Annotated in this window: 188 protein-coding genes, 2 tRNA genes, 3 rRNA genes, 5 pseudogenes and 1 riboswitch (2 of these 199 running past the window's edge); of the genes and pseudogenes, 96 read left to right on the top strand and 102 right to left on the bottom strand. The window is 65.6% G+C overall.

Features of this window, described 5'->3' with window-relative positions:
- On the top strand, positions 1-63 hold the end of the coding sequence (locus R9B84_RS37090) for a Xaa-Pro dipeptidyl-peptidase (protein WP_423762279.1). 1,896 nt of this gene lie to the left of the window's left edge; 63 of the gene's 1,959 nt are visible here — the last part of the coding sequence; the start codon falls outside the window, past its left edge; its stop codon occupies positions 61-63.
- Between the two features lie 100 nt (positions 64-163).
- Here R9B84_RS37090 and R9B84_RS37085 read toward each other — a convergent pair whose 3' ends face one another.
- Positions 164-1,093: a 2-hydroxyacid dehydrogenase gene (locus tag R9B84_RS37085; RefSeq protein WP_423762278.1), complete on the bottom strand. Its 930-nt coding sequence runs from the start codon at positions 1,091-1,093 to the stop codon at positions 164-166.
- A 165-nt stretch (positions 1,094-1,258) separates the two neighbouring features.
- Here R9B84_RS37085 and osmF point away from each other — a divergent pair, with 165 nt between their 5' ends.
- The 5 genes from osmF to R9B84_RS37060 all read left to right on the top strand — a co-directional run bounded on the left by osmF (position 1,259) and on the right by R9B84_RS37060 (position 5,975).
- Positions 1,259-2,182, top strand: a complete 924-nt coding sequence (gene osmF / locus R9B84_RS37080; RefSeq protein WP_423762277.1) for a glycine betaine ABC transporter substrate-binding protein OsmF — start codon at positions 1,259-1,261, stop codon at positions 2,180-2,182.
- Positions 2,179-3,357: an ABC transporter permease gene (locus tag R9B84_RS37075; RefSeq protein WP_423762276.1), complete on the top strand. Its 1,179-nt coding sequence runs from the start codon at positions 2,179-2,181 to the stop codon at positions 3,355-3,357. The genes osmF and R9B84_RS37075 overlap by 4 nt, the downstream gene beginning before the upstream one ends.
- Complete coding sequence (locus tag R9B84_RS37070; RefSeq protein WP_423762275.1) at positions 3,354-4,310, top strand: ABC transporter ATP-binding protein; 957 nt, start codon at positions 3,354-3,356, stop codon at positions 4,308-4,310. The genes R9B84_RS37075 and R9B84_RS37070 overlap by 4 nt, the downstream gene beginning before the upstream one ends.
- Positions 4,307-5,083 (top strand): ABC transporter permease, encoded by a 777-nt coding sequence (locus R9B84_RS37065; RefSeq protein WP_423762274.1) that lies wholly within the window; start codon positions 4,307-4,309, stop codon positions 5,081-5,083. The genes R9B84_RS37070 and R9B84_RS37065 overlap by 4 nt, the downstream gene beginning before the upstream one ends.
- A 220-nt stretch (positions 5,084-5,303) precedes the next feature.
- Complete coding sequence (locus R9B84_RS37060; protein ID WP_423762273.1) at positions 5,304-5,975, top strand: transglycosylase SLT domain-containing protein; 672 nt, start codon at positions 5,304-5,306, stop codon at positions 5,973-5,975.
- Positions 5,976-6,020: 45 nt separating this feature from the next.
- On the opposite strand, the gene R9B84_RS37055 is transcribed toward R9B84_RS37060, so the two are convergent.
- Positions 6,021-6,896 carry a LysR family transcriptional regulator gene (locus R9B84_RS37055; RefSeq protein WP_423762272.1) on the bottom strand — a complete coding sequence of 292 codons (876 nt, stop codon included), beginning with the start codon at positions 6,894-6,896 and terminating at the stop codon, positions 6,021-6,023.
- Positions 6,897-7,065: 169 nt separating this feature from the next.
- Between R9B84_RS37055 and R9B84_RS37050 the strand changes: the two genes are divergently transcribed.
- Positions 7,066-8,139: an alkene reductase gene (locus R9B84_RS37050; RefSeq protein ID WP_423762271.1), complete on the top strand. Its 1,074-nt coding sequence runs from the start codon at positions 7,066-7,068 to the stop codon at positions 8,137-8,139.
- A gap of 73 nt (positions 8,140-8,212) precedes the next feature.
- Here R9B84_RS37050 and R9B84_RS37045 read toward each other — a convergent pair whose 3' ends face one another.
- From R9B84_RS37045 to R9B84_RS37010, 8 genes are all read right to left on the bottom strand, one after another.
- Complete coding sequence (locus tag R9B84_RS37045) at positions 8,213-9,565, bottom strand: HipA domain-containing protein (protein ID WP_423762270.1); 1,353 nt, start codon at positions 9,563-9,565, stop codon at positions 8,213-8,215.
- Positions 9,565-9,891: a helix-turn-helix domain-containing protein gene (locus tag R9B84_RS37040; RefSeq protein WP_423762269.1), complete on the bottom strand. Its 327-nt coding sequence runs from the start codon at positions 9,889-9,891 to the stop codon at positions 9,565-9,567. Before R9B84_RS37040 ends, R9B84_RS37045 begins: the two co-directional genes overlap by 1 nt.
- A gap of 210 nt (positions 9,892-10,101) precedes the next feature.
- Entirely contained in the window at positions 10,102-10,542 is a 441-nt protein-coding gene (locus tag R9B84_RS37035) for a dihydroneopterin aldolase (protein ID WP_047902481.1), read from the bottom strand.
- Positions 10,539-11,171 (bottom strand): sarcosine oxidase subunit gamma, encoded by a 633-nt coding sequence (locus R9B84_RS37030; protein WP_423762268.1) that lies wholly within the window; start codon positions 11,169-11,171, stop codon positions 10,539-10,541. Before R9B84_RS37030 ends, R9B84_RS37035 begins: the two co-directional genes overlap by 4 nt.
- Positions 11,161-14,172 (bottom strand): sarcosine oxidase subunit alpha family protein, encoded by a 3,012-nt coding sequence (locus R9B84_RS37025; RefSeq protein ID WP_423762267.1) that lies wholly within the window; start codon positions 14,170-14,172, stop codon positions 11,161-11,163. The genes R9B84_RS37030 and R9B84_RS37025 overlap by 11 nt, the downstream gene beginning before the upstream one ends.
- Positions 14,169-14,483 carry a sarcosine oxidase subunit delta gene (locus tag R9B84_RS37020; protein WP_048242596.1) on the bottom strand — a complete coding sequence of 105 codons (315 nt, stop codon included), beginning with the start codon at positions 14,481-14,483 and terminating at the stop codon, positions 14,169-14,171. The genes R9B84_RS37025 and R9B84_RS37020 overlap by 4 nt, the downstream gene beginning before the upstream one ends.
- A 22-nt stretch (positions 14,484-14,505) precedes the next feature.
- Positions 14,506-15,750 (bottom strand): sarcosine oxidase subunit beta family protein, encoded by a 1,245-nt coding sequence (locus R9B84_RS37015; protein WP_006480591.1) that lies wholly within the window; start codon positions 15,748-15,750, stop codon positions 14,506-14,508.
- A 16-nt stretch (positions 15,751-15,766) separates the two neighbouring features.
- Entirely contained in the window at positions 15,767-17,152 is a 1,386-nt protein-coding gene (locus tag R9B84_RS37010) for an L-serine ammonia-lyase (RefSeq protein WP_423762266.1), read from the bottom strand.
- Positions 17,153-17,436: 284 nt separating this feature from the next.
- Here R9B84_RS37010 and R9B84_RS37005 point away from each other — a divergent pair, with 284 nt between their 5' ends.
- From R9B84_RS37005 to denD, 8 genes are all read left to right on the top strand, one after another.
- Positions 17,437-18,510 (top strand): GlxA family transcriptional regulator, encoded by a 1,074-nt coding sequence (locus R9B84_RS37005; protein WP_423762265.1) that lies wholly within the window; start codon positions 17,437-17,439, stop codon positions 18,508-18,510.
- Between the two features lie 201 nt (positions 18,511-18,711).
- On the top strand, positions 18,712-19,416 hold the full coding sequence (locus R9B84_RS37000; RefSeq protein WP_423762264.1) for a FadR/GntR family transcriptional regulator: 705 nt from the start codon (positions 18,712-18,714) through the stop codon (positions 19,414-19,416).
- Positions 19,417-19,477: 61 nt separating this feature from the next.
- Complete coding sequence (ltnD, locus tag R9B84_RS36995; protein ID WP_096473522.1) at positions 19,478-20,368, top strand: L-threonate dehydrogenase; 891 nt, start codon at positions 19,478-19,480, stop codon at positions 20,366-20,368.
- Positions 20,369-20,387: 19 nt separating this feature from the next.
- A complete protein-coding gene (gene otnK, locus R9B84_RS36990) occupies positions 20,388-21,674 on the top strand; it encodes a 3-oxo-tetronate kinase (protein WP_423762263.1) in 1,287 nt (428 codons plus the stop codon).
- A complete protein-coding gene (locus R9B84_RS36985) occupies positions 21,674-22,312 on the top strand; it encodes an aldolase (protein WP_423763553.1) in 639 nt (212 codons plus the stop codon). Before otnK ends, R9B84_RS36985 begins: the two co-directional genes overlap by 1 nt.
- 119 nt (positions 22,313-22,431) lie before the next feature.
- Positions 22,432-23,757, top strand: a complete 1,326-nt coding sequence (locus tag R9B84_RS36980; RefSeq protein WP_423762262.1) for an MFS transporter — start codon at positions 22,432-22,434, stop codon at positions 23,755-23,757.
- Positions 23,758-23,825: 68 nt separating this feature from the next.
- Positions 23,826-24,602 (top strand): 2-oxo-tetronate isomerase, encoded by a 777-nt coding sequence (gene otnI, locus R9B84_RS36975; RefSeq protein ID WP_423762261.1) that lies wholly within the window; start codon positions 23,826-23,828, stop codon positions 24,600-24,602.
- A gap of 28 nt (positions 24,603-24,630) precedes the next feature.
- A complete protein-coding gene (gene denD / locus R9B84_RS36970; RefSeq protein WP_310132154.1) occupies positions 24,631-25,602 on the top strand; it encodes a D-erythronate dehydrogenase in 972 nt (323 codons plus the stop codon).
- Positions 25,603-25,669: 67 nt separating this feature from the next.
- Here denD and R9B84_RS36965 read toward each other — a convergent pair whose 3' ends face one another.
- The 3 genes from R9B84_RS36965 to R9B84_RS36955 are packed head-to-tail and all read right to left on the bottom strand — an operon-like array spanning position 25,670 to position 28,332.
- Positions 25,670-26,764, bottom strand: coding sequence for a lysylphosphatidylglycerol synthase domain-containing protein (locus tag R9B84_RS36965; RefSeq protein ID WP_423762260.1), 1,095 nt, complete (start codon positions 26,762-26,764; stop codon positions 25,670-25,672).
- Positions 26,761-27,930: a bacteriohopanetetrol glucosamine biosynthesis glycosyltransferase HpnI gene (gene hpnI, locus R9B84_RS36960; protein ID WP_423762259.1), complete on the bottom strand. Its 1,170-nt coding sequence runs from the start codon at positions 27,928-27,930 to the stop codon at positions 26,761-26,763. Before hpnI ends, R9B84_RS36965 begins: the two co-directional genes overlap by 4 nt.
- A 51-nt stretch (positions 27,931-27,981) precedes the next feature.
- Complete coding sequence (locus tag R9B84_RS36955) at positions 27,982-28,332, bottom strand: hypothetical protein (RefSeq protein WP_423762258.1); 351 nt, start codon at positions 28,330-28,332, stop codon at positions 27,982-27,984.
- A 275-nt stretch (positions 28,333-28,607) separates the two neighbouring features.
- Between R9B84_RS36955 and R9B84_RS36950 the strand changes: the two genes are divergently transcribed.
- Both R9B84_RS36950 and R9B84_RS36945 read left to right on the top strand, forming a co-directional pair.
- The gene (locus R9B84_RS36950) at positions 28,608-28,733 is read left to right on the top strand and encodes a hypothetical protein (RefSeq protein ID WP_423762257.1); all 126 of its coding nucleotides are present in this window, start codon (positions 28,608-28,610) and stop codon (positions 28,731-28,733) included.
- Positions 28,734-28,931: 198 nt separating this feature from the next.
- Positions 28,932-29,459, top strand: a complete 528-nt coding sequence (locus R9B84_RS36945; RefSeq protein ID WP_423762256.1) for a cytochrome b — start codon at positions 28,932-28,934, stop codon at positions 29,457-29,459.
- A 267-nt stretch (positions 29,460-29,726) separates the two neighbouring features.
- Here R9B84_RS36945 and R9B84_RS36940 read toward each other — a convergent pair whose 3' ends face one another.
- Both R9B84_RS36940 and R9B84_RS36935 read right to left on the bottom strand, forming a co-directional pair.
- The gene (locus tag R9B84_RS36940) at positions 29,727-30,002 is read right to left on the bottom strand and encodes a DUF4148 domain-containing protein (protein ID WP_423762255.1); all 276 of its coding nucleotides are present in this window, start codon (positions 30,000-30,002) and stop codon (positions 29,727-29,729) included.
- Between the two features lie 71 nt (positions 30,003-30,073).
- Entirely contained in the window at positions 30,074-30,418 is a 345-nt protein-coding gene (locus tag R9B84_RS36935) for a DUF4148 domain-containing protein (protein WP_423762254.1), read from the bottom strand.
- A gap of 216 nt (positions 30,419-30,634) precedes the next feature.
- On the opposite strand from R9B84_RS36935, the gene R9B84_RS36930 reads away from it, so the two are divergent.
- On the top strand, positions 30,635-31,324 hold the full coding sequence (locus tag R9B84_RS36930) for an aspartyl/asparaginyl beta-hydroxylase domain-containing protein (RefSeq protein ID WP_423762253.1): 690 nt from the start codon (positions 30,635-30,637) through the stop codon (positions 31,322-31,324).
- 15 nt (positions 31,325-31,339) lie between these two features.
- On the opposite strand, the gene R9B84_RS36925 is transcribed toward R9B84_RS36930, so the two are convergent.
- A complete protein-coding gene (locus tag R9B84_RS36925; protein WP_423762252.1) occupies positions 31,340-31,705 on the bottom strand; it encodes an ASCH domain-containing protein in 366 nt (121 codons plus the stop codon).
- Between the two features lie 261 nt (positions 31,706-31,966).
- Here R9B84_RS36925 and R9B84_RS36920 point away from each other — a divergent pair, with 261 nt between their 5' ends.
- Together R9B84_RS36920 and R9B84_RS36915 are read left to right on the top strand one after the other, a co-directional pair.
- Positions 31,967-32,236: a MoaD/ThiS family protein gene (locus R9B84_RS36920; protein ID WP_047902464.1), complete on the top strand. Its 270-nt coding sequence runs from the start codon at positions 31,967-31,969 to the stop codon at positions 32,234-32,236.
- 67 nt (positions 32,237-32,303) lie between these two features.
- A complete protein-coding gene (locus tag R9B84_RS36915; RefSeq protein WP_423762251.1) occupies positions 32,304-33,452 on the top strand; it encodes a WD40/YVTN/BNR-like repeat-containing protein in 1,149 nt (382 codons plus the stop codon).
- Positions 33,453-33,497: 45 nt separating this feature from the next.
- Here the strand turns inward: R9B84_RS36915 and R9B84_RS36910 are convergent.
- Positions 33,498-33,794, bottom strand: a pseudogene (locus tag R9B84_RS36910) (hypothetical protein); the annotation flags it as partial.
- A 333-nt stretch (positions 33,795-34,127) separates the two neighbouring features.
- Between R9B84_RS36910 and R9B84_RS36905 the strand changes: the two are divergent.
- The 4 genes from R9B84_RS36905 (at position 34,128) to R9B84_RS36890 (ending at position 39,156) form a co-directional block, all read left to right on the top strand.
- Positions 34,128-36,326 (top strand): type VI secretion system Vgr family protein, encoded by a 2,199-nt coding sequence (locus R9B84_RS36905; RefSeq protein ID WP_423762250.1) that lies wholly within the window; start codon positions 34,128-34,130, stop codon positions 36,324-36,326.
- An 8-nt stretch (positions 36,327-36,334) separates the two neighbouring features.
- A complete protein-coding gene (locus R9B84_RS36900) occupies positions 36,335-37,366 on the top strand; it encodes a hypothetical protein (RefSeq protein ID WP_423762249.1) in 1,032 nt (343 codons plus the stop codon).
- Positions 37,363-38,175 carry a hypothetical protein gene (locus tag R9B84_RS36895; RefSeq protein ID WP_423762248.1) on the top strand — a complete coding sequence of 271 codons (813 nt, stop codon included), beginning with the start codon at positions 37,363-37,365 and terminating at the stop codon, positions 38,173-38,175. Before R9B84_RS36900 ends, R9B84_RS36895 begins: the two co-directional genes overlap by 4 nt.
- A gap of 174 nt (positions 38,176-38,349) precedes the next feature.
- A complete protein-coding gene (locus tag R9B84_RS36890) occupies positions 38,350-39,156 on the top strand; it encodes a hypothetical protein (protein WP_423762247.1) in 807 nt (268 codons plus the stop codon).
- Positions 39,157-39,165: 9 nt separating this feature from the next.
- Here R9B84_RS36890 and R9B84_RS36885 read toward each other — a convergent pair whose 3' ends face one another.
- Positions 39,166-40,086 (bottom strand): LysR substrate-binding domain-containing protein, encoded by a 921-nt coding sequence (locus tag R9B84_RS36885; protein ID WP_423762246.1) that lies wholly within the window; start codon positions 40,084-40,086, stop codon positions 39,166-39,168.
- A gap of 147 nt (positions 40,087-40,233) precedes the next feature.
- Between R9B84_RS36885 and R9B84_RS36880 the strand changes: the two genes are divergently transcribed.
- A complete protein-coding gene (locus R9B84_RS36880; protein ID WP_423762245.1) occupies positions 40,234-40,659 on the top strand; it encodes a PACE efflux transporter in 426 nt (141 codons plus the stop codon).
- A gap of 142 nt (positions 40,660-40,801) precedes the next feature.
- Here the strand turns inward: R9B84_RS36880 and R9B84_RS36875 are convergent, their stop codons facing one another.
- The 4 genes from R9B84_RS36875 to R9B84_RS36860 all read right to left on the bottom strand — a co-directional run bounded on the left by R9B84_RS36875 (position 40,802) and on the right by R9B84_RS36860 (position 45,017).
- Complete coding sequence (locus tag R9B84_RS36875) at positions 40,802-41,749, bottom strand: choline ABC transporter substrate-binding protein (protein ID WP_423762244.1); 948 nt, start codon at positions 41,747-41,749, stop codon at positions 40,802-40,804.
- 98 nt (positions 41,750-41,847) lie between these two features.
- On the bottom strand, positions 41,848-42,846 hold the full coding sequence (locus R9B84_RS36870; RefSeq protein WP_423762243.1) for a GlxA family transcriptional regulator: 999 nt from the start codon (positions 42,844-42,846) through the stop codon (positions 41,848-41,850).
- A gap of 112 nt (positions 42,847-42,958) precedes the next feature.
- Complete coding sequence (choW, locus tag R9B84_RS36865) at positions 42,959-43,855, bottom strand: choline ABC transporter permease subunit (RefSeq protein WP_423762242.1); 897 nt, start codon at positions 43,853-43,855, stop codon at positions 42,959-42,961.
- Positions 43,848-45,017, bottom strand: coding sequence for a quaternary amine ABC transporter ATP-binding protein (locus tag R9B84_RS36860; RefSeq protein ID WP_423762241.1), 1,170 nt, complete (start codon positions 45,015-45,017; stop codon positions 43,848-43,850). The genes choW and R9B84_RS36860 overlap by 8 nt, the downstream gene beginning before the upstream one ends.
- A 656-nt stretch (positions 45,018-45,673) precedes the next feature.
- Between R9B84_RS36860 and R9B84_RS36855 the strand changes: the two genes are divergently transcribed.
- Both R9B84_RS36855 and R9B84_RS36850 read left to right on the top strand, forming a co-directional pair.
- Positions 45,674-49,063 (top strand): DUF2339 domain-containing protein, encoded by a 3,390-nt coding sequence (locus R9B84_RS36855; protein ID WP_423762240.1) that lies wholly within the window; start codon positions 45,674-45,676, stop codon positions 49,061-49,063.
- Positions 49,060-50,418, top strand: a complete 1,359-nt coding sequence (locus R9B84_RS36850) for a DUF3999 domain-containing protein (protein WP_423762239.1) — start codon at positions 49,060-49,062, stop codon at positions 50,416-50,418. Before R9B84_RS36855 ends, R9B84_RS36850 begins: the two co-directional genes overlap by 4 nt.
- 333 nt (positions 50,419-50,751) lie before the next feature.
- On the opposite strand, the gene R9B84_RS36845 is transcribed toward R9B84_RS36850, so the two are convergent.
- Positions 50,752-51,540 (bottom strand): GNAT family N-acetyltransferase, encoded by a 789-nt coding sequence (locus R9B84_RS36845; RefSeq protein ID WP_423762238.1) that lies wholly within the window; start codon positions 51,538-51,540, stop codon positions 50,752-50,754.
- A 281-nt stretch (positions 51,541-51,821) separates the two neighbouring features.
- Here R9B84_RS36845 and R9B84_RS36840 point away from each other — a divergent pair, with 281 nt between their 5' ends.
- The 12 genes and pseudogenes from R9B84_RS36840 to R9B84_RS36785 all read left to right on the top strand — a co-directional run bounded on the left by R9B84_RS36840 (position 51,822) and on the right by R9B84_RS36785 (position 70,743).
- Positions 51,822-52,127 (top strand): NIPSNAP family protein, encoded by a 306-nt coding sequence (locus R9B84_RS36840; protein ID WP_034180841.1) that lies wholly within the window; start codon positions 51,822-51,824, stop codon positions 52,125-52,127.
- A gap of 311 nt (positions 52,128-52,438) precedes the next feature.
- Positions 52,439-53,089 (top strand): NADPH-dependent FMN reductase, encoded by a 651-nt coding sequence (locus tag R9B84_RS36835; RefSeq protein WP_423762237.1) that lies wholly within the window; start codon positions 52,439-52,441, stop codon positions 53,087-53,089.
- A 263-nt stretch (positions 53,090-53,352) separates the two neighbouring features.
- Positions 53,353-53,571, top strand: a complete 219-nt coding sequence (locus R9B84_RS36830) for a hypothetical protein (protein WP_047902452.1) — start codon at positions 53,353-53,355, stop codon at positions 53,569-53,571.
- Positions 53,572-53,666: 95 nt separating this feature from the next.
- Positions 53,667-54,569: a ferritin-like domain-containing protein gene (locus R9B84_RS36825; protein WP_423762236.1), complete on the top strand. Its 903-nt coding sequence runs from the start codon at positions 53,667-53,669 to the stop codon at positions 54,567-54,569.
- Positions 54,570-55,716: 1,147 nt separating this feature from the next.
- Positions 55,717-56,964, top strand: a pseudogene (locus R9B84_RS36820) (ESPR-type extended signal peptide-containing protein); the annotation flags it as partial.
- 195 nt (positions 56,965-57,159) lie between these two features.
- Positions 57,160-65,274, top strand: a pseudogene (locus tag R9B84_RS36815) (YadA-like family protein); the annotation flags it as partial.
- A 124-nt stretch (positions 65,275-65,398) separates the two neighbouring features.
- Positions 65,399-66,067: an OmpA family protein gene (locus tag R9B84_RS36810; protein WP_423762235.1), complete on the top strand. Its 669-nt coding sequence runs from the start codon at positions 65,399-65,401 to the stop codon at positions 66,065-66,067.
- Positions 66,068-66,469: 402 nt separating this feature from the next.
- A complete protein-coding gene (locus R9B84_RS36805; protein ID WP_423762234.1) occupies positions 66,470-67,615 on the top strand; it encodes a DUF2827 domain-containing protein in 1,146 nt (381 codons plus the stop codon).
- Positions 67,616-67,629: 14 nt separating this feature from the next.
- Positions 67,630-68,784 (top strand): DUF2827 domain-containing protein, encoded by a 1,155-nt coding sequence (locus R9B84_RS36800; protein ID WP_423762233.1) that lies wholly within the window; start codon positions 67,630-67,632, stop codon positions 68,782-68,784.
- Positions 68,785-68,809: 25 nt separating this feature from the next.
- Positions 68,810-69,277, top strand: coding sequence for a DUF4019 domain-containing protein (locus R9B84_RS36795; RefSeq protein WP_423762232.1), 468 nt, complete (start codon positions 68,810-68,812; stop codon positions 69,275-69,277).
- Positions 69,278-69,307: 30 nt separating this feature from the next.
- Positions 69,308-70,444 carry a DUF2827 family protein gene (locus R9B84_RS36790; RefSeq protein ID WP_423762231.1) on the top strand — a complete coding sequence of 379 codons (1,137 nt, stop codon included), beginning with the start codon at positions 69,308-69,310 and terminating at the stop codon, positions 70,442-70,444.
- A gap of 23 nt (positions 70,445-70,467) precedes the next feature.
- Entirely contained in the window at positions 70,468-70,743 is a 276-nt protein-coding gene (locus R9B84_RS36785; RefSeq protein WP_423762230.1) for a hypothetical protein, read from the top strand.
- Between the two features lie 119 nt (positions 70,744-70,862).
- Here R9B84_RS36785 and R9B84_RS36780 read toward each other — a convergent pair whose 3' ends face one another.
- Positions 70,863-71,279, bottom strand: coding sequence for a hypothetical protein (locus tag R9B84_RS36780; RefSeq protein ID WP_423763552.1), 417 nt, complete (start codon positions 71,277-71,279; stop codon positions 70,863-70,865).
- 93 nt (positions 71,280-71,372) lie between these two features.
- A complete protein-coding gene (locus R9B84_RS36775) occupies positions 71,373-72,176 on the bottom strand; it encodes an EAL domain-containing protein (RefSeq protein WP_423762229.1) in 804 nt (267 codons plus the stop codon).
- On the opposite strand from R9B84_RS36775, the gene R9B84_RS36770 reads away from it, so the two are divergent.
- Entirely contained in the window at positions 72,090-72,734 is a 645-nt protein-coding gene (locus R9B84_RS36770; protein ID WP_423763587.1) for a hypothetical protein, read from the top strand. The genes R9B84_RS36775 and R9B84_RS36770 overlap by 87 nt on opposite strands.
- Positions 72,735-72,958: 224 nt before the next feature.
- Here R9B84_RS36770 and R9B84_RS36765 read toward each other — a convergent pair whose 3' ends face one another.
- Entirely contained in the window at positions 72,959-74,101 is a 1,143-nt protein-coding gene (locus R9B84_RS36765) for a DUF2827 domain-containing protein (protein ID WP_423762228.1), read from the bottom strand.
- Between the two features lie 272 nt (positions 74,102-74,373).
- Here R9B84_RS36765 and R9B84_RS36760 point away from each other — a divergent pair, with 272 nt between their 5' ends.
- On the top strand, positions 74,374-75,069 hold the full coding sequence (locus R9B84_RS36760) for a class I SAM-dependent methyltransferase (protein WP_423762227.1): 696 nt from the start codon (positions 74,374-74,376) through the stop codon (positions 75,067-75,069).
- Complete coding sequence (locus tag R9B84_RS36755) at positions 75,066-76,388, top strand: galactosyl transferase GMA12/MNN10 domain protein (protein WP_423762226.1); 1,323 nt, start codon at positions 75,066-75,068, stop codon at positions 76,386-76,388. The genes R9B84_RS36760 and R9B84_RS36755 overlap by 4 nt, the downstream gene beginning before the upstream one ends.
- A gap of 75 nt (positions 76,389-76,463) precedes the next feature.
- Here R9B84_RS36755 and R9B84_RS36750 read toward each other — a convergent pair whose 3' ends face one another.
- From R9B84_RS36750 to R9B84_RS36725, 6 genes are all read right to left on the bottom strand, one after another.
- A complete protein-coding gene (locus R9B84_RS36750) occupies positions 76,464-78,578 on the bottom strand; it encodes a phosphocholine-specific phospholipase C (RefSeq protein WP_423762225.1) in 2,115 nt (704 codons plus the stop codon).
- 42 nt (positions 78,579-78,620) lie between these two features.
- The gene (locus R9B84_RS36745; RefSeq protein WP_423762224.1) at positions 78,621-78,824 is read right to left on the bottom strand and encodes a hypothetical protein; all 204 of its coding nucleotides are present in this window, start codon (positions 78,822-78,824) and stop codon (positions 78,621-78,623) included.
- Positions 78,825-79,146: 322 nt separating this feature from the next.
- The gene (locus R9B84_RS36740) at positions 79,147-81,144 is read right to left on the bottom strand and encodes an acetyl/propionyl/methylcrotonyl-CoA carboxylase subunit alpha (RefSeq protein WP_423762223.1); all 1,998 of its coding nucleotides are present in this window, start codon (positions 81,142-81,144) and stop codon (positions 79,147-79,149) included.
- 39 nt (positions 81,145-81,183) lie between these two features.
- On the bottom strand, positions 81,184-81,969 hold the full coding sequence (locus R9B84_RS36735; protein ID WP_262546073.1) for an enoyl-CoA hydratase/isomerase family protein: 786 nt from the start codon (positions 81,967-81,969) through the stop codon (positions 81,184-81,186).
- Between the two features lie 17 nt (positions 81,970-81,986).
- Positions 81,987-83,594 (bottom strand): carboxyl transferase domain-containing protein, encoded by a 1,608-nt coding sequence (locus tag R9B84_RS36730; RefSeq protein ID WP_423762222.1) that lies wholly within the window; start codon positions 83,592-83,594, stop codon positions 81,987-81,989.
- A 31-nt stretch (positions 83,595-83,625) separates the two neighbouring features.
- Entirely contained in the window at positions 83,626-84,807 is a 1,182-nt protein-coding gene (locus R9B84_RS36725) for an isovaleryl-CoA dehydrogenase (RefSeq protein ID WP_174433980.1), read from the bottom strand.
- Positions 84,808-84,977: 170 nt separating this feature from the next.
- Here R9B84_RS36725 and R9B84_RS36720 point away from each other — a divergent pair, with 170 nt between their 5' ends.
- A complete protein-coding gene (locus R9B84_RS36720) occupies positions 84,978-85,724 on the top strand; it encodes a TetR/AcrR family transcriptional regulator (RefSeq protein WP_423762221.1) in 747 nt (248 codons plus the stop codon).
- Positions 85,725-85,778: 54 nt separating this feature from the next.
- Here the strand turns inward: R9B84_RS36720 and R9B84_RS36715 are convergent, their stop codons facing one another.
- Positions 85,779-86,225: a hypothetical protein gene (locus R9B84_RS36715; RefSeq protein ID WP_423762220.1), complete on the bottom strand. Its 447-nt coding sequence runs from the start codon at positions 86,223-86,225 to the stop codon at positions 85,779-85,781.
- 412 nt (positions 86,226-86,637) lie between these two features.
- On the opposite strand from R9B84_RS36715, the gene R9B84_RS36710 reads away from it, so the two are divergent.
- Positions 86,638-88,833 (top strand): TonB-dependent siderophore receptor, encoded by a 2,196-nt coding sequence (locus R9B84_RS36710; RefSeq protein ID WP_423762219.1) that lies wholly within the window; start codon positions 86,638-86,640, stop codon positions 88,831-88,833.
- 37 nt (positions 88,834-88,870) lie between these two features.
- On the opposite strand, the gene R9B84_RS36705 is transcribed toward R9B84_RS36710, so the two are convergent.
- From R9B84_RS36705 to R9B84_RS36685, 5 genes are all read right to left on the bottom strand, one after another.
- Positions 88,871-90,160: an MFS transporter gene (locus R9B84_RS36705; protein WP_423762218.1), complete on the bottom strand. Its 1,290-nt coding sequence runs from the start codon at positions 90,158-90,160 to the stop codon at positions 88,871-88,873.
- A gap of 125 nt (positions 90,161-90,285) precedes the next feature.
- Entirely contained in the window at positions 90,286-91,302 is a 1,017-nt protein-coding gene (gene yiaK, locus R9B84_RS36700; RefSeq protein WP_423762217.1) for a 3-dehydro-L-gulonate 2-dehydrogenase, read from the bottom strand.
- An 89-nt stretch (positions 91,303-91,391) separates the two neighbouring features.
- The gene (locus tag R9B84_RS36695) at positions 91,392-92,423 is read right to left on the bottom strand and encodes a Zn-dependent oxidoreductase (RefSeq protein ID WP_423762216.1); all 1,032 of its coding nucleotides are present in this window, start codon (positions 92,421-92,423) and stop codon (positions 91,392-91,394) included.
- 29 nt (positions 92,424-92,452) lie between these two features.
- Positions 92,453-93,661 carry a D-mannonate dehydratase ManD gene (manD, locus tag R9B84_RS36690; protein ID WP_423762215.1) on the bottom strand — a complete coding sequence of 403 codons (1,209 nt, stop codon included), beginning with the start codon at positions 93,659-93,661 and terminating at the stop codon, positions 92,453-92,455.
- 21 nt (positions 93,662-93,682) lie between these two features.
- Positions 93,683-94,411, bottom strand: a complete 729-nt coding sequence (locus R9B84_RS36685; protein WP_047903749.1) for a GntR family transcriptional regulator — start codon at positions 94,409-94,411, stop codon at positions 93,683-93,685.
- Positions 94,412-94,569: 158 nt separating this feature from the next.
- Between R9B84_RS36685 and R9B84_RS36680 the strand changes: the two genes are divergently transcribed.
- From R9B84_RS36680 to R9B84_RS36670, 3 genes are all read left to right on the top strand, one after another.
- The gene (locus R9B84_RS36680; protein WP_423762214.1) at positions 94,570-96,036 is read left to right on the top strand and encodes a mannitol dehydrogenase family protein; all 1,467 of its coding nucleotides are present in this window, start codon (positions 94,570-94,572) and stop codon (positions 96,034-96,036) included.
- Between the two features lie 130 nt (positions 96,037-96,166).
- On the top strand, positions 96,167-97,441 hold the full coding sequence (locus R9B84_RS36675; protein WP_423762213.1) for an MFS transporter: 1,275 nt from the start codon (positions 96,167-96,169) through the stop codon (positions 97,439-97,441).
- Between the two features lie 365 nt (positions 97,442-97,806).
- Positions 97,807-99,135 (top strand): multidrug effflux MFS transporter, encoded by a 1,329-nt coding sequence (locus tag R9B84_RS36670; RefSeq protein WP_423762212.1) that lies wholly within the window; start codon positions 97,807-97,809, stop codon positions 99,133-99,135.
- A gap of 33 nt (positions 99,136-99,168) precedes the next feature.
- On the opposite strand, the gene R9B84_RS36665 is transcribed toward R9B84_RS36670, so the two are convergent.
- Positions 99,169-100,044: a LysR family transcriptional regulator gene (locus tag R9B84_RS36665; RefSeq protein WP_423762211.1), complete on the bottom strand. Its 876-nt coding sequence runs from the start codon at positions 100,042-100,044 to the stop codon at positions 99,169-99,171.
- A 223-nt stretch (positions 100,045-100,267) separates the two neighbouring features.
- Here R9B84_RS36665 and R9B84_RS36660 point away from each other — a divergent pair, with 223 nt between their 5' ends.
- From R9B84_RS36660 to R9B84_RS36620, 9 genes are all read left to right on the top strand, one after another.
- Complete coding sequence (locus R9B84_RS36660; protein ID WP_423762210.1) at positions 100,268-102,103, top strand: thiamine pyrophosphate-binding protein; 1,836 nt, start codon at positions 100,268-100,270, stop codon at positions 102,101-102,103.
- A 38-nt stretch (positions 102,104-102,141) separates the two neighbouring features.
- On the top strand, positions 102,142-102,579 hold the full coding sequence (locus tag R9B84_RS36655; protein ID WP_423762209.1) for a cupin domain-containing protein: 438 nt from the start codon (positions 102,142-102,144) through the stop codon (positions 102,577-102,579).
- 17 nt (positions 102,580-102,596) lie between these two features.
- Positions 102,597-102,887, top strand: a complete 291-nt coding sequence (locus R9B84_RS36650) for a putative quinol monooxygenase (RefSeq protein ID WP_423762208.1) — start codon at positions 102,597-102,599, stop codon at positions 102,885-102,887.
- A gap of 149 nt (positions 102,888-103,036) precedes the next feature.
- Positions 103,037-104,710 carry an MFS transporter gene (locus R9B84_RS36645; RefSeq protein WP_423762207.1) on the top strand — a complete coding sequence of 558 codons (1,674 nt, stop codon included), beginning with the start codon at positions 103,037-103,039 and terminating at the stop codon, positions 104,708-104,710.
- Positions 104,711-104,768: 58 nt separating this feature from the next.
- On the top strand, positions 104,769-105,188 hold the full coding sequence (locus R9B84_RS36640; protein WP_423762206.1) for a DoxX family protein: 420 nt from the start codon (positions 104,769-104,771) through the stop codon (positions 105,186-105,188).
- 274 nt (positions 105,189-105,462) lie between these two features.
- Entirely contained in the window at positions 105,463-106,254 is a 792-nt protein-coding gene (locus R9B84_RS36635) for a transcriptional initiation protein Tat (RefSeq protein ID WP_423762205.1), read from the top strand.
- 8 nt (positions 106,255-106,262) lie between these two features.
- A complete protein-coding gene (locus R9B84_RS36630) occupies positions 106,263-107,315 on the top strand; it encodes a molybdate ABC transporter substrate-binding protein (protein ID WP_423762204.1) in 1,053 nt (350 codons plus the stop codon).
- A gap of 43 nt (positions 107,316-107,358) precedes the next feature.
- A complete protein-coding gene (locus R9B84_RS36625) occupies positions 107,359-108,045 on the top strand; it encodes a c-type cytochrome (RefSeq protein WP_423762203.1) in 687 nt (228 codons plus the stop codon).
- Entirely contained in the window at positions 108,042-108,995 is a 954-nt protein-coding gene (locus R9B84_RS36620) for a c-type cytochrome (protein ID WP_423762202.1), read from the top strand. Before R9B84_RS36625 ends, R9B84_RS36620 begins: the two co-directional genes overlap by 4 nt.
- A 50-nt stretch (positions 108,996-109,045) precedes the next feature.
- Here the strand turns inward: R9B84_RS36620 and R9B84_RS36615 are convergent, their stop codons facing one another.
- The 3 genes from R9B84_RS36615 to R9B84_RS36605 form a co-directional block, all read right to left on the bottom strand.
- Positions 109,046-110,971 (bottom strand): SMP-30/gluconolaconase/LRE-like region family protein, encoded by a 1,926-nt coding sequence (locus R9B84_RS36615; RefSeq protein WP_423762201.1) that lies wholly within the window; start codon positions 110,969-110,971, stop codon positions 109,046-109,048.
- Positions 110,972-111,437: 466 nt separating this feature from the next.
- Positions 111,438-111,869 carry a GFA family protein gene (locus R9B84_RS36610; RefSeq protein ID WP_423762200.1) on the bottom strand — a complete coding sequence of 144 codons (432 nt, stop codon included), beginning with the start codon at positions 111,867-111,869 and terminating at the stop codon, positions 111,438-111,440.
- A 100-nt stretch (positions 111,870-111,969) separates the two neighbouring features.
- Positions 111,970-113,163 (bottom strand): porin, encoded by a 1,194-nt coding sequence (locus R9B84_RS36605; RefSeq protein WP_423762199.1) that lies wholly within the window; start codon positions 113,161-113,163, stop codon positions 111,970-111,972.
- A 323-nt stretch (positions 113,164-113,486) separates the two neighbouring features.
- On the opposite strand from R9B84_RS36605, the gene R9B84_RS36600 reads away from it, so the two are divergent.
- From R9B84_RS36600 to R9B84_RS36585, 4 genes are all read left to right on the top strand, one after another.
- Complete coding sequence (locus tag R9B84_RS36600) at positions 113,487-114,119, top strand: LysE family translocator (RefSeq protein WP_423762198.1); 633 nt, start codon at positions 113,487-113,489, stop codon at positions 114,117-114,119.
- Between the two features lie 12 nt (positions 114,120-114,131).
- On the top strand, positions 114,132-114,668 hold the full coding sequence (locus tag R9B84_RS36595) for a GNAT family N-acetyltransferase (protein WP_423762197.1): 537 nt from the start codon (positions 114,132-114,134) through the stop codon (positions 114,666-114,668).
- 89 nt (positions 114,669-114,757) lie between these two features.
- Complete coding sequence (locus R9B84_RS36590) at positions 114,758-115,492, top strand: metallophosphoesterase family protein (RefSeq protein WP_423762196.1); 735 nt, start codon at positions 114,758-114,760, stop codon at positions 115,490-115,492.
- A 52-nt stretch (positions 115,493-115,544) separates the two neighbouring features.
- Positions 115,545-116,156: an alpha/beta fold hydrolase gene (locus tag R9B84_RS36585; RefSeq protein WP_423762195.1), complete on the top strand. Its 612-nt coding sequence runs from the start codon at positions 115,545-115,547 to the stop codon at positions 116,154-116,156.
- A gap of 66 nt (positions 116,157-116,222) precedes the next feature.
- Here R9B84_RS36585 and R9B84_RS36580 read toward each other — a convergent pair whose 3' ends face one another.
- Together R9B84_RS36580 and R9B84_RS36575 are read right to left on the bottom strand one after the other, a co-directional pair.
- On the bottom strand, positions 116,223-117,545 hold the full coding sequence (locus R9B84_RS36580) for an ATP-binding protein (RefSeq protein ID WP_423762194.1): 1,323 nt from the start codon (positions 117,543-117,545) through the stop codon (positions 116,223-116,225).
- On the bottom strand, positions 117,542-118,282 hold the full coding sequence (locus tag R9B84_RS36575) for a response regulator (protein ID WP_423762193.1): 741 nt from the start codon (positions 118,280-118,282) through the stop codon (positions 117,542-117,544). Before R9B84_RS36575 ends, R9B84_RS36580 begins: the two co-directional genes overlap by 4 nt.
- A gap of 233 nt (positions 118,283-118,515) precedes the next feature.
- Between R9B84_RS36575 and R9B84_RS36570 the strand changes: the two genes are divergently transcribed.
- From R9B84_RS36570 to R9B84_RS36555, 4 genes are all read left to right on the top strand, one after another.
- Positions 118,516-119,088, top strand: a complete 573-nt coding sequence (locus R9B84_RS36570) for a thioredoxin family protein (RefSeq protein WP_423762192.1) — start codon at positions 118,516-118,518, stop codon at positions 119,086-119,088.
- A 162-nt stretch (positions 119,089-119,250) separates the two neighbouring features.
- Positions 119,251-119,805 (top strand): PAAR domain-containing protein, encoded by a 555-nt coding sequence (locus R9B84_RS36565; RefSeq protein ID WP_423762191.1) that lies wholly within the window; start codon positions 119,251-119,253, stop codon positions 119,803-119,805.
- A 3-nt stretch (positions 119,806-119,808) separates the two neighbouring features.
- Positions 119,809-120,429, top strand: a complete 621-nt coding sequence (locus tag R9B84_RS36560) for a type VI secretion system amidase effector protein Tae4 (RefSeq protein WP_321790747.1) — start codon at positions 119,809-119,811, stop codon at positions 120,427-120,429.
- Complete coding sequence (locus tag R9B84_RS36555) at positions 120,426-120,767, top strand: hypothetical protein (RefSeq protein ID WP_423762190.1); 342 nt, start codon at positions 120,426-120,428, stop codon at positions 120,765-120,767. Before R9B84_RS36560 ends, R9B84_RS36555 begins: the two co-directional genes overlap by 4 nt.
- A 102-nt stretch (positions 120,768-120,869) precedes the next feature.
- On the opposite strand, the gene R9B84_RS36550 is transcribed toward R9B84_RS36555, so the two are convergent.
- Complete coding sequence (locus R9B84_RS36550; protein ID WP_423762189.1) at positions 120,870-121,508, bottom strand: FMN-binding negative transcriptional regulator; 639 nt, start codon at positions 121,506-121,508, stop codon at positions 120,870-120,872.
- A gap of 122 nt (positions 121,509-121,630) precedes the next feature.
- Between R9B84_RS36550 and R9B84_RS36545 the strand changes: the two genes are divergently transcribed.
- From R9B84_RS36545 to R9B84_RS36535, 3 genes are all read left to right on the top strand, one after another.
- Positions 121,631-123,166, top strand: coding sequence for a PLP-dependent aminotransferase family protein (locus R9B84_RS36545; protein ID WP_423762188.1), 1,536 nt, complete (start codon positions 121,631-121,633; stop codon positions 123,164-123,166).
- Between the two features lie 97 nt (positions 123,167-123,263).
- A complete protein-coding gene (locus R9B84_RS36540) occupies positions 123,264-125,495 on the top strand; it encodes a penicillin-binding protein 1A (protein ID WP_423762187.1) in 2,232 nt (743 codons plus the stop codon).
- Between the two features lie 196 nt (positions 125,496-125,691).
- Complete coding sequence (locus R9B84_RS36535) at positions 125,692-126,144, top strand: nuclear transport factor 2 family protein (RefSeq protein ID WP_423762186.1); 453 nt, start codon at positions 125,692-125,694, stop codon at positions 126,142-126,144.
- Positions 126,145-126,174: 30 nt separating this feature from the next.
- On the opposite strand, the gene add is transcribed toward R9B84_RS36535, so the two are convergent.
- Together add and R9B84_RS36525 are read right to left on the bottom strand one after the other, a co-directional pair.
- Positions 126,175-127,275: an adenosine deaminase gene (gene add / locus R9B84_RS36530; RefSeq protein WP_423762185.1), complete on the bottom strand. Its 1,101-nt coding sequence runs from the start codon at positions 127,273-127,275 to the stop codon at positions 126,175-126,177.
- A 44-nt stretch (positions 127,276-127,319) separates the two neighbouring features.
- Entirely contained in the window at positions 127,320-128,669 is a 1,350-nt protein-coding gene (locus tag R9B84_RS36525; RefSeq protein ID WP_423762184.1) for an NCS2 family permease, read from the bottom strand.
- Between the two features lie 94 nt (positions 128,670-128,763).
- Here R9B84_RS36525 and R9B84_RS36520 point away from each other — a divergent pair, with 94 nt between their 5' ends.
- Positions 128,764-129,675 carry a LysR family transcriptional regulator gene (locus tag R9B84_RS36520; protein ID WP_423762183.1) on the top strand — a complete coding sequence of 304 codons (912 nt, stop codon included), beginning with the start codon at positions 128,764-128,766 and terminating at the stop codon, positions 129,673-129,675.
- A gap of 27 nt (positions 129,676-129,702) precedes the next feature.
- Here R9B84_RS36520 and R9B84_RS36515 read toward each other — a convergent pair whose 3' ends face one another.
- From R9B84_RS36515 to R9B84_RS36500, 4 genes are all read right to left on the bottom strand, one after another.
- Positions 129,703-130,755, bottom strand: coding sequence for a nucleoside hydrolase (locus R9B84_RS36515; protein WP_423762182.1), 1,053 nt, complete (start codon positions 130,753-130,755; stop codon positions 129,703-129,705).
- 8 nt (positions 130,756-130,763) lie between these two features.
- Positions 130,764-131,876 (bottom strand): porin, encoded by a 1,113-nt coding sequence (locus R9B84_RS36510; protein WP_423762181.1) that lies wholly within the window; start codon positions 131,874-131,876, stop codon positions 130,764-130,766.
- A gap of 161 nt (positions 131,877-132,037) precedes the next feature.
- Positions 132,038-133,363 carry a hypothetical protein gene (locus R9B84_RS36505; protein WP_423762180.1) on the bottom strand — a complete coding sequence of 442 codons (1,326 nt, stop codon included), beginning with the start codon at positions 133,361-133,363 and terminating at the stop codon, positions 132,038-132,040.
- Positions 133,364-133,748: 385 nt separating this feature from the next.
- The gene (locus R9B84_RS36500) at positions 133,749-135,167 is read right to left on the bottom strand and encodes an MFS transporter (protein ID WP_423762179.1); all 1,419 of its coding nucleotides are present in this window, start codon (positions 135,165-135,167) and stop codon (positions 133,749-133,751) included.
- A 448-nt stretch (positions 135,168-135,615) separates the two neighbouring features.
- On the opposite strand from R9B84_RS36500, the gene R9B84_RS36495 reads away from it, so the two are divergent.
- Positions 135,616-138,060 (top strand): DUF3772 domain-containing protein, encoded by a 2,445-nt coding sequence (locus R9B84_RS36495; RefSeq protein ID WP_423762178.1) that lies wholly within the window; start codon positions 135,616-135,618, stop codon positions 138,058-138,060.
- A 51-nt stretch (positions 138,061-138,111) separates the two neighbouring features.
- On the opposite strand, the gene R9B84_RS36490 is transcribed toward R9B84_RS36495, so the two are convergent.
- The 8 genes from R9B84_RS36490 to R9B84_RS36455 form a co-directional block, all read right to left on the bottom strand.
- Positions 138,112-139,569 (bottom strand): TolC family protein, encoded by a 1,458-nt coding sequence (locus R9B84_RS36490; protein WP_423762177.1) that lies wholly within the window; start codon positions 139,567-139,569, stop codon positions 138,112-138,114.
- Positions 139,541-140,884 (bottom strand): HlyD family type I secretion periplasmic adaptor subunit, encoded by a 1,344-nt coding sequence (locus R9B84_RS36485; RefSeq protein ID WP_423762176.1) that lies wholly within the window; start codon positions 140,882-140,884, stop codon positions 139,541-139,543. Before R9B84_RS36485 ends, R9B84_RS36490 begins: the two co-directional genes overlap by 29 nt.
- On the bottom strand, positions 140,881-143,067 hold the full coding sequence (locus R9B84_RS36480) for a type I secretion system permease/ATPase (RefSeq protein ID WP_423762175.1): 2,187 nt from the start codon (positions 143,065-143,067) through the stop codon (positions 140,881-140,883). The genes R9B84_RS36485 and R9B84_RS36480 overlap by 4 nt, the downstream gene beginning before the upstream one ends.
- Positions 143,068-143,169: 102 nt before the next feature.
- Entirely contained in the window at positions 143,170-147,654 is a 4,485-nt protein-coding gene (locus tag R9B84_RS36475) for a calcium-binding protein (RefSeq protein WP_423762174.1), read from the bottom strand.
- 57 nt (positions 147,655-147,711) lie between these two features.
- Positions 147,712-148,374, bottom strand: a complete 663-nt coding sequence (locus R9B84_RS36470; RefSeq protein WP_423762173.1) for a hypothetical protein — start codon at positions 148,372-148,374, stop codon at positions 147,712-147,714.
- 245 nt (positions 148,375-148,619) lie between these two features.
- Positions 148,620-149,069 carry a hypothetical protein gene (locus R9B84_RS36465; RefSeq protein WP_423762172.1) on the bottom strand — a complete coding sequence of 150 codons (450 nt, stop codon included), beginning with the start codon at positions 149,067-149,069 and terminating at the stop codon, positions 148,620-148,622.
- Between the two features lie 4 nt (positions 149,070-149,073).
- On the bottom strand, positions 149,074-149,631 hold the full coding sequence (locus R9B84_RS36460; RefSeq protein ID WP_423762171.1) for a hypothetical protein: 558 nt from the start codon (positions 149,629-149,631) through the stop codon (positions 149,074-149,076).
- A gap of 305 nt (positions 149,632-149,936) precedes the next feature.
- Entirely contained in the window at positions 149,937-150,503 is a 567-nt protein-coding gene (locus tag R9B84_RS36455) for a hypothetical protein (protein WP_423762170.1), read from the bottom strand.
- Positions 150,504-150,951: 448 nt separating this feature from the next.
- Between R9B84_RS36455 and R9B84_RS36450 the strand changes: the two are divergent.
- Positions 150,952-151,459: pseudogene (locus R9B84_RS36450) on the top strand (transposase); the annotation flags it as partial.
- 148 nt (positions 151,460-151,607) lie between these two features.
- Here the strand turns inward: R9B84_RS36450 and R9B84_RS36445 are convergent.
- Positions 151,608-153,119: an aldehyde dehydrogenase family protein gene (locus tag R9B84_RS36445; protein WP_423762169.1), complete on the bottom strand. Its 1,512-nt coding sequence runs from the start codon at positions 153,117-153,119 to the stop codon at positions 151,608-151,610.
- A 634-nt stretch (positions 153,120-153,753) separates the two neighbouring features.
- Between R9B84_RS36445 and R9B84_RS36440 the strand changes: the two genes are divergently transcribed.
- The 3 genes from R9B84_RS36440 (at position 153,754) to R9B84_RS36430 (ending at position 157,524) form a co-directional block, all read left to right on the top strand.
- Positions 153,754-155,334 carry an amino acid permease gene (locus tag R9B84_RS36440; protein WP_423762168.1) on the top strand — a complete coding sequence of 527 codons (1,581 nt, stop codon included), beginning with the start codon at positions 153,754-153,756 and terminating at the stop codon, positions 155,332-155,334.
- A gap of 140 nt (positions 155,335-155,474) precedes the next feature.
- Positions 155,475-156,743 carry an NAD(P)/FAD-dependent oxidoreductase gene (locus R9B84_RS36435; RefSeq protein ID WP_423762167.1) on the top strand — a complete coding sequence of 423 codons (1,269 nt, stop codon included), beginning with the start codon at positions 155,475-155,477 and terminating at the stop codon, positions 156,741-156,743.
- A 106-nt stretch (positions 156,744-156,849) separates the two neighbouring features.
- Positions 156,850-157,524 carry a TetR family transcriptional regulator gene (locus R9B84_RS36430; RefSeq protein WP_034180911.1) on the top strand — a complete coding sequence of 225 codons (675 nt, stop codon included), beginning with the start codon at positions 156,850-156,852 and terminating at the stop codon, positions 157,522-157,524.
- A 43-nt stretch (positions 157,525-157,567) separates the two neighbouring features.
- Here the strand turns inward: R9B84_RS36430 and R9B84_RS36425 are convergent, their stop codons facing one another.
- Together R9B84_RS36425 and R9B84_RS36420 are read right to left on the bottom strand one after the other, a co-directional pair.
- Positions 157,568-159,355: a phospholipase D-like domain-containing protein gene (locus R9B84_RS36425; RefSeq protein WP_423762166.1), complete on the bottom strand. Its 1,788-nt coding sequence runs from the start codon at positions 159,353-159,355 to the stop codon at positions 157,568-157,570.
- Between the two features lie 105 nt (positions 159,356-159,460).
- Entirely contained in the window at positions 159,461-160,219 is a 759-nt protein-coding gene (locus tag R9B84_RS36420; protein ID WP_423762165.1) for a DeoR/GlpR family DNA-binding transcription regulator, read from the bottom strand.
- A 207-nt stretch (positions 160,220-160,426) separates the two neighbouring features.
- Here R9B84_RS36420 and R9B84_RS36415 point away from each other — a divergent pair, with 207 nt between their 5' ends.
- The 3 genes from R9B84_RS36415 to nadE all read left to right on the top strand — a co-directional run bounded on the left by R9B84_RS36415 (position 160,427) and on the right by nadE (position 163,070).
- On the top strand, positions 160,427-160,612 hold the full coding sequence (locus R9B84_RS36415; protein WP_006480515.1) for a hypothetical protein: 186 nt from the start codon (positions 160,427-160,429) through the stop codon (positions 160,610-160,612).
- Positions 160,613-160,852: 240 nt separating this feature from the next.
- Positions 160,853-161,722, top strand: coding sequence for a DMT family transporter (locus R9B84_RS36410; protein ID WP_423762164.1), 870 nt, complete (start codon positions 160,853-160,855; stop codon positions 161,720-161,722).
- A gap of 487 nt (positions 161,723-162,209) precedes the next feature.
- Positions 162,210-163,070 carry an ammonia-dependent NAD(+) synthetase gene (nadE, locus tag R9B84_RS36405; protein ID WP_423762163.1) on the top strand — a complete coding sequence of 287 codons (861 nt, stop codon included), beginning with the start codon at positions 162,210-162,212 and terminating at the stop codon, positions 163,068-163,070.
- A gap of 120 nt (positions 163,071-163,190) precedes the next feature.
- Here nadE and R9B84_RS36400 read toward each other — a convergent pair whose 3' ends face one another.
- The 3 genes from R9B84_RS36400 to R9B84_RS36390 form a co-directional block, all read right to left on the bottom strand.
- A complete protein-coding gene (locus R9B84_RS36400) occupies positions 163,191-164,867 on the bottom strand; it encodes a S10 family peptidase (RefSeq protein WP_423762162.1) in 1,677 nt (558 codons plus the stop codon).
- A gap of 74 nt (positions 164,868-164,941) precedes the next feature.
- Entirely contained in the window at positions 164,942-166,546 is a 1,605-nt protein-coding gene (locus R9B84_RS36395) for a S53 family peptidase (RefSeq protein WP_423762161.1), read from the bottom strand.
- 259 nt (positions 166,547-166,805) lie between these two features.
- Entirely contained in the window at positions 166,806-167,432 is a 627-nt protein-coding gene (locus tag R9B84_RS36390; protein WP_423762160.1) for a LysE family translocator, read from the bottom strand.
- 134 nt (positions 167,433-167,566) lie between these two features.
- On the opposite strand from R9B84_RS36390, the gene R9B84_RS36385 reads away from it, so the two are divergent.
- A complete protein-coding gene (locus R9B84_RS36385) occupies positions 167,567-168,031 on the top strand; it encodes an Lrp/AsnC family transcriptional regulator (RefSeq protein ID WP_423762159.1) in 465 nt (154 codons plus the stop codon).
- 127 nt (positions 168,032-168,158) lie between these two features.
- On the opposite strand, the gene R9B84_RS36380 is transcribed toward R9B84_RS36385, so the two are convergent.
- Positions 168,159-169,070 (bottom strand): LysR family transcriptional regulator, encoded by a 912-nt coding sequence (locus tag R9B84_RS36380; RefSeq protein WP_423762158.1) that lies wholly within the window; start codon positions 169,068-169,070, stop codon positions 168,159-168,161.
- A 139-nt stretch (positions 169,071-169,209) separates the two neighbouring features.
- Between R9B84_RS36380 and speB the strand changes: the two genes are divergently transcribed.
- Together speB and R9B84_RS36370 are read left to right on the top strand one after the other, a co-directional pair.
- Positions 169,210-170,166 (top strand): agmatinase, encoded by a 957-nt coding sequence (speB, locus tag R9B84_RS36375; protein ID WP_034180920.1) that lies wholly within the window; start codon positions 169,210-169,212, stop codon positions 170,164-170,166.
- A gap of 54 nt (positions 170,167-170,220) precedes the next feature.
- The gene (locus tag R9B84_RS36370; RefSeq protein WP_423762157.1) at positions 170,221-171,546 is read left to right on the top strand and encodes an MFS transporter; all 1,326 of its coding nucleotides are present in this window, start codon (positions 170,221-170,223) and stop codon (positions 171,544-171,546) included.
- Between the two features lie 286 nt (positions 171,547-171,832).
- On the opposite strand, the gene metE is transcribed toward R9B84_RS36370, so the two are convergent.
- Positions 171,833-174,127, bottom strand: coding sequence for a 5-methyltetrahydropteroyltriglutamate--homocysteine S-methyltransferase (gene metE, locus R9B84_RS36365; protein WP_423763551.1), 2,295 nt, complete (start codon positions 174,125-174,127; stop codon positions 171,833-171,835).
- Positions 174,128-174,253: 126 nt separating this feature from the next.
- Between metE and R9B84_RS36360 the strand changes: the two genes are divergently transcribed.
- Positions 174,254-175,162: a LysR family transcriptional regulator gene (locus R9B84_RS36360; RefSeq protein WP_423762156.1), complete on the top strand. Its 909-nt coding sequence runs from the start codon at positions 174,254-174,256 to the stop codon at positions 175,160-175,162.
- Between the two features lie 31 nt (positions 175,163-175,193).
- On the opposite strand, the gene R9B84_RS36355 is transcribed toward R9B84_RS36360, so the two are convergent.
- Positions 175,194-175,916 carry a CbtA family protein gene (locus R9B84_RS36355; protein ID WP_423762155.1) on the bottom strand — a complete coding sequence of 241 codons (723 nt, stop codon included), beginning with the start codon at positions 175,914-175,916 and terminating at the stop codon, positions 175,194-175,196.
- 13 nt (positions 175,917-175,929) lie between these two features.
- Positions 175,930-176,139, bottom strand: a complete 210-nt coding sequence (locus tag R9B84_RS36350; protein WP_423762154.1) for a CbtB domain-containing protein — start codon at positions 176,137-176,139, stop codon at positions 175,930-175,932.
- Between the two features lie 33 nt (positions 176,140-176,172).
- Positions 176,173-176,310: riboswitch (cobalamin riboswitch) on the bottom strand.
- A gap of 51 nt (positions 176,311-176,361) precedes the next feature.
- On the opposite strand from R9B84_RS36350, the gene R9B84_RS36345 reads away from it, so the two are divergent.
- The 3 genes from R9B84_RS36345 (at position 176,362) to R9B84_RS36335 (ending at position 179,983) form a co-directional block, all read left to right on the top strand.
- Complete coding sequence (locus tag R9B84_RS36345; protein WP_423762153.1) at positions 176,362-176,949, top strand: histidine phosphatase family protein; 588 nt, start codon at positions 176,362-176,364, stop codon at positions 176,947-176,949.
- Between the two features lie 180 nt (positions 176,950-177,129).
- Positions 177,130-178,722, top strand: coding sequence for an inorganic phosphate transporter (locus R9B84_RS36340; protein ID WP_423762152.1), 1,593 nt, complete (start codon positions 177,130-177,132; stop codon positions 178,720-178,722).
- Positions 178,723-179,239: 517 nt separating this feature from the next.
- Entirely contained in the window at positions 179,240-179,983 is a 744-nt protein-coding gene (locus tag R9B84_RS36335; protein ID WP_423762151.1) for a 2OG-Fe(II) oxygenase, read from the top strand.
- Positions 179,984-180,261: 278 nt separating this feature from the next.
- Here the strand turns inward: R9B84_RS36335 and R9B84_RS36330 are convergent, their stop codons facing one another.
- From R9B84_RS36330 to phnS, 14 genes are all read right to left on the bottom strand, one after another.
- The gene (locus R9B84_RS36330; RefSeq protein ID WP_423762150.1) at positions 180,262-181,686 is read right to left on the bottom strand and encodes a DHA2 family efflux MFS transporter permease subunit; all 1,425 of its coding nucleotides are present in this window, start codon (positions 181,684-181,686) and stop codon (positions 180,262-180,264) included.
- A 257-nt stretch (positions 181,687-181,943) separates the two neighbouring features.
- Positions 181,944-182,162 carry a hypothetical protein gene (locus R9B84_RS36325; RefSeq protein WP_423762149.1) on the bottom strand — a complete coding sequence of 73 codons (219 nt, stop codon included), beginning with the start codon at positions 182,160-182,162 and terminating at the stop codon, positions 181,944-181,946.
- A gap of 100 nt (positions 182,163-182,262) precedes the next feature.
- A 5S ribosomal RNA gene (gene rrf, locus R9B84_RS36320) occupies positions 182,263-182,375 on the bottom strand.
- Between the two features lie 183 nt (positions 182,376-182,558).
- A 23S ribosomal RNA gene (locus R9B84_RS36315) occupies positions 182,559-185,440 on the bottom strand.
- Between the two features lie 290 nt (positions 185,441-185,730).
- Positions 185,731-185,806, bottom strand: a tRNA-Ala gene (locus tag R9B84_RS36310).
- Positions 185,807-185,893: 87 nt separating this feature from the next.
- Positions 185,894-185,970 (bottom strand) — tRNA-Ile (locus tag R9B84_RS36305).
- Between the two features lie 62 nt (positions 185,971-186,032).
- Positions 186,033-187,565, bottom strand: a 16S ribosomal RNA gene (locus R9B84_RS36300).
- Together the 16S, 23S and 5S rRNA genes with 2 tRNA genes alongside form the textbook arrangement of a ribosomal RNA operon.
- A gap of 510 nt (positions 187,566-188,075) precedes the next feature.
- A complete protein-coding gene (locus tag R9B84_RS36295) occupies positions 188,076-188,627 on the bottom strand; it encodes a phosphonate degradation HD-domain oxygenase (protein ID WP_423762148.1) in 552 nt (183 codons plus the stop codon).
- A 4-nt stretch (positions 188,628-188,631) separates the two neighbouring features.
- Positions 188,632-190,086 carry a phosphonoacetaldehyde dehydrogenase gene (gene phnY, locus R9B84_RS36290; RefSeq protein ID WP_423762147.1) on the bottom strand — a complete coding sequence of 485 codons (1,455 nt, stop codon included), beginning with the start codon at positions 190,084-190,086 and terminating at the stop codon, positions 188,632-188,634.
- A complete protein-coding gene (phnA, locus tag R9B84_RS36285; RefSeq protein ID WP_423762146.1) occupies positions 190,083-191,390 on the bottom strand; it encodes a phosphonoacetate hydrolase in 1,308 nt (435 codons plus the stop codon). The genes phnY and phnA overlap by 4 nt, the downstream gene beginning before the upstream one ends.
- Complete coding sequence (gene phnV / locus R9B84_RS36280) at positions 191,387-192,247, bottom strand: 2-aminoethylphosphonate ABC transport system, membrane component PhnV (RefSeq protein ID WP_423762145.1); 861 nt, start codon at positions 192,245-192,247, stop codon at positions 191,387-191,389. The genes phnA and phnV overlap by 4 nt, the downstream gene beginning before the upstream one ends.
- Positions 192,237-193,157, bottom strand: a complete 921-nt coding sequence (phnU, locus tag R9B84_RS36275) for a 2-aminoethylphosphonate ABC transporter permease subunit (protein ID WP_423762144.1) — start codon at positions 193,155-193,157, stop codon at positions 192,237-192,239. The genes phnV and phnU overlap by 11 nt, the downstream gene beginning before the upstream one ends.
- Entirely contained in the window at positions 193,135-194,238 is a 1,104-nt protein-coding gene (phnT, locus tag R9B84_RS36270) for a 2-aminoethylphosphonate ABC transport system ATP-binding subunit PhnT (RefSeq protein WP_423762143.1), read from the bottom strand. Before phnT ends, phnU begins: the two co-directional genes overlap by 23 nt.
- 34 nt (positions 194,239-194,272) lie before the next feature.
- A complete protein-coding gene (phnS, locus tag R9B84_RS36265; RefSeq protein WP_047902375.1) occupies positions 194,273-195,364 on the bottom strand; it encodes a 2-aminoethylphosphonate ABC transporter substrate-binding protein in 1,092 nt (363 codons plus the stop codon).
- A 353-nt stretch (positions 195,365-195,717) separates the two neighbouring features.
- On the opposite strand from phnS, the gene R9B84_RS36260 reads away from it, so the two are divergent.
- Positions 195,718-196,827: a 2-aminoethylphosphonate--pyruvate transaminase gene (locus R9B84_RS36260; RefSeq protein ID WP_423762142.1), complete on the top strand. Its 1,110-nt coding sequence runs from the start codon at positions 195,718-195,720 to the stop codon at positions 196,825-196,827.
- 112 nt (positions 196,828-196,939) lie between these two features.
- On the opposite strand, the gene R9B84_RS36255 is transcribed toward R9B84_RS36260, so the two are convergent.
- From R9B84_RS36255 to aroQ, 3 genes are read right to left on the bottom strand one after another with little or no spacing between them, the layout of a single operon-like run.
- Positions 196,940-198,289 carry an MFS transporter gene (locus R9B84_RS36255; protein ID WP_423762141.1) on the bottom strand — a complete coding sequence of 450 codons (1,350 nt, stop codon included), beginning with the start codon at positions 198,287-198,289 and terminating at the stop codon, positions 196,940-196,942.
- Positions 198,290-198,321: 32 nt separating this feature from the next.
- A complete protein-coding gene (locus R9B84_RS36250; RefSeq protein WP_423762140.1) occupies positions 198,322-199,191 on the bottom strand; it encodes a shikimate dehydrogenase in 870 nt (289 codons plus the stop codon).
- On the bottom strand, positions 199,188-199,643 hold the full coding sequence (aroQ, locus tag R9B84_RS36245) for a type II 3-dehydroquinate dehydratase (RefSeq protein ID WP_174382662.1): 456 nt from the start codon (positions 199,641-199,643) through the stop codon (positions 199,188-199,190). Before aroQ ends, R9B84_RS36250 begins: the two co-directional genes overlap by 4 nt.
- Positions 199,644-199,900: 257 nt before the next feature.
- Between aroQ and R9B84_RS36240 the strand changes: the two genes are divergently transcribed.
- The gene (locus tag R9B84_RS36240; RefSeq protein ID WP_423762139.1) at positions 199,901-201,793 is read left to right on the top strand and encodes a bifunctional sugar phosphate isomerase/epimerase/4-hydroxyphenylpyruvate dioxygenase family protein; all 1,893 of its coding nucleotides are present in this window, start codon (positions 199,901-199,903) and stop codon (positions 201,791-201,793) included.
- Positions 201,794-202,081: 288 nt separating this feature from the next.
- Complete coding sequence (locus R9B84_RS36235) at positions 202,082-202,345, top strand: hypothetical protein (protein ID WP_423762138.1); 264 nt, start codon at positions 202,082-202,084, stop codon at positions 202,343-202,345.
- Between the two features lie 70 nt (positions 202,346-202,415).
- Here R9B84_RS36235 and R9B84_RS36230 read toward each other — a convergent pair whose 3' ends face one another.
- Positions 202,416-203,210: an AraC family transcriptional regulator gene (locus R9B84_RS36230; RefSeq protein WP_047902369.1), complete on the bottom strand. Its 795-nt coding sequence runs from the start codon at positions 203,208-203,210 to the stop codon at positions 202,416-202,418.
- 648 nt (positions 203,211-203,858) lie between these two features.
- On the opposite strand from R9B84_RS36230, the gene R9B84_RS36225 reads away from it, so the two are divergent.
- Together R9B84_RS36225 and R9B84_RS36220 are read left to right on the top strand one after the other, a co-directional pair.
- A complete protein-coding gene (locus R9B84_RS36225; RefSeq protein WP_423762137.1) occupies positions 203,859-204,995 on the top strand; it encodes a branched-chain amino acid ABC transporter substrate-binding protein in 1,137 nt (378 codons plus the stop codon).
- 315 nt (positions 204,996-205,310) lie between these two features.
- Positions 205,311-206,621 (top strand): MFS transporter, encoded by a 1,311-nt coding sequence (locus R9B84_RS36220; RefSeq protein ID WP_423762136.1) that lies wholly within the window; start codon positions 205,311-205,313, stop codon positions 206,619-206,621.
- Positions 206,622-206,714: 93 nt separating this feature from the next.
- Here the strand turns inward: R9B84_RS36220 and R9B84_RS36215 are convergent, their stop codons facing one another.
- Positions 206,715-207,152 carry a DoxX family protein gene (locus R9B84_RS36215; protein ID WP_423762135.1) on the bottom strand — a complete coding sequence of 146 codons (438 nt, stop codon included), beginning with the start codon at positions 207,150-207,152 and terminating at the stop codon, positions 206,715-206,717.
- Between the two features lie 194 nt (positions 207,153-207,346).
- Positions 207,347-207,802 (bottom strand): RbsD/FucU family protein, encoded by a 456-nt coding sequence (locus R9B84_RS36210; protein WP_423762134.1) that lies wholly within the window; start codon positions 207,800-207,802, stop codon positions 207,347-207,349.
- Between the two features lie 457 nt (positions 207,803-208,259).
- Here R9B84_RS36210 and R9B84_RS36205 point away from each other — a divergent pair, with 457 nt between their 5' ends.
- The gene (locus tag R9B84_RS36205; RefSeq protein ID WP_423762133.1) at positions 208,260-209,408 is read left to right on the top strand and encodes a hypothetical protein; all 1,149 of its coding nucleotides are present in this window, start codon (positions 208,260-208,262) and stop codon (positions 209,406-209,408) included.
- Positions 209,409-209,616: 208 nt separating this feature from the next.
- Here R9B84_RS36205 and R9B84_RS36200 read toward each other — a convergent pair whose 3' ends face one another.
- Positions 209,617-210,000, bottom strand: a complete 384-nt coding sequence (locus tag R9B84_RS36200) for a nuclear transport factor 2 family protein (RefSeq protein WP_423762132.1) — start codon at positions 209,998-210,000, stop codon at positions 209,617-209,619.
- A gap of 232 nt (positions 210,001-210,232) precedes the next feature.
- Entirely contained in the window at positions 210,233-211,786 is a 1,554-nt protein-coding gene (gene garD / locus R9B84_RS36195; RefSeq protein ID WP_423762131.1) for a galactarate dehydratase, read from the bottom strand.
- Positions 211,787-212,016: 230 nt separating this feature from the next.
- Between garD and kdgD the strand changes: the two genes are divergently transcribed.
- Complete coding sequence (gene kdgD / locus R9B84_RS36190) at positions 212,017-212,931, top strand: 5-dehydro-4-deoxyglucarate dehydratase (RefSeq protein WP_047902363.1); 915 nt, start codon at positions 212,017-212,019, stop codon at positions 212,929-212,931.
- Between the two features lie 193 nt (positions 212,932-213,124).
- Here the strand turns inward: kdgD and R9B84_RS36185 are convergent, their stop codons facing one another.
- Positions 213,125-213,670, bottom strand: a complete 546-nt coding sequence (locus tag R9B84_RS36185; RefSeq protein WP_423762130.1) for a hypothetical protein — start codon at positions 213,668-213,670, stop codon at positions 213,125-213,127.
- A 268-nt stretch (positions 213,671-213,938) separates the two neighbouring features.
- Between R9B84_RS36185 and R9B84_RS36180 the strand changes: the two genes are divergently transcribed.
- On the top strand, positions 213,939-214,136 hold the full coding sequence (locus R9B84_RS36180; protein WP_423762129.1) for a type II toxin-antitoxin system VapB family antitoxin: 198 nt from the start codon (positions 213,939-213,941) through the stop codon (positions 214,134-214,136).
- Positions 214,133-214,503: pseudogene (locus tag R9B84_RS36175) on the top strand (type II toxin-antitoxin system VapC family toxin). The gene R9B84_RS36180 and the pseudogene R9B84_RS36175 overlap by 4 nt, the downstream one beginning before the upstream one ends.
- A 132-nt stretch (positions 214,504-214,635) precedes the next feature.
- On the opposite strand, the gene R9B84_RS36170 reads toward R9B84_RS36175, so the two are convergent.
- Positions 214,636-216,213: an aldehyde dehydrogenase (NADP(+)) gene (locus tag R9B84_RS36170; protein ID WP_423762128.1), complete on the bottom strand. Its 1,578-nt coding sequence runs from the start codon at positions 216,211-216,213 to the stop codon at positions 214,636-214,638.
- Positions 216,214-216,460: 247 nt separating this feature from the next.
- On the opposite strand from R9B84_RS36170, the gene R9B84_RS36165 reads away from it, so the two are divergent.
- Complete coding sequence (locus R9B84_RS36165) at positions 216,461-217,837, top strand: MFS transporter (protein WP_423762127.1); 1,377 nt, start codon at positions 216,461-216,463, stop codon at positions 217,835-217,837.
- Between the two features lie 60 nt (positions 217,838-217,897).
- Here the strand turns inward: R9B84_RS36165 and R9B84_RS36160 are convergent, their stop codons facing one another.
- Positions 217,898-218,623, bottom strand: coding sequence for a site-2 protease family protein (locus tag R9B84_RS36160; RefSeq protein ID WP_423762126.1), 726 nt, complete (start codon positions 218,621-218,623; stop codon positions 217,898-217,900).
- The gene (locus tag R9B84_RS36155; RefSeq protein ID WP_423762125.1) at positions 218,620-219,573 is read right to left on the bottom strand and encodes a DUF2167 domain-containing protein; all 954 of its coding nucleotides are present in this window, start codon (positions 219,571-219,573) and stop codon (positions 218,620-218,622) included. The genes R9B84_RS36160 and R9B84_RS36155 overlap by 4 nt, the downstream gene beginning before the upstream one ends.
- A gap of 194 nt (positions 219,574-219,767) precedes the next feature.
- On the opposite strand from R9B84_RS36155, the gene R9B84_RS36150 reads away from it, so the two are divergent.
- A complete protein-coding gene (locus R9B84_RS36150) occupies positions 219,768-220,616 on the top strand; it encodes a helix-turn-helix domain-containing protein (protein WP_423762124.1) in 849 nt (282 codons plus the stop codon).
- Positions 220,617-220,622: 6 nt separating this feature from the next.
- Here the strand turns inward: R9B84_RS36150 and R9B84_RS36145 are convergent, their stop codons facing one another.
- The 7 genes from R9B84_RS36145 to R9B84_RS36115 are packed head-to-tail and all read right to left on the bottom strand — an operon-like array spanning position 220,623 to position 227,547.
- Positions 220,623-221,255, bottom strand: coding sequence for a LysE family translocator (locus tag R9B84_RS36145; RefSeq protein ID WP_423763550.1), 633 nt, complete (start codon positions 221,253-221,255; stop codon positions 220,623-220,625).
- 59 nt (positions 221,256-221,314) lie between these two features.
- Complete coding sequence (locus R9B84_RS36140; RefSeq protein WP_423762123.1) at positions 221,315-222,526, bottom strand: acyl-CoA dehydrogenase family protein; 1,212 nt, start codon at positions 222,524-222,526, stop codon at positions 221,315-221,317.
- Positions 222,523-223,374, bottom strand: a complete 852-nt coding sequence (locus R9B84_RS36135; RefSeq protein WP_423762122.1) for a hypothetical protein — start codon at positions 223,372-223,374, stop codon at positions 222,523-222,525. The genes R9B84_RS36140 and R9B84_RS36135 overlap by 4 nt, the downstream gene beginning before the upstream one ends.
- Positions 223,375-223,428: 54 nt before the next feature.
- Positions 223,429-224,085: a methionine ABC transporter permease gene (locus tag R9B84_RS36130; RefSeq protein ID WP_047902352.1), complete on the bottom strand. Its 657-nt coding sequence runs from the start codon at positions 224,083-224,085 to the stop codon at positions 223,429-223,431.
- Positions 224,078-225,253 carry a methionine ABC transporter ATP-binding protein gene (locus tag R9B84_RS36125; protein ID WP_423762121.1) on the bottom strand — a complete coding sequence of 392 codons (1,176 nt, stop codon included), beginning with the start codon at positions 225,251-225,253 and terminating at the stop codon, positions 224,078-224,080. The genes R9B84_RS36130 and R9B84_RS36125 overlap by 8 nt, the downstream gene beginning before the upstream one ends.
- Positions 225,254-225,271: 18 nt before the next feature.
- Positions 225,272-226,684, bottom strand: coding sequence for an LLM class flavin-dependent oxidoreductase (locus tag R9B84_RS36120; protein WP_423762120.1), 1,413 nt, complete (start codon positions 226,682-226,684; stop codon positions 225,272-225,274).
- Between the two features lie 11 nt (positions 226,685-226,695).
- Positions 226,696-227,547, bottom strand: a complete 852-nt coding sequence (locus R9B84_RS36115) for a MetQ/NlpA family ABC transporter substrate-binding protein (protein ID WP_423762119.1) — start codon at positions 227,545-227,547, stop codon at positions 226,696-226,698.
- A 434-nt stretch (positions 227,548-227,981) separates the two neighbouring features.
- On the opposite strand from R9B84_RS36115, the gene R9B84_RS36110 reads away from it, so the two are divergent.
- Together R9B84_RS36110 and R9B84_RS36105 are read left to right on the top strand one after the other, a co-directional pair.
- The gene (locus R9B84_RS36110; protein ID WP_423762118.1) at positions 227,982-229,346 is read left to right on the top strand and encodes a 2-hydroxycarboxylate transporter family protein; all 1,365 of its coding nucleotides are present in this window, start codon (positions 227,982-227,984) and stop codon (positions 229,344-229,346) included.
- A 187-nt stretch (positions 229,347-229,533) separates the two neighbouring features.
- Positions 229,534-230,686, top strand: partial view of a sensor histidine kinase gene (locus tag R9B84_RS36105; RefSeq protein ID WP_423762117.1) — the 5' portion only. The gene runs 731 nt beyond the window's last position; the window shows 1,153 of its 1,884 coding nt (coding positions 1-1,153); the start codon lies at positions 229,534-229,536; its stop codon lies off the right edge, out of view.

Here is a 230,686-nt window from a genome sequence, read left to right as displayed (position 1 = left end):
GGTCTGACGCTCGATCCGGCCGGCACGTCGGTGACGGTACCGCTGGTTTCGGCTTCGTCCTGAGCGGGCACGCGTAACACAAAGCGGACGGCGACCGACGTCTTCTCGACGTCGGTCGCCGTCCGCACTGTTTTATCTTCGAAAAACCTGACTCAAACGCGACTCAAACGGGCGTCAACACCGGCTGCCCCGCGAAATGCCGCGCGGCATTGTCGAGAAACTGCTGCACCGAACGATCGAGCGCCTCGGGCGACCAGCCACCCATGTGCGGCGTCAGCACGACGCTGTCGAGATCCGTCAGCGCGCGCGGCGGCTCGGGTTCCCCTTCATACACATCGAGCCCCGCGCCCGCGATGCGCCCTTCGCGCAGCGCATCCGCCAAAGCAGCGGTATCGACAACACTGCCGCGCGATACGTTGACGACAAAACCGCCGGGGCCGAGCGCATCGAGCACCGCGCGGTCGATCAGGTGCCGCGTGCCCGCGCCGCCCGGCGTCGCGACGATCAGGAAATCGGCCCACTGCGCGAGCGCGTCGAGCCGGTCGAAATAGCGGTAAGGAACGTCCTTTGCGGATCGGTTGTGGTAACCGATCTCGATGTCGAAGCCGGCCGCGCGGCGCGCGCACTTCTCGCCGATCTTGCCGAGCCCGACGATGCCGAGCTTCTTGCCCGACACGTTCGGCGGCATCGGCAGCCCGTCGCGCCACACGCCCGCACGGGTTTTCGCATCGAGCCGCACGACACCGCGCACCGCCGCGAGCAGCAGCGCGAACGCGTGATCGGCGACGCAATCGTCGTTGGTGCCGGCGCCCGTCACGACCGTGATGCCGCGCGCCTTCGCATGCGCGACGTCGATATGCTCGTAGCCGGCGCCGAGCGCGCTGACGAACGTGAGTTGCGGAAGCCGGTCGATATCGGCAGCGGCGAGGCCCGTGCTGCCGTTGGTCAGCACCGCGCGAATCGTGCCGCCGGATTCGGCGATCGCGCGTTCGCGTTCTTCGGGAGTCGGGGCATAGCGCACGTCGAACGACGCGGCGATCTCGCGATGCGCGTCGCCGCGCAATGCGATGAGAACCAGCAGCTCGGGCTTCATGTCAGGAAGTGTCGGCAAGGCGGGAACGGATTTCAGTGTAACAAGCCCTCGTGACGGATGCGGGTTATCCCCACGCGGGCTGTGGGCACGCCGCCGCACGCGGTTTGCCAAAGCCGGCTCAGTCAAGTAACTTTCCGCCTACGCCCCCGTCCTGGAGATTGGCTTATGAAGCTCGCCCTGCCCGCCCGGATCCTGGGCCTCGCGTTCGCCGCCGCGCTCGTCGCGCCCGGCGCGCACGCCGACACGCCCGTCGTGGTGTCGTCGAAGATCGACACCGAAGGCAACCTGCTCGGCAGCCTCATCGCGCAGGTGCTGAAAGCCCACGGCATTCCGGTCACCGAAAAGATCGCGCTCGGCACGACGCCGATCGTGCGCAAGGCGCTCACGAGCGGCGAGATCGACATCTACCCCGAATACACGGGCAATGCCGCGTTCTTCTTCAACAAGGCCGACGACCCGGTCTGGAAGGACGCCGCCAAAGGCTACGACACCGCGAAGCAGCTCGACTACGCGGCGAACCATCTCGTGTGGCTCGCCCCGGCGCCGGCAAACAACACCTGGGGCGTCGCCGTACTTGCACCCGTCGCGCAATCGCAGCACCTGAAGACCTTCTCCGATTTCGGCAAGTGGGTCGCGGGCGGCGGCAAGCTGAAGCTCGCCGCGTCGGCCGAATTCGTGAACAGCGCGTCCGCGCTGCCGTCGTTCGAGAAGGCGTACGGCTTCAAGCTGAAGCCCGAGCAGCTCGTCGTGCTGTCCGGCGGCGACACGGCCGCGACGATCAAGGCCGCCGCGAACCAGACCGACGGCGTGAATGCGGCGATGGTCTACGGCACCGACGGCGGCATCGCATCGAGCGGCCTCGCGGTGCTCGACGACGACAAGCATGTGCAGCCCGTCTACGCGCCGACACCCGTGATCCGCGAAGCCGTGCTGAAAGCGCATCCGCAGATCGCCGACTACCTGAAGCCCGTGTTCGCGAGCCTCGACCTGAAGACGCTGCAGACGCTGAACGCGCGCATCCAGATCAACGGCGAGCCGGCGGCCGGGGTCGCGAAAAGCTACCTGAAATCGAAGGGCTTCGTTAAATGACGGGTCGCGCGGCGGCGTCCGCGCGGCGCGTGACACCCGACAAGGTCGGCATCCTGATCGGAGTACTGACGATCATCGCGGTACTCGGCCTGCCGTTCGCAGTGCAGCGGCCGAACCGGATCGCGGCCGGCACCGATCTGTCGGTGTTCGCCGCGCTGCCCGCCGTGCAGGGCGCTGCACTCGCCGCACTGTGGATCGCCGGCGCACTGTGGGCGATGACGGCGAGCCGCCCCGCGTGGCGGCTTGCGGCAGGCTGCACGTGGCTCGCGACGCTCGCGTATGCGGTCGGTGCGGTCGCGACGCACGTCGTCGCGCCCGACGACATGCTCGCGCGCGTGTCACCCGCCGCCGGTGTCTGGCTGCTGCTGTTCGCCTGGGCCGTGCTCGTCGCCGACGCGCTCGCTCGGCTCGCGTTCGGCCCGTGGCGGCGCCTCGTCGCGCTCGTCGTCGCGATTGCGGCGATCTCGGTGCCGCTCGCGAGCGGCTGGTGGGACGGCCTCTCCGTGATGCGCGAATACGCGGTGCGCAGCGACGATTTCTGGCGTGAAGCGCTCCGTCACGTGTCGCTCGCGGGCGGCTCGGTGGCGGCCGCACTCATCGCGGGTGTGCCGCTCGGCATCGCATGCGCGCGCGTCGCGGCGGTGCGTACCGTCGCGATGCCCGTGCTCAATATCGTGCAGACGATCCCGAGCATCGCGATGTACGGGCTGATGATGGCGCCGCTCGGCCTGCTCGCCGCGCACGTGCCGCTCGCGGCCGCGCTCGGCATCCGCGGGATCGGCGTCGCGCCGGCCGTGCTCGCGCTGTTCCTGTATTCGCTGCTGCCGATCGCATCGAGCGTCGTGGTCGGGCTCGAACAAGTGCCGCCGCACGTGACCGAAGCGGCGCGCGCGATGGGCATGACGCGCGCGCAGCGGTTGCTGCGCGTCGATCTCGTGCTCGCGCTGCCGGTGATCCTGAGCGGCGTGCGCATCGTGCTCGTGCAGAACATCGGCCTGACCGCGGTCGCCGCGCTGATCGGCGGCGGCGGGTTCGGCACCTTCATCTTCCAGGGGATCGGGCAATCGGCCGCCGATCTCGTGCTGCTCGGCGCGATCCCGACGATCGCGCTCGCACTGGCGGCCGCCGTCGTGTTCGAAGCCGCGACGTCGCTCGCGAAGGGGCGTGCAGGATGATCGAGATCGAACGGGTCGGCAAACGCTTCGGCGACGTCGTCGCCGTCGACGACGTCTCGCTGACGATCAAGGGCGGCACGATCACCGCGCTCGTCGGCGCGTCGGGCAGCGGCAAGTCGACGCTGCTGCGCATGATCAACCGGCTGATCGCGCCCACCAGCGGCACGATCCGCATCGACGGCGTCGATACGGCGACCGTCGCGCCCGAGCAGCTTCGACGCGGCATCGGTTATGCGATCCAGGGGCATGGGCTGTTTCCGCACTGGAGCGTCGCGCGCAACATCGCGACCGTGCCGCGCCTGCTCGGCTGGCCGTCCGCGCGCATCGCCGCACGCGTGAACGAACTGCTCGAACTGTTCCATCTCGCGCCGTCCGAATTCGCGGACAAGCTGCCGCACGAATTGTCGGGCGGCCAGCAGCAGCGCGTCGGCGTCGCGCGCGCGCTCGCGGCCGAGCCCGCGATGCTGCTGATGGACGAACCGTTCGGCGCGCTCGATCCGATCATTCGCGGCAAGGCACAGGACGACCTGTTCGCGTTGCAGCGCCGCCTCGGCGTCACGGTCGTGATCGTCACGCACGATATCGAGGAAGCGCTGAAGCTCGGCGACACGATCGCGGTGATGGACGGCGGACGGCTGCTGCAGGTCGCGCCGCCCGTCGAGATTCTCGGCAAGCCGGCGGCCGGCGTCGTCGAGCAGCTCGTCGCGGGCGTCGACCGGCCGCTGCGCCTGCTCGCGCTGACGCCGATCGACGCGGTAGCCGAACCCGGTCATGCCGACGGCGAACCGATCGCCGCGACGCGCACGCTGCGCGATGCGGTGTCCGAACTGCTGTGGCGCGGTGTCGATGCGCTGCCCGTCGACGATGGCGACGGCAGCAGCGGCAGCAACGGACACAACACGCGACGCATCACGCTTGATGCGATCCGTGCACACGCGAGGAAGCCCGCATGACGACGCACGGCGTGCGGCCTGCGCGTTCGGCGCTGCCCCGGCGACTGCCCGCGTATGCGGCCCGCGCGGCCGCGCTCGCGCTGCTGCTCGCGCTGCTGTTGCGCCCCGCGTGGCTGCAAGGGCTGTTCGCGCCGTTCGCGGACAACGGCGCGCCCGTCATCTACGATCGCGCGAGCCTGCTCGACCTCACGCTCGCGCATCTCGGCACGGTCGCGCTGTCGAGCGTGATCGGCACGCTCGTCGCGGTCGCGGCCGGCATCTTCGTCACGCGGCCGGCCGGCGCGGATTTCCTGCCGGTCGCGCGCAGCGTCGTCGACATCGGCCAGACCTTCCCGCCGGTCGCGGTGCTCGCGCTCGCGGTGCCGGCCGTCGGTTTCGGATTGAAACCCGTGCTGATCGCGCTCGTGCTGTACGGGCTCCTGCCGATTTTCGAAAGCACGATCGCGGGGCTCGAAGACGTGCCGCGCGACGTCGTCGACGCCGCGCGCGGGATGGGGATGAGCGGCTGGCAGCAACTGGTATCGGTCGAGCTGCCGCTCGCATTTCCGGTGATCGTCAACGGGATCCGGCTCGCGGTCGTGATCAATCTCGGCACCGCGACGATCGGCTCGACGGTCGCCGCGCGCGGGCTCGGCGACGTGATCATCGCGGGCCTGCAGACGTCGAATACCGCGTTCGTGCTGCAGGGCGGCGTGATCGTCGGGCTGCTCGCGGTGCTCGTCAGCGATGCGATCGGCGCGGTTGCGCGAATGGCGGCCGCGCGCCGCGCATAAGGCCCGCGGAGCCGCACCCTGTCACGTACGTGAAAAAAGGATGCGAACGCAACGCCCGGCGACGTTCATCCGGACTCCGATGCGTGCCCATGCAACGATCGGCCCGCCGATCGTCACGAACCGACACAAGCCTACACGGTGCTTTCATTCGAGCCGGCGCTCGACCACCGGCGGCGATTGGCCGATATACTGTGCGCCTCCCAATTCCCCGCACTTCACCATGCGACGGTTTCTCTGGCTGATCGTGCTTTCGCTCGGCATCGCGCAACAGGCATCGGCGCATCAAGCGCTCGCACTGCCTGCGTCCGCGCCCGAAGCGGCCGCATCGGCACCGTCCGGCGCATCCGCGCCGCTCGCCGACGCCAACGATCAGCCGAACGAAGCAAACCGCCGCATCACGTCCTACCTGACGAAGAAGTTCGGCGTCGCAAAAGAACGGGCCGCGAAGCTCGCCGATATCGTGAGCGTGACTGCGACGAAATATTCGCTGCCGCCGGCACTCGTTTACGCCATCATTTCGATCGAATCGCGCTTCCAGGAAAAGGCGCGCGGCCAGCATGGCGCGACCGGGCTGATGCAGGTCGTGCCGGCCGCGCATCGCGGCTTGCTGCGCAACGTGAAGGATCTGACCGAGCCGAACGCGAACGTCGAAGTCGGCTCCGCGATCCTGTCGGGCTATGTGAAGGCGGCAGGCGGCAACGTGCAGGCCGGGCTGAAAAGCTATGGCGGTTCGAACGCGTATGCGGCGAAGGTGATGCAGCGGGTCGATTCGTTCCGCTTCGTGCTCGAACCCGACGACGACGCGAAAACCGCGAACGAGACGAAGGCGCGGATGGTGCCGGTCAGCGAGTCGTCCACGTCGGCCCCGGCCGCGAACCGAAGCACCCGCTAAGCGCAATCCGCGCGTACTCCCGATACTTTCAGGCGCCCCGAGACGCTATGCCTGCGCAAAATGCGCGCGCAGAAACTCGATGAAAATCTGCGTCTTCGCAGGCAGCAAACGCGTTTCCGTCATCGCGTAGACGGGAACGGGCGCGCCCTCCCATCCGGGCAACACGCGACGCAACCTTCCTGCGGCCACGTCGTCGGCCACGACCTCCTCCGGCATCTGGATGATCCCCGCATCCTGCACGGCCAGTTGCCGGATCATGCCGACGCTGTTCACGACGAAGCGCCCGCCCACCGGCACCTCGACCTCCCGCGCGTCGTCATGCAGCGTCCACGCCTCGACGCGCTGCACGCTCAGGCACTGATGCCGCGTCAGGTCGCCCGGTTCGAGCGGCTCGCCCGAGCGCTCGAGATAGCGCGGCGACGCATACAGTTGATTCCGAAACGTGGCGAGCCGCCGCGCGACGAGTTGCGAATCCGCGGATTCGCCGATGCGGATCGCGACGTCGAACGGCTCGCTCACCAGATCGACGCGCCGTGACGTCAGCTCGAAATCGAACGTCAGCTTCGGGTAACGGTTCGCGAATTCGACGATCAGCGGCGTCAGGTAGATCACCGCGAAATCGACCGGAAACGACGCGCGCAGCACGCCCGCCGGTTCGGCCAGCAACTCGCCGAGCTGCTCGTGCGCGAGCCGCGCCTCGTCGACGATGCGCTTGCAGCGCTCGAAATACAGTTGCCCGGCCTCCGTCAGCTCGATCCGCCGCGTCGTGCGATGCAGCAGCCGCAAACCAATCGCCTTTTCCAGCGCGCCGATCCGCCGCGACAGCGTCGAATTCGGCATGCCCAGCGCGTCGGCCGCGCTGCGAAAGCCCTTCGCCTTCACGACCTCCACGAACAGCGCCATGTCGTTCAGCAATTCCACGCCCACTGCTCCATCAATGGATCAATGTTATCCAAATTACCATATTTATCTCGAAAAAGAAGCAATGGATGATGTGTCCATGGCGGCAAGGCTGGCGCAACGGTGCGCGGCCGGCGCCCGATACGGCATCGCCCCGGTGCCGTTACCCGACCCTCAAGGAGCACGCATCATGGACGCACTGTTCACCCCGGCCCGTGTCGGCCGCTACACGCTGCAGAACCGCCTGGTCATGGCACCGATGACACGCAGCCGCGCCGCGTTCGATGGCACGCCCGGCGAACTGGCCGCCGAATACTATGCGCAGCGCGCGGGCCTCGGCCTGATCGTCAGCGAAGGCACGCAGCCGTCCGACGACGGCCAGGGCTACCTGACGACGCCCGGCATCTACACTGATGCGCACGTCGCGGGCTGGAAGGCGGTCAGCGACCGCGTGCATGCGCGCGGCAGCCGCCTGTTCATCCAGTTGATGCATGTGGGGCGGATGTCGCACCCCGACAATACGCCGCATCATCGCCAGGGCGTCGCGCCGTCGGCGATCGCGCCGGGCGTGCCGATGTTCACGGTGAAGGGGATGCAGGAGATTCCCGCGCCGCGCGCGTTGACGACGGACGAGGTGCGCAAGACGGTGAACGACTTCCGCTTCGCCGCGCGCCGCGCGATCGAGGCCGGCGCCGATGGTGTCGAGATCCATGGCGCAAACGGCTATCTGGTCCAGCAGTTCTTCGCGCCGAACGCCAACACGCGCGCCGACGCGTACGGCGGGTCGATCGAGAATCGCGCGCGCTTCGCGATCGAGGTGGCCGAGGCGATCGCCGACGAGATCGGCGCGGACCGCACCGCGATCCGCCTGTCGCCCGGCACCACGTTGTGGGGGATCGACGAAGGCGCGGAAGGGCCGGACCTGTATCGCCACCTGGCGACGCGGCTCGACCGGCTCGGCCTCGCGTACCTGCACGTGATGCACCAGGGCGACGAGCCGCTGCTCGCGGACCTGCGCGAGCGCTGGAACGGCACGCTGATCGTGAATCGGCCGGGCCGCACGCGCGACGCGATCGGCACGGATGTCGCAGCGGGTATTGCCGATCTCGAAGCGTACGGGCAGATGGTGCTCGCGAATCCGGATTTCGTGACGCGGCTGAAGACGGGCGCGCCGATGAACGACGCGCAGCGCGATACGTTCTTCGGCGGCGATGCGCGCGGGTATGTGGATTATCCGGCGTTGAACGGTACGGCTGCGGCGTAACGCATCCGCACGGCGCGATGGCCGCGACACGCCGGAACGGGTGTCGCGGCATCGCGCCGCAAACCGTTGGATATCAGAGAAGATCGACGTTGACTCGGGATATCATCGGCGCGATACGCAGCGTCTTTTCAGCCTGAGCGCATACGTACTCCGAAATATTTCGCACCCACCCACGCTCCTCGCCCACGTACACATCCGACTCGGCCAATTCGGGAGCCAGCTTCATGGCCAGCGTCGCCATCCTCGTCAGTTCGCGCGCGACGAACGGCGGCCGGATTCGCACGCGATGCGCAAAATCCGCCAGCGCGAATGCGGTCAATTCCTCCGGGCGGAATACATCCCCGTAAGCCATCGCCATATCCTGGACATACGCATCACCGTACACGTTGACGCAAACGAGATCGTATAGCGGCGCCGGATCGAGCCCGCCTCCGCTGACGAAGAACGAAATATTCTTGCCGTGCGCGTCGCTGTTGCCGATCAGCAATTGCAGCAGCGCCCAGCGCAGCATCGCCGTGCGAGCGGCTGCCGGCGTCTCGAGGAACGGTGTCAAGGAGAACAGCTTCTCGAAGCTCACGCCCTCGCGAATATTACGTACGTCCGCGTTGTTGCCGAGGTTGCGTTCGTATTTGAGCGTCGCGGGCAAATCCAGCGCCTGACATCCGTCGATGATATGGAGACGCCGCACCGCGCGGACGCGCTGCGGATCATCCGGTTCGGTCGTCACGATCCGGTCGAATCGTTCGATGAGCAGAATGGGTTCCGGGATACGCCGCATCTCGACATGGGCCACCGGCAGTCCCATTCGGGCAGCCAGCGTCATGCAGAAATGCTCGTTCGCAACCATGAAAGGAGCATGCGGGTTGCTGGACTCGGGCTTCAGAATATGCGTGCTGCTGAGCCCTCCCTCGACGAGCGCGAATTGCTCGCCCTCGACCAGTACCTGCAGTTTGTCCTGATGACCGGCAATCGACAGCCGGATCTGACCGTCCCAGACGGGAAACGGAATCGCATCGCGCTTGCGAATGCGGTCGGTCAACTCCTCCGCGGTTATCACGCGCCGCACCGATTCAAGAGCCTCCGGCGCCCGCGCATCGGCATTGTCGTCCGGAAAGAAGCTCAACGCGCCGACAGGCTCTTTCCCGAGCATGCGGATCAAACCGAAAACATTGTCCTTCGATATCTGATACATCGCCGCGGCCACTTCGAGTGCGCGGCCCTCGGGCAGCAGGTTGCCGATAAAGCGCTGGACCGCACCGGCAGGAAGCGGACCGCCATCGAGAGGAATGCACGGCGACAATGCAAACGCGTCGGCGCGCGCCTGCCACGTCGGGTCGTATGAAAAGCCGTAATCGTCCTGGCGGGCATCGTAGGTCAACCGGCCGACAGGCGAACCGTTGGTCGAAATGCTCAGGCGATGGACCATCAGGCCAGCTCCTGCGGCCCAGCCGGAATGGCTTGCGATGCCGTATGTTCGTGTAACGCCTTGCGGGCCACGGGCACTTCGCGTTTCGGCACGACGAGCAAATTGAGACCCAGGCCGTCGAGCACCTTGAACAATTTATCGAGGCTCACGGCGCGGCCGTTCTCCAGCCGCGACAGCACGTCCTTCGAGACGCCGAGCATATCGGCCGCGTCGTCGATCCGCATCTGGTTCTGCGCTCGCCGGTTCCGGACGAGCGCCCCCAACGCGGCCAGATCCGGAGCCAGCGGGTCGGGGGTTGCGATCGGGCGAGGTAAGGTACGCGCCATAATTCCGGGATTCCAGGAACAAAGAGCCGCCGGCGAGGCCAAGCGACATTGTTACGAAAATACCGGAATTATACGCGCGTCGACCCGAAGCCGCAAATTGTTCCGATATTTCAGGAACAAATCTACCCGCATTCACTGCACGCCGATTGTTCTCGTATTTCAGGAACTATTTGACGCAACAAACCGGCGCCGACAGCATTGTCGTCGGCATCAAATCTGCCCCGCCGCCCCCGTCCACCGCAAGTAATCCCCGCGCGTCCAGTCGAGCGACACGCCGACGCGTTTCGTGCCCGGCCGGATCTTCGGCTTGTACACGGACAGCGTCAGCGACTCCAGCGCGGGCCATTCGCGAAACGACAGCACCGCGATATCGGCGACGAGCGTCTCCAGCAGCCGCGTATGCGGCTTGTGCGACAGAAACGCCGCGACGCGCGCGCAATAACCGTCGTAATCGATCCACTCGCCCTGCTCGCTCGGCTCGCAGCGATACCCGAGCCGCGCATCGATCACGATCGGCTGCGGCGCTTCATGCTCGTGCGCATGAATGCCGATCCGCGCGGGCACCTTCAGTTCGTCGACGAACACGCTCCAGCCGCGCCCGCGCAGGCGCGGCGCGTCGATCGCCACGAACGGTTCGTCGAACGGCTTCATGACGCGAGCGGCGCGGCCGCGTCGAGCATGATGCGCACGAAGTAGTCGGCGAAGCTGCGGCGCAGGACGATCTCGAACGTATCGTCGCCGGTCGGGATCAACACGATCGACGACTTGAAGTAATGCGACTGCGCGCACTGGCCCGGCTTGAACGCACGCGGGTGGAGATCGAGCGGGCAGCCGCGCGCGAGCACGTCGCGCACGCGTTCGCCGCTGATCTCGACGACCGTGTAGCCGCTGCCGACGTCGACGGCCGCCGAATACGTGCCCTGCACGGCCTCGGCGAGCTCGGCCTCCAGCACGCCGGCCGGCACGGGCCCGTTCGAGCGCACGAGCCATTCGTCGGGGCCGAGCCACAGCACGTCATACTCGGCGCCGCGCGCGACCGTGTTCGGCTGCGCGGGCGGCCGGCAGCCGACCACGCGCTCGAACGCGCTCACGAACGCCGGATCGCTCAACTCGCCGCGCACGTTGACGAGATCGAGGAACGGCCGCTCGCGCAGCGTGAACTTGTTCGACGGGCGCGCCTGGTGCGTCTTCAGCACGTCGATCGCGCCGACGAACGGCGATTCAAGCGTCACGGCGCCCGCGCCCGCCACCTGCGTCTGGTTTCTCGTTTCATTCCACATGCTGGCGCACCCCTTCGGTATCGTAGAAAACCGGGCTCGAGATCGTCGCGGTGATGCGCTTGCCGTTGGCCAGCGGAATCACGACGCTCTCGCCCATCTTGTTCAGGCCGCCCTTCACCACCGCGAGCGCGATCGAGCGCTTCAGGATCGGGCTGTAGTAGCTCGACGTCACGTGGCCGATCATCGGCGTCGGATCGACCGCTGACACCTGCGTGTCCTTCGCGATGATCTGCGCGCCTTCCGGCAGCACGAACTGCTCGTCCTCGGTCAGCAGGCCGACGAACTGCTTGCGGCCTTCCTTGCTGGTATCCGAGCGCGCGAGCGAACGCTTGCCGAGGAAGTCCTTTGACTTCGCGACGACCCCGCCCATCCCGAGGTCGTACGGCGTGACCGAGCCGTCGGTATCCTGGCCGACGATGATGTAGCCCTTCTCCGCGCGCAGCACGTGCATCGTCTCGGTGCCGTACGGCGTGATGTCGAACTCGGCACCGGCCGCCATCAGCGCTTCCCATACCGCACGGCCCGCGTTCGCCGGCACGTTCACTTCATAGGCCAGTTCGCCCGAGAAGCTGATCCGCATCACGCGCGCCTTCGCGCCCGCGACGGTGCCGTTGCGGTAGCTCATGAACGGGAACGCTTCGTTGCCGAAGTCGATGTCCTGGCACACCTTCTGCACGACCTTGCGGCTCTTCGGGCCGACCACCGCGAACGTCGCCCAGTGATCGGTGACGGACGACAACCGCACCTTCATGTCGGGCCATTCGGTCTGCAGCCAGCGTTCGAGCCACGTGAGCACGCGCGCCGCGCCGCCGGTCGTGGTCGTCATCATGAAATGCTGGTCGGCGAGGCGCACCGTCACGCCGTCGTCGAACACCATCCCGTTCTCGTCGAGCATCAGCCCGTAGCGGCACTTGCCGACTTCGAGCTTGTTCCACGGGTTCGTGTACATCCAGTTCAGCAGCTTCACTGCATCGGGGCCCTGGATGTCGATCTTGCCGAGCGTCGATGCGTCGAGGATGCCGACGCTGTTGCGCACCGCGAGGCATTCGCGCTTCACGGCCGCATGGAGATCCTCGCCGTTCTTCGGGAAATACCACGGCCGCTTCCAGTTGCCGACGTCCTCGAACAGCGCGCCGTGCTCGACGTGCCATTCATGCACGCAGGTCTTGCGGATCGGGTCGAGGAAATCGCCGAGTTCGCGGCCCGCGAACGTGCCGAACGTCACCGGCGTGTAGTTCGGGCGGAACGTCGTCGTGCCCGTTTCCGGAATCGTCTTGCCGAGCGCCTGCGCGAGAATCGCCATCCCGTTGATGTTGCCGAGCTTGCCCTGGTCGGTGCCGAAGCCCATCGCCGTATAGCGCTTCACGTGCTCGACCGACTCGAAGCCTTCGCGCGCGGCCAGCAGGATGTCGGCGGCCGCCACGTCGTTCTGGAAGTCGACGAACTGCTTCGGCCCGCGTGCGGCGGCCTCGCGGCTGCCGACGAGCCACAACGGCTGCAGCGCGCCTTCGACGGCTTCCGCGACCTGCGGCGCGACGGGGCGCTGCGCGGCCGTGAAGCCCGCGGCCTTCGCCGCTTCGGCGCCCGCGTCGACCGCGAGCCGCAGCGCACGGGCGAGACCGAACTCGCCCGCGGCCGCACCGATGCTCGCTTCCGCCTGCACGGGCTTGCCCGGCAGGAAACACGCCTTCTCGTCGTTCCAGCAGGCCTTGCCGCCCGACTGCGCGAACAGGTGCAGCACCGGGCTGAAGCCGCCCGACATCGCGACGAGGTCGCACGGCAGCGACTGCAGCTTGCCGCCGGTCTGGCCGTTCGTGTAGGACGCGACGTCGACCGACGATACGCGCCACTTACCCGAAGCAGCCGTCACGACCGCACCGCTCATCACCGTCACGCCCTGCCGCTTCGCGGCCACCGGCAGCGCGCCGTTCGACGATGCGCGCGAATCGACGACCGTTACCTTCGCGCCGCATGCCTTCAGGTCGAGCGCAGTCTGGTACGCGCGGTCGTTGTTCGTGAACACGACCGCGTTGCGGCCCGGCAGCACGCCGAAGCGATGCACGTAACTGGACACGGCCGACGCGAGCATCACGCCCGGCAGGTCGTTGTTGCCGAACACGATCGGACGCTCGTGCGCGCCGGTCGCGAGGATCACGCGCTTCGCGCGGACCTTCCACAGCAGCTCGCGCGTGCCCTTGCGCATCGACACCGGCAGGTGATCGGTCAGGCGCTGCGTGACCGTCACGAGGTTGTGGTCCTGGTAGCCGAACGCGGTGCTGCGCGACAGGATCGTCACGTCGGGCAGCTTGCGCAACTCGGCCTCGATCTTCTCGACCCACTGCAGCGCGGGCTTCGCGTCGATCTCGGCGCGACACGACAGCAGGCTGCCGCCGAGCTCGCGCTGGTCGTCGACGAGAATCACGCGCGCGCCGGCCGTAGCCGCCGCATGCGCGGCCGCGAGGCCCGACGGGCCGCCGCCGACCACGAGCACGTCGCAGTGCGCGTAGCACTTGTCGTAGCGATCGGCGTCGAGCGCCTCCGGCGCCTTGCCGAGGCCGGCGGCCTCGCGGATCTTCTCTTCATACTTCGGCCACATGTTGCGCGGCCACATGAAGGTCTTGTAATAGAAGCCGGCCGGCATGAAGCGCGAGAACTTCTGGTTGATCGCGTACTTGTCGTTCTCGAGCGTCGGCTCGGCGTTCACGCTCGTCGCGACGAGCCCCTGGTACAGCTCGATTTCGGTCGCGCGCGCGTTCGGCACCGTATACGGGCCCGATTCGAGCTGCACGACGGCATTCGGTTCCGCGACGTCCGCCGTCACGATCCCGCGCGGACGGTGGTACTTGAAGCTGCGCGCGACGAAGTGCACGCCGTTCGCGAGCAGCGCGGACGCGAGCGTGTCGCCCTGGAAGCCCTGGTACGTGCGGCCGTTGAACGTGAACGTCAACGGAATCGCGCGATTGATGCGGCCACCGGTGCCGAGACGGTCTTTCTGGCTCATTTGCTCGTGCCCTCTTCGTGTGCGTTGCCGGCGGCTGCGCCACTGATGGCAGCCCCACCGAACGTTTCGTAGCCCTTGATATCGTAGGTCACCGTGTCGCGCGTGGCCTTGAACCATCGGCGGCAACCTTGCGCGTGCAGCCATTGCTCCTTGTGCAGCCCGCGCTTGTTCTCGCGCATGAACACGTACTCGCCCCATTCACGGTCGGTCATGTTCTCGTTGTTCACGGGGCGCACGATGTCGGCCTCGCCGCCGCACGAGAACTCGGATTCGGCGCGCGGCCCGCACCACGGACATTCGATCAGCAACATGTTTCTTTCTCCAATGGTGCGTTTAGTGCGCAACGGCGGCAGCGCCGTGCTCGTCGATCAGGTGGCCGGTATAGAAGCGGTCGAGTGCGAACGGCGCGTTCAGCGGATGCGGTTCGTCGCGCGCGATCGTGTGCGCGAACACCCAGCCCGAGCCGGGCGTCGCCTTGAAGCCGCCGGTGCCCCAGCCGCAGTTGAAATACAGGCCCTTCACGTCGGTCTTGGTGATGATCGGGCACGCGTCCGGCGACACGTCGACGATGCCGCCCCACTGGCGGTTCATCCGCACGCGCGAGAACACCGGGAACATCTCGACGATCGCCTGCAGCGTGCTTTCGATGATGTGGAAGCTGCCGCGCTGGCCGAAGCCCGTGTACTGGTCGATGCCCGCGCCGATCACGAGGTCGCCCTTGTCGGACTGGCTGATATACGCGTGCACCGCGTTCGACATGATCACCGAGTTGACCACCGGCTTGATCGGCTCCGACACCAGCGCCTGCAGCGGGTGGCTTTCGATCGGCAGGCGCACGCCGGCCATGTCGGCGAGCGTCGTCGTGTTGCCGGCTGCCACCACCGCGACCTTCTTCGCCTTGATGAAGCCCTTCACCGTATCGACGCCGACCACCGCGCCGCCTTCGCGGCGAATGCCCGTCACCTGGCAGTTCTGGATAATGTCGACGCCTGCGCGATCCGCGCCGCGCGCGAAGCCCCAGGCCACCGCGTCGTGGCGCGCAACGCCCGCACGGCGCTGGATCGATGCGCCGAGCACCGGATAACGACTGTTCAGGTTGATCGTCGGCTCGATTTCCTTGATCTGCGCGGGCGTCAGGAATTCGGCATCGACGCCGTTCAGCCGGTTCGCGTTGACGCGGCGCTCGGTGTCACGTACGTCCTGCAGCGTGTGCGCGAGGTTCATCACGCCGCGCTGGCTGAACATCACGTTGTAGTTCAGGTCCTGCGACAGCCCTTCCCACAGCTTCATCGCCTTCTCGTACAGCGCGGCCGATTCGTCCCACAGATAGTTCGAGCGCACGATCGTCGTGTTGCGCGCGGTGTTGCCGCCGCCGATCCAGCCTTTCTCGAGGATCGCGACGTTCGTGATCCCGTGTTCCTTCGCGAGGTAGTACGCGGTCGCGAGGCCGTGGCCGCCGCCGCCGACGATCACGACGTCGTATTCCTTCTTCGGTTCCGGGCTCTTCCACTGCTTTTCCCAGTTCTCGTGATACGAGAGGCCGTTGCGGAACAGGCTGAATATCGAGTAGCGGCTCATGATGATTGACCCTTCGTTAGCATTCGATGACGTTCACGGCGAGACCGCCGCGCGACGTTTCCTTGTATTTCGTCTTCATGTCGGCACCCGTCTCGCGCATCGTCTTGATCACGGAATCGAGCGACACGTAGTGCTGGCCGTTGCCCTTGAGCGCCATGCGCGACGCGTTCAGCGCCTTGATCGCGCCCATCGCATTGCGCTCGATGCACGGGATCTGCACGAGCCCGCCGACGGGATCGCAGGTCATCCCGAGGTTGTGCTCCATGCCGATCTCGGCCGCGTTCTCGACCTGGTCGGGCGTGCCGCCCATCACCGCGGCAAGCGCGGCGGCGGCCATCGAGCACGCGACGCCCACTTCGCCCTGGCAACCGACTTCCGCGCCGGAGATCGACGCGGTTTCCTTGTAGATGATCCCGATCGCCGCGGCCGTCAGCAGGAATTCGACGATGCCGGCTTCGTTCGAGCCCGGCACGAACTTCACGTAGTAGTGCAGCACCGCGGGAATCACGCCGGCCGCGCCGTTGGTCGGCGCGGTGACGACGCGCCCGCCCGCCGCGTTCTCCTCGTTGACGGCCATCGCGTACAGGTTCACCCAGTCGAGCATCGACAGCGGGTCGCGCAGCGACTCTTCCGAACGCTCGCGCAGGCGGCTGTTCAGCTCGGCCGCGCGGCGCTTCACGCGCATCGGGCCCGGCAGCTCGCCCTCGACCTTGCAGCCGCGCTCGACGCATGCGGCCATCGTGCGCCAGATCGCGAGCAGCCCGGCGCGCACTTCGTCGGCGGGGCGCAGCGCGCATTCGTTGCGCAGCATCAGCTCGGCGATCGACAGCCCGTGTTCGCGGCACTGGTGCATCAGGTCGTCGCCGGTGCGGAACGGATACGGCACCTCGACCGCCGCGCGCACGCCGTTCACGCGATCGCCGTCGCGATTCACGACGAAGCCGCCGCCGACCGAGTAATACTCTTTCTCGACCAGCAACTGGCCGTGTTCGTCGAATGCCTGGAAGCGCATCCCGTTCGGGTGCACGATGCTCGTGCCGCTCATCATCTTGCGAAAGAAGCCGATGTGCTCCTTTTCCTCGAAGCGGACCGTCTGCTTGCCGAGCAGCGACAGCGACTTCTCCGCGCGGATCGCGGCGAGCCGCGGCTCGATCAGGTCGGGATCGATCGTGTCGGGCAGGTGGCCCTCGAGGCCGAGCAGCACGGCCTTGTCGGTGCCGTGGCCCTTGCCGGTCGCGCCGAGCGAGCCGTACAGCTCGATGCGCACGCGGCGCACGAAGCCGAGCAGGTTCGCGTCCTCCACGTGCGACGCGAAGCGGCACGCGGCGATCATCGGGCCGACCGTATGCGAACTGGACGGGCCGATGCCGATCTTGAACAGGTCGAACGCGCTGACGTTCATCTGGCTTCCTCTGGATGACATGCGTGGAATGACGTTGGGCACCAGTACATCAAAGCGTAAAATTGGCCGATAGAACAAAAACGGCATCGGCGTGGGATACCGCCGCCAAGCACCGCGCCGGCCGGCCCGAAAGTACGTTTTGGCGATGGTTCGCGACGGAAAACCACAAGTCCGGCCGAAGCCGATCGGCGACGCTGGCTACAGCCGCGCCGCCCCGGCAGCCGTACCCGCAACCCGAGTGAAATGAGTGAGACCGCCTGCCCGGCGTGACGAGATTGGCCGCGATGACACCCGACGTACCCGCTTCCCCCCTTGCAGAACCCGCGCCGCGGCGTATCCGCTTCGGCATCGTGCTGCTGCCGAACTTCACGCTGACGGCCTTCTCGGGCTTCGTCGACATGCTGCGGCTGTCGGCCGACGACGGCGACTACAGCAAGCCCGTGCGCTGCGCGTGGAGCGTGATCGGCGAGACCCTCGCGCCGGTGCGCGCGAGCTGCGGGATCCAGATCACCCCGTGGGAGACGTTCGACGCGGCCGAGCCGTTCGACTATGTGGTCGTGGTCGGCGGGCTGCTGCATTCGGGGCCGCAAGCCGGCCCTGAAACGCTCGACTTCATCCGCCGCGCGGCGACGGGCGGCGCGACGGTCGTCGGGATCTGCACCGGCGTGTTCACGCTGATGCGCGCCGGCGTGCTCGACGGCTACCGCACCTGCGTGAGCTGGTTCCATTACTGGGATTTCATCGAACGCTTCCCGGCCGCCGATCCCGACCTGCTGATCGCCGACCGGCTGTTCGTGATCGACCGGCGCCGGATTACCTGTTCGGGCGGCCGCGCGTCGATCGACGTCGCCGCCGCGATCCTGCTGCGCCATTTCGATCATGCAACCGTGCAGAAGGCGCTGCGCATCCTGCTCGTCGGCGAAATGCAGAAGGGCAACGCGCCGCAGCCGCATCCGCCAGGGCTCGAACCCGCGACGCATCCGAAGGTCAAGCGCGCGATTCTCCTGATGGAACAGCATGTCGGGCGCACGCTGCCGCTCGATCAACTGGCGTGCAAGCTCGACCTGTCGACGCGGCAGCTCGAGCGCCTGTTCAAGGCCGAGACGGGCAAGAGCCCGCAGGTGTTCGCGAAGCAGGTGCGACTGCGCACCGCCGCGTGGCTGCTGACGAGTTCGGACCGGACGGTGGCCGATATCGCATCGAGCTGCGGGTTCGCCGATGCGTCGCACCTCGGGCGCGAGTTTCGCAAGCAGTTCGGCGTGCCGCCGGCGACGTATCGCGAACGCGGCGGCGAAGTGGCGGAAGCCGGCGCGACGCCGGATGCGGCGGCCGACCCCGTCGAAGACATCGCCGACTGACGGCCGAAGGCACCCGCGCGCCTCTTTCCCGACCGGCCGACCAACCGCGAAGCGACATCCGATCGCGCCGGTTTCGATTCAATTGGAACCGGTTTCAGTCAACTTGACCGACGTTGCACACCATTGACCGAGGGTTATCACGGATGCTGCGTCGCGCTCAAATTTGTATGATGACCACATCACCTTACAAACCTGAGCGCCATGTTCGAGAAAATTCCCGCCCGCGCGATGAGCGACCATGTCGCGCAGCAACTGCTCAAGCAGATCGAAGTCGGCAGTTTCTCGGCCACCGGCAAGCTGCCGACCGAAGCCGTGCTCGCGCAGGAATTCGGCGTGAGCCGCACCGTGATCCGTGAAGCGATCTCGCGGCTGAAGAACGAAGGCGTGGTCGAGCCGCGCCAGGGCAGCGGCGTGTACGTGAACCAGCACGGCGCGATCCGGCCGCTGCGGATCGACTATGCGGAAGCCGTCGAGGCGAGCTCGATGCCGCACCTGCTCGCGGTGCGCCGCGCGATCGAGGCTGAAGTCGCGGCCGAAGCCGCGCTGCACCACTCCGCCGACGACATGGCCGACATCGACGACGCGCTGCGCAGGATCGACGATGCTGTCGCCGAAGGGTGCGACGGCGTCGCGGAAGACGTCGCGTTCCACCGCACGATCGCCGCCGTCACCGGCAACCCGTATTTCCTGAAGACGCTGCAGTTCCTGAACCAGTACCTCGAAGCCGGCGTGAAAGTCACGCGCCGCAACGAAGCGACGCGCGAGGATTTCTCGCGTCAGGTGCGCGAGGAACACGCGGCGATCGCCGACGCGATCCGCGCGCACGACCCGATGGCGGCGCGCAACGCGGCGCGCACGCACATGTACAACGCCGCCCGCCGTCTCGCGGAAGCCGGCATCTGCTGAAGCCGGCGGCGCCCGCCGCCGCTGTTGTCCCGAACCTCTCCCGAATCGATCAAGGTTGACCATGTCACGAAATATTGGAGTCATCGGCCTCGGCGCGATGGGCCTCGGCGTCGCCCGCTCGCTGCTGCGCGCAGGCTTGCGCGTGCACGCGTGCGACGTGCGCGACACCGTGCTGCAGGCGTTCGCCGCCGAAGGCGGCATTGCCTGCGCGACGCCGGCCGAACTCGGCGCGCAGTGCGACGTCGTCGTCACGCTCGTCGTCAATGCCGCGCAAACGGAAACGGTGCTGTTCGGCGAGCACGGCGCGGTCGCGGCGATGAAGCCGGGCGGCGTCGTGATCGCGAGCGCGACCGTCGCGCCCGAATTCGCGGTCGCGCTCGGCGCGCGCATCGAGGCCGCCGGCCTGCAGATGCTCGATGCGCCCGTGTCGGGCGGCGCCGCGCGCGCGGCATCGGGCGAGATGACGATGATGACGTCGGGCCCGGCCGCCGCGTACGCGGGCTGCGAGGACGTGCTCGCCGCGATCGCCGGCAAGGTCTATCGCCTCGGCGACGCGCACGGTATCGGCTCGAAGGTGAAGATCATCAACCAGTTGCTGGCCGGCGTGCACATCGCAGCGGCCGCCGAGGCGATGGCGCTGGGCCTGCGCGAAGGCGTCGATGCCGACGCGCTGTACGACGTGATCACGCACAGCGCCGGCAATTCGTGGATGTTCGAAAACCGCGTGCCGCACATCCTGAATGGCGACTACACGCCGCTGTCGGCCGTCGACATCTTCGTGAAGGATCTCGGCCTCGTGCTCGATACCGCGCGCCGCAGCAAGTTTCCGCTGCCGCTGTCGGCCACCGCGCACCAGATGTTCATGAGCGCGTCGAGCGCCGGCCACGGCGGCGAGGACGATTCCGCCGTGATCAAGACTTTCCCCGGCATCACGCTGCCGCCCGCCCGCTGATTCGTACGACGTTCCCGCCATGACCGCTTCCGCTTCCCGTCCCCTGCTCGGCTGCATCGCCGACGATTTCACCGGCGCGACCGATCTCGCGAACATGCTCGTCAAGAGCGGCATGCGCACCGTGCAGACGATTGGCGTGCCTGCCGGCAACGCAACGCTCGACGCCGACGCGATCGTCGTCGCGCTGAAGTCGCGCACGATTCCCGCGGCCGATGCCGTTGCACAATCGCTCGCCGCGTACGAATGGCTGCGCGCACAGGGCTGCCGGCAGTTTTTCTTCAAGTACTGCTCGACATTCGACTCGACCGACGCGGGCAACATCGGGCCTGTGGCCGACGCGCTGCTCGATGCGGCCGGCGGCGGCTTCACGATCGCGTGCCCGGCGTTCCCGGAGAACGGCCGCACGATTTATCGCGGCCACCTGTTTGTCGGCGACGTGCTGCTGAACGAATCCGGGATGGAGAACCATCCGCTCACACCGATGAAGGACGCGAACCTCGTGCGCGTGCTGCAGCGGCAGACAAAGTCGCCGGTCGGCCTGATCCGCTACGACACGATCGCGCTGGGCGCGGCCGCGGTGCGCGCACGGATCGACCAGTTGCGCGCGGAAGGCGCACGCTTCGCGATCGCCGACGCGCTGTCCGACCGCGACCTGTACGTGCTCGGCGAAGCATGCGCGGGCCTGCCGCTCGTCACCGGCGGCTCGGGCATCGCGCTCGGCCTGCCCGCGAATTTCCGCCGCGCGGAGCAACTGCCCGAGCGCGACAACGCGGCATCGCTGCCGCGCATCGACGGGCTGTCGGCCGTGCTCGCCGGCAGCGCATCGAAAGCCACCAACGCGCAGGTCGCCGCGTGGCGCGCCACGCGGCCGAGCTTCCGCATCGATCCGCTCGCGGCGTCGCGCGGCGAGCCCGTCGTCGATGAAGCGCTCGCCTTCGCGCGCGCGCACCTGCCGCAGCCGGTGCTGATCTACGCGACCGCGACGCCTGACGAAGTCAAGGCCGTGCAGCAGGCGCTCGGCGTCGAGGCGGCCGGCCATCTCGTCGAAAGCACGCTCGCGGCGATCGCGCGGGGCCTGCGCGAACTCGGCGTGCGCAAGTTCGTCGTCGCCGGCGGCGAGACGTCCGGCGCGGTCGTGCAGGCACTCGACGTGAAGTCGCTGCAGATCGGCGCGCAGATCGATCCGGGCGTGCCGGCCACGGCCACCATCGACGCGCAGCCGCTCGGCCTCGCGCTGAAATCCGGCAACTTCGGCGCGACGGACTTTTTCGACAAGGCGCTGCGCGCGCTGGACGGAGCCGCATGATGGGCCACGAAGCGAAACTGCGCGAAGAGATCTGCGTCGTCGGCGCGAGCCTGTACGCACGCGGCCACGCAGTCGGCAGCGCCGGCAACATCAGCGCGCGCCTGCCCGACGGCTGGCTGATCACGCCGACCGACGCGTGCCTCGGCCGGCTCGACCCGAACGACATCGCGAAAGTCGGCCTGGACGGCCAGCCCGTGTCGGGCGGCAAGCCGTCGAAGACGCTCGCGCTGCATCGCGGCATCTATGCGCGCAACGCGGAGGCGAACGGTGTCGTCCACACGCATTCGACGCACCTCGTCGCGTTGACGCTGGCGGGCGTGTGGCGCGACACCGACGTGCTGCCGCCGATCACGCCGTACTACGTGATGAAGGTCGGCCATATTCCGCTGATCCGTTACCGCCGCCCCGGCGACCCGGCCGTCGCGGCCGAAGTCGCGGCGCTCGCCGACCAGGTGCGCGGCGTGCTGCTCGACCGGCTCGGCCCCGTGATGTGGGGGCCATCGGTGTCGCACGCGTCGTATGCGCTCGAGGAGCTCGAGGAAACGGCACGGCTGTGGCTGATGACGAACCCGAAGCCCGAGCCGCTTTCCGACGCGGCGCTCGACGAACTGCGCGAGACCTTCGGCGCGCGCTGGTAACGCGGCGCGCACCCCGTACCGATTCCCATGCCCGCCGTGTGCGCGGGCCCTTCCGTCAGCACACACATACGATCCGGCGGCCTGCGCGCCGCCGGCACAAAACATCCTTGGAGACGACGATGACTGCTCTCGATGCGGCCGCAAGCCGCTCGCCCGCCGCGCCTGCCCATTCCGCGGAACTCGACCGCACCTACAAGAAAGTGTTCTGGCGCATCGTGCCGTTCCTGATGCTCTGCTACGTGGTCGCGTATCTCGACCGCGTGAACGTCGGCTTCGCGAAGCTGCAGATGTCGCAGGATCTCGCGTTCAGCGAAACCGTGTTCGGCCTCGGCGCGGGGATTTTCTTCCTTGGCTACTTTCTGTTCGAACTGCCAAGCAACCTGCTGATGCACCGCCTCGGCGCGCGCATCTGGATCGCGCGGATCATGATCACGTGGGGCCTGCTGTCAGCGCTGTTCGCGTTCGTGAAGACGCCGACGCAGTTCTACGTGCTGCGCTTCCTGCTCGGCCTCGCGGAAGCCGGCTTCTACCCCGGCGTGATCCTGTACCTCACGTACTGGTTCCCGTCGCACCGCCGCGCGAAGATCATCGCGGTGTTCATGTCCGCGATCCCCGTGTCGGGCATCTTCGGCAACCCGCTGTCGGGCTGGATCATGCAGCGCTTCCACGGCGGCTCGGGCTTCCACGGCTGGCAATGGATGTTCATGATCGAAGCCGTGCCGGCCGTACTCGTCGGCATCGCGACGATCCTGTATCTCGACAACAGCATCCGCGGCGCGAAGTGGCTCGACGAGCGCGAGAAGCAGCTCCTCGAAGACGAAATCGCCGCGCAGCCGCAGGAACAGCAGCAGCACGGCCATTCGCTGAAGGCCGTGTTCTCGGACCCGCGCATGTGGTGGATGTCGCTGATCTACTTCGCGTTCGTCACGGGCCAGTACGGCCTCACGTTCTGGATGCCGACGCTCGTGAAATCGACCGGCATCACCGATACGCTCCAGATCGGCCTGCTGTCCGCGATCCCGTTCGTCGTCGCGATCGTCGTGATGAACCTGTTCGGCCACAGCGCGGACAAGCGCCGCGAACGCCGCTGGCACCTGATCGTGCCGGCGCTGATGGGCGCGGTCGGGTTTGCGGTCGCGGCGTCGTACTCGCACAATACGACGGTGTCGATCGTGTTCCTGTCGCTCGCGGCAGGCGGCGTGCTGACCTGCGCACCGCTGTTCTGGTCGCTGCCGACGGCGTTCCTCGCGGGCTCCGCGGCCGCGGCCGGGATCGCGATCATCAACTCGGTCGGCAACCTCGCCGGTTTCGCGAGCCCGTACGTGATCGGCTACCTGAAGGACGCCACGCACAGCACGTCGTCCGGCATGTACGTGCTGGCGGCCATGCTCGTGCTCGGCGCGATCGCCGTGTGGCTCACGCCCGCGAAACTCGTGAACCGCTGAGCAACCGAGCCGCCATTCGACGCGGGGCGCGGTACGCCCCGCCCCATTCATTCACAGGACCCGCTGCCATGCCACGCTTCGCCGCCAACCTCTCGATGATGTACAACGAGCACGCGTTCCTCGAACGCTTCGCCGCTGCCGCCTACGATGGCTTCAAGGCCGTCGAGTACCTGTTCCCGTACGACTTCGCCGCCGAGGACATCCGTGCGCGCCTCGACTCGCACAACCTCGAACAGGCGCTGTTCAACGCGCCGCCGGGCGACTGGGCCGCGGGCGAACGCGGCATCGCGTCGCTGCCGGGCCGCGAGGACGAATTCCGGCGCGGCATCGACCAGGCGCTCGACTATGCGCGCGTGCTCGGCAACAAGAAGCTGCACGTGATGGCCGGCATGGTCGCGCCGGGCGCCGACCGCGCGCGCCATCGCGACACCTACCTGTCGAACCTGCGGCATGCGGCACAGGCCGCCGCCTCACGCGGCGTCACGATCCTGATCGAGCCGATCAACCAGCGCGACATGCCCGGCTATTTCCTGAGCCGCCAGGACGACGCGCAGGCGATCTGCGCGGAAGTCGGCGCGCCGAACCTGAAGGTGCAGTTCGACTGCTACCACTGCCAGATCGTCGAAGGCGATCTCGCGATGAAGCTCAAGCGCGATTTCGCGGGCATCGGCCACATCCAGATCGCGGGCGTGCCCGAGCGCCACGAGCCGGATCTCGGCGAACTCAATTACCCGTACCTGTTCGAGCTGATCGACGCGCTCGGCTACGACGGCTGGATCGGCTGCGAATACCGCCCGAAGGCCGGCACGTCGGCCGGCCTCGGCTGGGTCAAGCCATACCTGTGATTCCCGTATTCCCCAGAGGATAAAGAACATGAAAGTACTGATCACCGGCGGCGCCGGCTTTCTCGGCCAGCGCCTCGCGCGCAAGCTGCTCGAGCGCGGCGAACTGACCGGCCCCGACGGCCGGATCGGGAAGATCGACGAGCTGGTGCTGCTCGACGTCGTCAAGGGCAGCGATTTCGGCGATGCGCGCGTGACGTCGATCGTCGGCGACATCGCCGACCGCGCGGTGCTCGAAAGCGCGATCGACACGCAGACCGGCGCGATCTTCCACCTCGCGGCCATCGTCAGCGGGCAGGCCGAAGCCGATTTCGATCTCGGCATGCGGATCAACCTCGATGCATCGCGCACGCTGCTCGAAGTGTGCCGCGCACGCGGCCACCAGCCGCGCGTCGTGTTCACGAGCTCCGTCGCGGTGTACGGCGGCGCACTGCCCGACGTCGTGCAGGACGACACCGCGCTGAACCCGCAATCGTCGTACGGCGCCGAGAAGGCGATCGCCGAACTGCTGCTGTGCGACTACGCGCGGCGCGGCTTCGTCGACGGCCGCGTGCTGCGGCTGCCGACGATCAGCGTGCGGCCCGGCCGCCCGAACGCGGCCGCGTCGTCGTTCGCGAGCGGCATCATCCGCGAGCCGCTGAACGGCGAGGAAAGCGTGTGCCCGGTGCCGGGTTCGACGCGGCTGTGGCTGCTGTCGCCGCGCGGTGCGATCGACGCGCTCGTCGCCGGCTGCGAGATCGACAGCGCGAAGCTCGGCAACAAGCGCGTGATCAACCTGCCCGGCCTGTCGGTGTCGGTCGACGAGATGATCGAAGCGCTGCGCGAAGTCGCGGGCGACGACGTCGTGAAACTGATTCGCCATGCGCCCGACGAGCGCGTCGAGAAGATCGTCGGCAGCTGGCCGGGCCGCTGGGACACGACGCGCGCGGAAGCGCTCGGGCTGAAGGGCGACACGTCGTTCGCGGACGTGATCCGCAGTCATATCGCGGACGAACGGCGCTGATTCACGCACCGCGGCGCGTCGGCGGATACGCGCCGCCCCGGCACGCACGCAGCGCCGTCGGGCCGCGTCAGCGCGGCCTGGCGGATTCCCCGATGCTCAGCGACCCGCGCTTCGTGCCACCCGGTCGTTTCGCCGAACCGGCCGCCCACTGCCACGCGAGCAAGCCCGGCAGATAGAACAGCAGATCGCGCACGCGGCGCGCGCCGGCCAGTGCAAGACAGGTCGGCGCGTCGAACCCGAGCAGCCCGCCGATCAGCACGAACCCGCCCTCCTGCACGCCCAAACCACCCGGCATCAGGAACGCGATGCTGCTCACGAGCTGGATCAGCGCCTCGATCGCGAGCGCCTGCGCAAAGGTCGGATCGGCGCCGAGGAAGTACAGCGCGAGCCAGATTTCCAGCGCATAACCCGCAAACTGCAGCGTCTGCCAGATCCCCAGATAGCGCACGACGATGCCGGTCTTTCTCCAGATCATCCGGATCGACTGATCGGTGCGGGCCGATTCGCCGACCAGCGCAACCACCTTGCCGCTCGTGATCCGGTTGACCACGCGCATCGCGCGCTCAAACGGTCGCGCATGCTGCACCAGCGCGAACAGCAGCAACACCGGTACCAGCGCCGCCATGCCGATGGCGAGGTGCGCGGCCACCTGCGCGGCGTCGGACGACACGCGTTCGAGCACGTAGCCGATCGCGATCAGCGCGAACACCAACTGGCTGATCAGCGTGAGCTGCATGTCGGCGACGAGGCTGGCCACGGCGGTCGCCGGCCGCACGCCCGCCTGCCGCAGCAACCCGAACGACACGATCTCGCCGCCGATCCGCGCGACCGGCAGCAGCCCGTTGATCGATTCGCGGATCCACACGAGCTTCAGCATCGTCGCGAACGACGGCCGGCGCGGGCCGCGGATCAGCATCCGCCAGTCCCACGCATTCGCGAGCATCGGCAGGATGTGGGCCAGCGCGGCGACGAGCAGCCCGACGCCGGCGATCCGCAACCGATGCAGGATTTCCAGCGGATGTTCGTGCCAGATCAGCCACACCGCGAGCGCCAGCCCGGCCAGCGCCGCCGCGCGCGCCGCATGCCGGAGCCGCGCCTCGTGACGCGCGGCCTGCCGGTCCGCGTCGGCGTCGGCGTTGGCGGGGTTCGTCTCGATCGTCATGATTCACCCGCCGGCGACAGCAAGCCTTCCCGGTCGACGCGAAAGCGCGTGCCGCGCCAGACGACGTGCGACGAGAAGAAGCTCGACACGAAAACCAGGAACTGCAGGAGATCGACGAACGGCAGCCACAGGGCGCCGCGCAGCCCGGCACCGGTCGCACGGCTCGTTTTCACCATCAGCAGCGCCCGCGCGGCGAGCGCCGCGACCGTCAGCCAGCAGGCGGCGAGCGTGCCGCCGGAGAACAGCACGGCCAGTAGCGCGAGCGGCACCGGGTGCATCAGCACCGACCCGGCATGACCGAGCCGGTCCGCCGCGCGGATCGTGCAACTCCAGCGCAATTCGTGCGCGTACAGCTTCGCGAACGTTTCTTCGACGCAGGCATGCCCGACGACGAACGGCGGGATGACGACCTGCGTACCCACTTGCCGCACCGCTTCGCCGAGCGCGTGATCCTCGGCCAGGTGATGCGCGAAACGCGCGAGCCCGCCGATGCGTTCGAGCGTCGTGCGCGTGATCGCAATCGTCTGCCCAAAACATGGCCGTGCACGCCCGATGAACAGCCCGGTAATCACGCCGGGCAGAAAATGGTAGTTCGTCATCGCGACGGCGACACCGGGCCAGAAACCCGGCGACGCGACACCGCGATACACGCTCGTCACGATGCCGACTTCCGGCTGCTGTAGCGCGCCGACGACCGCACGCAGATAATCGCGCTCGACCACCACGTCGCTGTCGGCGAGGCAGAGCACCGAATGCTCCGCATGTTCGAGCATGTTGACGAGATTCGCGATCTTGCGGTTCGGCCCGTACAGCCGCGCATCGGCGACGACCTTGATGTTCGCGTCCGGATAGCGTGCCTGCAGCGCCTCGACGGCCGCGAGTGCCGCATCGCCCGCATCGTGCACGCCGAACAGGTGCTGTACCGGCCCCGGATAGTCCTGCACGAAAAAGCTTTCGAGATGCTGTACGAGATCCCATTCGTCGCCGTGCAGCGGCTTCGCGACAGTGACGCCCGGGTAATCGCGCGGCATCGCCGGCGCCCGGGAAAAGAACCTGCCGACCAGCACGCTGGCCGTGACGGTGTAGGCAATGCCCAGCAACCCGCCCAGCCCGCAGACGATCGACATTGCCCCGGCCAGCGCGTGCAGCACATGCAGCAAAACCATGCTTCTCCCCAGTGGTGACCCGTACGACCGCAACCGGCCGCGCACGCGGGCTCACCCGTGTACGCTGCCGTATCGATTCCCGTTGAGCCGGATGTGAAGGACGACCAATCGACGATACGCGCAATCAGATGACACAACTACCGTCCGGCGATCGATTCCGGTCACGCGCACGTATCCGCACGCGAGCGCGGCCCTGAACGCCGCATCGGCAAGCTTGCGGGCCGAAAGGATGGCGGTCGCAACCGCGACGACGGTCCAGACGCGAAATGTCATCGTGGTGAAAAACGCCTCGGGTATGCGCAATGCAAGCAGCGATACCAGCACGAAACACTGAATGAACATGCCGGCCAGCGCGGCGATCAGCAGGTGGACGCGCCATCGCTCGATCGTCGAGGATGCCATGAAGAATGAACTCCCGTGCAGGCGACCCGGATCGATTTGAAATCAAACTGAAGGGTCGCGGGTTGGTGGGCCAGTGCGTTCGGTCCGCGCCGGACGCGGCAAACCCGGATCGGGATCGGGGGTGCGATGTCGTGGCCGATAGTAGCGGGAATGCCGGCAGCAAACCTTGAGCGTTCTTCAGAATCGGCGATGTTTGAGACAGCTCGATTACAATCCGTTGCATCGCACGCTCAGTCGGGCTCGTGCAATCGCAGACACCTGCACGCGAATCGACCATGCGACCCCGCCTTGTTGAAGACGACGACCTGATCGGCAGCGACACGCAATCGCCCGGCAGCGGGCTCGGGCTGTCGATCGTCACGCGCATCGCGCAATACTTCGGCGGCACCGTGCAGTTCTAGCCTGGCATCGGCGGTCAGGGTCTTAGTATCGTCATCGCGCTGCCGTCGGCGGATGCGGCCGGACCGTTGCCGCGCAGTGCGCCGGCCGACGAACACGACGATCGGTCGCGCGCGATGCCGCGTGCTTAACGTTACGTTAACGATTCGCCCGTAGAATTTGCCGACACATACGATCCCCACAGTCCGTCAGGAGTCTTCATGACCACACCCGCCCGATATGACGCAGTTGCACGCTTTCTTCACTGGCTGATCGTCGCGCTTGTCGTCGCGCAATACGCAATCGGCTGGACGATGCCCGATGTGCATCGCGATACGCAACCGATCGGCCTGATCGCCGCGCACCTGATCGTGGGTACCGCATTGCTCGCGGCGATGGCTTGCCGCGTGCTGTGGCGCGTGACGCATCGCCCGCCCGCAGACGACCTGTCGCCCACGATGCGCGCGCTGTCCGGCGCGACGCATTTCGCGCTCTACGCACTGCTGATCGTGGTGCCGCTGCTCGGCTGGATCAACGCATCGTCGCGCGCATGGGCCGTGACGCTGGTCGGAGTCGTCCCGTTGCCGGCGCTGTCGGCGGCCGGTTCCGGATTCGGTCACGCGATGGGCGACGTGCACGGCATCCTCGCATGGGCGCTGTTCGCCGGCATTTGCCTGCACGTGGCAGCCGCATTGGCGCACCGCTTCGTGCTGCGCGATCAGATCGTGCAGCGCATGATGCCGTGGTGATCGCTTCCCCCCTGTTTCAACGCACCCTTGCCGCCCTGAACCGGGTTGTTCCGGTTCGCGACGTCGCCGGCCTTCCTGTTCATCGCGCGATCGGCCTGCCGCCCCATCGGGATCGATTGGCGAGATGATCCCGACGTCGCGCGAAGCGGCGCGCGATGAGCGGCATGGCAGCCGGTGCCCTTCGGTCACGTCGAGCGGCGCGAAGGGCACGCGGATTGCCATACCGCGAACACGACGGCCAGAAGCCACACGCGTACATACCGACACCTAATTGCTGGTCTGCGCCGGCATACCGGGGGCCGGCGCATGCATCGCGGAAGCTGCCGCCCTGGCCCGATCCTGCTCGGCGAGCTTCGCTTCCGCGGCCTGGATGTCCGCCGGATACTCGCCGTCGTCGCCTTTCGCCGGGTCGTACCCGGCCGCTTCCAGACGCATCAGCTCGTCGCGAACCTGCGCGCGCGTCAGCGGTGCGGCCGATTGCGCGAATGCCGACTGACCGACGATCATGCCGATCATCATCAGTACTGCGATATATGTTTTCATCATGAACTCCTTCAATGTTCCGTATCGATCAACCATTGTGAATGCCTGACCCGCGAGCGCAGGCGGTTGGTTCAGCTTCCGAAATAGATCGCGCAGAAGCTCGCGGGGCCGACGCATGCGGCCGGGCGCTGGCGCGGCGACATCGCCGCCGGCTTGCCCGCTTCCGATGAAACGGCCGGATCGCTGCCGACCGCCGTGCTGGACTGACGCTGCGGCATCTGTTCGACCTGCCGCTGGAACAGCGGGCTCACGTCCGGATACGACGTATCGGTCACGAAGCGCAGCCCGTTGTTTTCTGCATCGATCAGTTCCTGCCTGACCTGTGCGCGCGTGAGCCCCTGTGCCGACGCTTGCGTTGCGACACCCGCGAGAGAAATTGCCGCCACGGTGGCGGCCACCAGCCAATGCTTGTTCATGCTCCACTCATTCAGAAGTCAACGAGACGACGTGCTACACCCGTATGACGACGGAGGGGGTTCGTTTATTCCCGCGCGTTGCGGCTCCGGCAGCTTGCGTCGACCGGTCATCGAACTGTCATTCTTTCGTCAGCAGGCGTAACCTGACGTAACGCAGCGCCCGTCGCGCTTCGTGCAGACTGACGCCACCTCATACGGATCGCCCATCGATCGACCATGTCCGTCGCTTACGACTACGCAGCCGGCCTGCTCCGCACGCTGTACGACCGCCATATCGACGGCGACGCGGTGCTCGATACGGCCGCGTTCCCGGATGCCGAGCGTTTCGTGCGCGCGTGGCCTGCCATCCGTGCGGAAGCGCTCGCGGTGGCGCAGGACATGTCGCGTATTCCGCGCTTCCACGAGATCATGCGCGAGCAGTACGACATCTCGGCCAACGACGCGCGCGACTGGCGGATGTTCATCATGCAGGCGTACGGCCAGCCGTTCCCGCGCAACCTGTCGCGCTGCCCGACTGTCGCATCGATCGTCGCGGCGTCGCCGGGCGTGCTGTCCGCATCGTTGTCGTTTCTCGCGCCGGGCAAGCACATTCCGCCGCATCGCGGGCCGTTTCGCGGCATCCTGCGCGGCTATCTCGTGCTGTCGATGCCGAAGCGCGCGGACGGTACGCCGGCCGCCGTGCTGAAAGTGGATGGATGCGAATACCGGCTCGACGAAGGTCGCTTCCTGCTGTGGGACGACACGTTCATGCACGAGGTGTGGAACGACAGCGATGAAGTGCGGATCGTGCTGTTGCTCGATATCCGCCGGCGCGGGATGCCGCGCTTGCTCACGTGGCTGTCGAATGCAGTAATTGGCGTCGTGCGGCTCGCGATTCGGGTGCGGGGGCGATCGATTCCGGTTTAGCGCGCGACGCAAGCGTCACGATGCTTGCCCGGAAGCAAGCGCCAGTGCATAGATGCCTCGCCTGGCGACGCACGGGAAAGGCCGGTCGATCGCCCGCACATTCGTCAGTTCCCAGCACACGTATCCGGCACACCATTGCTTGCCCTGCGAGCGGGCTTCGTCAGGCGTCCAGTCGTGTACGCCCACGACGTCGACCAGCGCGAGCGCGAGGCCGTCGGGATCTTCCTGCCCGTCCTGTCGCAGATAGATCGAGTTTTGCACCAGCACGAGATCGCGCAACGGAATGGTCGGTGGCGCCCAGGAGCGGATTTCCACCTGCTTGCGTCCCGCAACGATATCGTCAACGGCGGGCTTCACGATCGACAGGGCCTGTCGCGGCATGGCAAGTCATTCCTTCGGCAAGTTGAAAGCGTGCGACCGTCGATCGTCATGCAGCCGCAACGGGCATGCGAGCGCGGTCAGCGCGAGATTGTTGCCGATTCGCCTGAGTGTGTCGACCCGGACACGCCGGGTCCACCGGCGTGACGCGGCCGACGCGGTTCGGTCACGCGCACCGGGGCGACCCGACTTCGTCTTTCGGCCCCCGACGGATCGCCTAAACTACAGACCGTCCCCTTCGCGCGGCTCCTGCCAGCCACTGCCATGGCGCATATCTTCTTCGCCGCTTCGATCCAGCGGCACGTCGAAACGCCCGAGCGCGAAATCGACGCACACACGCTCGGCGAAGCATTCGACACCGTTTTCAGCGAGCAGCCGCGACTGCGCGGCTACATCGTCGACGACCAGGGTGCGCTGCGAAAACATCTCTCCGTATTCATCGACGGCCAGCCGATCCGCGACCGGCAGCGCCTGTCCGATGCGCTCGGCGACGCCAGTCGGGTTTATGTCGTGCAGGCGCTGACGGGCGGATAAGGGGACTGATGCATCAGCCCCGACCAGAAGCCAAATCGCCCAGTCAGGCCATCAGGAGACATCCAACATGAACGATCGATTGCTCGTCGCCACCCGCAAGGGCCTGTTCGTTCTGCAGCCCGACGGCAACGGCGGCTGGACGCTCGGCGAACCGCATTTCGTCGGCGAACCGGTCAGCATGGCGCTCGCCGACCCGCGCGACGGAACGCTGTACGCCGCGCTCAACCTCGGTCATTTCGGCGTGAAGCTGCACCGCAGGCGGGCGGGCGCCGCCGACTGGGAAGAATGCGCAGTCCCCGTTTATCCGCCGCAGCCTGCCGACGAACCGCCCGCCCTCGCCAGCGCAGATGCAAGCACGGGCGACGCGGACGACGAGCCCACCAGCCCGCCCCGGCCGCCGTGGACGCTTCAGCAGATCTGGTCGCTCGAAACCGGCGGCGCCGACGAGCCGGGCGTACTGTGGGCCGGCACGATTCCCGGCGGGCTGTTCCGCTCCGACGATTACGGCGACTCGTGGGTGCTCAACCGCCCGCTGTGGGATCGCCCGGAACGCGCCGAGTGGGGCGGCGGCGGATACGACGCGCCGGGCATCCATTCGGTGATGGTCGATCCGCGCGACAGCCGGCACGTGACGGTCGGCATCTCGTGCGGCGGCGTCTGGCAGACCTGCGACGGCGGCGCGACCTGGCGCGTGACCGCCGACGGCATGGAAGCCGACTACATGCCGCCCGAGCGGCGCGGCGAGCCCAACGCGCAGGACCCGCACCGCGTCGTGCAGTGCGCGGCCAACCCGGACGTGCTGTGGACGCAGCATCACTGCGCGATCTTCCGCTCGACCGACGGCGCCGAGCACTGGCGGCGCATCGAGGCGCAGCCTTCGAGCTTCGGCTTCGCGGTCGCCGTGCATCCGGACGAACCGGACACCGCGTGGTTCGTGCCGGCCGTGAAGGATGCGTGCCGGATTCCGGTAAACGGCCAGTTTGTCGTCACACGCACGCGCGACGGTGGCCGCAGTTTCGAGAGCTTTTCGAACGGGTTGCCGGCCGCGCCGGCGTACGACCTCGTGTATCGGCACGGGCTCGCCGTGGACGATTCCGGCACGCGCCTCGCGATGGCATCGACGACCGGCGGGTTATGGACGTCCGGCGATGGCGGCGAAAACTGGCAGATGGTGTCGGCGCATTTGCCGCCGGTGTACTGCGTCAGGTTCGGGTGATGACGAACGGCGGGCAACCGGAGCCCGATATGTTCGGGTTCCCGCTCACTCGCCGGATCTCACCTCAACGTGCTCATCGGCGCGGCGATCGCCCGGCGTCATCCCCGCCACCGCCCCACACGTCTGCGCGATTTCCGCTTCGAGCCAGTCGAGAAACCGCCTGACCTGCGGCTCGCGTTCCCGCCCAGGGCGACACAGCGCGACGAAGCGTGCGCCGTCGAGCCGCACCGACGGCTCAATCGGCATCAGCGCGCCACGCTCGACGTGCCAGTCAATCAGTACAGAACCGGCCAAGTCGACGCCCATCGACAGATGATCAATCCGCCCCGACAGCACGCGTTGGCGGTCATGTTCCCTTCGTCTTCAAGCTCATCGCCTGATGAAAATGCGCGGCTACAAGCGCATGTGTTGCAGGACCGTGCCTCGGAGAATTTTGCGGAACATTTCGAATATGTCTCATAGACATGAGGCGCCGCACTAGCGATTCTACTGTTCTGAAAAATCCTCGGCGTGCCAACCGCACGCTATCGGCATTCACAGTGCGGCGTCACCTCATATGTCGTTCATGGCAGGGGGGCGTAACAGGACACGCCTCGGAGCGTGTTTGTCGCCCGGAGAATCGTCACGATGTCACAAGCATGCCAATTGAGCTTTACCTTCGCGATTCCAGACACAATGGACTTCGAAGTCGTCGCGTTCCGACTGGAAGAGAAATTATCCGAAACTTTCCGGCTGGAGCTGGATCTGGCGAGCGCCAATCCGTCGGTGGACTTCGGCAAGGTCCTCGATCGCAGCGGCTTGCTTACCATCTGGCAAGGTGATCAACCGGTGCGCTACGTTCATGGCGCCGTTTCGTCGTTTGTTCAGGGAGAGACGGGATTTCGCCGCACCCGCTATTCGGCCGTGGTCGAACCGCGCCTGGCACGCCTGAAGCTCTCGTCCGACTGGCGCATCTTCCAGATGCTCAACGTGCCGGAGATTGCGCAGGCCGTGCTCAAGGCGCACCGCCAGACGCTGGACTACGAGCAGCGCGTCACCGCCGAACATCTGGCGCGCGAGTACTGCGTGCAGGCCGGCGACACCGACTACGACTTCATCGAGCGTATCCTGCGCGAGGAAGGCTTCTTCTACGCCTTCCAGCACGGCGCCGACGGTCACCGGCTGATCCACTGCGATCGCCTGTTTATCTTTGGTCGCCAGCAGGGCGAGCCGGTGTTGTACAACCCGACGCCCGGCGGCGACCAGCCGCAGCCCAGCCTGCGCACGTTCGCCTATGCCGAGAACGTACGCACCGCGCGGCAAGTGCAGCGCGATTACACGTTCAAGAGCCCGCGCTACCCGCACGAGTACCCGCGTGAGGGTACGGATCTCGATCACCAGGGCCGCGGCTACGCGCGCTACGACTACCCGGGTCGCTACAAGCACGAGAGCAGCGGCAAGGCCTTCACGCAGGACCGCCTGCGTGGCCACCGCCACGATGCGCGGATGGCCAGTGTGAGCGGCGACGATGCGCGTCTACAACCCGGTATCGCCTTCGACCTCACCGGCCACCCGCGCGAAGACATGAACCGCGGCTGGCGTACGGTCAGCATCGTGCATCACGGCAAGCAATACACCAGCCAGGCGGAAGAGAGTGCCGACGCGCAACGGGGCACACATTACCGTTATGAAGCCATGCTGGTGCCGGACGATGTCGAGTGGCGTGCCGAGCCGCTGCCGCGCCCGCGCATCGACGGCTTGCAGCCCGCGACGGTGGTGGGCCCCGAAGGCGAAGAGATCTATACCGACGAGTACGGTCGGGTGAAAGTGCAGTTTCCGTGGGACCGCGAGGGCAAAAACAATGAGCACAGCTCCTGCTGGATTCAGGTTGCGCAGAATTGGGCCGGCGCGCTCTGGGGACATATGGCGATCCCGCGCATCGGGCAAGAGGTGATCGTCGGCTACCTCGACGGCGATGCAGACCAGCCGCTCGTCCTGTCACGGGCCTACAACCGCCTGCAACTGCCGCCGTATGAGTTACCCAGGCACAAGACGCGGATGACGATCAAAAGCCAGACGCACAAGGGCGAGGGCTTCAACGAACTGCGCTTCGAGGACGAGAAGGATCAGGAGGAAATCTACGTCCATGCGCAGCGCGATCAGAACATTCACGTCAACCACGACGAAACCACGTTCGTCGGGCATGACCGCAGCGAGCAGGTCGAACACGACGAAACCGTAGCTATCGGGAACGACCAGCGACTTGCGATAGGTCGGGACCGTCGTGAACAAGTGGGACAGGACGAAGAACTCACCATCGAGCGACATCGTACGATTCATACCGGCATGAATCACACGGAAACCGTAGGAAACAATCGTCACGACACCGTTGTGGTCAACCACCGCGTCGATATCGGCGGCCATGCGGAGCACCTCGTTCACGGCAGCCACCGCCTGGAAGCCGGACAGCGCATCGAACGGAGAACCCTTCACTACCAGTTGCAGGCGGCAGAGCGTGTGGTTTTGCAAGGCCCGGGAGGCAGCATCGTCATCGACAGCTCGGGTATCACGCTCGATGCCGTTGCCATTCGCTTCAAGGGACCGATACAACAGCAGAGCGGCGGCAAAGGCAACCTGCTCGACCTGTTGTCACGGACCGTCAACAACCCCGAAACCAACTTCAGCGAGCAGTTTCTCGTCAAGCACGCGCGCACCGGGGAGGTGTTGGCCAACGTCCTGTATTGCGTGGAAACGGCAGAAGGTCAGCGCTTCGTCGGGCGTACCGATTCGCAAGGGTTTACGGCACGCATCTATACCGGCCAGCCTGATGCCGTGACGTTGCGATGGGGAAGAGAGGCGGCGGTGCACTTGCGCAAACAGAACATCAGCTACTGAGGTCCCCCATGGAACAACAAAAGCAAAGTCGGACCGGCACGGATAACCCGACGACCGAAGTGGCGGCGATTGCTGATCGTGATTATGTAACGGTGGTTGGCTGCTCTAACCCGGCTTTCTATGTGCGTGCCAGGAAGGGCAACAGGATGATGTTCATCAATCAAGGGATACGGCAGTTGCGCCAATACCCGGAGGGGACGCCGGACTATGCGATACAACGTGTTTTTCTGATTTTCGCGAAGGACTATCCTCGCAAGCTTCTCGACGAGCTTAAGAAAATTGTAGAGGTTGACTATTGCGCCAGCTATCGAGAACTGACTGATGTTGCCGATCTCGTCACATTCATTGCAGCACGTCGGGGCAAGAAACGGTCGATCAAGCAACTGGATATCTTCTCGCACGGCCTCGTGCACAGCATCGAATTCGGATACGACGTCGGCGAGTCCTGGCAAATCCGCTACGGGCTGAATCAGGCACGCATGCTGGCGCCGTTGGCGTTCGACGATGATGCAACCGTATTCTCATACGCCTGCCGTACGGGGCTTGGACACGACATCGGTTCAAAACTCGATCCCGGGGAAGACCCCCGATATGAAGAGAGTCTCGCGCAGATCATGGCTGATGCGGGCGATGTGGAAGTACAGGCTTTTCCTCGTAGGTCCAACTATGACGAAACTTATGGGACCCGGGAGGAACTCATCGCGGCAAAGAGGACGCAGCCGAAGATTGACGAATATAGGCGCGAGGTTGAAGCCTACCACCGTCAGATGGCCGCCTACCGGAAACGAACATTGGCATTGGGAAAGGGGCCTATGAATGAAATTCCAGGGGAGCCGCCGCCCAAGGCACCCGTTAGACCTTACACCGACCGGGAATTTCAGTTGGCAAAGCATATGGAGGCGCGCCGAACATATGAAGAAGATTCGGACATTGACTTGCCCCTGGACCCGTTGGGTGCCGTGAATCCTGTCAGGTCGGGTAGTACGCCGGAAGGGTTACCCATGGGGCTTCGTACTTTCAGACCAAAAGCTCGCGCATGAACAAAAGAACGGCAGCGTTGATTCCGGTGATATTGCTGGCTGCTTTTTCTTTGAACTGGACGGCGAGCAGGGAGATTGCGATGAACGAAAAGATTATGATGCGAGTATCCGAGGATGATCCGCTATTTGATGCCACCCAGTGGTTTTCCAATGGCATATATCAACGCATCCCTCTCAGGAAAGAAGACAAGGTCTACTATCCGGCAGGGATGCACTACAACGATACCTTAATGCGGCGGATATCCCCACCTCCATTCACCGACGAGCAGGTGGAGAGTCTCCAAATCAATATCGTCATGGCCCTAAAAGGTGAAATTTTTCCTGCAGACTTTCCTCCTAAAGTTCCCCCTTCGGTCGATGACATCGGTTTGGGTTCCGGGTTCGATCCCAGGCCGCAAATCGTATATATCAGCAGTAGATTCAACGACGATGTGGGCGACGAGTCTAAAGTTCCGATCGATAACTACACCTTCTACACCTTGCTGGAGGGTAAGCGCTTTTTCGTTTACATCAGGCGAAACGGTGAGACTGGAGAGATTCTTCGTACATCTCGCTCACGCAGTAGCCATATCCCCGACGACGACGAAGAGCGTCGGTTCCAGCTGTTGCAATCCAAAGCCGATCTCCAATCCAGGCTGGACGAACCTGGCTGGAAAATGCGCTCCGGCGAACTCTGCCCGTGGCCCGGCACATGGGAATGCCTGGAGTTGCCCGTAGGCAAGCAGACGTTTGCTCATAACATGCCGTTCCCAAAGATCAACGCGCAGGATGTAACGTGGCGCTTTGTTCCACCAACGCATTGGACCTGACGCCGCCCGGTAACTTGAGTTGGCAAGGCATATGAAGGCACGCCGAATATATGAGGAGGATCCGGACATTGACTTGCCCTTGGACCCGTTAGGGGCCGTGAATCCGGTCAGGTCGGGTAGTACGCCGGAAGGGTTACCCATGGAGCGTCGTACTTTCAGATCAAGAGCGCGCGTGTGAGCAAAATGACCGCAGTGTTAGTCGTGGTGATGGTACTGACGGCGCTTGTTACGAACTGGACAGCGAACGGAGGGAATGCCATGAACGAAAAAATCATGATGCGTATATTAGAAGATGATCCACCATTTGACGCCACCCAGTGGTTTTCTAACGATATGTATCAGCGCATTCCTCTCAGAGATGAAGACAAGGTCTACTATCCAGCGGGAACAAAATATAACGACACCTTAATGCGACGGATATCCCCGCCGCCATTTACTGACGACCAGGTAGGGAGTCTCCAAATAAGGATAGTCCGCGCCCTCAAGGGAGAATCCATGCCGGCAGATTTCCCTCCGAAAGCGCCCCCCTCGGTCGACATCATCGGTTTTGGTTCCAACTTCGACCCAAGGCCGCAGATCATCTATATCACAAGTCGATTCATGGATTATGGAGACGATAAACCCAAGGTGCCAATCGACTACTACACCTTCTATACCCTACTGGAAGGAAAGCGATTTTTCGTTTCTATCAAGCGAGGCGGTAAAACTGGAGAAATTCTCTTTGCTTTCCGAGTGCACGGCATTGCGATACCTAACGATGAGGAAGAACGCCGATTCCAGGAATTGCAATCCAAAGCCGATCTCCAATCCAGGCTGGACGAGCCCGGCTGGAAAAAGCGCTCCGGCGAACTCTGTCCGTGGCCCGGCACATGGGAATGCCTGGAGTTGCCGGTAGGCAAGCAGACGTTTGCTCATAACATGCCGTTTCCGAAGATCAACGCGCAGGATGTAACGTGGCGCTTTGTTCCACCCACGCATTGAGCCCTGCTTTCACAGTCCGGCCATCCCCGCCACCGCCGCGCGCGTCTGCGCGATTTCCGCTTCGAGCCAATCGAGAAACCGCCTGACCTGCGGCTCACGTTCCCGCCCGGGGCGGCACAGCGCGACGAAGCGTGCGCCGTCGAGCCGCACCGACGGCTCAATCGGCATCAGCGCGCCACGCTCGACGTGCTCGGCCACCAGCACCGAGCTCAACAACGCGACGCCCTGCCCGTGCAATACGGCCTGCAATGCGTACTGCTCGTCGTCGTAATGCCGGAACACCGCGCGTTCGAGCCACGCTTCGCGATTGGCCGCGCGACACCACGACGCCCAGTCGATCGACACCGGCAGCGGCGTATCCCACACGGTTTCGATCAAATCGAGCTGCTCGTCCGAACGATGCGCATCGAACCCGGCCGCCGCATACGCGCCGAAATACTCGTCGATCAGCGCAATCTCGTGCAGCGCCGGGAACGTGCGCGACGTCGCGCGAATCGCGAGGTCGATCCGCGCGTCGCGTTCGAGATCGGCGAGCGCGTTGCCGGTTTCGACCTTGATGTTCAATTGCGGATCGACCTGCCGGAACCCGCCGAGGCGCGGAATCAGCCACATCGCGGCAAATGCGGGCGTGGTGGTCAGCACGAGCGTGCGCTCGTCGGCCGCTTCGGGCCGCACCGCATCGAGCCCGCGACTCAGCGCAAGCAACGCATCGTGGCTCGTGCGAAACAGGCGCTCGCCCTCCTCCGTGAGCCGCACGCCGCTCGCGCCGCGCTCGAACAGCAGCACGCCGAGCCGGCTTTCGAGCGACTTGATCTGGTGCGACACGGCAGCCGGCGTTACCGACAACTCGTCCGCGGCGGCCTTGAACGTGCCGAGCCGCGCCGACGACTCGAATACACGCAATGCGGTCAGGGGAATTTTCGAGAACACGGGGCCTCGCGGGCCGGATGCGGCCGGGTTGAATTCGATTCAATCGGGGTGAGATTAGGTGAATTGAAGCGGGTGCGCAACGCGAATAGCCTTGCGGAACGTCGCGGCACGGTGCCGCGGCGGTTGCCGTCGAACCGGAGAAACAACGTGCAAGGCCTACCGCGCAGGATCACGCAGGCGCTGCTCTACGAAGCGATCGCCATCTCCTGCATCTCGCCCGTGATCGCGGCGATCTTCAAGCAGGACCTCGTCTATTCGGGCGCGCTGTCGGCGACGATGTCGGCGATCGCGCTGCTGTGGAACATGATCTTCAACGCGCTGTTCGAGCGCTGGGAAGCGTCGCGCCGGCAGCCGACGCGTACGCTCGGGCGGCGGATCCTGCACGCCACCGGATTCGAAGGCGGGCTGATCTTCATGCTCGTGCCCGTCGTGTCGTGGTGGCTCGACATCTCGTGGTTCGACGCGTTCGTCGTCGATATCGGGCTGTTCGCGTTCTTCTTCTGCTACGCGTTCGTGTTCCAGTGGGCGTTCGATCGCGTGTTCGACGTACCAGCGGCGACGAAGGGATCGTGACGGTTGTTCCCGCACAGCCCGGCACTTCGCCGGTCGACCCGCCCTCCCCAAAAACATCGCGGCCCGCCCGCACGATGCGGGAAGGCCGCGCTTCATCACGCCGGCGCGTCGCCTTCAGCAGGCGCGCCAGCTACGTCGACGCTCAATGCACGCCGAGATACGCCTTCACCGCCGGCAGCCCCGGCTTGCCGTCGATCGTCGTCACGCCCGCGAGCCACTTGTCGAGCGCCTGCGGGTTCGCCTTCAGGTACTCGGCCGCCGCCTTGTTCGGGTCTTCCTTGTTCATGATCGGCACCATCACGTGGTTTTCGATCGTCGTCGTGAACTGCAGGTTCGACACGAACTTCGCGACGTTCGGGCAGCGCTGCGCGTAGTCGGGCGGCGTCGCCGTCAGCACCTTCGCTTCGCCGTAGTTCGGGCCGAACACGTCGTCGCCGCCGCTCAGGTAGTCGATCTTCATCTTCACGTTCATCGGATGCGGTTCCCAGCCGAGGAACACGATCCACTGCTTGTCGCGGATCGCGCGATTCACCTCGACCAGCATCCCGGCCTCGCTCGACTCGACCATCTTGAACTTGCCGAGGCCGAACTGGTTGCCGTCGATCATCTTCTTGATCAGCAGGTTGCCGTCGTTGCCCGGCTCGATCCCGTAGATCTTGCCGTTCAGCTTGTCCGCGAACTTCTGGATGTCCGCGAACGACTTCAGGCCGCCCTGGTACACGTAGTCGGGCACCGCGAGCGTGTATTTCGCGCCGGTCAGGTTCGGCGTCGACAGCACCTTGATCGTGCCAGCCTTCGTGAACGGCTGGATGATCGGGTCCATCGTCGGCGACCAGTAGCCGAGGAACACGTCGATCTGCTTGCTCTTGATCCCCGCGAACGTGATCGGCACCGACGCGATCGTCTTCGTCGGGCTGTAGCCGAGCCCCTGCAGCATCGTCGATGCCAGGCCCGTGGTCGCCGCGATGTCGGACCAGCCGACATCCGCGAAGCGCACGTTCTTGCATACGGGCGGATCGGCTGCATAAACGGCCGACATCGGCGCGGTTATCCCGATCCCGCACACCGCTGCGATCAATAGGCGCTTCATCTTTCTTCTCCTCAAAGTGATGTCGTTTGCATGAATGCGGGATCTCTTATTGAAACCGCGCGCCGCGATCCCGGCGACGTCGCGGACCGTACAAACTGTCAGCGCCCCGGCAACCTGCGCTCGTAGCTCGGCGCATGGCCGAACTGTGCGCGGTACGCCTTGCTGAAATGACACGGCGAATGAAACCCGCAGACCGTCGTCACGCGCGCGATCGACGCGTCGGTCGTGCGCAGCAGGTCGCGCGCGCGTTTCAGGCGCATCGTCAGGTAATAGTGGGTCGGCGACACGTTCAGGTACACCTTGAACATCCGCTGCAGGTGCCGCTGCGACAGCCGCACGAGCCGCGCGAGTTCCTCCAGCGACAGCGGCTCCTCGATGTTCGCCTCCATCAGCCGCACGACCTCGATCAGTTCGGCACGCGAGAAGCCGACGCGCGCATCGACGGGAATCGGCTGCGTATCGGTCGAACTGCGGATCCGCTCCAGGATGAACTGCTCCGACACCTGCGCGGCAAGCTGCTGGCCGAACCGCATGCCGACGAGGTTCAGCATCAGGTCGAGCGGCGCAGTGCCGCCCGTGCAGGTCAGCCGGTCGCGGTCGACGACGAACAGCTCGTCGGCGAAGCCGACCTGCGGAAACTCGGCATGCAGCGCGGACAGGTTCTCCCAGTGCACGGTGCAGCGATAGCCGTCGAGCAGCCCGCTCGACATCAGTGCGTACGCGCCCGTGCAGATGCCGCCGAGCGGCAGCCCGCGTTCGGCGAGCGACGTGAGCGTATCGCGCGCGCCGTCGTCGACCACGTCGCGGATGCGGATGCCGCCGCACACGATCATCACGTCGGGCAGGTTCGTGTCGTCGAGCGCCTGCGTGGGCCGCACCGCAATGCCGTTGCTGGCATGCGCGGGGGCACCGTCGAGCGAGTAGATCGACCACTTGTAGTGGTCGGCGCGACCGACGTAGTTCGCCATCCGAAGCACTTCGACGGCGCTCGAGAACGCGATCATCGAGAAGTTCGGCAGCGTCAGGAAGCCGAAATGGGCGAGGGACGAAACCGGTGAAACGCAGGCGGCGGGCGCAACAGCGACGGCGGACGTCACATCGGTCTCCTGGCGAGGAGTTGCAAGGGGGCCAGCCCCGCGGCAAATGCCGCGGAAGCCGCTATCGATTCAGGGAAGGCGGCCGGAAGACGGGCCGGCCGCCGGTCAGTCATCAGGCCTGCGCGGGGGTGGCCTTCGCGCGAAAGAGCTGCTTGAGGCCCGAGAACAGCGGCGCCTTCACGGTGCCCGGTGTGCGGCCGAAGCTTTCGGTGATGCGGTCGAGAATGATCGCGAGCAACACCACCGACAGACCGCTTTCGAAACCGAGGCCGATGTCGAGGCGCTGGATACTCGCGAGCACGTCGTTGCCGAGACCGCCCGCGCCGACCATCGACGCGATGATCACCATCGACAGCGCCATCATGATCGTCTGGTTCACGCCCTGCATGATCGACGGCAGCGCGTTCGGGAACTGCACCTTGTACAGCAGTTGCCACGGCGTGCAGCCGAATGCCTGCCCGGCTTCGACGATCTCGCGGTTCACATGGCGAATACCCAGGCTCGTCAGGCGCACGGCCGGCGGCATCGCGAAGATCACCGTCGACAGGATCCCCGGCACGCGGCCGAGGCCGAACAGCATCGCGGCCGGAATCAGGTAGACGAAGGCCGGCATCGTCTGCATCAGGTCGAGGATCGGGCGCACGGTCGCGGCGACCCACTTGCTCTTGGCCGCCCAGATGCCGAGCGGGATGCCGAGCACGAGGCTGATGATCGTCGACGACAGCGTGAGGCCGAGCGTGATGACCGTCTGATCCCAGAAGCCCGTCGCGAAGATCAGCAGCAGCGACGCGGTGGTGAACAGCGCGAAACGCCAGCCCACCCGCCACAGCCCGATGCCGATGAAGATCGCCATCATCAGCCACATCGGGATCGCCTGCAGGCTGTGTTCGACGAATGCCGCGAGACCTTCGATCGCTTGACCGATCGCGTCGAACGTCTTCGCATCGTGGTCGAGCAGGTAATGAACGGACTGGTCGACCCAGGTACCGAGCGGAATCATTTCAGACATGGGAGCCTCGCGAACGCGTGATGGCCTTCAGGATGAGCGCACGATCGACCGAGCCGCAGTAGCAGCCGTCGTCGTCGACGACGGGCAGTGCATTCGGGCTCGCGACCACGCGCGCGACGACATGTTCGAGCGACGCATCGCGCCGGATGCTTTCGACCGGCCGCACCGACGGCGTGTCCTGACCGATCGCATCGCGCGTGACGAAGCCGCGGATCTTGCGTTGGGCGTCGAGCACGAACGCGTATTCGGCGCTGCCGTTCAGCGTCGCCGCGACGTTCGCGGCATCGCACTTCGACATGGTCGGTACGGCACCCGTCTGCATCAGGTCGCCGGCCGTGAGGTAGCGGCTCGTGTCGATGCCGTCGAAGAACGCGCGCACGTAGTCGTCGGCCGGGTTCGCGATGATGTCCTGCGGCGTACCGACCTGCACGAGCCGGCCGCCTTCCATGATCGCGATGCGGTTGCCGATGCGCAGCGCTTCCTCGAGATCGTGCGACACGAACATGATCGTGCGGCGCTGCTCCTTCTGGAGCTGCAGCAGCACGTCCTGCATTTCCCTGCGCTTCAGCGGATCGAGCGCGGAGAACGCCTCGTCCATGATCATCAGCGACGGGTTCACGGCGAGCGCGCGGGCGAGGCCGACGCGTTGCTGCATGCCGCCCGACAGCTCGGACGGCAGCTTGTGCGAAAACGGTGCGAGGCCAACCTGCTCGAGCACCTCCATCGCGCGCCGTTCGCGTTCCTTCTTCCCGACACCCGCAACCTCGAGGCCGAACGCGGCGTTCGACACCACGGTGCGATGCGGCATCAGCGCGAACGACTGGAACACCATGCTCATGTCCTTGCGGCGCAGCGCGGTGAGCGCCGAGCGGCGCGCCGACGCAACGTCGAGCCCGTCGATCATCACTTTGCCCGCGCTTGGGTCGACAAGCCGGTTCACGAGGCGGATCAGCGTGGATTTGCCGGAGCCGGACAGGCCCATCAGCACGAAAATTTCGCCTTCCTGCACATCGAAGGAGACATTGTGCACGCCGACGACCTGGCCGGTGCGCTTGAGCACGTCATCCTTCGTCGCACCGGCGGCGAGCATGTCGAGCGCCTGCTGGGGGTTACTTCCAAATACCTTGCACAGACCTTCGACTACGACCTTGGGGGCATCCATCGAAACCTTCTCCTCGTGTAGCGGGGACTCACGCGTGTCACTCAACGTGCCTACATAGTTGCTAGAAAAAACCCCGACCTGCCGACGAATTACGACAAACGCTTGCGCAAATACGACACGGCCTCCAGCCCCGCCCGGCGGGCCGCGGCACGCGGCGACACCCGATTGCGGCAGCGCAATACGCGCACACCCAATAACGACGGGCATCGCACGCCGGACTTGTGCGCAGCAGCGCGGCGCGCATCGCATGATGTTTTGCGCCAATTCGCGTCAGGCGCACGTCGCTTTGCGACAATTCCGCGTCCGATCAGCCGGTGTCGCGAATGTCGTCTGATCAATGCACGTCAATCGCCCGTCTCGCCGTGCCTGTCGGCCCTCCGCAAAAAGCATGACCGTACAAAAAAGCCGCGCCGCGCGATCGTCGTGAATGGCAATCAGCCACGCATCGCGGCCCGCCCGCAACCCAGAAAATCCCGCATGACCGCTGTGATACATTGCCTGCAAACACGCCGATCGCGCCGTTGCCATGCGCCTTGCGCACGACGGTCCGCCAACGGCGCGCACTTGCCGGTTCGCCTGCCGGCCGTGCTGAACCCGCCTCGATCCGGTGCGAGCCGCGATCGAAGGACGATAACGATACGAGAGGGAGTAAGGCGTTGAACTGGGCATTCGCCGTAATCGGCTTCATCGTGGGCGGCATCGCCGCATTGATCGGGGATTTCTCGGTCGCGAACGGCTCGCTGCTCGGCGCCGCCGTCGGATTCGGCATCGGTCACGCGCTGCGGCAGCGCACACTCGCGAACAACAGCGCCACGCCCGACGCATTCGCGATGCCCGCGACGACGCCGCCCACGCCCGCGCCGCTCGCCGATCGCGTCGCGCGCCTCGAAGCAACCGTCGAAACACTCACGCGCGAACTCGATTCGCTGCGCGGCCAGCTCGCCGGCGCGAAGGCCGGCGCGGTCGCCGCCGGCAGTGCCGCGCAAACGCCTTCGTCCACTGCGGCCGGCGCCCCGTCGGCTCCGCTGTCGCCCCCTGCTTCGGCAACGCCGCCGACATCGCCTGCTCAACCCGCAATCGCAGCAGCCGCGCGCGCGGGCACGCCGGTATCCACGTCGGTGTCGGCTCCTGCACCCGCAGCACCCGCCGCCGTTCCCGCTGCCGCCAACACGGCGACGAACGCACCGGCCACACCCGCCCGCCCTGCCCCGCCCGCGCCGCGCGAACCCGGCATCGCCGAACGTGCGTTCGGCGCCGCGCGCGACTGGCTGCTCGGCGGCAACACGGTCGTGCGCGTCGGCATCATCGTGCTGTTCTTCGGCATCGCGTTCCTGCTCAAGTACGCGGCCGACAACAGCATGCTGCCGATCGAATTCCGCCTCGCGGGCACCGCGCTCGCCGCGGCCGCGCTGCTCGCGATCGGCTGGCGCGTGCGTGCGCGCCGCGCCGCGTATGGCCTCGTGCTGCAAGGCGGCGGCGTCGGCATCCTGTACCTGACGATCTTCGCCGCGACCAAGCTTTATGCGCTGCTGCCCGTCGGCGCCGCGTTTCCGTTGATGGTTGCGGTCTGCGCGCTGAGCGCGTTCCTTGCAGTGAAGCAGAACGCGCTGCCGCTCGCGTTCATGGGCAGCGCGGGCGGCTTTCTCGCGCCGGTGCTGCTGTCGACCGGCCAGGGCAACCATGTCGCGCTGTTCAGCTACTACGCGCTGCTGAACGCGGGCATCTTCGCGATCGCGTGGTTCAAGGCATGGCGCCCGCTGAACCTGCTCGGCTTCGTGTTCACGTTCACGATCGGTTCGGCGTGGGGCGTGACGGCCTACCGCCCCGCGCTGTTCGCGAGCACCGAGCCGTTCCTGATCCTGTTTTTCCTGATGTATGTCGGCATCGCGCTGCTGTATGCGGTGAAACGCGAACTCGCGCTGCGGCACTACGTGGACGGCACGCTCGTGTTCGGCACGCCGATCGTCGCGACCGCGCTGCAGGCGTCGCTCGTGAAGGGCATGCCGTTCGGGCTCGCATGGAGCGCCGTCGCGCTGTCGGCGTTCTACGTCGCGGTCGCCGCGTGGCTCGCGCGGCGCCGCGATCGCCTCGCGCTGCTGTTCGAAGCGATGCTCGCGCTCGCGGTGATCTTCGCGACGCTCGCGGTGCCGCTCGCGTTCTCGGGCCCGACGACGAGTGCCGCGTGGGCGATCGAAGGCGCGGCCATCGTGTGGCTCGGGGTGCGCCAGAAGCGCCTGCTGCCGTTCGGCTTCGGCCTGCTGATGCAGGTCGCCGCGGCCGGCGCGTTCTTCACGAGCCTGCTCGGGCCGGCCGACACAACCGCGCTGCCCGTGCTCAACAGCCCGTATATCGCGATGCTGCTGATCGCGCTCGCCGGCCTGTTCACCGGCTGGTGGCTGCACGGGCGCGACGAAGCGCGCGCGTGGCACGCGTGGATGCCCGAGATCGGCGCCGCGGCCGCGGCGTGGGGGCTGCTGTGGTGGGTGAGCGGCGGGCTGCACGAGATCCTCGTCTACGCGAGCCGTCACGTCGACCTGCATGCCGACCGCTTCGTTGTCGACACAACCGCGCTGTTCGCGGCCGGCACCGCGTGGCTCGCGCACGTCGCGCGCCGCCGGCTCGCATGGCCGCTCGCCGAATGGCCCGCGCTCGCGCTGACGCCGGTGCTGGCGCTGCTCGCATTGCGCGCGTTCGATGCGTACGAAGCGCCGCTGTCGGGCCTCGGCGCGTTCGCGTGGCCCGTCGCCATCGGCGCGGGTCTTGCGCTGCTGTGGCGCCAGTCGCGCGGACCGGCAAGCACCGATGCCGCGCAGGGTGCGGCGTCCGGCATCGGCCAATCCTTCGCCGCAGGCGTGATTGCGCCGCTGCATACGCTGATGTTCTGGACGCTGTGCGGGCTGCTGTCGCTCGAAGGCTTCTGGCGCCTGCGCGCATTCGTGCCCGAAGGCGCATGGAGCTGGAGCGCGTGGGCGTACGGTTTCGGTGCGCTGCTCCTGCTCGTATCGGGCCCCGGCTCCCGCCTGCGCTGGCCCGTCGCGGCGTTCCCGCGCGCTTACCAGGTATGGGGTGCGGCGCCGCTCGTCGCGCTGCTGTGGCTGTGGAGCATCGCCAGCGTGACGAGCGACGGCGACGCATCGCCGCTCTTCTGGCTGCCGCTGCTCAATCCGCTCGACATCGCGCAATTCCTCGTCTTTGTCGCGTTCGCCGCGTGGCTGCGCCGCCTGAAGACGCTCGGCATCGCATGGCATCCGCGCGTCGTCGACTATGTTGCGATCGCAACCGTATTCCTGTGGTTCAACGCGCTGATGCTGCGCACGCTGCATCACCGCTTCCACATGGCCTACGGCATCGACACCGTGCTGTCGTCGTTCGGCATCCAGCAGGTGGTCATGGTCGGCTGGAGCCTGTTCGCGTTCGCCGGGATGTGGCTGACGCGTCGCGACGGGATCGCCCGCGTGTGTGCGCTCGCGTCGCTGCCGCTGATCGTCGCGATGTGGGTGTGGACCTTCTACGCGAACTTCACGCAGGACGGCGGAAGCTGGGCGCGCGTGCCGCTCTTCAACCCGCTCGATCTCGTGCTCGCGGTCGTCTATGCGCTCGCCGCGTCGTGGTTCGTGCGCGCGCGCAAGCTCGGCTGGTCGTTCGGGAAGTACCGCGTCGAACTGCTGGGCGCGGCCGGTGCGACTGCGTTCCTGTGGCTGAACGCGATCCTGCTGCGCTCGCTGCATCACTGGGCCGGCGTGCCGTACGAATTCGGCGCGATGGCCGAATCGACGCTCGTGCAGGCGTCGGTGTCCATGTACTGGACGGTCTGCGCGCTCGCGACAACGATCTGGGCCACGCGCCGCGGGCTGAGGCCGCTGTGGTTCGTCGGCGCCGCGCTGCTCGCGCTCACGGTCGTCAAGCTGTTCCTGTTCGACCTGTCGCACGTGACCGGCATCGAGCGCATCGTGTCGTTCATCGGCATCGGCGTGCTGCTGCTGTTGATCGGCTATTTCTCGCCGCTGCCGCCGAAGGCCGCGGTCCACCAGGACGACCCGCAATGAAACGACTCGCAGCCCTGCTCGGACTGAGCCTGCTCGCGTCGTTCGCGGCCGCCGACGGCACGCCGGGCGCCGGGCGCGTCGCGCAGCGCTTCTCGCTCGACCTCGACGGCAGCGCCGCGTATTACCAGCTCACCGTGCCGCAGCCCGTGTATGCGGCCAGCCGGCGCGACGATCTCGGCGACGTGCGCGTCTTCAACGGCGCGGGCGAGCCGGTTCCGTATTCGCTCGACGCGCCCGCGGCGGCCACGCCCGCCGTGCCGCCGTCGCGCACGCCGGTGCACTGGTTCCCGCTGCCGCCGGTGCGCGCCGATAACGGCAACGCGCCGCTCGGCGTGACGGTCGGCCCGGACGGCTCGCTGCGCGCGGCCGTCGCCACACCGTCGCCGGCGAAGCGCGGCGCGGATCTCGTCGACCTGTCGCGTGCGGACGGCAACATCGACGCGCTGCTTGTGCACGTGGGCGACGACAGCTACCAGGGGCGTGTCGCCTTCGACGCCAGCGACGATCTGCGCAGCTGGCGCTCGCTCGGCAGCACGCAGTTGCTGAAGGTCGGCCGCGGCGACGACATGCTGGTGCAGGAACGCATCGCGCTCGAAGGCGCGGCACCGCGCTACCTGCGGCTGGACTGGCTCGACGGTGCGCCCGCGATCGCGTCGATCGACGTCGAGACGCATCCGCGCGACGCGCGCGGGACGGACACCGCATCCGTGCCGCGCCAATGGCGCGACGCCGCGCGCGTGCGGGCCGGCGGCACGCCCGGCGAGTATCTGTTCGACACCGACGGCGCGTATCCGGTCGACCGCGTGCGCATCGACCTGCCGCAGCCGAACACCGTCGCGCGCGCGACGCTGCAAAGCCGCGCCGACGCGCAGACGCCGTGGCGCGACGTCGCGGGCGCCGTGCTGTTCCGGCTGCAGGGCAAATCCGGCGAGCAGCGCAATCCGCCGCTCGAGTTCGCGTCGAATACGGATCGCGCGTGGCGAATCGTCGTCGACATGCGCAACGGCGGATTCGGCACCGGGCAGCCGACGGTCGCGATCGGCTGGCATCCGGCCGCGCTGACCTTCGTCGCACGCGGTACGCCGCCGTTTACGCTCGGCGTCGGCGACGCGACGCTCGTGTCGTCGGCCGTGAGCCGCGATGCGCTGCTGGTCGGCATGGCGCCCGAAGTGCGGCCCGCGCGCGTCGGCGCGGCGCTGCCGGTTTCGGCGGGCGCGTCGGTGGCGGCTGCCGATACGGACGCGACGCGCCGCTATGTGCTGTGGGGCGCGCTGGTCGTCGCGGTCGGCGTGCTCGGCACGATTGCCTGGCGTCTCGCGAAAGGCGGCGGTGAGTCGCGCAACCGCGAAGAGTGACGCGACGCGCCCGTCTTTATGCGGCGTTTATCGGGCGTGCCTGTTTCTTTCGACGGGCGCAACGCATCACTGCGACGAGCCGTCGTGACGGCTTCAGGCATCGCGCTTCGCGGGCCGATACGGTTGCGCGCACGATCGCGCAGCATCCGTTTCCACGAATCCATCTTATGAAGGTTCGCGTGAAGATCGCGGCCAAGCATAAAAAGCGCGTAAACATCGTTTCGCCGCGGCGCGGCGGGGGTGTCTCATGGGCCGTACACGAGCGGAAGCGCCACACTCCGCTCACACGACATTTACGCGGTAAAACCAGAAAAAGGAGCCAGTGCGCGGCGCTCAACCGAACGTGTAGCGCCCATGCTGACGCGGCCGCCACGGCGACGAACGGCAGCTCGCGGCACCTGCCGCGCGTCGCGCCGCCCATCCCGCGCCACGGCGCACGCGCAGGTCGCGCCGTGCCACTGCCGCAACGCGCGCCGGCAACGCATACGCAACGCGCCGCACGGCCGCCACGCGCACGGGCAGCCGCGACGCCGGCGACACGCGGCGCACGACGTGCGCGACGGGCCGCTTGCAGAGGATCGCACTGTCGTAGCGCTTGCCGGCGAAGCGCATCACGTCGACGACCTCGAAACCCTGCGCACCGTAGAACGCCAGCAGATGCGACGCGGGATGCGGCGTATCCAGCGCGAGCAGCGTATAACCGCGCAACGCGGCCCACCGCTCGGCGAACGACAGCAGCAACGCGCCGATTCCGCGGCTCTGGCAATCGGGATCCACGGCCACCTGCCGCACGCTCGCGACGCCTTCCCGCCGGTACAGCGAGCAGGCCGAAGCCGGATCGGTCGCGTACAGCGTGGCCGTGCCGATCACGCGCCCGCCGCACACGGCGACGTAGCACTCGCCCGCTTCCGCGCGGCGGCGCGTGACGTCTTCGTCCTGATCGACACACGTGCAGTTGAGCCCCATCGCACCGAGCCGCACGAACGCGCGATGCAGCATCGGCGTGAGTTGCGCATAGCTGTCGACTGCCGGATCGAAACGCCGTACGACCACCCGGTCGGCGCACACGGAAGGCGGCGCAGCAGGGAGGCGTTCGGCAATCGCGTTCCAGGGTATCGACATCGCAGTGCTCCGTGGTTGGGATGCCCGAAGTCTATGAGCGCGCCGACCGCCCTCGCAAGAAAAAATGTCGTAAAAGTTTGGGGAAATGCGCGCAGGAAAATCGGTCGCGGCGGTACGTTGCACCGCTCTGCCGGCGTCGTTGCGAACGCATGAAAGTGCGCCGATCGTTGTACGCGCAAGCAACGAATCCCGCGACTGCATCGACGCTCGCCATGCACTCCGTTGACACCTGCAGCGACGCGATCCAGACTCGCTGTTCCCTCACCGCACCGCGAGCGCTCATGGTCACCTGCTTCCTTCGCTACGTCATCGATCCGTACAAGCTCGACCAGTTCGAAACCTACGGCAAGATGTGGATTCCGCTCGTCGAGAAGTTCGGCGGCACGCATCACGGCTACTTCCTGCCGTCCGAAGGCGCGAACGACATCGCGCTCGCGATGTTCTCGTTCCCGAGCCTCGCCGAGTACGAGCGCTACCGCGAACGCTCGAAGGACGATCCGGCGTGCCAGGCCGCGTTCCGCTATGCGGAGGAAACGCGCTGCATCGTCAGCTACGAACGCAGCTTCTTCCGGCCGGTATTCGAGTAACCGGCAACGGCCGCCGGTATCGCGCCCCTTTTTCCTGACGCGGACGAAAAAAAGCCCCGCCTGCATCCGCGCGGCGGGGCCAACCCATGTCAGTAGAGACATCATGGAGGAGACGGGCCCATCTTATCGACCGTGGCGTACCGTCCCAACCAAGCATTTCTGCTATCGATCTGCGCGGCCGCGCACACGATTGCCCCCGCCGCGCGGCATATCGATAGAACGAAAAGTCGTTTTCAGAGTGGCGACGGGGTCGTTACCATCTGGTTTTAAGCCTGTGCTTAGCCGGGCAAGCCATCCCCGAGGAGCGCCCCTTGACTGCATTCGATCAACACCGCCGCCCGTTCGTCGTCGGCATCGGCGGCACCACCCGAGCAGCGTCGTCGACCGAACGCGCGCTGTCGTTCGCGCTGCGCGGTGCGCAGGCCGCCGGCGCGCGCACGCGCCTGTTCGACGGCCCGTTCCTGCATACGCTGCCGCACTACGCACCCGAACACAAAACGCTGACCGACGCGCAGCGCGAACTGATCGACACCGTGCGCCAGGCCGACGCGATCATCATCGCGACGCCCGGCTATCACGGCGGCGTCTCCGGTCTCGTGAAGAACGCGCTCGACACGCTCGAGGAACTGCGCGCGGACGATCGCCCCTATCTCGACGGCCGCGCGGTCGGCCTGATCGTCACCGCGTACGGCTGGCAGGCGGCCGGCACCGTGCTGACGTCGCTGCGTTCGATCGTCCATGCGCTGCGCGGCTGGCCGACGCCGTTCGGCGCGACCGTCAACACGCTCGAAACGCGTTTCGAAAGCGCCGACAGTTGCTCGGATCCGAAGGTCGTCGCACAGCTCGAGACGGTCGGCGCGCAAGCGGCCGAGTTCGCGCTCGCATTCGCGTCGCATCGCGCGGCCACGCACGCGGCATCGGTCGACGCGCTTGCGCCCGTGCTGAAGATCGCCAACCAGTAATCCCCTGCATTCCGCTGCCCGCGCCCGGCCGACAAGGTTCGCCGTGCGCGGGCGGTGCGCCTTCGGACTGGCGACGATGCACCGTGCGCGCCGGCACCGCATCACGCACAAACCACGCCGACGCTTCGCGTTGCATCCCCTTCCCCGGCACGCCCCCTCGATATCGATTCGGCCCACCGCATGATTTGCATTGGCCGAAAGATTGGTTCACGCAGCCGGCGGGTTTTCGTACGCTGAAAGCCCGAACTTTCTCCGCGCACGCCATGAACCGTACGATCCGCTACAAGGGCTATGAAGTCGCCCCCGCTGCCGCCCGGTTGCCGAACGGGCTGTTCGCCGCCAACCTGACGATCGCGCGGGCGAGCGGCGGCCCGTCGTCGCGCTCCGTTTCGTTCGACGCGATCGACTTCTTCTTCGAAGAGGAACACGCGCTCGCCTATGCGTCCCGCTGGGGCCGCCTCTGGGTCGACACGCACGCGTGACGTACGCCTGGCCGGCGTGCGCATGGCCGCTCGAAAATGCGCGTTTACGGAAGCTATGCAAAAATCTTTCGGCCCGTAATCGCATAACAACAGCCATGACTGACACGCTGCAGGAAGAGCACGCAGCCGCAGATCACGCGATGCGCAACTGGACCTTCGCGAGTCGAGGCCCGGTCAGGATCGGTTCCGATGCGCACAAGCAGATGTTCTGTCGCATGCTGCTCGACACACACAATCCGTACAAACCGGCCGTGATCGACTGGCCGGCGCTCAAGCCCGCCGAACTCAGGCGGCTCACGTCGCTGCCGATCTGGGACATCGCGGTGCAAACCGAAGGCCGCGCATCGATTCGCGTCGCAACCTATGCAGCGACGATCGACGATCCGCTGCTGCGCCGCGCGCTCGAGATGGACGGCGGCGAGGAAGCACGCCACAAGGTCGTGCTGTCGAAGCTCGTCGAAGCCTACGGCATCCGGCTCGCGCCCGAGCCGGCCTATCCGGCGCCGCAGGACCCCGAGTGGTCGTGGATGATGACGGGCTTCAGCGAGTGCATCGACAGCTTCTTCGCATTCGGCCTGTTCCGCTCCGCGCAGCGCTCCGGGTATTTCCCGCCCGAACTCGTCGACACCTTCGAGCCCGTGATCCAGGAAGAAGGGCGCCACATCCTGTTCTTCGCGAACTGGTATGCGTGGTACTGGCGCACGATGCCGTGGTGGCGCCGGCCGTGGTTCTTCGCACGCGTCGCGGCCGTGTGGGTACAACTGATCCGCGACCGCATCGGCATCGCGCGCGGCATCGACGCCGACGGCGCCGCGCGTGACGCGAACTTCCCGGCAACCAGTACCGCCGACATCGGCGATGCGCTGAACCCGCGCGAGCTGATCGAGCTGTGTCTCGTCGAGAACGACCGGCGGATGGCCGGTTACGACAAACGCCTGCTGCGCCCGATGTTCGTGCCGCGGATGGCGCGGTTCGCGTTGCGGTTTCTCAAGAAGTAAGGACGAGGGGCGCGGCCGCGCGCCGCGCGAGCCGGCACGCGCGGCGCGCTCGCCGGTTCCGCTCTCGACGTTGCTCTCGACGTTGCGCGTCCCGTCGCCGGCGATACGCTGCGCAGCCTGACTGTTGCCGCCGGTGCCCGGCTTCCTCCCGGACGCTTGCCATAGGTTCCGGGCAAGCGGACGTTCGGGTGCATGCGCTCGAAGCCGACCAGTCGCATGTGATGCGGGAGCGCGTCGACCTGCATCCGCCTGCCGAATGTTGCGCGCCCGACACATTCACTCCTTCCCCATTTTCTACCGGCGCTGCGATCCGCGCGCCACGCGCAGGACAAATTGTCGTACCCATGTTCAGACAATTCGGGAGCGGCGCCGCCGACGCCGACCAGCGTCTTTCGGCACCAGGCGGGCAACCATGGCGGATAGCGCCTCCCGGACCGGTTCGACACGCGCTCGAACCCCGTCCAAATACCGGCATTGCCGATATCGTCAATAGGACAAATCCGATAGTTGAATGCCACGAGCACTATCTGTCGCTTTGTATCAATTTTTTACAAATTCGACGAGCTAGCCGGCCCGGAACGCCCGCCACACGGGCAGCCTCGACGGACGGGATGCGCAAATCAGCACAGCCCGATATTCGCAACTTCATACTTAATTGATTTACAGATAATCAGATAAGACAAAAACAAATCCACCACAAAATCACAAATTAACAAGTTAACGAGACGTTCAACATATTATCAACCTGCACACCGCCAAACATTACAGACATGTAATTGGTGACGTTTGCGCAAACGTTTGCTATTTCATTTGTCTTACTTATCGGTCATCCGCATGTGTTACCTACCGCACAAAACTCGCGCAACACATTGATTTTCATACAATTTCGCAGCCAATAGGCAGAAAACCCAAACCCTACACGTAACATTCTTACATCTTTCAAATTCATTATTCGCAGATACATCAAAACACGATTCATTGACCATCTTTTAACTTTCAAAACCCTCTATTTATCACTATTTGTCAATTCATAAAATCGACCTCCAATAAACTCCGCTCATCAATTTTGAGATTCGCGCGAGCGCACGGCATATTCCTCTAACGAAAGAGACCGGTGTGTAGCGTGCACATTTGGAGGTAGTAGGACATGAACCGCACATACCGCTCGATCTGGAACGAAGCTCTTGGCGCCTGGGTCGCGGCATCGGAACACGATTCGGCACGGGGCAAGAGCAAACGCTCGGCATCCGTCAAACTGCTTGTCAGCCTGCTTCTCACGGCGTCGGCATCCGCCGCGTATGCGTCGACCTATACCGGATCACTCTCTTGCACCAGCGGCGGCGGCACGGTGCTGGGGCGTACGCTTCCGGCCCAGACGTCCGGCCCGATTGACGGCAGCGGCACCTGGTCGAACGTCGCAGGCTGCAATGCCAACGGCGGCGGTTATGGCACCGGGTTCGGTGGCGTGACATTGTTCGGTTCGTTCGCGACGGCGTCAGGTGACGGCGCCGTCGGGATCGGCCTTGGCACGCTGGCGGCGCAGGCCGGGACCGCTGTCGGTACCTATGCCACCGCTTCGGGAACATCCAGCAACGCGTACGGCTTCAATGCAACGGCATCGGGCACGGGCGCAACTGCAATCGGAAGCAACAGCACTGCCAGCGCGCAGAACGCGGTCGCGTTAGGCAGCACGGCGAACGCTGCGTCTGGCGGCAACATCGCCATCGGTTCTGGTTCGACGGCCGCTGCAATCACGTCCGGGAACGCAATCGCAATCGGATCAGGTGCACTTGCATCAAGTCCAACGGGCCTGGGCGATTCACTTGCAATCGGAGCGACTGCGAGTGCAACAGGACAGGACTCCATTGCACTCGGTGCCCAATCGACCGCGACGGGTACCAACGCTATCGCGTTGGGCGGACAGGGCTCCGGTACGGGCGGCGCAACGATCGCGTCGGGCAACAACGCAACGGCGGTCGGGCTGAACAGCAGCGCGACAGCAAACAACGCCACCGTGCTGGGCTATGCGGGAGTCGCATCAGCAACGGGCGCGACCGCCCTCGGCAGTACCTCACTCGCAGCGGGCACGAACTCGGTCGCCGTCGGTAGCTCATCGTCGGTCGCGTCAGCCGCAACCTCCGGTATCGCCGTAGGCCGCGGCGCGACGGTCAACGGCGCATACGGCATCGCCCAGGGCGACGGCATCGTGTCCGGCGCGACCGGCCAGAACGTTGCGATCGGCTCGAGCGGCACGACCGCCAACGGCGGCACGGCCGCCGGCGGTGCGGTTGCGATCGGCCGCGGCCAGACAGCGAGCGGCGACGGCGCGGTCGCGCTCGGCGATCCGAACAGCGCGACTGGCACGGGCGCGCTGGCGATCGGCGCGAACAACACGTCGAATGGCCAGGGTGCCGTCGCGCTCGGCAATTCGAACTCGGCGAACGGCACGGGCGCCGTGTCGATCGGCAACGCCACCACGGCGAACGGCAGCTCCGTAGCGATCGGCAGCACCGCAACCGCCACGGGCACGAACGGCTCGGTTGCAATCGGCAACTCGGTGACGTCGAACGGCACTGGATCGATAGCAATCGGCAACAGCGGGAGCTTCGGCGCCAAGGCCATCGCCTCCGGTTCGGATGCCGTGGCGCTCGGCAACGGCTCGACCGCGAGCGGGACGGCAGGTTCGGTCGCCCTGGGTTCGAGCAGTGTGGCCACGAATTCATACGCGACCGCATTGGGTGCAAACTCCAACGCGTCCGGCAGCGGATCCGTCGCGATTGCGCAAGGGTCCAGCGCTACAGCCACCAATGCACTGGCGCTCGGTGTCAACTCGACGGCAAACGTAGCGAACTCGGTTGCCCTCGGCAACGGCTCGGTGACGAGCGCCACCGCGACGACGGCAACCGGCGGCACCGGGACGGTCAGCAGCACCACGATCGGCACTCAGACGTTCGGCACCTACGCCGGCGCGAGCGCGGCGAACGGTGTGGTCAGTGTCGGCGCGCCCGGCTCGGAACGCCGCATCCAGAACGTCGCGGCCGGCCTCGTCAGCGCAACCAGTACCGACGCCATCAACGGCAGCCAGCTCTACTCGGTCGCGAGCACGACGACGTCGAGCATCACGAGTCTGTCGACGTCGGCATCGACCGGCATTTCGTCGGCCAACAGCTCGATCACGTCGTTGTCGACTTCGACTTCGACTGGCATTTCGTCGGCTAACAGCTCGATCACGTCGCTGTCCACCTCGACCTCGACTGGCATCAGCTCGCTGTCCACTGGCCTGAGCTCGGCGAACAGCTCGGTGACGTCGCTGTCGACCTCGACCTCGACGGGCCTCTCGTCGGCCAACAGCTCGATCACTTCGCTGTCGACTTCCACATCGACCGGCCTGTCGTCGGCAAATAGCTCGATCACGTCCCTGTCCACCTCGACCTCGACGGGTCTTTCGTCGGCCAACAGCTCGATCACCTCGCTGTCCACCTCCACGTCGACCGGTCTGTCGTCAGCGAATAGCTCAATTACTTCGCTCTCCACGTCGACCTCGACCGGCATCAACTCGTTGTCCACTGGCCTGAGCTCGGCCAACAGCTCGGTGACGTCGCTGTCCACCTCGACCTCGACGGGTCTCTCGTCGGCTAACAGCTCCATCACGTCGCTGTCGACTTCCACGTCGACTGGCCTGTCGTCGGCGAATAGCTCGATCACGTCCCTGTCAACGTCAACCTCGACTGGCTTGTCGTCGGCTAACAGCTCCATCACGTCGCTGTCCACCTCGACCTCGACGGGTCTCTCGTCGGCTAACAGCTCCATCACTTCGCTGTCGACCTCCACGTCGACCGGCCTGTCGTCGGCAAATAGCTCGATCACGTCCCTGTCCACGTCGACCTCGACCGGAATCAACTCGCTGTCCACCGGCCTGAGCTCGACCAACAGCTCGGTAACGTCGCTGTCGACCTCGACCTCGACGGGTCTTTCGTCGGCCAACAGCTCGATCACGTCCCTGTCGACCTCCACGTCGACCGGTCTGTCGTCGGCGAATAGCTCCATCACTTCGCTGTCGACTTCCACGTCGACCGGCATCAACTCGCTGTCCACTGGCCTGAGCTCGGCGAACAGCTCGGTGACGTCGCTGTCCACCTCGACCTCGACGGGCCTCTCGTCGGCTAATAGCTCCATCACGTCGCTGTCGACCTCCACGTCGACTGGCCTGTCGTCGGCTAACAGTTCCATCACTTCGCTCTCCACGTCGACCTCGACGGGCATCAACTCGCTGTCCACTGGCCTGAGCTCGACCAACAGCTCGGTGACATCGCTGTCCACCTCAACCTCGACGGGCCTCTCGTCGGCTAACAGCTCGATCACGTCGCTGTCGACTTCCACGTCGACGGGTCTGTCGTCCGCTAACAGCTCCATCACTTCGCTGTCCACGTCGACCTCGACGGGTATCAACTCGCTGTCCACCGGCCTGAGTTCGACCAACAGCTCGGTATCGTCGCTGTCCACCTCGACCTCGACCGGTCTCTCGTCGGCGAACAGCTCGATCACTTCGCTGTCGACTTCCACGTCGACGGGTCTTTCGTCCGCTAACAGCTCCATCACGTCGCTGTCCACGTCGACCTCGACGGGCATCAACTCGCTGTCCACCGGCCTGAGCTCGACCAACAGCTCGGTATCGTCGCTGTCCACCTCGACCTCGACCGGTCTCTCGTCGGCGAACAGCTCGATCACGTCGCTGTCGACCTCCACGTCGACGGGTCTTTCGTCCGCTAACAGCTCCATTACGTCGCTGTCCACGTCGACCTCGACCGGCATCAACTCGCTGTCCACTGGCCTCAGCTCGGCCAATAGCTCAGTGACGTCGCTGTCCACCTCGACCTCGACCGGTCTGTCGTCGGCTAACAGCTCCATCACGTCCCTGTCCACGTCGACCTCGACCGGCATCAGCTCGCTGTCGACCGGCCTGAGCACGGTCACGACCAAGACGGACAACCTCGGCACCAGCACGGCATCGGCACTCGGCGGCGGCGCCAAGTACGACCCGACGACCGGGACGGTCTCCGCGCCGGCATACACGACCTACAACGCGAACGGCACGACGTCGACCGCCAACAGCGTCGGCTCGGCGATCGACAACATCAACAGCCAGGGCATCAAGTACTTCCACGCGAATTCGACCGGTGCCGACAGCGTCGCGACCGGCACCGACGCCGTCGCCATCGGCAGCGGCGCCACCGCGGCCACCAACAATTCCGTCGCGCTCGGCGCCAACTCGCAGACTGCCGCGGCCAATCCCACGAGCAGCGCGACTGTCAACGGCGTCACGTTCGGTGGATTCGCAGGCACCGCGCCGGTCGGCACCGTTAGCGTCGGCAGCCAGGGTAACGAGCGACAAATCACCAACGTCGCCGCCGGCCAGGTGACGCAGACCAGTACCGACGCGATCAACGGCAGCCAGCTCTATTCGGTTGCCCAACAGGTTGGTACCGCGACCAGCGCCATTTCGTCGTTGTCCACGTCGACTTCGACCGGTCTGTCGTCGGCCAACAGCTCCATCACGTCGTTGTCCACCTCGACCTCGACCGGCCTCTCGTCGGCGAACAGCTCGATCACCTCGCTGTCCACGTCGACCTCGACCGGTCTGTCGTCGGCCAACAGCTCGATCACGTCGCTGTCGACTTCCACGTCGACCGGTCTGTCGTCGGCCAACAGCTCGATCACCTCGCTGTCCACCTCGACCTCGACCGGCCTCTCGTCGGCGAACAGCTCGATCACCTCGCTGTCCACCTCGACCTCGACCGGCCTGTCGTCGGCCAACAGCTCGATCACGTCGTTGTCCACGTCGACCTCGACTGGCTTGTCGTCGGCTAACAGCTCCATCACGTCGCTGTCCACGTCGACTTCGACGGGTCTGTCGTCCGCGAACAGCTCCATCACGTCGCTGTCCACCTCGACCTCGACCGGTCTGTCGTCGGCTAATAGCTCCATCACGTCGCTGTCGACCTCGACTTCGACCGGCATCAACTCGCTGTCCACGGGCCTCAGCTCGACCGACAGCTCGGTGACTTCGCTGTCGACTTCCACGTCGACGGGTCTGTCGTCGGCCAACAGCTCGATCACCTCGTTGTCCACGTCAACCTCGACCGGTCTGTCGTCGGCCAATAGCTCGATCACGTCGTTGTCCACGTCGACCTCGACTGGCCTCTCGTCGGCGAATAGCTCGATCACCTCGCTGTCGACTTCCACGTCGACGGGCCTGTCGTCGGCCAACAGCTCGATCACCTCGCTGTCCACGTCAACCTCGACCGGTCTGTCGTCGGCCAATAGCTCGATCACGTCGTTGTCCACGTCGACCTCGACCGGCCTCTCGTCGGCGAATAGCTCGATCACCTCGCTGTCGACTTCCACGTCGACGGGCCTGTCGTCGGCCAACAGCTCGATCACCTCGCTGTCCACGTCGACCTCGACCGGCCTGTCGTCGGCTAATAGCTCCATCACGTCGCTGTCGACCTCCACGTCGACGGGCCTGTCGTCGGCGAACAGCTCGATCACCTCGCTGTCGACCTCCACGTCGACCGGTCTGTCGTCGGCCAACAGCTCCATCACGTCGCTGTCCACGTCGACCTCGACTGGCCTCTCGTCGGCCAACAGCTCGATCACGTCGCTGTCGACCTCCACGTCGACGGGCCTGTCGTCGGCGAACAGCTCGATCACCTCGCTGTCCACGTCGACCTCGACCGGCCTGTCGTCGGCTAATAGCTCGATCACGTCGCTGTCGACCTCGACTTCGACGGGCATCAACTCGCTGTCCACGGGCCTCAGCTCGACCGATAGCTCGGTGACTTCGCTGTCGACCTCCACGTCGACGGGTCTGTCGTCCGCCAACAGCTCGATCACCTCGCTGTCCACGTCGACCTCGACCGGTCTGTCGTCGGCTAACAGCTCGATCACGTCGTTGTCCACCTCGACCTCGACCGGCCTCTCGTCGGCCAACAGCTCGATCACTTCGCTGTCCACCTCGACTTCGACCGGCATCAACTCGCTGTCCACGGGTCTCAGCTCGACCGACAGCTCGGTGACTTCGCTGTCGACTTCCACGTCGACGGGTCTGTCGTCCGCCAACAGCTCGATCACCTCGCTGTCCACGTCGACCTCGACCGGTCTGTCGTCGGCTAACAGCTCGATCACGTCGTTGTCCACCTCGACCTCGACCGGCCTCTCGTCGGCGAATAGCTCGATCACTTCGCTGTCCACCTCGACTTCGACCGGCATCAACTCGCTGTCCACGGGTCTCAGCTCGACCGACAGCTCGGTGACTTCGCTGTCGACTTCCACGTCGACCGGCTTGTCGTCGGCCAACAGCTCCATCACGTCGCTGTCGACCTCGACTTCGACCGGCCTGTCGTCGGCGAATAGCTCGATCACGTCGTTGTCGACTTCGACGTCGACGGGTCTGTCGTCGGCCAACAGCTCCATCACGTCGTTGTCCACCTCGACCTCGACCGGCATCAACTCGCTGTCCACCGGCCTGAGCTCGACCAACAGCTCGGTGACCTCGCTGTCGACGTCCACGTCAACGGGCCTGTCCTCGGCGAACAGCTCGATCAGCTCGCTGTCGACCTCGACCTCGACCGGCCTCTCGTCGGCGAACAGCTCGATCACGTCGTTGTCCACCTCGACCTCGACCGGCATCAACTCGCTGTCCACCGGCCTCAGCTCGACCAACAGCTCGGTGACTTCGCTGTCCACCTCTACGTCGACTGGCCTGTCGTCGGCTAACAGCTCCATCACGTCGCTGTCGACCTCGACTTCGACCGGTATCAACTCGCTGTCCACCGGCCTCAGCTCGACCAACAGCTCGGTGACTTCGCTGTCCACCTCTACGTCGACTGGCCTGTCGTCGGCCAACAGCTCCATCACGTCGTTGTCCACCTCGACTTCGACCGGCATCAACTCGCTGTCCACGGGCCTCAGCTCGACCGACAGCTCGGTGGCGTCGCTGTCGACCTCCACGTCGACTGGCCTGTCGTCGGCTAACAGCTCGGTGACTTCGCTGTCGACCTCCACGTCGACTGGCCTGTCGTCGGCCAATAGCTCGATCACGTCGTTGTCCACCTCGACTTCGACTGGCATCAACTCGCTGTCCACGGGCCTCAGCTCGACCGATAGCTCGGTGGCATCGCTGTCGACTTCCACGTCGACCGGCCTCTCGTCGGCTAACAGCTCGATCACTTCGCTGTCGACCTCGACTTCGACGGGCATCAACTCGCTGTCCACGGGCCTCAGCTCGACCAACAGCTCGGTGACTTCGCTGTCCACCTCCACGTCGACCGGCCTCTCGTCGGCGAACAGTTCGATCACGTCGTTGTCCACCTCGACCTCGACAGGCCTGTCGTCGGCCAACAGCTCGATCGATTCGCTGTCCACGTCGACTTCGACGGGTCTGTCGTCCGCGAACAGCTCCATCACGTCGCTGTCCACCTCGACCTCGACCGGCCTGTCGTCGGCTAACAGCTCGATCACGTCGCTGTCCACCTCGACTTCGACTGGCATCAACTCGCTGTCCACGGGCCTCAGCTCGACCGACAGCTCGGTGGCTTCGTTGTCGACCTCCACGTCGACGGGTCTGTCGTCGGCCAACAGCTCGATCACGTCTCTGTCCACCTCGACTTCGACCGGCCTCTCGTCGGCGAATAGCTCGATCACGTCGCTGTCCACGTCGACCTCGACCGGCATCAACTCGCTGTCCACCGGCCTGAGTTCGACCAACAGCTCGGTGACATCGCTGTCGACGTCCACGTCGACGGGCCTGTCCTCGGCTAACAGCTCGATCAGCTCGCTGTCGACCTCGACCTCGACCGGCCTCTCGTCGGCGAATAGCTCGATCACGTCGCTGTCCACGTCGACCTCGACCGGCATCAACTCGCTGTCCACCGGCCTCTCGTCGACCGACAGCACGATCCTGTCGCTGTCGACCTCGACGTCGACCGGCATCGGCTCGCTGTCCACCGGCCTCAGCTCGACCAACAGCTCGGTGACGTCGCTGTCCACGTCGACCTCGACCGCGATCAACAACGCGAAGACGCACTACTACAGCGTCAACGACAACGGCACGCAGCAAGCCAACTACGACAACACGGGCGCCACCGGCACCAACGCCCTCGCGGCAGGTGTCAACGCCAGCGCGGCGGGCGCAAGCAGCGTCGCGGTCGGCGACGGCTCGAACGCGCAGTCGGCAGGCGCGGTCGCGATCGGCCAGAACGCATCGGCAACCGGCGGCAAGGCGGTGTCGATCGGCTCCGGCAACACCGCGAGCGGTGACGGCGCAGTCGCGATCGGCGATCCGAGCATCGCGACGGGCACCGGCGCGGTAGCGTTGGGTGCGAACGACACGGCGACCGGCAACGGCGCAGTGGCGCTCGGCAACGCGAACACGGCAAACGGCGCCAGCGCGCTCGCCCTCGGCAGCTCGAACCAGGCCACCGCGGACAACACGATCGCGCTGGGCAGCCAGGCCACGGCCAGCGCCACCGGCGCACAGGCCTACGGCTCGGCTGCCAAGGCCACGGCCGCCGACGCGCTCGCCTTCGGCACGAACGCGCAAGCCAACGTCGCCAACTCGATCGCGCTCGGTGCGAACTCGGTCACGAGTACCGCGAACCCGACGTCGAGCGCCACGATCGGCGGTGCCACGTACTTCTTCGCGGGCAACTCGCCGGTCGGCGTGGTGAGCGTCGGCGCGCCGGGCGCGGAACGCCAGATCACGAACGTCGCAGCGGGCCGGATCTCGGCCAGCAGCACGGACGCGATCAACGGCAGCCAGCTCAACGCGACGAACAACGCGCTCAACTCGCTGTCGACGTCCACCGCATCGAACGTCGCGTCGCTGTCGACCGGCATCGGCTCACTGTCGACCGGCCTGAGCTCGACGAACAGCTCGGTGTCGTCGCTGTCCACGTCGACCTCGACTGCGATCAACTCGCTGTCGACGGGCCTGAGCTCGACGAACAGCAACGTATCGTCGCTGTCCACGTCCACCTCGACCGGTATCGGTTCGCTGTCCACCGGCCTGAGCACGACGAACAGCAACGTGGCCTCGCTGTCGACCGGCGTGACGAACATCAGCAACACGCTGAACTCGCTGTCGACGACGATCAACAACAACCAGACGCGTGCGGTGAACAACAACGGCATCGCGGCCGACATGAACGGTACCGGCAGCGATCACCCGACCGTCACCGCCGGCTCGAACTCGGTGGCGATCGGCGCGAATTCGACGGACGGCGGCCGCCAGAACGTCGTCTCGGTCGGCAGCGACACGCAGCAGCGCCAGATCGTGAACGTCGCGCCGGGTACGCAAGGCACCGACGCGGTGAACGTGAACCAGCTGACGCAGGTTCAGACGACGCTGTCGACGGCACTGTCGGGCCAGCAGGCGCAGATCAACTCGCTGGGTTCGCAACTGCAGCAGACCGACCAGATGGCGAAGCAGGGTATCGCGGCCGTCGGCGCGATGGCATCGATCCCGCAGCTCGATCGCGATGCCAACTTCGGGATGGGTGTCGGCACGTCGACCTTCCTCGGCCAGAAGGCGATGGCGGTCAACATGCAGGCCCGCATCACGGAGAACCTGAAGGCGTCGATCAACGGCGGCTTCAGCGGCGGTCAGAAGGTGATCGGCGCCGGCATGCTGTACCAGTGGAAGTAACGCGTCGCGCCGCCAGGCCGCCCGGCTCGCCAGCCGGCCGGCCCGCGGCGGCCCCGACGGCAGGACGAGCCGGCCGCGCACCCCGCGGCCGGCTTCTGTCAACCCAAGCTTTGAGGACGTAACCGTGAACAAACTCGCTTTTGCGCTCGCGCTTTCCGCAATGGCCCTCGCCGCATGCTCGACCGCATCCGGCCCGACCTTCAGCGCCTCCGAACTGCAGCCGCGCGACGGCGTGCGCACGTTCCAGGTGGACTGCCACGGCCTGCTGTCCGGCCCGCAGACCTGCATGAAGGCCGCCCGCAAGATCTGCGGCGACCAGCCGGTGCGCGTCGTCGACTCGGCCCGCGCGCTGCGCGACAAATCCGATCCCGCGACGCTGGTGTTCCAGTGCGGCGCCGCGCCGGCCGAAACGGCCGCGGCCTCGGCCGCCGAGCCGGCGCCTGCCGTCGTCGAGCGCGTGAACCTGTCGGGCGACGCGCTGTTCGCGACCGACCACGCGACGCTCGCCCCGACCGCGCGCGAATCGCTCGACCGGCTGCTGAGCGAGCGCGCAGACCGCACGTATTCGCTGGTGACGGTCACCGGCTTTACGGATACGGTGGGCAGCGACGACTACAACCTCGCACTGTCGCAGCGCCGCGCCGAGTCCGTCGCCGCCTATCTGAAGGCGCACGGGCTGAAGACCGACAAGCTGACGGTCACGGGCCGCGGCAAGGCCGATCCGGTCGCGTCCAATGCAACGCCCGAAGGCCGCGCCAGCAACCGCCGCGTCGAAATCCGGCTGCAGCACTGAGCGGGCGGCCACCGCGCGCGGCGGCCCGCTCCGGCCGGCCGCCAGCGCCGCGCCGGACATCCTCCGGACATCCGCCAGACAACGCGGACGCCGCTGCGCCGGCGCCCCGCTCCGGTTGGCCGGCGGCTATGTCAAAGTTCGTCATGGCCCTCCACAAACCGGCGATTTCCGTGCCACAATCGCCGCAGACAGTCGCCTGGGCAGCCTGCCCGAAACGCGCGCCGTGCCAGGCGTGCCCGACGATACGCCGGAATCCGGCTGCCGCCCTCGCGAACCACGTCGCCCGATTCGCCTGCCGCGCTGCACCGGCGCGAATGCAACCATGACAATCCACGGCGCGCCGCTTCCGGGCCGGACGCTCGACCATGCCCGGACGCACGACGCCGCAGAGGAAACCAACCGGTGACGGACATCAATGAAGCCGCCGCGGGCGGCACCCGCAAGCAACGGCCGGCCGTCGGCATCTCGCTGTTTGCGCGGGACGGCCAGGCGATCTGGGAAAACGGCATTCACCAGAACATCGCGTTCCTCGCGATGATGCTCAAGCGCTCGGATCGCGTCGGCCCCGTCTATTTCCTGAACGGCGGCGACGCCAACGCACTGCCGGCCGGCCTCGAACTCGACGGCCTCGACATCCCGCTCGTGAAGCCCGCCGACGTCACGCACGAACTCGACGTCGTGATCGAAATGGGCGCGCAGTTGCCGGTCGAATGGCTCAGGCACATGAAGGCGCTCGGCAAGAAAATCGCCGCGTTCTTCTGCGGGCACGTGTATGCCGGCCTGTGCGAAACCCCGATCTTCGGCAAACCGTCGGGGCACATCTTCAACGGCGCGCCGTTCGACGAAGTATGGCTGCTGCCGCAATACGACAAGACCGCGGCGCCGATGCTGCAGACCATCCTGCGCGCGCCCGTCCATCTGATGCCGCACATCTGGGCGCCGTACTTCCTCGATCGCCGCATCGCCGCGCTCGCCGCCGAAGGCGCAACGTTCGGCTATCGGCCGGGCCGCCGCCCGTGGCACCTGGCGATGCTCGAACCGAACATCTCGGTCGCCAAGTCCTGCCACTACCCGATGCTCGCGTGCGACGAGTTCTACCGTGCGCGGCCGGACGCGGTGCAACACATGTTCGTCGTCAACTCGCTGCACATGAAGGAGCATCCGACCTTCGTGCACTTCGCGAACAGCCTCGATCTCGTGCGCCAGCACAAGGCGACCTTCGAACCGCGCATCGACCTGCCGGGCTTCATGGCGCGCCACGCGGATGCGGTCGTGTCGCATCACTGGGAAAACGGGCAAAACTATCTGTATTACGACGTGCTGCACGGCGGTTATCCGCTGATCCACAACTCGACGCTGCTCGGCGACGCCGGCTATTACTACCCGGATTTCGACTCCGCCGCGGGTGGCCGCGCGCTGCTCGACGCGTGGCTGCATCACGACGAACGCCTCGACGACTACCGCGCGAAAACCAGCCGGCTGCTGCAGTCGGTCTCGATCGACAACCCCGCGAACCTCGACGCGTTCGTCTCGCGTCTGGTCGCCTGAACCGGAGAATACGCATGTCGGACTCCAATGCCCGTCAAGCGCCCGGCGAGGGCAAGCGTCTCGTCGTCGGCGTGTCGCTGTTCGTGCGCGGCGCCGGCCAGTCGCTGTGGGAAAACGGCATCTTCCAGAACTGCCTGCTGCTGATCCTGCTGTTGCGCCAGTCGCCGCTCGTCGCGGAAGCCGTGATGGTGAACGGCGGCGAACAGGTCGCCGATCCGCAGATGATGCTCGGCGAATGGGACGTGCCGCTCTTGTCGATGGACGAAGCGCTGCAACGCTGCGACGTGCTGATCGAAATGAGCGCGCAGTTCGGCGCCGACTACCTGCGCGCGTTCCGCGACCGCGGCGGCAAGGTCGTCACGATGCGGGTCGGCAACGACTACGTGATCGACATCGAACGCGCGATGTTCGACAAGCCGTCGGGCTTCCTGTTCTCGGGCGCGCCGTACGACGCGGTGTGGACGATTCCGGAATTCGAGCGCTCGTGCCTGCACTATTACCAGACGGGCCTGCGTGCGCCCGTCACGATCGTGCCGCACATCTGGCACCCGATGCTGTTCGACAAGGCGCGCGCGACGCTCGGCGCCGGCTTGACGTACGGCTATCAGCCCGGCAAGCCGCGCTGGCGCGTGACGATGTTCGAGCCGAACATCTGCATGGTGAAGACGAGCATCATCCCGATGCTGGTCACGGAAGAGGCATACCGTGCCAACCCGCAATTCCTTGAATTCGTGCGCGTGTGCAATACGATCCACATCAAGGAGCACGCGACGTTCGTTCACTTCGCGAAGAGCCTCGACATCGTGAACCACGGGATCACGACGTTCGAAAGCCGCTATGCGGTGTACGAGTTCATGGCCGCGTACGGCGATGCGGTGGTGTCGCACACGTGGGAAAACGCGCAGAACTACCTGTATTACGAGCTGCTGTACGGCGACTATCCGCTGATCCACAACTCGCCGTTCCTCGGCAAGGCCGGGTATTTCTATCCGGACTTCGACTGCCAGGCCGGCGGCCGCGCGCTGCTGCAGGCATTCGCCGAGCACGACGCGAATCTCGACGCGTACCGCGAACAGTCGAAGCACGTGCTGTCCTCGGTCAGCATCTATAACCCCGAGAACGTCGCCGCCTACACGGACGCGATCGCTACCCTCTATCGCGACGCGTGACGCGCCGCCCTTTCCGGACCCCGACATGAACGCACGCACGACCGTCTCCCGCGCCAAATGGCTGATCGGCTGCGCCGTCGCTTCGATCGCGATCGGCGCGCACGCGCAATCCGCCGGCGAATCGGCCGACACGCTGCTGCGCGACGCGGATGCGGTGTTCAAGCAGCTCGACGCCGGCCAGTACGGCACGGTGTGGAGCGATGCCGCCGCGTTCGTGAAGGCGCGCATCAAGCAGGACCAGTTCGCGGCGGACATGCAGCGGGCCCGCCAGTCCATCGGTGCGGTCAGTCATCGCGGCTGGGCACAAGTGACGCGCATCCGCTATACGAATGCATCGGCGACGCCCGACGGGCTCTACGCGAACGTCGACTATGCAACCACGCTGACGAGCGGCGCGACCGTGTTCGAGAAGCTGAGCTTCCGCCTCGACGACGACGGCCGCTGGCACCTGACGGGCTACGTGCCGCGCCAGTCGCAAGGCGCCGTGCAGTAAGCCGCTCATCGCCCGCCTCACGGAGCCGCCATGAAACTCAATGTCGCGATAACGATGAACGTGCAGCGCGACGCGACGCAGTCGATCTGGTACAACGGCGCGAACCAGCACTGCGTGTACCTGTACATGCTGCTGAAGCAGTCGCCGCTGATCGGCGAGGTCTGGCTCGCGCACGACGACGGCGTCACCGACTATCCGCAGGCGCTGATGATGGACGCATTCGGCGACGCGCTGCGGCCGCTGTCGGCCGTCGTCCACCAGACCGACCTGCTGATCGAGATGAACGCGTTCATCGACCCGACCCACACGGACGTCGTGCGCCAGCGCGGCGGCAAGTGCGTGTCGTACCGCTTCGGCAACGACTACGTGATCGCGGTCGAGACGATCAACTTCGAGAAGAACGACTGGCGGCCGAACCCGCACCGCGTGCAGTTCGACGAGATCTGGACCAACCCGCAGCACATGCATACGTGCGCGGCATATTTCCAGGCCGTGTATCGCGCGCCGGTGATCGAGCTGCCGCATATCTGGTCGCCGTATTTCATCGAGCGCAGCCTCGATGCGGACCCCGAACTGAAAGCCCGCTTCGGCTACCGGAACCACGGCCCCGCGAAGCGCATCGCGTTCTTCGAACCAAACCTGAACGTCGTGAAGAGTTCGATCGTGCCGATGCTCGCCGCGAACGCGTGCTACGTCGAGCATCCGGAGCTCGTCGAGCATGTGTACATGACCAACACGTTCGACAAGAAGGAAAACGTCGCCTTCAAGCATCTCGCGCTCGGGCTCGAGATGGTGCGCGACGGCAAGGCGACGGCCGACGTGCGCGCACCGTTCGTCGCGTGGGCCGCGCATCACACCGACATCGTCGTGTCGCACCACTGGGAAAACGGCCTCAATTACCTGCTGTACGACGCGCTGTACGGCAACTACCCGCTCGTGCACAACTCGCCGTTCCTGCGCGACGTCGGCTACTACTACCCGGACTTCGAGATCTTCGACGCGGCGCGCGCGATCGCGACCGCCGCGCAAACGCACGACGCGCGGCTCGACGACTATGCGGCAGCCGCCCGCCGCTGCCTGCACCAGGTCGACACGCTCGCCGAGCACAACGTCCGCGCGTATTCCGCGCAGATCCAGCAGTTGTTCGCCGGCCGCGCGCTCGGCTGACCGCATTCGCACGCGTCCTGCCCATGAATGCGATCGGCGATTTCAGCGATCTCGCGGCGCTGATGCTCGCGATGGACGCTGTCGTGACCACCTGCATCGCACACATCCACGTCGCCGGCGCGCTCGGCGTGCCGGCCGTGCTGCTGCTCAGCCCGAAAGCCGATGCGCGCCGGGAAACCGGTTCGCGCACCGCGCACTACCCGGGCATCCGGATCGTGCGCGCGGCGCACGTGGGGCAACGGGACGACGCGATCGACCGCGCGATGGCGCTGGTGCTCGGCGGATTCGGGAAGGATTGATCGATTTGCCGCGCGTCCGGGCGGCCGTGCCGCTGCGCCTGGACGATGTCGAAGCCGGCCGCATGCCAGCCCGTACGCGCACCGGATGCACCAAGGCCTGTTCACGCTAATAACAGGCCCTACACCAGCACCCGGGCGCCGCTTTGCGCGGCGAATGCGCAGCCATGCCGCCGCCCCGTGCGTGCGAGCACGGCGAAGCAACGGGCCGCCGGCCGGCTAACGCCGCCGGATTGCTTCACCAGACTGTCGAACACCCCGCGCGCGATCGCCGAATCGTCGCCGCACGCGCCCGCGATGACGCCCGCGTAATAGTGCCGTGCCGCCAGCTCGCGGCCGTTGGCGTCGAGCGGCGTCATCCGCTGAATGCGGCGCGCGACGGCCTTCAGGCCATCGAGATACGGCACAACGTCGATCGGCACATCGGTCGATTCGGCCCCCAGTTGCCACAGCATGTCGGCCAGTTCGGCGATCGCGACGAGGTCGCGCGCATCGGTCGCCTGCGTGCCCGTTCCGTCTCCGGCCTTCGTCTTCGCCATGCCCACGCCCCTTTGCGATTCGTCCCGGCCACGCGCCGGCCCCGCCCGACTGCGGCGCGCATCCAGCACGCCGCCCCGCCTGTTCCCGCGCCGTCACGCGGCGGCCGGCGACCGCCATGAAAACCGGATGCCCTGCGCCCATGCGACGCCGGCATCCACGATGATCTGCCGGTCGATCTCGCTCTCCACGCCTTCGACGACGACGTGCCGCGCCCCTTCATGCGCGAACGCGATCAGCCTGCGGAACTGGTAGCGCCCGATCGCGTTGCGCTTGATCATCGACAGGATCGACCGGTCGAGCTTCACGATGTCGGGATTGCCGACCACCAGATTGTTCAACGCGCTGAAGCCGACACCGAAATCGTCGATCGCGATCCGGCATCCGGCCTGCCGGAAGCGGTTCACGAACGACCGGCCCGCGACGGGATTCAGCGGCGCCGTCTCCGTGATCTCGACCACCAGCCGCGCCGCGACCGACGGCTCGCGCTCGAGCCGCCTGAAAATCGCCAGCCACGCATCGTCGACGACCGCGCTCGCCGCCGCGACGTTGCAACCGTAGACGGCGCCCGGATCGGCGCGCAGCGCGTCGATCGTCCGGCTCACGACGAGCCGGTCGAACCAGCGCATCAGCCCGAGCGCCTCGAGGCGCGGCAGGAACGCTAGCGGCGGCAGCACGTCGCGCTCGCCCCAGCGCAACCGCGCCAGGCATTCCTGGTACAGCACGCCGCCCGACAGGTCGGAACGGCACACCGGCTCGCGCGCGAACCCGAGCCGGCTTTCCACGAAACTGCGTACCGACGCGAGGTCGGGATGATCGTCGGGCGCGCCGAACACGAGATCGATTTCGTTACGATTCGCTTCCCGATTCGCCTCCAGGCGAGCTTCGACCGCATTCATCCGGCGCTCCGGCAAATGGCGAGCCGCCGAAGACGGCTCGACCTCAAGAAACATGCGGAGCGAACCGACCATGACACGCTCCGCCGCCTACCCGGCCCATCTTGTTATGTCGATTTTTTCCGGGAGCGTACTTATCGTTTCGGCGCGCCGTCAAATTCGATATTTCCAACGATATTCATTTACCGCGAATACACCATATCCGCGCAACACCGACTGTGCGACAGGTTACACAACGCGAATTACGGAACCCCGATCCAGAAATCGTTTATCTTTTTCGCCCAAACAGCTTTATCCGAATCGCTTTCCCGCGATATGCCAATCCCGCAAATCGCGATCATTTCAATTGATCAGATAAATACCGGCCCGCAAAAGGCCGCCCGCATTCGATGCCAAGACCGCCGCCGTGGCCCGCTGCACGGGCCGTCACCCGCTGAAAACCTGCCGCCGCGCATCATTCGATCATCGCAGCATTCAATTTCCACGTTTCAAACGATATTGCGAAATTTCAAAGCAGAATCAACCCGCCTTGAGTCAATGATATCAAGTTTAATTATATGAAGATTATCGATTGAACCAAATTTAACAGTCTTTCCAACTCGTTAACCTATAAACTTGTTTTCGACGGACTTCCCTCGGAGCCGTCAATTTCGTGCCTTCAAAAACCGTCGACCCTAACGGGTTCGACGGTTTCTTTTTAACGGCATGATTTCGTCAGACATTAGGGCGGGGCAACCCCGATGACGGCCTGCGGCGCAACGTGCGTGCGCCGCGGAAAACGGACCTTATGCGGCCGTCGCGCCGATCAGGTTCGCGAGCAGCGCGTCGTATTCGGCGACGAGTGCGGGGTTCGCCGACGTATAGCGGCTGAGGATGTCGCGCTGGCGCCGCGTATACGCTTCCCAGTCGTCGTCGTGCGTATGCAGCGCGCGCAGCAGCGCATCGGCGCCCTGCTGCACGTCGTTGTCCGGATAGTAGTAGCCGAGATCGGGTGCGAGGCTCGCGTTGTGCACGAGCGGATAGCCCTGCCAGCACACGTCGAAATAGAAGTAGTTGAGCGGGTTCGACCATTGATGCGACACGACGATATCGGTCAGGTCGGCCAGGAACAGCGGCGTATCGAAGCGCCCGACGAAGCTCGCCTTGCCCGCGCGCACGATGTCCAGGTAGTTCATCAGCATCACGAACTCGGGGCTGTCGTGCGCGAGGCGATCGGCGTTCGTCACGTGCGCGAAGCAGATCGCATCGGGGTCGCGACGATACGCCTCGTCGATGATCAGCATCGGATACACGCAGAACTTCACGACGTTGTGGTTCGGCTCCATCACCGTCAGCCGCTTGCCGGGCTCGCTGCGCGGCCGGTATTCGCCGTGCTCGGGCAGCGATTGCGCGCGGGCGCTCAGGAACATCGGATCCCACACGAACGGCACGACGCGCCCCGGGCAGCGGCGCAGCGACTGCAGGAACGGCAGCGACGACGGCGCGATCTGCGGAATCGCCCACACCTCGTCGTAGCCGCGGTTGATGAAGAGCGAATCCCACATCCGGCGGCCGAACAGCATCGACTCCATCGCGTTGATGTACTCGACGCCGCAGCAGTAGCTGACGAGCTTCGCGCCGCGCGCTTTCAGGTAGGCCGTCTGCTCGCCGTCGATCTGCCCGCCGAGCTCGATCACCACGTCGAGCGAATCCCTCATGTCGGCGAACGCGCGCGTGTCGTACACGGCGCGATCCCACGGCAGCGCGTCGGTGAGCGGCACGTCGGTCGTGTTGACCAGCGTCACGCGGTAGCCGTGCGGCGACGCCATCAGCAGCTTCGCGAGAAACAGCGCGTTCTGCTTGATGCCGTTGATCCACAGGCTTTCGTCGGGGGCACGCAATCCGATCGTGATACCGATGCGCAGGCCGTTCAGGACAGGAGACGTCATCGTCGGCGGGATGGGAATGGAATGAACGCAGTGTAGCGCGCGAAGCGCCGCCCGCGTCAAGCGGCGGCGGCAACCCGGCATTCTAGCGAATCGCCGGCGGGCACACTGTCATGGATCGTCAGCCCACGGCAGGCGCGGGCTGGACGCGCAAATACGCGAGGCCGTTATGCGATACTCGGGCCACCTGCCGCGCTGCCAGGTTGCGACTAGTTTTTGACATTCAAACGGACCACAAACGACCTCGCCGCAACACGATAAAAAAGGCTGAAAGAATGGAACACGACACCGCGCAAGTCTTCCAGAAAATCCACGACGAACAGGGGTGGCACTCCGAGGAAAGCGTATCCGGGTGGGGGTCCGAGCTGAAAAACACCGCGCAGGTCATTCGCGAACTGCCCGGGTTGCTGCGCCGGTTCGGCGTGCGCTCGATGCTCGATGCGCCGTGCGGCGATTTCAACTGGATGCGTCATGTCGATCTCGACGGCATCGACTACATCGGTGCGGATATCGTGCAGAACCTCGTCGCGGCAAACCAGGCGACGTGGACTGCGCCCAACCGCCGTTTCGTGCATCTCGACCTGTTGCAGGATCCGTTGCCGGACGCCGACCTGATCCTGTGCCGCGACTGCCTGTTCCACTTTTCCCATGCCGACGTGTTCCGCGCGTTCGAGCGCTTCGCCGCCACGAACGCGCGCTACCTGCTGACCACGACCTTCATCTATCGCAGCTATCCGCGCAACGCGGAAATCGCAACCGGCCAGTGGACGCCGATCAACCTCGAAATGCCGCCCTTCGATCTCGATCCGCCGCTGACGTTGCTCGTCGAAGGCAGCAACGAATGCATCATCTACGGGGCCGACATCGGCACGGTGCCGATGTCGGATCGCTGCCTCGGGCTCTGGAGCATGGAAAGCGTGCGCGCACGCTTGCGGCGCAGGCCGCTTCCCGGGCTTCGGAGCGCACGATGATCGTCCTCAGCCATTTCAGTCACGACGCACCCGCCAGCCTCGAGAATCACCGGCAGTACGCGCAGGCGCACGGGTATCGTCACGAATTCGTCGACGCGTCCGCGATGCCGCAGGCGCTGCCGCTGCGGCCGCTGCATCGCTACGAATCGCTGCTCCATGTGCTGCGCGGCGCGCAGCCCGACGAACTCGTGCTGCTGCTCAGCGAAGACGCGGCGATCATCGAACCCGTCGCGCTGGATCGCCTGATGACCGGGCGCGACATGCTGTTCGTCGATGCGTTCGCGCCGCCGCTGCCGCAAGTCGACGTGCAGATCTGGCGCAACACGGCGGCCGTGCGCGCGATCGCGATGCGGCTCGTGCAGCGGTGCAAGCTCGGCAGCGAGCCGCGCCTGACATCGGAGGCCGCGCTGTTCGCGGATCTCGACACGCATCGCTACATGACGCCGATCGACGGGCTGTATCCGGTCATGCCGGCCAGCCCCGACCTCGATCCCATGTGGAGCCGCGAACCGACGTTCGCGATCAGCATCGACGACACGCCGGACGATCCCGAACGGAAAGGCGCGACGCCCCGGTTCCGCGACACGCTCGTCGCGTATATCAATCGATGCCGTGCCGCTGGCCGGCCGATGTTCTCGTTCGATCACGACGCAGCCGATGCACCGGACGAATCCGCCGAGCGCAGCACCTACAATCCCGGCCGCCCGATTGCGCTGATGACGCTCTACACGCCGAACATCGGCAGCTATGCGCGCATCGCCGAACGGAATTTCCGGCGCTACTGCGACACGCACGGCTATACGTTCTACGTGCATCGCGACATTCCCGCCGAGATCGGACTGAACGCGACCGGCAACTGGTTCAAGCCCTGGCTGCTGCATGCGTACCTGCAGCACCATGAATGGGTCGTGTGGCTCGACGCCGACGTGCTGATCGCGGACCAGCAGAAAGCGCTGGAGCCGCTGCTCGAAGGGCGCGACTGGCTGCTCGCGCAGGATATCGGCCAGTGGGCGTTCAACTCGGGCGTGATGGCGTTCCGCCGCACGGAACGCAACGACGCGATGCTGCGCGACATGATGGCCACGATCGTGGCGCTGCAGGACAGGTCGAGCGTTTATGCCAGCGATGGCGACCAGCTGCATTTCATTCGCGCGATGGAGCGCGACGGGCAGTTGCACGGCGAAGGCGTGGCCGATCTCGTCAGCTTCAACACGCCCTGGCTGTTTCGCCGCGCGGACAGCTACATCGTGCATTACTACGGGATGTGGTCCGCGATGCGCGCGCTGATGATGGCGCACGACGACGGGCTGCTGCCCTGACGCCCCCACCTCGACCTCGACATCGCAAGCACGCGCGCCGGCCGGATTCAACCGACCGGCGCACGCCGGTTGCCGTCAGATCGCCGCAATCGTCGGCGCCACGGCGGCCGGATCGGTAACGCTCGCCTTGCCGGTCTCGACGTGCCCCGCGATGCGGCGCGTCCAGCCCACATTCCCTGCAATCGCGAACTGCAGGTCGTACCAGTGGCTGCTGCACGACAGATCCCAGTGTGCTTCGACGCGCTGCCCCGCCGGAATCGTCAGCGTGCGCGGCGCCCCGCCATACGCGACATCGGTCGCCGTGACCGTCAGCGCGCTGCTGCCCGCATTGGCGAACGTCACGTAGACGTCGCCGTTCGCGGCGTCATAACACGCGGTGATTTCAGGCTTCGCAGCGGCATCCGCGGCGGCGGACCCCGCAAAGCGCCGGAAATAGCCATTCGGGCCCCAGACGCTCACCAGGTAGTTGCCGTTCGCGTCGAGCGCCCACGTATCGGTCAACTGCTTGCCCGCTTCGACCGTGTAGCGGCGCGGCATCGCGGTAGGGTCGCCCGTGTAGACCCAGAAGTGCGCGCCTTGCGTGCCGGTATTCGCGAACGTGAGCGCATAGCCTTGTGCCCCGAGCGCGCCGGTGACATGCAGTTCGTACGGCAGCGCGCGAGCCGGCCGCGTGCCGGGCTCCTGCGCCGTCACGACCTGCTGCGCGGTGCTGGCCGGCGCGGTCTGCGACGACGCACGCGAGCATTGCAGGTCCGCCTGCGCGACATACGCCTGCGTGCTCGGCAAGGTCGGCACCGTCGCATCCGATTTCGAGAAGTCGAGCGCCGACGTCAGGTCGCCGCAGATCGCGCGGCGCCACGGCGAGATGTTCGTTTCCATCACGCCGAAGCGCTTCTCGATGAATTGCAGCACCGACGTGTGATCGAAGACCTGCGAGCAGACGAAGCCGCCCTTCGACCACGGCGAGACGACGAACATCGGCACGCGCGGGCCGAGGCCGTACGGCAGGTTGTCGGCGGTATACGTGCCCGTCTGCGTCGACGTCACGACGTTGTGCCGCTCGAGCGACACGTCCACGGTGCTCATGCCGGAGCCCGGCAGCGTCGGTGCCTGCGGCGGCACGACATGGTCGAAGAAGCCGTCGTTCTCGTCGTACATGACGAGCAGGACGGTCTTGCTCCACACGTCCGGATTGGACGTCAGCGCATCGAGGATCGTCGACAGGTAATAGGCGCCATACAGCGGCGTGAACTTCGGATGTTCCGAATACGCGGCGGGCGGCAGCAGCCACGATACCTGCGGCAGCGCGTTCGCCTGCACGTCGGCTTTCAGTTGCGTAATCGGGCGCGTGCTCATCCCGCGCGTCTGCAGCGACGAACCGGCCGGCGCATTCACGAAGTTGTTGAAGCACGCCAGCATGTTCGTGCCGTAGTTGCCGGTGAAGTTGTCGAACCCGGTGCCCTGCTGGTAGACCTGCCACGAAATGCCGGCCTGTTCGAGCCGCTCCGGGTAGGTCGTCCAGCTGAAGGGCGGCAACTTGATCTTGTCGAACTGGTTGTCGATGTAGTCGGTGTTGTCGAGCAGCGGGCCGCCGCCCGTGCCGAGCGGATCGACCATGCCCGTCATCAGGTACATGCGGTTCGGGTGCGTGTTGCCCGGGATCGAGCAGAAGTAGTTGTCGCACACCGTGAACGCATCCGCGAGCGCGTATTGAAACGGGATGTCGTCGCGGACGTGGTAACCCATCGTCATGTTGGACTTCTGCACCGCCCATTGGTCAGCGCGGCCGTTGTCGATCGCGCCGTGCGTCGTCGCCCACGTATGCGGCAGGCCGCCGATGCACTGCGCGTTGACGCCCGGGTCGGTCGTGTCGTAGCGGAACGGCGCGATCACGCTCGCCTTGTCCTCCTGCCGCGGCTGGAACCAGACCGGCTTGCCGTTCGGCAGCGTGACCGGGAAGCGGTCGTTGTAGCCGCGCACGCCGCTCAGGTGCCCGAGGTAGTGGTCGAACGAGCGGTTTTCCTGCATGAACACGACGATGTGCTGGACATCCTGGATCGTGCCCGTCACGGAATTCGGCTCGATCGCGAGCGCCTTGCGGATCGATTCGGGAAGCAGTGCCGTGGCGGCGGTCGCGCCGGCGAGGCCGGCGGAGAACTTCAGAAAATCGCGTCGCGAATGGGTGGCCATGCTGGTTGCTCTTGATTGGATTTCTGGTTGGAACGACCGGTATCAGGAAGCGGGCGACGATGCAGGCGCGGTGAAACCCGGCGGGCAGCGCATCTGCGCGGTGGCGACAGCGGCGCCGCCGCAGGCGGCCTTCTGCTGCGCGACGGGCGCCGGGTCTGCATTCAGGTCGTCGCCGCAGGCGCTGAGGAGTGCCATCAGCGCGACCAGACCGACGACCGCGAAAGGCCGTAGGGCCGACGTTCGCATAACGTATCTCCGTGGATGTGATGACGTGACGCGGATGCGAACCCGCGTCGGTCATATCGACGGCGAGATGCTATGTTGGACTTGTTACACGACGGTGTCGCGTGAAGATGGACGTGCAGCAGGAGAGTGTGGCGCAGCAGGCCACGCGTTCGACGGAAGTAGGGATTTCGCCGGCAAAACGTAATGCGATAGAAAGATTCGTGCGGTGCCGGCGTGTCGATGCAATCGAAACAGCACCTGTCGCAACCGCCTGCGTGCGGTGATTCGCGAAGCGGTTTTCACGGGCCGGCAGCCGCCGGCCCGCGCACAGCGAAAGCCCCGATCAGCCTTCCGCCATCATCAGCAACTGCGCGCCATCCGCGACCTGGTCGCCGACACCGTACAGCACTTCCGCGACGACACCCGCGCCCGGCGCGCCGATCGTGTGCTCCATCTTCATCGCTTCCATCACGATCAGCGGCGTACCGGCTTCGACCTTCTGGCCGGGTTCGACCAGCACCGCGATCACCTTGCCGGGCATCGGCGCGGTCAACCGCCCGCCGCCCTGTTCAGTATCGCCCGCATGCGCGAGCAGGTTGCGCCATTCGAACGTCTCGGCCGCGCCCTGCGTGAACACATGGAACGTGTCGCCGTCCGCATACACGCGGCCGCTGCTGCGCACGCCGCCGAGCGTCACGTCGAAATCGAGCGGCGTTGCGCCGCGCATCCATGCGAACGGCTGCGCGGCCGCGTCGCCAGTTGCAATGCGTGCAACGGCGCCATCGTCTTCGTATGCGACCGTCACGTCCGCTTCGCGGTCGACCGCGCGCCATTCGAGCGTGCGGCGATAGCCGCCGTTCAGTCGCCAGTCCGGCAGCGCGCCCCACGGCGACGCACCCGGTGCGGCCGCTCCGCGTTCGCGCGCGAGCAGCGCCGCGCAAGCAAGCGCGAGCGTCGCGCGCGGCGGCTGTTGCGGCGCGAACAGCGCATCGTGGTTGCGCTCGATCAGGCCCGTGTCGAGATCGGCCGTCGCGAACGGCTCGCACGCGACGATCCGCTGCAGGAACGCGGCGTTCGTGTGCAGACCGACCACCTCGCATGCTCGCAGCGCGCGCAGCATCAGGCCGAGCGCTTCCGCGCGGTCCGCGCCGTGGACGATCAGCTTCGCGATCATCGGATCGTAGAACGGCGTGATCGCATCGCCTTCGCGCACGCCGCTGTCGACGCGCACCGCTGCGCCGATGTCGAACTCGACGCCTTCCGGCAGCCGCAGGTGCTTCAGCGTGCCCGTGGACGGCAGGAAGCCGCGCGCGGGGTTCTCCGCATAAAGGCGCGCCTCGAGCGCGTGGCCCTGCACGCACAGCTCGTCCTGCTTCAGCGGCAACGGCTCGCCGGACGCGACGCGCAGTTGCCACTCGACGAGATCGAGCCCGGTGACCATCTCGGTGACCGGATGCTCGACCTGCAGGCGCGTGTTCATTTCCATGAAGTAGAACGCGTCGGCCGTCATGATGAATTCGACGGTGCCCGCGCCGACATAACGGACCGCGCGCGCGGCCGCGACGGCCGCCTCGCCCATCGCGCGGCGCAGGTCGTCGGGCAGGCCCGGCGCCGGCGCTTCCTCGAGCACCTTCTGGTGACGGCGCTGCACCGAGCAATCGCGGTCGAACAGGTACACGGCATTGCCGTGCGTGTCGCCGAACACCTGCACCTCGACGTGGCGCGGGCGCGTCAGGTACTTCTCGATCAGCACGCGGTCATTGCCGAAGCTGCTCGCGGCTTCGCGCTGGCACGACGCGAGCGCCGCCGGGAAATCGTCGGAGCGCTCGACCACGCGCATCCCCTTGCCGCCGCCGCCCGCGCTGGCCTTCAGCAACACCGGGTAGCCGATCTCATCGGCTTCGCGATGCAGGTAGGCCGCGTCCTGGTCGTCGCCGTGATAGCCGGGCACGAGCGGCACGGCGGCCGCGTGCATCAGCGCCTTCGCGGCAGCCTTCGACCCCATCGCCGCGATCGCATCGACCGGCGGCCCGATGAATGCGATGCCGGCCGCTTCGCACGCATGCGCGAAATCTTCGTTCTCCGACAGGAAGCCGTAGCCGGGGTGGATCGCCTGCGCGCCGGTCGCGCGCGCGGCTTCGATGATGCGCTCGATGCGCAGATAGCTGTCCGCGGCCGCCGAGCCGCCGATATGCACGGCTTCGTCGCATGCGGCCACGTGCTTCGCGTTCGCATCGGCGTCGGAATAGACGGCGACGCTCGCGATCCCGAGACGTTTGCACGTCGCGGCGACGCGGCACGCGATTTCGCCGCGGTTGGCGATCAGAATCTTGTCGAACATGGCTTCGGTTTCGTCCGGAAAGGGTGGATCACGACGACGTCATTCACGCCACGACGGCGTGCGTTTCTCGAGGAAGGCCGCGATCCCTTCGCGTGCTTCCGCGCCTGCGCGGGTGCGCGCGATCCAGTCGGCGGTCTGGTCGATCAGCGTCGCGTCGAGCGCGCGGCCGGCCACGTCGGCGACGAGCCGCTTGCACGCACGCACCGCGTCGGGGCCGTTCGCGACGAGCGTCGCGGCCAGCTTCGCGACCGTTTCGTCGAGCGCGTCGGCCGGTACAGCGTCGTGAATGAAGCCGAGCGATGCAGCGCGCGCGCTGTCGAACACCTCGGCCGTCGTGAAGTAACGGCGCGCCGCACGCTCGCCCATCGCGCGCACGACGTACGGCGCGATCGTTGCGGGAATCAGCCCGAGCCGCGCTTCCGACAGGCAGAACTTCACGCCGTCGGCGGCGATCGCGATATCGGCCGCCGCGACGAGGCCCACGCCGCCCGCATACGCGTCGCCATGCACGCGCGCGATCACCGGCTTGCCGCAGCGATGGATCGCCTCGAGCATCCGCGCGAGCTTGCGCGCATCGGCACGGTTCTCGTCGTCCGAGTAACCGGCCATCTTCTTCATCCAGTTCAGGTCCGCGCCCGCGCAGAACGCAGTGCCTTCCGCCGCGAGCACGATCGCGCGCACGCCTTCATGTGCGTCGAGCCATTCGAACGCGGTGGTCAGCTCGGCGATCGTCGTCTCGTTGAACGCGTTGCGCACGTCGGGACGCGCGAGCGTGACGGTCGCCACGCGGTTTGCTTCGTTGACCTTGATGGTTTCGTATCGCATCGTCCGCTCCTTGCTCGTTACATCCGGAACACGCCGAAGCGCGTATCGTCGATCGGCGCGTTCATCGACGCGGCAAGACCGAGCCCGAGCACGTCGCGCGTCTGCGCGGGATCGATCACGCCGTCATCCCACAGCCGCGCGCTCGCGTAATACGGATGGCCCTGGCGCTCGTACTGGTCGCGGATCGGCTGCTTGAATGCCTCTTCTTCGTCGGTCGACCACGAACCGCCCTTCGCCTCGATGCCGTCGCGACGCACGGTCGCGAGCACCGACGCGGCCTGCTCGCCGCCCATCACCGAGATCCGCGCGTTCGGCCACATCCACAGGAAACGCGGCCCGAATGCGCGGCCGCACATCCCGTAGTTGCCGGCGCCGAACGAGCCGCCGATGATCACCGTGAACTTCGGCACCTTCGCGTTCGACACGGCCGTCACCATCTTCGCGCCGTGCCGCGCGATGCCTTCGTTCTCGTACTTGCGCCCGACCATGAAGCCCGTGATGTTCTGCAGGAACACGAGCGGGATCTTGCGCTGGCAGCACAGCTCGATGAAATGCGCACCCTTCACGGCCGATTCGGAAAACAGGATGCCGTTGTTCGCGACGATCCCGACCGGGTGGCCCCAGATGTGCGCGAAGCCGGTAACGAGCGTCGTGCCGTAGCGCGCCTTGAATTCGTCGAACTCGGAATCGTCGACGATGCGCGCGATCACCTCGCGCACGTCGAACGGCTTGCGCGTATCGACCGGAATCACGCCGTACAGGCTCTTCGCGTCATAGCGCGGCGGCTTCGGCTCGCGCAGCGCCACCGGCGACGCGATCTTCGGTGCGAGATGATCGACGATGCTGCGCGCGATCGACAGCGCATGCGCGTCGTTCTGCGCGAGATGGTCGGCCACGCCCGACAGGCGCGTGTGCACGTCGCCGCCGCCGAGATCCTCGGCGCTCACTTCCTCGCCGGTCGCGGCCTTCACGAGCGGCGGGCCGCCGAGGAAAATCGTGCCCTGGTCCTTCACGATGATCGACTCGTCGCTCATCGCGGGCACATACGCGCCGCCGGCCGTGCACGAGCCCATCACGACCGCGATCTGCGCGATTCCCGCCGCCGACATCGTCGCCTGGTTGAAGAAGATGCGGCCGAAGTGGTCGCGATCGGGGAACACGTCGTCCTGGTTCGGCAGGTTCGCGCCGCCCGAATCGACGAGGTACACGCACGGCAGCCGGTTTTCCGCGGCGATTTCCTGCGCGCGCACGTGCTTCTTCACCGTGACCGGGTAGTAGGTGCCGCCCTTGACCGTCGCGTCGTTGCACACGATCACGCACTCGCGGCCCGCGATCCGGCCGATCCCGGTGATGACACCCGCGCCCGGCGCGTCGTCGTTGTACATGCCGTTCGCCGCGAGCTGCGACAGCTCGAGGAACGGCGCGCCCGGATCGAGCAGTTGCGCGATGCGGTCGCGCGGCAGCAGCTTGCCGCGCGACAGGTGCTTGTCGCGCGCAGCCTGGCCGCCGCCCTGCGCGAGTTGTTCGATCTTCGCGCGCAGGTCGGCGACGACCGCCTCGAGCGCCGCGGTATTCGCGCGGAAGTCTTCCGAACGCGGGTTCAGTCTGGATTCGATGATCGGCATCGACGGGGCTCCGTTCGCGTGACGTGGGGCGTTACATCGTTTCCGCGAACAGCTCGCGGCCGATCAGCATCCGGCGGATCTCGCTCGTGCCGGCGCCGATCTCGTACAGCTTCGCATCGCGCCACAGGCGGCCGACCGGGTATTCGTTGATGTAGCCGTTGCCGCCGAGGATCTGGATCGCCTCGCCGGCCATCCACGTCGCCTTCTCGGCCGTATAGAGGATCACGCCCGCGCAGTCCTTGCGCACCTGGCGAATGTGGTCGCTGCCCGCCGAGTCGAGATGGCGGCCGACCGCGTACAGGTACGCGCGGCATGCCTGGAACGTGGTGTACATGTCGGCGACCTTGCCCTGGATCAGCTGGAATTCGCCGATCGACTGGCCGAACTGCTTGCGGTCGTGGATATACGGCACCACGGCATCGAGGCATGCGGCCATGATGCCCGTCGGGCCGCCCGACAGCACCGCGCGCTCGTAGTCGAGGCCGCTCATCAGCACCTTCACGCCGCCGTTGAGCTGGCCGAGGATGTTCTCTTCCGGCACCTCGACGTCCTGGAACACCAGCTCGCCCGTGTGCGAGCCGCGCATGCCAAGCTTGTCGAGCTTCTGCGCGACCGAGAAGCCCTTCATCCCCTTCTCGACGATGAACGCGGTGATGCCGCGCGCATTCGCTTCGACGTCCGTCTTCGCGTAGACGACGAGCGTGTCGCAATCGGGGCCGTTGGTGATCCACATCTTCGTGCCGTTCAGCACGTAGCGGTCGCCGCGCTTGTCGGCGCGCAGCTTCATGCTGACGACGTCGGAGCCGGCGTTCGGCTCGCTCATCGCGAGCGCGCCGATGTGTTCGCCCGACACGAGCTTCGGCAGGTATTTCTGCTTTTGCGCTTCGGTGCCGTTGCGGTGGATCTGGTTCACGCACAGGTTCGAGTGCGCGCCGTACGACAGGCCGATCGACGCCGATGCGCGCGAGATCTCTTCCATCGCGACCATGTGCGCGGTGTAGCCCATGTTCGCGCCGCCGTATTCTTCGGCCACCGTCATGCCGAGCACGCCGAGATCGCCGAACTTCTTCCACAGATCCATCGGAAACTGGTCGGTGCGGTCGACCTCCGCCGCGCGCGGCGTGATTTCCTTCGCCGCGAACGTCGCGACGGCATCGCGCAGCATCTCGATGTCTTCACCGAGCATGAATTGCACGCCGGGCAGGTTGATCATGTCTCCTCCGTCTCCAGAAAGTGTGTCGCACGCACCGATTTCTGAGTTTCGCTCAAATCGAATGAATGCGTCGATTCATTGACCAATACAGCGGAAATTTTGCACAGTTTCGCGCTTCGTCAGGTGTGGCGTCAATAGTTTTTTGAGTGACACTCAGATATCATGCCGACATGACAGCCGCTACCGCCGACACCATGACCGCCACCGTCAAAGCCGACCGCGCCGACACGCCCCGCGCGCCCGCCGGGCGCAAATCCCAGCAGCGCGTGCAGGACATCCTGCGCGCCGGCCGTGAAGTGTTTGCCGAAAAAGGTTACGAGCACGCGACTGCCGCCGAGATCGCGCAGCGCGTGGGCGTGTCGGAGGCGACGGTGTTCAGCTACTTCCGCGGCAAGCGCGAGCTGTGTGCGCGCGTCATCGCGGATTGGTACGACGAAATCATCGCCGCGTTCGAGCACGGGATGCCGGAGGATGCGTCGGTGCAGCAGCAGTTCGCGTTCATCGTGCGCACCCACCTGCGGCTGATGCTCGTGAACGGCACGGGGCTGTGCGCGCTGGTGCTGTCGGAAGGCCGCGCGAAGCAGCATGCGCTGAGCGACGAGCTCACCGCGCTGCAGCGCCGCTATACGGCGCCGCTGATGGACGTGCTCGCGCGCGGCCAGGCGGCCGGGCAGGTCCGCGCGGACCTGCCGCTGAGCCTGCTGCGCTCGATGGTGTTCGGGCCGATCGAGCACGTGCTGTGGGATGCGATCCTCGGGCACCGCAAGCTCGATACGGAAACGACGGCCACGCAGCTGGTCGACATGCTGTGGGCCGCCGTGCAGCCGCTCGCGCCGGAACAGGCGGCGCTCGTGCGCTTCAGGAATGAAGTGGCGGAAGCGGTGAGGCGGCTGGAAGGGGAAAGCACGCGCACGTGATGTGCGGCGGCGGGGTTGCCGCGCCGCCGCGACACGGCTGCCGCGGTGCCTCGCTCAGTTGGCGAGTCGGCAGTGCGCCAGCTTCAATCCCGGCAACACGGGCGCATCGATATAACCTTCGTTCACGCAACTGAACCGGAAATTCGCGGACGCCGTGAACGGCTTGATCTCGCCGCCGGGGAATTTCGGTTTCAGCGCATCCTGGTCGGCCGCGTCGAAATGCGTGTCGAACTGCCCGCCGTCGGTCGTCAGCGCGCCGAAGTACGTGCCGCCCGGGTCGCTGCCCATCCGGATCACGGCGCCGACGAACGCGAGGCGCTTGCCGTCGTATTTCGTCTTCGCGGCGGCCATGTCCTGCGTGTAGGCCTCGATCACGGCGCTGTAATGCGCATCGATCGCCGGCTCGTCTGCCGGTGCGGCGCAAGCGGTCTGGTGAACGCCCGCCAACATGGCGCACGCCGCAAGCGCGGCCGCCGCGAACGGCGCGGAATTCTTTTTCATTGGGTGGTCTCCCGTCTAGCGTGGTGGTTGAAGTGATTGAAAGCGGCGCGGCGCCGGCTGCGCGGCACAACGCCAGATGAATTCGCTTCCGTTGCTTTAATCGTTCGAATGGCGGAACACGGCTGCGATCACTTCACTACCCGCATGGTCGAGTGCGGTGCGTCGCGCTGAACGCGACGCGACAGGAAGATGACATGGTGCGGCCCCCGGCTCTCTCGTTGAATTTCACTGCGTCTGATTTTGGGCGCTACGGTAGCAGACGGTCGAAGGCCCGGCAACCAACGCCCGCCCGCCTCCGGTCATTTCATTACAATTGCAAATGATTCTCATTACATATATCATGCGCATCCCGGTTGCGGCGCAGTGCTGCGGCCCGCGACACGATCCTTAGCACTCCGTCCTGCATCGATTCATGCCATCCCGTCGAACGCCCCGCCGCGCCCGCACCCTTCGTCCGTGGCGCACGAGCCTGCCTGCCCTGATCACGCTTTGCGTCGCAAGCGGCGCGCATGCCGATACCGAACCCGCCGCGTCCGCATCCGCCTCCACGCCCGCATCGGCACCCGCTTCAACGCCAGTCACGCGCACCGAACACGAACTCCCGGCCATCAGCATCAACGCCTCGGCCACCGTCGATCCGACGATCGGTTATCAGCCGCGCACCAGCAGCATCGCGGGCGGCAGCGACCGCCCGCTCAAGGAGATTCCGCAATCGGTCGCGGTAGTCAGCAGCAGCGTGATGCAGGACCAGCAGGCGCGCTCGCTCGACGACGTGCTCGGCAACATCAGCGGCGTCACGCAGACGAACACGCTCGGCGGCACGCGCGACGCGTTCACCAAGCGCGGCTTCGGGTCGAACAACGACGGCTCCGTGCTCGTCGACGGCGTGCGCACGCCGGTGCTGCGCAGCTATCTCGCGACGATCGACCGCGTCGAAGTGCTGAAGGGCCCCGCGTCGCTGCTGTACGGGATGCAGGACCCGGGCGGCGTGATCAACCTCGTCACGCGCAAGCCGGAAGACACGTTCGGCGGCTCGATCTCCGCGTCGCGCACGAGCCACGGCGGCAGCACCGCGCTGTTCGACCTCACGGGCCCGCTCGGCAAGCCCGGCCAGGTCGCGGGCGGCACGCTCGCGTTCCGGCTGACCGGCGAGTACGACACGAACCGCTACTGGCGCAGCTTCGGCCGCCAGCGCGACGCGCTGATCGCGCCCGCGCTGTCGTGGCACGACGCGATCACGTCGGTCGACGTCAGCTACCAGTACGTCGACTACACGACACCGTTCGATCGCGGCACCGTGCTCGTCAACGGCCAGCTCGACGATGCGCTGCGCTATCGCCGTTACGAGGAAGCGTGGTCGCAGAGCAGCGGCATCCAGGAAACGCTGCGTGCGCGTATCGAGCACCGCTTCTCCGATGCGTGGCGCGTGCGCGCAACCTACGGCTGGGGCCGCGACCGCTACGACCAATACATCACCCGCGGCAACTCGTTCAACAGCAAGACGGGCGCAATGACGCGCTCGTCCGACGCGAACCTAGGCCGCAACGACTCCGACCAGATCGCGACGCTCGGCCTGCTCGGCAACGTGACGCTTGCCGGGATGAACCACGCGCTCTACATCGGCGGCGAATACGAGCGGCAGCGCAGCTTCCGCGGCGACACGATCCGCGGCAAGGCCACGACGGGTTTCAATCTCTACGATCCCGTGTACGGCCTGCTCGCGCCGGGCGGCACGCCGAACCCGAAGCAAAGCGATTCGCGCTCGGTCGTGCATGCGTATTCGATGGTCGTGCAGGATTCGGTGAAGCTCACCGAGCGCCTCACCGCGGTCGGCGGGCTGCGCTGGGAAAACTGGCAGCAGGAATCGGGGATGGGCCGGCCGTTCGTGTTCGCCGACCGCTCGCGCGGCAACGTCTGGCTGCCGCAGTTCGGGCTCGCGTATGCGCTCACGCCGGCGCTGACCGCGTATACGAACGTGAGCCGCTCGTTCAAGCCGAACGTCGCAACGAATGTCGCCGCGCCGCTCGCGCCGGAGTACGGCCGCGTGCTCGAGGCCGGGCTCAAGTTCAGCCTGAAGCCCGCGATCACGGGCACGCTCGCGGTGTACCAGATCGACAAGCGCAACGTCGCGGTCACGAACGGCGACATCACGTCGACGATCGGCACCGCGCGCTCGCGCGGGATCGAACTCGACGTCGCGGGGCAGATCACGCGCCACCTGAGCGTGATCGGCAGCTATGCGTACACGAACGCGACCGATCGCGACAGCAACACGCCGCTCGTCAACGTCGCGCGCCACACGGGCAGCCTGTTCGCGGTGTACGACACGGCGATCGCGAACCTGCCCGGCCGCTGGCGTTTCGGCGGTGGCGCGCGGCTAGTCGGCGCACGCTCCGGCGACACCGCGAACAGCTTCACGCTGCCCGGCTACGTGACCGTCGACGCGTTCGCGGCCTACGAAACGACGATCGGCAAGTTCCCGACGCGCTTCCAGCTCAACGTGAAGAACCTGCTCGACAAGACCTACTACCCGTCGAGCAACAACAACCTGATCGTCGCGGTCGGCGAGCCGCGACTCGTCACGCTGACGACGACGGTGTCGTTCTGACGGCGCGGGGCAGCCGGAAGTCGGGCCCGGCTCGACGTTATTCGGCCGTCGGCGGACAGACCCGGTAGAACACGACGCTGCACAGCAGCAGGAAGCCGGCAAGGATCGCCATGCCGGTCCGGATGCCCGCATAGCCGATGATCATCGCGCCGAGGATCCCCGACAGGCTCCCGCACGCGTTGATCAGCGCGAGGCCGGCCGCCGCGGCCGCACCGGACAGCACGCGTCCCGGCAGCGTCCAGTAGATCGGCATCAGCGACAGGATGCCCGACGTCGCGACGGTCAGCATGATCAGCGCGAGCCAGAAGCTGTCGTGCGCCACCGTCGCGACGAACAGGCCGATGGCGGCCAGCGCGACCGGCACCACGCCGTGCCTGCGCAGCCGCCCGGACCGCTCCGCGAACTTCGCATTCACGTACATGCAGATCGCCGCGACGCCGAACGGGATGGCCGTGAACAGCCCGACATCCAGGCTGTTCGCGACGCCGGCGTCATGAAACAGCGTCGGCATCCAGAACGTCAGCCCATAGAAAGCGGTGTTGAAGAGGATCATCACGACGATCAACGCATAGATCTTCGGTGTCCGAAACGCATCCGCGACGCGATGCGACTTGAACGCCGCCTCCTTCGCGACATTCGCCTCGATGATCTGCTTCTCGCGCGGCGTCAGCCAATCGACGTCGGCCGGCCGGTTCCGCAGCAGCGCCAGGATGACGACGCCCAGCACCGCGGACGGCAGCCCTTCGAGCAGGAACAGCCACTGCCATCCCCTGATGCCCGCCACGCCGTCCATCGTCTCCATGATCGCGCCGGACAGCGGTGCGCCGAACACGACCGCAATCGGCAACGCCATCAGGAACAGCGAATACATGCCGCTCTGGCGCCGGGCGGGCAGCCACGTGTTCGTGTAATACATCACGCCCGGAACGAACCCGGCCTCGCATACGCCCAGCAGGAAGCGCAGCGAATAGAACGCGGCCGCGTTCCTCGAGAAGATCATCAGGGTCGACACGATCCCCCACGTGATCATGATCCGCGCAATCCATGCGCGTGCGCCGACCCGCCGGAGGATCAGGTTGCTCGGAATCTCGAACAGCATGTAGCCCCAGAAGAACACGCTCGCGCCGAGTGCGAAGGACGCGTTCGTCAGCCCGAAATCGGCCGCCATCTGCAGCTTGGCAAAGCCGATGTTCACGCGGTCCAGATAGGACATGATGAACCCGAGGAAAAACAGCGGGACGATCCTCAGTATCACCTTCCGGTACAACGCGTCTTCGTGCAGTGCTTCGGTGCTTGCGCCGAGTGCAAGCGTGACGTCTGCCTTCATGGTCAGTTCTCCCGATGAAAACAAGAACCTCGACGGCGATGGAATCGATCCGTACGCCGGTATGTTTCGCATGCGCGTGTGCGAGCCGGGTTGCCTGCCGGCGCCGCGTCACGGATGCGGTGACCTCACCGCTCTGCGAGCGCGAGCACGTCGGCCCAGATTCCGTCGTCGACGGCAACGCCGTGCCGCCGCTGTTCGATGCGGGTCCGCAGCGCGCTTTGCCCCGGATACAGCACCTCGTCGCTGTCTTCCGCGACTTCCGACGTCGTCACGTAATCGGCCACGCCGTCGGCGACCTCGTTCGTGAACGCTTCGCCGCCCAGCTTGCGCGGGTCGATCAGGATGAACACCTGCGAGCAGCCCGTGCAGCTTCCCTGCTGCACGGCATCGATCCCGTTCGTCGCCAGCCCCTCCGACAGCACGGCGGCCAGCACGTCGAGCATGATCGCGAATCCCGAGCCCTTCCAGTAACCCATCGGCAGGATCCGCATCGACGCCTCGATCGGGCCGGGCTCAGTGGTCAGCTTCCCTTCGCTGTCGAAACCGGCGGGAAACGGCATGTGTTTCCCCTTGAGGCGGGTCGCCTGCAGTTTTCCGTACGAATACTGCGACATGGCCATGTCGAGCACGATAGGGCCCTTGTCCCGCGGCACCGCCATCACGAACGGGTTGTTGCCGACGCGCGGTTTTTTGGCGCCCCAGCCCGGCATGCAGGATTCGGTATTCGTCCAGCAGATCGCGAGGTAGCCGCGCTCCGCCGCGTGCCAGCCATACGTGCCGCCGCGCATCCAGTGCGTCGTGTTGCGCAGCGCGACGATGCCGACGCCCTGCTCGGCCGCGATTTCCATCGCGCGCTCGGTCGCGGACAACGCATTGAGAATGCCGGGGCCGCGGTTGCCGTCCAGGATCTCGATCGCGCCGAAGCGCTTGACCGGCGTGGGAGCGCCTTGCAGATTCACCCAGCCCTTGCGGACGTAGTCGACGAAGCGCGCGACGCGATTGATGCCGTGGGAATTGACGCCGTCGCAGGTCGCCTCCGCATGAACCCGTGCGCAGACGCCCGCGTCGTGCTCGTTCATGCCTGCATTCAGGAGCGCGAGATAAATGGCGCCCTGCAACTCCTCGAACGGAATTCGGATCATCTTGCCTGTCTCCTGAAGTTCTTGTGGTGCGGTTCGATCCGGAACCGGAAGCCGCCGCCCCGGCTCGCGGCGCGAACCGGTATCGATCATCAATCGCCGGCGAAATCGAGCAGGATCTTGCAACTCTCGGCAGGCCGCTGCTCGGCCATCTCGAACGCCTGCGCGACGTCGCGGAAACCGACCTTGTGCGTGACGATATGCTCGGGCTGGATCAACCCGCGGCCGATCCAGTCGATCACCTGCGGGAACATCGCGCAATTCAGCCGCGACGCGGCGAGCGTGAGTTCCTTCTTCGTCAGCTCGGCCTGCACGATCGCCGACGGCTCCGACGAGAAGCCGAGCACGCCGATCCGGCCCGCCGGCGCCGCGAGCCGCACGGCCTCTTCCAGAATCGACGGATGACAGACCGCATCGAAGATCAGCGTCGGGCCGCCATCGACACCGCGCCTCTCCAGCGCTTCTGGAAGCGGCTCGATGCCCGTGTTGATGATCTCGTCCTCCGCCGCGCCGCACTGGCGCGCGAGCTGCAGGCGCGCGTCGAGCCGGTCGGTGATGAACGCGCGGATGCCGTACACGCGCTTGAGCACCTGCAGGATCGTCAGCCCGACCGTGCCCGCGCCATAGATCAGCGCGACGTCGCCCGGCAGCACGCCGGTGCGCGACGTCGCGTTCGCGGCGACCGCGAACGGCTCGACGATCGCCGCGCAGGTGTCGGCGATCTCCGCCGGAATCCGGTAGGCATTGCCGGCCGGCACGCACGTGTACTGGCTGAACCCGCCGTCGCGATGCACGCCGAGCACGGTCAGGTGCCGGCACACGTTGCGCCGGCCGATCGTGCACGCATGGCAATGCCCGCAACTGATCACGGGATCGACCGCGACGGTCTCGCCGAGCCGCGCCGCGTCGACGCCCTCGCCGACCGACTCGATCGTCCCGACGAACTCGTGGCCGATGATGCGCGGATACGATACGAACGGGTTCTTGCCGTGAAAGATGTGCAGGTCCGACCCGCAGATGCCCGCGTAACGCACCTTCACGCGCACTTCGCCGGCGGCGGGTACGGGCAGCGGCACTTCGCGCACGCTCATGCTGTTCGGACGATCGACAACGACGCTCAACATTTCGGTTCTCTCCTTCGGTTCTTCGCCGCTCACCAATTCCACATCGACCCGTCGCGCAACCGGGCGACCGGCAGGTACGCGCGCTCGTACGGGTACTTCGCGGCCAGCGTCTCGTCGATGTCGACGCCGAGGCCCGGCACGTCGTCCATCATGAGATAACCGTCCTCGAAGCGGTAGCTGTGCGGAAACACTTCGTCGGTCAGCGGGCTGTGCGGCATCAGTTCCTGGATGCCGAAGTTCGGCGCCCACAACCCGAAGTTGACCGCCGCCGCCATGCAGACCGGCGACAGGTCGGTCGCGCCATGAAAGCCCGTGCGCACCTGGTACATCGCCGCGTAGTCGGCGATGCGCCGCACGTGCGTGATCCCGCCCGCGTGCACGATCGTCGCGCGGATGTAGTCGATCAGCTGATCGCGGATCAGGTCCTTGCAATCCCAGATCGAGTTGAACACTTCGCCGACCGCGAGCGGCGTCGTCGTGTGCTGGCGGATCAGGCGGAATGCGTCCTGGTTCTCGGCGGGCGTCGCGTCTTCCAGCCAGAAGAGGCGATGCGGTTCGAGATCGCGGCCGAGCCGCGCGGCCTCGATCGGCGTGAGCCGGTGATGCGCGTCGTGCAGCAGGTGCGGCGCATCGCCGACCGCGTCGCGCACCTTGCGGAACAGGTCCGGCGTATGGCTCAGGTAGAGCGCGGTATCCCACGGCTCCTCGGGCGGCAAGCCCTTTTCGGCGGGTTCGTACGCACCCGCGGTCTTGCCGACGCCGTACACCTTGTCGAGCCCCGGCACGCCCGACTGCACGCGGATCGCACGAAAGCCTGCCTCGATGTGCGCGCGCACCGCGTCGACCGCTTCCTCGTGATCGCGCCCGTTCGCGTGGCCGTACACCATCAGCCCGTCGCGGCTCTTGCCGCCGAGCAGCTGGTAGACCGGCATGCCCGCGAGCTTGCCCTTGATGTCCCACAACGCCATGTCGATCGCGGCGATCGCCGTCATCGTCACGGGCCCGCGCCGCCAGTACGCGCCGCGATACAGGTATTGCCAGATGTCCTCGATGTTGCGCGGGTCGCGGCCGACGAGACACGGGAACACGTGATCTTCCAGGTACGCGCGCACGGCGAGCTCGCGCCCGTTGAGCGTCGCGTCGCCGAGACCGTAGACGCCTTCGTCGGTCACGATCTTCACCGTCACGAAGTTCCGGCCCGGACACGTGACGATGGTCTGCAAGCGTTCGATTTTCACTGCGCTCCTCCAGCGGGCGATTCAGTCGACAAAGTATTGGGGGGCGCGGCTGCGCACGTCCGGCAGATGCGAGCCGATCCGGTCGACGTGCGACGCAACCGATGCGCCGAGCAGCGCCATGTTGCGCGACGCGATATGCGTGAGGATCTGCTCGTGTTCCTGCAACGCGAGACGAGCGTGACCCTCGACGTCGTCGAGCAGCAGCCAGCGCACGCGATCGTACTGACGCTTGATTGGCTGCAGCATTTCCCACACGTGCGGCCGTCCGGCGAACTCGAACATGCGGGCGTGCATCTTCTCGTCGAGCGCGAAAAACACATCGACATCGCCAACATCGACCGCGTCGCGCTGCGCGTCGATGAGCCGCGCGAGCTCGGTCAGTTGGGCGGGCGCAATCTTCTGCGCGAGTTCGACGTGGTTCGCGCATTCGAGCGTGCTGCGCGCGAACCGCCCTTCCTCGAGAAGCGAGACCGAGATCGGCGCGACGAACGTGCCGACCTTCCGGTGGATCTGCACGAGCCGCTCGTCGGCCAGTTGCGCGAACGCTTCGCGCACGGGCGTGCGGCTGACCTTGATCGTCGTCGAGATCACGGCTTCGGATAACGCGGTGTGCGGCGGCAGCGCGCCCCGCACGATCGCGTTGCGCAGCAGCGCGTGTACCTGCTCCGTATAGGACCGGCTCTCGTCCAGCGAGAACGCCTGCAACGCCGTGACGACGACGCCTTCCTCAAATGCTGCGGTTTCGTTCATGTTTGCCGATGCTTCCGACTTGATATCGATATCTACCATGGTACACAACCCAACGAAATTGATCGAACTGGCGTTTACACCAATAACTCCCAGCAAAAACTCGCAATAACCTTCACTTACTCGTTTATCTACCATGGTACAAGCCGTCACCGACCGACATGCCACCTGCCCCCGATTTCCTGCGCACCGCGCCGCCCGGCACGCGCCGCCCCCGCTATGACCGGCACGCGGTCCGCACGGGCATCGTCCATCTCGGCCTCGGCGCGTTCCACCGCGCGCATCAGGCGATCCATACCGAGACCGTGCTCGAGCAGGGCGACCTGCGCTGGGGAATCGTCGGCGTCGAGCTGCGGCGGCGCCATACCGTCGACCTGCTCGCCGCACAGGACCACCTGTACACGGTGACCGAACGCGACGGCGACGGCGCGCGCACCCGGATCGTCGGCGCCGTGCACGGCGCGCTGTTCGCACCGGAATCGCTGCCCGCGCTGCTCGTGCTGATCGCCGATCCGGGCGTGTCGATCGTCAGCCTGACCGTGACCGAGAAAGGCTATTGCCGCCGTCCCGGCGGCGGCCTCGACACCGACGATCCCGCCCTCCGCGCGGACCTCGCCGCGCCCGACACGCCGCGTACCGCACTCGGCGTGATCGCCGCCGGCCTCCGGCAGCGGCCGGCCAGCGCGCCGCTCACCGTCGTCTGCTGCGACAACATGACGTCGAACGGCGACACGCTGCGCGCGCTGCTGCTCGACTACGCGGAACGCATCGACGACGGCGCGCTTGCACGACGCATCCGCGACGACGTCGCCTTCCCGAACAGCATGGTCGACCGGATCGTGCCGGCCGCGACGCCCGCGTCGCTCGACTGGGCGCAAACCCATCTCGGCGCACGCGACGCGGCCGCGATCGTCTGCGAACCGTTCTCGCAATGGGTGATCGAGGATCGCTTCGCCGGCCCGCGCCCGCGCTGGGAAGACGCCGGCGCGCGCCTCGTCGCCGACGTGCGGCCGTACGAAACGATGAAGCTGCGGCTGCTGAACGGCTCGCATTCGGCGATCGCGTATGCGGGACAACTGCGCGGCCGCGCGACCGTGTCGGACGCCATGGCCGATCCGGCGATCGCGGCGTTCGTCGACGGCGTGATGACGCACGACCTGCTCGCGACCGTCGACGTGCCGCCCGGCTTCGACGCGCACGACTATTGCGCGACGCTCGTGCGGCGCTTCCGGAATCCGACGCTTGCGCACCGCACCGAACAGATCGCGATGGACGGCACGCAGAAGGTGCCGCTGCGCTGGCTGCCCGCGCTCGCCGACAGCGCGGCGGCGGGCGTCGAGCGCCCGTATCTGGAGCGTGCGCTTGCGCTCTGGCTGTACTACCTGACCGCCGCGCGCGACGCTTGCGGCCGGCCGCTGACGATCAGCGACCCGGGCGCGGCCGCGCTCGCCGGGACGCTCGGCGCGGCCGGCGACGCGAACGGCGCGGTGCGGGCGGCGCTCGCCAGTGCCGCGCTCGCCGGCCCGGCCGCGTGGCCCGACGCGCTGGTCGCGCGCATCGGCGCGCATCTGTCGACGCTGCGTGCGCACGGCACCGATGCGCTGCTCGCGCCGCTGCACACGCGCTGACCGACCGCACGACCGGTTTGCGCTGCCACGCGCGAACCGCATGACGCCATTCCGCCGACGCGCGTCGGCGCGGCGAACGACAGACAAGACATGACATGACGGCCGGCCCACCGGCACGAAGGAGACGAAGATGAAGCAAAAGTCGCAGGCGTGGTTCACGGTATTCCTGCTGTTTCTCGTGTACGGCATCAACTATCTCGACCGCGTCGCGCTGTCGATCGTCGCGCCGATCGTGCAGACCGATCTCGGTATCGACGCCGCGCAGATGGGCCTCGTCTTCAGCACGTTCTTCGTCGGTTATGCGCTGTTCAATTTCATCGGCGGCCTCGCGTCCGACCGGCTCGGGCCGAAGCTCGTGTATGTGCTGTCGGTCGGGCTCTGGTCGATCTTCTGCGGGATGACCGCGCTGACCGTCGGCTTCGTGAGCCTGTTGATCGTGCGGCTGCTGTTCGGCATGGCCGAAGGCCCGCTGTGCTCGGCCGCGAACAAGATGGTCAACAACTGGCTGCCGCGCGACGCCGCCGCAACCGCGATGGGCCTGCTCAGCGCGGGCTCGCCGCTCGGCGGCGCGATCGCGGGGCCGATCGTCGGCCTGCTGGCCGCGCAGTTCGGCTGGCGGCCGGCGTTCTGGATCGTCTGCGCGATCGGGCTCGCGTGGGTCGTGCTGTGGATGGTGTCGACGTCGGATCGTCCGGCTGCGCCGGTGAACGAGGCGCCGGACGTGCCTGCCGCCGCCCGCGCGGGCAGCGACGACGCATCGGCGCCCGCGCGTACGCTGTCGCACTACGTGCGCCAGCCGCGCATCCTCGCCACGGCGGCCGCGTTCTTCAGCTACAACTACGTGCTGTTCTTCTTCCTGAGCTGGTTCCCGAGCTATCTCGTGCGCGCGCATCACCTCAACATCAAGGAGATGAGCATCGCCACCGTCGTGCCCTGGCTCGTCGGCACGGTCGGCCTCGCGTGCGGCGGCGCCATCTCGGATGCGCTCTACCGGCTCACCGGCAACCTGCTGCTGTCGCGCCGGATCGTGCTCGTCACGTGCCTGCTCGGCGCGGGCGCATGCGTCGCGATCGCGGGCACCGTGCAGTCGACGCAAGGCGCGGTCGCGCTGATGTCCGTGTCGCTGTTCTTCCTGTACGCCACCGGCGCGATCTACTGGGCGATCGTGCAGGATGTCGTGCACCCGACGCGCGTCGGCGGCGTGAGCGGCTTCCTGCACTGCATGGGCAGCCTGTCGGGCGTGATCGGGCCGGCCGTGACCGGCTTCATCGTCGAACGCAGCGGCTCGTTCGCGACCGCGTTCGTGCTGGCCGGCGCGATCGCGCTGGCAGGCGCCGTGCTGGCAGCCGTATTCGTGCGCAACAGCCGGCCGGCGGAAGTCCTGCACGAACGCGCGGCGCACTGACGCCGCGCGGCTACGTGACCGTCGAAGCGTTCGCGGCCTGCGAAACGGCGACCGGCAAGTTCCCGACGCGCTGACGACGGTGTCGTTCTAACGTCCTGACGCGCGTGGGCCAGCCCGCAAGCCACGGCCCGCGCGCAAACCCCGCCTCGATGTGCCGCTCGCTCCATGCGGCGGCTCGGTTCCCCCTCTGCGCAGCATCACGGCCGCTTCATGATCGGTCACAGCAGGCACATACACGATGCGCCGGAAAATCGCTCGATATAGCGCCGGAATCCTGTTGACAGCCGGCCCGCACGACACCTGACGCCGTCATTCGCATGCGTCCCCGGCAACAACTCCGACGACCGCGAAAATGCATCCCAGCGATGCAATTCCGTCTGATCGTGAACCGCATCGTACGCCGTATGATCCCCTCGCCGTTTCTCAAGGCCGCCCAATGCGCGTCGCCATCTTCATCCGCTTACGCGTTTCGCCACAACAACCCAGCGAATATGTCCAACTTCTCACTGATACTTGTCGTCTCAATGTTGAGCGCCTTCGGCCTGATCGCGTCCGACGTCTACCTGCCCGCCATGCCATCGATGGCCCATGAATTTTCAATCGGTGCATGGCAGATGCCGCAGACGGTATCGGCCTACCTGATCGCGCTCGCGTGTGCCCAGCTGTTCTACGGCCCCCTCTCCGATCGATGGGGGCGCAAACCCGTGCTGACGGTCGGGATCCTTCTGTACATTCTTGGCTCGATCGGCTGCGCAAGTGCCGGCGGCTTCGCGAGCTTTCTCGGATGGCGCGTACTCGAGGCCCTCGGCGCGGCTTCCGGCCTCGTGATCGGCCGCGCAATCATCGCCGACACCTGCGATAAAAAGGAATCCGCAAAGGTCTACAGCATCGTGTATCCGCTCGTCTCGCTGTCTCCGGCAATCGCCCCGGCGATCGGCGGATATCTGGCCGCCTGGTTCGGGTGGCGGAGCGATTTCATTTTCGTCGCCGGGTTTGGCGCAGTCGCGCTCGCGCTGGTCCAGCTGCTTCTGAAAGAAACGCGGCCGCCCGTCGCGCCGGGCCAACATCGCGCAGTTCCGCTGGCCGGTTTTTCCGACGTGCTCGGAGATCGCGTGTTCATCCGGTATACGCTCGTCGTCTGCGCAATCTATTGCGCGTGGTTCGTCTACCTGACGCAATCGCCCTTCATCTTTTCCGGCCTCGGTCTTTCGGAACAGCAAAGCGGCTGGCTTTATCTGCCGCTGACCGCCGGCATCATTTCCGCGAACATGATCTCGCGCCGTATGCTCGACCGGATGTCCTACGACTCGATCGTCGTGGCCGGGGTGTGCTGCTTCGTCGCCGGCGGCGTTGCGTTCGCGTTGTGCGAGTCGTGGCAATTCAAAGGCATCATCGCAATCGTCGTGCCGATGTTTCTCGTCAGCCTGTCAAACGGATCGTCGCTGTCGCTCGCCGTCTCGGGCGCCATCGCGAGCGAACATGGGCGCGCCGCCACGGCGTCCGGACTGGTCGGCTTCTTCCAGATCGGCAGCGCGTCGCTCGCAGCCACCGTGTCCAGCGGCCTGCTCGGTACCGGAAGCCACGTGCTGGCGACGGCAATTCCGTTCTTCGCGATCGTCGCCGCGGTCGCGATCGTCCCCCGCTGGTATGCCGCGCGGCGCACGCTCTCGATGCGCAAGACCCTGCCACGTTAAACACCCGGCCTTGCACCGACGAGATTCCGGCCGTTATCGATAGCGGTCGAACGAAGCAGCGATCTCGTCGGTGACCGCCCGAACGCGCGCCGTCCGGTTCAGGTCCGTATGCGACACGAGCCAGACCTGGTACGGCGCGGTTCGAGTCCTGTCGGGCCAGATGCGCACGAGCGAATCGTCCGCCTGCGCCATATATACCGGGAGCTCGCCTATTCCGATGCCCGACCGGATCGATGTCGCCAGCATCAGGCTCGAACTCACTTGCGCGACGACGCGCCCTTGTTCCATCGACTCGCCGCATAGCGAGAGCCCCTGGTTGGACGTGATGGAGGGTTGGTAGACCACCAGATCATGACCTTCGAAAGCGGAACCGATGGCGGGGGCACCACGCGCATCCAGATACTCGCGACTCGCGAACAGCCCGACCTCCCATTCGGCCAGCTTCCGGCGGACGAGATCGGGATTTTCCGGCATCACGGTTCGAATCGCGAGATCCGCATCACGTCGCGTCAGGTTGAGCACCTGTACGGAAGTCGTCAGGACCACGTGTATCCCGGGATATTTCCGCCGTAACGCCCGTATTGCGGGAACGACAAAATCCATCGCCAGGGAATCGGTTGTCGTCACCCGAACCTCGCCTTCGAGCCGGTCGTCCGAGCCATGCGCGCGGCGCTCGAACTCGCATGCCGCTCGCTCCATTTCCTCTGCGGCCTGCAGCGAATGCTCGCCGATCTGCGTCACGACATAGCCGGACGACGTCTTGAGAAACAGCTTCGCACCCAGCGCCTTCTCAAGTGCCGTCAGCCGCCGCCCCACGGTTGCCTGATCGACATCGAGAAAAACTGCAGCCTCGCGCAGCGTCCCGGCGCGATGAACTGCCAAAAAGACGCGTGCATCGTCCCAATTCATGAATAACGTTCTCTCTCGGTAAAGCACTTTTGCATTCTTTGGATGCAATTATACAAGTTGAGCCCATGCTCTCCAACAGAGATAATCAGGCCCCCGTATCAAACGGTATATCGCGGCATTCCGGCAACCGTGATTTCCCTCGCCATATTGAGGGTTTTAAAAATACAGCCGGCGTATTCGACTCGCATAGATCGTTTCAGATCGAAAGAACAAGCATAAAAAGATGGAAAAGGCAACTCACATTCCGGCCCGATGCGACGTTTCGGGAAGCGTTATGAATCTCCTCCGGTCGCTGCACATCGACCACATTTTTCTGGTCCCCGGAAAGATGGTTTATCCGTTGCTTGACGCGATGGACAAGACGCCAGAAATTCGTGGCATCGTCGCCGCGCACGAGACCGGCAGTGCCTTCATGGCCGATGGCTACGCACGAGCCAGTCGCAAGTTCGGTGTGTGTCTCGCCATCTCCGGGCCCGGTACGATGAATCTCGTTCCCGGCATGGCCGCCGCCCTCGCCGATCGGATCCCGGTTCTCTATCTTGCCGGCGGCATATCGTCCAACGCCGAGGGAAAAGGTGCGTTCCAGGATGGCACGCTGGGAGGAATCGCCGAAAGCAGCGTGGTGCAAAATCTCGTCGACGACATTGTCGAACTGAAAAACAAGCACAACCTTCTGGCGGAAATGCGTCGGGCTACCGACGGTCTGAACTGGATGCGACGTGCCCGTTCGTTCATCAGCATCCCGCTCGACGTTCAACAGCAACCGGTGCCGGTCCCGCACGATCGAATGCAACGCCCCTACGCCCAAAGCATCGTGGACATGAACCATGTCCCGGCCAACCCGGTCGCGGTGCAGGCACTTTGCAAGCAATATCTCTTTCAGGAAAAGAAGGTTGCATTTCTCGTCGGTGGTCGCGGAAACGATCCGGAGACTGCCCAGGTCCTGCTCAAGGTTGCCGAACGATTCAATATTCCGGTTGCGACAACTCTGTCCGGCAAAGGCGCCTTTCCCGAGCGGCACCCCCTTGCGTTGGGTGTTTATGGATTTTCCGGGCACACGCGAGCGGTACAACTGATCAACTCAAACGATCTCGATGCACTCGTCGTTCTTGGTTGCGATCTCAATCAACGCGACAGCCTGAATTGGAGCGACAAGCTGAGCGCCGGCAAGGAGCTCGTCATTTTCGACGACAGCTTCGATGCGCCGGCAACCGGCCACGTTCCGAGCCGAAGCATTTTCTCCGGCATTACTGCGACCATTCGAATGCTCGCGCATATGCCGGCGGGATCAGCGCAGGAATTCCAGGCGGCATTCGCCCACCGTGATGCGTGGCTCGAGCGTGTCAGGCGCGCTCCGCTTTACGATCATCGCTTCGAACCTACGTCGATCGGAAGCTCATCCGATTCACTTTCACTCTATCCGGGTGACGTCGTCCGACGGCTCTGCGACCTCGTGCCAGACGACACCAACGTTGTCGTCGATTCAGGTGCGCATCGAATCTTCATGGCGCACTACTGGCTCTCGTCAGGCCTCGGAAACTACTTCTCGTCGAGCGCACTTGCCCCGATGGGTTGGGCAGTCGCAGCCGGGATTGGTGTCAAGCTCGCCGCACCGCATCGCCCCTGCCTCGTGGTCACCGGGGACGGCTGCATGCTGATGCACGGAATGGAGATTCAAACCGCGGCCCGTTACGGGATCAAGGTGATCTTTATCGTCCTGAACAACTCCGCTCACGGTGCGATTCACATCGACGCCATCACCAAGCGAACCGTCGCAGAGCAGTTCAGCAAGTTGCCTCGCCACGACTGGACACGGTTCGCCCAATCGGTGGGAGTGCCGGCACGCCGGGTCGATTGCCTGGCCGGGCTCGAACAGGCCGTCGGCGACGCATTGGCATGCGACGGGCCCTTCGTCATTGAAGTGGCCGTGGGTGTCTTCCCTTCGCCAAACCGTTACTACGCCGAATCCTCGACGGCAGCACAAACGAAGAACGAGCAGGTCGACGCATTTGCCACTTCGCCTGCCGCAGCAATCGACACCCCCGAGTGCATCGATTGATGTTGAAAGAACCTGAACGATACGGGACGTTGAAAAGAATGAACCAGACGAAGTGGCCCATCCGTTTTCTGGCGGCTGCAATCAGTGCGCTGTCACTCGCTTCCGGCGCGCAAGCGTCCGAGGAAGGGGTGACGGTCATGCCGCTCGCGCACACATCGCAATCATGGGATGGCGCCTACTACACGCATTATCCGGAAGGTACGCCGCTCATCGACGTGCAGCACGTGCGAATCCCTGCTCACACGACGCTTCCGTGGCATAGCCACGGTGTGGTCAACGCTGTCTTTCTGTTGAGCGGCAGGCTCACTGTCGAGAAAAAGAACGGTGAATCCCGGACGACGTTTACCGCGGGACAGGTCATCGCGGACACCGTCGGAACAATTCACCACGGCTATACGACCGACGAACCGGCCGAGATGGTCGTGTTCTTTGCCGGCGCCAAGGGGCAACCCCTGCGCACCCTGGAACAAAACTGACTCAAAGAGCATAGAGCATGTCTGAAATCGTCGTTATCTCCATCAACGTAGCGAAGGCCGGAAAGGAAGCCGCGCTCGAAGCGCTGCTAAGCAGCCTCGTCGCGCCAACCCGAAGCGACCCGGGCATGATCCGCTACGAACTCAGTCGCGACCTGCGGAATCCCCGCATCTTCGTCTTCCACGAGATCTGGGAGAGTCAGGAAACGCTCGACGGGCACCTGAATACGCCACACATCGCCACCTACCGCGCGCTGGTTCCGGATCTCGTCGAGCGCAAGGAATTGCTCATCACCAGGAAGGTCCAGTAACGCATCCGGATGCGTGAAGGAACGCCGGTTCCGGAGACGGCTCGGCTTCCTTGCATCCTCCCTCGCTTCCATCGGGCTGTATCTCCCTCCCCGATCTCCATCGCGTCAACCCGCTATCCCGGACCGCGACCGATCCGAATCAAAGCACCATGCAATCCCCAGCCAAAGCGCCGGCTACCGGCGGCGCGTCGCCCCTTGTTCCGGCAGAACTGCCATCCCTCGCCGCCGTACCCACGCCATCCGCATCGCCACGCCCGTTCGGTCAGTCGCTGGCCGCCATGACAGGTATCGGGATCGTCAATATGCTCGTCGCGCTCGATCAAACCACCGTCAGCACGGCGCTGCCACAGATCGTCGCAACATTGGGCGGCTTCGAGTGGTACACGTGGATAGCGACCGCGTATCTGTTGACGTCGTTGATTACCGTACCGATTTTCGGTCGACTGGGTGACTACTACGGGCGCAAACCATTCGTCATCGGCGCAATCGCGACGTTTACCGCGGCCTCCGTCCTGTGTGCATCCGCCCCGAACATGGCTACGCTCGTCGCCGCACGAGCGCTTCAGGGCATCGGTGCCGGGATGATGACGGGGACCGCGTTCGCCTCCATACCGGATCTGTTTCCCGCGCCGCTGGAACGCGCCCGATGGCAGGTCGTACTCGCTGCGGCATACGGCATCGGTACCGCCGCGGGGCCGTCCCTAGGTGGATGGCTGACCGATCAATACGGCTGGCGCTCGACATTCGTGATCAACTTGCCGGTCGGGTTCGCGGCACTCTACTTCACACAACGCTATCTCCCGCGCCTCGCCCCGTCGTCGGGAACGCGAATCCGTATCGACATCGCCGGAGCGCTGGTGCTCTCCTTGTTGCTGGGATGCATGTTGTTCGCGTTCAGCAGCGAGCTTCGCGAAGCGTCGACACAACTGCGCTGCATCGCAATCGCCAGCCTGCCTGTGCTGGTCGCATGGTTCGTGCGTTGTGAACGGCGCGCAGCAGCACCGCTGGTACCCCTCGACCTGCTGCACAATCGACGCATCCTGACGTTGCTCGGGATTTCGTTTCTGACCGGCGCGGTGATGTTTTCGACGATCTTCTATGCGCCATTGCTGCTCCAGAGCGGCTTCGGACTGTCCGCTACGGCGGCAGGCAGACTATCGACGCCGCTCGCCGCGTCGATCGCCGTCGGCAGTCTGCTCAACACGGCAATCGTCACGCGCGTCGAGCGCCCTGCGATCATCGTGCTCACCGGCTTCTCGATGCTCGTGCTCGCCTGCTATGGCTTGTCGCTCGTCGCGTTGACGAACACGCATGCGCTTCTGATCGTTTCGTTGTTCGGGGCGGGCGTCGGCCTGGGGCTTATCCTCAACAACGTCAACATCTTCACGCAGGAGATCGCGGGAAAAACACGCGTCGGTATCGCGACATCGCTCATCCAGTCCACACGGATGATCGGCGGGATGGTGGGGCTATCCACGCTCGGTGCCTGGGTATCGGCCCACTACAAGGTCGGTGCGCTTCAAGCACTGAACACCCTGGGCGTGACGACTGTCGACCGGCACCTGAACAGCCTGCTGGGAGACCCCCAACTGCTCATCGACCCAAAGAAGCAGTCCGCGATCATCGAATCGATGGCCGGCGCACCGTTCGCTGGCCAGCACGTCATTGACGCGTTGCGCAGTGTCTTCAGCGACGTCCTGCACACCGGATTCCAACTGACCGCAGGAGCCGCCCTCGTCGCCCTTCTGACCACGCTGACCATTCTCGAAGTCCGGTTCGGCTCAGCGCCGAACGACGACGGTGCGCGTCACAACGCAACGTAAAACATCTGCGACCTGCACGCTCGCGAGTGTGTGCCGGTCGCTTTCGCCTTCTTGAGCCATGACAACCCGCCCACAACTGCCAAACACATTTCAGGATCCCCTGCTGTTGATCGCCCGTGTGCTGATCGTTGCACTTTATTTGAAAATCGGGATTCCAAAGTTGATGGACTTCGGCGGAGCAATCGCCTACATGACCCGCATCGGCGCACCCATGCCAATGCTGGCAGCGGCGATCCTGATCGCAATGGACGTCGTCGTTGCGATCGCGATTCTGATCGGATTCCATACCCGACCCGTCGCGTTGCTGCTCGCACTCTATACGCTCGTCGCCGCGATCATCGGTCACCCATTCTGGTTGACGGATGGCTCCGAGCAGATGAACAACATGATTCATTTCTACAAGAACCTGTCGATCATGGGGGGGCTTCTCGCGCTCTGTGCAGCAGGCCCGGGACGCTTTTCGGTCGACCGCGGCTGAGTGTTCGCCGAACCGGAGGCCATGCGCAAATGCGCAGGACACGCCCGCTGGAGGCAATCGACGCACGCGGGCCCGCGGCGCAAGCCGTACCCCGCGCACGATATCGCGTCAGCCGGTGCCCTCCCGCCGAATCATCAGACCCCCAAATATCTCCCATCCGATATCGCGATTTCCGGGATCGATCGCGCGCCTCTAGACTGGCTACGCGATGCAACGCTGCGCCGCCGCACGGCGACGCGACACGCCCCACAACAACGATCCTGGGAGATATGCCATGTCCGACGGGCACGCGCGCCGAGGCGCGCTCAAGACACTCGGCCTCGCGGCCGGCACCGCACTGCTCGCCGCCGCGCGCCACGCTCACGCGGCGGCGCCCGAAACCGGCGCGCTGCTGCCCGGCGGCGCCGCGCGCCTCGCCGACCTCACGCGCCGCCTCGCGGCCGTGCCGAGACGGCGCGACTTCAAGACGGTGCCGATGATCGTCGACCACCCCGACCAGTGGGATCACGCGGCGCTCGCCGAAGTAATCGGCTATCGCGGCGGCCCGAAGCAGGTGTGGGACAACACGGAGCTCGGCGGCCCGTGGCTGAACCTGATGCGCAATTCGCTGAACGCGCAGATCTGGTCGTACGGTCATCCGGATTTCCTCGTCGTGTCGGCCACGCACGGCAGCGCGCATCTCGCGCTGTTCGACCAGACCGCGTGGGACAAATACGGCCTCGCGAAACTGGCCGGCGCCGCATTCCCGGCCAACACGCTGCTCGACGCGAAGCCCGCGCAATCGAAAGGCGCGCAGGATCACGCGTTGCCCGACGGCGCATTCTCGTCGCACGACAACAGCATCGCCGCGCTGCAACAGCGCGGCGTCGTGTTCCTGTCGTGCCACAACGCGATCTGGGAGCTCGCGGAACGGCTCGACGGCGCGAACGCGAATCCCGACAAGCTGCCGCTCGACGCGCTCGCGGCCGACCTGACCAACCACGTGATCCCGTCGGCGATCGTCACGCCGGGCGCGGTCGGCACGCTGCCCGAATTGCAGCAGGCCGGTTTCACATACGCGAAATGAGGCCCGCGATGACCTCGATCCACCCGCAAACGCCGTCGCGCCGCCGGCGGCGCACGCTGCGCGCCGCGCTGGCCGCGTGGCTGTGCTGCGCGTCGGCGCTGTCGCTCGCCGCGCCCGCCGACACCGCCGCGAGCCTCTTTCCGCCCTGGCAGGACGGCCGCAACAACGACGCGATTCATCGCGGCCTCGAATTCACGGTGCCGCAGGTCGACGTGCTCGCCGATTTCCACGGCGACCTCACCGCGCCGAAGCTCGTGCTGTTCGTCGGCGGCAACTATTTCTTCGCGATGGCGCCGCTTGTCGCAAAGTTCGAGGAAGACCATCCCGACTACCGCGGCCGCATCTACTGGGAAACGATCCCGCCCGGCCTGCTCGTGAATCAGATCCACGCGGGCGGCACGATCACGGTCGGCAACATGACGTGGACGGTCAGGCCCGATGCATATTTCGCGGGGCTCGGCAAGATCGACGGGCTGATCGCGGACGGCACGCTCGCGGGCCCCGCCGTGGCGTACGTGACGAACCAGTTGACGATCATCGTGCGCGCCGGCAATCCGAAGCGCATCGCATCGCTGAACGATCTCGCGCGGCCCGACGTGACGCTCGCGATGCCGAACCCGGCATTCGAAGGCGTCGCGCGGCAGATCCGCGCGTCGCTCGTGAAGGCCGGCGGCGACGCGCTCGCGCGCACCGTCTACGACGACAAGGTGCGCGCCGGCACGACCGAGCTCACGCACATCCACCACCGGGAAACCGCGCTGTTCCTGATGCAGGGGCGCGCGGACGCCGGCGTGCTGTGGCAATCCGAAGCGGCGTTCCAGGAACAGGTCGGGCATCCGCTGATGCACATCGACATCCCGGCCGCGCAGAATACGACGGCGATTTATGCGGGCGCGATGGTGAAGGACGCGCCGCATCCGGAAGCCGCGCGCGCGTGGCTCGCGTTCATCCGGTCGCCGGAAGCGTTCCGGATTTTCCAGCGCTACGGCTTCGGGCGCTACGATGCAACGACGCCGGTGCAGCACCTCGCGCCGGTGGATGACCGGCCCGACGCCGGCTGACCGCGTGGCGGCGCGCACGCGACATACAACAAGGAGGGGATACGTGAACGATACGGTCGACACACGGCGACGCCGGATCGCACCGCTGCTGCTTGCCGCGGCTGCGCTGCTGGCCGGCCACGCGCACGCGGACGACGCGACGCTCGGCAAGACGCTCGCGACACAGGGCTCGGCAGCGGGCGTCGCCGCGTGCATCGGCTGCCACGGCAGCCAGGGCGAAGGGAATGCGGCGGCCGGCTTCCCGCGCCTCGCGGGCACGAACGCCGCGTATCTGTCCGCGCAGCTTGCCGCGTTCGCGGACGGCAGCCGCCAGAATCCCGTCATGCAACCGCTCTCGACGCTGCTGACGCCGCACGAACGCGACGCGGTATCCGCGTACTTCGCGAGCCTGCCCGCGCCGGCCGGCGTCTTCACTCCCGACGCCACGTCGATCGATCCCGCGAACACCGGCGCGTGGCTCGCGACGCGCGGGCGCTGGTCGCAGGGCCTGCCCGCGTGCGCGCAATGCCACGGCCCCGGCGGCCTCGGCGTGGGCACCGCATTTCCGCCGCTCGCGGGCCAGCCGGCCGCGTATATCGCCGGCCAGCTGAACGGCTGGAAACACGGCACGCGCGCGCCCGGGCCGATGGCGCTGATGCCGATGGTCGCCGGCAAGCTGTCGGATGCCGACATCGACGCGGTGGCCGCCTACTATGCGCGCGGCGGCGCCGCACAAGGAGACAAGCGATGATCGACCGCACGACGCTGATCCGCCGCGCACGCGCCATGCTGCTCGGCGCGGCCTGGATGCCCGCGCTCGCGTTCGCGGCGGCGCCGCAGAACGCGCCTACCGCCGCTTCCGCACCCGTGGCCGCACCGGCGCCCACGCCGGCTGCAACCTCGACGGCGGCCAAGCTGTTCACGCCGCCCGCCGAATCCGCGATGCCCGCCGACGGCTTCGGCAAGACCGTGAAGCTCGGCGAGCAGATCTTCCTGCACACGCCCGAGTTCGCGGGCAAGTACGTCGGCAACAAGCTGACCTGCGCGAGTTGCCACCTCGACGCGGGCCGCCGGCCCGATTCGAGCCCGATGTGGGCCGCCTACCTGCTGTATCCGGCCTACCGCAGCAAGAACGGGCACGTGAACACGTTCGCCGAACGCCTGCAGGGCTGCTTCCAGTACAGCATGAACGGCAAGGCGCCGCCGGCCGGCGACCCGATCCTCGTCGCGCTCGAAACGTATTCGTACTGGCTCGCGAAGGGCGCGCCGGTCGGCACGAAGCTGCCGGGGCAAGGCTTCCTGAAACTGCCGCCGCCCGCGCAGAAGGCCGACTACGCGCGCGGCGCCGCCGTCTACACGCAGCACTGCGCGCTGTGCCACGGCGCGGACGGCCAGGGCCAGTCGAGCGGCGGCAAGCCGGCTTTCCCGGCGCTGTGGGGCGCGCGCTCGTTCAACTGGGGTGCGGGGATGGGCGACATCCGCAATGCGGCCGGCTTCATCAAGGCCAACATGCCGCTCGGGCTCGGCGGCACGCTGACCGATCAGGAAGCGTGGGACGTCGCGACCTTCATGGACAGCCACGAACGTCCGCAGGACCCGCGCTTCACGGGCTCCGTGCAGGACACGCGCGCGAAGTTCCACGATTCGCCCGACTCGATGTACGGGCTCACCGTGAACGGCCGCGTGCTCGGCGCGCCATGACGCCATGACGCCATGACGCCACGCCGCACCGGCCGGCCCGGCCGGCGCGGTCACGGACGCCAGCGATACACGACGATGCTCGTCCCGTTGTAGTTGTCCTTGGTGATCACGTACTCGCCGGTCGAGCGCAGGTAGGCACGCACGCCGTACATCGAGTCGACGTCGTTGCCGACGTCCATCGCCGACGCGTTCGAATTCGTCAGCGTGGTGACGAGCGCACCGGTGTTCAGGTCGAACACGTCGATGTTCGGCACCGTGTGCACGTAGCCGACGAACAGGTAGTGGCCGGCCGCCGCGATCGATTTCGGATTCGCGCTCGTCAGGTTGATCACCGGATTCGGCGCGCTCGTGTTGCCGTTCTTCCAGCCGTGATAGACCTCGATGTGCCCGTTCATCGCGGTCCAGTCCCAGTTGCCCGCGAGGCCCTGCGCGAGGACCATCGTGTCGCTGTCCGCCTGGTAGATGATGCGCGTGACCGGTGCCACGCTGCTCGGCACGGGCGTCGTCGTCGGCTTGCCCCATGACGGCTTGCCGGTCGCGTCGAAGCCCGTCATCGGGAAGCGGGAAATCACGTTCGATCCGTTCAGCCCGGCCCACACGTCGCCGTTGCCGTCGATGTCGAAACCGGCCGTCACCTGGAGCGTCGTGTTGAACGGCTTGCCCGGGAGCGAGCCGGCCGGAATCGCGATATAGCCGCTCGCCGTGTTGAAGTAATAGAAGTTGAAGTTGCCCGGGTTCTGGCCCGACGCGACGAGAATCCGGTTGCCGCCGACCATCACGAGCTGGCCGAAGTGCTGGCCGCGCTGGTAGTCTTTCATGTCGAGGCGCGGGTCCTTCGGATAGCTGAACGGGTCGACCGTGTTCGCGACGAACGTGCCGCCCGCCGAACCCGTGTACACGTTGTTGCCGCTGTAGAAGAACGCGCCGTCCGTCACCGGATCGGGCGCGGCGATCCCCTCGAAGTTCAGCGCCTGCAGCTTCCATTGCAGCGCGCCCGTCGGGCTGTACGAATGCAGGTCGGTACTGCCGTTGCGGCCGAGATCCCAGCCGCCGCCCCAGGCGTTGTTCAGCACGTACAGGTTGCCGGCCGAGTCCTTGCCGAGCGCGGCGACGCGCGTGAAGCGCTTGTCGCCGACCTGCCCCTTGATGCCCGTCGTCGTGTCGAGATAGCCGCCCTGCACGCCGAACGTGCCGACCTGCATCGGCAGGCCGAGGAGCCCGCTGTAGACCTTGATGTTCATGTCGGGCCCTTCGTCGCCCACCATCAGCTGGCCCATCGATGCATCGAAGTACAGCGACGCCGGCCGCGCGCCGGCCGCCATCTGGATCGTGTTCATCGCCGTGCCGGTCGCGCTGAACTGCGCGACGACGCCCGCGCTCTTGCGTGCGACCCACAGGTTGCCGGCGGCGTCGAGCGCCAGCGCGCCCGGCCCCGATACGCCGATGTCGCGCTGCCAGACGCCGTCCGTCGTATAAACGCGCACGCGGTTGCCGTAGAAGTCGCTCACGTACAGCAGGTTGCCGGCCGTCGCGAGGCCCGTGATCACGTCCGCGTACTGGATGCCCGTCCACGTGCTGACCGGGATGCGCAGGTCGCGCAGGTTCGTGCCGCGGTTGTAGCGGCCCACCGAGCCGCTGCCGAATGTGCGGTTGTAGCCGAGCGCGACGAACAGCGACGTCGAGTTGCCGGTGATCGCGCCGCCCTGGAATTCGTCGTGGATGCCGATCGTGCCGAGCGGCTGGCCGTTCTGGTAGATCGCGACGCCACCCGCGTTCTCGTCCCAGCGCGACGCCGTATAGATCACGCCCTCGGGCGCGACCCACATCGAGCGCGCGCCGTTGCCCACGTGCGCGGCCAGCGTGCCGAACGTGTTCGCGAGCCAGTCCGTCGTGTATTGCACCTGCGCGTGACCCGCCGGCGCCAGCATGGCCACGCACATTCCCAGCAATGCCGCGCGAATTTGTTTCATTGACATGAATAATGCTCCCAGACAATCGTTGGTCGACACTGTAAATCGCGACGCATGAATTATTGGTGATTCAGGCAAAAACGCATTCGCCGTCATCCCGAATTATTCACTCCATGTTTTTTTGCCGCCGGGTCTTTTTTCGTCAACGATGGTCAAACCCGCTCACCGCACCGCAACGGCTTGCCGGCAGCGTGGTTTCGGCGCTTTTCCCCGGCATTTTCTTCCGGGTCATCCAATGCAAATGCGTCATTTTTTCTGATATGCCCGCATTGCATTTTCATTCCCCGGAAATAGGCTCGATGATTACAAATCGAAATTAAAATGAAAGGGAAAAAATATTATCCGGCGCAATCGGCGTTTCGCGATTCGGCGTATCGGGCATGCCGCGAACGCGGCGGGCGGAAGGATGGGGGAAGAAGGATGCGGCGGAACACACCGCGCGCCGGCCGTGCCGGCACGCGGTCGCGATCGTTCAGTTTGCGTTGTCGAGCGTCGGGCCGTCCCAGCCGTCGACGTATTTCGGCAGCGCGTCGACGACGTCGATCACGCGGTGCCGGTAGAACAGGTGCATCGTCGGCTGCAGATGGTCGGGCAGTTGCCCGCCGTGCGCACGCGCGGTCAGGCTGTTCGGCACGACGCGCATGCCGAACCGGTTCGTCCCGGACACGATCTCGCCGCACGACGCGCACCATGTGCGCGACATCGACTTCGACGGATGCGGGAACGTCGCGCTGCCGCCGTCGATCGCAACCTGCTCCGGCGGCCACGCGGTCGCGGACAGCATCGACGTGCCGTAGAAATCGCGGCAGGTCGCGCAATGGCAGTACGCGCGCGCCGCCGGCTCGCCGCGCAGCGTAACGGTGACGGCACCGCACAGGCAGCGCGCGGAATACGTTCGGGTCATGTCGTCTTCTCGAAGAACGGAGGCGACAGTATAGGAGCACGCGTGCAACGTCACCCGCACCGGCTGCGGATAACGTTGCGACCGCAACGACTGCCGCGCGTCAGAACCTCTGGCGCAGCCCGAGGCTGACGATCGCCTGCGACCGCGAGTCGGACGAGTGGCCGTTCGCCTTGTCGGACACCGACGCGGTCGCGGCCACCGGCCGGCCGAGCGCATCGAGCGTCATGCCCGATGCATGCTGGTACGCGCCGAGCAGGTACACGCTGGTGCGCTTCGACAGGTCGTAGACGGCGCCGAGCGTCACGTTGTGATACTGCGCGCGGTCGTCGACGCCATCGACATCGCTGCCGCGCGTGTAGCTATAACCCGCGAACAGTTGCGTCTGCGGCCGCACGTTCCAGCGCGTGAACACGCCCGCGACGTTGAATGTCGCGTGGCCGGCAAACCGCGAACGGTCGCCGCCGCGGTACTGCACGTTGCTGTAGTTCACGCCGACGACGGCCGGGCCGAAGTCGACCGTCGCGCCCGTCGCAATGACCTGCTGCGACTGCGCGCTCGCATAGCCTTCGTTGATCGACGAGTTGAACAGGCCGTCGTCGGTGCTCTGCCACTTGCCCGCTGTCGGGTCGGTCACGCCCGTCTTGCTGTTGTCCGAGCGCTCGTAGCCGACACCGACCCGCAGCGGGCCCGCCGCGTACGCCGCGCCGACGCTCCACGTGTTGCGCTGCTTCATGCTGCCCGGCTGGCCGCCGAAGCCGTACAGCGCGCCGAACGTGAAGCCCGCGTAGTTCGCGCTCGTGTACTTGATCGAGCTGTCGACGCGCGCGGTCTGGTCGAGATCGTCGATGTCGCCCGGGTGCGCGCCGAACCCGCCGATGAACGACGACGGGCCGACCGGGCTCACGAAGTCGTCGAGCGACGTGTACTGGCGGCCGAGCGTGACCGAGCCGTAGCGGTCGCTGCCGATGCCGACGAATGCCTGCCGGCCGAACTGGCGGCCGCCCTGGCCCGATGTGCCGTTCGCGATGTCGAAGCCGTTCTCGAGGACGAACAGCGCGCGCATCCCGCCGCCGAGATCCTCGGAACCCTTGATGCCCCAGCGGCTGCCGGACAGGTTGCCGGTCGTGAGCCCGACGCTCGAATGCCCGGTGTACGCGCCGGCCGAGCCGACCCGTTCGTTGCTGCGATAGGTCACGCCCGCATCGACGATGCCGTACAGCGTGACGGAGCTTTGCGCGAAGGCGCCGCCCGCGAGCGTGAGCAGCAGCGGTGCTGCGATCAGTTGCTTGTTCATGGTGTTGCGTCTCCGGGCGGTGAACCCGTTGTTCTGTGCGAGTAGCGCGTGCGGCGGCGAGCTCCGCCGGCCGTGCGCGGTCGTGGCGTCCGCACGCGGGAACGCGCGCATGCGACGGGCGCGCGCGGCGTCGCGGCGGGCAGGCCCGCTGCGGCCGCCATGGTAGATGGAACCGGTCCCAGACTAAAGCGCAATGATGAAAACAGTTTCTTGCCAAAATCGAGATAGTCGAAAGCGGGACTGGCCGCACGGCTGACATGCCTGTACAGCGCGGGCGCACGCACCCGATAATCGAACGCGCGCCTTCCCTCGGGAGTTCCTTCATGCATGAAACGACCCTGCTCATCTTCGCCGCCGTCGCGTTCGTCGGCATCGCGACGCCCGGCCCGACCGTGCTGCTCGCGCTGACCAACGGCTCGCGCTACGGCGTGCGCCGCTCCGCGTACGGCTTCGCGGGCGCGATGCTGTCCGACTTCGTGCTGATCGTCGCGGTCGCGCTCGGCCTCGGCGCGCTGCTGATGGCGTCGGCGTTCTGGTTCTCGGTGGTGAAGTGGCTCGGCGCCGCGTACCTCGCGTATGTCGGCATCCGGCTGCTGACGTCGAAGGGGTCGCTCGACGTCGCCGCCGCGCACGCCAGCGCGGCGCCCGAGCGCAACGCGTCGATCTTCGCGAAAAGCTTCCTGACCGCGGTGACGAACCCGAAGGGCTATCTGTTCTTCTCCGCGTTCCTGCCGCAGTTCCTCGATCCGTCCGCGCCGCTCGCACCGCAATACGTCGCGCTCGCGGTCACGTTCGCGCTGCTCGACGGCGTGGTGATGTTCGGCTACGCGCTGCTCGGCGCACGCGCGGTGCGGCTGCTGAAACGCTCGGGCGCGCTGTGGCTCGAACGCACGTGCGGCGCGATGCTGCTCGCGCTCGCCGGTTCGCTGGCGCTGTACCGGCGTCATGCCGCGTAGGGGCGGGTTCCGATGAGAGTCGATGCGCCGCCCCGCTCCGGCTTTCCGGGCCTGTCGCTCAGGCAGCTCGAACGCGCGGATCTCGGCGCGTGGTACGCGTACCTGTCGAACCCCGACGTCGTTCGCCACACGAGCTGGAACCTGCGCTCGCGCGACGATCTGCTGCCGCTGTTCGACAACATCGAATCGGCCGCCCCCGATTCGATCCGGCGTCTTTCGATCGTCGATACCGCATCGGGCGCGCTCGCCGGGACGATCGGGCTGCATACGGTGTCCACCGCGAACCGCTCGGCGGAAATCGCGTACGATCTCGCGCCGTCGCACTGGGGGCACGGAATCGCGAGCGCGCTGTGCGAAGCCGTCACCGCGTGGGCATTCGCCGACGGCGGCTTCATGCGCATCCAGGGCGTCGTGCTGACCAGCAACGCGGGCTCCGCGCGGGTGCTGCAGAAGTGCGGCTACCGCTACGAAGGGTTGTTGCGCGCGTACCGGATGGTGCGCGGCACGCCGGGCGATTTCGCGATGTACGCGCGGCTCGCCACCGACTGACGCACCGCTCGCGGCGCTACCCGCGAGCGCGATTGGACGGCCTGCGCCGAATTGGCGACAATCGCCGTTCCCTGCCTCGACGACCCGCCATGAAAATCGCCGCGCTCTCCGACATCCACGGCAACCTCGCCGCGCTCGACGCGGTGCTCGACGACGTCCGCCGCCGCGGCGCCGACGTGATCGTCAATCTCGGCGACATCGTGTCGGGCGCGCTCCATCCGGCCGAAACGGCCGACCGCCTGATCGCGCTCGACCTGCCGACCGTCAGGGGCAATCACGAACGGCAGCTGCTCGCCGGCGATCGCGAGTCGATGCGGCTGTCGGATCGCTGGGCGCACGACACGCTGCGCGCCGATCATCTCGACTGGATCGCCGCGCTGCCCGAACGCGCAACGCTGGACGACGACGTGCTGATGGTGCACGGCACGCCGGCCAGCGACCTCGTCTATTTCCTCGAAACGGTCACGCCCGACGGCTGCCGCGCGGCCACGCCCGACGAGATCGCGCAGCGCGCGGGCGACGCGCCGGCGTCGCTGATCCTGTGCGGCCATACGCACGTGCCGCGCACCGCGAAGCTCGCCGACGGCCGGCTGATCGTCAACCCGGGCAGCGTCGGGCTGCAGGCATACACCGACGACCTGCCGCATCCGCACCGGATCGAAACCGGCTCGCCGCATGCGCGCTACGCGATGGTGTCGCGCACGGCGGCCGGCTGGAACGTCGAATTCCACGCGGTCGAATACGACTGGCACACGGCCGCCGCCACCGCGGCATCGCGCGGGCGCGACGACTGGACCGTCGCGCTGCGCACCGGCCGGTGCTGACGCGCCCGCGCCGCCCCGTCACCTGCTTCGTTCATCGGAAAACCGATTCGCCATGCCCGCTCCGTCGCAACTGCTCTTCCTGCCCGGCGCATCGGGCAGCACCGCCTTCTGGCAACCGCTGGCCAACCTGCTGACGCATCCGGCCGAGCGGCGGATCGTCGGTTATCCGGGCTTCGGCGATACGCCACGCGATCCGTCCGTCGACGATTTCGACGGCCTCGTGCGTCATGTGCTTGAAACGATCGACCGGCCGACCGCCGTGATCGCGCAATCGATGGGGGGCGTGATCGCGATGCGCGCGGCGCTCGACCAACCCGAACTCGTCACGCACCTGGTACTGACCGTCACGTCCGGCGGCCTCGACATGGAAGGGCTCGGCGCGCAGGACTGGCGTGCCGGCTTCGCCGAAGCGAACCCGCAATTGCCCGACTGGTTCATGACGTTCCGCGCCGACCTGTCGCAACAGATCGGCCGCATTGCGCCGCCGACGCTGCTGCTGTGGGGCGACGACGATCCGATCAGCCCCGTCGCGGCCGGCCGGCGCCTGCTCGAACGGTTGCCCGATGCGCAGTTGCACGTCGTGCCGGGCGGCCGGCACGATCTCGCGGCCGTGCATGCGCAGACGCTCGCGCCGCTCGTCGACGCGCATCTGCAACGCGTGTGACCTCGCGCCCTTCAGCCGCAACCCAAACCGGAACCTGAAGACGCGACGCTCGCGCGCCGCGCCGCATCACCCCGCATTCCTGAGCGTCAGCGTCGCCTCCAGCCCGCCGCCGTCCGGCCGGTTGTTCAGCGTGAGCGTGCCGCCCATCGCGAGCGCGAGTTGCCGTGCGATCGCAAGGCCGAGCCCCGTGCCGCCCGTCTCGCGGTTGCGCGACGTCTCCACGCGCCGGAACGGTTCGAACACCGCATCGAGCTGATCGTCCGGAATGCCGGGCCCGCGGTCGAGCACGGCGATGACCGCGCCGCCGTCCGGCGCGGCGTGCACGTCGATCTCGGCCGCGCCCGCAAACTTCAGCGCGTTGTCGACGAGGTTGCCGACGATGCGGCGCAGCGCCTTCGGCCGCGTGACGAGCGCCAGCGGCGCGCGGCTGTGCAGCGCCACGTCCTGCCCCGCATCCGTGTAGTCGCACACGATGCTGTCGAGCAGCGCATCGAGATCGATGCGGCGCGCGGCTTCCTCGGTGCCGTGCAGCGTCCGCGCATACGCGACGCCCTCCTTCACCAAGTGCTCCATCTCAATCAGGTCCTGGCGCATCTTCGCGCCCTGCGCGTCGTCGTCCATCACGTCGACGCGCAACCGCATCCGCGTGATCGGCGTCTGCAGGTCGTGCGAGATCGATGCGAGGATCTGCATGCGTTCCGCCATGTACTGCGCGATACGGTCCTGCATCGCGTTGAACGCACGCGCGGCGCGCGCAACCTCGGACGGCCCGCCCTCGTTCAGGCGCTCGCCCTTCAGGTCGGGGCCGAGCGCGTCGGCGGCCTGCGCGAGCTGCTTGAGCGGGCGCGTCGCGAGCCGCACCGCGAGCCAGCAGCACGCGGCCAGCACCGCGAGCTGCAGCACGAGCACGACCGGCAGCCAGCCCGACAGCGGCACCGTCGACATCGGCTGGATGTCGATCGTCAGCGGCGACCCGTCGGTCAGCCGCAGATGCACCTGCAGATGCTCTCGGTCGCCGGGGATCGCGTTCGCGGTCAGCGGATAGTCGCCGCCGATGCCGTCGGAAATCGACCGCTCGACGCGCGCCGACAGCCGCGCTTCCGGCGGCGTGCCGGTCTCGCCGGGCCCGAGGATGAACGCATAGCTGCGCCGCGCGAGGCGCGGCAGCCACGCGGCGCGTTCGGCCGGCGGCAGGTGGTCGAGCAGCGCGACCGAGCTCGCGACCTCGCGCTCGATGTAGCCCATCATCAGGTTGGTGGTCGCCTGGTCGCGCTCGGTCACCGTGAGCCAGAACGACAGCGTCTGCGCGAGCGCGAGGCCCACGCACAGGATCAGCGCGAGCCGCGCGAACAGCGAGCGCGGCCAGTGCCACAGCGTGCGCGCGCTCATGACGTACCGTCGACGGCGGTCACGGCCGACGAGAACACGTAGCCCTCGTTGCGCAGTGTCTTGATGTAGCGCGGTTCGCGCGCACCGTCGCGCAGCCGCTGGCGCAGCCGGCTCACGAGCAGGTCGATCGACCGGTCGAACGGGTCGGACTGCCGCCCCTGCGTGAGGTTGAGCAACTGGTCGCGTGTCAGCACGCGCTGCGGATGGTCGAGGAACACGCGCAGCAGCCGGTATTCGGCGCCGCTCAGCGCGACCAGCGTGCCTTCGGTGTCGAGCAGGTGGCGCCCCGTCGTGTCGAGACGCCATTCGCCGAATGCGAGCATCTCGGCCGTTTCCGTCACCTGCATGCCGGGCGGCAGCATGCGCGCGCGGCGCAGCACCGAGCGAATCCGCGCGAGCAGCTCGCGCACCGCGAACGGCTTGGCCAGGTAGTCGTCGGCGCCCATCTCGAGACCGATGATGCGGTCGGTTTCCTCGCCGCGCGCAGTCAGCATCAGCACGGGCACCGTGCGGAACCTGCCGGCGCGCAGGTCGCGACACAGCGTGAGGCCGTCCTCGCCCGGCAGCATCAGGTCGAGCACGATCAGGTCGGGCGCGCCGTCGTCCAGCGCGTTGCGCATCTCGCGGCCGTTCGCGGCCAGCGACACGCGCATGCCGTTCTTCTCCAGGTAGTCCGCGATCAGTTCGCGGATCGCGCGATCGTCGTCGACGATCAGCACGTGGTCGGTCTTGTCCATAAGTCGGTGTCGCTGTCGGTGTCGGGTCGTTCGGGCTGGCGATGTCCGCTGTTATACCGCACGGCGGGCGCGCGTTTGTATCCCAATGTATCGCGCCGCCGCGACGACACACAACATTGCACACGCGCGGCTTGCCGGACATATCCCGGATACGTCGGCGCAGCTTAATGGGGCCTGTCGAAACACGTCCGGCCGCCGCGCCCGAGCGGCGGCCTCCCGATCAGGAGAACGCCATGCTGCCCCGACTCAAGACCGCCGCCCTTGTCATCGCCCTCGCCGCCACGGCCGGGCTCGCCGCCTTCGCCGGCACCCGCGACGACGCGGGCATGGCGACCTCGCTGGCCGGCACGCCGGCGCCCGACTTCACCGGCATCGACCGCTGGCACAACAGCGCGCCGCTCAAGCTCGACCAGTTGCACGGCAAGGTCGTGCTGGTCGATTTCTGGACGTACTCGTGCATCAACTGCATTCATACGATTCCGTACGTGAACGACTGGTACCGGAAGTATCGCGACCAGGGGCTCGTCGTGGTCGGCGTGCATACGCCCGAATATCCGTTCGAGCGCGACGCGGGGAACGTCGCCGATGCGATCAAGCGCTTCGGGATCCAGTATCCGGTCGCGCAGGACAACCGCTACGACACGTGGCGCGCGTACGGCAACCAGTACTGGCCCGCGCTGTACCTGATCGATGCGAAAGGAAAGATTGTCTATACGCGCTATGGCGAAGGCGGGTACGACAAGACCGAGGCGGCGATTCGCGGTGCGCTCGCACAGGCGGGGACAGGGGTGGAACGGACGCAGTAAAGGGCACCAGTGGCCGACGGAAACCGATTCGGCGATCGCAGCATGCTGTTTTGTCCGCAACAGTTGATGGCTGAAACGTTCCATCTCAAGCCATCCTATCAATATCAAGATACGTGATAGCGCCGCGCAGCTACGATTACTGCTTTCCGAGAGGGCCGAACAATGAATAGAAGAATTGCAGTTGTTGGCGATAGTCTTTCAAGCGGCGGGACAATTAGCCCATACGGCGGCCCGCGATTCCTCGTGCACGGCCATCAAGCCGCCCTGATTGGGGGTAGTGCATTCTGCAACGCGTGCCAAAGCATCGGCACCATCGCAAAAGCTGGCGGCCCATATCGACTCAAGTTCCGGGGAGAAATCGCGCTAGACGACGATGTCGTCCTGTGTGGCTGCTCGACTCCACCTCGCATCGTTGCATTACTTGCCGGTGACGCGTGGTGCAGTGACGGGCTAAAGGGCCTCGGTGAAGTCGTTTCGAGCCGCACGACGACGGGAGGGGTCGCATCGATCAGGAAAGGCGCATTCGATGAGCGGGTGAGAGCAACCAAGGAGGCAACCGAAGGGTTGCCCTACTACATCGAAACCGCTGACGGTCGCGTGCATTTCGGGCGGCTTGATGCACGCGGCACCCTACCTCGCATCCATACCGGCGACGAGGCAAACGATTACACCGTTTACTGGGGCGACGATGCGCTTGCTAAGCAACACGGAGAATAATTCATGCCGCACACCGAACCCACTAAAGTCCGCTCTACCAACGCGAAGGACTCGGAGAAAGAGGTGCCGTTAGCGGGCGTCACTTTCAAAGAGCTATGGGATAACTTCCCGTCCGGCAATCCGTACGACAACCCCGCGTATACGAATCAATGCGCCATTCGCCTCAGTGTCACCCTGCATCGCGTTGGCGTCGGGATGAAGTCGTTCAACGCAAGGAACGTGAAGCCAATGTTGGGCGCAAGTAGTATCGGTCGCATTTTGCTTGACGGAAAACCCACTGCAACACGCGCAGATGAGCTAGGCGCATGGTTGCAGCTACAGCCGTTCGCCGGGCTCCCAAAAGCCGAAAACATCACGGGAGAAGATTGGGAGTCGAAGGTCAAAGGCCGCACCGGTATCATCCAGTTCTCGAGGTACTGGACACGCAGTGGCGAATCGACCGCAAACGCGAGCGGAGGTCACATCGATTTGTGGAATGGGTCGCGACTGACCGTCAGCAGCATGCCCGGTGTTGTAGCAACGTTTGGCCGAGCTTTTGGCATGCACGCATTCCTCCCCGAAACGGATTTCGGTTGGTCAGACCTCCGCAACTCCAAACAGATACTCTTTTGGGAAATTAAATGATGCGGCGCTTCTTCGCTGTAGTCGCTTTCGCCATCGCGGGCTTTATCAGCGTCGTTGTATGGGCAGCGATAGATACGCGCATATGCACAAAATTTGCCTCATTCTGCGCGCCACGCCCCGGTGAATGCGGTGGCGGCGTTGATGCCTGCGCCCCCACCCTTCATTCAACTCTCTCTCTATTCATCTATGTGTTCGGACCACCGGTTATCTTTGCGGCATTGGGCTTCATCCTGTTTGCTCGCCGCCGCTGCCCGCAAGTTATCGCTGGATACATCACAATCGCGGTCGCAGCACACTGGCTGTTGACGTTCCTGAGCGTGCGCATTCTGCGGATCTAACGCGAAATATAGCGAACGGCTTTCGTTGTTCCGGGTTTCGTATGGGGCTCGTGCGCCGCCGAGACCTTGTTGGCGATCCTGCTTCACTTTACGGCCACAGAGCTATTTAACCTTGCGCTCGATTTCCATCAGCATCGCTTCCCCGATCGCAAGCTTCCCGTCCGCGATCAGCGCGTCACCGGCACCGCGAATATCCTCGACCGCCTTGTTCTGCCCGAGCTTGCGCTTGCCGACGAGCCGCGTGATCTCGATCTGCAGCCCGACGATCGACTGCAGCATCGTGTCGAGATAATCGGCCGGCGCGTCGCCCATCTTCCACGGCACCGGCTGCGACGCTTCGTGCGTGCGCGTCAGCCGGGCGACCACGCCGCGCACGAACTTCTCGTCGTCGCGCACCGTGACGCGGCCGTGCGCATGCACGACCACGTAGTTCCAGGTCGGCACCTGCCGGTGCGCGACGTGCTTGCTCGGGTACCAGTTCGGCGAGATGTACGCGTCGCCGGCGCGGAAGATCACGAGCACCTCGTCGCCGTTCGCGACGTCCTGCCAGAGCGAATTCGCGCGCGCAACGTGCGCATGCAGCTCGCCGAGCCCGCCATCGCCCGGCAGCAGCTCGAACGGGATGTGGTTCGCGTCGAGCCCGTTCTTTCCATGCGTGATCAGGCTGCCGAACGGATGCTGCACGATCAGTTCGCGCAGCGCGTCGGGGTCGGGCTCGTTGAAATCGGCGGGGACGTACATGTCGGCTCCACGGTCGTGCAGGGGTTGAATTGGCTGGGCACTGGCCCGTCATGCGCCGATTGTGACCTCAAACTGGTTTATGCTGTAGAGCCGGTTTGGAACAATTTCAGCAGACCAGAATCATGGCAAGAACGGCCCGGATCGTCGAAATCCCGTCGCTCGGCGCGCTCGACCGCGCGGCCGGCGACCTGAGCCGCCAGCTCGCGCAGGCGCTGCGCGACGCGGTGCGTCGCGGCGACGTCCGTCCGGGCGATACGCTGCCGTCCACGCGGCTGCTGGCGGCCGCGCTGCAGGTCGCGCGCGGCACCGTCGTCGACGCGTATGCGCAGCTTGTCGCCGAAGGCTTCCTCGAATCGCGCGGCGGCGCGGGCACGCGGGTCGCGCACGCACTCGCCGAACCGCCGCCCGTCGACGAACCCGAATCACCCGCCCAACGCGGGCGCCCGACGCTCGCCGGGCTGCCCGAACCGGCCGCCACATTCGCGCGGATCGCCCGCGAATTCCTCCCGCTGCCGGCCATGCCGTTCGCGATCTCGGTGCCGGTCGGCCTCACCGCGCCCGACGACATCTGGCGCCGGCTCGGCAACCGCCTGCGCGCGCGCGGCGCCGGCGCGCCATCCGGCTATGCCGATCCGCAAGGCGCGCTGCCGCTGCGCGAGGCGATCGCCGACTACGTGCGCCGGTCGCGCTCGGTGCGATGCCATGCCGGCCAGGTCGTGATCACGAGCGGCACGCAGCAAGGGCTGCATCTTGCGAGCCAGGTGTTGCTCGGCGCGAACGATCAGGCATGGGTCGAGAATCCGGCCTACCGCGGCATCACCGCGCTGCTCGAAAGCACCGGGCGACGCGATGCGATGGTCCGCGTGCCGGTCGATGCCGACGGCATCGACGTCGACGCGGGCATCCGCCTGGCGCCGCATGCGCGTGCCGCATTCGTCACGCCGTCGCACCAGTACCCGCTCGGCATGCCGCTGAGCATGGCGCGGCGCAACGCGCTGCTGGCATGGGCACGCGCACAGCGCGCGTGGGTGGTCGAGGACGACTACGACAGCGAACTGCGCTACGAAGGCTATCCGTTCCCGTCGCTGCAGGGGCTCGACCCCGATCGCGTGATCTATCTCGGCACGTTCAGCAAGATCCTGTTTCCGTCGCTGCGGCTCGGCTACGTGATCGCACCCGACGATCTCGTGCCCGCGTTCTGCGGCGCGCGCGTGCTGATGGATCGCCACGCACCGACCGCCGACCAGCACGTGCTGGCCGCGTTCATCGCGGAAGGCCATCTCGACCGCCACATCCGCCGCGTGCGCGGCGTGTATGCGGAGCAGCGCGCGCTGCTGATCGACACGCTCGGCGCGCGGCTGCCGCGCGAGCGCGCATGGGTGCAGCCGGGCGACCAGGGGATGCACGTCGTGCTGTGGCTCGCCAAAGGGATCGACGATCTCGACGTGGTCGCGCGCGCGGCGCAGGCCGGCGTCGCGGTGCGCGCGGTGTCGCCGATGTTCGCGCCGGGCACCGCCCGCCCGGGGCTCGTGCTCGGCTTCGGCGGGTTCGACCGCGCGCAGATGGAGGCGGCCGCGCAGCGGCTCGCGGACGTGGTTTCGTCTGCAGAATCGCGGCCGGTCGCGCCGCAAAAGGTTGTCCGCAGGCAACAAACGTAATCGTCTGTAACTCCTGCAAGCAAAAGGCCGTTTCGGCCACCGGCACGCGTGCGCCGTTTGCTAGGATCGCGCCTCTTCCGTCCACGCCCCTGCCGCCGTGAATCGCTTCGTGCCGTTTCTTCGAGACGCGTGGCTCCGTTGCCGCGCCCGTGTCGCCCCGCTCGCCGCCGCCTGCCGTGCGCGCACCCGCGCGCTGTGCGCCGGCGCACTGCATCGCCTGCGTCATCCGACGCGCCGCGGCGTGGCGCTGACGCTCGCCGCGATACCGGTGCTGGGCCTGCTGGTCCTGCTTGCGTTCGTTCCGTTCACGCCGAGCATCGGCGACATCCGCAAGGCACGCATCGACCGCCCCGCGCGCGTGCTGTCGGCCGACGGCGAGCTGATCGCCGAGTTCCGGCCCGTCAACCGCGAATGGGTGCCGCTCAAGCAGATCTCGCCGCACATGGTCGACGCGCTGATCGCGACCGAGGACCACCGCTTCTACTCGCATCACGGCATCGACTGGCGCCGCACGATCGCGGCCGGGCTGCACACGTTCTCGGGCGCGCGCCAGGGCGGCTCGACGATCACGCAGCAGCTCGCGCGCAACCTGTACCCGGACGAAGTCGGCCGTTCGCTGACGCTCACGCGCAAGGTGAAGGAGCTGATCACCGCCTTCAAGATCGAGACGGTGTACAGCAAGGACGAGATCCTCGAAACCTACCTGAATACCGTGCCGTTCCTGTACAACGCGTACGGCGTCGAGATGGCCGCGCGCACCTACTTCGGCAAATCGGCGGACCAGCTCGACATCGCCGAAAGCGCGACGCTCGTCGGGATGCTGAAGGGCAACAGCTACTACAACCCGGTGCTGAATCCCGAACGCGCGGTGCAGCGGCGCAACATCGTGCTCGACCGGATGGCGACGATGGGCATGCTGTCGCCGCGGCAGCTCGCACACTTGCAGCGCCAGCCGCTGCGCGTCGACTTCGAACCGCAGACGGCGCAGCCCGGCCTCGCGCCGCACTTCGCGGTGCAGCTTCGCAAGTGGCTGATCGCGTGGGCCGACCGCAACAACTACGACCTCTACTCGGACGGCCTCGTCGTGCGCACGACGCTCGATGCGCGGCTGCAGGACATCGCGACGCAGGCGCTGACGCAGCAGACCGAGCGGCTGCAGGCGATCGCCGACAGCGCATGGCACGGCCCGTCCGGCTGCGGGCTGCGCAACGACCTGTTTCGCGGCTTCGTCCGCCAGACGCCCGACTATCGCAGTGCTCGCGACACGGGGCTCGCCGATGCGGCGGCACTGAAGCAGCTCGGCGCGAATCGCGAATTCATGCGCGCGCTGTGCGAGCGCAAGACGCAGGTGCAGGCCGGCTTCGTCGCGATCGATCCGCGCAACGGCGCGATCCGTGCATGGGTCGGCAGCCCCGATTTCGGCAGCGAGCCGTTCGATCACGTCGTACAGGCGCGACGCCAGCCGGGCTCGACGTTCAAGCCGTTCGTCTATGGCGCCGCGTTCGCGGACGGCATGCGGCCGGGCGATACGTTCATCGACCGCCCGGTCGCGATCCCGATCGACGGCCGCGCGGTCTGGCGCCCGACCGATGAGGAGCCGCCGACGGGCGAGCCGATGACGCTGCGCGACGCGCTCGCGCTGTCGCGCAATCGCATCACCGCGCAGGTGATGCAGCATGAAGGTGCCGCGAAGGTCGCGCAGCTCGCGCGCGCGATGGGCGTGCGCGACAGTCCGCTCGACGCGGTGCCGTCGCTCGCGCTCGGCACGAGCCCCGTCACGTTGAAGGAGATGGTGTCCGCGTACGGCACGATCGCGAACCGCGGCGTGTACGTCGCACCGCAGATGATCACGCGCATCGAGGATCGCGACGGCAAGGTGCTCGCCGCATTCGGCAGCGCGCCGCCCGAACGTGCGTTGCCGGCGCCTGCCGCGCAGACGCTCGTCGACGTGATGCGCGATGTCGTCGATTACGGCACCGGCGCGGACATCCGCTTGCGCTACGGGATTCGCGTCGACGTCGCCGGCAAAACGGGCACGACGCAGGACAACGCGGACGGCTGGTTCATCCTGATGCATCCGCAACTGGTGGCCGGCGCATGGGTCGGCTTCGACGACGGCAGCGTGACGCTTCGCAGCGATTACTGGGGGCAGGGCGCGCACAGCGCGCTGCCGATCGTCGGCGGTTTCTACGATGCGGCGCTGCGTGTGCGCGCGATCGACCCGCGCGCGCAGTTCTCGCCCGACTTCCGGCCGCGCAGCGCGCCGGCGCCGACGCCGAGACGCCGCCCGCATCCCGGCCTGTTCGACTGGCTGAAGTTTTTCCGCTGAGCGTGCCGCCGGCGGGCAACGCCGGCCGGCGTGACGGCCGCGCGGCTCGACGCCGACGCGTCCTGTCACGTCGGCGAGACCGACCTTCCCGTCGCGATTAGCGCAGCAGCATGTCGAATTAGTCCACCCGGACGAAGCGGGCCCGGCGCGCGCCGCGCACCATCGTCGTCATCGTCAAACGATGACCGAGGCCCGCATGACCCAAAGCGCAGTCGACATCGCGAACCTGCTGTATCTCTACGCGGAGCGGCTCGATGCCGGCGACCTGCCGGGCGTCGCGGCGCTGTTCCGGCACGCGCGCATCAAGACGAAGGAAGGCGCGTCGACGATCGGCGCGGATGAGCTGCTCGCGCTGTTCGGCGCAAGCGTGAAGCGCTACCCGTGCGGCACGCCGCGCACGAAGCATGCCGTCACCAATCCGATCATCGAGATCGACGAGGCCGCGCATCGCGCGACGGCGCGCTCGTACTACACGGTGCTGCAGGCCGTCGACGGCCTCGCGCTGCAACCGATCGCCGCGGGCCGCTATCACGACGCGTTCGAACGCGTCGACGGCGTGTGGCGCTTTTCGTTCCGCGACTACACGCTGTTCGATTTCGCGGGCGACCTGCGCTACCACCTGGACCTGACCGAACCGCCGGCCGGCTGACGCGCCGACCGGCAGACAACGCATTCGTGTTCAGCCCGCCGCGAGCGTGGCGGCCAGCGTATCGAACTCCGGCGCCCACGCCGCACGCCACGCGGCCTTCGTCACGTCGTCCACCCACGCACCATCGATCCCGTTCAGCATGAACTGCCTCAGTTCGTCGACCGTGAAGCCGAAATGGCTGACCATCAGCTCCCACGCCTCGCTCGGGTTGACCTTGTGCAGCGTCGGATCGTCGGTGTTCGGATGGATCTTCAGCCCGAGGCCCGGCATCTTGCGCATCGGATGCAGCTCCGCCCATTGATCCGGCGGCAGCGTGCGCAGATAGTACGAATTCGTCGGCACGACGGTGAAGACGATCCCGCGTTCCGCATAACGCGCGCACAGCTCGGGGTTGTCGACGATCGTATAACCGTGATCGATGCGATCGACCTGCAGCAGGTCGACGGCCGTCTCGACGTTGCGCCACGGCATCCCGAACTCGCCCGCATGCGCGGTCGTGCGGAAGCCGGCCGCGCGCGCGTTGCGGTACGCCTTCCAGAACAGCTCCGGCGGCCGGTCGTTCTCGCGATAGTCGATCCCGATCCCTGCAACTTCGTCCGCGCGATTCGCCTTCATCCATTCGACGATCGCGACCGCCTCGTCGGGGTCCTGTTCGCGGTCGATGCTCGGGATCAGACGCGCACCGATCCCGAAGTCGCGTGCGGCATCGCGGATCGCCGTCACGATCGCGGCCTGCGCGTCCGCATATGCGATACCCGATACACGCACCGTACCGGTCGGATTCCAGAAGAATTCCGCATGCCGCACGTTGTGTGCGGCCGCGTCCTCCAGATACTCGTATGTGATCCGCCGCAGGTCGTCGGGTTGCGTGAGCAGATACTTGTCGAGCGCGCGCAGCACGTGCAGCACGCCGACCGGCTTCTCGCCGCGCGCATAAAACGCGTCGATTTCCGCGCGCTCGATCGGCGCGCCACTGCGTTCCGCAAGCGCGACGAACGTGTCGTGCCGCACCGCGCCGAGCAGGTGGCAATGCAGCTCGACCTTCGGCAGCGCGTGGAAGAAGGCCCGGTGGGCCGGCGTGATCTCGATGCCCGTGCGCGCGGCCGGGACGTTGCCTGGTGTTCCCTTCATGTCTTTCTCTTTGGGTAGTGCAGTTGCGTCGTGGAAGCCGTCTCTCAGTGCGGCTTCACGACGGTCCAGAAGTAATAGCCGAGCGGAATCGCGAGTACGACGAGCCCCCACGACACGTCGCGCCAGCGGCCGGCCAGCAGCTTGACGAGCACGTAGCACAGCAGCCCGCCTGCGATGCCGGTGCCGAAGCTGTTCGACATCAGCGTCAGCAGCACCATCGACATCACGGGCAGCGCATCGGTGAAGTCGTCGAAATGCGTATGGCGGATCGTCGCGAACATCGACAGCCCGATCAGGATCAGCGCGGGCGCGGTCGCCTCCTTCGGGATCGCGAGCGCGACCGGCACGAACAGCAGCATCGCGGCGAACAGCACGGCCGCCGCCAGCGACGACAGCCCGCTGCGCCCGCCGGCCTCGACGCCCGCCGCCGACTCGATCAGCGCGGTCAGCGCCGGAATGCCGAACACGGGCCCGATCGTCGCGGCGAGCGAATCGACGAGGAACGGCCGGTTGATGTCCGGCAGGTTGCCGTGCTCGTCGAGCAGGTTCGCCTTCGCGCCGACCGCGAGCGCGGTGCCGAGCGTCGAGAAGAATTCCGCCGCGAAGAACGCGAACAGGTACGGCGCGGCCGCCAGGCTCAACGCGCTGCCGATATCGAGCTTGAACGCGATCGGCGCGATGCTGTGCGGCAGCGACACGAACGACGCGGGCAGGTGCGTGACGCCGAGCGGCACGCCGGCCGCGGCCGCGACGAGGATCGCGATCAGGATCGCGCCGGGCACCTTGCGCGCCTGCAGCACGACCGCGACCGCCAGGCCGATCAGCGCGACGAGCGCGCCCGGCCGCGAGAAGTCGCCGAGCGCGAACGCGTTGGTTTTCGCGTTCGCAACGACCATTCCCGCGTTGCGCAGCCCGAGCATCGTGACGAACAGGCCGATCGACGCGCCGAGCCCGAGCTTGATCTGCACCGGAATCAACCGCACCACGACGCCGCGCGCGCCGAGGATCGTCAGCAGGAAGAACAGCATGCCCGACACGCACGCGATGCCGAGGCCCGTCTGCCAGCCGACGTGTTCCGTCGTCGCGAGCGTCACGCCGATGATCACCGAGCCGCCGATGCCCGGGCCGACCAGGAACGGCAGGTTCGCATAGAGCCCCATCAGCGTCGTGAACAGCACGAACACGACGATCGTCGCGGTCGTCGCCGCGCCGCGTTCCATGCCGCCTGTGGCGAGCAGCGACGGGATCACGACGAGCAGGTACGCGGCCGCGAGAAACGACGTGACGCCCGCGATCGTCTCGGTGCGCACGCTCGTGCCGCGCGCGGCGAGCGCGAAGCGGCGTTCGAGCCAGTTGGCCGGCGCTCGCGCCGGCATCGTGTCAGTCGCTGACATGGTGGTTCTCCTGTGATTCCGAATATTGTCCTGTGTCGGTTCATGCAGCGCGGTCTTATACTGCCGCGTACCGCACCCCGACCGTTACTGCCCGATGTCGTCCGACCGCTCGTCGCTGCTGCCCGCGCTCACGCTGCGGCAGGTCCAGCACTTCGTCGTGCTCGCCCATGCACGCAGCTTCACGCAGGCCGCGCAGGCGCTGTCGCTCACGCAGCCCGCGCTCACCGCGTCGATCCGCCAGATCGAGTTCCTGCTCGGCGGTCGCCTGTTCGCGCGCTCCGCGCACCGGCTCACGCTGACGTCCGCGGGCGAAGCCGTGCTGCCGCTCGCCGAACGCCTGCTCAACCAGGCGCGCGGCACCTTCGACGACATGACGCGGCTCATCGGCGAACGCATCCAGACCGTGCGGATCGCGTTCATCCCGTCAGTCGCGGGCCGCCTGCTGCCCGCGCTCAACACGTTGCGCGGCACGCATCCGACGCTGCGCTTCACGCTCACCGATTTGCCGAACAGCGCGCTCGTCGAAGCCGTGCGCGACAGCGTCGCCGATCTCGGCATCGGCGTGCGCGAACCGGACAGCGACGACGGCACGCTGCGCTACCGGCAACTGTTCGAGGACGAGATCGTGATCGTCGTGCGACATGACGATCCGCTCGCCCGCGCGAAGAGCGTCACGTGGGCGAAGCTCGTCGATCGCGAGCTGGCCGTGTTCGTGCGCGGCAGCGTCAGCGAATCACTGCATCGCACCGGCGGCGCCGAGAAGCTGCGCCTGAACGTCACGTACCGGATGGAGTACACCGAGCCGCTCTACGCGCTCGCGCGCAACGGCCTCGCGACCGCCGTGCTGCCGAGCCTCTACACAATGCATCTGCACGATCCCGAACTCGTCGCGCTGCGCGTCGACAAACCGCGCGTCACGCGCGCGATCTCGCTGATCTCGCTCGCCGCCGACGATCGCGGCCCTCACGTGCGCGCGTGCCGCGAGTGGATCGCCAAGCACATCTGAATCCGTTCGCCACACGACGGCCCGCGTTCAGGGCAGCTTCGCGATGCGCTCGACGAGCGTCGCGTAGAAGCGGTCCGCGTCGACCTCGTTGATCCACGTTGCGTTCGCTGCGCGGCCGCTGCGCCCGTTCCAGTCGACGATCGTCTCGCCGAGCGTCCACTGCCCGGACGTCTCGACCACCACGTTCACCTTGCGTCCGCCGAACATCGTCGGATCGACGAGATAACCGACCGCGGTCGGGTCGTACATCGGCCCGTCGTCGACGCCGCGCCGCTTCTTGTTGTACGCGAGCTCGGCCGTCATGATGTCCGCGACGATCGCGCCGCAGCGGTTGCCGAGCGCGCGGAACGGCGCGACGCGCGCCGGCGTGATGGGCGCCTTCACCGCGACGTCGCGCGGCAGCACGACGATCGGCACGCCGCTGCCGAACACCACTTCCGCTGCCTGCGGATCGACATAGATGTTGAACTCGGCGGCCGGCGTGATGTTGCCGCGCTCGAAGAACGCGCCGCCCATCAGCACGATTTCGCGCAACGCGCCGCGAATCTGCGGCGCTTCGACCAGCGCGGTCGCGATGTTCGTCAGCGGGCCGAGCGCGCACAGCGTCACGCTGTTCGGCGCCGCGCGGCTCAGCGTATCGACGAGGTACGACACCGCGTGGCCGGTCGCGAGCGGCGCGCGCGGCTCGTGCAGTTCGACGCCTTCGAGCCCCGTCTTGCCGTGCACGTTCGCGGCCGTCACGAGCTCGCGAGCGAGCGGGCGCGGGCAGCCCGCATAGACCGGCAGCGTCTTCGTGCGGCCGGCCCAGTCGCGGATGATCCGCGCATTGCGTTCGGTCAGGTCGAGCGGCACGTTGCCCGCGACGGCGGTCAGCGCGCGAACGTCGAGCCGGTCCTGCGCGCCGAGTGCGAACAGGATCGCGATGGCGTCGTCCTGCCCCGGGTCGGTATCGATGATCACCGTGCGGCGCGCGGCGTCGCCGCCGGCGGCGAACGCGCCCGTTTCGGGCAGCAGCGCGGTGCCGGCCAGCGCGGCGGACAGTTTCAGGAAGGTGCGGCGGGATGCGATCGGGTGGGCCATGGTCGAACTCAAAATACGTGCCGGACGCCGAGCGTCGCCATCATCTGGCGCGTGCTGGTCGAGCGCGCGTACGCGAAGATCTGCGCATGGTCCGCGTCGCCGGCCGCCTGCTGCGCGATCACCGTCAGCGCGACGTCGGTGCGTTTCGACAGGAAGTAATCGGCCTGCAGGTTCACCTGGTGCCATTTCGGACGCTTGTCGATCACGTCGTACTTGCCGTTCGTGAACGCATACGCGGCGCCGAGAAAGAGCTGCGGCGTCATCGTGTAGACGACGTTCACGCCGAGGTTCTGCAGGTGCAGGTGCGAATTGTCGAGGTAATCGTAGCGCACGTCGGTAAACATCGCCGCGAACTGCGCGCGGCCGATCGTGTAGAAGCCACCCGTGCCCGCGATCCGCTGCCGGCTCGCGTACGCCGCCGGCGTCATCGCGCTCTTGCTGAAGATCAGCAGCGGCGACGCATAGTCGTTCGCGATCGCGCCGTCCTGGTTCGTGCTGCTGTACGGATGGTTGTACTGGGCGTAGACCGCGCTCCAGCGCAGCGGGCCGCGCTCGTAACCGAGCCCGAAGCTGTATGCGCTGTTGTTCGCGAAGCCCGTCGCATTGCTGAAGCCGTACAGCGCGGTGAATTTCAGGCCGTAGTAGACGGGGCTCACGTACTTCACCGAGTTCTGCACGCGGATGTCGTTGTAACCGTTGTCGTTGTCGCCGATGTTCACGCCGTTGCTTGCGATGATCACGGGCCCGATGTAGTCGTGGATCGCGTCGTACTGGCGGCCGAACGTCACCGCGCCGTACGTGCGGTCGTCGAGACCGACGTAGGCCATGCGCCCGAACTCGCGGCCGTTCTGCGCGGCAGTGCCCGTCATCACGTTGAAGCCGTTTTCGAGCTGGAAGACCGCGGACAGCCCCTGCCCGAGATCCTCCCTGCCCTTCAGGCCCCAACGCGGGTTCTGGTTTGTTCCGGACAGCGCCTGCCAGGCGTTCTTGCCGCCCTGATTCGTCGCGAACCCGACGCCGGCCGAAATGAGACCGTACAGCGTGATGCTGCTTTGCGCACAGGCATGGGTCGCGAAGGCGCCGAGCATCGCGAGCGGAGCAAGCTTGTAGAGAGTTTTCATGCGGGTCGTGTGATCGGTGGTGGTCCAGGCGCGGCAGGGTTCCGCGAAACTGGCCTCGACTATACGAACCCGGATCGGATAATAAAAGTTTGCTTTTCTTATGTATCAATAAAACGGATTTATTCTCATCCTTGCACCTTCCGCGCTTGGCGAAGCGGCCGTCAATCCGCCGTGTCGCCTCCCTTCGGCAGCTTCGACCACGCCTTGCGCCCCGGCAACGGCGACCATGCCGGGCGCGTGTTGCGTGCGCTGTCGATCACGACCAGGTAGCGGCCCGCGATCGGCGTGATGTCGCGATCGCGACGCAGCACCCACAGCGACTTGCCGGCCTCGACGCGCGCCTGGTAGTCGTCGTCGAGCAGGCCGTGCCGGTCGAAGAACAGGTTCAGCGACGCGGGAATCCGCACGCATCCCTTCGAGTGCCGGATGCCGAGCAGCGATTCGAGGCGGTCGGGATCGGTCGCATGCATCTGGAAGCGCATCGGCGACACGCCGCCCTTGCCCCAGCCGCGCTCGCCGTTCTCCCATCCGAAGTCGTAGATGCGCATGTCACGGCGGCCGTAGCCGCGAATCCCGTTCTCGTTCGTCGTGCCTTCCGCGCGGAAATCCATGTTGTCGGGCGAGTGATGGAACACGCCGAGCGGTGTCAGGAAATGATCGTACTTGCCCGGCAGCCCGGTTCCGACCGGCGATGCGCCGATCATCAGCCACGCATTGGCCGACGTCGCGCGGAAGTAGATGAAGAGCGCCTGCACGTTCGGTGCGCGATCGACCATCGCAACGTATTCGCCGGCCAGATCGCCGAGGTCCGCATCGGCGAGCGCCTTCTCGAGCCGCTCGCCGTATGCGCGCTGCTCGCTTGAGGGTACGTTCAGGCGCCGCGTGACTTCCTGCGTGAAGCGCTTGCGCGTGTCGATCGCGCGGGTCGTCGCGTTTTTCGCGTCCGCGGCCGACAACGGCGGATGCCGGCGCGGCGGGGTCGGCACGGGAGGCTCGGCCTCGCTGGCCGGTACGGCGGACGCGGCCGACGCAGGTTCGGCAGAGGACGCGGCGGAAGCCGCTGACGCAGGCGCTGCGGTGGACGCTGGCGCACCCGATGGCGCGCTGGCAGGCTCTGCATGATGCACGTGCGATGCCGCTGGCGCGGGCTGCGCGACCGATGCACCCGACGATGCATGTGCGTGCGACGCCGGATGCACACGGGAAGCCGCCGACGCGGGCGACGCAACTGATGAGGATGACGTAGCAGCGGACGACGGGACGTCGGATGCGGCAAGGACAGGCCGCCCGGCAAAAACGGAAACCGTCAGCGCGGCAGCGAGCCATACATACGTGGCAACTGCACGGGTAAGGCAACGCGGCTTCGCAAATCGCCGCGTCAGGCAGGAAAGCATCATACGTTCGAAGCCATCGGCCGATCCGGCCGCCGCATGGTGCTGTTGCGAGCGGCGCATCTTCCGCGCGAGCCATCGATACGTCCGGCGCATCGTGTGCGCCCGGCGCCGACGCCTCTTCGCGGCGGAGCCGTTCGCTGATGCAACGCGTGCGGTCCGATGGCGGCTAATGAGTCGTCAGGCCCTTCATTTTACGCGTCCGCGCCAGCATCTGCAGCGACGAAAGTCGCGGGTTTGCGGCAGATTTTCGCTTCGTCACGCTTTGTTTCAACTCGTTTCCGCTTGCGGCTTCGTTGCACGGCAAGCTTGTGCGTTAGCGTTTCAGCGCGTAGCCCGGGAGGCTTGCGCTTTCCGTCCGAAACGATGTCTCGCTAAATAAATTCGTATGCCAAATCATTTCGGCGATGCAGTTTCCACCAGGAAAACTGCATCGCACGCGTGCCGCACGAACCATGCGACACGCGTGCACAACCACTGACTACTTCGAAATGGTTTCGAGCGCGATGCCCTTCGTGCGCGGCCCCATGAGCCCGATCGCGGCCATCACGATCGCCATCGCGCCCGCGATGAACGCGAACACGCCGAAGGTGCCGAAGCCCTTCAGCACGGCCGCGATCGCGAACGACGAGAAGATCGCCGAGAAGCGGCTCCACGAATAAACGAAACCGACGGCCCGCGCGCGGATCGACGTCGGGAACAGTTCGGCCTGGTACGCGTGGAAGCTGTACGACATGATGTTGCTCGCGAGCGTGAGGCCGATGCCGAGCACGATCAGGAATGCGCCCACCGTCGTCTGGCTGAACAGCAGCCCGCAGACGACGATCGCCGCGGCCATCGCGACGATCACCGACTTGCGCTCGAAGCGGTCGGCGATCACGAGGCCGATCAGCGGGCCGATCGGCGCCGCGAGCGCGATCACGCTCGAATACATCAGGCTCGACGTGATCGTGATGCCCTGCTTGATCAGCAGCGTCGGCACCCAGTTCGCGAAGCCGTAGAAGCCGACCGTCTGGAACACGTTGAAGATCGTCATCATGATCGTGCGGCTGCGATACGGCGGCACCCACATGTCGCGGAAGCTGCCGCGCGGCGGCACGGGCTCGGCCGGTGCAGGCGGCGGCAGCGGACGCCCGTATTCGGCTTCGACCTTCGCTTCGAGCGCGCGCATGATGCGGTCGGCTTCGTCGACCCGGCCCTGCTGCGCGAGCCAGCGCGGGCTTTCCGGCAGTGCGCGGCGAATCCACCATACGAACAGCGCGCCATGCGCGCCGATCAGCACGACCCAGCGCCAGCCGTCGAGACCAAGCGGCGCGTGCGGCACGAACAGGTATGCGAGGAACGCGACCACCGGCACCGCGACGAACCCCACCGCCTGCTCGCACGCGAATGCGCGGCCGCGGATCTGCTTCGGCACGAGTTCGGAGATGTACGTGCCGATCGTCACCATCTCGACGCCAAGCCCGAGACCGACGACGAAGCGCCAGAAGTTCAACCCGGCTGCGGTGTCCTGGAACGCCATCACCACGTTGGCGGCCGTGTACCACAGCAGCGACCACGTGAAGATCGCGCGGCGACCGAAGCGGTCGGCGAGAAAGCCGCACGCGATCGTGCCGATGAACAGCCCGGAGAACAGCGCGGCGATGAAGCTCGCGACACCGGTGGTGCCGAACAGCCCGTGCGTGGTCGCCGAAAGGATGCCGCTTTTGACGAGGCCGGGCGCGACGTAGCCGCTGTAGAGCAGATCGTAGAGTTCGAAGAAGAAGCCGAGGCTCAGCAGGACGACGAGTTTCCAGACGCTGCGGGTGGGCGGCAAGCGGTCGAGGCGGGCCGAGATCGAGCCGGGGTCGACGGATGGGGAATAGGCAGGTGCCTGCGGAAGGCTGTCCGTTGAGGCCATCTTGGGCGCGTCTCCTGATCGTGTCGTGTTGTGTGTTGTTGTCCGGCGACCGTCGAGCCGCCGTCGGGCGAATCGCTGCATTGTACCGGCACGTCCGTCCGGCGCACGTGCGCACCAGCGACCCCGCCGCATTGCGTGAACCGAACCGATTCGGACACCCCGATTTCGCGCCGGATAATGTGTAACTTGCGTAACCGTCTATCGGGTACGGGAAACGGGTCGGAACGGCAATCCGGCGCCGCCCGCGCCGCGTCTCGGCGGTGCGGGCCCGACAGTACAGGCCAGGCGCGCCGTTTCGCACCCGCGCGCACTGCCGGAATCGCCGCAAATGGGGTACGCAATCGGTACAACCACGCGTTCCCCGCCCCGGTAACATGCTTACCGGGCCAACTACCGGCTTCCGGGCGTCTTTCGGCGGCCGGCATTGTCGGCAAATCGTAAGCATTCCATGTTCATACAACGACTATCCACGCACGCACGCCGGATCGCGCTGATCGCGCTGCTGCAGTTCGCGGCGATCGCGACCGCGTCGGCGTTTCCGGCGGCCGCTTCCGCCCCGGGCGCGAGCGGCACCGACGCGTCCGTGCCGGCCATCTCGCTGAACGACGCCGTCGCGCAGCTCAAGCGGATGCAGGCCGAACAGGACCGCATCAAGCAGCAAACCTCGACCGCGTCCAACAGCAAGGAACTGGACGCGCTCGGCGATTCGACCCAGGAACTGAGCACCGATGTCGCGAAGCTGCAGAGCGAGCTCGTTCCGCAGCGCGCGCAGATCCAGGCGCAACTCGACGTGCTCGGCCCGGCGCCGGCCGAAGGCGCCGCGCCGGAAACGCCGGCCGTCGCGAAGCAGCGCGCGACGCTGAACGCGCGCAAGACGCAGCTCGATGCGGCGCTGAAACAGGCCGCCGACCAGAAGACCAACCTCACGAACCTGAACGAACAGTTCGCGAAGCTGCATCGCGGCCTGCTGAAGAACCAGCTCGCGTTCCGTTCGGGCGGCATCTTCAGCGCGCAGTTCTGGCTGCCGCTGTTCCAGCGTTCGCCGGACGACATCCAGCGGCTCGAGGATTTCAACGACGAACTGCGCGACATGCTGCGCACGTCGTGGCTGCCCGGACATCGTGCGATCACCGCGCTGCTGCTGATCGCCTCGTTCGCGATGTGGCTCGGCGGCCGCCGGCTCATCGAGCGCGGGCTCGCGTGGCTCTGCCTGAACCGCCTGCCGCCCACCCGCTTGCGCCGCAGCGCGCTGGCGCTGTCGACCGCGTTGTCGACATTCCTGGCAACCGCCTTTGCCGTTCAGATCCTCTACCTCGCCGTTGCGCGCCACTACGATCTCACGCCGTCGCTGACCGATCTGTGGGACCAGTTTGCGAAGCTCGCCGCGACCTGCGCACTGATCGCCGGGCTCGGCCGCGCGCTGCTCTGCACGAAGCATCCGTCGTGGCGCCTGCCGGCGCTCGCCGATCCCGTCGCGCGCGCGATGAGGCCGTTCCCCGGCATCCTGGCCGCACTGCTGCTGATGTCCGGCACGCTCGAATCGATCAACCGGATCGTCGACACCAGCCTGTCCGTCACGCTGTTCGGCCGCGGCATCGTATCGCTCGTCGTCGCGCTGACGGTCGGCGCGTCGCTGCTGCGCTCGAACCGCGCACGCAGCGTGCTCGCGGCGGCCGGCGAAGCGCCCGAGCAGCGCTCGACGCTCGCCGGGGTGATCCACGCCGGCGTCACGCTGGCGATCGTCGTGTCGCTGATCGCACTCCTGATCGGCTACATCACGGTCGCGCGCTTCATCACCTACGAACTCGTGTGGTTCGAGATCGTGCTGTGCGCCACCTATATCCTGATCCAGTTGACGCGCGACGCGAGCGAAAGCCTGTTCTCCGTGAGCCTGTCGACGGGTCAGCAGATCAAGCACCTGTTCGCGCTCGAAGACCGGCACCTCGACCAGGCCCGCACGGTCCTGTCCGGTTTCGGCACGAGCCTGCTGATGCTGATCGCAGCCATCGCGCTGCTGACGGGCGGCTTCGGCACGACGCCGGGCGACCTGCTCGACAGCGCGGTCGCAATGATCGGCAGCCAGCGGCTGCAGAGCCTGAACATCATGCCCGACCGGATCCTGAACGCGGTAATCGGGTTCGCGATCGGCTTCTACCTGCTGCGCTCGCTGCGCCGCTGGCTCGACGGCGAGTTCATGCCCGCGCTCGGCATGGACACGGGGATGCGCGTGTCGCTGATCACGCTGTTCACCAACGTCGGCTACGTGCTGCTCGTGCTGATGACGCTGGGCCTGCTCGGCGTCAGGTGGAACAACCTCGCGTGGATCGTCAGTGCGTTGTCGGTGGGTATCGGCTTCGGCCTGCAGGAGATCGTGAAGAATTTCGTGTCGGGGCTGATCCTGCTGACCGAGCGCCCGGTGAAGGTGGGCGACATGGTCAGCATCGCGGGCGTCGAAGGCGACATCCGCCGCATCAACGTGCGCGCGACCGAGATCCAGCTGAGCGACCGCTCGACCGTGATCGTGCCGAACTCGCAACTGATCTCGCAGAACGTGCGCAACGTGACGATGGGCAACAGCACGCAGGGCGTCGCGACGCTGGTGCTGACGTTCCCGCTGAACACCGATCCCGAGCAGGTGCGCGACCTGCTGCTCGATGCGTACCGCGCGCATGAGGCGATTCTCGAGAAACCCGCGCCGTCGGTGACGTTCAGCCAGCTCACGCCGGAAGGGATCACGCTGAGCGTGACGGGCTACGTGTCGAGCCCGCGGATCGCGAGTTCGACGAAGAGCGATCTGCTGTTCGAGATCCTGAAGCAGTTGCGCGCGGCGGGGGTCACGCTGTCGAGCCCGCAGATGCTGGTGGTGCAGAACATGCCGGCGGTGGAGAAGTGAAGAAAGACGGCCGGTCGCGTACTGCGGCTATCGCACCGACCGTTTCCAGTACTACCGAAACGCCCATCGGCCGATGATGCCGGCGCTGGCAAACAACCGAAGCCGTGCCGCCTCCCACTCGGCCAGCGTTCGCACCCGTTCCTGACGGGCGTCGGAAAGCGCCGCTTGCGCCGACAGCAGTTCCAGAATATCTCCTGCGCCGAACGCGTAACGATTGCGCGCCGATGTCAGCGCAGCTTCCGCGGCAGCCAGCAAGCGTGCAGACGCATCCAGGTTGTCCGCTGTCGTCTCCGCGTCGGCATGGGCCTTCAGCACGTCACGCAGAATCTGCTGCTGCGTATCGAGAAGCTGTGCCTGCGCCAGTTCGGCCTGAGCCTGCGCGCCGCGAATCCGATACGTGCGAGAAAAACCTTCGAAGAAGGGAATCGTCAAAGTCAGGCCGATACTTGTCTGCGTTGCCCGCATCGACTGCAATCCCTGATTCGGGTAGCCGTTCCGGGACAACGTCCCGCTCAGATCCAGTGTCGGCATCCCGTCCGACCGTACAGTCGTCACCTTCGCTTGCGCAGCCTTCCATTTGGCCCGCGCCGCCCGGATCTCGGGGTGAGAACCTTCGGCCGCGCGAAGCCAGTCGCTTAGCTGGCGCTCCGCGTCCAGTGCAACCGGTACGACTGCCTCCTCGACCTCAACCCGCGTGTCGGCGGGCAGACCGGTCGCAAAGACCAGTTCGGCGCGGGCCCGAGCCACCTCCCCGCCCGCTCGCCGTGCAGCGAGCAATGCCTTGGCCAACGCAGTTTCCGCCTGCAATACGTCAGCTCGGGATGCAACGCCCATGGCCAGCCGCTTACGCGACGCACGCAGCGTCGATTCCGCCAACGTCGCGGACTCGGTACGCGCTGCAAACGCCGCTTGAGCATTCTGAACATCGAAATAGCTCCCGATGACATCCACGACCGCCTTTTGCATCGCTGCGTCGTGGCCCGCCAGCGCTGCCGTCAGCAGTTGCTGTGCCGCCGCGCGGTTTGCAGCTCGCCCACCAAAGTCGAGTAGCCGCCAGTTCAATGTCGCGTTCGACGTTCGACCGACGCCGCGCGTATTCATCGATGGTGCATCGGAATACCGGTTATAAGTCGTCAATTGGCTGATCGACCCGTTGACGGTGGGGAGCCATGCCGATCTGGCTTCACCCACCGCTGCGACCTGGATCTTGATCGATGCCCACGCCGCTCGAATACGGGGGTTGTGGCATAGCGCAAGATCAACCGCATCACCAAGCGTCAGCGGCTTCGCCGGGCCAGTCGACGAAGCGCATACCACTGGCATGTCATCGCCCGGTAATCGCTGCCCCGCATCCAGCACCGGTGGACGGGTCAGCAACGGATCGGCCAGGCCATCCGGAATCCCGCGTGTTTCGGCATTGCATGCACTTGAAACCAGCATCAGGCCGAAGATCCACGGACACACGCCATCTTTCAAGCTCCTAGCGCTCACGCAAACTCTCCCGCGCATGCTGCAGCAACGGCGACAGCACATACTCGATCACCCGCCGCGTACCGGTTCTGATCTCGGCACTACCCGACATACCCGGCGACAGTGCGATCTCGCGACCGTCTACCACCAGCGCCGAACGATCAAGCAGGATCCTGACCGAGTAGACGAGTCCCTTCTTGTCGTCGTCTATCGCGTCACGCGAGACATGACTCACTTTCGCCGACAACGTGCCATATTTCGTGTACTCGAATGCATCGATCTTCACGCTGGCGGCCTGCCCTTTCTCGACAAAGCCGATATCCCGGTTGTCGACGAATGCTTCCATTTCTACCGCCCCCTCTCGCGGCACGATCTGCATCAGCGGCTGTGCGGCCGGCACCGCTGTCCCAATGGTATGGACGGCAAGCTGCTGGACGGTTCCGTCGATCGGCGCGGTCAGGCGCAGCAGTTCCCCGTGTGCCTCCGCACGCCGCATGTCGCCCGACGACGCATCGACGACACGCTGTGCATCGTTCAGCGCATCCTGGGTATTCCTTCGCGTCTCTGCCACGAGCGCCGCGCGTTGGTGACGAGCATCCGCAAGCTGTCCCGCCGTATCGATGCGCTGCTGCTCGGCCTCGATCCACGCGTGTTCCGCAACGTCGCCGGTTTTCATCAGCCTGGCGTAATCATCCGCACGACGCGCCGCAAGCGGAGCGGCCTGACCGTATCTGTGAATTTCGCTGTCGAGGCGATCCTGTCGCGCGACGAAATCGCGCCATTGATCCTGCAAGTGCCGCTCGACCTCACGCCGGCGCTCGGGCGACACGCTCTCCACATCCGCCAGCCGAGGTTGCCGCCCGGTATCGATTGCGTCGATCAACGCCCGTGCACGCTCGGCTTGCAGTACCGCATTCAGCCGGTCGCCGTCAGCCCGTTGACGTTCGGCGTCGATTACGCGCGTATCGAGATCGATCAGCGCATCGCCGGTCTTCACGATCTGCCCGTCGCGCACATGCAGCGCTCGCACGCTGGCAACTTCGACCGCCGCCAATGTCTTGGTCCGGGAGGACGGAATGATCTTGCCACCGCCGTCGACGACAATGTCGATTTTCCCGAAATACGACCAGACGATCGCCGTCATCACGAGCAGGATGAGAATGCGCGCGACCCACCGGCCTGCCGGCGAGACAGGTGCCGCCTGGACAGACAGCGCCGCCGGGAGAAACTCGGCCTCGTTCGCGTTGAATGCCGGCAGCGTCATCCGATGGCGTCGCTTCCAGCAGTGACGCCAGACATCGCGGTAACGCCCGACCAGTTCACGCCAGGCCCCTGCCTGCTGTCGCATGCTCATATCCGTGCCTTTGCTACGTCGCGACCGCCCTGTTGCAGCGAATACAGGTGTGCGTAGATTCCATTCTGCGTGCGCAGCAGTGTGTCGTGCGTGCCGCTTTCCACGATTTGCCCGCGATCCATCACGAGAATCCGGTCGGCATCGCGCACCGCCGAGAGCCGATGCGCAATGATCAGCACCGTACGCCGCGCGCAGATGTCCCGCATGTTGGCCTGTATGACGGCTTCTGATTCGTAGTCGAGCGCGCTGGTCGCCTCGTCGAATATCAGGATGCGTGGATCGGTCATCAATGCGCGAGCAATGGCGATGCGCTGCCGCTGGCCACCCGAGAGCCCCGTGCCATGCTCGCCGACGAGCGTGTCGTAACCCTCCGGAAGCTCGCAGATGAACTCGTGTGCGCCGGCCAGCCTCGCTGCATCGATCACCGCGTCGATCGACGCAGTGGGTCGAGCCAGCGCGATGTTGTCCCGCACAGAACGATTGAACAGCATGTTTTCCTGCAGAACAACGCCAATCTGCTGGCGCAGACTCGCCGTATCGATCACTGCAATATCGTGCCCGTCGACCAGCACTCGCCCGCGATCCGGCACGTAGAGCCGCTGCGCAAGCTTCGTCAGCGTGCTTTTGCCCGACCCGGAGCGGCCGACGATTCCGATGACCTCGCCCGCCGCGATCCTGACGGAGATCTGCCGGATGACATCGCTCGCATCCGGCCGGTAGCGAAACGATACCTGGTCGAATTCGATCGCGCCCTCGAGACGGGGTACTCGCGTCTTTTTGGCTGCGGCTTCGGGCGCCGTGTTGAGGATATCCCCGAGGCGCCCCATCGAAATCCCTACCTGTTGAAAGTCGTTCCACAGCTGAGCGAGACGCAGTATCGGGCTGGACACCTGCCCGGCCAGCATGTTGAACGCGACGAGCTCGCCGACGGTCAACTTGCCGTCGATCACCAGCGTGGCGCCCAGCCACATGATCGCCGCGGTCACCAGCTTGCTGATCAACGTCACGCCGCCGCTTGCAATCGTGGCAACGTTGGTCGCCGACAGGCCCGAACTCACATAAGCGGCCAGTTGACGGTCCCATCGATCCGTCCAGCGCGGTTCGAGCGCCATCGCCTTGACCGTATCGATCCCGCTGATGGTTTCAACGAGGAACGACTGATTCTCGGCGCCCTTATTGAATTTTTCGTTCAGACGCCGCCGAATGATCGGCGTAAACACGACCGACAACAGCATGTAGAGTGGAATCGAAACAACGACGATCAACGTAAGCCACGCGCTGTACCAGAGCATCACCCCGAGGAAAACGAACGAAAACGCGAGGTCCATCACCAGCGTCACGGCATTGCCGGTGAGGAACGCGCGAATGTTCTCCAGCTCGCGAATACGGGCGACAGAATCGCCGACACGGCGCGCCTGAAACCACGCCAGCGGCAATGCCAACAGATGACGGAAGAGCCGTGCGCCGAGTTCGACGTCGATCTTGCTGCTCGTATGCGCAAAAACCCAGGTTCGTATCCCCGAAAGCGCCGCTTCGAACAGCGTCGCGCAAATCAGCCCCACGGCGATCACGTTCAACGTCTTCATCGCGTGATTGACCAGCACCTTGTCCATCACCACCTGGAAGAAAAGCGGCGTGGCGAGCGCAATCAACTGCAACACCAGAGAGATCGCGAGAACTTCGCCCAGCAGCTTCCGGTACGTGACGATTGCCGGAATGAACCAGCTGAAATCGAAGCGCGCCAGGGTACCCGCAATGCTGCTCTTACTCGTGAAATAGATGAGCTCGCCGGTCCAGATCTCCAGAAGACGCTCGCGGGTCAGGACGGTAGGTGCCTCACCCGGAAACTGGACAAGCATTCGAGGCGCACGTGTTCCATCCGCGGCCTGGTACTGCGCGACCACGAAATAGCCACCTTCGCCTTTCGCTCGTGCGACCGCGGGCAAAGGCGTCCGATCCAGTCGTTCGAGGTTCTGTTGAACGGCCCGGGCCGTCATGCCGAGGGAACGCGTGGCTCGCAGGATTGTTTGAGTATCGAAGCGGCCGAAGCCGAATTCATGTCGCAACGCGGCTTCGTCGGCTGCGATGCCGTGCAGGCTGGCCATCGTCAGAACGACGGCGAGACCGGAGTCGACATCCTGCGTCGGAGACGACGCTGGAGGCCGGAGAATGGAACTGTCCATGAAGGGAACACGAGGCGAGGAAGGAAATGCGATACGGCCGGCAGCAGGCCGTCCGGTCGCACGTAATGTTCAACCGGACGGATCGACCTTCGGGAACCGGAATTAACGCCAGCTCGTCGCCAGCGTCGGCGCAAGCGCGGCCTGATGCTCAGGGGACAGCGTGACCGACCCCGCGGCCGGCGGCGACCATACCGCCATGGCCTGTACCAGCTTCTCGACATCGGCGTTGACGAGCGTCCGGCCGTCGTCGACACGGATCTGCTCGATCTGATACCGTGAACCCAGGTACCAGTCCCGAACCGTTGCGGTATCGCTGGTGCCGAGGATACTGATCTCGAGATCATTGCCGACGTGACGGAACCACAATTGATCCGCCGATACGCCTGCGCCGACGCTGATCACATCACTGTTGCCGAGCGTTTCGTCGTCGTCCCGGATCGTGTCGCGGCCGGACCCGCGACCGAATCGATAGGTATCGTTGCCCAGGCCGCCGATCAGGATGTCGTTGCCGGCACCGCCATCCAGCACGTTGTTGCCCCGGTTGCCGATGATCGTGTTGTCGAGTGCGTTACCCGTGCCGTTGATGTCCTCGTTCCACAGTTTCAGCGCTTCGGCCGTGTAGATCGCGTAGGCATTCGGTACGTTGGCGGCTGCCCGGAACTCCTGAAGGCTGATGTAGCGCGTCATGTCGCTGACGCGCCGGCGGCCCGAGTCGGCAATATAAAAACCCTTGAGCGCGCCGTCGGCGTCTCCATAAACCGCGCCCGTCACGGTTACGACGTGATTCACGCCGCCGCCATCGAGATAAGCGCTGTCTTTCCAAAGACGACCCGAGTTCAGCGCCAGTATCACGCCACGACCACTGCGGATGAGATTCGCGACCGCATGTTCGTCGTATCCGGCAAGCAGATTGTTTGCAATGCCGTAACTCTTGAGCAGTGCCTGTTGCTGAACGTAATTCGATCCGCCTCGCTGGTAATCCGTTGCGGCCGGGCTGGTGACGGCCCATTGGTTGTCGATTGCGCGCCGGACGACGTCTCCCTCGGTAGTCGGCGTTCCGGTCTGCGTCAGCAAATTCGCGATCGACGTCAGCGCACACGTTCCCTGGAACCGTGGAACCGCATCGCCTTGCATGTAATCCAGCTCGTTGGCTTTCGGGTACCCGTACACGTGAACGGCCACGCCATCGACGAGCCCTTTTTCCGGCTTGCCGAAATCCAGCAGGTTCAGGTTCTCGACGTGTTCGCCCAACGTATAGCTGATCTTGCTCTGCACCGTATCGATGCCCTCGCCGGCGAATTCGACGACCCGGTCGCCGACATTGTCGACGTAGTAGGTATCGTTGCCCTTTCCGCCAATCATCGTGTCGGCACCGGTAACGCCATCAAGGATGTTGTCCGCGCTGTTGCCGACGATCCGGTTATCGAGCGCATTGCCCGTCCCATTGATATTGAATCCTTCGACGAGTCTCAATTCTTCAAGGTTGGCGTTGAGAATGTAGTTTGCGCTGCTGATTACCGTGTCGTAACCCTCGTTTGCGTATTCGAGAATCACGTCATTGACGCTGTTCACGATATAAGTATCGTTGCCCTCGCCGCCTTCCATGTGATCCGCACCGGCCCCGCCGTCGAGATAGTCGTCGCCCAGACCGCCGAGGAGCGTGTCATTGCCTTCTCCACCGTAGAGATAGTCATTGTCGGTCTCGCCGGGGCCTAACGTCCGCTTCGCCTCGTTGTCGCCGGTAAAGCCCACCAGCAAATCGTCGCCCGCGCCGCCGTACAGGATGTCGTTCCCGGCCTGGCCGAACAGTCGGTCGTTGCCATCGCCGCCATAAATCTTGTCGTGGCCGTCGCCACCCTGAATTTCATCGTCGCCGGCGTCGCCGTGGAGCAGATCGTTGCCGAGACCGCCGAGGATCAGATCGTTTCCGGCTCCGCCGTAGATCGTATCGTCGTCGGTTTCCCACGCGGCCAGCGACTGCCTTGCGTCATTGCTGGCCGTAAAGCCGACAAGAATATCGTCGCCGTCGCCGCCCCAGATCGTGTCGTTGCCTGCGCCGCCGAAAATCTTGTCGTTACCGGTTTCCCCCGAAAGCGCGTCGTGGCCGTTGCCGCCGTTCAGTTCGTCGTCGCCCGCACCGCCAAAGAGCCGGTCGTCGCCATCGCCACCATCGAGAAAATCGTTGTCGTTGCCGCCATACAGCATGTCGTTGTCGGATTCACCCCACGACAACGTTTGCTTCGCGTCGTTGCTGGCAGTGAAGCCAACCAGCACGTCGTCGCCGTCGCCGCCCCAGAGCACGTCGTCCCCGGCCTCGCCGAAAATGCGATCGTTGCCGGCGTCGCCAAGAAGCCGGTCGTTGCCTGCGTCACCATGCAGTTCATCGTTCCCGGCGCCGCCGAACACCGTATCGTTTCCGTCCCCGCCACTCACGAAATCCGCCCCGTCGCCCCCGTCCATGTAGTCGTGGCCGACGCCACCCCACATCCGGTCGTTGCCTGCGCCGCCGTACATGATGTCGTCGTCCGTTTCGCCCCAGGCCAGGGTCTGCTTGCTTTCGTTCGATGCGGTAAAGCCCATCATGATGTCGTCGCCGTCGCCGCCGTTCATGATGTCGTTACCGACCTGGCCGAACAGTTTGTCGTTGCCGATACCGCCGTCGAGCACGTCGTTGCCGGCACCGCCATTGAGTTCGTCGTCGCCCTCCTCGCCGTACAGCCTGTCGTCGCCGTCATAGCCGAACAGCGTGTCGTTGCCGGTGCCACCCCACAGATTGTCGTTGCGGCTGCTGCCGCCCATCATGTCGTTGCCATCACCTGCGAGGAAATTGACGAGCAGCTTGCTGTCGATCCAGTGACCGTACGCTGCGTAGTAGTTCGCATCGAATACGTCGTCCCCGTCGGTACCGATGAGGTAGCTCCGATTGGAAGGACTGACCTTGATCTGATTGGGGCCGAAAAAGATAAAGTCTCTGTTATTGATCCAATAGACCTTATCGTTGTCGCGCAGCGATCGATAGTTCGAGAGCGGAACGGCCGGGGCCAGATACATTCGACCGGGTTGCGATGCTTCCCAGGGTTTCCACGGCGCCGCGGCGGGTGCCGATGCGTAGCGGTTGTTACCGCGCGTGATGACGTCATAGTCGACTGCGCGGATCTCGGTGATTCCGGCTTGCGCAAGCGACCTGAATTCGCCGGCGTCGCCAATACCGTCTTCGTTGGCATCGATCCAGACTTGCAGCCCGTTCAATTCCGCGCCGGACAGCTTGCCGTCGCGGTTCGCGTCGCGCGACTGGAGCGCGCTGACGCCCACACCCCATCGGTTCGCGTCGAGCAGGACAGGTGTCTTGTCCGCGATGGAGGCGGCTTTGTCGAATGCAGCGCTTTTGGCTTCGTAGAATGCACCGATCGGGTTGTACCAGCCGGACGGCATCGTGAAACCGTAGTCGTTTCGACCGCCGTAGGTCAGCGTTCGGGAAATGATCTGGCTCAGGTCGAGGAAGCTCGTGCCGCTCAGCAGCCCGGTCGCGCGGTATCGCGACAGCAGGTTGTCGGCAAAGGCAGCATCGCGAACGTTGGACAGATCGTAGAGCTGACCGCCGTTCACGACGAAATTTCGGTCGGCAACGCCGTCGCCATTGGTGTCTTCGCGGATTACGCTAGCGCCTTCGCCGAGGCGGGTTTCTTTCTTGACATAGGTGAATACGCCGTCGCCGTTCGCATCGGTTTTCGTGACCGTAACGGATTGCCCGATGTACTGGACGGTATGGCCGCCCTTTCCGTTGGGCGTGGTAATCTGGATTGAATATCCTTCCCACTGCCCTCCTACCGCGATGTACCCTGGCTCGAATCCCGGACGATAATCTTCGAGCGACAGGGTAGACATTTTTATCTCGGCACCATTGCTGTACGTCGTGATACTCCAGTCTCCATCGGTGCGAGTGCTAGTCACGGTAACGCCGGACGACGACACCCCCATTACACGGTCGATGGTGCGCGAGACATCATCACGAAACGGCGGGCTGTTGTCAGCGGTCAGGCCGAGAACGTTCGGTGCGATATATTCCTCCCAAGCGCCTTTAGCCAAGGCCCCCAAAAACATTCCGCCCCCCACAGTGGCAACGCCCACGGCTAAACCGGAGATGGAGGCAGGTAGTAATGCAGTGACCACGGCCCCACCAACAATGCCACCCAATATTCCAACTGCGGTGTCAATTACCTCATAAGAGGACGCACTTGGATTCTTGACAACCCACAGCAATTGAACGGCAGAAATAATACCGCCCAACTGTCCTCCAATAGCACTCATCCGTTTCGCAGATGTACCAGCCTCCTGAGCAACTTCTGAGAATGAACGCATCTTGCTCAATTCGGCTCGCATAGCTTCGACTCGCGAAATTAATTGAGCATCAAGCCGACTACGATCTACAGTATCGAGCGCTTTGATCGCCCCAACACTGAGTGCATCGATATTTTTCCACATACTCCGCGCATATTCAGCGCGTGCAGCGGCGTCAGTGGATAGTTTTGCGGAATTTTCTGCGACCCCTTCCAATTGGGCGGCGATATTTTGCAAGGTCAATCTCATTCCTTCTCCAGACGCACCCAGCGCATCCCACTCATCGAGCTCATACCAAGCCATATTTCACCTCCATTTATTAGAAAATACGCAGAACAACAAAGAAATAATCACAACAACCCCTACAACAAAACAAATAACCAAATATCCACCAGCAAACAATGGCCCAACAATTCCAAGCCAGAATTTCGATTTTCCGACAGACATGAAATTCCAATCGAAATATTGACCATAGAAAATCAGCAGAAACACACTTCCGGACACAAAAAAGAGCGCAACCAGAAATGCGAGAATCTTTCTTTTCCATGAGTAGCCGAAGTACCCAGCAACTATTTCCTCCCTCTCCGCATAACAAAGGCGGAAAGCTTCAAAGATTCTGAGAGGTATCGCGGCCAACATCAGTGCGAAATAGAGCGCAGTGACATCCGGAAACAGAGATTTCTCGATCGCCTTAGGTAGCAATGGAAATACTTCTCCGACAGCGGCCACCACTGGCTTCAGCACTGGCCAACGATTCAGCACGTCATTAGGTGCAAACCACGCGATCAGCGCGCCCGCGAGATGCAAAGCCATTAGTGCGGGACTTCGACGATAAAACTCGATCAAGAAGGAAAGAATATTTCGAGGCCCTTTGCCTCCTTCTTTCGCAATCAATAGCGGCCGACGGCGTGTTTCCTCTTCGCGACCGCCAGCGCATCTATGGCTTCTTGATTCCAGCCACCATCTCATATGTATACCCAATCAATTTGTTAAAACGTTACAAAATTTAATCCCAAAAAATCACACTACCGACTGATCCGATTCAATACCATGAAGATATAGAAATAATTGAAAGAAAACAAGAAAATGCCTTATTTTCATACACATACGAAACACCAAAAAATAATTCTAAGTTCCCGTACTTGTACGATTACTTATCCCCGGCACGCCATCAACGAATCCACTCACGCGAAAACATCTCGACCCTCGCCCAATCAATCACCGCAGCAGAAAACAAAAAAGCCGGCGCATGGCCGGCTTTCCCTATAGGCCGCCTCGGCCTCTCGTGTCACTCCAATCATTGCGGCCGAGTGATAGTCGTCTTTTTTTCCCGTCATGTATTCCTGCTCACGAGCCTGATCCCGACTGTGATTTATGTAATGTCCGATTTCATGGCTGAGCACACCAACAAACACTGCGGGATCGAGGTCTTTATAAGTTCCACCGTTATATTTCGAAAAGACAATCCCGGAACCATCTAGCCTCCAGAATATGCCACGCCCCTCATTTGAGACTTCCATTTCCTCGACGGCGCCACTAATTACATCAGCCTCATATGCAAGCAATTGCCGCACAAGAGTGTCACTTTTATTGATAAGATCGATCACCTCAGCATTGAGATGCAACTTGGCAAACATTTTTTCACTGCCAGATATCATGACCATAGCACTATCTCCCCACAAATCCCTGACTCAACCCCACCTCAATGAGGCACCCATCGCTGCCAAATCTAAAATAAGCCTGAACGATCGCTGTTGAATCACCCCTATATATATACTCCCCACCGAAACCGACCAAATACCGATCCTTGCCATTAAAAACATCCAACAGATCGACATTCATCACGCACACCACATCAGGATTCAATTTAAATCGAATTTGAACCCTCATCGGCCCACCGACGTCCCCAATAAACATTCCGTAATAAACCGCCGAATCTTTTTCGAATTCTTTCGCCTGACGTTCGGCTCGCCGAACCAGCCGGCGTCCAAACACCGTTGATGCTCCAGACGCCATATAATTGGCATCCTCCGTCACTGAAAAATCGACACGCAAGCTCCTGCCGACCGCATCAACGTCAGCCAGATTATCTGAATCAACAATATTTTTTACATCTTGAAGAAATTTCCGTCGCTCACGAACAGGCATCTCATTCACAGGAAGGGGGGCACATGCCGACATCGCAAATGCGACCAATGCTCCAAATAAAATTATAAATCTGCCCATTAAATCCCCCAACACCGCCCAACAACAACAAAAGTGAACCCTTCCGCCGCCTCACTCAAAAGTTGAAATACGCGATTAACACATGACATAAAATTTCAATAGCGCGATTGCCCACCTGAATACCATCAGGAGTAAATCATGCGATCAGCACACTGAGAATGTGTAAAGTGAAAATTTGCCGACAGCAACAACACCTCAACAGTACCTCAAAAACTTATTTCTCGATGACGTCATCGACAGCACTGCCGCAATCAACCAGATACGTATTCACAAACACTTGCGCCTCATCCACCATCGCTCACACATCATGCATTCTGTCGATTTTTGTAAATACCAACTCGGGAGACGCATCCATTACCTGAAATATGAAAAATGATCCTCGTTTTTGCACCGTCATTGTCACGCACGTACATCATAAACGCATTTATATCCATAATCGGATACCCCCCAACATCATCAAATACATCAATGAAATCGTATGGCGCAATACAGATCACCTCAAAATCGACCGGAAACGATATCGAAACCCTAAAAAAATCACCCCCTTTAGGCTGGAATATGTCATAAATAAATTCTCGACCTCGATAATATTCTTTAGAGAATGCGTAGCGCGTCACATTGATGGAATACCCCTTGACAGAACGATTATCCTCTCCGATGACGGAAACCTTTGAATTTCGCTGATATTCAACCCTCATCAACTTAGAAACAAACCCTACGTCCTCCAGATCACCCGAATCTGCAACAGCTTTGACATCACTCAAGAACTGATACGACGACCGAATTGGCAGTTCACTTGCCGGCTTAATCACGCACGCCGAGGTAATCCCAACAATTAAAATTAGCAACCCTATGTTTTTTGTACGAATCACGTCTCTATTCACATCACCTCACTGTTCATATCAGTCCCCTGCCCACCTTCCCAAGCTCACCGCCCAACCTCCATCGACCCCTCAAAAGATATAGAAAGAATTGAAAGAAAACAAGGGAAGTTATTATTTTCAGACACATACTAAAAACGAAAATAATTTCGTAACTATCCGATTACTCACTGCCCCAACCTCATCAGCAAATCGACACGTTGAAAGCACCCCCAAGCCAGTTCGCAGCCTCTATAAGCCATCGGCTTATACACAATGCTGCCCGTCGCTCAAGCGTTCGGAGTGAGTCGTTTGAGGTCAATGCGATAGGCACCGGCTTGTAAACTTTCGGCGCGTCGCGTTTACTTTCACTTTTTGCGTGAACGCCTTGGCCCTGGAAGCACCGTGCTGGACGGAAACTGAATTTGTCGACCTTGACCTTGGCGACGCGCGCTTGAACAACGAATACGTGTGTCCGCAGGGCCAGGCATTGCCTTACAGCACGACCATTCGGGTCGGCTACCGGGAATACAAATCCGACGCGCAGATCTGCCGGCACTGCCCGGTACGGGCGCAGTGCACGAACAGTGCGAACGCGGTGAAGGTGGGGACCCGCCATGTCTGGGAGCGCGCCAAGGAGCGGGGGGACGCCAGGCGGCTAACCGAGTGGGGTCAACGCGTTTACGCGCGGCCCAAGGAGACGATGGAGCGCAGCTTCGCCGATGCCAAGCAACTGCATGGGCACTGTTATGCCCGCATGCGGGGGCTCCGCAAGGTGGCCGAGCAGTGCTTGTTGGCCGCGATGGCACAGAACATCAAGAAGATTGCGATGCTGCTGGCACGGCAGCGGAAAAAGGGGCCCGCGGGTTCCCGATTGGCTATTCGTACGCGGCCTGCTGTGCCTGGTAAGCCGTTTGTGCAGCCCATCGGCCTACTCGCTTCCCGCAATCCTCCAAGCCGGCCCCTAAAAAAACAAAACCCCACGCTTCGAAAAACGTGGGGGTCGTCAGCAGTCCGAGCCGGCGCATGGCCGGCTTTCCCGCTTGAAACGATTACGACGCTACATCAGTCGCCCGATGAAATCAGCGCCAACAACACGCCAATCCCACCCCGACATCAAACATCGAACTTCACCCCCTGCGCCAGCGGCAACTGCCGGCTGTAGTTGATCGTATTCGTCGCACGGCGCATATACGCCTTCCACGCGTCCGAACCCGACTCGCGGCCGCCGCCCGTTTCCTTCTCGCCGCCGAACGCGCCGCCGATCTCCGCGCCGCTCGTGCCGATGTTCACGTTGACGATCCCGCAATCGCTGCCCGCCGACGACATGAACTGCTCGGCCTCGCGCATGTCGTTCGTGAAGATCGCCGACGACAGGCCTTGCGGCACCGCGTTGTGCAAGTCGATCGCGTCTTCGAAGTTGTCGTAGACCATCACGTACAGGATCGGCGCGAACGTCTCGCGCTCGACCACCGCCGATTGCTTCGGCATCCGCACGATTGCCGGACGCACGTAGTACGCATCCGCGTGACCGATGTCGATACGCTCGCCGCCCTTCACTTCGCCGCCCTGCTCGCGTGCATCGGCCAGCGCCTTCTGCATCGCGTCGAACGACGCGCGATCGACCAGCGGGCCAACCAGCGTGCCTTCTTCGAGCGGGCTGCCGACTTTCACCGACGTGTAGGCCTTCTCGATGCGCGGCAGCAGTTGCTCGACGATGCTGCGATGTACGATCAGGCGGCGCAGCGTCGTGCAGCGCTGGCCGGCCGTGCCGACCGCCGCGAACGTGACCGCGCGCACCACGAGATCCAGATCCGCGCTCGGCGCGACGATCATCCCGTTGTTGCCGCCGAGTTCGAGGATGCCGCGCGCGAGACGCTGGCTCAGCACCTTCGCGACTTCCTGGCCCATCCGCACGCTGCCCGTCGCGCTGACGACCGGCACCTTCTTCGACGCCGTCAGCACCTCGCCGACGTCGCGCATGCCGAGCACCAGTTGGCTCAGGCCCTTCGGCGCGACGCCCGGATGCGTCTTCTCGAACTCGCGCAGCGCCTTCTCGAGCAGCACGTGGCACGCGATCGCGGTGAGCGGCGTCTTCTCGGACGGCTTCCACACGACCGAATCGCCGCACACGAACGCGAGCGCGGCATTCCACGCCCACACCGCGACCGGGAAGTTGAACGCCGAAATCACGCCGCACACGCCGATCGGGTGCCACGTTTCCATCATCCGGTGGCCCGGGCGCTCCGACGCGATCGTGAGGCCGTAAAGCTGGCGCGACAGGCCGACCGCGAAATCGCAGATGTCGATCATTTCCTGCACTTCGCCGAGGCCTTCCGATGTGATCTTGCCGGCCTCGAGCGTGACGAGGTGGCCAAGCGCGGCCTTGTGTTCGCGCAGCACGTTGCCGAACACGCGCACGAGCTCGCCGCGCACCGGCGCCGGCACCGTGCGCCACTTGAGGAATGCGTCGTGCGCGGCGTCGATCTTGCGCTCGGCGTCGGCGGGCGTGTCGACAGCCAGCGTCGCGAGCGTCGCGCCGTCGAGCGGCGAACGCGCGGTCAGCGCATTGCCTTTCCACTGGGCAAGATCGATATCGAGCGCTGCAAGAATGTCGTTGAATTGCATCACTTCCTCTTCAGGGACAGATTGATCGGTGCGGCGGCAGCGCCGCCCGCGTGATTCGATTGGAGCGCGTTCGCGCGCCCTGTGCAAGCGGATGCGCAACTCGGCGGGCCCGGTGCGCCGCACGGCGCATCGCGCTGCGCCGCCGCCGGAAGCCCGGCCGGACGGCACGCCCTCGCCTCGCGAGGCACGATCCATGAAACACATTGTCGGCGGCCACAAGTCGGGCCGCTATTGATATTAACTCACGACTTCATTCCCAAAACGCAACACCTCGGCGGGTCGGACCGATGCGTTTTTGTGCCGATACGGGACGTTTCCAAAGCCCGTAGCCGCGCCGCCCGATGCGTCTCGACATGACGCAAGTTGATGACAAAGCCGCATCACCCTGTTCGGAAATATCGTTTGCCGCCCGTGCGTCGGGCACACACAATCGGTGCCACGTCGAGGTGCAACGCACCCGGCGCGCCGCCGGCCGCCACTACGGCAGCCGGACGACAGACGAAGGCGACACGCATCGCGACCCGGTTCATCCGGCCCGTTTCCGCAACGCATCACCGCTGCCCGGCTCGCGGCCGGCAACGCGTCGCGCTTCGTCACCGAAAAACAATCCCGGAGACAGCACCCAGCGCCCGCCATGCATTCAGATGCCCACCCCGATTCGCCTCGTCCATCCGGCTCGCCGCCCGCGAAGCCGTCCCTCCACCGCGCGCTGCAGGCCCGCCATCTGCGGATGATCGCGATCGGCGGCTCGATCGGCACGGGCCTGTTCGTCGCGTCCGGCGCGTCGATCTCGCAGGCCGGCCCCGGCGGCGCGATGCTCGCGTACATGGTGATCGGCCTGATGGTCTATTTCCTGATGACGAGCCTCGGCGAAATGGCCGCGTTCATGCCCGTGTCGGGCTCGTTCGCAACCTACGGCGCGAAGTTCGTCGACGAAGGCTTCGGCTTCGCGCTCGGCTGGAACTACTGGTACAGCTGGGCCGTGACGCTGGCGGTGGAACTCGTCGCCGCGCAGCTCGTGATGCACTACTGGTTTCCGCATGTGCCGGGCGTCTGGTGGAGCGCGCTGTTCCTCACACTGATCTTCGCGCTCAACGCGCTGTCGGTGCGCGGCTTCGGCGAGGCCGAATACTGGTTCGCGCTGATCAAGGTGCTGACGGTGCTCGCGTTCGTCGGCGTCGGCCTGCTGATGATCTTCGGGATCATGCAGGGCGGCCCGAGCGCGGGCAGGAACAACTTCACGATCGGCGACGCGCCGTTCGCCGGCGGCTGGGCGACGATGCTCGGCGTCGCGATGATCGCGGGCTTCTCGTTCCAGGGCACCGAGATGATCGGCGTCGCGGCCGGCGAATCGGAGAACCCGCGCACGACGATTCCGCGCGCGGTGAAGCAGATCTTCTGGCGCATCCTGCTGTTCTACGTGCTCGCGATCTTCGTGATCGGCGTGCTGATTCCCTATACCGACCCGAGCCTGCTGAAGAGCGACGTGACCGACATCGGCGTGAGCCCGTTCACGCTCGTGTTCCGCCATGCGGGCCTCGCGTTCGCGGCCGGCGTGATGAACGCGGTGATCCTGACGGCCGTGCTGTCGGCCGGCAACTCGGGCATGTACGCGTCGACGCGGATGCTCTACAACCTCGCGGTCGAAGGCCGCGCGCCGCGGCTGTTCGCGAGGCTGTCGCCGGGCGGTGTGCCGCGCAACGCGCTGTACGCGACGACGGCCGTCGGCGCACTGTGTTTCCTCACGTCGCTGTACGGCGACAAGACCGTCTACCTGTGGCTGCTGAACACGTCGGGCATGGCCGGCTTCATCACGTGGCTCGGCATCGCGGTCAGCCACTACCGGTTCCGCAAGGGCTTCCTGAAGCAGGGCTACCGGCTCGACCAGTTGCCGTACCGGTCGAAGTGGTTCCCGTTCGGCCCGCTGTTCGCGTTCGCGCTGTGCGCGGTCGTCGCGCTCGGCCAGGATTACCAGGCGTTCCTCGCCGACAAGATCGACTGGGTCGGCATCGCCGCGACCTACATCGGCCTGCCGTTCTTCCTCGCGATCTGGCTCGGCTACGCGCTCGTACGCAAATGCCGCCTGGTGCGCTACGAGGACATGGAGATCGCGCCGTGGATCGAACGCAACGCGACGCCCGAAGCGGCACCGCAGGCCGAAACCGGCTACGCGGGCTACGTCGCCCGCCCGGTCAACCCGACGCCGGGCGCCTGACGACGGCACGCATCGCGCCGGCCGCCGCGAGCGCGCGGCAGCCGGCGCCCTGACAACCCCCAATTCGACGCGGCGCGCGCGTTCAGGCAAGATCGACGCGCGCCATCCGTTTTTCCGCCGTTACGAGTCATCGAAATCGCATGCAGAACTTCTACGAAGCCACCGTTACCCGCCAGCCCTACCCGCAACTGACCGGCACGATCGACACGCAGGTCTGCATCGTCGGCGGCGGCCTCGCCGGCCTGTGCACGGCGCTCGGCCTCGTCGAGCGCGGCGTGCACGACGTCGTCGTGCTCGACAGCGAACGGGTCGGCTTCGGCGCATCGGGCCGCAACGGCGGCTTCGTATTCGGCGGCTACAGCCTCGACAACGCCGACCTGCTGCGCACGCTCGGCCGCGACGAAGGGCGCCGGCTGTACCGGCTCACCGTCGATGCGGTCGACCTGATCCGCACGCGGATCGCACGCTACGGGATCGACTGCGACATCGTCGACGAGGGCGTGATGCTTGCGAACTGGTTCGACGATCCTTCCCGGCTCGACAGCGTGCGCACGCTGATGAAGCGCGAACTCGGCGTCGACTGGGAACCCGTCTCGACGGACGCGCTGCGCGCGCGGCTGAAGACGCAGCGCTACTACGGCGGCCTGTTCGAGCCGAACGCATTCCACTTCCATCCGCTCAAGTATGTGCTCGGCGTCGCGGCGGCCGCGTCGCGCGGCGGTGCGCGCGTCTATGAACGCTCGGCCGCGCTCGGCATCGCGCGCGAAGGCGCCGGATACGTCGTCCGCACGGCGCAGGGCGCGGTGCGCGCGAAAGACGTCGTGTTCGCCGGCGGCGGCTACGCGCGCGGCGTGTCGCCGCGCATCGAACGCGCGGTGTTGCCGATCGCGACCTACGTGATCGCGACCGAACCGCTCGGCGCGCGCCTGCCGGACGCGATCGACGCGCCGTACGCGATCTACGACACGCGTTTCGCGTTCGACTACTACCGCCCGCTGAAGGACACGCGCATCCTGTGGGGCGGCCGGATCTCCGTGCTCGACCGCGGCCCCGACGCAATCGCGCGCCTGCTGCGGCGCGACCTGCTGCGCGTGTATCCGCAACTGGAAGGCGTGAAGGTCGACTACGCGTGGGGCGGGCTGATGAGCTACGCGCGGCACAAGATGCCGCAGATCGGCCGCGACGCGGACGGCGTATGGCACGCGATCGCGTTCGGCGGCCACGGGATGGCGCCGACCACGGTGGCCGGCGAAGCGCTCGCGGCCGCGCTGGCCGAAGGCCGGCCGGTGCCGGACGGCTTCGCCGCGTTCGGGCTCACGCGCACGTTCGGGCTGGCCGGCCTCGCCGCCGCGCAACTCACGTACACGGCGTACCAGGCCCGCGACGCGCTCGCGTCCTGCCGCCGCTGAGCAGCCGCGGCGGCCCGGCCGATTAGAGCGGAGGGTCGGCCGGGCCGGGATTTCCCACATGCTAGAATGCCTCGTCCAAGCCGCCGCAAAGCCAGAACAAGATCACATGAAAGCAGGAAGCAAGGCTGCCACGTCCGAAAGCCGCGCGCTTGCGTCCGACGCACGGCGCAAATACGATCCCGAGCAAACCAAGCGCAACATCCTCGATGTCGCCACGCAGGAATTTTCCGCGATGGGACTCGCCGGTGCGCGCGTCGACGCGATCGCGGAGCGCACGAACACGACGAAGCGGATGCTCTATTACTACTTCGAAAGCAAGGAAGGCTTGTACGAGGCCGTGCTGGAGAAGGTGTACGGCGACATCCGCGCGCTCGAGCAGGAGCTGCACGTCGGCGACATGGAGCCGCGCGAAGGCATGCGCCGCCTCGTCGAATTCACGTTCGACTATCACGACAAGCATCGCGACTTCGTCCGCCTCGTATCGATCGAGAACATCCACGGCGCGAAGTATCTCGAACAACTCAAATCGTTCAAGAACCGCAACGTCAGCATCATCAAGACGCTCGAGGAACTGGTCGAGCGCGGCGCGGCAAGCGGTGCGTTCCGCAAGGACATCGACGCGTTCGACCTGCACCTGCTGATCAGCTCGTTCTGCTTCCACCGCGTGTCGAACCGCTACACGTTCGGCGCCGCGTTCGGCCGCGACCCATCGGCGCCGCGCCTGCGCGCACGGCATCGCGACACGATCGCCGACGCCGTGCTGCGCTACGTCGCAGCGTAAGCGGCGGCTGCCCGGGGCACGAAGCAACCGTGCCCTTCCCGCATCAGTCCGTCGGCGCGGTCGACGCCAGCGCGATTCGCGCCTTCTCTTCCGGGCTTCCCGCCACGTAATACTTCTTCGCCCAGCTCGAATCGGGCGCGAGCGCGAGCCGCGCATGCGTGCCCGTGCCGGCGCCGCGCTGCTTCGCATCGATCGCCAGCGCCCGTGCGCGATAGTGCTCGTAGAGCCGCAGGAATTCCGCCAGATAGATCGCCGCGATTCGCTTGTCGCGAATCTCGAGCAGGTTCTCGTCGTTGTACTGCTCCGAATTGCGGCTCATGTTCGCCGACCCTGTATAGACGACCGGATTCGCGCCTTCCGCATCGATCACGATGAACTTGTGATGAATCACGACGGGCGGATAGGCCGGCGCAGGTTCGCCCGGAAACTGCCGCAATTCCGGCTCGAAGCCCTGCGGCACCGTCGCCGGCGAGAAGTACTCGGCGTCAATCACGTCGTGGTTGTCGCGGCTGCGGTGATACAGCTCGAGGTTCGCGAGCGTCGCCGCATCGAGCGTCTGGCCGGCCTGCTGCGCGGCATCGGCCTTCGTCGCACTGCCGATGTTGATCTTGTTCACCAGCCCGAACATCATCAGCCCGCGGTCGCCGGCCGCGAAACACGCGTCGCGCAAGGCCGCGTCGGTCGGCATGAACAGGCAGAACGACACCGAATGCTTCGCGGCCGCAATCGCGGCGACGATCGTGTCGATCTCGGTGCGCTGCCCCGCCGGTTCGGGCGAGAAGGCCAGCCGTACCTGCGCGCTGCCGATCGTCATCGGCGCCGACCAGCCCGGCGACAGGCGCGCCGTGTCCGCGATCGACGGATTGCCGGCCAGCGCATGCGCACGGTCGTTATACAGCGCGGCGAGCGCGGGCGAGTCGAATGCATGCTGCACGTTGGCCTGCTCCGTCAGCCCTTCGGTCGTGAAGTTTGCGGAACCGGTCAGCACGCGCGCGGGCGCCGGGTTCGACGGCGCATCGGTCACGATGAACTTGTCGTGCATGATGTGCGTCTTGTCGCGCGGCGCGAGCGTCGCGAGCCCCTGCAACGCGTCGACGGCCGGCTGGTTCGGCGACGGCAGCGGCGGCTGGCCCTTGCGCGCCGTCGTGTGCGCGTCGTAGACGATCGCGAGCGACGCGTCGCCGTGCTTGCGCCCGAACGCTTCGAACGCGGGCAGCGCCCACAGCGTGTCGGTCAGGTGATAGACGGCCGACGCCGCGCGCGACGCGGGGGCGAGCATCTCCGCGAACACCTGCTCCATGTCGTTCGCGAGCCAGGTGCGCAGCTTCAGCGCCTGTGCGGCGCTCGGCGCCGCATTCGGCGCGAGGCCCAGCGCCGCGACCTGCTTCGCGAACGCCTGCGAGCTCACCACCGCGCGGTTGAACCACGTGCCGATGCCGTCCTCGATATGCGCGGGCAGCACGACGTCGCACACGCCGGCCTGCGCGTCGAGCACCTGCAGGTTCGCCGGCGTGCCGACGACCGGATACACGTCGTAGCGGAACGACGCGCCGCGGTCCTGCGGATCGATGCGCGCATCCCACCACATGAATTTCTGGATCGGCGCCTGGTCGGTCGGCGCATCGCCCTGCGTGTCCGCGGCCGGGCCGTCGAACGTCAGACGGTTCGGCAGCCAGCTGTTCGGCGCACGTGTCCTGCCGTCGGCCGACCAGAATCCCGGCGTGCGCCGGATCGCAAAGCCGAGGAAATCGTTACGCGACTGCGCATCGGCCCAGTCGAAGGCCAGCAGGACGAGTGTGGGGGAAAGATAGCTGCGCACGCTGACGGTCATTCGTTGCTCCCTGGCCGCGAGGCCGGTCGAAATGAATGGGTCAGTGTCGGCAGAGGTTCTTCCCGCGGAATGACGGTTCGATGAACCTTGTATGTCGGACGCGCGTCAGTCGCACACCAGCAGTTCGATCCCGCGCGCGGTCAAGGCGCGGCGCACGGCCTTGTCGGGTGCGCGTTCGGTCACGAGATAGCGCGCGGCGGACGCGCCGTTGATCCGCACCGGCGTCACGTGGCCGAATTTCGAATGGTCGGCGACGATGACTGCCGTACCGGCCGCCGCGATCATCCGGCTGCGCACCTCGGCAGCGATCCGGGAGTAGTCGGTGCACTCGCCGTCGGGCGTGATGCCGCCGGCACCGACGAACGCGAAATCGACGTGGTATTGCGCGAGCTGGTGGATCGTGTCGAGCCCGAAGGTTGCGTCTTCGTCGTCGGACAGCTCGCCGCCGAGCAGCGTCACTCGGTTGCCGTTGCGCCGCGCGAGCACGAACGCGGTGCGCCAGTCGTTCGTGTAGATCGACAGCCGGTGCCGGTCGGCGAGCGCGAGCGCGACCGCATGCGGCGTGCTGCCCGAATCGATCAGCACCGTTGCGTCGTCGGGCACGAATTCGGCCGCGCGCCGCCCGATCGTGCGCTTCGCTTCGGCGTTCGCGGCTTCGCGCTCGGACAGGCTCGGTTCGCGGCGGTCGGCGGCCAGCGCACCGCCATGCGTCATCACGAGCAGGCCGCGCGCGGCGAGCGCGTTCAGGTCGCGCCGCACGGTCTCGCGCGACACGTCGAGCGAGCGCACGAGCTCCGCAACCGACAACGCGCCCGACCGTCCGAGCTCCGACAGGATGTATTGATGACGTTGTTCCGCCAGCATCGCGTGTGCGCCCGAGGCGACTGGTAATGGGTAAGCCGGCCATTGTATTACGGCCGTTTGACCGCCATTTGACTGCGGCGCGAAACGCGGCCGGCCGGTTTCGCGAAAGCGAAATTCTGTATTGCCTGACGCGCGCGAATCGGCGCGGTGCCGGTTGCTACACTTTGCGCTTCCTCAAACGACAGACCAGGCAAAGGGGCCCGCACAATGTATCGCAAAGGCAGCGTGATCGAAATCCAGTTTCCGCCCGAACGACTCAACGATGCGGCCGGCGATCCGTACTGGATCGACCTGACGCTCGACGAGGCCCGCCGGCTCTACGAGCAACTCGCCGCACGCTTCGCGACCGACGCGCGCGCCAACCAGCCGCTCGACACGTTCTCGATCGACTGATCTCCGCTGCTTCGCGCTTGCCCGCGCCGCGTGCGGTGCGGCGCTCTTCCCGTCCGCGCCCCGCTCGCGCCCGCCGATAGCCGGCCCGCGCCGGAAGCAGGACGCCCGGCACGCAACGAGCGCCGGCGCATTCGCACGATGCGCGGCCCGAGTGCAGGATTCGACAAGACGCCGGCGCCGCTTCCCCCCGATACTGGCCGACTTTACGATTCCGTCCGGCCGTATCGCGGCCCGCCTCGCATGCTTACCTCGATCGTCGCCGCCGCGTTCGTCGCGCTGTGGTCCACCGGCTTCATCGTTGCACGGGCAATCAAGCCCTACGCCGATCCCAACCTGTTCCTGCTTGCGCGTTTCGCGGGCACGGCCGCGCTGTTCGGCGCGGTGGCGCTCGCCGCGCGCGCGCCGTGGCCGGCACGCCGCGAGTGGCCGCGCCACCTGATCGCGGGCGCGCTGCTGCAGGGCGTCTATCTCGGCGCGAGCTACTGGGCCGTCGCACAAGGGCTGAACGCGGGCGTCATGGCGCTGCTCGGCGCGTTGCAGCCGCTCGCCACCGCCGTGCTCGCCGTCCCGCTGTTCAACGAGCGCCTGCCCGCGCGCGGCTGGTTCGGGATGGCGCTCGGGCTCGCCGGTGTCGCGCTCGTGCTGGCGCCGAAGGTCGCGGGCGGCGTCGCGCCGCCTCCGGGCGCGGCGCCTGCGTGGTTCGTGGTCGCCGTGTCGGTGCTCGCGGTCGGGTCGATCACCGCCGGTTCGCTGTACCAGAAAGGCAAGCTCGCGCAGAGCGACCTGCGCACCGCAGTCGCCGTGCAGAACTTCGGCGCGGCGATCGTCGCGGCGATCTTCGTCGTGCTGCTTCATGAAACGCGCTGGATCGGCGCGCCGGCGCTGTGGGTGTCGCTCGTGTGGGGCGTCGTGTTCCTGTCCGGCGGCGCGGTCACGATGCTGATGTGGATGCTGCGGCGCGGCAACGCGGCGCGCGCGACGTCGCTGCTGTTCCTCGCGCCGCCGCTTGCCGCGCTGCAGGGCTACCTGCTATTCGGCGAGACGCTCGCGGCGATCCAGCTCGTCGGCTTCGCGCTCGCACTAGCGGGCGTCGTGCTCGCGCGGCGCTGACGCACGCGCACATGTGCGGTTGTGCGGTTGTGCGGTTGTGCGGTCTTGCGGTCTTGCGGTCTTGCGGTCTTGCGGGCGGTCGGGCGGTCGGGCGGTCGGGCGGTCGGGCGGTCTTGCAGTCTTGCGGTCTTGCGGTCTTGCGGTCTTGCGGTCTTGCGGTCTTGCGGTCTTGCGGGCGGTCGGGCGGTCGGGCGGTCGGGCGGTCGGGCGGTCGGGCGGTCGGGCGGTCGGGCGGTCGGGCGGTCTTGCAGTCTTGCAGTCTTGCAGTCTTGCGGCCGCGCCGACGCTCGCCGACAAGCTCATCGAGACCTGCATCACGGATGCCCTTCCCGCGGCATCCTGCACCCGCCCGGCGCACCGTGCACCACGGCGAGGCAGCACGTCTCGCCGAAGCAACGCGAGACGGCCGGATCGCACGCCCGGCGCGGCGCCCCGCCGCGATTGCGCTTATGATGGGCGCCTTGCATTTCGTTCCGGAACCCCCTTCATGACATCCGCCGATTACGCCAGCCGCCAACGCGCGATCATTGCCGAACTGAACGTCGCCCCGCACTTCGACGCCGAGGCCGAGATCGTCCGCCGCGTCGATTTCCTCGCGCAGTACCTTCGTTCGACCGGCCTGCGGACCTACGTGCTCGGCATCAGCGGCGGCGTCGATTCGTCGACGGCCGGACGGCTCGCGCAACTGTCGGTCGAACGCCTGCGCGCCGACGACTACGACGCCCGCTTCATCGCGATGCGTTTGCCGAACGGCGTGCAGAACGACGAAGCCGATGCGCAGCGCGCGCTCGCGTTCGTGCGCGCGGACGAGGAGCTGACCGTCGACGTGAAGCCGGCCGCCGACGCGATGCTCGCGTCGCTGGTCGCCTCCGGCCATGCGTTCGACACGCCCGCGCAACAGGATTTCGTGCACGGCAACATCAAGGCGCGCGAGCGCATGATCGCGCAATACGCAGTGGCCGGCGCGCGGCGCGGCATCGTGATCGGCACCGATCACGCAGCCGAATCGCTGATGGGGTTCTTCACGAAGTTCGGCGACGGCGGCGCGGACATCCTGCCGCTCGCGGGCCTGAGCAAGCGCCGCGTACGCGCGGTTGCCCGCGCGCTCGGCGGCGAGGAATCGATCGTGATGAAGGTGCCGACGGCCGACCTCGAGGAACTGCGCCCGCTGCGCCCCGACGAACACGCCTACGGCGTCAGCTACGACGAGATCGACGATTTCCTCGAAGGCAAGCCGGTCAGCGACCATGTGTACGAAACGGTGCTGCGCTTCTACGACGGTTCGCGCCACAAGCGCGCGCTGCCGTACACGCCGTTCGACTGGCCGACCGCGCAAGCCGGCCACTGACGCGGAAATACGGCCGCGTCGCAATCCGGCGCTGCGGCCTGACAACCGGCCGGCAGCGTCGGAACCCGACCGCCGCGCGCGCCATCGCGGCGACGCGCGGCAACCAGGAGACAGGCAACGCTACGCGTGCCCGCCCGTCTTCTTCGTTTGCAGCGCGCGAATCCGCATCCGCGCGCCCGTATCGCTGACCGTCGCGTCGTACATCGTCGCGAGGTCGCGCTTGAGCGCGGTGCGCGAGCCGCCGTCGAGATACACCATGTGCCCCGACGGATAGAAACGCGCGGACAGGTTCTGCCGCACCTTCTGATCCTCGAGCGGCATCTGCTGCAGGTCGATCACGGTCTGGTAGAACGGCGTGACGAAATCGTACAAGCCGTTCGCCGACAGCACCTTCAGGTCGACGTTCAACGCCATCACCGCGGCAAGATCGCCGGCCGTGTAGAGAATCACGTTCCCCTGCGCGTCGATGCCCTGCTGCGCGCCGGTCGGGTCGATGTGGCTGAAATCCCAGTTCCGGAACGCCTGGTCGTTCAGGTCAGTGAACGCGGAATTCGACGTGTACTTCAACTGCTCGTTCAAATAGCTGTTCCACATCGCCGTATAGACGCCCGTCACGGCCGTCATCGTCGGATCGTTGCCGCCCGAGTTCGGGTCGATCTTGCCGGCGATGCCCGTCGAGATCGCGGTCACGCGGCCGTCGTACGAACCGAGCGCGAGCCCCTGCGCATGCAGCAGCGTCGTCAGGAACAGCGAATTGCCGCGCGCGTCGTAGCCCGCGATATCGAGGCTCCACGATTGCAGCGTCGCCGTGTCGATGCCGGTGTATTGCGACAGTTTCTGCACGGCGGCCGGGTCCGCATGCGGGACCGTCCGCAACGCGTTCAGGTAGTCGGTGCGCGAGAACTGCGCGACTTCCTCGACGAACGCGCCGAGATCGGTCGGCGCCGGCGTGACGCCGAGTTTCTTGTGATACCACGCGTCGGCCGCCGCGGTCGGCAGCGCGCCGACCGGGTTGCCGGCCTGTCGGTAGTCGAGGATCGACGATTGCAGCGTGACGCCGTTCAGGTCGATGCCGTCCTCGTGCAGCTTGTACGCGAGCACGCAGCTCCGCGCGGTGCCGTACGATTCGCCGAACAGGTATTTCGGCGAATTCCAGCGATTGTTCTTCGTCAGGTAGCGCTTGATGAACTGCTTCAGCGAATCCGCATCCTGGTCGACGCCCCAGAAGTTGCGGTTCTTGTTCGGCGCGACGGCCGCCGAATAGCCGGTGCCGACCGGGTTGATGAACACGAGGTCGCTGTGGTCGATCATGCTGTCCGGGTTGTCTTCCATCTGGTACGGCGCGGGCGGCGTGAAACCCGGCATCGACGTCTTGATGCGCTTCGGCGCGAACGAGCCGAGCAGCACGAACACCGACGACGAACCGGGCCCGCCGTTATAGAAGAACGTCACGGGCCGCGTTTCTTCCTTCGCGCCGTCGGCCGTGAATGCAACGTAGAAGATCTTCGCGGCCGGCTGCGAACTGCTCGGGTCGACCGTCACGAGGTGGCCGGCCGTCGCCGTGTACGCGATGCGCTTCCCGTCGATCAGGATCGTGTGATGCGTGATCGCGGCCGCTTCGGTCGTGTCGGTCACCGAATCGTCGGGGCCGTTGCCGTACGCAACCGGATCGAAGAACGGCTGGTCGCGGCCGTGGCTCAGCGCAACCGGATTGACGGTCGGCGGCACGCTCTGCGAATTGTGGTCGCCGTGATGCAGCGGATACACGCCGCCGGAAGATGCGGAATCGATGCCCATCGTGCTGCTCCTGGAGGTGAAAAAAGACGCGGGCAGGAAACCCGCGTCGAACGAAAAAGGCGTGTGGCGATGCGTCAGCTCGACGGCTTGCGCGCGAGGATCGCGGCGAGCCGCGCTCCGTCCGGGCTGCCGAGCCCCGTGCAGGCGTCCCAGCCCGACGCGGCCGCATACGTGCCGTTCGATCCTTTCGTGATATCGCGCAGCGCGCCCGGATTCTTGTACAGCACCGGATTGACCCAGCCGGCCGATGCGCCGGCCGCAGCACTAGCCGCCGCATTGATCCGCGCGATCAGCGCGGCCCACAGCGGCGCGACCGCGCTCGTGCCGCCCATCACGGTGGCCGTCCCGGCGACCGACACCTCGTAGCCCGTCTGCGGCGAAGCATCCGCGGCGACGTCCGGCACGCCGCGCTTCGCGAGCGGCGTGCTGCCGCCGTCGGCGCGCGTGACGACGAGCCCCTGTTGCCACGCCGGCAGGTCGAACAGCGTGCTGACGCCGCCGCCGCCCGCGCCGCCGCCCGACGCCTCGTCGTTCCACGTGACCTCGCTGCGAATGCCCTGCCCGGGCAGCGCGTCGAGTTGCGTGCCGCCACAGCCGAGCACGTACGGGCTCGATGCGGGGAAGTCGACGTGATCGGCGCCGTCCTGCAGCCCGTCGCCCGAGCCGCTGTCGCCCGACGCCACGCACACGGTGACGCCCTGCGCGGCCGCCGCCTGCAACACGCGGTTGAATGCCTGCGCCGACTGCGCCTGCCAGATCGCTTCCGGGCCGCCCCAGCTGATCGAGATCACCGACGGTTTGTTGGCCGTGTCGTTGACGGCCGCGTTGACGGCCTGGATGAAGCCCGCGTCGCTGTTCGGTGCGAAGTAGACCGCGATCTTCGCGGCCGGTGCGATCGCGCCGGCGATCTCGATGTCGAGCGCGACTTCGCCGTCCGGGCCGTTCGGGTCGCCGGACGGTGTATTGCGGCCGGTGCCGACGTTCACGTCGACGAGCGTCGGCGGCGTCGTGATCCCGAGCCCGCGAAAATACTGCTGGATGTCCGCCGCGCGGTAGCCGCCGCCGAGCTCGATGATCGCGATGCACTGCCCGGCGCCATCGCCGGCCGGGAAGCCGTACAGCGATGCCAGCTGGATCGGGGTGAACGTGACGCCCGCCGCGCCGCCGCGCGCGGGCTTGAACGTTGGCCGCAGCCGGAAGTGCGGTCGCGCCTGCGGGCGGCTGTCGAGGCCGAGCACGGCCGTGACGGCGTCGCCGAGATCGTCGGGCAGCGCGATCGGGCCGGAGCGGCCGCGATACTGGCCGATCGACTGATGCTCGAAGCGCTCGAGCTTGACGCCGAACGCCGCTTCGAACTGCTGGATCGTGCCGGACAGCACGACGACGCTTTCGACCGGATCGACGCGATCGACCGTCAGCTGGTGGCGACGCGCGAAGTCCTCGGTCTTGCGGATGTCGTCGGGATTGGCGGAAAAACGTTGCGCGAAGGTTTCGCGCGACACCGGTTTCGCTTGCGCGTCGCCAGTGGCGAGCTGGTGAAGCAGCGTATCGAGTTGCCCTTCTTCCTGCCGCCGCAACATGATCGTGACGTGGATGCGTTCTGCCGGATCGCACGGGCCGAGGCACTTGGACTCGGCGACGATTCGGGGTTCACGGTCGGCGTGAAGATGCCTTGCCATGTTCAGACCCTCCTTGGTACCGCGTTGCACGGAACAACCAGGAAATCGGACATAGCCGGCGGAAGTCGGTTCCGTTCGGTCAGTCGGTTCGCTGCAGCGCGAAGTTAAAGGGAGTTTAGAACAGTCAGATGATTTGCGCGCACGCCCTTCTGCGACGGGGCATGCGCGCGAAGGCCGGCATTGCGCGCGGCCTGCGCCGATCGGTACACCACCGCCGCGCGGCCTGTCGACCTGCGTCGCGGCGATGCAGCGGCGCCGGTCAGTCCATCGACAGGCGCAGCGCGAAACCGATCAGCGCCGCGGAAAACGTCCAGCGCTGCACGGTCTGCGCCAACGGATGCGCGCGCATCCACGCCGCGATGCGCGACGCGCCGAACACGCACGCGAGGTCGAAGCACACGCCGGCTGCGACCAGCAGCGCGCCGAGCTCGAACATCTGCACGACGACCGGCCCGGCCTCCGGCCGCACGAACTGCGGCAGCAGCACCGAGCAGAACAGCAGCGCCTTCGGGTTCAGCAGGTTCGTCAGCAGCCCCTTCACGAACGACTGCCGCAGCACGTCGGCGGTCGCTGCCGCATCGCTGTCGCCGAGCGCGAACACGGGCGAGCGGAACACCTGGATCGCGACATACGCGAGATAGAGCGCGCCGCCGTAGCGGATCACCTCGTACAGCCACGGCGCGCTGCGGATCAGTGCTGCGACGCCGCATGCGGACAGCGTCACGTGCGCGGTGCGCGCGAGCGACAGCCCGGCCGCCGCCGCCATCCCCGGCCGCACGCCGCGACCGATGCTGGTCTGCAGCACGAGCGCCATGTCGGGCCCCGGCACCGCATAAATGGCCGCCAGCGCGGCGAGATAGATCAACAGCAAATGCGTGGAAATCATGTTCTGCCCCCGTCCTTCAATGACGATATGTTGCCGCTGAAGGTAGAGGGATTATTGGCCATCTTCGACTCAGGATTGGCAATCCATAGGGGAATCCGCCACAATCCAGACACCAGGACAAGGATTCCGCCAATATGACCGAACTCGACAAAACCGATCGCGCGATCCTCGCTGCGGTGCAGCGCGACGGCCGCCTGCCGATCGCGCGTCTCGCCGAATCCGTCGGCCTGTCCGAGACGCCTTGCGCGCGGCGCCTGAAACGTCTCGAAAACGACGGCTACATCGAGCGCTACCGCGCACAGTTGTCGCGCCAGGCGCTCGGGTTCGGCGTCGTCGCGTTCGTGCTGGTGCGGTTCGCGACGCACGACCGCAAGGTCGCAGACCGGTTCGAACGGGAAGTGCTGGCCATCGAGCGGATCCTGGCATGCCACAACGTCGCGGGCACGGCCGACTACCTGCTGCAGGTGGTCGCGCGCGACCTCGACGACTACGGCACGTTCGTGCGCGACTCGCTGCGGATGCTGCCGGGCGTGACGTCGATCGAATCGGCGCTGTCGCTGCGCGAGGTGAAGCACGACGCGGGGTTGCCGGTACCTTGATGCCGGCACGCCGTGGGCGGACGGCCGAACGCAACCACGCTCGGCGCGTTACTTCGACGCGCATCGATGCAGACGGCCGGCCGCCTCCGCGGCGTAACGCTTGTTTACCTTGTCGGCACCACAGGCCTCAAACGGCGTCGGGCGCCTGGTGCGCGCGCTCGAGATCCTCGAGAAACGCCTCCACGAGCGGATTAGCGCGCCCGTTGCGCGCAACGACCATGTGAAACGTCACGTCGTAGCGCAGTTGCTCCGGATTGAGCGGCGCGAGCAGCCCCTGCGCGACGTACGGCGCTGCGAAGTGCTGCGGCAGGTAGCCGAGGTGGTGGCCGGACAGGATCAGCAGCGCGACGGCCTCCATGTTGTCGGCGGTCGCGGTCACGCGGTCGGGCGTCGTCGACATTTGCGCTTCCGGCAGCGGATACGAGCGCCACGCCCATTCGAAGCCCGCGACGTCGGCCGGCGTCAGCGTGCCGGCGCCGTCGAACAGCGGATGGCCGCGGCCGCAGTACGCAACCTGGCGCTCGATGAACAACGGCGTGTAGTGCAGCGTCGGCACGCGGTGCCAGAAGTAGCCGACCGCGATCTGGATCTCGTCGCTCAGCAGCTTCTCCTCGAGATCGCCCGGCGCGCGCACGGAGATCGAGAAGCGCACGGCCTCGTCGCGCGTGCGGAACGCGGCGATCGCCTCGGCGATCCGCGCGTTCTGGCTGACCGGCGTATGGCCGATCAGGCCGATGTTCAGCGTGCCGACCAGTTGGCGGTCCATGTGCCGCGCGGCCATCCCGAATTCATCGAGTGCCGCGAGCAGCTTGCGGCTCATCGCATGAAACCGTTCGCCCTTCGGCGTGAGCCGGAAACCGCTGCGGCCGCGCTCGCAGAGCCGGTAGCCGAGCCGCGTCTCGAGCGACGACAACTGCGCGCTGATCGTCGACTGACCGACGTTCAGCACGGCCTGCGCGGCCGATACGCCGCCCGCGTCCGTGACCGCGAGAAACACGCGGATCAACCGCAGATCGAGGGTCGACAGATTCCCCAGCACGCTCTTCCCCTTCCATACATCGATGAAAATCGATGTTAACGTCGATATCTTCGCATTCTTCTTTCCCGGCGGAGCGCGTAAAACTGTGCGCCAAGCCGCGTCGAATGATACGGCAACCCCACACCGGAAGAGGCGCCCCATGAACGACCACACCCATTTCCAGCCGCTCGGCGGCAATGAAATGCCGCGCTGCGGCGGCATCGCGACGATGATGCGCCTGCCGCACGTGGCGAGCGCCGAAGGCCTCGACGCATGCTTCGTCGGCGTGCCGTTCGATCTCGGCACGTCCAACCGCACCGGCGCGCGCTTCGGCCCGCGCCAGATCCGCACCGAATCCGTGCTGCTGCGCCCGTACAACATGGCCACGCGCGCCGCGCCGTTCGATTCATTGCAGGTCGCCGACATCGGCGACGTCGCGATCAATCCCTACAACCTGCACGATTCCATCGCGCGTATCGAAGCCGCATACGACGCGATCCTCGAGCACGACTGCAAGCCGATCACGCTCGGCGGCGACCATACGATCGCGCTGCCGATCCTGCGCGCGATCCACCGCAAGCACGGCAAGGTTGCATTGATCCACGTCGATGCTCACGCCGACGTGAACGACACGATGATGGGCGAAAAGATCGCGCACGGCACGCCGTTCCGCCGCGCGGTCGAGGAAGGCCTGCTGCACGGCGACAAGGTCACGCAGATCGGCCTGCGCGGCACGGGTTACGCGGCCGAGGATTTCGACTGGTGCCGCGAACAGGGCTTCCGCGTCGTCCAGGCCGAGGAATGCTGGAACAAGTCGCTCGCGCCGCTGATGGAAGAAGTGCGCGCACGCGTCGGCGACACGCCCGTCTACATCAGCTTCGACATCGACGGCATCGATCCGGCCTACGCACCGGGCACGGGCACGCCGGAAATCGCCGGCCTCACGGTGCCGCAGGCGCTCGAGATCATCCGCGGCGCGAAGGGGCTGAACATCGTCGGCTGCGATCTCGTCGAAGTCGCGCCGCCGTACGACCCGTTCGGTACCACGGCGCTGCTCGGCGCGAACCTCGCGTACGAGCTGCTGTGCGTGCTGCCCGGCGTCAAGTACCGCGACTGATCCCGCGCCACCCCCTATTCCAAATCAGAGGATTCCAGAGGAGCACACACAAAGATGGGGACATCCGTCAAACAACCGAAGCGGGCGGCGCTCGCTTCGTTCGTCGGCACCACGATCGAGTGGTACGACTTCTATAGCTACGCGACCGCCGCCGCCATCGTGTTCGGGCCGCTGTTCTTTCCCGGCGAAAACCGTTTCATCAGCCTGCTCGCATCGTTCGGCTCGTTCGCCGTCGGCTTCTTCGCGCGGCCGCTCGGCGGCGTGATGTTCGGCTATCTCGGCGACCGCTTCGGCCGCAAGCGCTCGCTGCTCGCGACGCTGATGCTGATGGCCGTGTCGACGGTCGCGATCGGCCTGCTGCCGACCCATGCGCAAGCCGGTGTGATCGCGCCGATCCTGCTCGTGCTGATGCGCGTGCTGCAAGGCATCGCGGTCGGCGGCGAATGGGGCGGCGCGGTGCTGCTCGCCGGCGAGCATGCGCCCGAAGGCAAGCGCACGTTCTTCGCATCGTTCGCGCAGCTCGGCAGCGCGAGCGGCCTGATCCTGTCGATGCTCGCGTTCGGCGCGATCAGCACGCTGTCGAAGGACGACATGATGAGCTGGGGCTGGCGCGTGCCGTTCCTCGCGAGTTCCGTACTGCTGATCGTCGGCTTCGTGATCCGCGCGAGCGTGTCCGAGTCGCCCGAGTTCGAGGAGGTCAGGAAGAGCGGCAACACCGCGCAGAACCCGGTGCGCGAAGCGCTCAAGTACTGGCCGCTGCTGCTGCTCGCGATCGGTGCGAACGTGTACGGCATCGCCGGCGTGTATTTCAGCAACATTTTCATGATCAGCTACGCGACGCAGTTCCTGTCGCTCGACCGGTCGATGGTGCTGCATTGCATGACGATCGTCGCGGTGCTGCAATTCGTCGTGCAGCTTGCGGCCGCGTTCCTCGCGCAGCGCTTCGGCACCACGCGCGTGCTGCTGATCACCGGCGCATGGGCCGCGATCGTCCCGTTCGTGATGCTGCCGCTCGTGCACATGGGCACGCCACTGTCGATCACGGTCGGCGTCGGCCTCGCGACGCTCGCGGAATCGGGCTACTACTCGGTGGTCGCGGGTTTCGTCAGCGGCATCTTTGTCGCGCGGATCCGCTATACGGCAATCTCGATCGCATACCAGGTGTGCGGCGCGCTCGCCGGCGGCCTCACGCCGCTCGTCGCGACCGTCATCGCGCAGAACGTCGCGCCGCAATGGTGGCCGCTCGCGATCCAGTACACGAGTGCCGCGATCCTCTCGTCGCTGTGCGTGTGGCTGATCTCGCGCCGCGTCAGCATCGACGATGCCGGTGCGCCCGGCAAGGTGAACGAGTCGCTGCCGCGCGGGGCGCGCACCGCGTAATTGACGCACGACGGGCCGGCGGCTTCGCCTGCCCGGTTCTCGCGCATACGGGGCGGCCGACAGGTCGCCCGTTCTCCTTCCGGGAATCCACTCCCCCGCCTGTTTCGCGACGACGTCGCCGTCAGTCTTCCCGACTGTCTTCGTCAGGCGTTTTCACCCGGTAGTACATCACGCCGATCCGGATAACGACGCGTCCCGGGGCCTGCCCGGGACGGTCTGAATCGGTGCGGCGCCTGTCGCCGGATCGTCGATCGCGGCGAGCAGGCGCACAGCGTTCGCACGCGCGTTATTGCATCGGGTTGCGAAGCGTCTTCGCGGCGGCGACCATGTTCGTCAGCGCCGGAATGACCTCCGCCCACTGGCGCGTCTTCAGGCCGCAGTCCGGGTTCACCCACAGGCGCTCCGCCGGAATCCGCTCGGCCGCCTTCTTCATCAGGCCGACGATGTGATCCTGCGTCGGGATGTTCGGCGAATGGATGTCGTACACGCCCGGCCCGATCTCGTTCGGATACCTGAAGCTGTCGAATGCGTCGAGCAGCTCCATGTCCGAGCGCGACGTCTCGATCGTGATCACGTCCGCATCCATGTCGGCGATCGACGCGATGATGTCGTTGAACTCCGAATAACACATGTGCGTGTGGATCTGCGTGTCGTCCTGCACGCCGTTCGCCGTGATGCGGAACGATTCGACCGCCCACTTCAGGTACTCGCCCCATTGCGCGCGGCGCAGCGGCAGCCCTTCGCGCAGCGCGGCCTCGTCGATCTGGATCACGCGCACGCCGGCCTTCTCGAGATCGAGCACTTCGTCGCGGATCGCAAGCGCGAGCTGGTAGCACGACACCGAGCGCGGCTGGTCGTCGCGCACGAACGACCAGTTCAGGATCGTCACGGGGCCGGTCAGCATGCCCTTCATCGGCTTGTTCGTCAGCGACTGCGCGTACGTGATCCATTCGACCGTCATCGCCTTCGGGCGGCTGATGTCGCCGAACAGGATCGGCGGCTTCACGCAGCGCGAACCGTACGACTGCACCCAGCCGAACTGGCTGAACGCGTAGCCGTCGAGCTGCTCGCCGAAGTATTCGACCATGTCGTTGCGCTCGGCTTCGCCATGCACGAGCACGTCGAGTTCGAGCGACTCCTGTTCGCGGACGCTGCGTTCGATCTCGGCCTTCATCGCCGTGCGGTAGCCGGCTTCATCCAGCGCACCTGCCTTGAACTGGCTGCGCGCCTGGCGGATTTCGGCGGTCTGCGGGAACGAGCCGATCGTCGTCGTCGGGAAGGCCGGCAGGTTCAATCGCGCCGACTGCTTCGGCGCACGCTGCGTATACGGGCTCACGCGGTTGCCGAGTTGCGCGTCGATGCGCGCGATCGCCGCCTTCACCACCGGGTTGTTCACACGCGGCGAGCGGCCGCGCGAGTCGATCGCGGCGGCGTTCGCGGCAAGCGCGTCGGCCACCTGGTCGCGGCCTTCGTTCAGCGCGGTCGCGAGCACTTTCAACTCGTCGAGCTTCTGCAGCGCGAACGCGAGCCACGAACGGATCTCCGCGTCGAGCTTCTCCTCGCTCGCGAGATCGACCGGCACGTGCAGCAGCGAGCATGACGGCGCAAGCCACAGGCGATCGCCGAGCTGCTTCGCGAGCGGTTCGAGCCAGTCGAGCGTCGCATTCAGGTCCGTCTTCCAGATGTTGCGGCCGTTGATCGCACCAACCGACAACACGCGCTCGGCCGGCAGCTCGCGCACCAGTGCATCGACCTCGTCGCGTGCATTGATCGCGTCGATATGCAGGCCGTCGACGGGCAGCGAGCTCGCGAGCGTCAGGTTGTCCTGGAGCTCGCCAAAGTAGGTGGCGAGCAGCAGCTTGATGCGGCGCGTTTCCAGTGCCGCATACGCGGTGCGGAATGCCTGCCGCCATTCGGCGTCGAGCTCGGTGACGAGGATCGGTTCGTCGATCTGCACCCATTCGACGCCCTGCGCGGTCAGCGTGTCGAGCAGCGCGCCGTACACGGGCAGCAGCTTCGGCAACAGCGCGAGACGATCGGAATCGTCCTTCGCCTTGCCGAGCCACAAGTACGTGACGGGGCCGACGATCACCGGCTTGGCATTCACACCCTGCGCCTTCGCCTCGGCCAGTTGCTGAAGCAGCCGCGACGGGTCGAGCGAGAAGTTCGTGTCCGCATGGAATTCCGGCACGATGTAGTGATAGTTCGTGTCGAACCACTTCGTCATTTCGCCGGCCGAGACACCGCCGCAGCACGCTGCATGCTCTTCCGCCGACTGCGCCGAACGGCCGCGCGCGACGCGGAAATAGTTGTCGAGCACGTCGCCGTGGAAGCCCTGCACGCGCTTCGGCAAGTTGCCGAGCGTGAAGCTCATGTCGAGCACCTGGTCGTAGAACGCGAAATCACCGATCGGCGCGAGATCGAGATCGCGCTGCTCGTTCCAGTGACGCTGGCGCAGCCCGGCGCCGAGCGCCTTCAGCTCGTCGCGCGACGATTCGCCCTTCCAGTAGCGTTCGAGACCGAACTTGAGTTCGCGCTTCGCGCCGATGCGCGGAAAACCGAGGTTGTGTGTCCTGACCATGATGCTGCCGTCCAGATGTAGTGAATGTCCGGCAGCCATGATAGGGATTTCAATACATGAAATAAAATGGCATTATTTCATTCATTCATTAAATCTGTTCATGCATCTGCCAGGTGAGCGATATCCATGCTGGAACGATTCCATCTCGTCGTCATTCGTGAAGTCGAGCGCCAGGGCTCGCTGACCGCGGCCGCCAATGCGCTGCATCTCACGCAATCGGCGCTCAGCCATACCGTCCGGAAAATCGAGCAGCAGCTCGGCACGCCGATCTGGGATCGGGAAGGCCGCGGCCTGCGGCTCACGCAGGGCGGGCAATATCTGCTGAAGCTGGCGAACCGGCTGCTGCCGCAGTTCGAACTCGCCGAGGAGCGGATGAAACAGTACGCGAAGGGCGAGCGCGGCACGCTGCGCATCGGGATGGAATGCCACCCGTGCTACCAGTGGCTGCTGAAGGTCGTGTCGCCGTATCTGTCACGCTGGCCCGACGTCGACGTGGACGTGAAGCAGCGCTTCCAGTTCGGCGGCATCGGCGCGCTGTTCGGCTATGACATCGACGTGCTCGTCACGCCCGATCCGCTGAACAAGCCGGGCCTGCGCTTCGATCCCGTGTTCGACTACGAGCAGGTGCTGGTGGTCGCCGACTCGCACCGGTTCGCGAACGCCGACTACGTGACGCCCGAGCAACTGACCGACGAGATCCTGATCACGTATCCGGTCGAAACTGACCGGCTCGACATCTACAACCAGTTCCTGACGCCGGCCGGCATCATACCGAGGCGGCACAAGTCGATCGAGACGACCGACATCATGCTGCAAATGGTCGCAAGCGGGCGCGGCGTGGCCGCGCTCCCGAGATGGCTCGCCGACGAATACGCGGACCGGATGCCGGTCGTGCCGGTCAAGCTCGGTAAAAAGGGCATCGCGAAGCAGATCTTCCTGGGCATCCGCGAAGCGGACGCGTCGATCGACTATCTGGCCGCGTTCGTCACGCTTGCGCGCGAATCGACGTGGAGCGCGCCGCGCATGCTGCGCTAGGCGCGCTAGGCGTGCTCGTTTGCGATACGCGTCAGGCGGCGCGCATGCCGATGCGTTCGCTGCGCTCGACCCACGCGCCGAACAGCAGGCCGATCGTCGTCCACATGATCGCCTGCATGCCGATGGCCGCGACGCGGAACTTCCACAGCACGGCGGCCGGGAAGCCGGCCGGCACTTCGTTGATCGACGGCAGCCCGAGCTGCACGGCCGCGATGATCGCAATGAACACGAGCCCCGCGACGATCGATGCGTTCCATTGGCCGAGCTTCGCCAGCAGATGGCGACGCACGCTGACCGAGAACACCATCGTCGCGATCGAGATCGCGATCATCAGGAAGAACAGGCCCGTGCGATAGCCGATCGTGTCGGGATCGCCGACCGACGGCGGATTGGCCGGGTACTTGATGTTCGGCACGATCACGAGCGCGACGAACGCCGCGAGCGCGAGCCACGCGGCCAGCGGCCGTGCCGGGAGGCGGCCGCCTCGCCCGTATGCATACGCAAAGACCAGCGCGAACAGCCCGCCGCATGCCGCTCCGTAGGTCACGACACCCGTCAGCAGGCCGAGGCCGGCCTGCGTATCGCGGCTGACCAGTTCGGGCTCCGGTGCCTCGCCTTTGGCGGCATCGCGCTTTTCTTCAAAGGAGATCGCCTGATCGACTTGCGGTTCGCCGGCGATTTTCGCGAAACCGAACGTGAGGAGGCCCGCGGCGATGCCTGCGAGCATCCCGCGCATGAGCAGCTTTCCGACCATCGTGCGCTCCGCGTCAGTGGCAGGGAAAACCAAGCAGATGGCGGCCGTCGTGGACGAATTCGTGCACGACCATACCCGGCACGAGCGACGTCGCGCCTTGTTCCGCGCCGACGAAATAGAGTGCGAGCAGCAGGATCAGGCCGACGAACACGGCCCACGGCAACAGTTCGCGGACGGGGATGGGTGCCGGCACGACAACCGGCTTCAGCACTGCTTCGCTCATGGATGCACCTCAGGGGAATCGCGCCCCGACGAAAGTTGAATGGGTACGAAGGCAGGTCTGGCTTCCGGGATCGGGATTCCCCGGTTACAGTGGCGCGACCGCGCCGGGATTGCACCGGCTTCCGCGTTTCGTGTCGGGCGAATTGTACGCGCGAACGTCCGCGTATTGAAGTGATGGCCCGCGAGCGACCGCGCACCCGCCCCGGCCCCTCCGAACACCGACATGAACATGCATGCCTCGCTGCGCCTGATCGCACACGCTTCGACCCGGGCGATGCGCACCGGTACGTTTCCCGACGATGATCCGCTCGATGCACGCGGGCTCGCCGACGCCACCTCGCTGCGCGATCGTTGGGCGGGCGTCGCCGGCGCGCTCGTGCTGTGCAGCCCCGCATGCTGCGCGCGGCAAACCGCCGATGCGCTAGGGCTACGTGCCGACATTGATGACGCACTGCGCGACATCGACTACGGAAACTGGCACGGCAAGCGGCTGCACGACCTCGCACGCGACCTGCCGGACAAACTGGGTGAATGGATCGACGATCCAGCCGCATCGCCGCACGGCGGCGAATCGTTCGATGCAGCCATGCACCGCGTCGGCGCATGGTTGAACGCGCTGCAGCGCGGCCGCGACATCGTCGCGATCACGCATGCGGCGATCGTTCGCGCGGCCGTCGCACATGCACTGCCGATGGATTCCAACGCTGCGACCCGCGTCGACGTCGCGCCGCTGTCATGCATGACGTTCGTTGCATCGCCGCACGGCTGGACGTTGATCGCGGACGACGATCGGCACGACACCGACGCGTAAGCCCCTGCCGTGTTGTGCTCACTATGTGGAACGCGATGCGAGCCGACGTGTCTCGTCGCGATCGCAAACCGATGCCTGCCTTACATCACTGCAAGACATACCGTTCGTCGTCCCGACTGTCATCAAACTGACTGCTGGCCGAAGCTAGGATCGAACGCGGTTCCCTTACGAGATGCCGTCATGAATCAACCTGCTTCGTCCGCCTCGAACAATCCGAACTCCGTCGAGCGCACCCGGCAAGTCGGCTATGCCGTCTTCCTGCTGGTGCTCGCGATCGGCGCGATCTATATCGCCACGCACCTGATCGACGATCTGTCGCCGGTGCGCGAAGGGTCGCTGTTCCCGTACCTGATGCTCGGCGCGGCACTGCTGATCGCGCTCGGCTTCGAATTCGTCAACGGTTTCCACGACACCGCGAACGCGGTCGCCACCGTGATCTATACGCACTCGCTGACGCCGAACGTCGCGGTGATCTGGTCCGGCATGTGGAACTTCCTCGGCGTGATGGTCTCGAGCGGCGCTGTCGCGTTCGGCATCCTGCAGTTGCTGCCGGTCGAGCTGATCCTGCAGGTCGGCAGCGGCGCGGGCTTCGCGATGGTGTTCGCGCTGCTGATCGCCGCGATCGTGTGGAACCTCGCGACCTGGTATTTCGGGTTGCCGTCGTCGAGCTCGCATACGCTGATCGGATCGATCATCGGCGTCGGGCTGATGAACCAGTTGATGCACGGGCCGTCGGGCACGAGCGGCGTCGACTGGGGCCAGGCGCTCGGCGTCGGCAAGTCGCTGCTGTTGTCGCCGATTGTCGGCTTCCTGTGCGCGTCGCTGCTGCTGCTCGTGCTGAAGGCCGTCGTGCGGATTCCCGAGCTGTACAAGGAGCCGCCGAAGGATCAGCCGCCGCCGTTCTGGATCCGCTGCCTGCTGATCCTGACCTGCACGGGCGTGTCGTTCGCGCACGGCTCGAACGACGGGCAGAAGGGGATGGGCCTCATCATGCTGATCCTGATCGGTACGGTGCCGACCGCGTATGCGCTGAACAAGGCCGTTACGCCGGCCGAATCGCAGACCTTCGTTGCGGTCGCGAACCAGGCAGCCGCGACGTTCGGTAAATACACGAACGGCGTTGCGCCGTCCGCGAACCCGCGCGCCGACGTCGAACGCTACGTGCAGCGCCGCGAGCTGACGCCCGCCGTGCTGCCGGCCGTGCAGCAGTTGTCGACGTCGCTCGCAACCGCGGTCGGCGCGTCGGGCTCGATGGCGGCGGTGCCGCAACGCGACGTCGACAACGTGCGCAACACGATGTATCTGGTGTCCGAAGCAATTCGCCTGATCGAGAAGTCGGGTCAGCCCGCGTTTGCCGCCGACGACAAGCTCGCGATCGACAACTATCGCAAGCAGCTCGATCACGCGACCAAGTTCATTCCGACGTGGGTGAAGGTTGCCGTTGCGATCGCGCTGGGCCTCGGCACGATGGTCGGCTGGAAGCGGATCGTCGTGACCGTCGGCGAGAAAATCGGCAAGCAGCATTTGACGTACGGACAGGGCGCGTCGGCCGAACTCGTCGCGATGCTGACGATCGGCGCCGCCGACGTGTACGGGCTGCCCGTGTCGACGACACACGTGCTGTCGTCGGGCGTCGCGGGCACGATGGCGGCGAACGGGTCCGGGTTGCAATGGAGCACGGTGCGCAGCCTCGTACTCGCATGGGTGCTGACGTTGCCGGCGTCGATCGCACTTGCCGGGGGGCTCTACTGGCTGTTTCGCTCGGTGGCCTGATCGGGGACACGGTGGGTGGCCGGCGGCAGCCGGCCGCCTGCTGTAGCGATTTGACCCTCGCTTGTCCGCTTGTCCGCTTGTCCGCTTGTCCGCTTGTCCGCTTGTCCGCTTGTCCGCTTGTCCGCTTGTCCGCTTGTCCGCTTGTCCGCTTGTCCGCTTGTCCGCTTGTCCGCTTGTCCGCTTGTCCGCTTGTCCGCTTGTCCGCTTGTCCGCTTGTCCGCTTGTCCGCTTGTCCGCTTGTCCGCTTGTCCGCTTGTCCGCTTGTCCGCTTGTCCGCTTGTCCGCTTGTCCGCTTGTCCGCCCCGACACTTCAACGCATTCGCGTGCGTCCGTGCCACGTCGCGAACGTTTTCCTCTTCCCATTCCGAATTGAAGCGCAAGATCTGGAGCGCGCCGGGGCACGGACGTCGCTAGACTGGGTTCATCAACTCTCGTCGTGGATTCACCCGTGCGCGACGTTTCCTGAACATTCCGCGCGACCGCACGACGCCACACTGCTGACGAACGAGGTACGCCCGTGAACATCGCCGATCTGCAACCCGCCGTCGAATCGCTGGACATCGCGCAACGCGTCGACACGGTCGACTGGACAACCGTCGATGCCGAACTCGATCGCTACGGATGCGCGCGCGTGCCGAGCTTGATCTCGGCGAGCGAGAGTGATGCGCTCGCGTCGCTCTATCCGCGGGATGCGCTCTATCGTTCACGCGTCGTGATGGCGCGGCACGGATTCGGGCGCGGCGAATACAAGTATTTCGCGTACCCGCTGCCCGCGATCGTCGCGGAGCTGCGTACGACGATCTACCCGCATCTCGCGCCGATCGCGAATCGCTGGAACCAGGCACTCGGTATCGACGTCCGCTATCCGAAAGACCACGCGATCTTCCTCGACCGCTGCCACGCCGCAGGACAGACACGACCGACACCGCTGATCCTTCAATACGGTGCCGACGACTACAACTGCCTCCATCAGGATCTCTATGGCGAACACGTATTTCCGCTGCAGGTCGCGATCCTGCTGTCGGCGCCGGGCCGCGATTTCACGGGAGGGGAGTTCGTGTTGACGGAACAGCGTCCACGCATGCAGTCACGTGCGGAAGTGGTGCCGCTGACGCAAGGCGACGCGGTGATCTTCGCTGTGCACGGCAGGCCCGTGCAGGGAACGCGCGGCGTCTATCGCGTCAACCTGCGCCACGGCGTAAGCCGGATCCGAAGCGGACACCGCCACACGGTCGGCATCATCTTTCATGACGCGCAGTGACAGGTGACGGTCACCGGGACGAACACGATACGGTCGTGCGGCTTGTCACGCCGATGGATTCGCACAGAAAACGACGGACGTCTGCCGCGCCATTCGCGCGTCATCACTCACGGTTCGTTACGAACGGACATCGCCGCCTGGCCACCCGTCCACCGTGATGGATGACAGATTTCGCTACCCGTCAGGTCATCACAGCCATGACGAATCGACGTTGCAAGTGAGCGACAGGAAACAAAAATACTCACCTGTCGCGACACCAACGCGATTAGCGGCCCGGTCTACCCCCGCGCCATATTCGCCCGCATCTGGTCGCCTGCATCGGCGGCCAATCGCGCGTAGCCCGGCAGCGTCAACAGTGCGAGCACGCCCGCCGCGACGAACGCCCAGCGGAAATCGTCGAGCACGTAATGCATGCCGGCCGCATCGCCACGCACCAATGCCGCGAGCCGCAGCGACAACGCGCCGAACGCGATCCCCATCCCGATCGTCATCTGCTGCGCAGCACTCCAAAGCGTGCTGGCGGCGCTCGTCTGCTGAGCCGGGATATCCGCATAGGCCAGCGTCGCGAGTGTCGTGAACTGCATCGACCGCGCCAGCCCGTAGACGAATACGACGAACAGCGTGATCGTCAGCGGCGTCGATGCGGTCAGCCATCCGCACGCGATCGTGAAGATGCCGACGATCGTCACGTCGACGAGCGCGACGCGCCGGAAACCGTAGCGGTCGAGGATCCACGACGTTCCCGCCTTCATGCCGAGATTGCCGAGCGCGCTGGCGAGCAGCAGCAGGCCTGACTGGAACGGCGACAGCCCGAAACCGATCTGGAACAGCAGCGGCAGCAGGTACGGCACGGCGTTGATCGCCATCCGCGTGATCGAGCCGGTGATCACCGTCACCGAGAACGTCGGCACCTTCAGCGTCGTGAAATCGAGCAGTGGATGCACACTTCGTCGCGCGTGCAACCACGCGGCCATGCCGAACAGCACGCTCGCGCCCACCAGGAGGGCCGCGCGCGTGAAGTTGACATCCTGCTGGCCGGCCGCCTCGGTGCCGATCAACAGACAGGTCAGTGCTCCGCCGGCCAGCACGAAGCCGATCCAGTCGAGCGGCCGTTGCTCGTCGGCCCGCGTGTTCCGGACGATCAGCCAGGTACAGACGAGCGCGGCGATGCCGAACGGGACGTTCAACAGGAAGATCCATCGCCAGGACGCATAGGTCGTGATGAAACCACCGATCGGCGGCCCGACGACAGGCGCGACGATGCCGGGCCATGTGATCGTCGCGATCGCGCGCATCAGCCTTGCCTTCTCGGTGCTGCGCACGACGATCATCCGTCCGACCGGCACCATCATCGCCCCGCCGACGCCCTGCAGCAGCCGCGCAGCCGTGAACGTCACCACGCCATTGGACAGCCCGCACAGCACCGACGCGCCGGTAAAGACGACGATCGCGCTGGCGAACACCGTGCGCGATCCATATCGGTCCGCGATCCAGCCGCTGATCGGGATGAACACCGCAAGCGCAAGCATGTAGGCCGTCATCCCGAGGCTCAGCGCGTTCGGCCCGACGCCGAACGAGTGCGCCATTTGCGGCAGCGCGGTCGCAATCACGGTCGTGTCGAGGTACTCCATGAAGAACGTTGCGGCGACGAGATACGGCAAGAAGTCGGTCGTCCGATCACCTTGGGCGGGGCTGTCAGTCATGAACGGTGCAGGAGACGGAATTCGAAAGACACCGACCTCCAGCAGGTGCAGACAAGCGCCGGGGATCGGAACGAATGGCGATATTACCCTGAAGGGCTTGGTCTTCGCTTTGCCGACTCAGGTCGCACGAATGCACTTTATGCGCATAGATTTCGGGGACGGTTTCGTGCTGCGTCCGCCGAGTGACGTGCCGATCGGGTCGAAGCGAAGCGCGGAAGGCTGGGTGGGTAAAGCTGGAGGCTTTGCGCAAGAAGGCGTCATTTATCGAACATTGTCGATGAACGTCGCTTATCAGCAGTCATCGCAGCACCATCTTTGGATGCGCCGACGTCAGCCAAACGTTGTGTGGAGGTGCATCGATACGATGCGTAGACGAAGGAGCCTGAAGATTTCAGCAGCGCAGAACTGCGGATCACTTGAATGCCTTGGCCAATTGTGTGGGCGGACTGCAATGCTCGAATCAACGCCTTCGGCACCCCGGCTCCGAGCGCACTGCCCCTTGCCCAGCCAACCTGCATGTTGTCCGCGCCAATGCAAAAACCCCCGCCTTTCGGGCGGGGGTTCCTGGCTTAGGGAGCCTGACGATTACCTACTTTCACACGGGAATCCGCACTATCATCGGCGTAGAGTCGTTTCACGGTCCTGTTCGGGATGGGAAGGGGTGGGACCGACTCGCTATGGTCATCAGGCAAAGAGGGTTGTCGCGTTGCTTCGCAGCGCGACCAATCGGGAAGAAGCAGTAATTTTGGGTTGTGAGGTTGTATCTCACACGTACGCGGTTGCTCAACCGTCGTACGTCGAGTGCCTCGCACTCGACGCTCGATATCCGTAAAGCGCTGAAGCGCTAACGGCTATCGAGACAGACTTGTTATAGGATCAAGCCTTACGGGCAATTAGTATCAGTTAGCTGAACGCATTACTGCGCTTACACACCTGACCTATCAACGTCCTGGTCTCGAACGACCCTTCAAGGGGATCTAGTCCCCAGGGATATCTCATCTTAAGGCGAGTTTCCCGCTTAGATGCTTTCAGCGGTTATCTCTTCCGAACATAGCTACCCGGCGATGCCACTGGCGTGACAACCGGTACACCAGAGGTTCGTCCACTCCGGTCCTCTCGTACTAGGAGCAGCCCCCTTCAAATATCCAACGCCCACGGCAGATAGGGACCAAACTGTCTCACGACGTTTTAAACCCAGCTCACGTACCTCTTTAAATGGCGAACAGCCATACCCTTGGGACCGGCTACAGCCCCAGGATGAGATGAGCCGACATCGAGGTGCCAAACACCGCCGTCGATATGAACTCTTGGGCGGTATCAGCCTGTTATCCCCAGAGTACCTTTTATCCGTTGAGCGATGGCCCTTCCATACAGAACCACCGGATCACTATGACCTGCTTTCGCACCTGCTCGACTTGTCGGTCTCGCAGTTAAGCACGCTTATGCCATTGCACTATCAGCACGATTTCCGACCGTACCTAGCGTACCTTCGTACTCCTCCGTTACGCTTTGGGAGGAGACCGCCCCAGTCAAACTGCCTACCATGCACTGTCCCCGACCCGGATCACGGGCCAAGGTTAGAACCTCAAACAAACCAGGGTGGTATTTCAAGGACGGCTCCACCGAAACTAGCGTTCCGGTTTCATAGCCTCCCACCTATCCTACACAGATCGGTTCAAAGTCCAATGCAAAGCTACAGTAAAGGTTCATGGGGTCTTTCCGTCTAGCCGCGGGTAGATTGCATCATCACAAACACTTCAACTTCGCTGAGTCTCGGGAGGAGACAGTGTGGCCATCGTTACGCCATTCGTGCAGGTCGGAACTTACCCGACAAGGAATTTCGCTACCTTAGGACCGTTATAGTTACGGCCGCCGTTTACCGGGACTTCAATCAAGAGCTTGCACCCCATCATTTAATCTTCCGGCACCGGGCAGGCGTCACACCCTATACGTCCACTTTCGTGTTTGCAGAGTGCTGTGTTTTTATTAAACAGTCGCAGCCACCAGTTTATTGCAACCCCTTCACCCTTTGCCCGCAGGGGCATCAAGCTACAAGGGCGTACCTTATCCCGAAGTTACGGTACCAATTTGCCGAGTTCCTTCTCCCGAGTTCTCTCAAGCGCCTTAGAATACTCATCTCGCCCACCTGTGTCGGTTTGCGGTACGGTCATCGTTAGACTGAAGCTTAGAGGCTTTTCTTGGAACCACTTCCAATTGCTTCGCTCCCTAAGGAGCTCGCGCCACACCCTTGAATTCCGCGCCCGGATTTGCCTAAGCGCCTTCTCCAATGCAGCGACCGGGACTTCCAACACCCGGACAACCTTCCGCGATCCGTCCCCCCATCGCATCTAACAATGGTGCAGGAATATTGACCTGCTTCCCATCAGCTACGCATTTCTGCCTCGCCTTAGGGGCCGACTCACCCTACGCCGATGAACGTTGCGTAGGAAACCTTGGGCTTACGGCGAGGGGGCCTTTCACCCCCTTTATCGCTACTCATGTCAGCATTCGCACTTCCGATACCTCCAGCACGCTTTTCAACGCACCTTCGCAGGCTTACGGAACGCTCTCCTACCATGCGTGCAAAGCACGCATCCGCAGCTTCGGTATATAGCTTAGCCCCGTTACATCTTCCGCGCAGGACGACTCGATCAGTGAGCTATTACGCTTTCTTTAAAGGGTGGCTGCTTCTAAGCCAACCTCCTGACTGTTTTAGCCTTCCCACTTCGTTTCCCACTTAGCTATATTTGGGGACCTTAGCTGGCGGTCTGGGTTGTTTCCCTCTTGACACCGGACGTTAGCACCCGATGTCTGTCTCCCGTGATTGCACTCTTCGGTATTCGGAGTTTGCTATGGCGGGGTAATCCGCAATGGACCCCCCAACCATGACAGTGCTCTACCCCCGAAGGTGAGACACGAGGCACTACCTAAATAGTTTTCGGAGAGAACCAGCTATTTCCAAGTTTGTTTAGCCTTTCACCCCTATCCACAGCTCATCCCCTAACTTTTCAACGTTAGTGGGTTCGGACCTCCAGTACGTGTTACCGCACCTTCATCCTGGCCATGGATAGATCACTTGGTTTCGGGTCTACGCCCAGCAACTGAACGCCCTATTCGGACTCGCTTTCGCTACGCCTGCCCTATACGGTTAAGCTTGCTACTGAACGTAAGTCGCTGACCCATTATACAAAAGGTACGCCGTCACCCCTTACGAGGCTCCGACTGTTTGTATGCATGCGGTTTCAGGATCTATTTCACTCCCCTCCCGGGGTTCTTTTCGCCTTTCCCTCACGGTACTGGTTCACTATCGGTCGATCACGAGTATTTAGCCTTGGAGGATGGTCCCCCCATCTTCAGACAGGATTTCACGTGTCCCGCCCTACTTGTCGCACACCTAGTTCTTTCATACTGTTTTCGCCTACAGGGCTATCACCTGCTATGGCCGCACTTTCCAGAGCGTTCGGCTAACAATACAAATAAAGAGTGCAAGGCTCATCCCATTTCGCTCGCCACTACTTTGGGAATCTCGGTTGATTTCTTTTCCTGCGGTTACTTAGATGTTTCAGTTCACCGCGTTCGCTTCACTAGACCTATGTATTCAGTCTAGGATGACCCAAAAGGGCCGGGTTTCCCCATTCGGACATCTACGGATCAAAGCTCGTTTGCCAGCTCCCCGTAGCTTTTCGCAGGCTACCGCGTCCTTCATCGCCTGTGATCGCCAAGGCATCCACCACATGCACTTGTTCGCTTGACCCTATAACGAGTCTGTCTCTCCGACAGCCGTTACAGGTTGAGTTTTCGCGTTGTGCCGTATTCCAATTGAGTCAAACTTAGAGTTCGAATCATCTTGAGATACATCGATACAATCACAACCCGGATAACTTCCACGTCCATCTCGAGACGCTTCCGCTATCCAAATTACTTACTTCTTCCAGATTGTTAAAGAACGACAGCCGATACAACCTACGTATCACTCTGACTGGCTCAATCGCCAATGCAAAATTCTCGGTTCAGTGTCTGAACCAAGCCCTTAGCGTTGGTGATTGGTGGAGGCAGACGGGATCGAACCGACGACCCCCTGCTTGCAAAGCAGGTGCTCTCCCAGCTGAGCTATGCCCCCATGTACAGAATATCCTCAGGTGTTAGCCGGTCGGCTTGAGGTACTCATCAGCGCTGAAGCGCTAACGATCACCGACACGTCAGACAATGGTGGGTCTGGTTGGATTCGAACCAACGACCCCCGCCTTATCAAGACGGTGCTCTAACCGACTGAGCTACAGACCCCTGAGTCTGTCTTTAATTTACAGCCGATAAGCGTGAGCGCTCAACTTTGCGAGAAGCTCTGGAAAGGAGGTGATCCAGCCGCACCTTCCGATACGGCTACCTTGTTACGACTTCACCCCAGTCATGAATCCTACCGTGGTGACCGTCCTCCTTGCGGTTAGACTAGCCACTTCTGGTAAAACCCACTCCCATGGTGTGACGGGCGGTGTGTACAAGACCCGGGAACGTATTCACCGCGGCATGCTGATCCGCGATTACTAGCGATTCCAGCTTCATGCACTCGAGTTGCAGAGTGCAATCCGGACTACGATCGGTTTTCTGGGATTAGCTCCCCCTCGCGGGTTGGCAACCCTCTGTTCCGACCATTGTATGACGTGTGAAGCCCTACCCATAAGGGCCATGAGGACTTGACGTCATCCCCACCTTCCTCCGGTTTGTCACCGGCAGTCTCCTTAGAGTGCTCTTGCGTAGCAACTAAGGACAAGGGTTGCGCTCGTTGCGGGACTTAACCCAACATCTCACGACACGAGCTGACGACAGCCATGCAGCACCTGTGTATCGGTTCTCTTTCGAGCACTCCCACCTCTCAGCAGGATTCCGACCATGTCAAGGGTAGGTAAGGTTTTTCGCGTTGCATCGAATTAATCCACATCATCCACCGCTTGTGCGGGTCCCCGTCAATTCCTTTGAGTTTTAATCTTGCGACCGTACTCCCCAGGCGGTCAACTTCACGCGTTAGCTACGTTACTAAGGAAATGAATCCCCAACAACTAGTTGACATCGTTTAGGGCGTGGACTACCAGGGTATCTAATCCTGTTTGCTCCCCACGCTTTCGTGCATGAGCGTCAGTATTGGCCCAGGGGGCTGCCTTCGCCATCGGTATTCCTCCACATCTCTACGCATTTCACTGCTACACGTGGAATTCTACCCCCCTCTGCCATACTCTAGCCTGCCAGTCACCAATGCAGTTCCCAGGTTGAGCCCGGGGATTTCACATCGGTCTTAGCAAACCGCCTGCGCACGCTTTACGCCCAGTAATTCCGATTAACGCTCGCACCCTACGTATTACCGCGGCTGCTGGCACGTAGTTAGCCGGTGCTTATTCTTCCGGTACCGTCATCCCCCGGCTATATTAGAACCAAGGATTTCTTTCCGGACAAAAGTGCTTTACAACCCGAAGGCCTTCTTCACACACGCGGCATTGCTGGATCAGGCTTTCGCCCATTGTCCAAAATTCCCCACTGCTGCCTCCCGTAGGAGTCTGGGCCGTGTCTCAGTCCCAGTGTGGCTGGTCGTCCTCTCAGACCAGCTACTGATCGTCGCCTTGGTAGGCCTTTACCCCACCAACTAGCTAATCAGCCATCGGCCAACCCTATAGCGCGAGGCCCGAAGGTCCCCCGCTTTCATCCGTAGATCGTATGCGGTATTAATCCGGCTTTCGCCGGGCTATCCCCCACTACAGGACATGTTCCGATGTATTACTCACCCGTTCGCCACTCGCCACCAGGTGCAAGCACCCGTGCTGCCGTTCGACTTGCATGTGTAAGGCATGCCGCCAGCGTTCAATCTGAGCCAGGATCAAACTCTTCAGTTTAAACCTGTTACTGTTTTCGGTTCGGTTAAGAACCGGTCGCTCACTCAAAGCTGACAGGAATATGAATTGCTTCATAAACCTGACTTACTTTAGTGTGAGACTCTTGATACTTTCGCTTTCTGATCCGAAGATCAGCTCGCTGCCATCAAGCGCCCACACTTATCGGCTGTTAATTTTTAAAGAGCATTTCTGCAAGAAACCTGAAGTTTCTCAGCAGCGCTGCGTTTTCAGCAGCAGAGAAACGAGATTATGAACCGTGTTTCGCAGATCGTCAACAACTTTTTAACTGCTTCGTTGCGACTGCGGGGTTCTTCTTCCTTCGCCAGCCGTGCGCGGCAACCTGCTGCACACCACCGACTTCGCTTCCCCTCTCCCGCGCCGCGTTTCCGTTAGCGCGAAAGAGGCGTGATTCTATGCAGCCCTCGACAATCGCGCAAGGGGTTTCGTGAAAAAAACATAAGGCCCCGCACGCTGCCGCGTGCGGGGCCTTATGTAGAAGCAACGGATCCGTCAGGCCACGCGTACCTGGCGCCCGACGATCTCCATATAGTGATCGAGATCCGGCGTCACCTTTCCTTCTTCCTTCGCCGTATCGTCCCAGCGGCGCAGACGCAGCGCGTCCTCCGCAAACGGGCGCTGCAGGAATGCCGCGGTTTCCTCTTCACTGAAGATGCCACCCTGCAGCACAAGGCTGCGCACCGAGTCCGGCGACAGGCTCTCGAAGTAGCCGGCGTCCGTGCGACACAGGCAGCGCTTCGCGTCGACGTGCAGCCGGATCGGCTCCAGCACCGCGTCGGAAAACAGCGGCCGCAGGAACGGCAGCACGTAATACTGATGCAGATCGTCGATCCCGCGCGCACTCGGCGTCTCGCCCTGGCGATTCAGCAGATGCCCGAGATCGTGCAGGAACGCCGCCGCAACCAGTGCTTCGTCAGCGCCCGCCTCTTCCGCCAGCAATCCGCTTTGCAACGCATGTTCGAGCTGCGTGACAGGTTCGCCGCTATAGGCCACATGGCCATGCTCGCGATACAGCCCGTGGATCTCTTCCACCGTCAATGCCATCCGTCTACTCCCAAGGCAGCGAAAACGTCTTCAGGTTCGTGAAGCTCTTCATCGCCTCCTGAACGCCTTCCTTGTAACCGAGCCCCGAATCCTTGATCCCGCCGAACGGCGATAGCTCGATCCGGTATCCGGGCACTTCCCATACATTCACGGTGCCGACGTTCAGCTCGTTCACGAACCGTACGACGGCCGCCGTGCTGTCCGTACAGACGCCCGACGACAGCCCGAACGCCGTCCCGTTGCTGATCCGGATCGCGTCGTCGATCGTGTCGAACGCGATGACGGGCGATACGGGACCGAACGTCTCCTCGCGCACGATCGTCATCGACGGATCGACGTTGTCGAGCACGGTCGGCGCATACAGCGCGCCGCGCCGCACGTTGCCGGTCAGCAGGCGCGCGCCCTGCGCGACCGCCTCGTCGACCCGCGCCTCGAACAGCCGCGCCGCCGCCTCGTCGATCACCGTGCCCATTTCGTTCGCAGGATCGAACGGATCGCCGTACTTCCACGCGCGCGTCTTCTCGACGAGCAACTCGGTGAACGCGGGCGCGATCGAGCGCTGCACCAGCATTCGCTTGACGGCCGTGCAACGCTGGCCCGAGTTCCGGTACGAACCAAGCACCGCCAGCGACGCCGCGCGTTCGAGATCGGCGTCTTCGAGGACGATCAGCGGATCGTTGCCGCCCAGCTCCAGCACGATGCGCCGGTACCCGGCCCGCGCGGCAATCGCCTTGCCGATCGCGACGCCGCCGGTAAACGTGATCAGCGATGCATGCGGATGCGTGACGAGTTCGTCCGCGATTTCGCGCGGATCGCCGGTCAGCACCTGCAGCATCGGCTCCGGCAACCCGGCCCCGACCAACAGGTCGGCCAGATAGAACGCCGACAGCGGCACCTTCTCCGACGGCTTCACGATCACGCGGTTGTTGGTCGCGATCGCCGGCGCGATCTTGTGCGCCACCTGGTTCATCGGATGATTGAACGGCGTGATCGCGACGATCACACCGTCGAGCGGCTGCCGCTGCGAGAACACGCGCCGCGCCTTGCCGTGGGGCGTCAGGTCGCACGAGAAACTTTGCGCGTCGTCGCGCAGCGCCTCGACCGCCGCGAACTTCAGCACGTCGGCAACGCGGCCGATCTCGTAGCGGGAATCCTGTTTCGACAGCCCCGATTCGAGCGTGATCAAATCGGACGCTTCCTCGGTGCGCTCGCGCAGCAACGCGGCCGCACGCTCGAGGATCTGCGAACGCTCGTAGCGCGTGAGCGTCGGCCGGTAGGCCATCGCGTAATCGAACGCGGCGCGCACGTCGTCGACGCTTGCGAGCGGCGCGGTACCGACCCGGGCGCCCGTATAAGGATCGTCGATATCGAAAGTGCGCTCGCGCGTCGCACGCGTGCCGCACCAGCGCAGCGCCTCGGCGCGAAACTCGGGATGGTCTTGCCGGGGATGAACCATCATGTCGCGATCCGGTTCAGCACGAAATCGAACACGTCGAAGTTGCGCGGGCGACGCTCAGGATCGTCCGGCTCGATACGGCGATTGAACAGCAGCGGCACTTCCTGCTCCGACACGCCGCCATGCGAACGCAGCGGCACCGTGAGGCCCGACAGATCGTGTTCGCGCTCGCGCGTACCGAGCGTCATGTCGCGGCGGCCGATCACGACGAGATCGCCGATCCGGTCGGCCGGCAGTTCGAAGCGTGCGGCGGCTTCCGCGTTGTCGAGCACGAGCTCGACGCCGTCGAGGCCGCCGACGCGCCACATCGCCTCGGCCCGGTCGACGTCCGGCGCGAGATAGACGGTTGCAAACGAGCCCAGCGCACCGTGGTGCACGACATACGGATCCGTAATCGGCAGGATCACGCGTGCTGCCTGCGCGCCGTACCAGCCGTCGAACGCGTCCTGCAGATAGATCACGTTCGGTCGCCCCGTCGCGGGATCGTGCTTCGCGTTCATCCCGTGGTCGGCCGTGAGCCCGATCGCCCAGCCGAGCGCGTCGAGCTGCGCGAGGTAGCCGTCCATCATCGCGTAGAACGCGTTCGCGCCGGCGCTGCCCGGCTCGCACTTGTGCTGCACATAGTCGGTGGTCGACAGGTACATCAGGTCGACCTGCCGCGTCTGCGCCAGCCGCACGCCGGCCGCGAACACGAATTCGGACAACGCCGCGCTATAGACATCCGGCGACGGCAGGCCAACCCAGTCGAGTACATCGACGATGCCGTTTTCCGCGAGATTCGCCTGCGCGGCCTTCTCCGCCGAAAAGCAGATGCCGTTCATCTGCCAGCCGAGCAGCCGGCGCAGCTTGTCCTTCGCCGTCACGACGGCCACCCGCGCACCGGCGTCGGACGCCGCCGCCAGCAGCGTGCCGGCCCGCAGATAGGCCGGGTCGTTCATCATCACTTCGGCGCCGCGCCCGCCGTCGGCGGTCGCGTCCCAGAAATAGTTGCCGCAGATCCCGTGGACCGACGGCGGCACGCCGCAGACGATCGACAGGTTGTTCGGGTTGGTGAAGGTCGGCACCACGCAATCGGCGCGCCACGCCGTGCCTTCCGCGATCATCCGTCCGATGAACGGCGCGACGCCCGCTTCCACCGCACGTTCGAGATAGTCGTACTCGCAGCCGTCGACGCAGACGACCACGGTCGGCTCGGCCGGCAGCCGGTAGCGCCGGCCGTTGACGTCGACGGATCGTCCCGCGAGATCCGGCGATGTGCCGGGCGCTGACGCGTCGCCGGGATGGCGCAATGCGAACGCGGCGTTCATGATGCCGCCCGCTTGCCGCGCGGCACGCGCGCGGCGATCAGCAGCAGCGCCGCGAGCGACGCGCCGAGCATCAGCAGCGACAGCGCCGATGCCGGAAGGTAATAACCACGCTCCACCTGGCCGATCACGACGATCGGCACGGTCGCGAAGCCGGGCGGATAAACCGTCAGCGTCGCACCAAGCTCGCCGAGCGACAACGCGAAGCCCAGCGCGAGGCTCGCGCGCAGCGCCGGCACGAGCTGCGGCAGCAGCACGCGGCGCAGCACCATCGCGGGCGGCGCACCGAGGCTCGCCGCGGCTTCGCGCAGCACGGTCAGCTCCGGACGCAGCGCGGCGGCCGCGCAGCGATAGCAGAACGGCAGGATCAGCGCGAGCTGCACGAGCACGACGATCGCCGCCGAGCTCGACAGGTCGACCGGCTTCTGGTGATACGCAATCAGCACCGCGAGCCCGAGCACGACGCTCGGCACGCCGTTCGGCACCATCACGAGCGCGTCGACGACCGCGCCGAGGCCGCGCCGGTCGCGCCCTTCGAGCGCAAGCGCGAGCCACAGCCCGAGGATCGTGCCGATCGCCGACACGCCGAAGCCGATTTCGAGGCTCGTCAGCAGCGCGTCGTATTCCGGCGACCCGAGCCGCTCGAACCAGCGCAGGCTGTAGCCGGCCGGCAAGATCGTGCCCGACCATTGCGTCGACACGCTCGACAGCGCGACGACGATGACGGGCAGCACGAACAGCCAGAAGCACGCGAATGCGGCCAGCGCGAGCGCGACGCGCGACGCATGCTTGAGCAGCGCGTCGCTCCAGCCGATCTGGTGGCGCGGCACGCCCTGCCCGATACGGAATTCAGCGGACATCGTTCCCTCCCGTCGCACGCCGGTTCACCCGGCGATAAACCGTATACAGCGCCAGCGACAGCGCGAGCATCACGACCGCGCCGGCCGACGCGGTCGGCAGGTCGAGATCGACGGTCGCGCTGCTGTAGATCGCGACCGGCAACGTCACGAGCCGTGCGCTGCCGAGCACGAGCAGAATCCCGAATTCGTTCAGCGTCAGCAGGAAACACAGCACGGTGCCGGCGGCGATGCCCGGCCACGCGATCGGCAGCACGACGCGGCGCGCGAGCATCCAGCCGGGCGCGCCGAGGCTGCGCGCGGCTTCGATCAGCCGCAGGTCGAGCGTCGCGAACGACGCGAGCGTCGGCCGCACGACGAACGGCGTATAGAACACGGTCTGCGCGAGAATCACGCCGCCGATGCCGAACAGGAAATCGAGCGGCGGATTCTCGAGATGGAACAGGTGCTGCAGCGCGATGCTGATCGACCCTTGCGAGCCGTACAGGAAGATCAGCGTGAACGCGACGAGGAACGACGGAAACGCGACGTACAGCTCCAGGAAGCGCGTGACGAGCGATGCGCCCGGAAACGGCTTGAAGAACAGCAGCGCGGCCAGCAGCACGCCGAGCACCGACGCAGTGCCCGCGCTCGCGAACAGCACGCCGAGCGTCGTCAGCAGCACGGTGCGCGTGTCGGGGTTGCTGAAGAAGGTCCGGTACGCGGCAAAACTCAGCCCGTGATCGCCCGACACGCTCAGCAGCACGAGCCGCACCAGCGGATAGACGACGAGCGGGCCCAGCACGACGACCGCGAGCGCGGCCAGGTGCAGGTCGCCCATGCGCTTGCGGCGCCGCGCGACGGCGGCGTGCGCGGCAGCCGACGCGAGCACGCGCGGCGGCAGGCCGGCTTCAGGGCTCGATAAGGACGACATCGTCTGCCTCGCAATGCAGGGAAACGCGCGCACCGCGCTCGGGGGCCGCGCCGCGGCCGCGTTGCATCGTCACGCGCACGGGTTCGTCGGGCGCCGCGTCGATCACGACCGCGATCGACAGGTCAGCGCCCTGCCATTCGACGGACGACACCGTGCCGTGCAGGCCGCCCGCCGCGGGCTGCATCACGGTCAGGCGCTCGGGGCGCACGCAGGCGACCTTGCCGCGCACGTCGTGGCGCGGATCGCCGAGCGGGAAGATCACATGCGGCGGCAGCAGGTTCGCCGGGCCGAGATAGCGTGCGACGTAGCCGTCCCGCGGCTCGTCGTACAGTTGCTGCGGCGTGCCGAGCTGCGCGATGTGGCCGTCGCGCAACAGCAGTGCGCGATCGGACAGCACGAGCGCGTCGTCGCGGTCGTGCGTCACGCAGACGACGGTCAGGTTCGGCAGGCGCTCGTGCAGCGCCTTCAGTTCGCTGCGCACCGACGCGCGCAGGTTGGCGTCGAGCGCCGACAGCGGCTCGTCGAGCAGCAGCACGTCCGGCTCGATCACGAGCGCGCGAGCCAGCGCGACGCGCTGCTGCATCCCGCCCGACAGTTGCGCGGGCAGGTGGTGGCCCGCATCGCCGAGCTGCACGAGCTTCAGCGCGTCGGCGACGCGTCGCGTCACTTCCGACGACGCCATCCCGCGCGCGCGCAGCCCGAATGCGACGTTCTCGAACACCGACAGGTGCGGGAACAGCGCGTAATTCTGGAACAGCAGACCGAGATTGCGCTTGTGCGGCGGCGCATAGGTCAGGTCACGCCCGGCCACGGTCAGCGTGCCGGTCAGGCCGTCGGCCTTCACGAACCCGGCGATGAAGCGCAGCAGCGTGGTCTTGCCGCAGCCGCTCTTGCCGAGCACGGTCAGAAATTCGCCGGCGCCGATCGACAGCGACAGATCTTCCAGCACCGTGCGTGCGCCGTAGCGCACACTCAGGTGCTCGATCTGCACGCCGCCCGGCGCGCCGGACCGCAGCGTCGCGTGCGGTTCGGCGGCGCCGAATGCGCCGGGATGGGTCAGGGTGGTTTCCACCGGGTTCATCCTCTTGCTCACTAATACAGGCAGCGTGCGCCGATCACTTCGGCTTGACGACGTCGAGCTGCTTGCCCGAGCTGCCGATCACGTCCTTCTTCCAGCGCTCGATCCACACCGGCTTCTTCGCCATCACCTGGCTCCAGTCGACCGGGATCAGCTTCACGCCCGCGATCGCCTTCTTGACCGCCTCGCCGTTCTTGCCGGCCAGCGGCACGTCCGTGCGGCCCGGGATGCCGTACATGTCCGGCACCTTCGACTGCACTTCCGTCGACATCAGGTAGTCGATCAGCTTCTTGCCGACGTCCTGGTTCGGGCCGCTCTTGATCAGGCCGATGCCGTACGGGAGCTGGAACGTGGTCGGCTGGTCGCCTTCCTTCGCTGCCAGGAAGATCGGCTTGACGGACAGCGCGCCGTGCTCGGCATCGTCGAGGTCCATCTGCAGGTCGCCGTTCGCGACGCTGATCTCGTTACGCGACAGCAGCACGTTCAGGTAGCCCGTGCCCTTCGTGTGGAACTTCACGCTCTGCGACAGCTTCGCAAGGTAGTCGAACGCCTTGTCCTCGCCCATCAGCGAGGTCGTCAGGATCAGCACGGCCATCCCGTCGCCGGCCGTGGCCGGGTTCGAGTACGCGACCTTGCCGGCATAGCTCGGCGACAGCAGGTCGGCGAACGTCTTCGGCTGGTTCTTCACGACGTCGGGATTGATCGCGAACGAGAAGTAGTTGTTCACGAACGTCGCCCACGTGCCGTCCTCGGCCTTTGCGATGGCCGGCACGTTCTTGTAGTTCACGCTCTGGTACGGCTGCAGCAGGCCCATCTGGCCGGCCTGCTGAATGAACGGCGGCAGCGTGACGATCACGTCGGCCTTCGGGGAATTCTTTTCGATGTTCGCGCGGTTGACGACCTCGCCGCTGCCCGCCGTCACGATGTTGACCTTGACGCCTTCCTTCTTCTCGAAGGCCGGCAGCACATCGCGATAGAGGTTCTCGAGTCCGTCCGCCGTGTACAGCACGACCGCGTTTGCCGCATGCGCCGGCATCGCGGCACCTTGCAGCAGACCGGCGGCGCAGGCGGCCAGCGCGAGCTTGCGGAACGCGCCGGCAGCGGCGCGCGAGGAATTCTGCAGTGTCATCTCACTTCTCCGTAGGCGGATCACCAAATGGCCGGGGGCATGTACGGCACTGTCGGCCAGAGTGGGCGCTTCGGCGCTTACTCCGGCTCCATGCTTCGCGGTCGGCCAGAGTTGGCGCGTCAGCGACTACTCTGGCCCCATGCAAGGCCTGTTATGCAAAGCAAGCCGATCACCGGCCTGCCTCGCTACCGCGCTGCGGGTGGTTTCGCGCGGCAACCGAAGGATCACAGCGTTCGATGACAAACCCATGACGAGTGCCACAATTTCCAAAAAATGACACATTTTGCCACTATCATGCAAGTCATTCAGAAATGCCGCCCGGCGTTTCGTTCGCCCTTTGCTGGAGAAAAACCATGCCAGATCCGATCCTGCTCACGCCCGGCCCGCTTACCACGTCCGCCACAACCCGCCACGCAATGCAACATGACTGGGGGTCGTGGGACACCGCGTTCAACCAACTGACAGCCAGCGTCTGCGCGGATCTCGTCACCATCGCGCGCGGCGGTAACGACTACGTGTGCGTGCCGATGCAGGGCAGCGGCACGTTCTCGGTCGAGGCCGCGCTCGGCACGCTGGTGCCGCGCGACGGCGTCGTGCTCGTGCCCGACAACGGCGCGTACTGCGCGCGCATCCTGAAGATCCTCGGCCGGCTCGGCATCGACGCGATCGCATTGCCGTTCGGCGAGGACGCGGCCGTCGACGCGGCAGCGGTCGAGGCCGCGTTCGCACGCGAGCCGCGCATCACGCACGTCGCACTCGTGCACCTGGAGACGAGCGCCGGCATCCTGAATCCGCTGGACGCAATCGCGGCCGTGTGCCGGCGCCACGGCAAGCGGCTGATCGTCGATGCGATGAGTTCGTTCGGCGCGCTGCCGATCGCGCTGGCGGACAGCGGCATCGATGCGCTGATCTCGGCGAGCGGCAAATGCCTCGAAGGCGTGCCGGGGATGGGTTTTGCGACCGTGCGGCGCGACGCGCTCGACGCGAGCGAAGGCAATTCGCCGTCGCTCGCGCTCGATCTCCACGATCAATATGCGTACCTGCGCAAGACCGGCCAGTGGCGCTTCACGCCGCCGACGCACGTGATCGCCGCGCTGCGCGCCGCGCTCGACCAGTACCTCGCCGAAGGCGGCCAGCCGGCGCGCGGCGCGCGCTATGAGGAGAACTGCCGGACGCTGGTCGAATCGATGCGCGCGCTCGGCTTCGTGCCGTTTCTCGACGCGAGCGTGCAGGCGCCCGTGATCGTCACGTTCCACGCGCCCGACCATCCGGCGTACGATTTCCGCCGCTTCTACGACGCGGTGCGCGACGCGGGCTTCATCCTGTATCCGGGCAAGCTCACGCAGCTCGAGACGTTCCGCGTCGGCTGCATCGGCGCGATCGATGCCGACGATATCCGGCGCGCGGTGGCTGCGATCGCGCAGGCGGTCGAATCGCTCGGCATCGCCGTGCAGCGCGCATAACGCAGCACGCGGGCCGGAACACACGCCGGCACGTCAGCCGGCGTGCAAACAAAAAAGCCCGGCGGCCAACCGGCTGCCGGGCGAACGCACGAGATGTGCGTGGAGTCTAGGCTTACAGCTCGATCCGCTTGATGTCGCCGACGACGAAGATGTACGACAGCGCACCGACCAGCGCGATCACGCCGATGAACACGAGCGCGCCGACGAACGAGCCGGTCGACGCGACGATGAAGCCGACGACCAGCGGCGTGACGATCCCCGCGAGGTTCGCCGCGAAGTTGAAGATGCCGCCCGTCACGCCGAGCAGGCCGTCCGGCGCGATGTCCGACACGAGCGTCCAGCCGAGCGCGGCCATCCCCTGCGCGAAGAATGCGACCGACATGATCGCGATCACGGCCTCGTTGCTCTGCACGTAGTTCGCGAGAATGATCGTCGAGGCGAGCAGCAGGCCCGCGATGATCGGCAGCTTGCGCGCGAGGTTCGCGGACTTGCCGCGGCGCAGCAGCCAGTCGGAGAAGATCCCGCCGAACATCACGCCGACCGATGCGGCGATGAACGGCATCACCGCGAAGAAGCCGATCTTCAGCCAGCCCATGTGGCGTTCGGTCGCGAGATAGGTCGGGAACCAGGTCAGGAAGAACACGAGCGTCGAGTTGCCGGCGAACTGGCCGAGGCAGATCCCCGCGAGCTGGCGCTTCTTCAGCAGTTGGCCGGCCATCGCCCAGCTGAACTTCTTCTGCTCGCTCTTGCCGCCGTTGGCGCCGTTGTCGCCCTTGCGCGGGCCGTGCACGAGGCCGCCGCCCGCCTCGATGTAGGCGAGTTCCTCCGAGTTCGCGCCCGGATGATCACGCGGCTCGTGATAGAACTTCCACCAGACCAGGCCGAACGCGATGCCGACCGCGCCGACGACCCAGAACAGCGAGCGCCAGCCGAACGCGCCCATCAGCGCAAACAGCACGGGGCTGAAGAACGCGAGGCCGATGTACTCGCCGACGGTATAGGTGCCCGTCGCCATCGCGCGTTCGTTCTGCGGGAACCACGTCGCGACGACGCGGCTGTTGGTCGGGAAGCACGGCGCCTCCGTCACGCCGAGGCCGAGCCGGCATGCGAGCAGCGTCGCGATGCCCGGCACGAAGCCCTGCAGGAGCGTGCAAAGCGACCACAGCGTCATCGACCAGTAATAGGTGATCTTGCTGCCGAAGCGGTCGAGGAACAGGCCGCCGGGCACCTGCATCGCGACGTACGTCCACGAAAACGCGGAGAACATGATGCCCATCACGGCCGCGTTGATGCCGAGCTCCTTGGTGAGCTGCGGCGCAGCCACCCCCAGCACGGTGCGGTCGAGGTAGTTGATCATCGTGCCGATCGCGAGCAGCGCGAGAATCTTGTAGCGCGCCGAGGTGCGCCGGACCGTGCCGGCCGCCTGCGCCGGCGCGGCACTCGTGTGGGTGGTGTGCTGCATGGTCGTCTCCTGGTCTCTCTTTCTTTAAGGGGTCAGCGCGCGACGAGCGACTGAAAGTGATCGAACATCCGCTCGGGGTCGGGCGTACGTCCGGTGAAGATCTCGAACGCATCGACCGCCTGGTAGACGGCCATCCCGCCGCCCGGCAGCGTGGCGCAGCCGGCCGCACGCGCGGCACGGATCAGTTCGGTTTCGAGCGGGAAATACACGATGTCGGCCACCCACATGCTCGCGTGGAGCAGTTCGGCCGGCAGCGGCAGGCCCGGGTGCTTGGCCATGCCGGTCGGCGTCGCGTGGATCAGGCCCGTCGCGGCGCGCATCGCGGCCGCGAGATCGTCGCCGGACGGAGCGCCGCCCGACGCAACACGCGCGGCCGGGAAGCGCTGCTGCAGCTCGGCCGCGAGCGCGGTGGCACGCGTGCCGTCGACATCGAAAATCGTCAGTTCGGCCGCGCCCATCTGCAGCGCAGCATGGGCCACAGCCGCACCCGCGCCGCCGGCGCCGAGCTGGACGACACGTTCGAGCGACGCGTCGGGCAACCCGCGGCGAAACGATTTCGCAAAGCCCGACCAGTCGGTGTTGTGGCCGATCCGCTTGCCGTCCTTGAACAGCACGGTGTTCACCGCGCCGAGCGCGCGGGCATCGTCCGACAGCGCGTCGAGGTGCTCGATCACGCGCTGCTTGCACGGGTGCGTGATGTTGAGCCCGTTGTAGCCCATCCGCTGTGCGGCATCGAGCAGTTGCGGCAGCGCGTCGACGGTGACGCCGAGCGCGTCGAGATCGATGCGCCGGTAGACGTAGCCGAAGCCCTGCTGGAATCCTTCTTCCTCATGCATCGCCGGCGACAGCGAACCGCCGATGCCCTGGCCGATCAGGCCGATCAGAAACGACGGGCGGCTCATCGCGCGGCTCCCTGCGCAAACAGCGTCGACAGACGCTGCAGCGCGAACACGTAGCCTTCGGTGCCGCAGCCGCAGATCACGGCTTCGGCAACCGCCGACACATAAGAATGGTGGCGGAACGCCTCGCGGCGATGCACGTTGGAGATATGCACTTCGATCACCGGCTTCGCGATCGCGGAAAGCGCGTCGGCCAATGCCACCGACGTGTGCGTATAGGCGGCCGGGTTGATCACGATGCCGTGCGTGTCGTGACGCGCGGCATGCAGCCAGTCGATCAGTTCGTGCTCCGCGTTCGACTGGCGGAAGTCGATTTCCAGCCCGAGCCCGTCGGCCGCCGCGCGGCAGCGCTGCTCGACGTCGGCGAGCGTTTCCGCGCCGTAGATATGGGGCTCGCGTGTCCCCAGCAGATTCAGGTTCGGGCCGTTCAGCACCAGCACCTTGTGCTTGCTCATGGTAATTCTGCTCCTAAAACGGGGGCAAATCGCTAGCCGACTTCGCCCCCAGACGTCAAGATTTGGCGCTAGTGTGCGCTTGCGCAAGCGCAATGTCTTTTCGGGTTTTCGCTAATTTGTACCACCTAGTTAGTTTGTATAATCCGAGTCACTTACCCAGTAAATTCGGGTTATGGCGCGCGCCCGGAACTCAACGACTGGTTCATTCAGGGCCGGTTCGACCGACGCCATGCCCCGCTCATCCGCAGGAATCGCCCATGCAGCGCTCGATCGCTACCGTGTCACTGTCCGGCACGCTCGCCGAGAAGCTCGCCGCCATCCAGGCCGCGGGCTTCGACGGCGTCGAAATCTTCGAAAACGACCTCGTCTACTTCGACGGATCGCCGGCCGACGTCCGGCGCATGGCCGCCGATCTCGGCCTCGACATCGTGCTGTTCCAGCCGTTTCGCGATTTCGAGGGCGTGAGCGCGGCACAGCTCGCGCGCAACCTCGATCGCATCAAGCGCAAGTTCGACGTGATGCACGCGCTCGGCACCGACCGCATCCTCGTCTGCAGCAACGTGTCGGCTGACACGATCGCGGACGACGGGCTGCTCGTCGACCAGCTCGGCGCGCTCGCCGAAGCCGCCCGGGAGGCCGGCGTGGTCGCCGCGTACGAAGCGCTTGCGTGGGGCCGCGTCGTGAACCGGTACGGCCATGCGTGGAAACTCGTGAATGCCGTGAACAGCCCGCATCTCGGCCTCGCGCTCGACAGCTTCCACACGCTGTCGCTCGACGATTCGCCGGATGCGATCGCCGAGATTCCCGGCGACCGGATCGCGTTCGTGCAGATCGCCGACGCGCCGAAACTCGCGATGGACGTGCTCGAATGGAGCCGCCACTACCGCTCGTTCCCGGGCCAGGGCGACTTCGACCTCGCGCGCTTCACCGCGCGCGTGATCGAGTCGGGCTACACGGGGCCGCTGTCGCTCGAGATCTTCAACGACGGATTCCGCGCGGCACCGACCGCGGTCACGGCCGCCGACGGCCATCGCTCGCTGCTCTATCTGGAAGAGCTGACGCGCACGCGGCTCGCGCAGGACGGCCGTGCGCCGGCCGCCGGCCAGCCGCTGTTCGCGCCGCCGGCGCCGCCCGCGCACGTCGGGTTCCAGTTCATCGAATTCGCGGTCGACGCGCAGGCGGCGGCAACCGTCGGCGAATGGCTCGGCAGGATGCGCTTCCGGCTCGCCGGCCGGCACCGCTCGAAGGACGTGACGCTGTTCCAGCACGGCGCCGCGTCGATCGTGCTGAACGCGGAGCGCGACTCGTTCGCCGATGTGTTCTTCCAGCAGCATGGGCTGTCGCTGTGCGCGTCGGCGTTCCGCGTCGACGATGCGAAAGTGGCGTTCGAGCGCGCAGCCGGCTTCGGCTACGCGCCGTTCTCCGGCAGCGTCGGGCCGAACGAGCGCGTGCTGCCGGGCGTGCAGGCGCCGGATGGCAGCCTCGAGTATTTCGTCGACGAAGCGCCGAACGCGCCGACGCTGTATGAATCGGACTTCGTGCTGACCGACATCGACGGCCCGAGCGAAGTCGGCCCGCTGACGGGCATCGACCATGTGTGCCTGGCCCTGCCGGCCGACGCGCTCGACACGTGGATCCTGTTCTTCAAGACGGCGTTCGGCTTCGAGGCCGAGCGCAGCTGGCTCGTGCCCGACCCGTACGGGCTGATGCGCAGCCGCGCGGTGCGCAGCGCCGACGGCTCGGTGCGGATCGCGCTGAACGCGTCGCTCGACCGTCACACGGCCGTCGCCGAATCGCTCGACCGCTACCACGGCACGGGGCTGAACCACGTCGCGTTCCGCACGGACGACATCGTGAAGACGATCGCCGCGTTCGCGGCCGACGGCGTGCCGTTCCTGCGCATTCCGCCGAACTACTACGACGATCTCGCCGCACGCTACGCGCTGCCGGACGAACTGATCGACACGCTGAGCGAGCACCACCTGCTGTACGACCGCGACGAGCACGGCGGCGAATTCCTGCACGCGTATACGGAACTGGTCGACAACCGCTTCTCGCTCGAAATCGTCGAACGGCGCGGCGGATACGACGGCTACGGCGCGACGAACGCGGCCGTGCGGCTCGCCGCGCAGGCACAGCGCAGGAAATAAGGAAAGGACGCGAACGCGTTTTTTGGGGGCGGAATCGGATCGCGGCCAGCGGTCGCGGCAAAGGGCCGCATCCATTGCGCACCATCGTGGTGAATCGCGCGGCCGCGCACCAGCCCACGCGGCTGCCCGCGACCGGGCCGGGCGCCGCGCGCCGTATGACGTTACATCCGGTAACCCGTACCGCAGCGCAGCATCCTGTCGCCGGCCACGGTTTTAAGAATCGCTTAAGTCTTCGACGGCACCATCCGCAACCAGTACCCGATGGTTATCTCGAAAAGGAGGAAAGCGATGAGCGCCGTAGAAGCACCCGCGGGCCGCCAGGCCGCGCCCCCTGCAAAGAAGACGATGCTGCGCCGCCTGCTCAGTCATCACGAAATCGCGACGCTGCTCGTGCTGCTGCATGCACCGATCGGCGCGAACGCCAAAGCCGAATTGCCTGCGCTGCAGGAAGCCGGTCTCGTCGAGATGGTCAAGCTCGACACTGATACGGCTCCGAGCTTCCGGCTGACCGAAGACGGCACGGCCGTCCTGAAAGGGCTCGGCTACCGCTGAGCCGCGGTTTTCACCGTATCCCCGCATCGCCCCGATCCCTGCGACGCGCCGGCCCTTCCGGCGTCTCGCGTCACCCCGCCCGCTCCTGCAGCATCAACCGGTATTCCGTCGGCGTCACGCCGACCGTCGCCTTGAACTGGCGCGTGAACGCGCTGTGATCCGTGTAGCCGCATAGCGCCGCGACGTCGGTCACCTTGTCGTGCGTGATGAGCAGCGCGGTAGCCGCATCGAGCCGCGTCTTCAGCAGCACCTGGCGCGGCGTCAGGTGGAACACCTTGTGGAAGTAGCGTTCGAGCTGCGCGACCGACATCCCGGCCATCTGCGCGAGATGCTTCAGGTTCAGCGGCTGCACGTAGTGATCCTGGATGTGCTGGACCACGTCGGCGAGCTTGCTGTAGGCCGGATGCGATCCCTCGTGCGCCTTCAGGTCGCGCGAGATGCCCGCGAGGCCGACCACCTTGCCCGCGGCGTCGCGCAGCGGCTCCTTGCAGGTCAGGCACCAGCCCGGCTGGCGGCCCGGATACAGGTGCAGCTCGAGCTGGTCCGTCAGTTGCTGGCCAGCGTTGATCGTCGCCATGTCCTGTTCGAAATAGCTGCGGCCGAAGCGGCGCGGGAACACTTCGTCGGTCGTCTTGCCGAGCAGGTCGCGCTTCTCCTTGTAGCCGCAGCGCATCGCCAGCGTGCGGTTGACGAGCGCGTAGCGGCCGTTCGCATCCTTCACGAAGAACGCGACGTCCGGAAGCGCATCGAACACCGGTTCGAGCAGGCGGAAGTGCGCGAGCATCGCGCCGAGATCGGCGTTGTCGGGCTGGTAGCGCAACGTGTCGGACAGGCTCATGGGCGGTACGGCAAGCAAGGTCGTCATCCCGGCAACCGCGAAGCGAGTGGCAGATGGCGTCGATTATAGGAGCGCCACTTCAATCGCGGCGTGACGATTGCAGCGGCGGGCAAGCTGGCGGCAGCCGTCGCATCGTGACGCCGATCGGCCGGCATCGGCAAGCGACAACCGTTGCGCGCGCAACGACTGCGCTGCGGGTACGGCGGCCGGCCGCGAATCCGCTTGCGCCGCCGCATGCAGTCCCGCATACGCCGATGCCGACGTGCCGCATCGGCGCGCCGCCAAGGCACGTCCGAATCCCCCATCCTAAAAATGCGCACGTGCAGCGTCTTGGCGCGATTGCGCATCCGGCGTGACGATTTCGGCATATATCAGGGTTATCGACGATATGCCGATATCGTCGCCGGCCGCGCACCGAACGCGCAAGACGCGCGCATTTTCGCTATCTAGACTTCGCTTCACGGTCACGAGACGTCATCGCGCCGCTGCAGCAATCGGCACGCACGGCACGTCGCATCAACCGCCGCGCACGCCGATTCCGGCACAAGCCGGGCAGCGCGCGGCGAGTAGGTACGGCCCCCGCATCGGCCTGCCGACCGAAACGTCTCGCCCGGTTTACCGGCGCCGGCACGCTAGCCGGCGGCGGCCCAACCATGCCATCAAGGGGAAGTGAAAGTGAAGCTGAAGGTATCGCACGTCGCGCTGGCCGCTGCCTGCGCACTGTCGGGCGCGCACGCCATCGCCGCCGACGTCGTCAAGATCGGTTTCGCCGCACCGCTGACCGGCCCGCAGTCGAACTACGGCACGGACATGCAGAAGGGCGTGCAGCTCGCGATCGCCGACTTCAACGCGACGCATCCGACGATCGGCGGCAAGCCCGTCACGTTCCAGCTCGACTCGCAGGACGACCAGGCCGACCCGCGCACCGGCACGACCGTCGCGCAGCGGCTGATCGACGACAACGTCCGCGGGATCATCGGTCACTTCAACTCGGGCACCAGCATTCCGGCGTCCGACCTGTACGATCGCGCGGGGCTGCCGCAGATCTCGATGGCAACGTCGCCGCAATACACGGCGCGCGGCTACAAGACGACCTATCGGCTGCTGACGAGCGACGCGCAAGCGGGCCGCATCGTCGGCACGTACGCGGTGAAGACGCTGCGCTTCAAGCGCATCGCGATCATCGACGACCGCACGGCGTACGGCCAGGGCATCGCCGACGAATTCGCGAAGGCCGTGGAGGCGGCGGGCGGCACGATCGTCAAGCGCGACTTCACGAACGACAAGGCGCTCGATTTCTCGGCGATCCTGACCAACCTGAAGGGCGTCAATCCGGACGCGGTCTTCTACGGCGGCGGCGACGCACAATCGTCGCCGATGATCCGCAAGATGCGCCAGCTCGGGATGAAGTCGGCGTTCGTGACGGGCGAGATGTCGCGCTCGCCGACGTTCCTGAAGGTCGGCGGCGACGCGGCCGAAGGCGCGATCGTCTACATGGGCGGGCTGCCGAAGGAAAAGATGCCGGGCTTCGCCGGCTACGCGGCACGCTACAAGGCGCGCTTCAACGAAGACGTGATCACGTACTCGCCGTACTCGTATGACGGCACGATCGCGCTGCTCACCGCGATGAAGGACGCGAACTCGACCGACCCGAAGGTCTATACGCCGTATCTCGGCAAGTTGTCGGTCAAGGGCGTGTCGGCCCCCAGCATCGCGTACGACACGAAGGGCGACCTGAAGGATGCGCCGGTCACGATCTACAGGGTCGAGCACGGCGCGTTCAAGCCGGTCGATACGATTGCCGGCAACTGATCCGAGAGACCTGCCCCGCGCGGCGCGCAAGCGGCTCACCGGCCGCCCGCGCCGCGCGCGCTTCGGCTGCACGGTCCGAAGCGTTCCTCGGCGCGCACCCGCGCGCGCGCATTTCGCGCTCCTGTAGAATCCCCCCACCCGCTTTGACGCTTCGTCTGCGCCGCGCCCCATCCCGGTGCGGCGGTGCGTGTTTCGTGCCCTATCCGGCACCCGGCACGCTTCGACGACGCAAGCCGCGCCTTGTCAGTCCATGCCGATAGCGGGCCCTGGAGACGCAGCACCGACAACAACATTCGAAAACCGATCGTCCTGACCATGCAAGCTTCCGAATTGAGCGGCGTGCCTCGCGCCGCCGAACGCGCGCTCACGCGCGGCGACTATAAAACCCTTGGCCTTGCCGCACTCGGCGGCGCCCTCGAGTTCTACGACTTCATCATCTTCGTGTTCTTCGCACCGGCGATAGGACAGCTGTTCTTCCCGCACGACATTCCCGACTGGCTGCGCCAGTTGCAGACGTTCGGCATCTTCGCGGCCGGCTATCTCGCGCGCCCGCTCGGCGGCGTGATCATGGCGCACTTCGGCGACCTGTTCGGCCGCAAGCGGATGTTCACGCTGAGCGTGCTGATGATGTCCGTGCCGACGCTGCTGATGGGCCTGCTGCCGACCTACGACTCGATCGGTATCCTCGCGCCGGTATTGCTGCTGCTGTTCCGCGTGCTGCAGGGCGCGGCGGTCGGCGGCGAAGTGCCGGGCGCGTGGGTGTTCGTGTCCGAGCATGTGCCGTCACGCCATATCGGCTATGCGTGCGGCACGCTGACCGCAGGCCTCACGGCCGGCATCCTGCTCGGCTCGCTCGTCGCCGCCGGCATCAACAGCCGTTACTCGACCGCCGAAGTCGGCGCGTTCGCCTGGCGCATCCCGTTCCTGCTCGGCGGCGTGTTCGGGCTGTTCTCCGTGTACCTGCGCCGCTGGCTGCATGAAACGCCGGTGTTCGCCGAGATGAAGGCGAAGAAGGCGCTCGCGGCCGAGGTTCCGCTGAAGGCCGTGCTGCGCGACCACGGCCGCGCGGTGATCGTGTCGATGCTGCTCACGTGGATGCTGTCTGCGGCGATCGTCGTCGTGATCCTGATGACGCCCGCGCTGCTGCAGAAGCAGTTCCACCTGACGCCCGCGACGACGCTGTTCGCGAACAGCGTCGCGACGCTGTGCCTGACGGCCGGCTGCATCACCGCGGGTTCGCTCGCGGGCTGGATCGGCGCGAAGCGCGTGCTCGGCATCGGCGGCCTCGGGCTGGCCGCGTGCTACTACCTGCTGTTCGTGCAGGTCGCGGCCGACGCGTCGACGCTGCCGCTCTACTACGGGATCGCGGGTTTCATGGTCGGCACGATCGGCGCGGTGCCGTTCGTGATGGTCAAGAGCTTCCCGGCCGTCGTGCGCTTCTCGGGCATCTCGTTCTCGTACAACGTCGCCTATGCGATCTTCGGCGGCCTCACGCCGGTGATCGTGTCGCTGATGATGAAGTCGAATCCGCTCGCGCCGGTCGTGTACGTCGCGGCGATCTGCGTGCTCGGCGCGATCGCCGTGCAGTTCTCGAAGGATGCGAAGGACGTGAAGGGCACGCACTGAACGCTGGCGCACGCGCCCGTTCCATGAAAAAAGGGCCGAATCCCGCGGGATTCGGCCCTTTTGTTTTGCTTCAGCGCAACGACGCGCGTGCGATCAGCGCAGGCCGCCGTACGACGAACTCGGACGACGCAGGCCGTCGATGCTCGCGCCGCCGGCGCCGGTAACGAACAGCAGCAGGAAACCGCCGGCGATCGAGATGTTCTTCCAGAAGTGGATCACCATCTCGTGCTGGACCGCGGCGTCCGTCGCGTCCCAGAAATTGTGCCCGACCATCGCGGTCGCGACCGTATAGAACGCCATCAGCAGCGCAAGCGGCTTCACCTTGTAGCCGACGATCAGCAGCAGGCCGCCAAGCCCCTCGATCGCGACGACGATCGGCCCGACGACCTGCGGATACGGCACGTTCAGCCCATGCAGGTAACCGACGAAATCGCCATAGCCGAGCAGCTTCATCACGCCGCCCCACAGGAACAACGCCGCCAGCGCCAGGCGCGCGAAAAAAATGACGCCGGAATCGACGGAACGCGTCATGCCTTTCTCCTCGTATGCAATTCGGCCGGCCGCACGGAGCATGCCCGTGAAGCTCGGGGCCGCGCGGCCCTGCGAGGCCCGCGGCAAATGGGCCAGCATAGAGGGTCTTTCGGCCGTGTCCAAGAAAAAGGTTGTAGCAAATCTTTACACGGCGGCCGCCGCGCGGCCCGCCGGCTGCGGCGCAAAAAAGGCGTTTAGCCCGCGTCGCTCAACAGCACGCCTTTCTTGAAGATGAAGCAGCCATAGCCGCGCAGCTCGCCGGTGACGATCACCGCGTACGTCTGCTGCGCGCGCTCGTAGAACGCGAAACGCTCGATGCCCGTGAGCGGCACCGCACGCCCTTCCGCGCGGTCGATCTCGGCCTGCACCTCGCGCTGCACCGGCGGCACCGTGGCCGCGTCGCCGACGACTTCCATCCGCCACGCCGGCGTGTCGACGTAGGTGTCGAGCGGCAGCACGGACAGCACCGCACGCGCGACGCGCGCCGAATCGGCCCCGTCGATCCGCAGCGCGCGGCCGACCACCGTGTGCTCCGCGACGGATTCCGCCGGGAAATTCGCGTCGCAGATCGCGACTTCGTCACCGTGGCCCATCGCGCGCAGCGCGTGCAGGATATCGGCGTGCAGCAGCGGATCGAGATTCTTCAGCATGTGGGATTGTCTCCAGGATCAGGAATGAACCGCATAACGTTACCCGATCCCGGTGGCCGCTGCGCATGCGTCGCTCGCTTTACGACGCCGCGGCCGGCATTTCGTCGATGAAACCCGTGACCGACGCGCCAATTCAATCTACCTCATATGATCTGACGGGTTACGTTCAAGCTCATCGTGTGCTTGCTGTGAATGTATTATTAAGGCTCACGCCATATCAATAAAAACAAAACCAACAACTATCGCGATCAATAGATCGAAAAGCTGAACACTTTCCAAACCAATCTCGACACTTCTACTCACCTTATCCATCAGCATCCGAACCAAACCGAATAGGCATCCAATGAATAATGTCGAAAAAATCCGGCGAGCCCTAACTGCGATCGCGACTGCGAACCAGGGAGCCTCATTCAAAAATATCATTGAATCAGATCGAGAATGCTTCCGAGGCTTGCACGTGACTTACGCCACTCGGGCTACAACACTCGACATCCAAGATATACAGCTCGATAAAATCGAAAATGAATGCCCATTACTGAAGAGCTTCTTCGATGGAACCGGGCTTTTGTTCTACACCGATGATATTTATCAGCAATCATTGAACGGCAAGGCACCGATAAAAATCGATTTCTCCATCAGCCTTGACAAAAATGTAACCGATGCGATTCGCTTGTTTGTCGAAGGCAAGCAGCCGTCACAACCTCAAAACCTGTACAAGCTGCTGCACCTCGCCTGCGGGCGTGGAGAAAGAAGTTTCAACTTCGATTACCTTGCCTACCTCTCCGAAGAATTCGAGCATTTTTCAGTGAAAGGGAACAATCGCCCCATTCAGACCTTGAAGGCGCTCAAGAAACTCGATCACTTTGCTCCCGGTGCGCTGGACGAACCACCGGGCAAGCCGATATTCACTGTATCTGACGACGAGATCGACACGATCGTCCAAGACACGCTCGATACCACCGTGTTTTCCCAGCCCATGCACTTTCTGCAGACACGTCGACTGGCAACCTACGTTGTGCTTTTGAAGGCCGCATTGCTGAATTGGCACGGACAGCATAGCGAGCCTGTCCAGGCACTGGAAGAACTGGTGAGTTTCAGCCTCGAGACTCTGGGTAAGTTTCCCAAGGCGGAAATCTACTTTGCGTGGAAATTGCTGGGTGGCGCTGGTGAGGTCCCTCAATTCTTCACTCCGGTAACTCAGCCGACTTTGAAATCGCTCGAACGCTTGCGCAGCATGTCATGGGACTTGACGTTGTTCAGAATGGCCGAGCTCTTGTCAGCGACACCACGGTCAATCGGAACTAACAATGCCGACTTCTTTGTCCCCTTCGTGGCCTCCTACGACAGCAAATTTCGAGAAATGGTCGACGCCTGCCCATTGCGAGCAATCGTAATCGACTACGCATTCAAGGTCGTCAATCTCGTCTTCCGCGATGAATTGCAGTTTCAGCTCGACCTGTCAACTGCGTCCGAGCGAGTCATGCGAAAGCTCAACGACCAGCATGCGTCCGCACATCGACTGCATCGCGACCTCGACCACGAACAGCTGGAACGCGCGATGCGCACGCTCGAACAGGATGCTCTGGCGCACCTCGCCACTTGCTAACGTCATCCGACCTCATCCCGTATCGTTGCTTGTCAGCGGTTCAGCACGGCGCTAGCAGTTGGGAAAGCGCGCACGTACGGCCTTGATGCAGTCAGTTGTCGTGCGCGCATCGCCAACGTTTTGTCGTCTAGCTTGATTGCACCCAATCGACGCCTTGGGTGCACCCTCGGGCTTCCAATAGCAACTCCTGATTACGTGTGCTCGCTGCTCACACCATGGCAGCCGGCATTTCGTCGATGAAACCCGTGACCGACGCGAGACGGCCCGACGCGTCGACGATGCCGAAGTCCGAGCCCTTCACGATCGCCGCGCCGTCGGGCGACACGAGCGCCCACGAGAACCGCAGGTGCTGGCCGAACGCGTCGACGTCGGTCGTGCGGCGAAAGCGGTATGCGGGGAAGCGCGCCTGCACGGCCGAGATCATCGTGTCGATGCCCGCGTGGCCGTCGCCGGCCATCAGCGGATCGCGATAGGCCGCGTCGCTCGCGTAGGTTGCGTCGATCAGCGCGCGGCGGCGCGCGACGTCGGGTTCGTTCCATGCGTCGAAGTAGCGGTCGATCAGGTCGGCGTGAGCGGCTTGGGCGGTGTTCATGGCGAGGCTCCTTGTGTCGATGAGGGGACGATGCCGCGAACGTTTCGTGTCCGCGTGCCGCTATCGTCGCCGGCCTCGTGCGGGCGGTCGATTACGTGCGAGGTAAGGAATTCGTGCCGGCCACGTCGAGTACGCCAGCCGTTCGATCTGACGGACGACGCGCAGCGGCGCCGATTCGATCTTGCGCAATGAAAACGGGCGCCCGCCTGGCCTGCCGTCACCACCGCGCGCGTCAGGTCACCGGCGCCGGATTGAACAGCGTCAGCGCATTCGCGAGCTTCCATTGCTCGGCCCACGTGCGGCGCTTGCCGCTCGCGACGTCGAGCATCAGCCGGAACAGCTCCCAGCCCACGTCCTCGATCGTGGCCGTGCCGGTCGCGATCTGCCCCGCGTCGAGATCCATCAAATCATGCCAGCGTCGCGCGAGATCGCTGCGCGTCGCGACCTTGATCACCGGCACCTGCGCGAGACCGTACGGCGTGCCGCGACCGGTCGTGAACACGTGCAGGTTCATCCCCGCCGCGAGCTGCAGCGTGCCGCAGATGAAGTCGCTCGCGGGCGTCGCCGCATACAGCAGCCCCTTCTGCCGCGCGCGATCGCCGGGTCGCACGACGCCGGCTATCGGCGCGCTGCCCGATTTCACGATCGAACCCATCGCCTTCTCGACGATGTTCGACAGGCCGCCCTTCTTGTTACCGGGCGTCGTGTTCGCGCTGCGATCGACGCGGCCGCGCTGCAGGTAGCAGTCGTACCAGTCCATCTCGCGGATGATCTCGCGCGCAATATCTTCGTTCGCCGCGCGCGACGTGAGCTGCGCGACGCCGTCGCGCACTTCCGTCACCTCGGAGAACATGATCGTCGCGCCCGCGCGCACGAGCAGGTCGGCCGCGAAGCCGACGGCCGGGTTCGCGGTGAGCCCCGAGAACGCGTCGCTGCCGCCGCACTGCACGCCGACGACGAGGTCCGACGCGGGGCACGTCTCGCGGCGGCGGCGGTTCAGCCGCTCGAGATGCGCTTCGGCCATCTTCATGATCGAGTCGATCATCGAGTTGAAGCCGACGTGCGCGGCGTCCTGCAGGCACACGACGCCGCCGTTGTCGGTCGCGCCGTCGGCGGCCACCGGAATCGTGCCGGGCGGCAGCAGGCGCTCGGGCTGCAGCTTCTCGCAGCCGAGGCTCACGGTCATCACCGCGCCGCCGAAGTTCGGGTTCAGGCTGATGTTGCGCAGCGTGCGGATCGGGATGTCGGCGTCGGGCGCGTCGATCGCGACACCGCAACCGTACGTATGCTCGAGCCCGACCACGTCGTCGACGTTCGGGTAGCGCGGCAGCAGCTCGGCCTTGATCCGCTTCACTGCATGTTCGACAACGCCCGACACGCACTGCACGGTCGTCGTGATCGCGAGGATGTTGCGCGTGCCGACCGAGCCGTCGGCATTGCGGAAACCTTCGAACGTATAGCCTTCGAGCGGCGCCAGCGGCGGCGCGGCACGCGTCGCGAGCGGCAGGTCGTCGAGCCCCGGCGGCTCGGGCATGCGCATCGTGCGTTCGTTGACCCAGCTGCCGCGCCGCAGGTCGGTCAGCGCATAGCCGATCACCACGTTGTAGCGGACGATCGGGTCGCCGGCCGCGAGGTCGGCCAACGCGACCTTGTGCCCCTGCGGCACGCCTTCGCGCAGCGTCAGCCCGTCGGCGAACGTCGCGCCTTCGCGCAGGCCACCGTCGTTGACGACGATCGCGACGTTGTCGTCCGGGTGCACGCGGATGTAGAGAGGGGAAGCAGTCATCGGAATTCCTGGAAGCGACCGGTCATATCGTTAGTCATCATACGACATTCACCCCCAGCCGGCGATGCTGCGTAAACCCTTATCCGGAAAGACCCTACTACCGAACCGCCAGCAAACCGCTTGCGCCACCTTTCCCCTCGTTGTACGATGACATACAACGACATCGCCAATGTGGCTCGTATGCCGTTCCCGACGAACCCAGCACTCGCGCTAGACGGACGACCCCAACCATGACTTCACCGCAAGAACTCAAACAGATCATCTCCCACGGCCTGCTGTCGTTTCCGCTGACCGACTTCGACGCCGACGGCAACTTCCGCCCGACCACCTATGCCGAGCGCCTCGAATGGCTGGCGCCGTATGGCGCGAGCGCGCTGTTCGCGGCCGGCGGCACCGGTGAATTCTTCTCGCTCACGCAGCGCGAGTACTCGGACGTGATCCGCGTCGCGACGGAAACCTGCAAGGGCAAGGTGCCGATCCTCGCCGGCGCGGGCGGCGCGACGCGCGTCGCGATCGAATATGCGCAGGAAGCCGAGCGCCTCGGCGCGAGCGGCGTGCTGCTGATGCCGCACTACCTGACCGAAGCGAGCCAGGAAGGGATCGCCGACCACGTCGAGCAGGTGTGCCGCGCGCTGAAGATCGGCGTCGTGGTGTACAACCGCGCGAATTCGAAGCTGAACGCCGACATGCTCGAGCGCCTCGCCGACCGTTGCCCGAACCTGATCGGCTTCAAGGACGGCGTGGGCGAGATCGAGAGCATGGTCACGATCCGCCGCCGCCTCGGCGACCGGTTCGCCTACCTCGGCGGCCTGCCGACGGCCGAAGTCTATGCCGCCGCATACAAGGCGCTCGGCGTGCCGGTGTACTCGTCGGCCGTGTTCAACTTCATCCCGAAGACGGCGATGGATTTCTACGAAGCGATCGCGAAGGACGACCACGCGACGGTCGGCCGCCTGATCGACGATTTCTTCCTGCCGTACCTGAAGATCCGCAATCGCCGCGCGGGTTATGCGGTCAGCATCGTGAAGGCGGGTGCGAAGCTCGTCGGCCACGACGCGGGCCCCGTGCGCGCGCCGCTCGTCGACCTCACCGAGGCCGAAGCCGCGGAGCTCGATGTGCTGATCAAGAAGATGGGCCCGCAGTAAGGGCGGGTGTGGCCGGCGTGGCGCCGTTATCGGCGCCGCGGCCGGCTGTTGTTGCGTCGCGCGCCGGTTTGACCCTGTCGCGGCCGTTTGGATCGGCACCTGCGCACGCATCCGCCACGATGCGTGCACGCCTCCACCGCAGCACTCCGCCGCTCCGCCCGACGCCGCCCGCTTCGCGGGCCGGCCCTCCCCGTCACATCTGCGCGATGATCCCGACGATCCGGTAGCGCACGTTCCCCAGCTTGACCCGCGTCGCGTCGATCTGGTCCTGCGCGCCCGCACGCGCCTTCGACTCGCCGTCGAGAATCTGTCCGAGCACGTCGCGGTCGACGACCGCATCGAAGAACCGGCCCACCGTGATCGTCGCCGACTGCTTCGCGGTCGCGAGCTGGCTGTTCGCCTGCGTCAGCGCTTCGGCGCGCAGGCCCTGGTCGCGTTCGTCGATGCTGCGCCGGTATTGGAGCGCGAACACCAGCGCTTCCATGTCCTGCCGGAAACGTCGAACGGCCTGCCCGAACACGAGCGAATGCGCGTCGGCGCCCGTGACGAGCCGCCCCTGGTTGATCGTCACGTCGAACTCGCTGCCGCCCAGGTCGCGCTGGAATTCCAGCAGCGCATTCGCGAGCACGCGCCCTTCGCTGTATTGGCCGATCTGGGTGCGCACGGATTTCGCGACGTCGCCGATCGCTTTCCACAATCCGGCCGCGAACAGGTGATCGCCACGCTTGTTGATGTTCATTGGAGGGTTCCCTCGTTGTCTTTTGTCGGTCTCTCAGGCTCGCCCGCGGACCGCATGGTCCGGGGCTTCGCTACTGTAGGAGAAATTCGGGGGACGCGGAAGACGGCAAGATCGACGGCAGCCTTGCGTTTCCAGCGCCGCCACGCCGACCGCCTGACTCATCATGCTGCCCCGACACGGCGCCGGGCCATCTCCCGGTCAGCGCAAGGCATCACCATCGACATCAATTGGTGACATAGTTGATGCACTCATCTTTCGAAAGCCGATCATGCGCACCACCTTGTCCCTGGACGACGCCCTGCTCGCCAGAGCGCAGCAGTTGACTGGCATCACCGAAAAGTCGGCGCTGGTCAGAGAAGCACTGCGCGCGCTGATTGTCCGCGAAAGCGCACGACGGCTGGCTCGTCTCGGCGGCACCGAACCCGACCTCGAATCCGTCCCGCGCCGCCCATCGGAGCGAGCATGATTCTTGTCGACACCTCCGTCTGGATCGATCACCTGCGAGCCGGCGATGCAACGCTCACCTGCTGCTGGAAGCCGAGCGGGTATTGATCCATCCGTTCGTCGTCGGCGAGCTTTCGCTCGGCAGCCTGCGCGATCGCCAGACCGTACTGGACGCGCTGCGCGACCTCCCCGCTGCCACATCCGCAACCGACGACGAAGTTCAACGCATGATCGACGTCGTGCCGCTTCACGGGCTCGGCATCGGTTACGTCGACGCACACCTGCTCGCTTCGGTTCGACTGACCAGCGGCAGCAAGCTGTGGACACGCGACCGGCGCCTGCTGGCCGCAGCCGACCGCCTGCAACTCGCCGCTCACCCCGCCCACTGACCGACGAGATCGGCGGCACGAACGCCCGCCATGCAAAAAGGCGGAAGCGGCCCACCGGCCACTTCCGCCTTTCTGTTTTCCCGCCCCTGCGCACCGGCCGCCGGGGATCGCGCCCTCAGTCGATCCGGCCCGTCACTCCGCCTTCCCGTCCCGCAGGCGCGGAATCGCGAGCGGATTGCGTTCCTGCAGCCCGTCGGGCAGCAGGTCGTCCGGGAAGTCCTGGTAGCACACGGGCCGCAGGAAGCGCTCGATCGCCGTCGCACCGACCGACGTGACGGCCGGGTTCGACGTCGCGGGGAACGGCCCGCCGTGCACCATCGCATCGCACACCTCGACGCCGGTCGGATAACCGTTGACGAGCAGGCGCCCGGCCTTGCGTTCGAGGATCGGCAGCAGCCGGCGTGCGAGCGGCTTGTCGTCGGCGTCCATTTGCAGCGTGGCCGTCAACTGGCCTTCGAGCGCGTCGAGCACGCGCGCGACTTCGTCGAGATCGCGGCAGCGCACGATCAGCGACGCCGGCCCGAACACCTCGTGGCTGAACGCCGGCTCGGCCAGGAACGCCTGCGCGCCGACTTCGTACAGCGCGCCGCCCGCCTGGCATTCGGTCTGCGCGGCCTCGCCCGCGCCGATTTCGCGCACGCCCGGCAGTTCGGCCAGCTTGCCGCGGCCGTTGCGATACGCATCGGCGATGCCGCGCGTGAGCATCACGCCGGCCGGCTTCTTCGCGAGCGCCTGCGCGGCGACGGCTTCGAAGCGGTCGAGGTCGGGGCCGTCGATCGCGAGCACGAGGCCGGGATTCGTACAGAACTGGCCGACGCCGAGCGTCAGCGAATCGACGAAGCCCGTCGCGATCGCGTCGCCGCGCGCGGCGAGCGCGGCCGGGAACAGCACGACCGGGTTGATGCTGCTCATTTCCGCGTAAACGGGAATCGGCTGCGGGCGCGCATTCGCAAGCTGCACGAGCGCCATGCCGCCCTGCCGCGAACCCGTGAAGCCGACGGCCTGGATCGCCGGATGGCTGACGAGCGCGGCACCCGTCACGCGGCCGGGGCCGATCAGCAGCGAGAACACGCCGGCCGGCATCCCGCATTTCGCGACAGCGGCGCGGATTGCGCGACCGACCAGCTCGGACGTGCCGAGGTGGGCCTCGTGCGCCTTCACGATGACCGGGCAGCCGGCCGCGAGCGCCGACGCCGTATCGCCGCCGGCCACCGAGAACGCGAGCGGGAAGTTGCTCGCGCCGAACACGACGACGGGCCCGAGCCCGACCTTCTGCAGCCGCAGGTCCGCGCGCGGCAGCGGCGTGCGCGCAGGCTGCGCGGGATCGATCGACGCGGCGAGGAAGCGCCCGTCGCGCACGACGCGCGCGAACAACCGGAGCTGGCCGACGGTGCGGCCGCGCTCGCCCTGCAGCCGCGCGACGGGCAGGCCCGTTTCGGCGTGCGCACGCTCGATCAGCGCATCGCCGAGCGCGACGATTTCATCCGCGATCGCGTCGAGAAACGCCGCGCGGGCCGCGAGCGGCTGCGCGCGGTACGCATCGAACGCGTCGCGCGCGAGTTCGCACGCGCGGTCGACGTCGGCCTGCGTCGCGACGCCGAACGCCGGCGCATCGATCGGCGCGCCCTTCGTCGGGTCGAACGCGAGCAAGTTACCGGCCGAGCCGGTCACCGCTTCGGCGCCGATCAGCATCTCTCCTGTCAGTTGCATGGGGTGTGCTCCGTGGTTCGGGAATGATGGGTTCATTGTAGCTCAACAGATACGATGTCTGCCGACGTGATTTCGCGATTCATGCTGGTCGTCGATCTTGCCACACTATGCGTGAATCCCTTACTGATTCAGCCTATGCCCAAATTTTGACCACTTTACGTCGCGCTTCAAAGGGAAAACCCGAGGTTTCTGAGCGCGATCAACCCTCATAAACTTCCGCCCATGTCATACGATGACGTACATTAAAGTGCCCAATCAAACCTCCCCTCGCGATCTTCCGATCGACCTCGCGCGCACCGCGCGCCGGACCGCCGTGCGCTACTGGATCCTGGCGATGCTGTTCGTCGTCACGACGCTCAACTACGCGGACCGCGCAACGCTGTCGATCACCGGCACGCCGATCCGCCAGGCGTTCGGCATCGATCCGGTGACGATGGGCTACATCTTCTCGGCGTTCAGCTGGGCGTACGTGCTCGCGCAACTGCCGAGCGGCTGGCTGCTCGACCGCTTCGGCGCGCGGCGCGTGTATGCGGCGAGCATCTTCCTGTGGTCGGCGTTCACGCTGCTGCAGAGCACGATCGGCCTCGGCGGCAGCGCCGCGTTCGCGGTCGCCGCGCTGTTCGCGATGCGCTTTGCGGTCGGCATCGCCGAAGCGCCCGCGTTCCCCGCCAACGCGAAGGTCGTCGCGAGCTGGTTCCCGACCGCCGAGCGCGGCACCGCGTCGGCGATCTTCAACGCCGCGCAGTATTTCGCGGCCGTCGTGTTCTCGCCGCTGATGGCGTGGCTCACGCATGCGTACGGCTGGCACCAGGTGTACCTGTGGCTCGGCCTCGCGGGCATCGCGCTCGCGTTCCTGTGGTTGCGCGTCATGAAGGATCCGGCCGACCATCCGGCCGTGAACCGCGCGGAACTCGACCATATCGAGCAGGGCGGCGGCCTCGTGAGGTCGAAGTCACGCGGCACCGGCGCCGCGTCCGAAGGCAGCCGCGTCGCCGGCTGGTACTACGTGCGTCAGCTTCTGTCGAACCGGATGCTGATCGGCGTCTATCTCGGCCAGTACTGCGTGAACGTGCTCACGTACTTCTTCCTCACGTGGTTCCCGATCTACCTCGTGCAGGCGCGCGGAATGTCGCTGCTGAAGGCCGGCTTCATGACGTCGCTGCCCGCGATCTGCGGGTTCCTCGGCGGCGTGCTCGGCGGGATGCTGTCGGACGGGCTGATCCGCCGCGGCGTGTCGCTGACGCTCGCGCGCAAGATTCCGATCGTCTGCGGGATGGCGCTGTCGATGGTCATCATCGGCTGCAATTACGTCGACAGCGAAGCGCTCGTGATCGTACTGATGGCGGTGTCGTTCTTCGGCAAGGGGATCGGCTCGCTCGGCTGGGCCGTGGTCGCGGATACGGCGCCGAAGGAAGCGATCGGCCTGTCGGGCAGCCTGTTCAACATGTTCGGCAACACGGCAGGCATCGTCGCGCCGATCGCGATCGGCTACCTCGTCGGCGCAAGCGGCTCGTTCAACGGCGCGCTCGTGTTCGTCGGGCTGAACGCGCTCGTCACCGTGTTCAGCTATCTCGTGATCGTGAAGGACATCAAGCGCGTCGAGCTGCGTCATCGCGACGCTTGAGCTTCTGATGAAGGGAAGGAAGACGACGGCGGCCGCGCAAATGCAGCCGCCGTTTTTGCGTCAGGTCGCGGAATGCACGACGCGCAGCATGTCGTGCACGCCGGACGTCATCAGCGCGAGGAACGCGAGCAGGCCGACGTAGCAAAGCGCGTACGTCGTCTTCGTCTCGATCGACGTCGCGTAGTACACGCGGTTCTCCGGCGAGTCGGGATCGTAGCGCCACGCGCGCTTCAACTGCGGCAGCGCGAGGATCGCCATCACGATCAGCAGCGGGCTCGGGCGATACACGAACAGCGCGATCAGCACCGGCACGCCCGCGAACCAGATGCGCGGCGACAGCACCGCGGTGATCCGCCCGCCGTCGAACGGCGACAGCGGAATCATGTTGAACAGGTTCAGGAAGAAGCCCGTATACGACAGCGCGAGCAGCAGGTTGCTGTCGTAGTGGCGCGCGGCCGCGTAGCAGGCCAGCGCGCCGAGCGTGCCGACGAACGGCCCGGCGAGCCCGACATACGCTTCGGTTTCCGCGTCGTGCGGCATCTCCTTCAGCTGGATCCATGCGCCGACGAACGGGATGAACGTCGGCAGCCCGACGTCGAGCCCGCGCCGCTGCGCGGCCAGGTAGTGGCCGGCTTCGTGCACCAGCAGCAGCGCGACGAAACCGGCCGCGAACCGCCAGCCGTAGAACAGCGCGTAGACCGCGATCGACGCCAGCATGGTGCCCGCCGAAACGAGCACCTTGCCGAGCTTGAGGCCGCCGAAGATCAGCAGCAGCAGCTTCGTCATTCCTTGCGCTCCGGGCCGGATACGTCGGACGCGTCGGCGACGGCCGGCACCGCGGCCGCCTTCGGCTTGCGCCCGAAGAAGCGCTTCAGCGCCGCGCCGCCGGCCAGCAGCGCGACCGCGCCGATCTTGAAGAACTTCACCGCAAACGCGCCGATCAGCGCGAGCAGGCCGAGCTTCTTCGCGCCGACGCCGACGATCAGCGCCGCGAGGCCGTACTCGGCGACGTGGTCGGTCGACTTGTTGAAATCGGCGTAGCGCTTGCCGTCGCTGAAGCTGATGTTCGACAGCAGGTCGTCGGCCGACGCCTTGTACTTCGGCAGATCGGCCAGCGTCGACGCCATCGTCAGCGACAGGTAGCCGTCGCGGCCGAGCACGAGCGTCCGGTAGTTCACGCCGTCGTTCTGGGCGTTCGGCGCCGCGCCCTTGTCACGGATGATCGCCGACCACACGAGCCGGTGCGTGGCCGCGTCGTACGCGGGCGCTTTTGCCCAGCCGACCACCTCGGTTTCGGGCAGGCCGCGCTCCTTGCGCGCCGGGTTGTTTTCCTCGGTGCCGGCCTGCAGGCTTTTCAGCAGGTCGTCGGGCTTCCAGTCCTTCGCGTCGTCGTCGCGGATGTAGCCGCTCGGCTCGAACGACACGACCGAGATCCAGTCGGCGTCCGGATCGTCGGGCAGCACGAGGCCGACCAGCTTCGATTCGTCGATCGAGTTGCCCATCGAACGCAGGTAGCGGCCGGCTTCGGCCGCCGGCACGAACGACTCGCCGGCCTTCAGCTTCAGCACGGCTTCGTGTTTCACGTCGATGTCGGTCGGCCCCTTCACGACGGCCTCGTTGGCGGCCGCGGCGGCGGCCCTCATTTCCACCTGCGCAGCTTCGGTCTGCGCATGGCCGCTGGTCGCGGCAAGTGCGAGCGTCGCCACGCAGGCGAGCCGGACGGCAAGTTTTTTCATTGTTGGATTCCCCTGGAATGCCTTGTTGTGAATGTGCACGACCCGGCCCATGCGTTGTCGTCGCGGGTCCGGCGTCGCCTCTCAGTTGGCACGGGGGCTATGGTAACGCAGCGCCGGGACGCGCCCGGGGAGCTGCGCGATGCTTACGTCGCAGGTAATGCCCAACGCGCGCGGGATTGCCTATCATCTGCTGCATGAACCCGACCGCCGCCCTCCATTCGCCCTCCCCGTCCGCCGGCCGCGCCGCCGGCATCGGCCCGCTGCTGCGCACGTGGCGCCAGCGCCGGCGCCTGAGCCAGATGGCGCTCGCGCTCGATGCGGAAGTGTCCGCGCGCCACCTGAGTTTCGTCGAATCGGGCCGTGCGCAGCCGAGCCGCGAGATGGTGCTGCATCTCGCGGAGCGGCTCGACGTGCCGCTGCGCGAACGCAATGCGCTGCTGGTGGCGGCCGGCTTTGCGCCGCTCTTTCGCGAGCGGCCGTTCTCGGATCCGCAGCTCGATGCCGCACGCCATGCAGTCGAAGCCGTGCTGCGCGGCCACGAGCCCTACCCGGCGCTCGCGGTCGACCGCCACTGGACACTGCTCGCCGCGAACCGGATGCTCGGCGCGCTGGTCGCGCAGGCCGATCCGTCGCTGTTGCAGCCGCCCGTCAACGTGCTGCGGCTGAGCCTGCATCCGGACGGCCTCGCGTCGCAGATCGTCAACTGGCATGAATGGCGCGCGCACATCCTGCATCGGCTGCAGCGGCAGATCGATGCAAGCGGCGACCGCACGCTGCATGCGCTGCGCGACGAACTCGCCGCGTATCCGGCGCCGGCCGGCCAGCCCGACGACACGCACGCGCGCACCGACTTCGCGGATATCGCCGTGCCGCTGCGGCTGCACACCGCGGCCGGCGAGCTGACGTTCTTCAGTACGACGACGGTGTTCGGCACGCCGGTCGACGTGACGCTTTCAGAACTCGCGATCGAGGCGTTCTTTCCGGCGAATCCGGAAACGGTGGACGCGATGCGGGCGCTGGCGGACGCGTTGGCGGCGCAATAACCGCCGTCAGCGGCGCTCGAACGCCAGCTTCGCGCGCAGCGCCAGCAGGACCACACCGCTGACGCGATGCATGCGGGTCAGGATGCGCGGATTGCGGCGAATCGACGCCGACAGCAGGCCGGCGAACAGCGCGACCGGCCCCTTGACGAGAAACGTCAGGCCGGCAAATGTCGCACCCAGCACGAACAGCGACAGCATCGGATGCGCGGCGCCCGCGGCCACGAACTGCGGCAGGAACGCCAGATAGAAGAGCGCAACCTTCGGATTCGACACGTTGGACAGCGCGCCTTGCGCAAACGTACGCAGCCGCGATTCTGGCGCACCGCGGCTGCTCGCGAGCGTCAACTCGCCGGATGACCGCAGCAACGTGATGCCGAGGTACAACAGATACAGCGCGCCGATCACCCTCGGCGCGGTGAACAGCCATTCGGATGCCTGAAGAAGCGCGCCCAGCCCGAGCGTCGCGAGCATCATGTGCACGAGCAGCCCGACGCTGACGCCCGCCGCGGTCACGAGGCCCGCGCGCGTGCCGCCTGACAGCGTGCGCGACATCACGAGAACAATGTCCTGGCCCGGCGTGACGATGATCAGAAGGGACGGGGCGATGAACGGCAGCCAGGATACGGCAACATGGGAGATCTCCTGAAGGGGATTACCGGAGCGGGAATCGCGCGTCGTATGCAACGCCAGCGCGTTGCTTACGTATAGAGCGACGCCGGCGGCAATTCTCCCGTCAGCGCGAACCGGCCGACATCGCGCAGCCGGTAGTCGAGCGGATCGTGCAGCGTATGCGTGCGCGCATTCCGCCAGAAGCGGTCGAGGCCGAGCGACGCGGCCGTCGCGCGCGCGCCGCATGCATCGAACAACGCCTCGCCGTTGTCGAGCGCCGCGCGCTGCGCGACGATCTTTGCGTCCGATACCGCTAGCGCCACCTCGGCGCGCTCATCCGCCGTCAACGCATCATGCCGCGCCCACGCGTGCTGCAACGCGCCGGCCGCACGATCGGCCAGCGCCGCCGCGGCAACGGCCCGCACGCGCATGTCGCCGAAGCGCTGCAATGTGTACGGATCGTCGCTCGCCTGCGCGGCGTCCGAATGAATCCACGGGCGGCCGTGCGTCAGCACATAATCGCGCGCCTCAACCAGCGCGCCTTCCGCGAGCCCGACGAACAGGTTCGTCAGCACGAGCTGCGACACGAGCGTGCGCAGCGTCGCGCGCGGCGTCGGCGGCGCTTCGGAACGGTGCAGCACCTCGTCCGGCGCGAGCGTCACGCCGTCGAAACGCACGCTGCCGCTGTCGGTCTGGCGCTGGCCGATCGGATCCCAGTCGTCGTTGACCGCGATCCCCGGACGATCGGTCGGCACCACGCCGAACACGGTGCGGCCGGTTTCCGGATCGTGCGCGGACACCGTCATCCGCTGCGAGCCGCGCGTGCCCGAACAGAAGCCCTTCACGCCGTCGAGCCGGTAGCCGCCATCCGGCGTCGCGGTGGCAACGAGCCGCGTGTCGAGCGGATTGACCGCATTGCCCCACCACCAGCGCTGCTCGACGGTGCCGCGCAGATAGCGTTCGCGCTGCGCGGCGCTGCCCCACACGTCGACGCTCACCACCTGCAGGCATTGAAACCCAACGAGATGCGCGAGCGCGCTGTCGACCCGCGCGATCTGCCGGATCGCGTCGTAGATCGCGGGCCACGCGGCTTCCTGCCCGCCGAACGCGCGCGGCACCGCAAGCGTCAGCAGGCCCGCATCGGCGAGCCACTGCTTCTCCTGCGCCGCGTGACCGCCCGCGCGGTCACGCGCGGCGGCAGTTGCGCGCAGCGCGTCGATAACGCGTGCCAGTGCGTCCGGATCGATTGCTGACACATCCGTTGCCGCGGCGAGCGTCGCCGGGCCGCGTGGATCGTTCATGCGACGGCTTCCTGTTCCTGGGTCGAGACGGCTTCCGACAACGGCACGAGTTTCCCGAGTTCGCGCCTGCCGGTCAACCGCGACAGGATCTCGCGCCGCCAGTCGTCGTAGATAGCGCGGTATTCGTCGATATCCGCGCCGAACACGTGCGCGGTATGCGCGTACTCGTCGTGCAGATAACCGTCGAGCCGCGCCTGCGTTTCCTCGTCTGCAGCGATCACGCGATCGATCAGCGCTTCGCGTTCCGCCGCCGGCAGCTCGGCGAGCTTGTCGAACCACCACTGGACGATTTGCACGCGATGCCACTCCTCGTCCGGCCGGATCCGGTTCTCGCCGTGCTCGCGCATCGCGCCGTCGCCGATACGGCCGGTCTTGCGCTGGATCCACAGCTTCGCGAGGATGTGCAGCTCGTAATGCCATTCGAACGCGAGAAAACCCGCGACATCGCGCACCGCGATATCGCCGATGCGCGCCCAGTGCGCGGCGACGAGCCGGTCGACTTCCGGCAGCGGATCGCGCCCCGTCAGTTCGGTCACGCGCACGCGGCCGATCACCGCGTGCGCGCCGTCGTCGCCGAGCTGGCGCGACAGGATCAGCTGGAAATGCGGATCGTCGCGGAACAGCGTGTCGATCGCCTTCGCGACGACCTGCACGATGAACAGGTCGTGCGACGCCATCTTCGTGTAGTAGTCGGCGACGGCGGCCAGTTCGTCCGCGTTGCGCGGCTCGCGCGGCGGCGTGGCGAGTTTGTCGGGAAAGCCGGGACGATGGCGTCGCGCCACGTCGAGAAACAGCGCTTCCTCGAATTGTCCGTTCCATTCGCGCGGCGCGCCGATGGGCAAGGTCATGGGTAGGGTTCTCTCAGGATCATGAATGAAGCGAGCGGACGCTCGTGGCGTCGCTCAGGTACGCCGGGTCACGCGTCGGACCAGGCGGTCGCCCGTGATTTGCACGGCCGAAACGAGTGCGATCAGGATCACGATCACGGTCACCATCACCGTGGTATCGAAGCGCTGATAGCCGTAGCGGATCGCGAGATCGCCGAGCCCGCCCGCGCCGACGGCGCCCGCCATCGCGGTCGAGCCGATCAGCGCGACGACGGTGATCGTGAAGCCGCCGAGCATGCCGGGCAGCGCCTCCGGCAGCAGCACGTGCCACACGATGTGGCGACGCTTCGCGCCCATCGCGAGCGCGGCCTCGATCAGCCCGCGATCGACTTCGCGCAGGCTCACTTCGGCGATCCGCGCGAAGAACGGGATCGCGGCGATCGACAGCGGCACGACGGCCGCCCATACGCCGATCGTCGTGCCGATCAGCACGCGCGTGAACGGCAGCAGCGCGACGAGCAGGATGATGAACGGCGTCGAGCGGAACACGTTGACGAGCGCGCCGAGCACCGCGTTCACGCCGCGCCGCGCGTAGATGCCGCCGGGTGCGGTCGTCACGAGGATCACCGCGAGCGGGATGCCGATCAGCGCCGCGATCGCGGCCGACGCGGCGACCATCGACAGCGTGTCGCGGATCGCGTCGAGCAGTTCGGGCCACCAGAGCTCAAACATAGCCGAGCACCTCCGCGTGATTCGCGTGGCGGCGCGCACGCTCGAGCAGCGCGGCGACCGCGCCGCGTGCAGACTGTGCGCCCGCATCGTCCGTGCCGGGCGCGGCCGCGATCACGAGCCGCCCCTGCGCATGCCCCTGGATGCGCTCGATCCCGCCGTGCAGGAAACGCACGGAGCCGCCGAGCGCCGCCGCGAGCGCGCCGACGTCCGGCTCGCCGCCGCTTTCGCCCGTATAACGAACGTCGAGCACGACCTGCGCGCCGTGCGGCAACGCGGCCTGCTCGGGCAACGGCTGCACGCGCGCGGCCAGTTCGGCCGGCAGGTCGTGCACCAGTGTGCTGAGCAGCGCGCGCGTCGCGCCGTGGCGCGGATCGCCGAACACGCGCCACACGGGGCCCGTTTCGACGACTTCGCCCTGTTCGATCACCGCGACCGTGTCGCACACCGCGCGGATCACTTCCATCTCATGCGTGATCAGCACGATCGTCAGGCCGAGGCGGCGGTTGATGTCGGCGAGCAGCGCGAGGATCGACTGCGTCGTCTCGGGATCGAGCGCCGACGTCGCCTCGTCGCACAGCAGCACTTCGGGATCGTGCACGAGCGCGCGGGCAATGCCGACGCGCTGCTTCTGCCCGCCCGACAGGCTCGCCGGATATGCGTCGCGCTTCGCGGTCAGCCCCACGAGTTCGAGCAGCGCGTCGACCTTGCGCACACGCTCGGCCTTCGGTACGCCGGCGATCTTCAGCGGCAGCGCGACGTTCTCGAACACCGTCTTCGCGGACAGCAGGTTGAAATGCTGGAACACCATGCCGGTGCGGCGGCGCAGTGCGACGAGCCCGTCCTCGTCGAGCGCGCCGACGTCGACGCCCTGCACGCGCACGCGGCCCGAACTCGGCCGTTCGAGCCCGTTCACGAGCCGCAGCAGCGTCGACTTCCCGGCGCCGCTGCGACCGATGATCCCGAACACCTCGCCACGCCGCACGTCGAGCGTCACGTCGCGCAGCGCGGCGGCCTGGCCGCGCGGCGTCGCGAACACCTTGCCGACGTGCTCCAGCGACACGGCCACACCGTCGGTCGGCGCGGCCGCCACTTCATGCACCGTCGCAGCGGCGCCGGCGCGCGCGGCCGATGCGTCGATGAAACCCAGCGTATCGAACAATTGCGTCATCGCTTCGCTCCGTCACGTTCAGGCATGCGCGGGATGCGCGGGTTCGGGCACGGCGGCCGGCCGATGCTGCGCGCCGGTGTGCCACGCAGGCAGGCGCGCACCCGCGCCGAACAGTTTCTCGCGCAGCGTCGGCGCGGGATCGTAGTCTTCCTTGTAGACGCCGCGGTTCTGCAGCTCGGGCACGACCCAGTCGACGAAATCCTCGAACGATTCGGGCATCACGGTGCGTGTCAGGTTGAAACCGTCGATGCCCGTCTCGTCGATCCACGACTGCAGCTCGTCCGCGACCTGCGACGGCGAACCGACGATCGGCGCATAACGACCGCCGAGCGACATCTGTTCGAGCATCCGGCGCACGGTCCACGTGCCGGTCGTGCTCTTGCGCGAGATCGCGTCGACGGCCGACTGGATCGAATCGGTCTTCACGTACGAGATCGGTTCGTCGAGGCCGTACTTCGCGAAGTCGATGCCGGTCGAGCTCGCGAAATGCGCGAGGCCGGCTTCCGGGCTCGCGTAGCGCCGGTATTCGTCGAATTTCTCGCGTGCGAGCCGCTCGGTCTCGGCCGTCACGACGCTCACGCCCGCGAAGATCCGGATCGACGCCGGATCGCGCCCCTGCCGCGCGGCAGCCGCGCGGATGTCGAGCGCCGCCGCGCGCGCGGCGGCCTTGCTCTGCCCGTTCACGAACACGCATTCCGCGTGCCGGCCCGCGAACTCGACGCCGCGCGCCGACGAACCGGCCTGGTACAGCACCGGCGTGCGCTGCAGCGACGGCTCGCTCAGGTGGATCGCGTCGACCGAATAGAACGGCCCGTCGTGCTTCACGCGCCGCACCTTGCCCGGCTGCGCGAACACGCGCGCCTGTGCATCGCGGATCACCGCGTCGTCGTCCCAGCTCTGTTCCCACAGCTTGTAGACGACGTCCATGTAGTCGTCCGCGCGCTCGTAGCGGTCGTCGTGGCCGATCTGCTGCGCGAGGCCCATCCCGCGCGCGGCGCTGTCGAGATAACCGGTGACGATGTTCCAGCCCACGCGCCCTTTCGTCAGGTGATCGAGAGTCGACATGCGGCGCGCGAACAGGTAAGGCGGCTCGTAGGTCAGGTTCGCGGTCACGCCGAAGCCGAGATGCTTCGTGACCTGCGCCATCGCGGGCACGAGCAGCAGCGGATCGTTGACGGGCACCTGCACCGATTCGCGCAGCGCGGCGTCGGGGCCGCCGCCGAACACGTCGTACACGCCGACGATGTCCGCGAGAAAGATCCCGTCGAACTTGCCGCGTTCGAGCGTCTTCGCGAGATCGGCCCAGTAGTCGAGATCGGTGTAGTGCGCGGAGCGGTCGCGCGGATGCGTCCACAACCCGTGATTGATGTGCCCGACGCAGTTCATGTTGAACGCGTTGAGCAGGATCTTCTTCCGGTTCGCCGTCGTCATGTGCGCCTCCGTCACCACGCGATCGCGTACAGCGAGCCGAACGCGTTGTCGAGCGCCTTGCGCACGGCCGGCGAGTGCTGGTAGATCGCGATGAACTTGCGGATGCGCGGATCGTTCACGCTGTCGGGCCGCACGACCCACTGGATCGCAAAGATCTTGTTCTCGGTGCCGTCGAACAGCAGCGCGCTGTTCGGGTCGGTCGTGCCGGCGAGCTTGATGAAGCTCGGATAGCCCTGCGCGAGATCGACGTCGTCGAGCGAACGCGCGAGCTGCGACGCTTCGAGCGGAATGATCTTCAGGTGCTTCGGGTTGGACACGATGTCGTGCGTCGTCGCGCGATAGTCGGCGCCCGGCTTCAGCGTAATCAGGCCCGCGCGCTGCAGCAGCAACAGCCCGCGCCCGCCGTTCACCGGATCGTTCGCGATCGCGACGCGCGCGCCGTCCTTCAGCTCGACAAAGTTTTTCACCTTCTTCGAATAGAGGCCGATCTTCATGATCGTGCCGGGCGCGATCGACACGAAGTTGTAGCCGCCCTGTTTGTTCGCGTTCTCGAGAAACGGGATGTGCTGGAAGTAGTTGACGTCGATGTCCTTGTTCGCGAGCGCCGCGTTCGGCGTATTCCAGTCGGTGAACTCGACGATCTTCACGTCGAGCCCCTGCGCCTTCGCCTCCTTCGCGGCGATCTTCAGCGCCTCGATCTGCGGGCTGGTCGAGATGCCGACCTTCAGCGGCGCCGTATCGGCGCGCGCGCCGCTCAGCAGCCCGACGCCGAACAACCCGGCGAGCAGCGCGGCCGCCAGCAGGCGGGCCGGCCGCGCGAAGCGGCCGGAGGAAAAGCGGGCGGAAATAACGGCATGCAGCATGGAAACCACTCTCCTGTCCAAAGACGGTATCGACGGATGAGCGACGCCGCGGCGAACGCGCGGGCGTTCTCCGGACAGTCGTCGTCGCATCGGAAAAGGATCAGCCGATGATAGAGAGCGGCGGGGGGGCGGTCTACGAAGCGATTGTGCGAAGAAAATCGCGCGCGGCGATATGGCGGGCGATCGGGGCGCGGCCGGGTGCCCGGCCGGGCGCGTGGCCGACCATCCGGCCGAAATCTCGGCCTGCCCGCCGCGCGAATTCCGAAATCTCGGAACGGCCTTCGCGCCATTCTTTCCGTTGACGATATAAATCCCTTATGAATCAATGATCTACAAACAAGCCGACAGGTTGGCGCCTTGGCACGGAGGTTGCGTAATAGTCGGCACACGATGCCGCGAAGCAAAGCAGGCATTCCAACATCAGGAGACACGTCTTGCAGACCTCAATCCCTACCCCGTCCCATCCCGAGCCGATTGCCGAAGCCGGCCCCGCCACGCGCGCACGCTTCTGGCCGGAAGGCTGGTGGAAGCTGATGGAAATCCGCATCGGCATCATTCCGCTGCCCATCTACTTCATCCTGCTCGCGCTGATCATCGGTTTCGCGGTGACGGGCAAGGTGCCCGGCGAGATCTCGATGGCGATTGCCGTGCTCGCGTTCTTCGGCTTCACGTGCGCGGAACTCGGCAAGCGCCTGCCGCTGCTGCGCAACATCGGCGCGGCCGCGATCTTCGCGACCTTCGTGCCGTCGGCGCTCACGTACTACCACCTGCTGCCGAAGCCGGTGCTGAACCTGACGGTCGAGTTCACGAAGTCGACCAACTTCCTGTACCTGTTCATCGCGTCGATCATCGTCGGCAGCATCCTGAGCATGGACCGCCGCGTGCTGATCCAGGGCTTCCTGAAGATCTTCATCCCGCTGGCCATCGGTTCGGTCGCGGCCGCGATCGTCGGCACGGCAGTGGGCACCGCGCTCGGCCTCGGCGCGCGCCACACGCTGCTGTACATCGTCGTGCCGATCATGGCCGGCGGCGTCGGCGAAGGCGCGATTCCGCTGTCGATCGGCTATTCGGAACTGATGCACCTGCCGCAGGGCGAAATGTTCGCGATGGTGCTGCCGCCGGTGATGCTCGGCAGCCTGACCGCGATCATCCTGTCGGGCGCGCTCGACATGCTCGGCAAGCGCCTGCCGCACCTGACCGGCAACGGCCGCCTGCAGGTCGGCGAAACCGGCGACATGACGCCGGAAAGCGAAGAGATCCGCGGCCACGTCGACGTCACGCACATCGCGGGCGCCGGCATCACGGCGATCACGCTGTACCTCGTCGGCCTGATGGCGTTCAAGCTGTTCGGCCTGCCCGCACCGGTCGCGATGCTGTTCCTCGCGGTGCTCGTGAAGCTCGCGCGCGCGGTGTCGCCGCCGCTGCAGGAAGGCGCGTTCGTCGTCTACAAGTTCTTCTCGACCGCCGTCACGTATCCGCTGCTGTTCGCGATCGGCGTCGCGATGACGCCGTGGGACAAGCTGACCGCCGCGTTCACGATCGTCAACGTCGTGACGATCGTGTCGACCGTCGCGACGCTGATGGGCACCGGTTTCGTGGTCGGCCGCCTGATGAAGATGTACCCTATCGACACCGCAATCGTGAACGCCTGCCATAGCGGGCAAGGCGGCACCGGCGACGTCGCGATCCTGACCGCCGCGAACCGGATGCAGCTGATGCCGTTCGCGCAGATCGCGACGCGCATCGGCGGCGCGATCGTCGTCACGGTGACGTTGATCCTGGTCGCGCACTTCGGATGATGCGCCGCCGCGCGCATCGTCGCGCAGGCCGCTTCGCACGCGCCGCCGCCGGCCTTGCCGGCGCGCGGCGCGCGTCGTTCCGGACGGCCGGTTGCGGACGGCCGGTTGCGGACGGCCGGTTGCGGACGGCCGGTTGCGGACGACCGGTTGGCCGGCCTGGGCCTGTTCACGCCGATAACGGGCTTCGATGAGGGCGAACGTGCAGAAGAGTTTCAAGGGAATCCCGTGGTGGGGTTGGGCGTCGGCCGCCGTGCTGTATGTCGGCGTGGCGGGCGCGGCCGTCGATTTCGCGTGGGAACGCGCGATCGACGCGCTCGAGGAAACCGGCGCGCACCGGCTCGACCTGTATGCGTCGAGCCTGAAGAGCGAGCTCGGCCGCTTCGAGATCCTGCCCGGGCTGGTCGCGCGGCAGGACGGCGTGCGCGCGATGCTGAAGGCCGCGCCGCACGACGCGCCCGACCTCGTGCACACGGTGAACACGTACCTCGAAGCCGTGAACCGCGACGCGGGCAGCGGCGCGGTCGACGTGATCGACCTGCAAGGCGAGGTGATCGCCGCCAGCAACTGGAACGAGACGCTCAGCTTCGTCGGCACCAACGTGTCGTACCGGCCGTACTTCAAGGACGCGCTCGCGCGCGGCAGCGGCCGCTTCTTCGGCATCGGCACCAACACCGGCGTGCCGGGCGTCTACTTCGCCAGCGCGGTGCGCGACGGCGGCGTGCCGATCGGCGTCGCCGCCGTGAAGATCAGCGTCGATTCGCTCGAATCGGCATGGCGCGCGCCGGGCGTCGCCGCGATGGTCGTCGACCGCAACGGCGTGGTCGTGATCTCGACCGAACCCGCATGGAAATTCACCGCGCTGCGTCCGATCACCGCGCAGCAGCAGCGCGACATCCAGGCGTCGCGCCAATACGCGGGCCGCACCGTCGACGCGCTGCCGTACCGCCGCATCGGCGACCGCAGCACGGCCGCGTGGTTCGGCACGTTCCCCGATCCGCGCCGCGCCGGCCACAACACACGCTATCTGGTGATGTCGCGGCCGGCACCGCAGGCCGGCGATTCGCTGATAGTGCTGCTCGACATCGCGGGCGCGCGGCGCCAGCAGCAGACGGCGTTCGTGTTCGTCACGGGCGCGTTCCTGATCGCCGCGCTGCTGGCCGGCTACGCGATCCAGCGCCGCCGCGCGATCGTCGCCAGGCTGAACGCGCAGGACGCGCTGCGCCGCGCGAACGACCGGCTCGAACTGACCGTCGCGCAGCGCACGGCTGCGCTGACGGCCACGAACGAGCAGATGCAGCGCGAGATCGTCGAGCGCGAGCGCACCGAGCAGCGGCTGCGCG

Source organism: Burkholderia sp. NLJ2, from assembly GCF_049487195.1.
In the GTDB taxonomy this organism is placed as follows: domain Bacteria; phylum Pseudomonadota; class Gammaproteobacteria; order Burkholderiales; family Burkholderiaceae; genus Burkholderia; species Burkholderia pyrrocinia.
Note: the sequence above shows the minus strand (reverse complement) of the source record. Positions and strands in the feature narration are given on the sequence as shown.

What these genes read in the sequence shown, in the direction of transcription:
- R9B84_RS37085 (WP_423762278.1), bottom strand. Translation starts at nt 1,093, where the DNA reads ATGAAGCCCGAGCTGCTGGTTCTCATCGCATTGCGCGGCGACGCGCAT.
- osmF (WP_423762277.1), top strand. Translation starts at nt 1,259, where the DNA reads ATGAAGCTCGCCCTGCCCGCCCGGATCCTGGGCCTCGCGTTCGCCGCC.
- R9B84_RS37075 (WP_423762276.1), top strand. Translation starts at nt 2,179, where the DNA reads ATGACGGGTCGCGCGGCGGCGTCCGCGCGGCGCGTGACACCCGACAAG.
- R9B84_RS37070 (WP_423762275.1), top strand. Translation starts at nt 3,354, where the DNA reads ATGATCGAGATCGAACGGGTCGGCAAACGCTTCGGCGACGTCGTCGCC.
- R9B84_RS37065 (WP_423762274.1), top strand. Translation starts at nt 4,307, where the DNA reads ATGACGACGCACGGCGTGCGGCCTGCGCGTTCGGCGCTGCCCCGGCGA.
- R9B84_RS37060 (WP_423762273.1), top strand. Translation starts at nt 5,304, where the DNA reads ATGCGACGGTTTCTCTGGCTGATCGTGCTTTCGCTCGGCATCGCGCAA.
- R9B84_RS37050 (WP_423762271.1), top strand. Translation starts at nt 7,066, where the DNA reads ATGGACGCACTGTTCACCCCGGCCCGTGTCGGCCGCTACACGCTGCAG.
- R9B84_RS37045 (WP_423762270.1), bottom strand. Translation starts at nt 9,565, where the DNA reads ATGGTCCATCGCCTGAGCATTTCGACCAACGGTTCGCCTGTCGGCCGG.
- R9B84_RS37040 (WP_423762269.1), bottom strand. Translation starts at nt 9,891, where the DNA reads ATGGCGCGTACCTTACCTCGCCCGATCGCAACCCCCGACCCGCTGGCT.
- R9B84_RS37035 (WP_047902481.1), bottom strand. Translation starts at nt 10,542, where the DNA reads ATGAAGCCGTTCGACGAACCGTTCGTGGCGATCGACGCGCCGCGCCTG.
- R9B84_RS37030 (WP_423762268.1), bottom strand. Translation starts at nt 11,171, where the DNA reads ATGTGGAATGAAACGAGAAACCAGACGCAGGTGGCGGGCGCGGGCGCC.
- R9B84_RS37025 (WP_423762267.1), bottom strand. Translation starts at nt 14,172, where the DNA reads ATGAGCCAGAAAGACCGTCTCGGCACCGGTGGCCGCATCAATCGCGCG.
- R9B84_RS37020 (WP_048242596.1), bottom strand. Translation starts at nt 14,483, where the DNA reads ATGTTGCTGATCGAATGTCCGTGGTGCGGGCCGCGCGCCGAATCCGAG.
- R9B84_RS37015 (WP_006480591.1), bottom strand. Translation starts at nt 15,750, where the DNA reads ATGAGCCGCTACTCGATATTCAGCCTGTTCCGCAACGGCCTCTCGTAT.
- R9B84_RS37010 (WP_423762266.1), bottom strand. Translation starts at nt 17,152, where the DNA reads ATGAACGTCAGCGCGTTCGACCTGTTCAAGATCGGCATCGGCCCGTCC.
- R9B84_RS37005 (WP_423762265.1), top strand. Translation starts at nt 17,437, where the DNA reads ATGACACCCGACGTACCCGCTTCCCCCCTTGCAGAACCCGCGCCGCGG.
- R9B84_RS37000 (WP_423762264.1), top strand. Translation starts at nt 18,712, where the DNA reads ATGTTCGAGAAAATTCCCGCCCGCGCGATGAGCGACCATGTCGCGCAG.
- ltnD (WP_096473522.1), top strand. Translation starts at nt 19,478, where the DNA reads ATGTCACGAAATATTGGAGTCATCGGCCTCGGCGCGATGGGCCTCGGC.
- otnK (WP_423762263.1), top strand. Translation starts at nt 20,388, where the DNA reads ATGACCGCTTCCGCTTCCCGTCCCCTGCTCGGCTGCATCGCCGACGAT.
- R9B84_RS36985 (WP_423763553.1), top strand. Translation starts at nt 21,674, where the DNA reads ATGGGCCACGAAGCGAAACTGCGCGAAGAGATCTGCGTCGTCGGCGCG.
- R9B84_RS36980 (WP_423762262.1), top strand. Translation starts at nt 22,432, where the DNA reads ATGACTGCTCTCGATGCGGCCGCAAGCCGCTCGCCCGCCGCGCCTGCC.
- otnI (WP_423762261.1), top strand. Translation starts at nt 23,826, where the DNA reads ATGCCACGCTTCGCCGCCAACCTCTCGATGATGTACAACGAGCACGCG.
- denD (WP_310132154.1), top strand. Translation starts at nt 24,631, where the DNA reads ATGAAAGTACTGATCACCGGCGGCGCCGGCTTTCTCGGCCAGCGCCTC.
- R9B84_RS36965 (WP_423762260.1), bottom strand. Translation starts at nt 26,764, where the DNA reads ATGACGATCGAGACGAACCCCGCCAACGCCGACGCCGACGCGGACCGG.
- hpnI (WP_423762259.1), bottom strand. Translation starts at nt 27,930, where the DNA reads ATGGTTTTGCTGCATGTGCTGCACGCGCTGGCCGGGGCAATGTCGATC.
- R9B84_RS36955 (WP_423762258.1), bottom strand. Translation starts at nt 28,332, where the DNA reads ATGGCATCCTCGACGATCGAGCGATGGCGCGTCCACCTGCTGATCGCC.
- R9B84_RS36950 (WP_423762257.1), top strand. Translation starts at nt 28,608, where the DNA reads ATGCGACCCCGCCTTGTTGAAGACGACGACCTGATCGGCAGCGACACG.
- R9B84_RS36945 (WP_423762256.1), top strand. Translation starts at nt 28,932, where the DNA reads ATGACCACACCCGCCCGATATGACGCAGTTGCACGCTTTCTTCACTGG.
- R9B84_RS36940 (WP_423762255.1), bottom strand. Translation starts at nt 30,002, where the DNA reads ATGAAAACATATATCGCAGTACTGATGATGATCGGCATGATCGTCGGT.
- R9B84_RS36935 (WP_423762254.1), bottom strand. Translation starts at nt 30,418, where the DNA reads ATGAACAAGCATTGGCTGGTGGCCGCCACCGTGGCGGCAATTTCTCTC.
- R9B84_RS36930 (WP_423762253.1), top strand. Translation starts at nt 30,635, where the DNA reads ATGTCCGTCGCTTACGACTACGCAGCCGGCCTGCTCCGCACGCTGTAC.
- R9B84_RS36925 (WP_423762252.1), bottom strand. Translation starts at nt 31,705, where the DNA reads ATGCCGCGACAGGCCCTGTCGATCGTGAAGCCCGCCGTTGACGATATC.
- R9B84_RS36920 (WP_047902464.1), top strand. Translation starts at nt 31,967, where the DNA reads ATGGCGCATATCTTCTTCGCCGCTTCGATCCAGCGGCACGTCGAAACG.
- R9B84_RS36915 (WP_423762251.1), top strand. Translation starts at nt 32,304, where the DNA reads ATGAACGATCGATTGCTCGTCGCCACCCGCAAGGGCCTGTTCGTTCTG.
- R9B84_RS36905 (WP_423762250.1), top strand. Translation starts at nt 34,128, where the DNA reads ATGGACTTCGAAGTCGTCGCGTTCCGACTGGAAGAGAAATTATCCGAA.
- R9B84_RS36900 (WP_423762249.1), top strand. Translation starts at nt 36,335, where the DNA reads ATGGAACAACAAAAGCAAAGTCGGACCGGCACGGATAACCCGACGACC.
- R9B84_RS36895 (WP_423762248.1), top strand. Translation starts at nt 37,363, where the DNA reads ATGAACAAAAGAACGGCAGCGTTGATTCCGGTGATATTGCTGGCTGCT.
- R9B84_RS36875 (WP_423762244.1), bottom strand. Translation starts at nt 41,749, where the DNA reads ATGAAGCGCCTATTGATCGCAGCGGTGTGCGGGATCGGGATAACCGCG.
- choW (WP_423762242.1), bottom strand. Translation starts at nt 43,855, where the DNA reads ATGTCTGAAATGATTCCGCTCGGTACCTGGGTCGACCAGTCCGTTCAT.
- R9B84_RS36860 (WP_423762241.1), bottom strand. Translation starts at nt 45,017, where the DNA reads ATGGATGCCCCCAAGGTCGTAGTCGAAGGTCTGTGCAAGGTATTTGGA.
- R9B84_RS36850 (WP_423762239.1), top strand. Translation starts at nt 49,060, where the DNA reads ATGAAACGACTCGCAGCCCTGCTCGGACTGAGCCTGCTCGCGTCGTTC.
- R9B84_RS36845 (WP_423762238.1), bottom strand. Translation starts at nt 51,540, where the DNA reads ATGTCGATACCCTGGAACGCGATTGCCGAACGCCTCCCTGCTGCGCCG.
- R9B84_RS36840 (WP_034180841.1), top strand. Translation starts at nt 51,822, where the DNA reads ATGGTCACCTGCTTCCTTCGCTACGTCATCGATCCGTACAAGCTCGAC.
- R9B84_RS36830 (WP_047902452.1), top strand. Translation starts at nt 53,353, where the DNA reads ATGAACCGTACGATCCGCTACAAGGGCTATGAAGTCGCCCCCGCTGCC.
- R9B84_RS36825 (WP_423762236.1), top strand. Translation starts at nt 53,667, where the DNA reads ATGACTGACACGCTGCAGGAAGAGCACGCAGCCGCAGATCACGCGATG.
- R9B84_RS36800 (WP_423762233.1), top strand. Translation starts at nt 67,630, where the DNA reads ATGTCGGACTCCAATGCCCGTCAAGCGCCCGGCGAGGGCAAGCGTCTC.
- R9B84_RS36795 (WP_423762232.1), top strand. Translation starts at nt 68,810, where the DNA reads ATGAACGCACGCACGACCGTCTCCCGCGCCAAATGGCTGATCGGCTGC.
- R9B84_RS36790 (WP_423762231.1), top strand. Translation starts at nt 69,308, where the DNA reads ATGAAACTCAATGTCGCGATAACGATGAACGTGCAGCGCGACGCGACG.
- R9B84_RS36785 (WP_423762230.1), top strand. Translation starts at nt 70,468, where the DNA reads ATGAATGCGATCGGCGATTTCAGCGATCTCGCGGCGCTGATGCTCGCG.
- R9B84_RS36780 (WP_423763552.1), bottom strand. Translation starts at nt 71,279, where the DNA reads ATGGCGAAGACGAAGGCCGGAGACGGAACGGGCACGCAGGCGACCGAT.
- R9B84_RS36770 (WP_423763587.1), top strand. Translation starts at nt 72,090, where the DNA reads ATGATCGTCGGGCGCGCCGAACACGAGATCGATTTCGTTACGATTCGC.
- R9B84_RS36775 (WP_423762229.1), bottom strand. Translation starts at nt 72,176, where the DNA reads ATGAATGCGGTCGAAGCTCGCCTGGAGGCGAATCGGGAAGCGAATCGT.
- R9B84_RS36765 (WP_423762228.1), bottom strand. Translation starts at nt 74,101, where the DNA reads ATGACGTCTCCTGTCCTGAACGGCCTGCGCATCGGTATCACGATCGGA.
- R9B84_RS36760 (WP_423762227.1), top strand. Translation starts at nt 74,374, where the DNA reads ATGGAACACGACACCGCGCAAGTCTTCCAGAAAATCCACGACGAACAG.
- R9B84_RS36755 (WP_423762226.1), top strand. Translation starts at nt 75,066, where the DNA reads ATGATCGTCCTCAGCCATTTCAGTCACGACGCACCCGCCAGCCTCGAG.
- R9B84_RS36750 (WP_423762225.1), bottom strand. Translation starts at nt 78,578, where the DNA reads ATGGCCACCCATTCGCGACGCGATTTTCTGAAGTTCTCCGCCGGCCTC.
- R9B84_RS36745 (WP_423762224.1), bottom strand. Translation starts at nt 78,824, where the DNA reads ATGCGAACGTCGGCCCTACGGCCTTTCGCGGTCGTCGGTCTGGTCGCG.
- R9B84_RS36740 (WP_423762223.1), bottom strand. Translation starts at nt 81,144, where the DNA reads ATGTTCGACAAGATTCTGATCGCCAACCGCGGCGAAATCGCGTGCCGC.
- R9B84_RS36735 (WP_262546073.1), bottom strand. Translation starts at nt 81,969, where the DNA reads ATGCGATACGAAACCATCAAGGTCAACGAAGCAAACCGCGTGGCGACC.
- R9B84_RS36730 (WP_423762222.1), bottom strand. Translation starts at nt 83,594, where the DNA reads ATGCCGATCATCGAATCCAGACTGAACCCGCGTTCGGAAGACTTCCGC.
- R9B84_RS36725 (WP_174433980.1), bottom strand. Translation starts at nt 84,807, where the DNA reads ATGATCAACCTGCCCGGCGTGCAATTCATGCTCGGTGAAGACATCGAG.
- R9B84_RS36720 (WP_423762221.1), top strand. Translation starts at nt 84,978, where the DNA reads ATGACAGCCGCTACCGCCGACACCATGACCGCCACCGTCAAAGCCGAC.
- R9B84_RS36715 (WP_423762220.1), bottom strand. Translation starts at nt 86,225, where the DNA reads ATGAAAAAGAATTCCGCGCCGTTCGCGGCGGCCGCGCTTGCGGCGTGC.
- R9B84_RS36710 (WP_423762219.1), top strand. Translation starts at nt 86,638, where the DNA reads ATGCCATCCCGTCGAACGCCCCGCCGCGCCCGCACCCTTCGTCCGTGG.
- R9B84_RS36705 (WP_423762218.1), bottom strand. Translation starts at nt 90,160, where the DNA reads ATGAAGGCAGACGTCACGCTTGCACTCGGCGCAAGCACCGAAGCACTG.
- yiaK (WP_423762217.1), bottom strand. Translation starts at nt 91,302, where the DNA reads ATGATCCGAATTCCGTTCGAGGAGTTGCAGGGCGCCATTTATCTCGCG.
- R9B84_RS36695 (WP_423762216.1), bottom strand. Translation starts at nt 92,423, where the DNA reads ATGTTGAGCGTCGTTGTCGATCGTCCGAACAGCATGAGCGTGCGCGAA.
- R9B84_RS36685 (WP_047903749.1), bottom strand. Translation starts at nt 94,411, where the DNA reads ATGAACGAAACCGCAGCATTTGAGGAAGGCGTCGTCGTCACGGCGTTG.
- R9B84_RS36680 (WP_423762214.1), top strand. Translation starts at nt 94,570, where the DNA reads ATGCCACCTGCCCCCGATTTCCTGCGCACCGCGCCGCCCGGCACGCGC.
- R9B84_RS36675 (WP_423762213.1), top strand. Translation starts at nt 96,167, where the DNA reads ATGAAGCAAAAGTCGCAGGCGTGGTTCACGGTATTCCTGCTGTTTCTC.
- R9B84_RS36670 (WP_423762212.1), top strand. Translation starts at nt 97,807, where the DNA reads ATGCAATTCCGTCTGATCGTGAACCGCATCGTACGCCGTATGATCCCC.
- R9B84_RS36665 (WP_423762211.1), bottom strand. Translation starts at nt 100,044, where the DNA reads ATGAATTGGGACGATGCACGCGTCTTTTTGGCAGTTCATCGCGCCGGG.
- R9B84_RS36660 (WP_423762210.1), top strand. Translation starts at nt 100,268, where the DNA reads ATGGAAAAGGCAACTCACATTCCGGCCCGATGCGACGTTTCGGGAAGC.
- R9B84_RS36655 (WP_423762209.1), top strand. Translation starts at nt 102,142, where the DNA reads ATGAACCAGACGAAGTGGCCCATCCGTTTTCTGGCGGCTGCAATCAGT.
- R9B84_RS36650 (WP_423762208.1), top strand. Translation starts at nt 102,597, where the DNA reads ATGTCTGAAATCGTCGTTATCTCCATCAACGTAGCGAAGGCCGGAAAG.
- R9B84_RS36645 (WP_423762207.1), top strand. Translation starts at nt 103,037, where the DNA reads ATGCAATCCCCAGCCAAAGCGCCGGCTACCGGCGGCGCGTCGCCCCTT.
- R9B84_RS36640 (WP_423762206.1), top strand. Translation starts at nt 104,769, where the DNA reads ATGACAACCCGCCCACAACTGCCAAACACATTTCAGGATCCCCTGCTG.
- R9B84_RS36635 (WP_423762205.1), top strand. Translation starts at nt 105,463, where the DNA reads ATGTCCGACGGGCACGCGCGCCGAGGCGCGCTCAAGACACTCGGCCTC.
- R9B84_RS36630 (WP_423762204.1), top strand. Translation starts at nt 106,263, where the DNA reads ATGACCTCGATCCACCCGCAAACGCCGTCGCGCCGCCGGCGGCGCACG.
- R9B84_RS36620 (WP_423762202.1), top strand. Translation starts at nt 108,042, where the DNA reads ATGATCGACCGCACGACGCTGATCCGCCGCGCACGCGCCATGCTGCTC.
- R9B84_RS36615 (WP_423762201.1), bottom strand. Translation starts at nt 110,971, where the DNA reads ATGTCAATGAAACAAATTCGCGCGGCATTGCTGGGAATGTGCGTGGCC.
- R9B84_RS36610 (WP_423762200.1), bottom strand. Translation starts at nt 111,869, where the DNA reads ATGACCCGAACGTATTCCGCGCGCTGCCTGTGCGGTGCCGTCACCGTT.
- R9B84_RS36605 (WP_423762199.1), bottom strand. Translation starts at nt 113,163, where the DNA reads ATGAACAAGCAACTGATCGCAGCACCGCTGCTGCTCACGCTCGCGGGC.
- R9B84_RS36600 (WP_423762198.1), top strand. Translation starts at nt 113,487, where the DNA reads ATGCATGAAACGACCCTGCTCATCTTCGCCGCCGTCGCGTTCGTCGGC.
- R9B84_RS36595 (WP_423762197.1), top strand. Translation starts at nt 114,132, where the DNA reads ATGAGAGTCGATGCGCCGCCCCGCTCCGGCTTTCCGGGCCTGTCGCTC.
- R9B84_RS36590 (WP_423762196.1), top strand. Translation starts at nt 114,758, where the DNA reads ATGAAAATCGCCGCGCTCTCCGACATCCACGGCAACCTCGCCGCGCTC.
- R9B84_RS36585 (WP_423762195.1), top strand. Translation starts at nt 115,545, where the DNA reads ATGCCCGCTCCGTCGCAACTGCTCTTCCTGCCCGGCGCATCGGGCAGC.
- R9B84_RS36580 (WP_423762194.1), bottom strand. Translation starts at nt 117,545, where the DNA reads ATGAGCGCGCGCACGCTGTGGCACTGGCCGCGCTCGCTGTTCGCGCGG.
- R9B84_RS36575 (WP_423762193.1), bottom strand. Translation starts at nt 118,282, where the DNA reads ATGGACAAGACCGACCACGTGCTGATCGTCGACGACGATCGCGCGATC.
- R9B84_RS36570 (WP_423762192.1), top strand. Translation starts at nt 118,516, where the DNA reads ATGCTGCCCCGACTCAAGACCGCCGCCCTTGTCATCGCCCTCGCCGCC.
- R9B84_RS36565 (WP_423762191.1), top strand. Translation starts at nt 119,251, where the DNA reads ATGAATAGAAGAATTGCAGTTGTTGGCGATAGTCTTTCAAGCGGCGGG.
- R9B84_RS36560 (WP_321790747.1), top strand. Translation starts at nt 119,809, where the DNA reads ATGCCGCACACCGAACCCACTAAAGTCCGCTCTACCAACGCGAAGGAC.
- R9B84_RS36555 (WP_423762190.1), top strand. Translation starts at nt 120,426, where the DNA reads ATGATGCGGCGCTTCTTCGCTGTAGTCGCTTTCGCCATCGCGGGCTTT.
- R9B84_RS36550 (WP_423762189.1), bottom strand. Translation starts at nt 121,508, where the DNA reads ATGTACGTCCCCGCCGATTTCAACGAGCCCGACCCCGACGCGCTGCGC.
- R9B84_RS36545 (WP_423762188.1), top strand. Translation starts at nt 121,631, where the DNA reads ATGGCAAGAACGGCCCGGATCGTCGAAATCCCGTCGCTCGGCGCGCTC.
- R9B84_RS36535 (WP_423762186.1), top strand. Translation starts at nt 125,692, where the DNA reads ATGACCCAAAGCGCAGTCGACATCGCGAACCTGCTGTATCTCTACGCG.
- add (WP_423762185.1), bottom strand. Translation starts at nt 127,275, where the DNA reads ATGAAGGGAACACCAGGCAACGTCCCGGCCGCGCGCACGGGCATCGAG.
- R9B84_RS36525 (WP_423762184.1), bottom strand. Translation starts at nt 128,669, where the DNA reads ATGTCAGCGACTGACACGATGCCGGCGCGAGCGCCGGCCAACTGGCTC.
- R9B84_RS36520 (WP_423762183.1), top strand. Translation starts at nt 128,764, where the DNA reads ATGTCGTCCGACCGCTCGTCGCTGCTGCCCGCGCTCACGCTGCGGCAG.
- R9B84_RS36515 (WP_423762182.1), bottom strand. Translation starts at nt 130,755, where the DNA reads ATGGCCCACCCGATCGCATCCCGCCGCACCTTCCTGAAACTGTCCGCC.
- R9B84_RS36510 (WP_423762181.1), bottom strand. Translation starts at nt 131,876, where the DNA reads ATGAAAACTCTCTACAAGCTTGCTCCGCTCGCGATGCTCGGCGCCTTC.
- R9B84_RS36505 (WP_423762180.1), bottom strand. Translation starts at nt 133,363, where the DNA reads ATGCGCCGGACGTATCGATGGCTCGCGCGGAAGATGCGCCGCTCGCAA.
- R9B84_RS36500 (WP_423762179.1), bottom strand. Translation starts at nt 135,167, where the DNA reads ATGGCCTCAACGGACAGCCTTCCGCAGGCACCTGCCTATTCCCCATCC.
- R9B84_RS36495 (WP_423762178.1), top strand. Translation starts at nt 135,616, where the DNA reads ATGTTCATACAACGACTATCCACGCACGCACGCCGGATCGCGCTGATC.
- R9B84_RS36490 (WP_423762177.1), bottom strand. Translation starts at nt 139,569, where the DNA reads ATGCGCGGGAGAGTTTGCGTGAGCGCTAGGAGCTTGAAAGATGGCGTG.
- R9B84_RS36485 (WP_423762176.1), bottom strand. Translation starts at nt 140,884, where the DNA reads ATGAGCATGCGACAGCAGGCAGGGGCCTGGCGTGAACTGGTCGGGCGT.
- R9B84_RS36480 (WP_423762175.1), bottom strand. Translation starts at nt 143,067, where the DNA reads ATGGACAGTTCCATTCTCCGGCCTCCAGCGTCGTCTCCGACGCAGGAT.
- R9B84_RS36475 (WP_423762174.1), bottom strand. Translation starts at nt 147,654, where the DNA reads ATGAGATTGACCTTGCAAAATATCGCCGCCCAATTGGAAGGGGTCGCA.
- R9B84_RS36470 (WP_423762173.1), bottom strand. Translation starts at nt 148,374, where the DNA reads ATGAGATGGTGGCTGGAATCAAGAAGCCATAGATGCGCTGGCGGTCGC.
- R9B84_RS36465 (WP_423762172.1), bottom strand. Translation starts at nt 149,069, where the DNA reads ATGGTCATGATATCTGGCAGTGAAAAAATGTTTGCCAAGTTGCATCTC.
- R9B84_RS36460 (WP_423762171.1), bottom strand. Translation starts at nt 149,631, where the DNA reads ATGGGCAGATTTATAATTTTATTTGGAGCATTGGTCGCATTTGCGATG.
- R9B84_RS36445 (WP_423762169.1), bottom strand. Translation starts at nt 153,119, where the DNA reads ATGCAATTCAACGACATTCTTGCAGCGCTCGATATCGATCTTGCCCAG.
- R9B84_RS36440 (WP_423762168.1), top strand. Translation starts at nt 153,754, where the DNA reads ATGCATTCAGATGCCCACCCCGATTCGCCTCGTCCATCCGGCTCGCCG.
- R9B84_RS36435 (WP_423762167.1), top strand. Translation starts at nt 155,475, where the DNA reads ATGCAGAACTTCTACGAAGCCACCGTTACCCGCCAGCCCTACCCGCAA.
- R9B84_RS36430 (WP_034180911.1), top strand. Translation starts at nt 156,850, where the DNA reads ATGAAAGCAGGAAGCAAGGCTGCCACGTCCGAAAGCCGCGCGCTTGCG.
- R9B84_RS36425 (WP_423762166.1), bottom strand. Translation starts at nt 159,355, where the DNA reads ATGACCGTCAGCGTGCGCAGCTATCTTTCCCCCACACTCGTCCTGCTG.
- R9B84_RS36420 (WP_423762165.1), bottom strand. Translation starts at nt 160,219, where the DNA reads ATGCTGGCGGAACAACGTCATCAATACATCCTGTCGGAGCTCGGACGG.
- R9B84_RS36415 (WP_006480515.1), top strand. Translation starts at nt 160,427, where the DNA reads ATGTATCGCAAAGGCAGCGTGATCGAAATCCAGTTTCCGCCCGAACGA.
- R9B84_RS36410 (WP_423762164.1), top strand. Translation starts at nt 160,853, where the DNA reads ATGCTTACCTCGATCGTCGCCGCCGCGTTCGTCGCGCTGTGGTCCACC.
- nadE (WP_423762163.1), top strand. Translation starts at nt 162,210, where the DNA reads ATGACATCCGCCGATTACGCCAGCCGCCAACGCGCGATCATTGCCGAA.
- R9B84_RS36400 (WP_423762162.1), bottom strand. Translation starts at nt 164,867, where the DNA reads ATGGGCATCGATTCCGCATCTTCCGGCGGCGTGTATCCGCTGCATCAC.
- R9B84_RS36395 (WP_423762161.1), bottom strand. Translation starts at nt 166,546, where the DNA reads ATGGCAAGGCATCTTCACGCCGACCGTGAACCCCGAATCGTCGCCGAG.
- R9B84_RS36390 (WP_423762160.1), bottom strand. Translation starts at nt 167,432, where the DNA reads ATGATTTCCACGCATTTGCTGTTGATCTATCTCGCCGCGCTGGCGGCC.
- R9B84_RS36385 (WP_423762159.1), top strand. Translation starts at nt 167,567, where the DNA reads ATGACCGAACTCGACAAAACCGATCGCGCGATCCTCGCTGCGGTGCAG.
- speB (WP_034180920.1), top strand. Translation starts at nt 169,210, where the DNA reads ATGAACGACCACACCCATTTCCAGCCGCTCGGCGGCAATGAAATGCCG.
- R9B84_RS36370 (WP_423762157.1), top strand. Translation starts at nt 170,221, where the DNA reads ATGGGGACATCCGTCAAACAACCGAAGCGGGCGGCGCTCGCTTCGTTC.
- metE (WP_423763551.1), bottom strand. Translation starts at nt 174,127, where the DNA reads ATGGTCAGGACACACAACCTCGGTTTTCCGCGCATCGGCGCGAAGCGC.
- R9B84_RS36360 (WP_423762156.1), top strand. Translation starts at nt 174,254, where the DNA reads ATGCTGGAACGATTCCATCTCGTCGTCATTCGTGAAGTCGAGCGCCAG.
- R9B84_RS36355 (WP_423762155.1), bottom strand. Translation starts at nt 175,916, where the DNA reads ATGGTCGGAAAGCTGCTCATGCGCGGGATGCTCGCAGGCATCGCCGCG.
- R9B84_RS36350 (WP_423762154.1), bottom strand. Translation starts at nt 176,139, where the DNA reads ATGAGCGAAGCAGTGCTGAAGCCGGTTGTCGTGCCGGCACCCATCCCC.
- R9B84_RS36345 (WP_423762153.1), top strand. Translation starts at nt 176,362, where the DNA reads ATGAACATGCATGCCTCGCTGCGCCTGATCGCACACGCTTCGACCCGG.
- R9B84_RS36340 (WP_423762152.1), top strand. Translation starts at nt 177,130, where the DNA reads ATGAATCAACCTGCTTCGTCCGCCTCGAACAATCCGAACTCCGTCGAG.
- R9B84_RS36330 (WP_423762150.1), bottom strand. Translation starts at nt 181,686, where the DNA reads ATGACTGACAGCCCCGCCCAAGGTGATCGGACGACCGACTTCTTGCCG.
- R9B84_RS36295 (WP_423762148.1), bottom strand. Translation starts at nt 188,627, where the DNA reads ATGGCATTGACGGTGGAAGAGATCCACGGGCTGTATCGCGAGCATGGC.
- phnY (WP_423762147.1), bottom strand. Translation starts at nt 190,086, where the DNA reads ATGATGGTTCATCCCCGGCAAGACCATCCCGAGTTTCGCGCCGAGGCG.
- phnA (WP_423762146.1), bottom strand. Translation starts at nt 191,390, where the DNA reads ATGAACGCCGCGTTCGCATTGCGCCATCCCGGCGACGCGTCAGCGCCC.
- phnV (WP_423762145.1), bottom strand. Translation starts at nt 192,247, where the DNA reads ATGTCCGCTGAATTCCGTATCGGGCAGGGCGTGCCGCGCCACCAGATC.
- phnU (WP_423762144.1), bottom strand. Translation starts at nt 193,157, where the DNA reads ATGTCGTCCTTATCGAGCCCTGAAGCCGGCCTGCCGCCGCGCGTGCTC.
- phnT (WP_423762143.1), bottom strand. Translation starts at nt 194,238, where the DNA reads ATGAACCCGGTGGAAACCACCCTGACCCATCCCGGCGCATTCGGCGCC.
- phnS (WP_047902375.1), bottom strand. Translation starts at nt 195,364, where the DNA reads ATGACACTGCAGAATTCCTCGCGCGCCGCTGCCGGCGCGTTCCGCAAG.
- R9B84_RS36260 (WP_423762142.1), top strand. Translation starts at nt 195,718, where the DNA reads ATGCCAGATCCGATCCTGCTCACGCCCGGCCCGCTTACCACGTCCGCC.
- R9B84_RS36255 (WP_423762141.1), bottom strand. Translation starts at nt 198,289, where the DNA reads ATGCAGCACACCACCCACACGAGTGCCGCGCCGGCGCAGGCGGCCGGC.
- R9B84_RS36250 (WP_423762140.1), bottom strand. Translation starts at nt 199,191, where the DNA reads ATGAGCCGCCCGTCGTTTCTGATCGGCCTGATCGGCCAGGGCATCGGC.
- aroQ (WP_174382662.1), bottom strand. Translation starts at nt 199,643, where the DNA reads ATGAGCAAGCACAAGGTGCTGGTGCTGAACGGCCCGAACCTGAATCTG.
- R9B84_RS36240 (WP_423762139.1), top strand. Translation starts at nt 199,901, where the DNA reads ATGCAGCGCTCGATCGCTACCGTGTCACTGTCCGGCACGCTCGCCGAG.
- R9B84_RS36235 (WP_423762138.1), top strand. Translation starts at nt 202,082, where the DNA reads ATGAGCGCCGTAGAAGCACCCGCGGGCCGCCAGGCCGCGCCCCCTGCA.
- R9B84_RS36230 (WP_047902369.1), bottom strand. Translation starts at nt 203,210, where the DNA reads ATGACGACCTTGCTTGCCGTACCGCCCATGAGCCTGTCCGACACGTTG.
- R9B84_RS36220 (WP_423762136.1), top strand. Translation starts at nt 205,311, where the DNA reads ATGCAAGCTTCCGAATTGAGCGGCGTGCCTCGCGCCGCCGAACGCGCG.
- R9B84_RS36215 (WP_423762135.1), bottom strand. Translation starts at nt 207,152, where the DNA reads ATGACGCGTTCCGTCGATTCCGGCGTCATTTTTTTCGCGCGCCTGGCG.
- R9B84_RS36210 (WP_423762134.1), bottom strand. Translation starts at nt 207,802, where the DNA reads ATGCTGAAGAATCTCGATCCGCTGCTGCACGCCGATATCCTGCACGCG.
- R9B84_RS36200 (WP_423762132.1), bottom strand. Translation starts at nt 210,000, where the DNA reads ATGAACACCGCCCAAGCCGCTCACGCCGACCTGATCGACCGCTACTTC.
- garD (WP_423762131.1), bottom strand. Translation starts at nt 211,786, where the DNA reads ATGACTGCTTCCCCTCTCTACATCCGCGTGCACCCGGACGACAACGTC.
- kdgD (WP_047902363.1), top strand. Translation starts at nt 212,017, where the DNA reads ATGACTTCACCGCAAGAACTCAAACAGATCATCTCCCACGGCCTGCTG.
- R9B84_RS36185 (WP_423762130.1), bottom strand. Translation starts at nt 213,670, where the DNA reads ATGAACATCAACAAGCGTGGCGATCACCTGTTCGCGGCCGGATTGTGG.
- R9B84_RS36180 (WP_423762129.1), top strand. Translation starts at nt 213,939, where the DNA reads ATGCGCACCACCTTGTCCCTGGACGACGCCCTGCTCGCCAGAGCGCAG.
- R9B84_RS36170 (WP_423762128.1), bottom strand. Translation starts at nt 216,213, where the DNA reads ATGCAACTGACAGGAGAGATGCTGATCGGCGCCGAAGCGGTGACCGGC.
- R9B84_RS36160 (WP_423762126.1), bottom strand. Translation starts at nt 218,623, where the DNA reads ATGACGAAGCTGCTGCTGCTGATCTTCGGCGGCCTCAAGCTCGGCAAG.
- R9B84_RS36155 (WP_423762125.1), bottom strand. Translation starts at nt 219,573, where the DNA reads ATGAAAAAACTTGCCGTCCGGCTCGCCTGCGTGGCGACGCTCGCACTT.
- R9B84_RS36150 (WP_423762124.1), top strand. Translation starts at nt 219,768, where the DNA reads ATGAACCCGACCGCCGCCCTCCATTCGCCCTCCCCGTCCGCCGGCCGC.
- R9B84_RS36140 (WP_423762123.1), bottom strand. Translation starts at nt 222,526, where the DNA reads ATGAACGATCCACGCGGCCCGGCGACGCTCGCCGCGGCAACGGATGTG.
- R9B84_RS36135 (WP_423762122.1), bottom strand. Translation starts at nt 223,374, where the DNA reads ATGACCTTGCCCATCGGCGCGCCGCGCGAATGGAACGGACAATTCGAG.
- R9B84_RS36130 (WP_047902352.1), bottom strand. Translation starts at nt 224,085, where the DNA reads ATGTTTGAGCTCTGGTGGCCCGAACTGCTCGACGCGATCCGCGACACG.
- R9B84_RS36125 (WP_423762121.1), bottom strand. Translation starts at nt 225,253, where the DNA reads ATGACGCAATTGTTCGATACGCTGGGTTTCATCGACGCATCGGCCGCG.
- R9B84_RS36120 (WP_423762120.1), bottom strand. Translation starts at nt 226,684, where the DNA reads ATGACGACGGCGAACCGGAAGAAGATCCTGCTCAACGCGTTCAACATG.
- R9B84_RS36115 (WP_423762119.1), bottom strand. Translation starts at nt 227,547, where the DNA reads ATGCTGCATGCCGTTATTTCCGCCCGCTTTTCCTCCGGCCGCTTCGCG.